This is a genomic window from Arthrobacter alpinus (assembly GCF_900105965.1).
GTDB lineage: Bacteria > Actinomycetota > Actinomycetes > Actinomycetales > Micrococcaceae > Specibacter > Specibacter alpinus.
On the sequence record NZ_FNTV01000001.1, the window covers coordinates 2,068,310 to 2,298,995 of the forward strand.

Here is a 230,686-nt window from a genome sequence, read left to right on the forward strand (position 1 = left end):
TTAACCTCCGACGGCGGCTGGTGCCTGGACTTGTCGGAGGCGGTTTTGGCCCGGGCCCTGTGCCATGTCGACAACAACTATTTGATCCCGCACGTACGCCTCGAGGGCCAGGTGGCCAAGTCCAACAAGACCTCCCAAACGGCGTTCCGCGGTTTTGGCGGACCCCAGGGAATGTTGTTGATTGAGGATATTCTGGGCCGTTGCGCCCCGCTCCTTGGCCTGGTGCCGGAGGACTTGCGGCGGAAGAATTTCTACCGCGACGGCGACACCACCCCCTATGGGATGCCCGTTCGTCATGCCGAGCGGGTCACTACGCTGTGGGAACAGTGCCGCGCAAGCAGTAATTTTGACGAGCGGCGCATCAGCATTGACGCGTTCAACGCTTCAAATCCACACCGGAAGCGTGGCCTGGCCATCACACCGGTGAAGTTCGGCATCTCCTTCAACCTCGTGGCGCTGAATCAGGCCGGCGCACTGGTGCACGTCTACAAGGACGGCTCGGTGCTGATCAGCCACGGCGGCACCGAGATGGGCCAGGGGCTCCATACGAAAATGTTGCAGGTTGCCGCGACGGCGCTGGGTGTCCCGCTGACGGCCGTCCGGCTGGCGCCCACGCGTACTGACAAGGTGCCCAACACCTCGGCAACCGCGGCCAGCTCAGGGTCCGATCTCAACGGAGGAGCCGTCAAGAACGCCTGCGAACAAATCATCGGCCGGCTGGCGACCGTGGCCGGAGGAATGCTCGGAGTTTCCGGCAGCGATGTTCGTTTCTCCCATGGCGTGGTGACCGCCTTGGGCATGAAGGGCCCCAGCGTCAGCTTTGCCGACGTTGTCATGAAGGCCTATCTGCAGCGTGTTCAGTTGTGGGCAGCCGGCTACTACCGGACCGAGGGTCTCCACTGGAATCCTGACATCATGCAAGGCGAGCCCTTCAAATATTTTGCCGGCGGCGTGTCTGTCACCGAGGTTGAGGTTGACGGCTTCACCGGCGCGTACACATTCCGCCGGGTGGACATTGTGCATGACGCCGGAGACTCGCTCTCCCCCGTTGTCGACGTCGGACAGATCGAAGGCGGCTACGTTCAGGGCGTGGGCTGGCTGACGTTGGAGGATGTGCGGTGGGATGAGAGCGACGGCCCGGCGCGAGGCCGGTTGCTGACGCAATCGGCCAGCACCTACAAGATTCCCAGTTTTTCCGAGATGCCCCAGGAATTCAATGTTCGCCTGATGGATCACGCCGCCGAAGAGGGTGCCGTCTACGGCTCAAAGGCCGTGGGTGAACCACCACTCATGCTGGCTTTCAGCGCCCGGGAGGCGCTGCGCGATGCCGTGCGGGCTTTTGGGCCTGCGGACCACAGCGTGGTTCTTGAATCCCCTGCCACACCCGAGGCCGTTTTTTGGGCCATCCATGCTGCGCAGTCGGCCGCAAAGACGTAGGGGCCATCGTGGACTGGTTGGCAGCGCTTACGCAGTTGCGCGAGAGGAATGAGACGGCGGTTATCGCCACCCTGGCTCACGCACGCGGCCACTCGCCCAGGGACGCCGGAGCAAAAATGGTCATCTCCGCTCATGAACTCTGGGGCTCCATTGGTGGCGGGAACTTCGAGGCCAGCATCGTCGACAGGGCCAGGAAACTCATCGCCGCTGGCGGCAGTGCCCCCGAGCTCATGACGTTTGCGCTCAACGACAAAGTTGCCGGAACCCACGGCGTCCAGTGTTGTGGCGGTGAGGTCACCGTATTCCTCGAGGTCATCAACTCCAGGCGGACGGTAGTGATCTTTGGAATGGGGCATGTTGGCTACGAGATCTCCCATATTCTTGCCCGGCAACCGCTAAATCTGATCCTAGTAGACACCCGTCAGGAGGCCCTGACCACCGAACGCATGGAACCGCTGCGAGGCGGTCCGGCCCGTCTCTCGATCCGCCATGAAATTGCCCCCGAGGTTGTCCTTCCCACGCTTCCGGAGGGCGCCACGGTCCTTGTCCTAACGCATGACCACACCGAGGACTTCGTGCTGTGTGAGGCAGCCCTGCGGACCACACTGTTTCACATCGGCTTGATTGGATCGCGCAGCAAGTTTGCCCGCTTCCGCAAAAACCTTGCAGCCGAAGGCCATGCTGAGGCAGAAATTGACAGGATCACCTGCCCCATCGGCATCCCGACGATTGCCGGCAAGGATCCGGCCAGCATCGCCGTCGGCGTTGTCGCGGATCTGCTGGCACGTTGGGAGAATGCCGGGGGCGAACCCCAAGGAGAGTATTTGCACTAAGTGCAAACTTGCACTTAGTGTAGTCATGTGAGTATTTCTGCGACAACAATCCCCTCGCCGTCTGGGCAGCCATCTCGGCGCGAGCTCAACAAGACAGCCACCCGCGAAGCCATCGCCGCGGCCGCCTTGAATTTCCTGAGAGAGAAGGACCTCAACTCCTTCACGGTCGACGACGTAGCTGCCGTCGCCGGAGTTTCCCGGCGCACCTTCTTCAACTACTTCTCCTCCGTGGAAGCGGCCGTCACCAGCTACACGCAGCGTTACCTTGACTCGGTCATCACGGCATTTGAGGCCCGTCCTACCTCCGAATCCATTCTGGAATCTGCTCAGGCAGCGCTTTCCACCGTGGGCAATACCAACGATCTGGCCATTCTGGCTGAAACTTTTTCGCTGACCCAGGACCCGCAGCTTGATCGCCTCCAGCTGCAGGCGTGGGACGAATGCACCATAAAAATCGTGGATGTGGCCCGCCGCCGCCTGCCGGCCGAAACTCCCGAACTCTACACCTTGTCCCTGGTGGGTGCCATTGTTGGCAGCTGTCGGGCAGCTTTCCAGGTTTGGTGCCAAGAATGTGGCGCCGATACCTCTGAGCCCTCCCTGGCGCAGCTGCGCCAAAACCTTGACACCACCATTTCGCTTCTTCGCAACGGCTTCTAACGTCTTTCACCCGGCTTCGCCCGCATTGTTATTTACAGAATGGATTCACCATGGCCCTTTGGCTCTATAAATTAGGGCGGTTCTCCGCCCGACGCGCATGGTTGGTGATCACCGCCTGGGCCGTGATCGTGGGCCTCGTGGGTGGTGCCGCGGCACTCTTCATGGGCCCCATGTCCAATAACTTCCAGATCCCCGGCACCGAAACCCAACAGATGGCGGACAAGCTCCAGGCCGATCTTCCGGAAGCATCCGGCGGCACGGGAGCTGTGGTGTTCACCAGCACTAACGGAGAACCATTTACGGCCGCCCAGGAAACGGCCATCACGGAAGCCATGAAAACTGTGACCGAGGTTCCCACGGTCAAGGGAGTCATCGATCCGTTCCTGACAACGGCCTCCCAGAAAGACGGCGCAGCCCAACTCGCCGGGGGCGCTGCGCAATTGGCGCAGGAGCAGGCCAAACTCGACGCCCAAAAGGCCCAGACGGCAGCACTACCGGCAGACTCTCCCGAGGCCCAGGCCATTGCTGCCCAGCTAGAGGCCGGACAGGCCACCCTGACAGCCAAGAAGGCAGAGCTTGATTCCGGCCAGCGCACCAGCGATGCGGCCGCAGCCGTCCGTTTTGTCTCCGAAAACAACAAGGCCGCGATCGGCCAGATCCAGTTCACCGAGTCCATGAACGGGGTAACCCCGGCCAACCGCCAGCTGGTCCAGGACAAGCTGAACACCCTCGAATCCAGTGGCGTCACGGTCTCCTACAGCAAGGAAATTGTTGAGGACGTGTCCTCACTCTTCGGCATCTCCGAAATTGTTGGTATTGCCGTTGCGGCCGCCGTGCTGCTGATCATGCTGGGCACCCTGGTTGCGGCCGGCTTGCCGTTGCTCATGGCCGTAGTGGGCGTGGGTATTGGTGTGGGCGGCACCATGGCGTTGACCTCGGTCATCGAGATGTCCTCGATCTCCCCCATGCTGGCGCTCATGTTGGGCCTGGCAGTGGGAATCGACTACTCCCTGTTCATCGTCAACCGCCACCGGCAGCAGCTGATGGCCGGCATGGCCATGCGCGAATCCATCGCCAAGGCCACCGGAACCTCGGGCAACGCCGTGACCTTTGCCGGACTGACAGTCGTCATCGCCTTGGCCGCCCTGGCCGTTACCGGACTGCCGTTCCTTGCCGTCCTCGGTTTGGCCGCGGCAGCAACCGTTGCCGTGTCCGTGATCATCGCCTTGACCCTGACCCCCGCCTTGCTTTCGCTCATCGGCACCAAGATCATCTCCCGGAAGGCCTGGGCCAAGAACGCGGCCGCCACACAGATCCACAATGCCGCGTTGGAGGGTTTGAGCGACGCCGAAAAGTCCGCGGCCGATGACGCTGCCGACATTGCCCGCAGCGCCAAGGGCTGGGGCGGGCTCGTCACAAAGCACCCGGTCATTTCCCTGGTCACCGCTGTCATTGCCCTGGTTGTCATTGCCATCCCGGCAACCGGCCTGCGGTTGGCCTTGCCCGACGGCGGTTCGGAACCTGTTGATTCCAGCGCCTTCCAGGCCTACTCCATCACAGGCGAAAACTTTGGCACCGGAATGAACGGTCCCATCATTGTGGTTGGTTCGCTGCCTGCCGGGCTGGACCAGGCTGCCGCCACGGAGCTGAACCTGGATGTGGCGGACAAGCTCCGCGAGGTCCACAACGTGACGGCCGCCGTTCCCGTGATGGTCAGCAAGGACCTGCGCACCGCCGTCTACCAGGTCATCCCCACGGAGGGCCCGGCAAGCGAGAGCACCGTTCAGGTCATCCATGATCTGCGAAGCGAAGGCGCAAGCATCGCCTCGGAGCTCGACGTCACGATCGGGCTGACAGGCCAAACAGCCGCCAACGTCGATGTCTCGGAGAAGCTGGGAGCGGCGTTGCCGCCCTACCTGGCCATCGTCGTCGGGCTTTCCCTAATCCTGCTGATCCTGGTATTCCGCTCCATTCTGGTTCCGCTGCTGGCTACCGCCGGTTTCCTGCTCTCGCTGGTTGCGGCCTTTGGTGGCGTGGTGGCTGTGTACCAGTGGGGCTGGCTCGGAGGGATCTTCGACGTCGCGAACCCGGCGGCAGTGTTGAGCTTCCTGCCCATCATTTTGATCGGCGTGCTGTTTGGCTTGGCCATGGATTACCAGGTGTTTATTGCTTCGGGAATGCGTGAAGCTTACGCCCATGGGCAGTCGGCCAAGCAGGCGGTGCGGACCGGATTCAAGCATGCTGCGCCGGTTGTCACGGCGGCCGCGATCATCATGATCAGCGTGTTCTCCGGCTTCATCTTCAGCCACCTGACCATGGTGCGTCCGCTGGGCTTTGCCTTGGCATTCGGCGTGCTGGTTGACGCGTTCGTGGTGCGCATGACGATTGTTCCGGCCGCCATGCACCTGCTGGGCAAGTCGGCCTGGTGGATCCCGAAGTGGCTGGATAAGATCCTGCCGGATGTGGACGTGGAGGGCGCCAAGCTGGCCAGCCTGGAGATCCCGGACGACGCCGGTGAGCTCGAGCAGGAGCCTGCCACGGCACGGTAACGGTTCATCTCGATACGGAAAGGCGGGCGGGGCTTGTGCCCCGCCCGCCTTTTTGCTGGTGCACTACACTTGTGAGCCACGGCACAAAGGAGCCTGCGTGCCGTACACCGTCCATTCGAGACTTGGGTTTTGGAGAGTTGATGTCACCCACGTACCCCCTGCTCGATCCCCTGGAGGCGCTGCGGCCACTGGTGCGCGATTCGTGGAAACGGTCTTTCGATGCCTTGGCCACCACGGGCGGTTTGGAACCTCCGCTCATATGGGAGAGCCGCGAATTGATCGAGTTCCGCCGGGACCATCCGCTGTCGGCCATCATGCCTGTTATCAACAAATTACTCATTGAGCCCAGCCATGACACGGGTTTGTTGGTGGCCGTGGGCGATGAACATGGCCGGTTGCTATGGGTTGAGGGTGATTCCTCCGCACGCCGTCACGGCGAGAACATCAATTTCGCCAGGGGTGCCGATTGGTCCGAAACGGCGGTGGGCACTAGCGCCCCGGGCACGGCTCTGGTGTTGGGCAAGAGCGTGCAGATTGTGGGCCGGGAGCACTTCAATCCGGCCGTCCATTCGTGGAGCTGCACGGCCGTGCCCGTGCATGACCCCGATTCCGGCTCCGTCCTTGGCATTGTTGACATCACCGGAGGTGCCGAGGCTGTGGGTGCCAACACCCTCTCCCTGGTGCAGGCAACGGTGGCCGCGGCGGAAGCCCAGCTTCGCATCCACCGGCTGGAACGGCAGATGGATGCGGGCAAACGTCAGGGCAAGAGAAGCCACGGAACCTCCGGCGCATCCAAGCCCCTGTACCGCGACAGTTTGCAGATTCTGGGCCGGGACCAGGGCCTGCTCCATGTTGCCGGCCAAGCCGTGATCCTGAGCGAACGGCACACCGAAATTCTGGCCGTCCTTGCACTTCATCCGGACGGGCTGAGCGCGGATGAACTGACGGCCAAGGTTTACCCGGACGGCACCTCTTTGACCAGCATCAGGGCTGAAATGGTGCGGTTGCGCAAACTGCTGCTCTCCGCGGCGCCGTCGCTCGTGCCAGAATCCCGGCCCTACCGACTCCCCCGGCCGCTCGTGTTGGACGCCGAGCAGGTTCGCAACTATCTTGACCGCGGCGCACACCGCTTGGCACTGAATATGTACCGCGGGGAGGCCATGCCCCGGTCCTTGGCACCGGCAGTTGAGGGGATCCGCAACCGGGTTGCCGTGCAATTGCGCGAGGCAATTCTCAATGACGCCAGCCCCGAGGTCCTGCTGACGTATCTGCAACTTTCCGAGGCCACGGACGACGTCGAAGCTTGGCGCACGGCGCTGCGTCTCCTGCCGCCGCGCTCACCCAAGCGGGCCGCCGTCGTGGCTCACCTTGAAGATCTGGAAACTTAACGAGCCGAACGGATAGTATTCCATCGCTTGAGGTGTTGCGTCATTGATAACCGGGCGGCGACACACCAGACTATTGCCATGGGACAAACCGTAGACGTCATTGCCATTGCCGCCGATGTCGCGGGCACCGCACATGCCGGACAGGTGGACAAGGTGGGCGCCAACTACATCGAGCACCCTGCCCGGGTAGCAGAGCATGTGCGGCAGCTCTTCCCCGATGCCCCGGATGCGGCGATTGCAGTGGCGTGGCTCCACGACGTTGTGGAGGATACCGAGGTCACTTTCAGGGACTTGATCGTCTGGGGCTTCTCTCTTGACATTGTCACTGCCGTGGATGCCATGACCAAGCGCAATGGCGAACCTGTTGAGGAGTACTTTTCACGCGTCCGGGCAAACCGGTTGGCACGCATGGTCAAGGCCGCGGACTTGAAGGACAACACCGATCCCGTGCGCGTCGCCAAGTTGGATCCGGCCACCGCGGACCGCCTCCGGGCCAAGTACGCCAAGGCCGCGGAACTCCTCGCACTCGACTAGGCGGAAAGCAACAGTCCGCCCACGGCGTGCCAAGCTGTCGAGGGCGTACGAAATTCCATGTGCCCTCGACAGTTTGGCACGCCGTCAACGATTTTCTGATCCCCAGAGCCTGACCCACTCCATGCAACGTGGTTGCAACGTGGCCCGGCGTACGCTTCCAGACAAGGACGCTGATGTCCCCCACTGCGAAGGAGTTTAAACAATGGCTGTTTATGCGCAACCCGGAACCGACGGATCCAAGGTCACTTTCAAGAATCGTTATGAAAACTGGATTGGCGGCGAGTGGGTCGCCCCGGTCAAGGGTGAGTATTTTGAGAACGTCACTCCCGTCACCGGCAAGGTCTTCTGTGAGGTGGCCCGCGGCACCGCCGAAGACATTGAACTGGCATTGGACGCCGCGCACAAGGTGGCCCCGAGCTGGGGCAAGACCTCCGCAACGGAACGCGCAGCAATCCTGAACAAGATCGCGGACCGCATCGATGAGAACGTAGAACTCCTCGCCGTCGCCGAGACGTGGGACAACGGCAAGGCCGTCCGCGAAACCCTCAACGCCGACATCCCGCTCGCGGCAGACCACTTCCGCTACTTCGCCTCCGTGGTCCGCGCCCAGGAAGGCAGCCTCACCCAGATCGACGACGACACCACTGCCTACCACTATCACGAGCCCCTCGGCGTAGTGGGCCAGATCATTCCATGGAACTTCCCCATCCTGATGGCCGTGTGGAAGTTGGCGCCGGCACTTGCTGCGGGCAACGCCGTCGTCCTTAAACCAGCGGAACAGACGCCCGCCTCCATCCTGGTTCTCATGGAACTCATCTCCGACATCCTGCCGGCCGGCGTCATCAACGTGGTCAACGGCTTCGGCGTGGAAGCCGGCAAGCCGCTGGCCTCCAGCAAGCGCATCCGCAAGATCGCATTCACGGGTGAGACCACCACGGGCCGCCTCATCAGCCAGTACGCGAGCCAGAACCTGATTCCGGTGACGTTGGAGCTCGGGGGCAAGAGCCCCAACATCTTCTTCGAAGACGTCATGGACAAGAACGATGCCTTCTACGACAAAGCACTGGAGGGCTTCACGCTCTACGCCTTCAACCAGGGCGAGGTCTGTACCTGCCCCTCACGTGCACTCGTCCAGGAATCCATGTACGAGAAGTTCATGGCCGACGCCGTGGCCCGCACCGAAGCCATCATCCAGGGCAACCCGCTGGACACGGACACCCAAATTGGGGCGCAGGCTTCAAATGACCAGATGGAAAAGATCCTGTCCTACATGGACATCGGCAAGCAGGAGGGAGCCAAGCTGCTCACCGGCGGCGAGCGCAACTTCCTCCCCGGGGATCTGGCCGGCGGCTACTACGTCAAGCCCACCATCTTCGAGGGCACCAATGACATGCGCATCTTCCAGGAGGAGATCTTTGGCCCCGTGCTCGCGGTGACCAAGTTCAGCGACTACGCCGACGCCCTGCACATCGCCAACGACACCCTCTACGGCCTCGGCGCCGGTGTGTGGTCCCGCAATGGCAACGTCGCTTATCGGGCGGGCCGCGAGATCCAGGCCGGGCGCGTGTGGGTCAACAACTACCACGCCTATCCCGCGGGTGCTGCGTTTGGCGGCTACAAGTCCTCGGGCATTGGCCGCGAAAACCACGCCATGATGCTCGACCACTACCAGCAGACCAAGAACCTGCTGGTCAGCTACAGCGAGGACAAGCTCGGCTTCTTCTAAGACGCTCGCTCACTTACGGGGCATCTTTCCCTGACGCTCGCTCACTAAAGGGGCGCTTTTCGGGAACGCTCCCTCACATTTGCCACGCACGACGCCGGGCACCTGACCCTTGGGTGCCCGGCGCACGCCCGTCACCACACCGTTCAAAGGAGAACCACATGACCACGATGCATGCAGCAGTTGTCAAGGAATTCGGCGCACCCCTCAGTGTTGGGGAATACCCGCTCCCCTCTCCCGGGCCGGGACAAGCCCTGGTCAAATTGATCGCCAGCGGTGTTTGCCACACGGACCTGCACGCCGCCGAGGGCGACTGGCCAGTCAAGCCCAGCCCGCCGTTCGTGCCCGGCCACGAAGGTGTGGGTGAAGTCGTGGCCCTTGGAGACGGCGTCACCTCCCTGTCCGTCGGCGACCGCGTGGGCAACGCGTGGCTGTGGAGCGCCTGCGGGGACTGTGAATTCTGCCGCACCGGCTGGGAAACCCTGTGCGAGTCGCAGCAAAACGGCGGCTACAGCGTGGACGGCTCCTTTGGCGAGTACATGCTGGTGGATGCCGAGTTTGCCCCGCGCATCCCCGAGGGTGCCGACCCCGTGGAGATCGCGCCAGTGTTGTGCGCCGGCGTCACCGTCTATAAGGGCCTGAAAATGACTGAGGCCCGCCCGGGCCAGTGGGTTGTCATCTCCGGCATTGGCGGGCTGGGGCACATTGCTGTCCAGTACGCCGTGGCCATGGGTCTGCGCGTTGCCGCCGTGGATATCGCCGAGGACAAGCTGGCCCTGGCCCGTAAGCACGGCGCCGAAATCACCGTCAACGCCCGGGATGAGGACCCGGTGGAGGCCATCCAGCGAGAGACCGGCGGCGTCCACGGGGTATTGGTTACGGCCGTTCACCCGGCAGCCTTTGGCCAGGCGATCGGCATGACCCGTCGCGGCGGCACCATCGTGTTCAACGGCCTGCCCCCGGGCGATTTCCCGGCACCCATCTTCGAGGTGGTACTTAAGGGCCTGACTATCCGCGGCTCCATCGTGGGTACCCGCCAGGACATGACCGAGGCCATCGACTTCTACGCCCGCGGCCTCATCCACCCCACCGTCTCAACCCGCAGCTTGGGTGAAATCAACGAGGTGCTCGAGGAGATGAAGGCCGGGGCAATCGACGGCCGCGTGGTCATCGCCTACTAGCAAAACCATGGCCGGGTCCGCCAGGGCCCGGCCTCCCCCATTGTGAAGGAGCACTTCCATGGACTCCACGTCTGAAACGTTGGATGCAGCCATCACCATCGACGGCGAAACACAGTCCCGCGTGGCGCTGTCTGCCACGGCCGTCGAATTGCTGCGGAAATTGTGGGGCATTCACGGGCCGTTGATGTTCCACCAGTCCGGGGGTTGCTGTGACGGCTCCTCCCCCATGTGTTATCCGGCGGGCGAGTTCATTACGGCCGAGGCCGACATCCTGCTGGGACTATTTGAGCTCCCAGGCTGCGGTCCGGTGGAATTTTGGATGTCGAAGGAGCAGTTCAACTACTGGTCGCACACCCACCTCACAGTTGATGTGGTGCAGGGGCGTGGCAGCGGTTTCTCGGTTGAGGCGCCCGAAGGCAAACGGTTCCTGATCCGTTCTCGCTTGGTGGAGGGATTCGTTCCGGCGTCCCGCTGATACGCGTTGTTAAACCCTTCGAACGCCAGAAGGGTAGACCTACTTCCGGCGGTTTCTTGCTTGGCGGCTCTTTTGAACGATGACGGCCGCAACGGCCACCACGATGGCCCCGGCCATGACGATTTCCATGGTGCTCCTTTCCTGAATTCCCTACGCGCTGCCGGCCCCCAGCCTGGGTGGGCGGGTCCGGCGTCGTACATGGTCAACTATGCCAGCGGTTTGCGCGCCTCGATGAGGAAACGGGTGGTTGTGGCGGTGAACTTACCGTCGCGCTCGATGATGGCATGCAATTCCCGCAGTTTTTCCACGTACGACTCCACGGTGAAGCCCGGCACCATCCAAATGACCTTGCGCAGGAAATAGATGACGGCGCCGATGTCGAGGAACTCGGTCTTCAGATACGCGGTTTGCAGCTCAACCACCTCCAGGCCTGCAGTGGTGGCTTCGGCGACGGCGTCGTCCCAGTGCCGGCCCCGGCGCACCTCCACTGGCTGCGGTCCCAGGAAAAACTCCACCAGTTCAAAGACACTTGCCGGACCCACTTGTTGGGAAAGGTACGTGCCGCCGGGTGCCAGGACGCGGTAGACCTCCTCCCACCACGCCTTGAGCGGGTGGCGGCTGGTGACCAGATCAAAGGCATCGCCGGCAAAGGGCAGCGGCGGCTCGTCATTGTCTGAGACCACCACAATGCCGCGCGGATGCAGCCGGGCCGCGGCTACGGGCAGGTTGGGTGGCCACGATTCCGTCGCCACGGCCAACGGCGGGATGATCTCGGCACCGGCCAGGACCTCCCCACCCCCGGTCTGCAGGTCGAGTGAGGCCGTGGCACCGGCCATCCTGTCCGCCATGACGCGCTGGTATCCCCACGGCGGGCGCTCCTCCGTGGCACGGCCCTCCAACCAAGAAAAATCCCAGCCGTCGACAGACACCGAATTCGCCTCGGCCACCAGATCATCGAACGTTTTACGCATCTCTCCACCCTATGCGGCGATTACCCTTGAACCATGACTTTGCCCCTAATCCTCGCCTCGGCCTCCCCTGCTCGCACCAAATTGCTCACCGACGCCGGCATTGCGCACCGCGTCCTGGTTTCCGATGTGGACGAAGACGCCGCAACAGCTGCCGCCGGACCACTGACACCCGCCGAAACCGCACTGCTGCTGGCCCGAACCAAGGCCGAATCCGTTGCCGCCGGTATGCCTGACGGCCTCGTGGTGGGCTGCGACTCGGTTTTCGAGTTTGACGGCGCACCCTATGGCAAGCCGTGGGAGCCGGACGTCGCCCGCGAACGCTGGCAGACGATGCGCGGCAAGTCTGGCGTCCTGCATACCGGCCATTGGCTCATCTCCACGCACGACGGCGGCGCTCCCGTTGGGCACGGAGAGGTCACCAGTGCGCGCGTCACCTTTGAGGACGTGTCGGACGCCGAGATTGACGCGTACGTCGCCACCGGTGAGCCGCTGCAGGTTGCCGGTGGATTCACGATCGACGGTCTGGCCGGGGCGTTCATTTCAGGGATCGACGGCGACCCGCACACTGTTGTGGGGCTCTCCATTTCCACGCTGCGCAGGCTGCTGGCCATCCATGGGGTGTCCATCACCGATCTGTGGGCCTAGCACCAAGAAGTTGTGCACATATGCGGGAAACCCGCCCCGGGTTCTGCGCATGAGCATTTATGCGCAGAACCCGCGGCCAGTCCCACGCATAACTTCAGGAAACGTGCAGAAAGTACTTGACGCTACGGAAAGTAGTTTCATATAGTTGAGTCGGCAGGAAGCACCGCTCAACCGAAAGGACCGTCATGAGCCAGCCCGGCATCTCCCCCTCGGCCGCCGAAGCCCGCGAACTCCTGGCACGGGCCGAAGGCATTGGCACCTCGGCCACCAGCGCCGCCAGCTGGCCCGCCGCCATGGTGTTCAATTCCCTGGCAATGCTTGGATCAATGCTCATGATTGGACTGCACATCGTGGCCCACACCGGCTACGGCGCACCCCTACTAGCGGCAACGGTGGGCATTTGGGCCGCCATCAATGCCACGATCTGGCCCCTGATGCAGCGCACCACCAAGACAGGATTCACAAGGCGCTTCCTCACTTCACTTCTGGGATACATGGGCCTCTACGTGATTGCCCTTCTTGTTGGCGCCTTCGCCTTCCCCCACGGCAGCTTGGCCTATTACATTCCCGCCGCCGCCGTGCTCGCTGTCATTGGCCTGGCAGCCGCATTCCGCGAGTTGCGCGCATGAGCCAACAGCCAGCCCAGCACCCACGGCATGAACTCAGTGAAGTTCTGCACCAGCCAGTCCGGTTCTCCATTGCCGCAGCCCTGGCCAAGACCGAGACCATGGATTTCAAGGACCTGCGCAACACCATCCAGGTCAGCGATTCAGTGCTCAGCAAGCAACTCACGATCCTCGACAAGGCTGGCTTCGTGGAAATCAAGAAAGCCTTTGTGGGCAAATTCCCCCGCACCTCGCTCAAGCTAACGCCGGCCGGTCACGAAGCGTGGGAGCACCACATGGCCACCCTTCGCCTCATTGCCGGCGCCTAGCTGGGGATCAGGCCGTGACCCACGCGCCACGCTCGGGACTGTTTTTGTAGGAACCCAACAAAGGATCGCCGTCACACACGCATAAACGCCATGATGTGTGAGGAAAATCCACATATTCACGCTAGGCTCTCCAAAGAATAGAAGGAGTCTCGTGTGGGAATTTCACGCTCTGCAGCCGCAAATACAGCTGGCGCAACATCGCTGACCAAAGTCCTGATCGCCAATCGCGGTGAAATCGCAGTCCGCATCATCCGGGCGGCTCGCGACGAAGGTATCGCTTCCGTAGCCGTCTACGCGGAACCGGACAGGGACGCGCTCCATGTCCGCATGGCAGATGAAGCCTTCGCCCTCGGTGGCGCGACTGCCGCCGACTCCTACCTCGTCATGGAGAAGATCCTCGACGCCGCCAAGGCATCAGGCGCCGACTCCGTTCACCCCGGTTACGGATTCCTGGCCGAGAACGCCGAGTTTGCCCAGAAGGTTATTGACGCAGGCCTAATCTGGATCGGCCCCTCCCCCGCGGCCATCGCCGCACTGGGCGACAAGGTCCAGGCCCGCCACATTGCCGAAAAGGTTGGCGCGCCCCTGGTTCCCGGTACCAAGAACCCGGTTGAGTCGACGCAGGAAGTCCTGGACTTCGCCGACGAATTCGGCCTTCCACTGGCCATCAAGGCCGCCTACGGTGGCGGTGGCCGCGGCATCAAGGTTGTTCGCAGCCGCGAGGAAATCCCAGAACTGTACGAATCCGCAGTTCGTGAAGCCGTTGCAGCCTTTGGCCGCGGCGAGTGCTTCGTTGAACGCTTCCTGGACGCTCCTCGCCACGTGGAAACCCAGTGCTTGGCAGATGCCGCGGGCAACGTCGTCGTCGTGTCAACAAGGGACTGCTCACTGCAGCGTCGCAACCAGAAGCTGGTTGAGGAAGCCCCCGCACCGTTCCTGTCCGAGGACCAGAACAAGCGCCTTTATGAAGCTTCGAAGGCCATCATGAAGGAAGCCAAATATGTTGGCGCAGGCACCTGCGAATTCCTCGTGGGCACCGACGGCACCATCTCCTTCCTCGAGGTCAACACGCGCCTGCAGGTTGAGCACACCATCTCCGAAGAGGTCACGGGCATCGACTTGGTCCGCGAGCAATTCCGCATCGCACGCGGCGAAGAGCTCGGCTACGGCGACCCCGAAATCCGCGGCCACTCCTTCGAGTTCCGCATCAACGGCGAAGATCCGGGCCGCGGCTTCATGCCGGCACCGGGCACCGTCACCACGCTGACCCTGCCCACCGGCCCCGGCGTCCGCGTCGATTCCGGCATCACGGCCGGCGAGGTCATCGGCGGCAACTTCGACTCCATGCTTGCCAAGCTGATCGTCACCGGCGCCACCCGCGAGCAGGCACTCCAGCGCTCCAGCCGCGCACTGGAAGAAATGCAGATCGGCGGCCTGCCCACCGTGCTGCCATTCCACCGCGCAGTGGTTGTTGACCCCGCCTTCGCCCCGGCCAACGGAGAAGCGTTCACCACGCACACCCGCTGGATCGAGACCGAGTTCAACAACACCATCCCCGCCTTCGACCTCGCCGGCGCTGCCGCCGCAACGGACGACGCCGGTACTCGCCAGAGCGTGACCGTCGAGGTGGGTGGCAAACGCCTTGAGGTGACGCTCCCGTCGTCGTTCGCCGTCAGCACCGGTTCCACCAATGGGGCCAAGAAGGCCAAGAAGGCCGGACGCACCCGCAATGCCGGCCCGGTAGCCGCCAACGGCAACGCACTGACCTCCCCCATGCAGGGCACCATTGTGAAGGTTGCCGTGGCTGACGGTGATGTAGTCGCAGAGGGTGATCTGATTGTGGTTCTTGAGGCCATGAAGATGGAGCAGCCACTCACGGCACACCGCGCCGGCACCGTCACGGGCCTGAGCGCAGCAGCCGGGGACACCGTCTCCGCCGGAGCCGTATTGGCCACCATCGAAGACTAACCCTCGCTCACATACGGGGCATAAATGCGAAACGCTCGCTCACCAATGGAAATTGGTGAGCGAGCGTTTCGTATTTATGCCCCTTTGCTGAAGGAGCGTCCTCCAAACCACCCCCATTACTGCAGGAGCGTTGGGAATGGGAAGAGGAGCTAGCTGACGTTGGAGGTGTAGTCCAGGTCGCGGGTTTCCTTCATGACGAACAGTGCAACAAGCGTCAACACGGCCATCGAGGTGAGGTAGATACCCACCAGGACGGGGCTGCCGCCGGCGGACTGCCACAGCGCCACCGCGATGAACGGGGCCACGGCAGCGCCGAGGATGCTGGACATGTTGTAGCTGATGGCCGAACCTGTGTAGCGGACGTTCGTGGGGAACAGTTCCGGCAACAGGGCGCCCATGGGGCCAAAGGTGAGGCCCATGAGTGTGAAGCCCAGGATCAGAAGAGCCATAACACCGGCCGTGCCTGCGCCGAACAAGGGCACAAAGAACAGGCCGAAGACGGCAATTCCACCGGTGATCCACAACAGGGACTTGCGGCGGCCGTACTTCTCGGCCAGCGGTCCGGAGACCAGGGTGAAGATGCCGAAGAAGACCACACCGATGATGAGCATGATGAGGAATTCGTTGCGGGTGTAGCCCAGGCCCGGGACCCAGCTGGCAATGGCGTCGGCAGTCATGGGCTTGCCCTTGGCTTCCGCAGCGGCCTTGGCGGCCTCAATCGTGGCTGGCGTGGTGCCGTAGGACAAGGTGAACGTGGTCATGAGGTAGAACAGCACGTACGTGGCCAGCATGACAAAGGTACCCAGGATCAGGGGGCGCCAGCTCGTCTTGAAAACGCGACCCACCGGCAGCTTGGAAACCTCTCCCTGGTCAATAACCTTCTGGAAGGCGGGAGTTTCCACCAGCTTCAGGCGGACATACAGGCCAACAATAACCATGACGGCGCTGAGCAGGAACGGGATGCGCCAGCCCCAAGCCTGGAACTCCGCCGTCGTCAGGCCGAAGCTGAGGGCCAGGAAGATGCCATTGGCCAAGATGAAGCCGATGGGGGCACCCAGCTGCGGGAACGTGCCCCAGATGGCGCGCTTTCCCTCCGGTGCATTCTCCGTCGCCAGCAGAGCAGCACCGCTCCACTCACCGCCAAGGGCCAGACCCTGCATGAAGCGCATGACAACGAGCAGCGCCGGTGCCCAGAACGTCCAGCCCGGAACCAGGGCGGTGGGCAAGCAGCCGATCAGGAACGTGGAGACGCCCATGGTCAGCAGGGATGCCACGAGGGTTCCCTTGCGACCTACCTTGTCGCCAAAGTGGCCAAACACAATGGAGCCCAAGGGGCGGGCAACGAATGCTACACCGAAGATTGCAAAGGAGCTCAACAGGGCCGTGGCGGCGTCGGCCGTGGGGAAGAAGAGCGCCGGGAAGACCAGCACGGCCGCGGTGGCGTAGACATAGAAGTCATAAAACTCGATGGTGGTGCCGATGAGGCTCGCGACGATAACGCGGCCTCGGCTGTTGACGGGCGGGGTCTCCGCTGTCTCCGCCTTGGGGGTGGAACTCATGGGATGGCTCTTTCTCGTGGCCCCACCTCGTAGTGATCGAGGCTCAACTTCGCCCGGGAGGTCTATCTCACGCGCAAAGCCAACACCAAACACATATAAGCGCAGGGCAAGTTCAATTCATTCTGCGGTTACCAAGAATACTCCCGGCGTCCACCTGTTGGACAATCATGCCACTATACGGACGAATCCGGGGCACCTCGCCCGTGGCCTAACAACGCCGGGACACGACGGTTAAGGAAAAGTCACAACAATTTCACACCGTTTGACCTGTCCCGAAACGCCGCTTCCATAACGTTGAACTTACAAGATTCAGGCACGATGCCCCAGGGCACCGTAAAGCGACGGGGAGGTTTGTCATGACGGCAGAGCGCAACGGCAGCACCACAATTGAGACCACACCGGGCACCACCGGCACACCGGCAGGCACAGCAGCCGGTGCAGAAATAACCAGCACCCGCGGCAGGTGGTTGCACCACTGGGACGCGGAAGACACCGGTCAGTGGGAATCTGTGGGCAGGGCAATCGCCAAGCGGAACCTGGCCTGGTCCATCGCCTGCGAATTCCTCGGCTTTGTGGTCTGGCAGCTCTGGTCGATCGTAGTGGTCTTCCTCCCGGGCGCGGGCTTTACCTTCAGCTCGGGTGAACTGTTCTGGCTCATCTCCATCCCCTCCCTTGTGGGAGCCACGCTGCGAATCCCCTACACCTTCATGGTGGCCAGGTTCGGCGGACGCAACTGGACCATTGTTTCCGCGCTCCTGCTACTCATCCCCACCGTGGGCCTGGCCCTGTGCGTAGGCAACCCGGAGACCCCCTTCGGCGCCATGCTCGCCGTGGCAGCCTTGGCCGGTCTGGGCGGCGGAAACTTCGCCTCCTCCATGGCCAACATCACCTACTTCTTCCCGGCCCGCGAAAAGGGCTGGGCGCTGGGACTGAACGCCGCCGGCGGAAACCTGGGTGCCGCCGTCGCACAGTTCATGGTGCCTTTGGCCGTAACGCTACTGGCAGCCGGAACCTTGGGCCTGCCGCTGGCCGGGCTCATGTGGGTTCCGTTCATCTTGATCGCTGCCTGGGGCGCGTGGAAGTACATGGACAACCTGACCAGCGCCAAGTCGGACATTGCCGGCTCCCTGGCATCCCTGCGCGAACCCCACCTGTGGATTCTGGCGCTGCTTTACATCGGCACCTTCGGCTCGTTCATCGGATTCTCCGCAGTGTTCCCGAAACTGATCATGGATTCCTTTGGCGCCGGTGTTGGCATCCCGATTGGCCCGGCCATCATCTCCCTGGCATTCCTGGGCGCCTTGATCGGCTCACTGGCCCGGCCCTACGGTGGCAAGCTGGCCGACCGCTGGGGCGGCGCCCGCGTCACGGTTGCCTGCTTCGGCGTCCTCTCCTTGACAGCACTGGCACAGCTTCTGACGTTGCCGCTGGGCAGCTTCCCGCTCTTCCTGAGCCTCTTCCTGGTTCTCTTCGCAGCAGCTGGGGCCGGCAACGGTTCCACCTACCGCATGATCCCCATGGTGTTCGCCTTGCGGGCCAGCTCCACCGATTCGCCCGACGGCGGCAAGATGAGTGCAGCCCGCAAGGGTTCGGCCGCCTTGGGCATCATCTCCGCGATTGGCGCTTACGGTGGATTCGTTGTCCCGCAGGTCCTGAACGCCTCCCGCCAGGCAACCGGCGGCTACCAGGGAGCCTTCATCGGCTTCGTCGCCGCGTACCTGATCCTGATGGCCCTGACCTGGGCCGTGTACCTCCGCCCGTCCTCGGCAGCTTCTCTGAGCCGCGTCTAATGATGAGCCCTTCACGCACCCCGGCCACTTGCAGCACCACCGACACCCACTGCCCGTACTGCGCCCTGCAGTGCGCCATGACGGTGACGCCGGCAGCTGCAACGGTCCCGGCAACAGAAGAGGCAGCCGCGGTTCCCACCATTGCCGGACGCGACTTCCCCACCAACCGTGGCGGATTGTGCAGGAAGGGCTGGACCTCGGCGTCCCTGCTGGGACACCCCGGGCGCGTGACCACTCCCCTGCTCCGCGGCCAGGACGGTATTCACCGTCCCGTGGAGTGGGCGCAGGCGCTGGATCTGATCGCCGATCAGGTCCGGCGCACGCGCAACGAATTTGGTCCCGACGCCGTGGGGGTCTTTGGCGGCGGCGGCCTGACAAATGAGAAGGCGTACCAGCTGGGCAAGTTCACCCGCCTGGCCCTGGGCACCTCACGCATCGATTACAACGGCCGGTTTTGCATGTCCTCGGCCGCGGCCGCCGGGAATCGCGCGTTTGGACTGGACCGGGGCCTGCCTTTCCCGGTCTCGGATCTGGATTCGGCCCACACCATCCTCATGCTTGGTTCCAACGTGGCAGAGACCATGCCCCCGTTTGTCCAGCACCTCCAAGGCGCTCGCGCCGCGGGCGGGCTGATTGTGGTGGACCCCCGGCGCACGGCCACGGCGGATTTCACGGCCGACGGCGCGGGCCTGCACCTGCAGCCCGTCCCGGCTACGGACCTGGTCCTGCTTTTGGGCCTGAGCCACATCGTCATCCATGACGGCTTGGTGAACCAGGACTTCATTGCCAACCGCACCCATGGGTACCAGGCCGTGGCGCGCAGCGTCTCGTCGTGGTGGCCCGAACGCGTGCAGGCCGTTACGGGTGTCCCCGTCCATCTGCTGCGTGAGACGGCCCGCCGGCTCGCGGAGGGTGCCCTTCTCGGCGGCAGCTACATTCTGACTGGCCGCGGTGTGGAGCAGCACGTGGACGGCACTGATACCGCCACGGCCGCCATCAACTTGGCGCTCCTGCTGGGCCTGCCGGGTTCGGCCACCAGCGGCTATGGCACGCTAACGGGTCAGGGCAATGGCCAGGGCGGGCGGGAACATGGCCAGAAGGCCGATCAGCTGCCCGGCTACCGCAAGATCACCGATCCCGCGGCCCGTGCACACGTCGCCAAGGTGTGGGGTGTGGACCCGGAAATCATCCCCGGCCCGGGCCTTCCCGCCGTCGAACTTTTGGCCTCCCTTGGCCAGCCCGACGGCGTCCGAACGTTTTTCATCCACGGCGCCAACGTGGCGGTCTCCGCCCCCAACGCCAGCGAGGTGGTCAAGGGTTTGCGCCGTCTGGACTTCCTGGTGGTGTGCGATTTCGTGATGTCGGAGACCGCGCGGGAGGCCGATCTTGTGTTGCCGGTTCTGCAGTGGGCCGAGGAGGAAGGCACCATCACAAACCTTGAGGGGCGCGTGCTGCGACGCCGGGCGGCCGTAACGCCGCCAGCCGGTGCCAGGAGCGAGCTCTGGATCTTCTCCGAGCTGGCCCGCCGCTTGGACGCACCGTCCACCTTCAGTCCCGATCCGGAGACCGTGTTTACCGAGCTGCGGGCAGCGTCGGAGGGCGGTTTGGCGGATTATTCGGGTATTGACTACGCGCTGCTGGATTCCGGCGCCGAGGCGTACTGGCCCTTTCCCGCCGGCAGCAAAGGCACGCCGCGGTTGTTCTTGGATTCCTTCGCCCACGCTGACGGCCGGGCCGTGCTGACACCGGTCTCCCCGGCAACTTCCCGGGGCCAAGACACACTCTTTGCCGGCTCCACTCTTGCCCTTGTCACCGGCCGGTTGCTGGAGCATTACCAATCCGGCGCCCAGACCCGGCGCGTTCCGGAGCTGGCGGCTGCCGTTCCGCACGCCGAGCTGCTCATCCACCCGCTGGCTGCCGCTTCCCGTGGAATTGCCGACGGCGCCCGCGTCACCATCTCCAATGCGCGTGGCTCGGTCCACTGCACGGCAAAGGTCAGCACAGCCATCCGCAGCGACACCGTTTTCCTGCCGTTCCATTTCCCGCAGGAGGAGAACGCCAATCTCCTCACCAGCGCGGCCGTGGACCCCGTCTCCGGCATGCCCGAGTTCAAAGCCAGCTCCGTCACCGTCCTGGCGGATCCCACTGTGCAGGGGACCGCCGCCGCTGAACCAGCCGACCTACAGGAGGCGTCATGACAATCTCACCGAACCACGTGGTCATTGTCGGCTATGGTCCCGTTGCCGCCCGGCTGGCCGATGAGTTGCTGCCCTCTGTGCGCCGCGGTGAGCTGTCCTTGACCATCATTGGTGAGGAAAGTTCGGCAGCCTACAACCGTGTCCTGGTGGCCGATCTTGGAGTAGGCCGAACCACGGCTGAGGCAATCTCCGTCTCCGACCCGGCCGAGTTGGCGGCCGCCGGCGTCGCCGTTCACCTGGACGCATGCGTGCGGCGCGTGGACCGTGCCCGCCAAGGCGTGCTGCTCGCCGACGGCACCTGGATCAACTACGGCAAGCTGGTGTTCGCCACGGGCGCCCGCCCGGTAGTTCCCACATTGCACGGCCTCAACCCGGATCCCGCCGCCCGCGTGCCGTTGCCCCGTGGCGTCATTGCGCTGCGGAATTTGGCCGATGCCGCCGTGCTGCACAACGCCGTGGAACGTCGCCAGCGAGTTGTGGTGCTGGGCGGTGGCATCCTGGGGCTGGAGGCCGCACTTGCCGCCCGCGATGAAGGCGCCGAGGTCACGGTGGTTCACCACGGCGCGCACACCTTGGGGCGCAGCATCGACGCCGGAGCCGGACACACCGTAGCCGCGGCATTGCGGGCCCGCGGCATCACTGTGGTTTCCCAAGCCCGCGCTGTTGGCGTGAACATGACCGACGGCACGGACGGCAACCCCACATTTTCCGGTTTGCTGCAGGAGAATGGCTCGGTGGTGGCTGGCGATCTGTTGGTGTTGTCCTGCGGAGTTCGTCCCCGGGTGGAGGTTGCCGAGGGTGCCGGCCTGGCCACAGATCGCGGCATTCTGGTGAACCACTCCATGGCGGCTCACCACGATCCCAACGTGTTCGCCATGGGTGACTGTGCCGAAATTCGGTGCCTGGACGCTGACTGCCCCGAATGCGCCGCCGGCACCGGCCCGCTGGGTTTGATCGGCCCGGGATGGCGTCAGGCGGAATGGCTGGCAGCATTCCTCATGGACAACCCAGCAGCGTCCACTCCCCTGCCGGCTGAGCGCGCACCCGTCATGATGCTCAAGGCGCGAGGTGTTGATGTGGCAGTGGCCGGTGACGTTGCGGCCGGCCCGTTCGACGACATCCCCGGGTTGTCGGTGAGCCTCTGGGCGGATCCCGAACACGGAAAATACGTCAAGATGAGCACCCGCGGCGGTGTTTTGTGCGGCTTTATCAGCGTGGGCATGCCCCGAACCGGCGCGGAACTGACCCTACTCTTTGAACGTGGCGCCGAGCTTCCGGCAGACAGATCAGCACTCCTGCGCCTGGATGGGCCCGACCGTGAGATGGCCACGGTGGCAGATCCGGCCCGGACCGTATGCCGTTGTGCAGGTGTCGCGGAGGAAACCATCACGGCCGCCGTGGTTGGCGGATGCTCCAGCGTGCAGGAAATCTCGGCCGCCACCCGGGCCGGAACTGGTTGCGGCGGCTGCCACTCGGACCTGAAAAACCTCATCGAGGCGCATTTCGCCCCGGCCTAAAACCAAATGGAGTGCAGAAACAGAGCGTGGAACCACCACCGCCTTGGCATATGCGCAGCACTGGACACCAGTGTGGCGCATAGGGTCAATTCAGGGCGCGGGCACTTTTGCTATGCGCTGCACTCGCATCCAGTGCAGCGCAGCTGTGCCACTGGCGCCAAACCTGACCCCAGTGGTGCGCATAGCGAAAGTGCCACCACGTTACATGTGGACGTGGAGGCGGCGCGCGGCTTCGGAGATGGAACCGGACATGGACGGGTACACAGTGAACGTGTTGGCCACATCATCCACGTGCAGCTTCTGCGTCACGGCCAGGGCGATCGGGAAGATCAGTTCACAGGCACCGGCACCCACAACAACGCCACCAATGACGGTGCCGGAGCCCTTGCGCGCAATGATCTTCACGAATCCGTCGCTGACACCACGCATCTTGGCCCGGGCGTTGGTGTTCAGGGACAGCTTGATGACGTCGCCCTGGTACTTGCCGGAGGCCAGATCCGCTTCGGAAACACCAACGGAAGCAATTTCCGGGGAGGTGAAGATGTTGGAGGAAACCTGGTTGAGCTTGAGCGGGCGTACACCGTCGCCGCCCATGTGGGCCACGGCAATTCGTCCCTGCATGGCAGCTACTGATGCCAAGGCAAACACACCTGTGCAGTCACCGGCGGCGTAAACGTTGGGCGCGCTGGTGCGGGAGACGCCATCGACCTTGATGTGGCCGGTGGAGGTGACCTCAACACCGGCAGCTTCCAGGCCGATCCCCGTGGTGTTGGGGATGGAACCCACACAAACGAGGCAGTGTGACCCGGTGACCTTGGAACCATCGCCCAGGGTGACAACAACGCCGTCGGCCGTGCGCTCCACAGCTTCGGCGCGAGACTGCGACAACACGCGCAGGCCGCGGCGGGCAAAGACGTCCTCGAGTACGGCTGCGGCGTCGGAATCCTCGCCCGGCAGCACCTGGTCGCGACTGGAAATCAACGTGACCTTGGAACCGAGGCCGTTAAAGGCGGAAGCAAATTCGGCACCGGTAACACCGGAACCAACCACGATCAGCTCTTCGGGGAGTTCATCCAAATCATAGATCTGGGTCCAGTTGAAGATGCGTTCGCCGTCGGGCTGGGCAGTGGCGAGCTCGCGCGGGTGGGCGCCAACGGAGACCAGGATGGAATCGGCCTTGATGATTTCGCGCGATTCACCGCGATCCACCTCGATGGTGCGGTTGTCCAGCAGCCGGCCGGTACCGATGATGATCTTCACGCCCACGGCTTCGAGTCCGCGGCGGATATCGGCCGATTGCTCCTTGGCCAGGCGCATCACGCGCTCGTTGATCAGCTTCAGGTCCGCCTTCATGACGGTCTTGGGGTTGCCTTCGGCCGTTTCGAAGCTCACACCCAGCTGTGTGGAGTCCACGCTGCGGTTCATGGCCTCGGCCACGGCGATCAACGATTTGGAGGGGACAACGTCAGTTAGAACAGCAGAACCACCCAATCCGGACCGTTCAACGATGGTCACCTTGGCACCCATCGACGCGGCGACCATGGCCGCTTCATAACCACCGGGACCACCACCAAGAATGGCAAGGCTGGGAAGGGCAAAGGGCTGGATTTGATCCTGTTGGCTGCTCACGAACCTATTCTTCCCTAGGCGGCCCCATGCACCAACTTCTCAGCTTTCTGTGCATGTGGGGCTCGGGCCGGTATGTTGGTTTCGTGACTATTGAACAGACGCCAGCCCAGACCAATCCCGACGTGCTGGCCACCGAGGCCGCCGCTTACATTGCCGAACACACCGGTGTTCCCACGCACGACATTGCCGTCGTCCTGGGCTCCGGATGGGGTGAAGCTGCCGGCCTGATCGGCGAGGTGACAGCCGTGGTTGACGCCGCAAACGTCCCCGGATTCTCCGCTCCGGCCGTGGTTGGCCATGTGGCCACACTCACCTCCATTCGCACGCCCTCGGGAAAAAACGTCCTCGTTTTGGGTGCCCGCACCCACTTCTACGAGGGCAAGGGCGTGCGCGCCGTGGTCCACGGTGTCCGCACAGCCGCCGCAACGGGTGCCAAGATCATGGTGCTGACCAACGGTTGCGGCGGGCTCAACACCGCCTGGTCGCCGGGAACTCCCGTGCTGATCAGCGACCACATCAACCTGACGGCCACCTCCCCCCTTGAAGGTGCAACATTCGTGGACCTGACGGACCTGTACTCCTCACGCCTGCGCGCCCTGGCCCGTGAAGTGGACACAAGCCTGGATGAGGGCGTGTACGCCCAATTCACCGGACCGCACTACGAAACCCCGGCCGAGGTACAGTACGCCAAACGCATTGGCGCCGACCTGGTGGGCATGTCCACCGCGTTGGAAGCCATCGCCGCCCGTGCTGCCGGCATGGAAGTTTTTGGCATCTCCCTGGTCACGAACCTTGCCGCCGGCATCAGCCCCACGCCGCTCAGCCATGGGGAAGTTCTCGAGGCCGGTGCCGCCGCCGGCCCGCGGATTTCGGCCTTGTTGGCGGGTATCATCGCCAAGTTGTAGGAGTATGTGCGGCGGTGCGGTTACATTTATCTGGTGAGACATGTAAACCAGAGCCGATCCGAGTCCACCGCCGCACTCGAAATCGCCGCCTTGCAGGATGCCGCGGGCCAGTGGGCAACGCACGATCCGGACCCGGCGACGGCTTCCCAGCTGCAGGCCATGATCGCCGAGGCTCTCACGGATCCGGTGGAGTTGGCCGACAGTTTTTCCGGTGACCTGCAGTTTGGCACGGCGGGTTTGCGCGCCGCGATGGGTCCGGGCCCGAACCGGATGAACAAGGTGGTGGTGCGCCGCGCCGCCGCCGGTGTGGCCGCGCACCTGCTGGCCTTGGCCGCCGCACCCCTGCCCGGCACCGAAGACACGGACGACGCCGAACCCTCCTCCGCTGGCACGCCGGCCTACCAGCCTAGGGCCGTTGTGGGATTTGATGCCCGCTACAACTCCCAAGCCTTCGCCCTGGAGACGGCGGCCATCTTCACCGCTGCAGGCGTTGAGACTTTCCTGATGCCTTCTCCTCTGCCCACTCCCGTCTTGGCATTTGCCGTACGGGCGTTGAACTGTGAGGCCGGCATCATGGTGACGGCGAGCCACAATCCACGCCAGGACAACGGATACAAGGTGTATTTGGGTGGCCGTGCCGTGGCTCCGGAGGCTCGTGGCGTACAGATTGTTGCCCCTCATGATTCGTTGATTGCCGGGCACATCGCCACGGTTGCACGCACCCCCGAGTTGGGCGATACCTCCGCCATTGCCATGGCCGCCGATGGCTGGAGCGTCCTTGGACCGGACTTGCTTGAGGACTACAAGAAGTCCATCTCGGAACTCGCCGACCCTGTCGCTTTCCCGGCCAGGGAGTTGCGTATTGTGCACACCTCCCTTCACGGCGTGGGTCATGAAACCGCGTTGGCCGTCTTGAACGCGGCAGGATTCACGGACATCCACTCCGTGCCTGAACAGTCCTCACCGGACCCTGACTTTCCCACGGTCTCCTTCCCAAACCCGGAGGAGCCCGGCGCCATGGACTTGGCGTTTGATCTGGCCCGGAAGGTAGAGGCAGATTTGGTGCTGGCCAACGATCCCGACGCCGACAGGGCTGCCGTGGGCGTGCTGGATCCGGCCACCGGAACGTGGCACCAATTGCACGGTGATCAGGTGGGTGCGCTTCTGGGCTCGCACTTGGTTGCCCGCGGCGGTCGTTCGGGGACAGCTGCCAATACAGCTGGCGCAAAAAACGCGACCGGACCTGTGTTCGCCAACTCGATTGTTTCCTCGCGTTTGTTGGCAAAGATTGCGGCCAAGGCTGGCTACCAGCACGTCCAGACGTTGACAGGTTTCAAGTGGATTTCCCGTGTGCCGTCGCTGACCTTCGGCTATGAGGAAGCCCTGGGTTACTGCGTTGCACCGGAGGTGGTCCGCGACAAGGACGGTATCTCCGCGGGCTTGCTGCTGGCAGAAATGGCGGCAGGGCTCAAGGCTGTGGGGCGCACACTCTTCGATGTGTTGGATGATCTGGCATTGGAGCATGGCTTGCACGCCAGCAACCAAATCAGCATCCGGGTGGAAGAGCTCGTTGACATCACCGAGATGATGGCCCGGCTGCGGGCTCAACCGCCCGTCAGTTTCGATGGTTCCGCCGTGGCCCAGCTGACGGATCTTTCGGTGGGGACCAAGGACCTGCCAGCCACCGACGGCATGTCGTACCTGACTGACAACGGCACGCGCGTCATCATCCGGCCCAGCGGCACCGAGCCGAAGCTCAAGTGCTACCTCGAGGTCATCGTTCCCGTTGCCGGTCCGGACCACCTGCCCGCGGCCAGGGATGAAGCGCAACGCGCGTTGGCCGCCGTCGTGCTTGACGTCAAGGACGCACTGGGGCTGGAAAGCTACTAAACGAGAATTCAAAGCACAGATCACGCGAGGATTCTCGCGTGATCTGTGCTTTGCTGCGTTTGGGGTTAGAGTTCAACCTCGATGGAGCCGTCAACAACGCGCACGGGGTAGGTGCCCAGGTGCAGATCGGGACGGCCAAAGCACTCCCCCGTGGCCAGAGAATAGACCTCTTTGTGCAGAGGTGAGGCGATCGTGTGAGTGTTGCCACGGGACCCCACCATGCCCCTGGCCATGACGTGTGAGCGGGTGGCGGGGTCGGCCTGGGCCACGGCGAAAACGTCGTGCTCGCCAACCCGGAACAGGGCTACCTGCTGGCCGTTGATGAGTGCCGCCTCGCCCCAGGAATCTTCCAGGTCGCGAAGTGCGCACACCCGGAACCACTGCGGCGAAACAGCACGTGCCTGGTGAGCGGTGCCGGGCTTTTCCATGAGCTGTTCCATGAGCGTTCCTTACGTTTGCGGCGGGATGTGCGAACGCTGATCTGAGGACCCTGTGGCTTATCAATCGATCAACTGGCTTACACACTAGGGCGCCCATGTTTCTCCCGGCGGCTGCGCGTGTGACAGCAAAGTTAACCTTCTCTCACCACCACCTCGGCGGCCCCCGTGAGGACGATGTTAACTGCTCGTTACATTTGGGAAATGGCTGGGTAATGGCGCTTTCATAGCATTGGACTACACGTTGGTGCCGGTTCAACCCGGACCAGCAGGGCCCACACAGCCCACACCATGAGGCAGCGAGCACCGGGCCCCGAAGTGAAAGGCCATAGACATGACACAGCAAAACGAGCAGGATATCAGCGCCGCGGATTCAGTTTCCTCATTCCGCCGGGTTGTAGTGGTTGGTGGAGGACCCGCCGCCCATCGTTTTGTCGAGGCTATGCATTCACGTGGTTTGGACAACTGGCACATCACGGTATTGACCGAGGAAATCCACAATCCCTATGACCGCGTTGCGTTGAGCCAGGCGTTGACGGATGTTGATACGGACCTGACACTCGGCGACCTTTCCATGTGGGAGCACCCTTCGGTCACCCTTGTTCGCGGCGCCGAGGTGGCCGGAATCGACCCCGCCAATGGCACCGTCCAGACAATGAACAGCGGCGAGGTGACCCATTACTCGTACGACGAATTGGTTCTGGCCACTGGCTCCGACGCCACCCGCCTGAGCATTCCCGGAGCCGAGCACACCCACGTTTACCGCACCTTGGAAGATGTGTGGACGCTCAACCAGCAGGTTGCGGCGCTGACCGAGAAACTCGGACGCACGGTACAGACGGCCGTAATTGGCGGCGGTCTGCTCGGCTTGGAGGCCGCGGCCGGTCTCATCAAGCTCGGCGCCGATTCCATTGTCATCAATGGCGGGCGCTGGCTCATGAACGCCCAGCTCGATGAGGGCGCCGGCCAGGCCCTGGGCCGCCTCGTGGCTGCCAAGGGCATGGCCGCCTCGATCGGCACGTACCCCGCCGAGGTCCAAACGGACCGCGACGGCCAGGTCACCGGGGTGCTGATGGCAAACGACACAGTGGTTCCCGCTGATCTGGTGGTTGTCTCGGTGGGTGTGCGCCCCCGCGATGAACTGGCCAGGGACGGTGACGGCTTGGCCCACCACGGTTTTGAGCTGGGAACCCGCGGCGGCATTGTCATCACCGACGGCTGCGCCACAGGTGTTCCCGGTGTTTGGGCCATTGGTGAAGTGGCCAACTTTGAGGGCATGTGCCTGGGGCTTGTGGCCCCGGCCAACACCATGGCGGAGATCGTGGCGGACCGGCTCCACGGCGGCAACGCCACCTTCCCGGGTTTCGACACCGCTACCAAGCTCAAGCTGTCCGGCGTGGACGTTGCCAGCTTCGGCGACGCCTTCGCCACCACGGAAGACAGCCTCGAGGTTGTCTACGCCGATCCGGCCCGCGGCGTCTACCAAAAGATCGTCACGAGCCCGGACGCCAAGACCCTCCTGGGCGGCATCTTTGTAGGCGACGCCTCCCCCTACACGAGCCTGCGCCCGCTGCTGGGCCGCGAATTGCCCGCCGAACCGGGCGCGTTCCTTTCGGCAGCAGGCGGCGGCGACGCACCCGCCGTCGAACTTCCCGACGACGCCATCCTGTGCTCCTGCAACAATGTCTCCGCTGGCAGCGTCCGCGACGCCGTCAACGGCTGCGGCAGCTGCGATGGCGCCGCACCCGTTCAGGACCTGCCCGGACTGAAGGCGTGCACCCGCGCCGGAACCCAGTGTGGATCCTGTGTACCGCTGCTGAAGAAGCTCATGGAAGGCGAGCTGGCGAAGTCCGGTATTGCCGTCTCCAAGGCCTTGTGCGAACACTTTGAGATGTCCCGGCCGGAGCTCTTCGAGGCCGTGCGCGCCCTGGAATTGACCAGTTTCCCTGACATTCTGGCCCGTTTCGGCGTGGATGAGACGGCAAAGGCCGGCCGTGGCTGCGATATTTGCAAGCCCACGGTGGCCAACATTTTGGCCAGCCAAAACAGCGCTTACGTCCTGGATGAGGGCCGCGGAACCTTGCAGGACACCAACGACCGAGCACTGGCCAATATGCAAAAGGACGGCACGTACTCGGTGGTGCCACGCATCCCTGGCGGTGAAATCACCCCTGACAAGCTGGCCGTGATCGCCAAGGTGGCGCAGGATTACGGCCTGTACACCAAGATTACCGGCGGGCAGCGGATCGACCTCTTCGGCGCACGGCTGGAACAGCTGCCGGAGATTTGGAAGATTCTGGTGGACGCCGGCATGGAATCCGGACAGGCCTATGGCAAATCGCTGCGCACGGTGAAGTCCTGCGTTGGCTCTTCCTGGTGCCGCTACGGCGTTCAGGATTCGGTGGCCATGGCCATCCAACTTGAGTTGCGGTACCGCGGGCTGCGCAGTCCGCACAAGTTCAAGCTGGGCGTTTCCGGCTGTGCACGCGAGTGTGCCGAGGCTCGCGGCAAGGATGTGGGCGTCATCGCCACGGCCGACGGGTGGAACGTCTACGTGGGCGGCAACGGCGGTGCCACCCCGGCGCACGCCCAGCTGCTGGCCAAGGATCTGGACGATGCCACGCTCATCAGTTACATCGACCGCTACCTGATGTACTACATCCGCACCGCAGATCGCCTACAGCGAACGGCCCGCTGGCAGGAAGAGCTCGACGGCGGCCTGGCTCACGTGATCGATGTTGTGGTCAACGATTCGCTGGGCATTGCGGCGGATCTGGAAGCCGCCATGAACACCCACGTTGGCAACTACGAGGACGAATGGGCTGCAACCCTGGCCGATCCCGAGCGCCTGCGCCGATTCCGTTCCTTCGTCAATGCCCCTGAAGAGGCCGACGACTCGATCATGTTCGTCCCCGAGCGCGGCCAGGTCCGCCCGGCCACGGACGAAGAGCGGGCCGCAGGTCCCGTACTGATCGCCACCCACATCCCCGTCCGCAGCGCAGACACGCACAAGAACTAGTTAGGTGAATCTCATGCCCCGCTCACGACGCACCGGACACATCACCCTGGTAGGCGGCGGGCCCGGCCCCGCCGATCTCCTCACCCTGCGGGCGGCCAAGGCCCTCGCCGCAGCGGACGTGGTGTACTTTGACCGCCTCGGCCCCACTTCAGATCTGGCCGAGCTTGCTCCCCGCGCCACCTTTGTTGACGTCGGCAAGACGCCGGGACACCACAAGGTGCCGCAGGAGGAAATTACCGCCCGCATGATCGACGGCGCCAAGGCCGGCTTGCACGTGGTGCGGCTCAAGGGCGGGGACCCCTTTGTCTTTGGTCGCGGCGGCGAGGAAATGGCCGGTGCCGTGGCGGCCGGAATCGGTGTCACTGTGGTTCCCGGAATCTCCAGCGCCATCTCCGTACCGGGAGCAGCCGGCATTCCCGTGACCCACCGCAACGTCAGCCACCTTTTCACGGTGGTCTCCGGTCATGCACCCCTGCAGACCAGTGAATACACGCATTTGGCGGGTCTGGGCGGCACCATTGTGGTGCTCATGGGGATCGGCACCCTGCCCTCGCTCGTGGCCGGACTGCGCCTGGCCGGGTTGGCAACTGGTACGCCGGTTGCCATCGTGGAGAACGGTTTCAGCCATGCGCAGCGCACCACCATCGCAACGCTCGGCACCATCGTGGAGGCCTCGTCCTCTTGCCGCAATCCCGCCGTCATCGTCATCGGGGAAGTAGTGAAGTTGGCCGGCCAGCACGGCATGGCCATCCCGAACTTCCTCGCGGATGCCAATTTGCAATCAGCCTGACAGGACGCGGTCCTAGCCCAGCTGCACGCGCTCAAATCTATGCTTGAGAGTCAATGCGGGCATCTCAACCCAACGGTATGACGCCTCAGCAATTGCAAGGGTGACCGCGAGCGCGCAGCAGATCAGCAGGGCGGGGTTCTCGATAAAGTGCTCCAGCGTTTCGAGTGCTATCAGGTTCCACAGGTAAAGCCCGTAGGAACGCCTCCCCAGGTAGACCAGCAGTGACGAGCCCAGCACGCGTGCGGACACTGCGCGCTGGCTTTGGGCGGATCCGCTTTGGGTGCTTCGGGCGATGATGGCGCAGGCGGCCATACTCAGCAGCGGGACTGTCACTGCATGGGTCACCACGCTGTCCAGTGTGGGCGGATAGAGCGCCACGAGAAGGAGCAGGCACCATGCGATGGGTGAGAAACGTCCAAGTTCGGCACCAAAGCGGCCCTGTGTGCGGCGTTGGGCAATGGCCAATGAGACGCCAAGGAGAAGCGGAGCTATCCACGTCCATGTCCGGTAGTAGGACATCAGGCCGAACGAAAGATACGCCAGGATTCCCAGCCCGGTAAAGATCACCACGGCACCCAGCACAATTCCTTGCAGATGCCGCTTTAGCACCGGGATCCCGAGCATGAGGGTCAACGCCAGCGGCCAAACCAGGTAAAACTGTTCTTCCACGGACAAGGTCCAGAGCGGGGTCATCGAATGCGGAATGTGAAGTCCGGCGAAATCCACCCAATTGAAAACATAGAAGAACGCCAGCACGCTCCCCACCACGGCACCGCCAGAATCCATGCGCAGGTACGTGCCGAACGCAAATGTCAGAATAAGGGCCACGAGCAGGAAAAGGTACAGGGCTGGCAGGAGCCGCAAAGCGCGCCGGACATAGAAAGCCTTGATGTCGATCCGCCCCGAGGCATCGTATTCCTTCAGGAGCAAGGTGGTGATGAGGTATCCACTGAGGACAAAGAAGATGAGCACGCCGTACGCACCACCCTTGAACCCGCCCGGGATAAACGCCGGGACAAAATGGGATGCAATCACCGCGCTGATGGCCAGGCCCCGGATCCCGTCCAGGGCTGCGTTGCGTGGTTTGGTCCGGAGCCGCGGCCCCACGGCAGGCTGAACGCTCAAACTAACTCCCCCGCTTGCGGCCAGACGCAGATCGCCCGGCCGTTGGCAATGCTTTCACTGTATCCCGGTCTGGACGGCCGCCTCCAAACATGTCATAGTTTCCGGCACATGCCGCGCAATAAATGGGAGCTTCGGTACCATTGCCAAGACTTCCTCTTCAATCCCGGTTTGCCGGCAGCTTTAAGGAACACATGAGCGAAACACCAGAATCCGGCCAAGCCAAAGCCGGTCCCGCCCAGCCCGCATCGACAGGGCAGGTGGCCCAGCCACTGCGCGGGTTCCGGATAGGTGTCACCGCCCATCGCCGCGCCGGCGATTTGATCGAGGCGCTGGAACGCAAGGGCGCTACAGTCATGCACGCGCCGGCCCTGAAAATTGCGCCGGTTGAGGACGACGAGGCGCTGCGTGCCGAAACGGCCGCCGTCATCGCCGCCGCGCCCGACGTCGTCATGGTCACCACGGCGTACGGCATGCGCCGCTGGATCGAGGCCGCCGACGCCGCCGGGCAGGGCGAAGAACTGCTGGCCACCCTTGCCACCTCCGCCATCTACGTGCGCGGCCCCAAGGCTCGCGGCGCTGTCAGGGCCGCAGGGCTCGACGACGACGGCATTAGCGCCGATGAAACCACCGCCACGCTCACCGATCTGGTCATTGACGCCGGAGTGGAGGGCAAGACAGTGGCCGTCCAGGTTCACGGCTACACGGACGTTGCGGCGCTGGAGCGTCTGCGCCAAGCCGGCGCCACGGTTTTGACCGTGACACCGTACCGCTGGGTCAACGCCGAGGACGGCGACAAACTGCCGCAGCTGATCGAGGCTGTCATCAACCGGGAGATCGATGTCCTCACGTTCACCAGCGCACCTGCCGTGGACGCCGTACTCAGCACGGCCGATGCTCTGGGGCGTGGCGCCGAATTCCGTCACGCCCTGCGCCGGGACGAGCGCAGCCCCAGCGGTGAGGGCCTGGGCGCGGTGGTGAGCGCCGCCGTCGGACCTGTCACGGCAGCCCCGCTGGTTCATGCCGGAATCACCCCCTTGATCCCGGAGCGCTTCCGCATGGGAGCCCTGATCCGGCTCGTCAGTGAGTATCTGGAGAGCACCGGTGCCCTGCAGATCAAGAGCGCCGGATCTGTCTTGGAAATCCGCGGACAGTCGTTGAGCGTTGACGGAGTTCCCGTGCCTCTGGCGCCGGCGCCGCTGCAGCTTCTCAAGGCACTCATGGAAGCTGGCGGGACCATTCGCTCCCATGCGGAGCTGTTGACAGCCATGGGCGTGGGCGATGCCGATCATGCCCTGCACATGACCATCAGCCGGCTGCGCGCCGCACTTCCTGACCCCACCATTGTGGAAACCGTCCTCAAGCGCGGCTACCGGCTCCGGCCGCCCACGAATATGGCACGATAGGTGTAACTAGTCGTACGCAGGAAGGTACCCTCATGACCACCACCAGCCCCGCCTCAGAGCCCAACGGCACTGAAGATTTGGCCCGCTACATTGACCACACGCTGTTGGCGCCTGCGGCCAGCCGCGAAGACATCCTGAAGTTGTGCAAGGAAGCCGCCGAACACCACTTCAAGTCCGTGTGCGTCAACCCCATCTGGGTTGAGACGGCTAAGAAGGCGCTTCTGGGATCCGGGGTGTTGACCTGCACCGTTGTGGGCTTCCCGCTGGGCACCCACAACACCGACGTCAAGGTGTTCGAAGCCCGCGGGGCCACCATGGACGGCGCCGATGAGGTTGACATGGTCATCAACATCGCCTCCGCCCGCGCGCTGGACAGGGACTCGCTTGTCTCGGACATTTCGGCAGTGGCCGAGGTTGTTCACGGCGAGGACTCCCTGCTGAAGGTCATCATTGAGACCTCGCTGCTCAGCGATGCCGAGAAGGTGTTGGCGTGTGAGGCCGCAGTTGAGGCTGGCGCCGATTTCGTGAAGACCTCCACGGGCTTCAACGGCGGCGGCGCAACCGCGTCCGACGTCGCACTCATGCGCCAGACGGTGGGCCCGGACATTGGGGTCAAGGCCTCAGGCGGGGTGCGCTCACGTGAGCAGGCCCTGGAAATGATTGCGGCCGGCGCCACACGCATCGGCACCAGCGGCGGCATCGCGATCGTCACCGGCGGCACAGGAACCAGCGCCTACTAATCCGTACTAAGATCGATTACAGATCATCGCGCCGTTTTCGGTGCACCAGCTTAGCTCCCCCACCTTGGGGACAGGAGGAACCATGTCCAGCAGCAGTTACCGTGGCGAGAACAGCCGTGCGCAGTCCATCGTTTTGTTCGTCATCTTCTTCGCCCTGTTCCTTGGCGGCATCTTCGCGCTGTCATTCCTGAGCTTGGAGAGCTTTGCGCACGCCTTTGTTCCGGCCGGTGCCGCACTGTTGCTGTGCTTCCTGGCGTACTGGGTTCCCATGACCATCATGGGCCGGTCGAACTCCGCAGGCGAGTAACCTGCTTTCAGCGCCCGCCGCGGCCTGAGCTTGCCGCGGTCTACGCGAAAATGCGCCCGCCTCCCATAAATGCGCCCCGTATACCGGTGTCATTTATGGGAGGCGGGCGCATTTTTGATTGGCTGCGCAGCCAGCGAGTGACTTGCCTGTTAAGTGGGGGTGGCTTCAATGCCCACAATGGTTGCCACCAGGTCATCAATGGTTCTTTGCATCCATTGGCCGGCTTCAGCGGTGTCGATCCGCGAAGATTCATCGGGCGAGAGCCCGGCTCTGATGGCCAGGTAGCCTTCAAGCGTGTCCCTGAGCATTTCAACGAGGCCAATGACTTCCCTCGCCGCTTGAGCCTGGCAGTCCGCTTCAGTAAATGACGCCTCGTGTGCCGACCCATCTGCCAGTGGCGGCAGATACGTTGCCAGTTCTTTCTTCAACATGGCGCCACTCCCCCCTGCAAAAAATCGACGATTAAGGTCACGCCGGGGTCTGGGGCGAATACTTCAGTCTAGACGCACCCAGACCGACTGGATAGGGGCACCCTGCCAGTTATGACGCGGTGTTGTGGAACAGGCATAAGCTGTAGTGGTACCAGCAGATTCGTTGCACGATTCAAGCACTCTGACAAAGCCCAAGGAGGCGCCGCCCCGTGTCTCTCAATGCTTCATTGCCGGCCTTGTCCAGTGCAATCATGAACGCTGCCCAATGGCACGTGGCGCCACTTTGGCCGCAGGCGCCACATGGCTGATCAATTAGCCGGGGAACTTGACGGCTTCGGCGCGGAGCTGTGCGCTGTTTTTCTGGCCACGCTGCCCATATCAGGCATGGCCATCTCGGCATTTCCCGGTCATGCCCCGGAAACCTCGATTTTCGCCAGTGACGCCACATCCGCCCGGATTGACGAGCTGCAATTCGATTTGGGTGAGGGTCCGCGGTGGGAGGCCCTGCGAACCCGCCAGCCGGTGCTGCTGCCGAACGTGCAAGCGGATGGCCACGCCGCCTGGCCGGTCTTTGCCAAGGCCGTGCTTGATTACGACGTCGCAGCCTTGTTCGTGTTCCCATTGCTGTTGGGAGCCATGGATGTGGGGGTCATTGAACTATATAGCTCCTCCCCAGGCTCCCTCAGTCGCGCTGACCATGCTGCGGCGCTTCAACTCTGCGACGCTGCTGCGTGGAAGCTGCTGCGACACATCTTGACTGCCGGCCCGGGTGACGGAACTGGCGACAAGGACCCGGCCCTGGAGAAATCCTTGCTGTCCCGACGGGAAGTCCATCAAGCAACCGGAATGGTTCTGGCCCAGACCGGCCTGTCAGCGACAAATGCGCTTTTGTTGTTGCGTGCCCATGCCTTTTCCCAAGGTCTCACCGTAAGAGAGGTTGCCCGTGACGTGGTCAACAAGGATCTCGACTTCACCCCACCCAATGAGGATGATGTCAGTGTTTCAGTGGAGTAGAATCCGACTATGGCGATCTTAAGCCGCGCCCGGCGCGTGAGTGCCGCTTTCGTCAAGATAGCGGATACCTTGGTGGCCGACTACGATGTTGTCGACCTGTTGCACACCCTTGTCGATGAATCAGTCGCGCTCCTCGATGCTGCCGCTGCGGGGCTGTTGTTGGTGGACCCGGCCGGCGATCTGCAGGTCATGGCCTCCACCAGCGAGAAAAGCCAACTCGTTGAGGTGCTTCAACTGGAGGCCGGGGTGGGGCCGTGCGTTGACTGTTTCCGCACGGGCACGGTCGTCGCAATCCATGACATTGCCGCCGATGGAGGGGCCTGGCCGCTCTTCCAATCCGCTGCGCTTTCTCAAGGCTTCGTTTCAGTTCATGCAGTTCCGATGAGGTTGCGCGGTCAAACCATTGGCGCCCTGAACCTTTTTAGGCACGAACCCGGTCCGCTCAGTGATGAGGATGCCGCCATCGCCCAGGCGTTCGCAGATGTGGCCACCATCAGTCTCTTGCAAGAGCGTGCTTTGCGGGAAAGCGCCGTGGTTAATGAGCAGCTTCAGCGGGCCCTGAACAGCAGAATCGTGATTGAGCAGGCCAAGGGCGTTATTGCGCATACGGCCAATGTGAGCATCGATGAGGCATTTTTCCTTCTCCGCGCCCATGCACGCTCGCACAATCTGCCACTCTCGGAGGCCTCCCAAAGCGTGGTGGAACGCAGCATCACCATCACCTCCTGAGTCGTCGCGCCTCTGGTGCTGTCCACGCGAATATTGCGCCGCCTGCCACTTCCGGCATGCGCCGAACTCACGCTGAGTTTGGCGCCAGCGGACAACATGCGCCAAATTCACATCGAGTTCAACGCATACCGACGCAACTAAGCGGCCGGCACCGTCTCAAACCCGCTGCATAAGGCACGACGCCGGGCCGCCCGCCTGCCACTTCCGGCATGCGCCGAACTCACGCTGAGTTTGGCGCCAGCGGACAACATGCGCCAGATTCACCTCGAGTTCAACGCATACCGACCCAGTTACGTAGCTGGCACCGTCTCAAAGATCGCCTCAAGGACGCCCTGGGACCACTTGAGCACCTCTGCATCAGCCAGATCGCGGCCACCAATCCGGGCCGTCTTGGGCTTGGGGATCAGGATCGAGTTCAGTCCAGGCTTCACGATTGACCCGGGGTACATGCGGTTCAGGCGCATGACCTTGGATTCGGGCAGGTCGGCCGGGGCGAACTTGATGAAGTTGCCCTGCAGCGCCACATCGGACAACCCGGCAGTACGGGCCAGGACCTTGAAGTGCGCCACGGCAATGAGGTTGATCGCGGCAGGCGGCAATGCTCCGTACCTATCCACCAATTCGGCCTCGACCTCAGCAATTTCTTCAATGGTCACCGCTGCAGCCAGCTTGCGGTAAGCTTCCAACCGCAGCCGCTCCCCCGGCACATACTCGTGCGGCAGGTGCGCATTGACGGGTAACTCGATCTTCATTTCCGCAACGCGCTCTTCACTGTCACCCCTGAACGAAGCCACAGCCTCGCCAACCAGGCGGATGTACAGGTCGAAGCCCACACCCTGGATGTGCCCGGACTGTTCCCCGCCCAGCAGGTTTCCAGCACCACGGATTTCAAGGTCCTTCATGGCCAGCGCCATACCGGCACCCAATTCGTTGTGGGCGGCAACGGCCTTGAGCCGTTCCAGCGCCACCTCACCCAGCGGTTTGTCGGCCGGGTACAAGAAGTAGGCATAGGCCCGTTCGCGGCCACGACCCACACGGCCACGCAGCTGGTGCAGCTGGGACAACCCATAGTTATTGGCCTGCTCCACGATCAGCGTATTGGCGTTGGAGATGTCCAGGCCGGTTTCAATGATGGTTGTGCACACCAGCACGTCAAAGCGCTTCTCCCAGAAGTCAACAATGATTTGTTCCAGCCGGGACTCAGACATCTGACCATGTGCCACGGCCACGCGGGCGTCCGGGACTAGCTGCTGGATGTGGGCCGCTGTGCGATCGATTGATTTAACCCGGTTGTGCACATAAAACACCTGGCCTTCACGCATCAGCTCTCGGCGGATGGCCGCACCCACCTGCTTGTCGCTATGTGCACCAACGTACGTCAGCACGGGGTGTCGCTCCTCAGGCGGAGTTGCCAGCGTGGACGTTTCGCGGATGCCTGTCATGGACATCTCCAAGGTACGCGGGATGGGCGTGGCACTCATGGCCAACACATCCACGTTGGTGCGCATCTTCTTCAGCGCTTCCTTATGCTCAACACCAAAACGCTGCTCCTCATCAACAATCACCAGCCCCAGATCCTTGAACGCAAAGTCCTTGGACAAAAGCCGGTGCGTGCCGATGACAACATCCACCGTCCCATTGCGAACACCCTCGACGATCTCCTTGGATTCCTTGGTGGTCTGGAAGCGGGACAGCGGCCGGACGCGCACGGGGAAACCGGAGAAGCGCTCGTTGAACGTCTCAAAGTGCTGCTGTGCCAGCAGGGTGGTGGGCACCAAGACGGCTACCTGCTTGCCGTCCTGCACAGCCTTGAACGCTGCGCGCACGGCAATTTCGGTCTTGCCGTAGCCCACGTCGCCGGAGATGAGCCGGTCCATGGGGACTTCCTTCTCCATGTCGGCCTTGACCTCGTTGATGGCCACCAGCTGGTCAGGCGTCTCAACATATGGGAACGCCTCCTCCAGCTCGGCCTGCCAGGGCGTATCAGGCCCAAAGGCGTGCCCCTTGGACGCCATACGGGCAGAGTAGAGCCGGATCAGCTCGCCGGCGATCTCCTTGACGGCCTTGCGGGCCTTGGACTTGGTGGCTGCCCAGTCCGAGCCGCCCATCTTGGACAGGGCCGGCGCGTCACCGCCCACGTAGGCCGTGACCTGATCCAGCTGGTCCGTGGGAACGAAGAGCTTGTCACCGGGTGCGCCGCGCTTGGACGGCGCGTACTCGAGCACCAGGTATTCGCGCAGTCCCGCAGCCCCGCCCACACCGGCCCCGGCAACCTTTCGCTGGATCAGTTCCACAAACTTGCCCACGCCGTGCTGTTCGTGGACCACGTGGTCGCCGGCCTGCAGCTGGAGAGGGTCGACGGCGTTGCGCCGCTTGGAGGGCATCTTGCGCATGTCTCGGGTGGAGACGGCGGAGGCCCGCCCCAGGAGGTCCGCCTCGGTCAGCAGCCCCAGCTTGAGGGAGTCCAGGACAAAGCCGCGTCCGGTGTCCGCCGTGGTGACTTCGATGATGCCCGGCTGCGGTTCGGCATCCAGCGATTCAACGCGCGACGCCGGGATGTTGGCTTCGTGGAATAGCTCGGCAAGGCGCTGGGCCGGGCCGGGGCCCTGAGTGGCAACCACAACGCGCCACTGGTCCTTGACCCGGGCGCCTATGAACTCCATCATTTCTGCCACGTCACCGCGGTAGCCCCGAGGTTCGCGGGCGGCCAGGTTCAGCACGTCGCTGGAGGTGTCCAGTTCCTCGTCTTGGACCAGGGAACTCATGGTCCACCAGCTCACGCCGTGGCCCTGTGCGGATTCGCGAGTTTGTGACAGGGACCGGAAGCTGGCGGCGGCGAGGTCAACACCGCTGCCCGAAACGGTGGTCAAGTCCAAAGGCGCGCTGCCGCCGTCGGACGCGGTGGACCAGGCAGCCTCGAGGAATTCCTCGTTGGTGGATTCAAGATCGTGCGCCCTGGCACTGACCTTTTCGGGATCGAGGACCACGGTGATGGAGGTGGCGGGCAGCAGGGAGGTCAGCGGCACCATGCCGTCCACCAAGGCCGGAGCCAATGACTCCATGCCTTCCACTGCAATGCCGCCGGCAATCTTTTCCAGCATGGCCGCGGCGGCGGGCATGCTGTCCTTGAGCTTGGCGGCACGGCCCATCACGGTGGGGGTGATGAGGATTTCCCGGCAAGGGGGTGCATAGAGCTCGGTGGGGTGCACAACACCGCCGGTGACAGAGGTCAGCGTCCGCTGATCGGCCACGCTGAACCAGCGCAGCGACTCCACCTCGTCGCCAAAAAACTCAATGCGGACAGGGTGGTTATCCGTGGGCGAGAAGACGTCAAGGATGCCGCCGCGCACGGCGAACTCGCCACGGTGGGTCACCATGTCCACGCGGGAATAGGCGGCGTCGGCCAGTTTCTTGATGAGGTCAGCGAACGGAATCTCCTCGCCTGCTTTTACCCGCACCGGCACCAGCTCGCCCAAGCCGGCCACGAGCGGCTGAACCACGGCGCGGATGGGTGCCACGATCACGCGAAGGCGGGCTCCGGCGTCGAGCTCGGGATGGGCAAGGCGGCGCAGCACCGAGAGGCGGCGGCCCACGGTGTCCGATCGCGGGGACAAGCGTTCGTGCGGCAGTGTTTCCCAGCTCGGGAATTCAGCCACGGCACCGTCGGGAAGATAGGAACGCAGGGCGGCCACGGTGTCTTCGGCTTCGCGGCCGGTCGCGGTGACGGCAAGAACCACGCCGCCGGAGTCGGCAAGTGAAGCGAGTCCGTCGGCCACCTCGGCAAGGAGCACGGGGCGCATGCCTGCGGGGGCGCTGAACGCGATGTCGTCGCTCCGGGTGGCCGGGTCGGCACCGGCGTATGTGCGGACGCGGGCGAAGAGTGGATCGGCTGAGAGCGCGGTTCGCAACCCTGCAAGACTCATGGGTGGTTTCTCCTTGTTGCATGACAACTTTTTGCCCAACGCAGGCGCATCGTGGCCGCCGCTGAAGTACATTCTTTGCCGTGCCGGACAGCACGAAAGCCCAAAACTTCGCAAGAAGCCTCGGGACGTTATCCAGCTTACTCGTGGCGGGTGGCCAAGGTATCGTAGGAGCTGCCCCAAACACACCCCCGATCTTGGAGGATCCATGGCGCTTGCCGCCTCAACGACGCTTTCGGCCACGGCCCAGAGCGTTACAGATGTCTTTACCAATGCCGATTTCATCAAGCATGTCAGCGAAACTGTGGGCGGGGAGCTGAAGTCGTTCACGATCAGCGGGCCCACCACGGCCGCCTTCACCACCCAGACCGTGCGCACGCTGCCCACCACGCGTATGCCGGACATCGTCAAGAAATTTGTGGGCGCATCCCTCACTGTTACTCAGGATGAGTCCTGGAGCACTCCGGCGGCCGATGGTTCCCGCACCAACTCCATCAAGCTCACCGTGGCCAAGGCTCCTGTGGATGTGTCGGCTGAGCAGAAGCTGACGGCCGACGGCGTTTCCACTGTGGTTTCGCTGACGGGCGAGGTCTCCTCCGGCGTGCCGTTCCTTGGCGCGAAGATTGCCTCCGCCGCCGAGCCCGTGATTGGCCGGGCCCTGAACCTGCAGGCAACGCTTGCCCAGGAATGGCTCAACACGCACAGCTAGGCCTTCTCTGAGGTACGACGGCGCCCGGCCCGCCCGGGTGCCGCTGCCGCAGGAATGGCGCAATTGTTATGGTGCACAAACCCAGTTTGTGCACCATAACTGTTTAACGCCTTCGTGCGCTGCGGGGCTGTTAGTGTGAACCTGCTCCCTCGGCGGCCACCACGGACGTTTGCGACGCGGTCGGTCTTCTAGCTGCAACTCAAGTACTTGGTTCCCACAAGTGGGTATAAGAGGTCCTTTTTCGCATGAATTGTTGTTCTGGATGCGGGAGCAGAATCCCAGCCATGCGGATACTTCGCGATAACCTGCACAGTCAGAACTTTGTCATAAGAGTCCAAGATTCCCAGTAGGACTCCCAAAACCCCTTGAGCACTGTCCAGACTCAAGGTGTACGAAGTGCCCGTCTGTGACTGGCTCTCCGTTACCGCCCCGGGGTTGGCGTTGTCCCACAACCGAACAACATAGCCAGAGGGTGGCATGGCCGGAGGGATCCACACCAACTTCACCGAGAATGGGTCACCGGTAACCTGCGTGCAAGTCAGTCCTCCCGGGGCATCCAGCTTGACGGACCCAATGGTTGCATTTGCCACCGCACTTGCCGTCCACGCCGCCTGCGTGGCCTCAACCCGGTTTACAATTCCCAGCGGTATCACCACTGCGAGCGCAGCAATGATCGCCCCTGCCCCCCGCCATTTTCTACCTTGTGCCCTCTGCCGGCTTCCCCCTGCTGCCGGATCGCTGTCCGAAGATGATCCGTCCGGCTTTCCGGCGTTGGGTCTGAAGAATGCCAAATACAGCAAGTAAGCACACACCAACCCGCCCAAACCAAACACCAATGGTGAGCTGAGCCAGCCGGTCACATACCCAAGGAACGGAACTGAAAACACCACCCGGTCAACGGATACAACGGTGTACGGCTGCAGGTCTGACACGGGGTTGGCATCGCCCTTGAGTACCAGCCCGGTCACAGGATCTGCTGAGACTACGCGGTGGGTGATGCGGTTTCCGCTGAAAGAGACAACTGAAACAACCTGCCCCGGTGCAATATCTGCTGCCGGCGTAGCTACGGCAAGTGCCAGTGAACCAACAGGAATACTCGGGCTCATGGAGCCGGAGACAACAATCAACGGCTTCATCCCCAAAACCAGTGCCAACCCAGCCAACACCAGACACAGCAGGCCCAGCGCCGCGCCCGTATTCAGCAACCAGCGTTCCCAGCCGGCTAGGCGAACATTATTCTGCTTCATGTCAGGGCCTCGTGCTTGCTGTAAACGTTAACGTGATGCCCGTGGACTGATTCTGCAAAGTTGACGCCGCACCCAAGGGCAACTGCGCCTGAACGCAGAATGTGGCCCACGCTCCGGCATCAAGGTTGCCCAATGGGTGCGTGGAAGCCGCAGGAAAAATCGTCCCACCGGACTTTGAATAGACCGGCGGTGTCACCGAACAAGTCCCGCCCGTCGCAGATCCATTTTGCACGGTGCCGCCAATTGAGACTCCTACAGCCATCGCCGTACCTAAAGCACCGGTCGTTGCCCCCTGCACTGCATAGCTGACATTCGAGGTGCCGGTGTTTTTCACTGTCACCAAAGCGGCCTGGCTCATACCCGGATACCAGTTGGCAGTGGCCATCGGGATTGTGAAGCTGACATTGGTTGCGTTCTCGTCCGCCCCCACAGCAATGAAGACCGTGGCAGCTGAAATGTCGGACGTGGCGGTCGCAGTCCCAGTCCAGGCCGCCAGCGTGAACACAGCACCGAAGCCGGCAAGCAGTCCCAAGGAGAGCAACGCCTTGACCCGCACGGACCAGCCCGGCTGCTCAACGGTCTCCGGGTTCATGAACTGCCTCCCGTCGCTGAAGCGGTGGCCGCGGCATCAGCAGCGGACCCGGCCGGTCGTTTCCGAGCAGCAATCAGTGCACCCACTCCGCCCATCATCACAGCCAGCCCCACAGGCCAAATGTTTGAGGATCCTCCGGTGTCGCTCAAGTATCCAGTACCCGAGTCAGGTGTCCCACCGGCATCCGCCTCGCCAACGATCACTTGTAAGCGGACAGGCAACCGCTGAGCCTGCGCATCGTTGCCAGCCGATTCCGGCAGCCACACGTGCGCCTGCAGTTCACTGCTCGCGCCGGCCTCCAACGTCACCACAGGCTGCGGCAACAGCCCAGCCCTAAGGTCGCCCTGCTCAATTCCACCGGATGCAGGGACGGCCAGCGATACATTGACGGCCATGGCGTTGTCATTGCGGATCCACAGGCTTTCGGCAACACCCTCCCCCGGCACCAGCCGGGTCGCCGCGGTGAACAGGACCGGGAAGATCGCCGAATATTCAACCCCGTCGGCGCTATAGGCAAGGTTTGTCTGCTCCCGGTCCCGTACGACGGCGGCACGTGGTCCCAGCGCAAATGCTGGCGACGCTGTGGTGCCGATGCCCGCTGCCAGAGCAACAGCTGTTGCCAGCACTGTCCTGCGTCCGGGTCCGGTCCAAGCAAGGTGGCCGGGCGAAATAGGAGCGGAGGTCATAGTGTCTTACTCCTTCGGAAACGATCGCGCAATGCACTGACTGTCATAAAAGTGGAGTAGCCCAACAACCCGGCGACGGCGGCAATCGTAAGCCACTGGCGTTGGGAGCCGTTCAGCGCACTATTGACATGACCCAGCAGCGGCACTTTATACCAGAGACTGCCACGGACTTGCTCGGGCAGCACCTGCGAATCGTTGGTGGAGTTGGCGTCACCGCGGGTGGTGAACCGCAGTTCTCCGCCCAGTGTTGACCCCACGCCAACAATCCTGTGCGTGATGACTGATGCCTTACCCGATTCGGCTTGGAATGTAATCACGTCCCCGGTGCGCAGCGTGGCCGGATCCTGCGGCCGGATCACGGCCAAACTTCCCGGCGGCATCCCAGGTTCCATAGACGCCGTCAGGACCGTGTAGGCCGTGGCCCCGGCAAGCCGGGGAATCACAATCATGATGGCCGCTACACTCAGGATGCTCAGCAGGATCATCCACGATGCAATCTGCCCACACCACCACAGCATGCCTGTGAGTTCGGGCGTCTCGGCTCTCCGCCGCCCGCTCATGCTTGATCGCCTCGCCAGGAAAGCACGAGCCGCAGTTTCCCACCAGCCGCGCGCTGGTCAGCGTTTTGGGGCAGGCTGATACGGACACACAATACTTCCGCCGAGCCTATGCCTTGCGCGGTCAGGTGCCTGGGCGCGAATGTTGCTGTTGAGCTCGGCTTGCCTTGATACAAGACTGTTCCGGGGCTAAGCACGCCGGGTTGGCATGCAGCAGAGCCTCCTACCGCATAGACAGTGAGGTCCACGGTCGCGGCTAGATAGATGTCGGCTTGTGTTGGGGCAGAAGGTGCTGAACTTGCCCCGGTAAGGCTATAGGTCATGGCTACGTTGCCAGCGTTGCTGATGGTCAGCGGAGCCTGTCGGTATCCCCCAGGAACAAGCGCCCCGTTGTTCAAATCTGAGAATACATAGTCTGTGTCGCTACTAGACCCGTTGCCCGCCTTGATTGCCAGCTTTCCTGTAGTAATGGTTCCAGGTGTCAGCTCACTTTGGGCGCGCAAAAGCGCGGCCGTGCCTTGGGCGCTTGCTAGAAGCACCACCAGCACGGCCGCTGCCAAGGCCGTCAGCAATGTTTTACGCAAGTGGCAAAAACGCGTTACTCGAACCGGCTAGGAACGGGTCTGGTTCAGGGTCAGCGAAAGCGCCGGAAGGTCGATTGCCTTGCTCATGGTGGCAGCCGGCGTTATTGCATCTGTGAGATTGCCCTTGGCGAAAGCCACCGTGATGGTCACGGGAACAATGTAGGTACCCGGCTCGGAAAACGTAACGGTGGTTCCGGCTACAGAGGTGCCGGCCACCGCTGTGGGGGCAACCGCAACCGTCACTTGGCCAGCCAAGTCAGCCGGAATGACCACGGCTGTGTTGCCAACCACCAATTCACCGGCGAGGTTCTTGCCCTCTGCAGAGATGGTTACGTTCTGTGAGTAGCGAACTGTGTCACCGGGAACGATTGTCTCCGTGGTGGCATCGAAAACAACGGGAGCCAGGGGAACGCTGATGTCCTGCCAAGCACCCGTACCATTTACCATGGTCAGGTGTCCTGTGGTCACGGTGCCTGCATCGTCAAGGTCACCGGTTGCGTTCCACAGGGCAAAGGTGCCCGCTCCACCCAGCAGCAACGCGCCTGCCGCACCAGCAGCGATTGCTGCCTTCATAACTTTTTTCACGAGTATTTCCTTACCCTAAAATTATGCCCCCAGTAGGCAGTCTCCTCATCTAAACCCAGAAATGCACAGTCCCTCAGCTCCCAAACGGCTAGTCTTGGCCTCCAAATGGCTAGTCTTTCTAATCCTTTCGACTAGTCAGGTCTTTGAGACAGCATCAATCCGAAGTGAAATTCAGAAACCACCTCGACGTCGGGCCAATGAAGACTTGAAGGCAGGCGCATCAGGAGCCGCCGTATCTGGCAAGTGTGATCAGTATCAATGAGAGACTGGTTAGTGCCATTACTGAGGCATGAACCTAACTAACAATGGAAGCTCATTGACTGACCAGACACCTGACACCCTGCTGAAGCGCCATTTCTACACTCGATCCCTGCGGATGCGGGTCCTGCTCACTCAGGTGCCGCTGACCCTGACCGTCCTATTGACGGTAGGCTTGGCCGCGGCCTACTACCCGATGATTCTGGCGGATTCCCGCTTCGTGATCGGTTTGTGGATGCAGGCAGCCATTCTGGCGCTTTGTTTGAGCGTCCCCTGGGACAAGATGCCGCGGGGAGCATTCTTGCTCATTCCGTATCTGGATTTGATTGCCGTGGGGTTCATCCGTGACGGCAGTACGCAGTACATCACGTCGGTGGGCTTGTTGGCGTTGTTTCCAGTCTTCTGGCTCTCAGCTTCAGGATTCGCCCGTAAAACAGCCATTGTCACAAGCACCCTGTCGACCCTATTGATTGTCTGGGTTCCGCTGCTACTCGGCGAGGCAAAGGTCACCCCGGAACTGCTAGCCAAGCCGTTGGTGTTTCCGTTCATGATGATGGCCTTCTCCATCACGGTGGTCATCATGACGGCCAGCATGGATAGCCAGCGGGCGGCCATCCAGGCCAAGGATGCCGAGCTGAGAACCGCGCTGAAGCTCAGCAAGCAACGCGAACAGCTGCTGGCCACAGTCCTGGACACTGTGGCAGTAGGCATTGTGGTGGTGGATGAGGGCGGCCATGACCAGTTGATGAATGCAACGCAGGACACCATTCATGCCCTTGCCATGCCCGTGGACATTGTCGATCCCCAGGAAAAGGACCTACTGCTCTTTGGCCCAGGCAAGGTCCCTTTGCCTGCCGATTCACGTCCTGTTCGCCGGGCCGTTCTGGGTGAATCTTTCACCAATTATCAGGTATGGATTGGTGAGGAAGATCAGTGCCGCGCCATTTCCACCACGGCCCGTACCATGCTGAACGAGGACGGATCTTCCGCCGGCGCCGTGATCGCTTTCCACGACAACACGGAGATGATGGCAGCCCTGTCCGCGAAGGATGACTTCGTGGCCAACGTTTCCCACGAGTTCCGTACGCCCCTGACGTCCATTTTGGGTTACCTGGCCATGATTCTGGACGACGCCGAACGCCTGCCGGCTGACATCAACAAGTTCCTGGCCATCACTCAGCGCAACGCGCTCCGGTTGAACCGGTTGGTCTCCGATCTGCTGACCACTGATTCCATGGACGTCACCCCAGCCATGACGGACGTTTCGGCGCTGATCCGCCAAAGTGTGGGATCGGCGCGGCCCGCGGCAGAACGGAACCGGGTGGAGTTAGCGGTGAATGCCCCTGATCAGTTGTGGGCCATGGTCGACGCCGGACGGATCGGCCAGGCGCTGGACAACCTGATCTCCAATGCCATCAAGTACTCGCCCGACGGCGGCACGGTCACCGTGAGCGCCCTGATCAACGGCTCAGGTTTGGTGCTGGAAGTCCAAGACACTGGCATCGGTATGAACAACGCCGAGCAGGCACAGGCGTTCACCAAGTTCTTCCGTGCTGATCCAGCCCTGGAACGCTCCATCCCGGGGCTGGGTTTGGGTCTGCTGATCACCAAGACCATCGTGGCCAATCACGGCGGCACCATCTCCGTTTGCAGCCAGCGCAAAGTGGGAACCACCATGCGCATAGAGCTGCCGGAGTCTGTGCTGGTCCTGGACTAGGGATGCAACTTAGCTGGGCCTGCGGACGAATTCGCCAGAGACAACCCCAACAAGTTCGCTTGATTGATCAGGCCCACCCTTATTGCTGAAACCTTGTATTCTGCCGTTGTTCCCGGCCCGGATGGCAAGGCTGTCACATCTGCTGGCTTCGATGTTGAGCCACCCCATGGTTGATCCGGCTGGACGTTGATCCTGAGGGAAACCAGCGAACTGAGTGGCGACAGGATGGTTCCGAGCGCGGTAACTACCGGTGCGGTCAGTGCAGCCAGGCTTGATCCGAGGTTGCCTATCAGGGCTCCCGTGCCGAAGACGGTTGCGTTCAAGGCCGTGACCACCACGCCGTTAGCGCCATTCGTGAGTGGGGCCAATAGTCCGCCTAGGTCCAGCCCCAAACCGAGAATCTTCACCTTGGCTAGATGCGCAGGGTCGTTGGGTTGATCAAGTAGCTGGCCAATGCCAATTGGCCCAACTTGTACGTCAAGGGCGGGCACGTTCAGACCGAGCACTTTTAGACTGACTTCGGTGTTTGATGTGATGGTCACTGCTCTCAGGGCCGTCCGCATCGCACCCACCACTCTTTCCACCCATGTGTCCAGCATTTTAGTCAGTTTTTCGATCAGCGAATTGACGGTGGCGGTATCGAGGATGAGCTCATGGTTAGGGTCAAAGTTGTTAAGCCCAAAGTTCCCGCCATTGACATCAGGGACACCCATAAGCGTTGCAATGTTGACTCTTGCCGTCCCCGCTTCAAGATTAACGGTCAGAGCGCCATCGGTCATGGATTCGCTCATCATGGCGGTGATGGCTGAAAGGTCGAGGCCACTGACCTTGGTGGAGGTAATCACCGTACCGAGCTTAAGTCCATCCAGGACAGGGTTGAGCAGAGCAATTACACCATCGGTAATCGCGGTACTAAGCCCCCCAGCGCCGACCAAGCTGGTCAATGTCCCTTGAACTCCATTCACCAGGACCTTCCCATTCGAGGCCACACTAGCGATTGCGGGAACTTTAGCATTCAAATCCAGGCCGGCGATTCCGTAGTTTCGAGTCACGGTGGGCGTTGGATCGAATTGCGGCCAACCGCTGATCATCTCGCAACTGTTCACCTTGGCCTCGGAGGCTACGGCCCCAATATCCAGGGACACGCCAGCAAGGGCTGCGGGAAGTAAAGCATCAAGATTGATGCTGGCCGCCTTGGGTGCTGACGCTGAACCATTTGCAGTACCCGCAACGTCCACAGCTCCCGACTGATCCGAAACCAGTCCGGCAGCGCCATGCGCCAAACCGTTGCCCTTGGCCTGTCCCCATTGGGTGTAGGCGCCCAAACCGCCAACCGGAACACCGAGTCCCAGCGCTGCGGTGACGAGTGGATTCTGGGCTCCGAGTACGCCTACAGGGAGCTTGGCAATGTAGGTGGAGGTATCGCCCGGAGGCGTAACTTCCGATGCTGACGCGGGCACAGCCGAGCCCAGCGTGCCATTGTTGGCTACTGTTACACCGTCCACGCCAGCCAGGGTGTCCAGGTTGATTCCGGCCACCATGCCCGTCAGCTGGCGTCCCCAAGCCCGGTTCTGGAACAGGGTGTTGCTGGTGCAGTCGCCCACAACGGCAGTTCCAACGTTGCTGTGCGCCCATTCGTTGTCCGTCCAGGCCGCTTGGGTCAGGCTGGTTGAGGCCACAAAGGCAATGGCCGCCACGCTGGCCACCAAGACCACGCGACGGGGGCGGGACAGGTGGTTCCGCAGTCGGCTCAGCGCCCTGCGGGTATTCAGGGCCTTGCGTACCTTCAAAGGTGGGAACTTCATGAAGTGCGGCCCTTCCGTTTGTGCGCCACAACTACTCCGGCACCAGCCACCAACAGCACTCCGCCGGCCCAGAGGAACGGCTGAATCCTGGAGCCTGTTGTGGCAAGATGCTCTTCGTCCACGGCAGCGGGATCGTCACCGAACCCAAAAACCCCGATGCCAAGGTTCAAGGTGGAATCCAGCGGCAAGGCCGTGGCCGTCGCAGGACGTTGCAATTTGACGAGCAGATACTTCGAAGGCTTGGCTGTGAGATCACTCAGTGGCAGCTTGATCGCCTGATCAACTCCAGCGATGGGCTGTGCGGGAATCACGGTCGTGGCACCACTTGCACAGCCAAGGTCTTGGTTGATTCCGCTGGTGCCGTCCCACAGTGATGCGCATTCCTGAATTTGCATGGTGTAGCCGCCAGCCTGAGCAAGACTTCCGGTCGCGGCGATTTGCAAGGACGCCGTGCCCTTGTTCGCCCCACTGAGCCCTACCCCAATCTGAAAGCTAAAAACATCGCCAGGATCCAGCGCCGGAAAAGTTAATGGATACACGGAAGAAGACAAGGACAGCATGCCAGAGGCTCCCGTTTCGGGAACCGGAACAAGAATCTCAGCAGAGGCAGCGGTTGCCCCATAGACTCCTCCCGCCGTGGACGCGGCCACGGCCAGAAGGACTCCGCTGAGCACTCTCAGCCTTTTGCCGCCAGCATTTCCAGGTGTGCCTCTAGGCGCACCACTCCAACCTCTGCCCATGCCAGCCACTCCCCCAATATCTAGATGTGCATCGTTCAAGATTCAGCGTCGAGGCGCCGAATCGATTTTTCAGGTTCCGCGCGGTGTTTGCGGGCGCGTTTGGGCCAAAATGACCATGCCACGAGGGCTGAGACTATTAACGTTGCTGCACCCAGGAACCACGGGCCGCGCATAGCCATGACCCAAGCACCAAGGCGAGGAACTGTGAAGACAACTTTTTGGGCGGACGCCACTGTGTACAGAACAGGATCTTCGCTGCTGTTCGCGTCGCCCTTGAGCGTCAGAACTGCCTTTCCAGATTGCGGTCCGGCTGGGTCGTCATTCACGCTCACCACACGGTGCGTAATCAGGACGGTGGCACCATCCCTAAGCACGGACGCAACATCGCCTGGCTTTAGCTCCTTCGCGGGGATCTTAATAGTCAGCGAAATTGCCCCCACCGGATAGTGCGGCTCCATGGAACCTGTTTTAAATACCACAAAAGACGCGTTCAAGAAATAGCCCGCAGTAATTCCGATAATACAAATAACTCCTGCAACAGCAATGATTGTCAGGAAGCCTTCCCGGAATATGTTTAGGACACGTGCCGCTCTTTCCAGTGAGACTCTTCCGGCAGCATTTGAATTGCTGCCGGAAGAGTTTTCGTCCTGGACCAGCTGTTCTGGCATTGAGGGATACTAGGATCCTGTGATGCTGGTAAAGCGCCACACGGGAATGGTGTTCTTACCCTGGAGAGTCACGTCAGTGACTGTAGTGGGAAGGGTGATGGCAAAGCAGAGGTCCACGGCAGTCCCCGGGGCTCCGGGTGCACCGGCGTCTAGGGCAATAGTTACCGCGGAATTTGCGGTAAGCGCTGACCCGGCAGGGACCAAGGTGGTACCGCCGGTCATGGTTCCGACTTTGCAGTCCGCTTCGGTGACTCCGGTTTGCACTCCATACTGGAGCGCCGAATAGAGCGGTGTTGAGTTGGCGGTGGTGCTAACTGGAGCAGCCGACTGAACACCTTCCGCCAGGGTGGCCGTCAACGCCTCAGAACCGGCCACTGCACGAAGTTGCATGGGTGCATACACGGTCTTGCCCGGTGTGAGGTCTGTTGCGCCGACGCTGAAGGTCAATGCGCCACCGTTTTTGGCGGGCTGATCTGACCACGCCGCTACGCCGGTTGCTCCAGTCCAGGTGTTTTGCTGCATCTGGTAGGTCTTGGTGCCCGGGTTTGTGTTAGTGCCATCCGCCGTTGCGCCGAACACCCATTCATTGTCAGTCCATGCGGCGAGTGTGAACGCGGCGCCGACTCCCAAAACGAGGCCACCGGCAAGAAGTGCGCGGACCTTTGTGGAAGTTTTTTGAGACCTGACTTTATTACCTAAATTCGACAATTTGGTACCCCCTAATATAATGCCAGTCCCCCAATGGAATTGGCCACGCTTTGGATTTCAGAACCAGTAGCCCTAGAATTCCAAGATAAATTTGTCAGAAGATTCGCTCGATGTCAATAAGGCAAAAAGACACATTAGAGCGGTTCGTGTAATAGTGTTGCAATTTTGAATTAGCAGGTGGTAAAGAAATTCCCGGCTACGTTCGGGCATGCCCAGAAGGACAAGAGATGATGCCCGGCTCACCAGACCATGCCACACGTTCAGACATGCCGGAACACTCGCTTTAATACCTGTTTAACTCATTTTTGGACGCATCCTATTGACCCTTAGTTTCGTACCCGCCATCCTGAAATCAGCACGCGTTGGTCACCTTCATTACGTCTGCGCGAGTGGGTTCTGCAACCTCCTTGGACTCACTCGGAACGTCATGATCTAGGACCAAGCAATACGTCAACGGAGAGCCGCCAAACCTCGGCTCCAGATTCGTGCAGGCTGGTAAAGGAAGCGAGTTCCAGATGGTTCGCAAGGCGACGAATTCCCGTGACGGGCAGCAACCTCACGTGGCTCTGGACAGGGTGCAATGGCCGGCAAGGTTGGCAGCCTCAGTCATTGCCATATCGCTGGCTGCGTTCTTCGTGGGTGCCTTCGGTGCCCCGGCCCAGGCCGCAGCGCCAACAACTGTGACCCTCTCTTTCGACGATGGAAACGCGGATCAACTCACTGCCGCTACCATCATGCAAGCCAGCGGGCTACGTGGAACGTTTTACGTGCCCTCCGGATATGTGGACCAGCCCGGATACCTGACTGTGGCTAACCTGCAAACACTGGCTGCTGCCGGGCATGAAATCGGCGGACACACAGTAACCCACCCCGATCTGGCCACATTGCCTGTGGATGAAGCGAGCCGCCAGGTCTGCAATGACCGCGTCAACCTGAACAACTGGGGTCTCCGCGTCACCAGCTTCGCCTATCCATTTGCCTCGCTTACAGCGGCGACGAAGACTGTTGTCAAAAACTGCGGCTACAACAGTGCACGCGGGCTAGGCGACATCTCGACACGATTTGGCTGCAACGGCTGCGGCTTGGCGGAGACAATTCCCCCTGCCGATGCCTATGAGATCAAGGCCCCCGATGAGGTGGACAGCACCTGGACTCTGGCCGACCTGCAAAAGACCGTCACCCAAGCGGAGACCGCGGGCGGATGGGTTGAGCTCACCTTTCACCACATCGGCACAGGCGGAACCGACCCCCTGACTACCTCTCCGGCGCTCTTCCAACAATTTGCCCAGTGGCTGGCGACCCGGCCCGCGACCACAACGGTCAAGACCGTGGACCAGGTTATTGGCGGCACGCTCAAGCCACTAGTCTCCGGACCCACCGTTCCCAGCAAACCCGTCGGTAGCAATATGATCACCAACCCCGGTTTGGAAACCCTTACGAGTGGCGTTCCACAATGTTGGCAGAACGGCGGCTATGGCACTAACACGGCCGCGTTCAGCACGGTTTCACCCGGGCGGACAGGAACGCGCGCGGCGGTGCTTACTGTCACCGGCTATAGCAGTGGTGACGCCAAGTGGCTGCCCGCACTGGATCTGGGAGGATGCTCCCCCAACGCCACAGCAGGTCACGCCTACACGTTGTCCGGATGGTACAAGTCCAACGCGCCCACACAGATTGAGGTCTACTACCGGACTGGCCTGGGCTCGTGGTCTTACTGGACGGCCAGCCCATTCTTCGCAGCGGCAACCACCTACCAACAGGCCTCATGGACCACTCCGCCACTGCCTGCCGGTGCCAGCGCCATCAGTTTTGGCCTGAACCTGGTCAGCAACGGAAAAATCACCACCGATGACTACGCCATGTTTGATGCGGCGGCAGTTCCGCCGCCACCACCGCCAACACCAGGCACAAACTTGGTGCAAAACGCGAGCTTGGAAACCGCGGGAGCCAGTGGCTTTCCACAATGCTGGCAGGCTTCCAACTACGGAACTAATACGCCGGTATTCAGTACCATTGCCGCAGCGCATACTGGGACCAAGGCAGAAAAAGTAACGGTCACCGGGTACGCAAACGGCGATGCCAAGGTCCTTCCCACTTTGGATTCCGGAACGTGTGCGCCAGTAGGGATCGCCGGCCACACCTACTCGATGCGTGCCTGGTACAACTCGACGGTTCCCACGCAATTTGCCGCGTACTACAAGGCCGCCAACGGCACGTGGACCTACTGGACATCGAGCCCTTGGTTCGCTGCCAGCCCGAGCTACGTGCAGGCCGTGTGGACAACGCCCGCACTTCCCGCCGGAGCCACCGCCATCAGCTATGGACTCAACGTCTTCCAAAACGGATCGCTGACCACTGATGACTACGCTCTCTATGACACCGTTGGGGCACCTGCCCCGTAAGGCCAGAACGGACGACGGCGCCCCGGCAGTTGCCGGGGCGCCGTTCGTTTGCTGGGAATTAACTTCCGGGACAGAAAGCTACCTCAACTTTTCGTAGCCTGGCCTACTGGACCAGCGTTTCAGGAATGCAGCCATAGCGTCCCTGTGGACCGGTTCGTCAGGCCTGTAGCTTCCATCTTCCCAGCCGGTTGAGACGTCATTACAAGCCATCCACACAATCTCGTCATAGAACTGGGCCGTGGCCGGGTTGTCCTTGAACCACCTCATCTCGTGCGGGAAGCGGTTGCAAGAGGGACTGTCCGTCATGCGGTACAGGAATGCGGCCATGGCGTCCCTGTTGACGGACCCCAGCGGTCTGAAGGTGCCATCCGCGTAGCCGGTGGTGATCCCTTTGGAACTAAGCCAGGTAATTTCCTTGTAAAAAGGAGCCGTGGTGGAAACATCGCGGAAGGGCGACTTAGCAGGAGGTGTGAATGCCGGCATGCCCGCCGCCCGGTACAGGAACGCGGCCATGGCGTCCCTGTGGATCGGTTCGAGTGGGCGGAACGTCCCGTCCGGGTAGCCCGCAGTGACGCCTCGGGCCGCCAGCCAGGTGATGTCTTCCGTGAATTGAGAGACGGCGGGTACATCACTAAATAGAGGTGCCTGAACAAGGGTGAAATCGATTCCCGGGGTGGTTCCTTCGGGCGGGACAATGACAGTGACTGATGATGCGGGGCTGGTTGCCGCTCCGTACCATTGATCCACCAAATCACTCTGGCTGACTTCGGCGGTGACCTTGACCAGGTACTGTCCTGGTGACAGTCCAGTGATCCTGAATGAGCCGTCAGGGGAAATCCGGCTTCGACCCCTGGGGTAAAAGTAGGTTTCATCGCGGGCGGACACTGTGAGGCCTGCTGTCGTGGAGCCTTCAGGAAGGTTCAGCGTCCCGCTAATGGTTGAGGATCTCCGCATGCTGTAGTCGATCCCGGTAATAACTTCTGCTGGACCAACGGAAATCCTGACCCCGTTCTCCGAATTCCATGTACCACAAAGGCTTGTCAATGCACCGTCGTCGCCCGCTGAGAAACACACGGTGTACGTGCCTGGCGGCAACCCCGCGAGCGTGTAGCGGCCCGCAGAGTCGGAGAAACCATACATAATCGTGCCGGCGCCAAGGCGCGGATCGTCCGGCCAGGCATGGACCCCCACATTTGCATTCGAGACTCCCTCGGGCACGGTGACGGTCCCTGAAACAGTGGCCCCCAGCGACACATTCACATTAATGCCCGAAATCGCTTGCCCAGCTCCAACGGCTACCGGCTTGGCTGTGGCCTGCGTAACGCCGCCATACCAAGCGTCGTATCCACCGCTGATGTGGCCGTTGACCCTGACGTTGTAGTTGGCGGGCGTCAGGTTATCCAGCGTGTACTTGCCATCCGGACGAACGGCCACTGAGTGTGTTGCAAGCGCGCCGTCGTCGGGAAAAGCGACAATGTAAGCCTTCGAAACGTCGACGCCGGGTGCCGCTGATACTGTGCCGCTAATGCTTCCGGTGCCAGCCGCAGCGGTGGCTGGGCTGGCAGGAACGACCCCGGACAGAACCATCGCGGCCATTGCCAGGATTGCTGGAGCCCGCCAAAAACGGCGCAATGCAAAAGGTGGTGCCACGATTCCCCCAAGTACGTTCAATGAGCAGTGCAAATGCTGATCGAATTCTACGGGCACTGAAGGACCCGCTGCCTCAAAACTCCATAGATTGCGCGTCTGGAATGCACATGACGCAAAAAAGCGAGTGGTGGGACGCTGGCAATAGAGTGGTCTGCACTCTATCGGCTCCATACCGAGCCTTCATAGGCTCATTTGCAGGTACATACATTCGTACCCAGCCTGGGGCTGGATACAGGGGAAGGGTGTTGCGTCATGATGAGCCGGAACAGTAGATTGCGGGCAAGGCGGAGAAGGCGCAGCCAGGAACGGTCCCCGTTCTGGAAATATCTAATCTTGGGCGTGCTTTGTGTGTCTGCGGTCTCTGTGACACTGCTGGCTTTGCGCACCGCCTGACCGTGCGGCCCCCTACGAAACAGAGGGCACGACGGCGGCGTCTGGGCCATGCGGGTTAGTGCACCAAGCGGTAGCCCACGCCGCGTACGGTCTTGATCCAGCGCGGCTCTCTCGGGTTGTCGCCCAATTTGCGGCGCAGGTTCGCAACGTGAACCTCAATGGTCCGTTCGTCGGCGTCGCTGATGTAGGTGCCGACGTCGTACTCCTCACCGCGAATCCGACGCACCAAATCTGACTTGGTCCGCACCTGCCTGCCGCTGTCAACCAGGGCGTGGAGGATGTCGAACTCTGTCCGTGTCAGTTCCAGCTCCGCGCCGTCCACTTCGGCTGTGCGGTCCCCGCTATTGAGGAGGAGGCCGTTGAGCTCCTGCGTCCCGGGCAGCTGCGAGTCGTTGGAAGCTGCATCTAAAGACTGACTGCTGGGCTCAGATTCCGAAGCCTCTTCAGCCACGGGGGCACGCTCTGCTGCCACGGCGGGTGAGCCATCGCCGGCAAACCGCGGGCGGCGCATCATGGCACTGATCCTGGCCCGCAGCTCACGAGGGCGGAACGGCTTGGTCAGGTAATCATCGGCGCCGGTTTCCAGCCCCAGAAGGGTGTCCATTTCATCGGCGCGCCCGGTCAGCATGATGATGTAGGCATCGCTGAAGAGCCGGACTCGCCGTGCCACTTCGAAGCCGTCGATGTCCGGCAATCCAAGGTCCAGGGTCACAATGGCGGGGTTGTTATCCCGGACCATTTCAACGCCTTCTGCACCGGTGCCCGCAGCGTGAACCTCAAAGCCAGACTGGCTGAGAATTACGCTGATGAGCTCGCGAATATCCTGGTCGTCTTCAACGATGACCGCCACACGAGAATTGTCCATTCTTACCCCACCAAGCTAACGAGACCAATGAAAACGCCCGCCGATTCCAGCGGTTCCTGAGCCCCCAGACTCAGCAATAACTCCAGTATCGCATCCTCGGGGCCCCGGACCGGTCAGTATTGGTGTTGGAAGTTTTCAACCCTGAAGTCGTAGGCCTTGTAGAACACCTTTTTATAGACAGGGTCGCCAGCTTTTCCTTGGTTCATCGGAATGACGCGCAATAAGTACTCACCATTGAACGAGCCTCCATTGGTGGGGCTGCCCCACTGGTCCAGTTGATACGGCGGGAAAGTCAGCGTGGCACTGGACGTTGAAGTGGTGAACTCCGCCCCAAAACTGGATGGCGTGTCAACGGAGACCATGGACACCACGTATTGAGTGCCGGCGGCCAGGGCCGTCCAGCTGACGTTGAGCACGTTGTTGGTCGCCGCGGTACTTGCCGGGACAGCATTGACTGAAAATGGACCCAGCGGAGACCTGTCGTTCGGACTTGCATAGAGGCATTGCTGCGTCATTTTTTTGTGCTGAATAGTCCGGTAGACCGGATCGCCGGCTACAACGGTGTTCTTCATCGGTTGAATCCGCAAGATGTATAGGCCATATGCGGCGTCGGTGTTGTCAAGGTTGAAATTGGCTCTGTTGACGGTGACAGTTTGTGACTGCGGGGAGCCATAATTTTTGTCACTGACACCTATGGAAACAACATAGCTAATGCCGCCGGAAGCGTCCGAAGCCCAGTTCACGGTGTACTTGCCGGAATTTCCATTGGCGTCACAGGTAACCGTTTCAGGATTCATGAGAGCCGGCCGCGCTGCAATCACGGGATTCGCCACGATGTTCCCGGGCCCGGCAGGCGGCACAGTGGGTGTGGGTGTCGGCGTCGGGCTGGTTGTTGGCGCAGCCCCAGCCGTGATCGCGATGGCAACAGTGCCGCTTTGGTTCCATTTGGCAATCGCAGCTCCGCCAGCGCCCAGCAGAACAATGAGGAGAAAGACCACCGCAGCCGTAGTGAATCCAGGCAAGTTACGCAGCCCGCGGTCAGAACGCCGCGAACTCTTCCGCTCTGGTTGCTGTGGCCCTGCTGAGCTCATCTGATCTTGCTCCGTTTTCGAGATATGGCGAATATGTACAAGCAACCACTGACGAGCACAATCCACGTCCAGGGGTTGTAAGTACTGGGTTCCACATTACTTTGCAGCTCGCGGAACACGTGAGGGGGTTCCGGCAACGCTTCACTCTCCGCGTGGCCGGAGGCAACGGGTGAACCGTCGGCCCACTCCGCGCCGCCGGAGCCCGCGGAGCCAGTGCCCGCACCTCTGGCGCCCGCGCCGGCCGCTCCCCCACCAATGGCCACGGAGGCCAGGACGCCGTCGGCCGGTGCAGTGTTCAGGGTCCCGGAGCAGGGGTCAATAAGCTGTCCGGGACCCTGTTCCTGCAACACAAAGGTCAAGGTGAAGTCGGCCGCTTGCTTCCGGGTGGAGTTGGGAGAATCCAACGCCAAGCCCAGATCAATGGTCAGAGGGAGCACGGCTCCAGCGGCCAGCGGCCAACCATCGACGAGCGGAGCGCAGCCGCCGGCGGCGGGTAACGCAACGGCTGTAGCGCTGCGGCCTTGAGCTTGGGCTTGCAGGTGCAGTTGTCCTGGCAGGACAGATGTTCTTGCTGTGCCGGTGTTGCGCACAGCGAGCGAGAGATGTGCTGATTGTTTGCTGGCGTTGCGGACCCAAATGAGCCCTTGCCGTGATTCTCCTGGAACATAACCTTTTGTGCTCCTAAACATTGTTGGTATCGCGTCAGTGGCGAAGTTGACACCGTCGCTACTTAGTTCAAGCAGGTGGTTCTTGTTCTCGGCTCCTGTGGCAGGTCCTGCCAGCAGCACCCCCGTGGCAATGCTTGCCACCAAGGCCATAACGGCTATGCGTGCCGAGCCCGCACGGCCATGCTTCGAAACCTTGTGAGTCATTTGCTGGGGCGATCAGTCTTCTTGCTGCGGTTCTTCTCAATGGCACCCTTGGCCATGCTCAAAGCACCCAGGGCTATGAATCCCACGGCGACGACGGGAAGAATCTTGCCTCGTTGCTCACCCACCGCGTGGGCGGCGAAGCCTACATAGGGCACGGCGTAGAACAGCTTGCCTTTGATCTGTACCTCGTGGACAGCTTCCGCGTCTTCGAGGGAGTTGTTGTCACCCTTGGTGATGAATACCTGTTCTCCCGTTTGGGTGGCTTCCACAGCCGTGATGCGGTGTGAAATAACGGCGGGCTTGCCGGACTCGATTTGGTAGGTGATGACATCGCCTACTCGGAGCGAATCGACGGCAGTCGGCTTGACCACCATCAAGGTGCCCGGCGCATATTTGGGCGCCATGGAGCTGGTCAGCACGGTGTAGGTGTGTGAGCCGGTTGCCATGGGAATCACGATCACGATCAAGGCGCTGATGGCAGCCAGCAGGAGGGCCACGTAGGCGCTCCAGGTGCCAAGAGAGTGGAGGAATCCACGGGGGCGAATGGTGGATGCCGTGTCAGAGTCCGGCGATGAAACATCGCGGGAGACCGGGCTGAATATTGACATGGTGGACCCTCCTAGACTTGGTTGACGGTGATCGGAATGGCAACTGCGGCGCTCTGTCCGCTGAGGTTCGCTGGCATGGTGGCGGCCAGTGTGACCTGAAAACAAAACACGCCTTTGGCACTCTTGGCGAGTTCCATCGTTGCCGGCGCGGATGATGTTGCAGTGGCATAAAGTGCCGGGGTGCTGCACTGCTGCAGCGACGTTGCCGCAACCACCTTGATGCTCAGGTGTGGCGCCAACGCGGATCCGGCACTGTTGCTAATGACGGGGGTGCCGGTAATGGCCTGGACGGTAAAGTCTCCGCCGGCGTTGGTGTCATTGCCCAACTGGACACCGGCGTAAGTGCTTTGTCCCGGGATGACTACCCCAACGGGTGTGGTGCTCAGTGCTAGCGTTGCCGCCGTCCCGTTGGCCAGGGTCATGTTGGTTGAAGTGGTGGTGATGGTGTCGGTCAGGCTCACCTGAAAATCGGCTGCCGTGACAGTTCCTGCGTTGGCATTGGCTGCCGTGTTCCAGAGTGCGTAGCTTCCTTGGACGGTGAGCAGTGCCAGCACTACGGCAATCAGCACAAGGCCGGTTGCTTTCAGTGTGCGCGTGCTCTTCATGATGGCTTCCGTCGGTGAGGGGTGGTGGTGTGCCGGGCGGGCCCTGCACACCACCGGGGTCTACGAACTTAGGGGTTACGGAACCAGCGTGGCGTCCGGAACCTGCTGCTCCAGCTTGTAGCCAATGTCTGCGAAGTTGTACTCACCGTTGACCGAGCTGCGAGCAGCGGTGCCCACAGCGAAGGTGAACTTGGTTGTCGCAGTGAATGCGCCATCGTGGTCCTTGTTCAGGGGCGTGTTGGCGGAAACCGCAACGCCGGCAGCGTCAGTCAAGGTGGTGACGGCCGTGAAATCAGCGGGGACAAAGCCGTTGTTGGCCGAGGTGCCCTTGAGGGACAGCTTGGCCACCATCAGGTCACCTTCCAAGGTCACTGTCAACGGCTGGGTGTAGGTCAGGACGTCGCCCGGAACAACTTTGTAGCTGCTGATCGTGACGGTCTGGTTCTTGGCGTTCTTCCAAACTCCGGTACCGGCAACCATGTTCAGATCACCGGCGACTACCTTGCCCTGTGTACCTTCAGCGGTCTGGTTCCAGGTAGCCAGTGTTCCGCCGCCACCTGCCAGCAGGATGATGCCAACACCGGTTGCAATTGCGCCTTTAGCCATCTTGTTCATTTTGAGACCCCTTGTTCGTGTTCTTCTCAGCAGGTGTTCCTGCCGATGAGAACAACAATGCCGAGTCCAACTCAAGAAACAGCCCCGAAAACCCGGAAGATTCAGTCAAGTTAGGCGCAAGAATTCCCGGCTATCCCAAAGACTCAAGAACACCTCAAGGAGGCCGCAAGCTTTCAAGGCTGAAGGCACGACGCCGGGCTGGCGCCAGGTCTGCGCCGGCCCACCTCAAGCCCCGCGCCGGGGCGTCGCAGCCGTTTCCACCCGTCATACAGGCATCTCACTGCGAACCTTATGGGAAACGTCAGTTAAGATTTGGGCATGAACCCTTCATCACGTGTACGCAAAGCCGTCATCCCTGCAGCAGGTCTCGGGACGCGATTCCTTCCCGCCACCAAGGCAATGCCCAAGGAAATGCTGCCGGTGGTGGACAAGCCCGCCATCCAGTACGTGGTTCAGGAAGCCGTCAGCGCCGGTCTCATCGATGTCTTGATGATTACCGGACGTAACAAGCGTGCCTTGGAGGATCACTTTGACCGTGTTCCCGTAATCGAGCAGCTGCTCGAGGCCAAGGGTGATACTGAGCGCCTCGCCGCAGTGCAGCACGCCACCGATCTGGGCGAAATTCACTATGTCCGCCAGGGCGATCCCAAGGGCCTGGGCCACGCAGTGTTGCGTGCCAAGACCCACGTGGGCGATGAGCCCTTTGCCGTGCTCCTTGGTGATGACCTGATCGACGAGCGCGATGAGCTGCTGACCACCATGATCGAGGTGCAGCAGCGCACCGGCGGGTCCGTGGTGGCCTTGATCGAGGTTCCGCAAGAGAAGATCTCCTCCTACGGTTGCGCCGACATGACCGTCATTGACGGTGAGGACTACGTCCGCGTCAATCACCTCGTGGAGAAGCCCTCCATTGAAGAGGCTCCGTCCAATCTCGCCGTGATTGGCCGCTACGTGCTGCACCCGGCCGTGTTTGAGGTTCTTGAAAACACCCCTCCGGGACGTGGCAACGAGATCCAGCTGACCGATGCCCTGCAGACCCTGGCCACCATGGAAGGCGAAGGCGGCGGCGTGTACGGTGTCGTGTTCCATGGCCGCCGCTACGACACCGGTGACAAGCTCAGCTACCTCAAGGCAGTCGTCACCCTCGCCTGCGAAAACGAAGAACTCGGCGAAGACCTGCGCGAATGGCTGGGAGAATTCACAGCCGATCTAAAGGTCGATTCCACAAGCATGGCCGCAAGCCGCTAGACTTCTTATCAGGTGCGCCGGGAAGTCTGGTCGGCAATAATATTGTCGAACCCAATTGTTCCCAGGAGCAATGCTCACAGTTAGCAGGCACCGATCCATGCCACTCCCCTCACCCCGCCGAATCTTTAGCCGCGGCAGCTACGGCGAATCACAGCGCATCAGCCAGATTCTGCGCTCCGAAACCGTCGGCGGCGCCCTCCTTCTGGTGGCAACAGTTGTGGCCTTGGTCTGGGCCAACTCCCCCTTGGCCGATGGTTACTTCGCCTTGCGAGATTTCCGGATTGGTCCGGAAGCCTGGCATCTGAACCTCAGCCTGGGCGGCTGGGCCTCGGACGGGCTGCTGGCCATCTTCTTCTTTGTCGCGGGACTGGAACTCAAACGTGAGTTCGTCGCTGGCGATCTGCGCAATCCTGCACGCGCTGTGGTTCCCGTCGCCGCAGCCGTGGGCGGGGTGATTGTCCCGGCAGCGTTCTTTGCCCTCATTAACTTCTCGGCGGGCCCGGAGGTCTTGCGCGGCTGGGCCATCCCCACGGCCACGGACATTGCGTTTGCCTTGGCCGTACTCGCCGTCATCAGCACCCACCTGCCCAGTGCTCTGCGGACATTCCTGCTGACTCTGGCCGTGGTGGATGACTTGATTGCGATCGCCATCATTGCCGTCTTCTATCCGGGAGACCTTCATCTCGGGTTCCTCGCCTTCGCCGCCTTGCCGCTCCTGGCATTCACCTGGTTGGTGCAGAAGCGAATTAAGTCCTGGTACCTGCTGCTTCCGCTGGCTTTTGCAACGTGGGCCATGGTGCACGCATCAGGCATTCACGCCACCGTGGCTGGCGTCTTGCTGGGCTTCGCCGTACCTGTGCTCCGCTCGGCCAAACGCGGCGGGCCGGACGCCGGTCCGGGCTTGGCCGAACACCTGGAACACGTAGTCCGGCCAATCTCTGCCGGTGTGGCCGTACCCTTGTTCGCATTCTTCTCCGCCGGTGTGGCCTTGGGTGGCGTGGCTGGTCTGAAGTCGGCGTTCGCGGACTCCGTTGCCATAGGCATAGTTGTTGCACTGGTGGCCGGCAAGTTCATAGGTGTCTTTGGCGCCACCTGGCTGGTCACGAAAACCACCAAAGCAAAGCTCGACGACGGCCTGGCCTGGATCGATGTGGTGGGCCTTGCGCTGTTGGCCGGCGTGGGCTTCACCGTTTCCCTGCTGATCAGCGAGTTGAGCTTCGGCGATGACAGCCCGCACTACAGTCACGCCAAGGTGGCCATCTTGACGGGCTCCGTCATTGCAGCCCTTTTGGCCGCGGTTGTGTTGCGCGCAAGAAACCGCCATTACCGCACCATCGCCGAGCTGGAAGCCCGCGATGACGACGGCGATGGCATCCCGGACGTGTATCAGCGCTAGTGCGCGCGAAACACTGATCCGGAAATTCCCGCCAATGTGGCATTATCAATACCGATGGGGAGCCGCTACGGGTCGCTGCACCCTTGCCTAGCTGGCCACTTGAAGGATGGAACCTATCATGACGCACACCGAAGTCACGAAGCCGTCCGGCCGTCACTTTTTCAGGCTGCAGGGCGAGCGGAAACGGGTTTTCCTAACGCAGCTTCCGCTGTCTCTGATCATGGTGGTTGCAGTCCTGATTGCGGTCGCCATCTACCCCCAGTCCTTTAAGCAACCACTGTTTCTGGCCGCCTTGGTTATGCATGTTTTGTTGCTCGCCGCCTCTCTTGCCATTCCGTGGGAAAGGTTCTCACCTAGTGCGGTCCTCATCATCCCGTACTTGGACTTCGTGGCGATTGGTCTGTTCCGCGGAGGAAACCAACAGTTCCTGACAGCCGTGGGACTACTGATCTTCTTCCCCGTTTTTTGGCTTGCCTCGTCTGGCCTGGCCAAGCGAACAGCCGTTACGGTCAGTGTGGTGGCGGCCTTGCTCATCGTGTGGCTTCCTGTCATGACCGCCCCGGATGGTTTCACGCTGGAAGAATTGGCCAGACCGCTGCTCTTTCCCATAGTTGTCTTGGCGTACGCGACCACGGTGGTTGCAGTTACCAACACCATGAATGTTCAACGCAAGGCTCTTGAAGCCAAGGACGTTCAACTGCGGGCAGCTCTGGAGGCAAGCCAACAGCGCGAGAGGCTCTTGGAGACGGTAGTGGATACCGTTGCAGTGGGCCTGGTGGTGGTAGACGGAGGCGGCAATGACATGCTGATGAACGCTACGCAAAGGAAACTGCACGCCTACGCCCTCCCTGAAAACATTGACCATCCTAAGGAAAAGGATCTTCTGGTTTTTGCCACGGATGCGATCACGCCGGTGCCGGCTGATGAACGTCCGGTTCTTCGCGCCATTCGAGGCGAGGAATTCACCAATTACCAAGTGTGGCTCGGATCAGGTGAGAAGGCCCGGGCAGTGTCCACGGCAGCCCGGCCCATGCTGGATGAGCAGGGAACGTTCCATGGAGCGGTCATTGCTTTCCACGATGTCACTGACATGATGGCTGCGCTGGCTGCCAAGAATGACTTTGTCGCCAACGTTTCCCATGAATTCCGAACCCCGCTGACATCCATCCAGGGCTATCTGGAGATGGCTCTGGAGGATTCCGACGAGCTGCCCCCGGATGTCCTGACTTACCTCACCATCGCCTCCCGCAACGTGGATAGGTTGAGCTCGCTCGTTTCAGATTTGCTGACCACCGATTCCATGTCACTTGAATTGACCCGGACAAACGTTGCCCGGCTGGTCGCCGAAAGCTTGGCCTCTGCGGCCCCTTCGGCGGAACACAACAAAGTCACGCTGAACTCTCAAGTTCAAGAACCGCTCGAGGCCCTCATCGATACGCGACGGATTGGGCAGGTGCTGGACAACCTCATCTCCAATGCCGTCAAGTACTCCCCCGACGGCGGTACCGTGACGGTGCGTACCTGGGCTGAAGGCGCCGATCTGTGGTGCGAAGTCCAGGACACGGGAATCGGCATGAACAGCAGCGAGCAGGCCCAGGCCTTCACGAAATTCTTCCGGGCAAGAACTGCCGTCCAGAGGTCCATCCCAGGAATCGGGTTGGGCCTGATGATCACCAAAACCATTATTGCCAAGCACGGCGGCACCATCAGCCTGGAAAGTGAACGGAACGTTGGCACCACCATCCGTTTCGTCCTGCCTGGGTGCCTGGGCACTGGTGGCCGGACCGTCGGGCTTGGTCGTATCAGCCAACCCGAACTCGAAGACGCACCATAACAAGACACTCCATCGGGACTTTCAATCCTCAAGATAGGCTCAAGTTCTTACTCCAAAACACCCTTCGACTGTCCGAAAGGTTAGGGGCAAAAGGCCCCTAACCGGCCGGTTACTTAATCTTCGCGCAAGTTGCTCCCTGATGGTCCAAAAACTCGCCAAATCACGCCCTCGTGGCGATACTCTTGAACTCTTAGCAGGGCTTAGTGAGGCAAGGACTCACAGACAGGAGGCGCAGGAAGACCATGAGTGTTACCAAACTGCCCCTCGTGTGCACGGCAACATTGCATTCCCTTGAAGAGTCTCTCGACGGAGAACGGACCTTGTGCCGGAACTTTGTGTGCCGCTTTATCGAGATGTGGCCCGGGCGGTTTGAACGCATCCAAGAAGCCGTAACCGCCGGCCACGATGAGGACGCCATGGACTCCGCCCTGAGCCTGCGTAGTTCCAGCCTGATGGTCGGGGCAGCCCGGCTGGGACAAATCACCTCAGAGCTCATCCGCCTCTTGGAATGCGGATCTCACGCTGCCGCAGAAAAGAAACTCCTAGCCTTGCAAACATGCGGCAACCAGACGGCTGGGCACCTGACTACCACCTACGTCAACGCAGCCTAACCTTTCACTGGTCGAGCCCGTCGAGAACCGAATCCTCCAAACTCTCTCTCGCACCCAGAACTCCGTCCAAGTAGGACACCGTCACGAACCGAGTGCTGCAAAGTAAAAGACCAGTGGCGCCCACCCTAGTTACACCATCCGATTCAACTTAGTGTCGCAAGTAGGGACCGCAGGCAGCATGCGCGGGCCAACACTAGAGAGAAGGTTTTCAGATGAGTGGCAGGCACAAGAATCTCCCAGTTCCTGTCCATCCCGGGTATCGGAAATACCTGATGCTTGGTGTGGTGGCTGTCGTGGCAATAGTTTGGACACTTGTCGCAGTCCTTACCTGAGGCGCAACAAGGACCACCCTCGCAGTGCATTACAGCAGCATCCGGCACTACCGTAAACTGAGAGAGCAGCAGGCCCGTGATCACGATGGGGTCAGCGTCCCGAATGTTTACCAATCAGACTGAGCCGGATGAACAAGACCCACCACCGAATAGCCTTGGCGGCTGCCGTCGTGTACCTCGCGGGCGTGATGCTGATCGTGTTCTGGCCGGCGCCCGTAGATCGACCCGCGAGTGGGCAGCTCCACATGGTTCTGACTTGGCTGCATAACCACGGAATGCCTAGATTCATAGGCTACGGCCAAGTGGAATTCACGGCCAACGTAGGCATATTCATTCCAATGGGCTACATTGCCTCCGCATGGTTTCGGAAGTTCTGGCCAGGTATCTTCATTGGCTTCTTGGCGTCCTGCGTGATCGAACTTGGCCAGGCGATATTTCTGCCGGATCGATTCGCGACTGGGATGGATGTCTTGGCAAATACCATTGGTGCTGGCATCGGCGCGGCGCTTTATTACGGTGACCACCGTTCGAGAACTAATTCCGCAACGTCACGAATGTCGAACGAACCGAGCCAGCTGCAAGCCAATTTCGAGAAATCTGCCGAATGAACTGTAGCGTGATCTCATGAGCGCCACTCCTCCCTTCAGAATCCTAACTGTCTGCACCGGTAACATTTGCCGCTCCCCTATGGTCGAGCGACTCCTCCAGCAAGGCCTCGACCTGCTAACACCGGGCGCCTACCAAGTCGAAAGTGCAGGCACCGGCGCCTTGGTCGGTTCACCTATGGAACCGCATATCGCGGGATTTGTGCGTGTACTTGGGGGCACTGCAGATGGCTTTGCTGCCCGCCAGCTAACTTCTGAAATATTGAATGAGCAGGACCTGGTCCTAGCCCTAACAAAGTCCCACAGAAGCCGCATAGTTGAGCTTCGTCCTTCCCTGCTGCGGAAGACCTTTACCCTCCGCGAACTGGCCAGAATCCTGCCGGATGTGCAGACTCCACGAGGTGCAGATGTAGCGGAACGTTGGGCCGGCGTAATCCCCCTTGCACTCCGAGCACGCAGCAAGCGCGGTCACGATCCCAAAGACGACGACGTTGTGGACCCCTATCGCCGCTCTGATGACGTCTATGAACAAATGCGCCGTGAAATCACACCAGCCATCCAAGTCCTCATCGAGTGGGAACGAAAGCATACTCAGGGGCTTCGCCCCAGACAACACTAGGTTGGCGGTGTGGCCGCCAGTACTTTCTCCCCAAGTACTCGCAAGCGCAGCCCGGACCCCCACTGTGAAAGTGTTCGGCCAGATTTCGCGTTCTCGACCTTATTTCTTTTGCCAGCTATTCCTTGAATCTGGGTTCCCTTCGACCGCCTTCCGCCTTCCGCCTTCCGCCTTCCGCCCCAGTTGACACCAATTGATCCAAATCACTTCATTTGGTGTCGTCTGATCGCTACCACGTCGTATCGTGCCGCAATGTTACTGACTGGTATTCGCCAAAAAGGCAGCGTCTAGAAATCAGCAGTTATTCTTACAAGGGTTTATTTGTTTCAGTGCATTGCCGTGCCCGCATAAATGCAAAGCAAGGAGGTAAGCGTGAACACTCAAATTTTCGGCGGAACAGCTGTGCCCAGATTGGATCCTTTGAATAGGTTTTATGCTGTGATCCCGGCTGGTGGGGTTGGTACTCGGTTGTGGCCGTTGTCTCGTGCTGCTGCTCCGAAGTTTCTCCATGACCTCACCGGGCGCGGTAGTACCTTGATCCGGGCTACCTATGACCGTTTGGAGCCCCTTAGTGGTGAGCGGGTTCTGTTGGTGACCGGGGATGCGCATCGTGAGGCTGTGTGCCGGCAGTTGCCGGAGATCGCTGATGCGAATCTGGTGTTGGAAACTGAGCCGAAGGATTCCGGTGCGGCTATTGGTTTGGCTGCGGCGATCTTGTTTGTTCGTGATCCTTCCGCGATCATGGGCTCTTTCGCGGCTGATCAGGTCATCAGTCCCGTGGAGAAGTTCCAGGATGCTGTGCGTGAGGCCATCTACACCGCGGCCACGGGCAAGATCGTCACGATCGGTATCAAGCCAACCCATGCCTCGACCGGGTTCGGGTATGTCCGCATCGGTGCACCGCTTTCGGTGGCGGGTGCGCCGCGGGCTCATGCTGTGGCGAAGTTCGTCGAGAAGCCCAGTCAGGAAATCGCCGAGGAGTACCTGGCCAGTGGTGAATACAGTTGGAATGCTGGAATGTTCGTGGCGCCGGTGGATTTGATGCTTCATCACCTCAAGGCCAACGAGCCTGCCCTGTATGAAGGGTTGATGGAAATCGCCTTGGCCTGGGACACCCCGGAGCGGGTTGAGGTGAAGAATCGTGTCTGGCCCACCCTGCCCAAGATCGCCATTGATTATGCGGTGGCCGAGCCGGCCGCGGATGCGGGGGACGTTGCCGTGATTCCTGCGGACTTTAGCTGGGATGATGTGGGAGATTTCGCGGCGATCGCCCGGCTCAGCAGTGCCAAGGAAAGTAAGAACGTGAAGGTCATAGGGGACGGTGCCCGTGTCTTCACCGAGGACAGCACCGGGATCGTGGTCTCGGACACCAAACGCGTGATCGCCCTAGTTGGGATCCAAGACGTGGTGGTGGTTGATACCCCCGACGCCCTTCTTATCACGACCCTCGCACATTCACAGCTGGTCAAGAAAGCCGTCGACGGACTCAAAGCCCAAGGCAACACCGACGTCCTCTAGGCGCCGAAATTGCAACCGCGTGAACCTTGCAGGGCCTTGTTGGTTCGATGATATGAATTCCGAAGTGACTTTCAGAGTGCCGACTGAACTGTGTTGTCAAGAAAACGTGCCATTTGTAGCCGGCGGTGTCAGAAGGTACTAGCAACATTGTCGTTGAGTAGCCAAGAGAATGACTAACTTGGATAGGAAGCCAAGAGCCGCTCGGTGCCGACCATTGAGGTCGACAGCAGTGGCAGGCGCGAATAGAGTCAGTGACTGGCCAGGTAGGTTCCCCGTCAAGGGGCCACACAACAAAGCTGGAAAATCATTCATCCCCGGGATGATAGGACTAACAAACCATTGAGCCGTCCCACCTATACACCGTCGGGCCTGCCTCATTTTGGAAGCCTCGAAGGTTAGGTCGCAGTGAGCGCGGTCTGATCGATTCATTCATATTCAATGGACGTGGGTTTCCCTAGGCGCCATACCTTCGCCGGGGGTGGTTCGTCTTTCGGATCCGGGTGATGGTGGCCAGCCGATCCTTCTGCCTGCTGCCTATGCCTGACGGTTCAGGACGTTGGCCTGCAAGAGCGAGAAGCCCGACTCCATCATCGCTGTCCGCGCATACTCCCACCTGCCCACCGAACCAGTCAGTCCGTAACGGCGGAGGGACCCTATGCAGCGACGTGACCGAATTTCAGGTCCGATTCGGAATGAACCAACGTCACCGTTTAACGGCGTGCGTGAACTGCGTTTTCCAATGCATTCACCGCCAACTCTGATTTCAAACGTGAGCCCATTGAATAAATTTACGATTCTTCCAGAGTGCGCACCCGAGACAGTTCAGAGGTACAGGCTGCCATTCTTGTATTACAGTCAAGTCATGTGACAACCACAACTGCCCGATGATGTAAAGTACGAACGGTTTCTGTCGGATGTGAGGAAGCCACGAACAATTTTTAGCGCAAATATATCGCTTTAATTATTTCACGAGAACCCGGAGTGACTGCGCCGATAGACGTAAATATACAAAAACTATTGATCTCAGTGCGCCCGCCACCAGTAGTCAAAGATCCGGCGCGCTTTTGTATCGGCAACAAGGGCGGAGAACCAGATAACCCTCACTCCGACAGGTCTAGGCATTTTCTACTCCTATCAATCAAGCGCACTACGCCGAGAACTTTGAATTCCCAATTCTGAAGAGGTCAGTCCTGGACCCTCTAATTCCAAAGATACGCTCGGATCTACATAAATCTGCGGCGGCAATAATTCATTTTTACTCTCGGAGTATTCACTCCCTTTATCTTTTAGCAATCCTCTCCCAACGTCGCGATTCCGGATGCCAGCCGTCAATAGAATAAAAAGATAAAGTAGAGAATTCCAAGTAAGAGCCTCGTAGGTTACAAATGTTATGCAAAAATAGACCATAAGGCTTCGCTCGAACAGCGAGCCGCGCTTTAATGCGTAGAAGATCACGCATATCAGTAAAGAAGTCCCAAATATACCACCAACAGTTAATGTTCTCAGGTATTGATTGTCCAAATTCTGAATTCCCGCCACTCCAGATACCAGCCCATCACGAAATGCTCGTAGTGGCGCTGAATCTCCACCACCGAAGAACACTTCCCAGAGCGATCGATTCAAGAGACCGGAAATTGACCTTAAGACGCCCAGTCGATGAAGGTACGAGTTTGATTCCGTAATTCCTTCATTGATTCCTAGCGATTCGAAGCTATCTTTTCCATAGATCACGAAGAGAAAAATCCCCGATAACAGGACCAGGGGTGCCAATACAAGTCTTTTCCACCCCCCCCAATGTCATTATCCAAATAAGCGACACGGCGAGAGTAGCTAGGATTGCCGTCCTCGAGCCAGCCATAACCATCACTCCTCCCCCGCTAGCCACCGCAATTAGAGTTAGGAAAGTTCTCCCTCTGGACCATAGGAATAATGACGAGACCACGCAGAATCCGGCAAGCACACCGAGAGTGATGGAATAGCCAGTCGTAGCCATAGCGCGAACTCTGATATTGTCTATAAAATAATTAATGGCCTCAAGTCGCGTTGTTTCGCCATTATTTCTAGGCCAGATTGCATCGGCGCCAAAAAACACTTCACGGGCTGATAGCACGACGAGGAATATTAGCAGCGTTGGGGCGATATATTTTCCCCACTTCAGAAGTAGTCCATCTGACGATGCGACGGCAATAGCGAATACAAGTTGGGCAATCAAGATCATAATGCGCCCAAACATTACATCAAACTCCTCCGAATTAAGAACATTCACCATTCCAACGAATAGAATAAATGCCAATACGAACCACGAAGGAGTTCTGATTCTTGATTGTCTGAAAATTGATATTATTAGAAACAGGGTAGTAAAGATTGAAGCTACCACAGATAACTTTTGATCATATCCAACGTAGACAACTATCCAAAACATGGTGGTTGTCAGTACTGTATTCGAAACCGCGTTCTGCCGCTTACTACAAACGGCTGCAATCACACAGGATAGCAATGCTGCAGACAAAATTAGCCATTGAGTTAAGGTGAATAACAAATACGTAGTCCTTGCGGCAGCGTGGGATTTTCCAAATATTTAAATTCGAATTTCATGAATATGACAGAGGTTTGACATTTACAAACATGCCCTAGAAATTTTATTTAGAAAATTAATAGGGTCGCATTATTCGTCAAGCCTATCTAAAACGTCATTTGGTCGCTTTTGATCGTCCGAGACCATCGTTTCAGTTGCGAGCACCGTCATTCATTCTAGCCCCGATTTTCATAGTTGGCATTTCGAGTCGAAGATTTAGCTTGCGAGGCAGCGACGAAGTCACTCTGCTGTAGCGGAATACTCGCTTTGGCTACGCTGCGGAGGCAGTCGTTGCTCACGGTGGCTGTACTGTCTGTCCACTATTGCCCCGCTTGTGAGCTCCAGACGCTACCGGCACCATTTCCGACGTAGCTGTAGATGTAGCTGTAGCCATGGTTCTCTGTCCTGAACGTAGCGATTTTTCTCTGTTGAGTTATTGCGAATTGGACGACAGCTCAAGGCCGCGACTTCGCATATCCATAGCTCAGTACGGCCAGGGAAGCCCTTCTAGAAAGTCGTGTCCACCCTTTGCGAGAGAAAATCATAGGCTTCGCTGGAATCAAAACGATGGCTTGGTGCGGCGCATTTCAATTGCTTCGTCAACAGCTGCATACAGCCGAAGCGTGACTTGCGATCCGATCAAAGCCGTGGTCCAGGCCGTCACATTTTCCTGTCGCCGGTAGGTGGAACGTCGAAGCGCCGAATATCAACTAGGTCACAGCCGGGAACTCCCAACCTTGGGTCTCCGCGAATCCGACTTACGCCCTACGACTAGTCTCGTGTGCGGGATGTACTCGTACATCGATGCGCAATGAGAACCATCTAGTGGATCGAGTCTCCCGAAGGACTCTGTCCTTCTCCGGCTGGTGCCGCTGCCAATGACATACTAGTACCAGAAACAGTGAGGGAGAATCCTGATGCCCCTCGCCCTCGACGACAACACGGCTGCCTCAGGACTCGGAAAACCCGACTGAAATAACTTCGCTGAACTACTTCGTGATTTACTAGTTGTCAGCTAGACGCGGCGGCTGCAACGCCCCCCGAGAATTCTAGAATTGCGCAGATGCATTCAAAATCACCTAGGGGACTCCTATGCCATCTGGCGTAACGATGCAAGCGGGCGCAAATTTTGCGTCAACGTCAAAGACGACGTTCCGTGCGGACATTCAAGGGCTACGTGCAATTGCTGTGCTTTTGGTCGTTGCCTATCATTCTGGGTTGAGTTGGCTTGGTGGTGGGTATGTCGGGGTTGACGTTTTCTTTGTTATCTCTGGATTCTTGATCACGGGTCATCTTGTTGGGGCACTAGAACGTGAAGGCTCGATACGCTTCGGGGCTTTCTACGCGAAGCGCGCCAGAAGAATCCTCCCAGCGGCACTATCAGTGGCCGTGCTCACGACACTTGCCTCTTGGTTCTGGATGCCGCCCCTCTTAATGAAGGAAGTTTGGCAAGGTGCAGTTGCGACCGCCTTATACGTGCCAAACATATTCTTTGCCATCCAAGGAACTAACTACCTGGGCGAAAGCACCCCGTCGGTATTTCAACACTATTGGTCACTTGGCGTTGAAGAACAGTTCTATGTATTCTGGCCATTAATTTTGGGTTTTGCTTTTTTGGTTCTCAAAGGCAATCGACGAGCTCTTTTCTGTCTCATCATCGCTCTGACACTCGTATCATTTGCATTGTGTCTTTTCGGCATGGAATTCTCTCAGTCATGGACTTTTTTCTCATTGCCAACACGAGCCTGGGAACTTGGGGTTGGCGGCCTAGCTGCATTCTTAGTCCGCTCGGATGCCTCTTGGCTAAAACGTCCCACGACCGGAGTACTCACCTGGCTAGGTCTCATTTCGCTCCTAATTATCTCGCTTACATTTGACTCGTCAACACCATTCCCCGGGCCGTATGCGATTTTCCCCGTCCTAGCCACCGGACTGCTGATCATTGGAGGAGGCGCCGCAAGTAAGTTCTCAAGCGACCGCTTACTCGCACTAAAGCCGTTTCAGTTCTTAGGCAAAATTTCCTATTCGCTGTACCTCGTGCACTGGCCCCTGCAGGTAATACCTCAGACGGTGACTGGAGGGAACGACCCTCTACCGCTTGAACTGCGACTCACGCTCGGACTCGTATCCATTCCCCTTGCATGGCTCCTGTATCGCTGGATAGAAATACCAGCCATGAAAATTGGCATCCTTTCAGATTGCCGGAATCGCCGAACATTATTTTGCTCAATATTGGCTTCGGTATTGGTTATTGCAATTGCCTATGGCGCAGTTTCTAATTCGAATCGACTTCAACTTTCAGTCGACCAATCGGCTATCGAAACTCAAGTTGGTGCATTTCCAAAAGGTACTCCTTTCGTGCCCTCGAATCTCGAGCCTTCCCTTCGATTCGCATCCGAAGATAATCCAGAAGTGTACGGCGATGGCTGCCACCGAGGATTTGACAGCACCGATGCATCTGGGTGCCAGATGGGGCCCAACAAGTCCGCACCTCTGGTGTTTCTATTCGGGGATTCTCATGCAGCCAGCTGGTACCCTGCTCTTGAGCGGCTGGCCGGCGAGGGTGTGATCCGTTTGGACAGCAATACGAAGAGTTCCTGCCCCTCGGTTGACATACCCATATTGCGAGACGGATCTATGTATCGGGAGTGCCAAGAGTGGCGCGATTCTGTAGTACAGCGGATTGTTTCTCAGCATCCAGACCTCGTCGTGCTCGCTAATTACGGGGCGGCCACGCTGGTGGGTGGGAACACTAATTTCGCTCAACGCTGGCAAGATGGATTGGAGTCAATAGTCGCAACAATGAGCGGTATCGACGTGGCAATCCTATCCGATGTACCCACTCAACCTGGTTCGCCGTCGATCTGCCTATCGGCTAATTTGAATTCCACAGAGTCGTGTGACGGCGAGCGTAGCGCGGTCGTATCTGAAAATATCATTTTCGCAGAGCAAGCCGCCGCGCAGTCAACTGGTGCCTACTATGCAAATTTGTTGCCGTACCTTTGCAACAAAAAAACATGTCCAGTGATTATTGGAAACAATCTTGTTTACCGCGACGCTCATCACCTGACAGCGTCGTTTAGTCGGAAATTGGCTCCGCAAATTTGGAAAGAGCTTGAGAAAGCTACTCGCTAGCATCCGGTGCCAACTGAGATACTTCCATATGGAGACAGTGACGACTTAGCTGGACTCCGTAACATGCCCCAAGATTAGGATAGCGACTAAGTTCCACCCGAAGGTTGTCTCCGTAGTCAGCCTAGTATTCCTTAGAGGCGTAATATCTTGGCGGTTCGGGGCTTTTAGTTGTTCGTGTTCTTGAACAAAGGTGGCTCGCAGCCTGCGTTGTGATGGATGTTCTGGCGCATTCATCTTTGACAGGGCTACGACCTTTGAACGAGCTTCCTTTGGTGCACCCTGATGCTGCCACCTCGATCTTCAATGTGGACAATTGCCGCGTCGTGGACACCCAGACATCGAGTTTTGGGCAACGCAGAATCCAGATTGAAAGCACCGCTGTATCAGAATGCCCGGGGCGGGTTCATCGGCACCCCCTCGCCACTCTGGCCGGCAGAAGCGCGTCCGCGACATCCCCATCGCTGTTCCGGTGGAAGTTGTGTGTGCAAAGCGGCGGCTGTTCTGTGACGAGTCATTGTGCCCGCACAAGACCTTCTTTCAAGCCACGATCGAGGTACCGGCCAGAGCCAAGACAACGAGCAGGCTCCGCCACGCTCTAATGCGCACTGTCATTGACTCCGGCCGTTCCGCGACGGAAACCGACACCACCCACGGTGTCTCCTGGTGGTTGGTGCAAAAGGCGCTGAGCATAGCCGCAACGAAGCTCCCCAACGTTGATCTCCTGCGGCCGCGGATGCTCGGGATCGATGAACTCCGCTTGCGCTTCGTCCGCTTCTTCAAAGATCCAGAAACAAGAAAATTGAAACGGATTGAACCTTGGATGACAACCATTGTTGACCTCGATACCTGGCAGATCCTTGGTGTAGTTAACGCCAGTGACCACACCGGGGTCGGCGCCTGGTTGATCAAACGCCCCTTGGAGTAGCGGCTCGGAGTTCAGGTCGTCGCGATTTGTGCCTCGTGCTAACGCCAACCGAAAGTGGGGCCAGTAGGGCCATTTGAAAATGTACGGTAGGGACACATAGCTAACAGTTCGTTAGCGGGACATTCCTAACATTCTTATTCAGATCAGAGTGGTGAGTGTGAATGATCGTTGTGTTGAAATCTTGTTGACCCCGTCCCGGGAGGGCATCCCAGTATCGGAGGCGTGCCGCCGGCACGGGATCTCTCGACAGAGCTTTTAGGAATATTGTCGCCTGCTGTGGACTGCGGGAATCGCTGGGCTACAGCCCCGGTCTCGGTGTCCGGTTCATTCACCGCGGAAGACCACTTCGGAGGAGGAGTCGTTGAACGTGCGGTTGCGGGTCGATAATCCGCGTTGGGGAGCGAGAGTCCTACGGTCCAATTTCAAACAAGCGGGACTGGATCCTGCGCCGGCTGTATCGACGGTCCATCGCGTCATCGTCCGCCATGCTCTCGTGAGCACGCAGGAAACCCGGGCTCCCAAGACATGGACGCAATTTGAACGTCTGGCCCCGAATGATCTGTGGCCGATTGACGGTACACAGGCCGCTTTATAGGACGGTTCCAAGGCCTGAATCATCGATCTGATCGATGATCATACTCTCTGACCCATCGGCGCCTACGCGGTTCGCGGCGTTACAGCCCTAGTTGTCTGGGCGGCGGTGGAAAAGCCGTTGCCGAGCATGGAGCCCGAGACAGTTAATCAGCGACAAGGGCGGCACTTCCGCTCCCGCAAAGGTAACAAGGCGGTGTTCTTCCAGGAACGACTCACGGCACTAGGTGTAGAGCAACTCCATTCACGCCTTAGTCATCCGAAAAATTGCGGGAAACCGGTACGCGACCATCGCTCAATCAAGGATTACTATGCCGACCACTGGCCAGCCACGACGATCGATGAACTGCAGAAACTCTGCGACACCTTCCGATGCTCCTACAACCTGCAACGGCCCCATCTACCGCTGAACCAAGAAACACCGGGAGCCGCCTACGCCCTGTACAAGAAGGCAACACCGGACGATACCGCCGGATCCGTGAACTACCGCAAACGCAAAATCAACATCGGTCAAGCCCATACCTGACCCACGTTCGCATCATCGAAGGGCCCGACCACAGAACCGACCACTTCGTCGCCACTGGAGAAATCCTCCGCCAACTCACACTCGGACCAGTCGGCACCTATCACGACAGCGGAAGCAAGCGTGGTCGACCCCACAAACCAACCACAACAAACTCGACTGTCAGGCATCTCCCGACAACGCAGTGTCAGGGATGTCCCCGGACCGTACCCCCTCCTAGATGGTTGGGTGCACTGTTTTCAATCGGCAGTCATTGTCCAATTTTCGGTTGGTGTTAACACCCCGGCAACATTCCGAAAAGCCTTGAGGATATGACTGCCCCGAACAGCCGTCTCCTATGATCATTTCCATCCGATCCAGCTCTCGAACCAGACACTGACAGAGAGCCGCCGGCGACTATCTCATCAGGTACGGGTCGTCGTGGCCGGCCCGTAGATCCAGCATGGGCACACCGAATGCTGCTACTGCAGATCAGCGACGCATTCTCAGATCAAGCACGGGCGAAGCTAGAAATCGCCTTCCCACCGACGATCTAATCGGGAAGCTCAATGCAGCTTGGAATGTGCAAGAACAAGTGCGAACACTGCTGCGCGGCGGCTCACTGGAGGACGCCGAGATCGCCAAGGAACACCTTGAATATCTCTTTAAGGGCTCGAATCAGCTCGAGACAACCGGCCTGTGACGGACCGTCTGTCGCTGGTGGAAGGCGGTCGAAGTTCTTATCGTCACCGGTGCCACCACGGGAAAAGTAGAAGCCAACACCGGCATCAAGAGCACGTGACGCGGCTTCGCCAATAGCGCTAACTACACGAATCGTATTAGGCACAGGAGCGCCGTCCGAACAGCAGCGAATCATCCATGACAATAGGGGATTTCACCACGAACCGCGAAGAGCCGGTAACCGGCTCGGAGACCGGCAGCTGAACCAGGCCTCGGATACCATTACCCGAAACCGCGTGAGTTTCGACCCCGACACCCGGGACTATGTCTTACGGCGAGCCCAGCAAGAGAAGACCCGCTGCGAGATCCGCCGCTGTATCAAGTGCATCATTGCCCGGCACCTCTACGGAAAAAACGCCAGCAAGTTTAAACTCAACCCAAAGAAGGCTCGGTTGTCGTTACGGCGAGTCACACCGGGACTAGGTTAATTTTCGGATAGAAATGTCTTCTTGACTCCGCTTCCTAAACATTTCCTTAAATAAAGATAATTGAATTCGAGAAAACTTACGATGAGCAATCCACAAAATTCCAATATATATTATAGTGGCACTAACTAAACCGACACTCATTCGAAGAATCAATGGCATTGCACTCAAGTTCAATATCAAATATGCGCCTGCCGCCCAAAAACTGGCATGAAATGCCGGAAAAACCGCAAGAAACATGTCACGAATAGTCGTTCCCACAAGACGCTTCTGCAAGAAAATAATATATGGCGTAAGTAGTATGCCCGAAATCGTATACCCCCATGCCACGCCCACAATACCTCCTTGTAGGCCGATCAGTATTCCACCGACTTGCACAATCGCTGCAATAATATTAAATCGTAAGTGCGTATTTGCTTTTCCCAAACCAATCAATATTGGCGCATTAACAGCGGTCACTGCCTGCCGAGCCCCTGTAAGCGCTAGGATTTGGAGTACCGGAACTGCACCAGCCCATTGATTTCCTAGAACCAGGTTTACCGAATCCTCAGCAGAGATTGCGATCAGAGCCATCAACGGAAAAGAAACGATTGATATAGAAGATATACTACGGAGCGTAAGAAGAGAAACTCTTTCCAAATCATTTTGGCTGCGAGCCACTGCGGGCAAAAGAACGCGAGTTACGACCTGTCCGACCATTTGAACAGGGGTCAAAAGCACCCGATATGCTAAAGAGTAGAGCGCTAACGCACCACTTCCTAAGATTCTACCGACAACGAGGTTATCAGTGTTTCGGGATGCGACAGAGAACAGATTACCGACAAAAATCTTAATGCCAAACTTGATTGTCCCGTTAAGCTCCACGAATCTCAAGGAAGGTATCGGTGCTCGAGCTGCAATAAGTAGGACGACTGCGACGAACGCATCACTGACTACAAGCTGAATCACAAGAGACCAATAGCCCGCGCCCTGCATGGCGAAAATCAGCCCCAGGAACCCACCCAAAAAAGCGCCAAGAACATCAGCAATTGCAATTGCCCGGAACGCAAAAGTTCGTGTTAGCAGCATTCTAGGCACTATGGCCAGTGCCTTAAATACCAGGCCAGCGCCAAGAACCCAAAGGACTTCAATAAGCTGTGGAGATGAAAAAAACGATGCCACCATCGGAGCTGTGAGGTAAGTAACAAGCATCATGACGGCTGCCAATGTGAGATTAAGCCCCGCGGCTGCAGCAACGACACGCCGAGAGATCCTCGAACGGCTCACCAAGGATGCAGTTAACCCTTGGTCCAGTAGCAACGTAGCAACGACCATGTAAACGTTGGCCTGCGCAACCACCCCATAAGATTCCGGTCCAAGGATTCGCGCCAGAACGAGAGAAAAGACAATCAGTAGCCCTTGTCTACCGACAAGCGACAACGCGTTCCACGCTACCGATTTCTTGGCGGACTTACCTGCGACGTCGTCGTATGAATATTCCGCTATCTTGGTCTTACGACTAATAGCTCGACCAATCACGATTGACTTCTTACGAGCAAATTGGCAGGAAGGACGGAACGATTACGTAGACTCTCAAGTTGGTCAGCCGTTATCACAGGATAACTTTTTCCATCTCTGAATTCAGTGAGCTTCAATTCAATCCAGGCAGGAGTGAAATCCTCGATTAGCACAACGAAATCCCCCAATCCAAGTGAATTAAACAATTCCATTGTTTTGAATTCGTAGGCAACGGCTATCACGGGCGTTCCTGCAACCAAGGCCAATATGGCTAGGTGCATTCTCGTCGTGATAACGAGGTCTACTTCACGGACCATCTGCAATAGTTCAGCCGGTCGGTGAAATTCCTTATCAATACAAACATCTAATCCACGAAATATTTCAGCCGCCAACTTTGAATCATCATATGCGTATGACGGTACTCCCTGGCAAGTCGAAACGGCACGGACTTCCCAGCCGTCTTTTAATAGCATCCTAGCCGCAGACTTCATGGATGAAGAGTAAGTAGTACTATCAAAAGAGTCTTGGTCTACTCCTCTCGACCACTCTCGAACGGAAATAAATGCTTTTGATCGGTTCGATCCTCTAGTCGCCCGTTCGCCCCGACTGAACGAAAAGACGGCGTCAGCCACAACCTGGCCTCTCGGAGCTTCAGGATTTGCGCCAGTCCAAGCCAGCATAGACTTCTCGTCGCGAAAATATACCGCTTGAGTAACCGCAGCTATCTCGCGGATTTGGCTAAGCGCTCTTTGACTCTTGAACGGTCCCATTGACTGCGTCCAGAGGACAACTTGACAGTCTAGTGCCTCAGCCAACTTGAGTTCTTGGACTCTGGGATCAAAATTGTAATGATCAACCAAGTAAGTTCCACCACTGCTAATAAGATAATCAATTCCCTGCAGGGCGTGCCAACTTTTTACAAAACCGCTGTCGCGAAGTATGGGAAGTTTGAATATAGATACGACGATCTTGTTTGAATTAGCGAGTCGATTCACTGCTCTGCGACGCAAACTCTGGAGCACGTTTCGTACTCTGCCAGAAAATCGAGGTGGAGAAACAGTAAGCTGCTGATAAATCGTCCATTCCGGATACAGTTTCGAGGTAACTGAAGCATTCGAATCAAAGACTATAACATCCTTTCGATTCGCAATCCCTGATTCTTCGAGAGCAATAAGTATGCCCTCATAGATCGCCGCGTCGCCGGTATTGGAAAGGACAGCATTTGTTACGGCAATTCTCATTTGAATCCCTATTTTTTCGATTTTGACTGATTTCTTAGATGGTAAAGTCTTGGTAATACGAAATAGTTTTAGAAAAGCTCGTCGTAAATCCGCTCAAGCTCCTCCGTCTGTTTAACGAGATCAAAGTTCTTCCTAACAAATTCCGCCCCATTAGTTCCCAGCTGTTGGGCAAAACCAGCATCGTTTAAAACTGCATGCATGCGTTCTGAGAGGCCCAAAACATCATGTTCGTCGACTAACAATCCTTGTGAATCAGTTGGTATTGCCTCGGGGATTCCCGAATGAAACGTCGAAATAACAGGGGTTCCGGAACTCATTGCTTCGAGAATCGATATCGGTAGTCCCTCTCGGTCACCGTTTCCGGCGGTCACGCTCGGTAGGACAAATGCCGCGCTACGTTTCAACATGCCCCTGACTTCGACATTTGATAGAGGTCCGTGGAATATTGTTTGACGCGAAATGCCTAGGTTGCGAGCTTGTTCCTCGAGTGAAGCTCGGAGTGGCCCGTCACCAACAATATCCAAGACTGAGTCAGGATTCCGAGAAGAAATTTTCGCGAACGCGTGTAGCAGGTTCGACGTACCCTTCTTTTCAACAAGGCGTGCAACATGAATGAAACGCGCTTCACGCACAGAATTACTAAATGCAAATTTCTGAGTATCAATCCCGATGTAATGAGTAACAATGTTTTCTTCATCGAAACCCTGATCCAAGGCTTTCCTTTTTAGATCATTTGAAACGCACAATACTTTTGATGCCTGGCGCATAATCCGCTTCCGAGTAAGCGCATACCTTGCAGCTACAGGTTTACCGGTCTTCAACAGTTGGCTTGGTTTCACCGTGACATCTCGACCGTGTAGAGTCACGACGAGCGGAACGGAAATCGCCTTAGCGGCGGGTAGTGCAAGCATTCCATCCGGTCCAAAATGGGCATGAATAAGCCTCGCGCCAACATCACGAAGCAAACCCGTAAACGCGGTTGAATGCCCTGTGGACGAAAAGATCCTATCCTGAATTTTAGATTGATAACTCTGTAATGAAAATGACTTTACGTCCATAACCGGATCTTTAATCCTAAATCTGGAAACATAGATTGGATTGTGACGCGTCATTGCGCCTGCTTGAGACTGGATAAAAGTTTCCGAAAGTGCAAAGAAATTTTGTCGGAATAAAACTATGTTATCGTCCACCGCGGAATTCCGTATCTTTCGTCGAAAGTTAGGTCAGGTATCACATTTTCAGAATTTCCAGTTAACCTATTATATTTTCCAATTGCATGAAACAGCACCCCATGACGCTGAGTAACTTCGCTATCAGTGGGAACAAGTTGGAATTGCTGGGTCCCTCTGGCGAGACGTCTCCGAAGCCTCGTATCCGAAGACAACTGCCGCATCACGCTTGCGAGAGATTCACGATCCCTTGCGATAAAATGTAATCCATTTTTGTCATGATAAACCCATTCAGTTGGCCCCCCCTCATTAGCCACGATTGTCGGCTTACCGGCGGCAAGATATTGTAAAACGTTTTGACCCAGCGGTTCAGGTCGAATTGACGCCTGAACGCAAATGTCCGCGGCAGCGATGACCTCTTTGACATTGCTAACGTGCCCCAAGAAATCCACATTGCCTTCTATGCCCAATTTAGTGACAAGACATTTCAGTTCTTCGTAGAATTCACCATGGCCGAATGCAGGAGCTCCAGCAAGCCTAAGTCGTACCTTTGTCCCTTTAAACACGTCGGCAAACGCTTCAATTAACAAGCGCTGACCTTTCCACGGGTCGATCCGCGCCACCATGGCAATTGATTCGACGCGGTCATTTATCAGACTTTGGCTCATCCGGGCATCTATGCCAGCAGGGCTCGGAATTACCGTGACTACTGCACCCTTTCCACTCCATTTGACGGCAGACTCCATGGTGGACCTTGAGTTTCCGATAATTGCGTTGGCACGCGGCAATACGAGACGTCTAAATAACAACAGACCAATTCGGCCAAGGCTTGGTTCGTCCACCATGTCACGAAGATGCACCACAAGCGGCTTTCTCGTACCAACACATGCCAATGCGCCATAGAGCCCCGAGCGACTTGTGTTCGCATGGACTACTGCAGCGTCCCGAAATGATGCAGAAAAGCGAAGTGCAAATGCTTGTCCAACAACACCGGCTCCAAATCTAGCGAGGCCAACTATACTGGCGTTGCTGGCACCAAACATTTGCCTTGGTCCAATTTCCTCGATTTTTGCACCCCCGGATATACCTTCGTTGAAGGCATCATTCTCAATTCCGGCGGCACCTTTCGGCACTGCAATAATTGGGTTCCAGGTCTTAGCTCGGCTGGCTATGCGCCGAAGCGCAATCTCTGCACCGCCTGCGGCACGAGTATGATCCAAATGAAGAACGCTGAAGCGTTCCCGGTTGATCAGGTCGAAATCAACGGTTGTCGGCGCACTACTTTGCATCTATCGGTCGCTTTCTCGCAGCAACTGCGGCTAGCCGGGCACAAACTGCGTTTAGCGAACCCTCAATCGTGAGTTTCTTGGCGTTGGTCCACACATGAGAGGCCACCTTTTGCCTCAACTCCTGGTCATTGGCCAGATCTCCTGTCGCTTGGACCCATCCGGCAGAGTCCACGGGATCAAGTACAAAGCGGTCGCGTAGTTCTGGATCTGTAAAAAGCAGCGGTGCCGCACCGAATGCCTTCGAAAGAACCATCGGAATACCGTAAGTAGCCGCTTCTACTGCGCTGCGTCCAAATGCTTCACGGAACGAAGTACCCAGGTAGATTCCTGCCCCGTTCCACAGTGTAAGCGGATCGACCCATCCACCAAACGTTACGTTTTGGGGTGCCATGGTTTCTAGGTCTGCTCGCATCTCTCCGTCGCCATACATTCTGCCCGGCAATTCCAAGTCTCGCAAAACATTCAAGAATAACTGGGGGTTTTTGTCGACCGACATACGAGCAGCCCACACTATATTCGTATTCGAGGCAACGACGTTATGTTCGTTCTGAAGGCCAACGTCTGCTATGCCGGCAGGGACAATGACTGCTGAAGGCCATGCGATATCATCCCGGAGAACAGTTGTAGTGGACCAAACTTCGTCCATACGGCCTAGCGCACAGCGCTCAAGGAAACGCCATAGGAGGCGCTTTGCTTCATTAGCCTCCCCCTTCTGTGGCCAGGCAGCACCACGTACGAATGCAACGCGAATCTGCTTTCGCCAAGGTCTCATGAGCGCGAGCATCATGTCGGTTTGCGGAATCATGGAAATCAACGCATCGGCTGTCTGGACATCTGGATGGCTCACCAATTTTTTGTAAAGTTTCACGAGGCCGCGAAGGCCCCCTCGCCTAATGACTCGAACCTCAACTCCCTCTGGCAATTCTTCCGGTTCCAGGTCTCCGCGTGTGAGGATGAGGGCAGACCAGTCTAGACCCCTCATACGTGCCGATTCGACTAATTGACAAGTGGACCTGAATACACCTCCCTTTGTCACCAAGGGACCCGAAATTATCATCACTTTCATGTCTGGCGAGGCCGAATTACCGCTGGGCATGCTCATCATTTCCTTCTAGTGTTTGGATGGTTGCGCTTCGGCCCGTCCAGGACACGAGTTTTTTCCTGAAAACAGCAGCGTCGAATATTTTCGCATGTTCTCGGATTGCATTCCGGTCCAACGAAGCGGCCGTTTGCAGAGCATGTTGCAAAGACTGAGTATCCTTCGATTTCAGGTGGACGCCACTAATTCCGTCAGCTACAGTTTCCAGAACACCGCCCTCGTTTCCACAAATCACCGGCGTTCCAACTGCCATAGCTTCAACTGGCATGATTCCGAAATCTTCAACAGCCATAAAAACGTATGCCAACGCACGCTCGTAGAGCGCATACAAGAGTTGATCTGACGGTCTTTGGACAAAATAGACCGGAATCGATGATTTTTCTCCCCTTGCCCGTAGGGCTTCTTCTTGGGGGCCGCCACCCGCAATCACCGCTGGGATGTCCGAGGCCTCCGCGATGCTGATCGCCATCTCGAGGCGCTTGTAAGGAACGAACCGCGACGCTGAAAGTACAAATTCTTCCGGCAGTTTTCTGAGTACATCAGCGTCGCCCGGACCCAAGGCGTCGGACCAACGGCTCACACATTGGATGGCACTCACAGAAACCGGCGGGTAGATGATATCCGCGTCCTGATTCCATGTCCGTCGAATACGTTCCCTGACAAATGAACTGTTGGCGGCAAAGTGGGCGCCCTCAGACGCTCTTTTGCGATCGATAGGTTTGAGCACGTTGGCTAGGCCTCTAATTATTGCCGAGTTACCCCGTGCGTCTAGTTCGGGTTCCCAGATGTACCTAGCCGGTGTATGTACATAAACGAATTTCTCATAGTCTTTCCTAACGTCACGGAACGCAACATGATGTGCGAACAGATGAGAACTAACAAGTGACCAATCCGCCTCACCAATTAATTGCCGGCGCCAGGTTGGAAGCATCAATGGCATAGCTAAGGCCTTATTCGACCTAAGGGGCGTTCGACTCAGCCAAGTCTCTGAAACTCTGGACGGGTCAATCTCCGAATGCCCGTCACTCCAGAGCGTCAAAATCCTCGCATCTGAATACGTTGCAGCCATTTCGCGGACGACTTTTTCTGCACCGCCGGTAGGTTCTAGCCACTCGTGTACAATAAGACCGCTCAAGGCTCTCCAATCTTCAGCAATTAATTTTGAGACCAAATATATCCACTAATTCATGTCGAGATTTGAACTATCATTCAATTCAATTGTGATAAGCATCACAATGAGGGTAACTGGCGCGACGGGACATGAACCTAACACTGTAAGAGGCTAAGGCGCAGGGCACCGGGTGGCGATCACTTCTCGCTCGGTCGATGACTTTGTGCGAATTAACACTGTCTAGCATGAGTTGGATAACCCAAGAGTACCCGGACTTAACCAACGGAAGATTCGTCAAATTTAGCTAGGAGGGCCTTACTGGAAGTTCGGGGGAACTGGCTTTTTTGTCGAACCGTAATCTACGTCAATAAACTTCTAGAATATATCTTCCCGATTCGGAATAATTGCCAAGCTACAGAAGGGCCAAATGTCAGCCCTCAAGCCCGCCTTTTAGTGCCCAATGTCAAGTTAAACTAATTCTGCGCGCAATGTAAGTGATGCTGGTGCATCTCGGCATATAGTCAAGTGTAGGATTACGTTCGTGCAAGGACTCATCCATCGAGCCATGCTTCACTATACCGCTCTTACTTTTACATGGGGGAAGCTGGACTTGGAACTACGGGACTACCTGCTCATCTTACGGCGCAGCTGGATAACGATTGTTGCCCTTACGCTAGCCGGTTTGCTGATTGGGGGGCTGGCTTCAATACTCACTAAACCCGTCTATTCGGCGGGTACGCAGCTCTTTGTAGCAACACAGAACTCTGGATCTGTGCAAGACCTGCAAACAGGCAACAGTTTCATTCAGGCCAGAGTTTCCTCTTACGTGAAGACAGCTACGACTCCCACAGTGCTGCAGCCCGTGATCGACACATTGGGACTGACTGAGACACCGCAAAAACTGGCCTCAAGAGTGTCGGCGTCTTCGGATTTGAAAACAGTTCTCATTAATATTTCTGTTGAGGACAGCTCGCCTGTGCAGGCCGCAGCGATCGCTCAGGGCGTGGCAAATAGCCTCATTAAGGCGGTGGACAATCTGGAAACGCCAACGGCCGGAGGGGTCTCCCCGGTCCGTGTTTCCGTCGTGACCCCTGCAATTGCGCCAGTCTCACCCTCTGCACCCAATACCAAGATCAACTTGGCTTTGGGCTTGATTGTCGGTCTTGCCCTTGGAATAGCAGCAGCTCTACTTCGAGCCACTTTGGACACTCGGGTACGAACCGAGCGGGATTTGACGCAGATAACGCAAGCGCCTGTGCTCGGAGGAATTGTATTTGACCCTGATGCGGCGAAGGATCCGTTGGTAAGCGCCGCTTCGATACACAGTCAACGTTCAGAGTCGTTCCGACAACTGAGAACTAATCTCCAGTTCGCGCATGTCAGCCACAAAAGCAAGACGGTTCTGGTCACTTCGTCGCTACCCGGTGAAGGTAAGAGCACAACAGCGACCAACCTCGCCATCTCCATGGCCGAATCCGGTCAGTCAGTTGCTCTCGTTGACGCTGATCTCCGCCGTCCGATGGTTGCTACCTATTTGGGACTGGAAAGCCAAGCGGGCCTCACAACGGCACTCATTGGCCAAGCAGATGTCCAAGATCTCATGCAGCCCTGGGGGCAGAATGAACTTCATGTCCTGACAGCGGGCAGGATCCCTCCCAATCCCAGCGAGCTGCTTGGCTCCACTGAAATGAAGCAACTGATCCTTCGGCTTGAGAAGGCATTTGACTCAGTTGTCATCGATGCCCCTCCTCTGCTGCCGGTCACAGACGCGGCAGTTCTGGCGCAACAAGTTGGCGGCGTAGTTCTGGTAGTTGGTTGCCACACCGCAAAGAGGCCTCAAGTGGAGAAGGCAATTGCGACTCTCGAACTCGTGAATGCAGACGTGCTCGGCGTAGTTCTCAACCGGCTGCCGACCAAGGGGCCAGATGCATATTCGTACAGCTACTATGGCTACGCACCAAAAGACGTAGCTACTCAGCAGCCTCCAAGAAGATCACGTGCAGCCAGCCCGATCGCCGATCCGCCTGCCGAAGACGCTTTTGATGATATTTTGCGCGGCAGAACGTCGCGACGTGCCTAGCCAGGCAATAAAGCATTGCGTCGTCTCGACACCTCGTTCTTCATCATTGTTAGGATTCACCAGCTAATCATTTCAACCGGGGGAACACTTGAATCACAAGGACTGGCGCAACAATTACGTGCGCCGGATGATGGTTGTTGACGCGGTAGTTGTTATTTGGGCGGTTGTGGGCGCTCACCTTATCCGGTTCGGCCTAGAGGGGGACAACCACGTTGCCGGAACGTCGTATGTCATCATCACCTTTTTGCTGCCCTGTGCCTGGTGGCTGATGCTGGACGGCTGGGGTAGCCGGCAACCACGAATCATGGGCTCTGGCCCCGACGAGTACAAGCGGGTTTTTGCAGCCAGTTTGTGGCTTTTCGGCGGACTCGCCATTGTTTCTTATGCTTTTCAGATGGATTTGGCACGTGGATACGTGGGAATTGCATTCCCTGTCGGAGCATTCGGTCTCATAGCGGGACGGTGGGTTCTTCGCCAGCACTTGGGCATGGCAAGGGCTAAAGGAGGGAGTACATTCAGCATCCTAATCGTGGGCGGCCCGCAGGCGGTGGGACATTTAGTTTCGGCCCTTCGACGTTTTCCTCAGGCGGGCTACTCCCCCGTGGCCGCCTACCTTCAGGGAAAAGTCGCATCTGAATTGGAGGAAGTGCTCGGACTTCCCATACATGGAGGAGATCCTACTGCGGCCGACATTCTCGAGGCAGTTCGTGAATGCGGTGCGGATGCCGTTGCCCTGTCCGCCGGAGTGCACCTTTCACCTACGACCATTAGACAATTGGGCTGGGAGCTTGCCGCTGCAGACATTGGCCTAATTGTTGCCCCCGCACTGACGGATATTGCTGGACCACGGATTCATACACAGCAAGTAGCAGGCCTGCCTCTTATCCACGTTACGACGCCAAAACTTGAAGGCGGAAAGCGCGTCGCCAAACGCCTCTTCGACGTATTGTCGGCTGGCACCCTTCTCCTCCTTTTTTCCCCTCTTATGCTATTCATCGCACTACTAATCAAGATGGACAGTGAGGGACCTGTTCTTTTCAAGCAAGAACGGATAGGCATTCTGGGCGCCCCATTCATGATGCTGAAGTTCCGGTCCATGGGTGCAGACGCGGAACAACGATTGGCGGCGCTGCAGGAACGAAGCGAAGGGAATGGAGTGCTCTTCAAGTTGAAAGCAGACCCGCGAGTAACCCGAGTGGGTGCGGTTCTGCGTCGCTACAGCCTAGATGAGTTGCCGCAACTGATGAACGCTTTTGCCGGTTCGATGAGTCTGGTGGGTCCACGGCCTCCGCTTACAACCGAAGTGGACGCATACGAAGAGCATGTTCGCCGCCGGCTCCTGGTCAAGCCCGGGTTGACCGGCCTCTGGCAAGTTAGCGGCAGATCCAACCTGTCATGGCAGGATTCCGTCCGCCTAGACCTCTATTATGTGGAAAATTGGTCCATGACGGCAGACTTGGTCATTCTGTTCCGAACGCTCCGAGCAGTCCTCAAGCGCGATGGCGCCTACTAACAACTTTTCAACTAACTTGACTCCGAAGAAGGCAGTGACATGCAAATATCTGTAATTGGTTGTGGCTACCTCGGCGCCGTCCACGCGGCTTGTATGGCCAAACTTGGCCATGATGTGGTGGGAATCGATGTTGACGAAAAGAAAATCGCCGACTTGGCGGCTGGAAAGGCTCCCTTCTTTGAACCAGGACTGGAAGAACTATTACTTGAAGTTCAGGCAACAGGCAGGCTGACGTTCACTACCGATATGTCTGCTGCACAGGGCCGCGCTGTTCATTTTGTTTGTGTTGGTACTCCCCAGAAGAAGGGTGAGAATGCCGCTGACATGAGCTACGTTGATGCCGCAACCCATGCATTGGTGCCTTACCTATCTGCAGGGGATGTAGTGGTTGGCAAATCAACTGTTCCGGTTGGAACTGCCGCACGTCTGGCCGAATTGGTCCTGCAACAACAGCCGGAAGCCCACCTTGCATGGAATCCGGAGTTCCTGCGTGAAGGCCACGCTGTCAAGGACACACTCACACCGGACCGGTTTGTCTACGGTGTTCCTGAAGGTAATGAGGATCATGCCGCTGTAGCGGCCCTGGACGAGGTCTACTCGACACCGCTGGGAATGGGGACTCGCCGCTTGGTAGCGGACTACGCCACGGCCGAGCTTGTGAAAGCTGCTGCAAATTCTTTTCTGGCAACCAAGATCTCCTTCATCAATGCCATGGCGGAAGTTTGTGAGGCTGCAGGTGCAGACGTCACGGTTCTCGCCGACGCAATCGGACTCGACGATCGCATTGGACGGAAATTCCTGAATGCTGGGATTGGGTTTGGTGGGGGGTGCTTGCCTAAGGACATCCGCGCATTCATGGCCCGTGCCGGAGAGCTGGGGGCCGATCAGGCGCTCACCTTCTTGCGCGAGGTGGACGCCATAAATATGCGGCGCCGCACCCGCACCGTTGAACTCACACGTGAGTTGTGCGATGGCGCCCTCATGGGCCAGCGGATCACCGTGTTGGGCGCCGCCTTTAAGCCGGACAGTGACGACGTTCGAGACTCCCCCGCACTCAGCATTGCGGCCCAACTCCAACTCCAAGGAGCAGTGGTGACGGTGACCGACCCGGAATCCCTAGGCAACGCGGCCCGCCGCTTCCCAGAATTAAATTACGAAACTAACACCGAAGAAGCCCTTCGAAATGCAGATGCTGTGCTCCTCCTGACGGAATGGAAAGAATATCGCGATCTCGATCCGCACGAAATTCGGGACCTAGTGGGTAATGCCAGGATCCTGGATGGACGTAACGCTTTGGATCCCCAGAAATGGCGTGCAGCTGGTTGGACTTACCGCGGAGTAGGACGGCCCTGAGCAGCATGACTGGATCTCCTGACTCGGCGGACGCAAGTCGTCAACGCCGAACAAAACAAACGCCTCGACGTGGCAAGCTCAAGCGCCGCTTGCTTTGGAGCGGCCTCAGCGCCGCATTCCTGGTAGTTGTCATTGGCTGCGCAGCTGCATGGCTGGGGGTTCAGGCTGGCGTCATCAAGGATAACTTGCAGTCCACAACGGAACTGCTGCCTCAACTCAAAAAACAGCTCACAGCGAACGACCAAGCTGGGGCAGCGGCCACGGTGGAAACTCTGTCAAGTCGTACCTCTGCCGCAAAATCAGCCGGTACTGATCCACTATGGAAGGCTGCAGGCGCAATTCCCTGGATTGGGCCAAACTTTGCAGCAGCAACTACTGTCACCGTGACAGCTGATGATGTTGTGCAGCTTGCCGCCAAGCCACTTCTGGGAGCATTCGAGTCTCTCGATTGGAAGTCGCTGACTCCGAAGGACGGTGCCGTTGGGCTGGAGGCCATCACCTCCGCATCACCCAGCGTTGTCGCGGCAGCCAATACAGTTCAGCTCTCCTACGATCGACTGATTGGGATCGACAGGAGCAAATTGGTTCCGCAAATAGCAGAGCCGTTGGCCTCCGCTGAACAACAACTTGACGAATTGCGCGGCACCCTTAATGTTGCCTCAAGCACGGTCCAGCTGTTGCCGGCGATGTTGGGCGGCGGCGATGCCCGCAATTACCTGCTGCTGATCCAAAACAGCGCAGAGGTTCGTGCGACTGGCGGAATCCCCGGAGCGTTGGCAGTTCTCCACACCGAAAAGGGAAAAATTCAGCTCACCTCCCAGGACTCTGCATCGGCAATGGGCGCCTTTATCCCTGCGTTAGAGGTTGATGCTGCCCAAGAAGCTATCTACACCAACCGGCTTGGCAGCTATATGCAGAATGTCAACATGACGCCTGATTTCCCCACCGCCGCGAACACTGCTCGTGCCATGTGGCAGCAACGGCACCCGGGCGATGTCATCGATGGAGTTATCACTCTTGATCCATCAGCCTTGGCTATGGTTCTAGAAGCCACGGGGCCCATTGATGTTGGGTCCGCGATTCCCGAAGGTGTGGATATTGGAACCCTGCCTACAAAACTGACAAGTGGCAACCTTGTTCAGGCGTTACTTTCCGACGTTTACGCCAACATTGAGGCCCCCGCTCTGCAAGATGCTTACTTTGCCGAAGTGGCCAAGACCATTTTCGCGGAAGTTTCCTCCGGAAAAACTTCAGGCGAGAACCTCCTTACTGCATTGAGTAAGGGAGTAGAGGAAAACCGAATCAAGATTTGGTCGGCTCGCGCTGACGAGCAAAATCTCCTGGCTTCCCAGCGCATTGGTGGCGCAATTTCCGGGCCCAGCGTTGCGCCGGCCGCCTTTGGCGTCTACTTCAATGACGGCACGGGCGCCAAGATGGATTACTACGTCAAAAGAACAGTCCAGCTGGTTCAGCAGTGCTTCTCCGGCGGCTACGGTCAATACACGGCACGCATCACCTTGACCAATACAGCACCCACCGATGCCTCTACGTCTCTGCCAAAGTACGTAACCGGTAACGGCGTCTTCGGAGTGGAGCCCGGCCACGTGGCCACAAACGTCATTGCTTACGGCCCCGCTCAGGCTCGCACACAAGCAGCCCGTGTGGATGGAAAAGCTACACCGGCGGGCTCCTTTACTCATGCGAACCGGCCGGTCGGAGTAATCCGGGTGGAGTTGGCTCCAGGTCAAACAACCACCGTGGAGCTTGATTTTGCCAAGGTGGTGCAGTCGAGTCCGGCCCAACTCGATGTCACCCCAACGGTGCAGAACACCGCCGATGTAATTCTTCCGCAGGAGACGGCGAAGGACTGCACATCAGCCACCCCTTAGGCAAACTTTTGCCCTAAAAATGTCCATTATGTAAACAGTTCTTAACGCCTAGATTAAGAATAAGTATTAATCCAATCGAACTTGGTAACCCCATGAGAGTGCTGATAGTCTCAAAAGGTCTCATCATCACCATGGCTTCCACGCTCAACGGGGGCATCAAGCCAATTTCGCTAGAACTCTAAGTGGGGAACCTCTATGAAAAAAACACTCGCTACGCTGGCGCTTGCCGGCATCCTAACCTTTTCCGCGGGAACGGTTGCAGCTCAGGCTGCACCCGAGTACCCCGCTGCTCCTGGCGCAACGGTCTCTGACACCACAGTTGTACCGGGCCAGGCCGTGACATTCGCTGGTGTTGGTTTCACGCCCGGTGAAATCATTGACGTCACTGTTACTCAGACCAGCACCGTAGCCGGCGGAGCCATTGGCTCCATTGGTGGCGGCATTTCCATGTCCAAGCCCCTCATCATCAAGGCTGTAGCTCCCACGAGCTTCACCACCACGGCTGCGGCTGATGGTTCCTTCTCTGTGCCGGTTACCTTGAATGAGAAGGGTAGCTACACCCTGACGGCCACTGGCCGCACCTCAGGCGTTTCTGTCAGCCAGGTTGTTAAGGTTGTCACCAGCCTTGATGCAGGCGCGGGTGCCGGAACCGGCAACAACGTTGCAGGCGCAGGCGTAACCGATGGTGGCTTGGCCAGCACCGGTCTTGACGCCGGCGTGCTGATCTGGTCGATCGTAGGCGCTGGCGCACTTGCTGCCGGTGTCAGCACTGTAGTGGTTTCACGCCGCCGCAGCCGCAACGCATAATATAAATACTCAACTCCGGGTCCACCCGGTGTGTAGGAAAGCCCGGAGCCAAAGGCTCCGGGCTTTCCTTTTATGAAAATCCTTAGGCGGTCTGGTTCAGCGCATCTTCTGCAGCTACCCAAGCCAGCATGGCGCACTTGACGCGGGCCGGGAACTTCGAAACGCCAGAGAGCGCGGCGGCATCGCCAAGAATTTCTTCATCGGCTTGCAGTTTCCCGCGGGACCTCATCACCTCTCGGAAATTGCCAATGAGTGCTTCCACCTCGCCACGGTCCAATCCCACCAGCATGTCGCTGAGGATCGAGGCCGAGGCCATGGAAATGGCGCACCCATCCCCCGCCCAGTGAATGCCGGAAACCTTATCCTCGGCTGTTTCAATGCGCAGGGTGATCTCGTCACCGCACACAGGATTGAGCTGGTGGCACTGCCCCACGTTCTCGGGCAGATCCTTTCCCTCAAGCTGCTCTGCAGGCAAGTCAGATCCGCGGCGGGCCTTTGACTCTTCCAGAATGATTTGTTGGTACAGCGAATCGAGTGCGCTCATGCCTGTGTCCCCTCCACGCCAAAGTAGCCACGGATCTCAGCCACCACAGCCAGGAACGCGTCAACATCGGCAGTTGTGTTGTAAAGATAGGTGCTTGCCCGGGTGGAGGCGTTTAGCCCCAACCGGCGGTGCAGCGGCTGTGCGCAGTGGTGACCCACGCGAACGGCGATGCCTTCAGCGTCAAGGTACTGGCCGACGTCATGCGCGTGAACCCCGTCCACCTCAAAAGCCGCCAACCCGGCGCGCGGAACACCTGCAGCCGGACCCAGCACGCGGATGCCGTCAATGGCCTCCAGCCCGGCAACCAGGCGCTGGCCCAGGAACTCCTCCCACGCGTGGACCCGGTCCATGCCGGTCTCGCGCAGGTAGTTGGCGGCCGTGGCCAAGGCGACAGCCTGAGAGATGGGCTGCGTTCCGGCTTCGAATCGCTGCGGGGCTGGCAGGTACTCGGCTTCCTCCATGGTCACGGTGGTGATCATGGATCCGCCGGTCAAAAATGGCGGCATGGCATCGAGCAGTTCCGTGCGTCCGTAGAGTCCGCCAATGCCTGTGGGCGCCAGCATCTTGTGGCCGGAGAACACCGCGAAGTCAACATCCAGCGCCTTGACGTCCAAGGGCAGGTGCGGGGCCGACTGGCAGGCATCAAGAACCACCAGGGCACCAACGCTGTGCGCCATGGCCGTCAGCTCGGCTACGGGGTTGATGACGCCCGTGACGTTGGAAACGTGAGTGAAGGCCAGAACCTTGGTGTGCTCGTTGAGCAGGACTGCGGCTGCCTGCAGGTCCAGGGTGCCGTCGTCGTGAATGGGGATGAAGCGCAGCGTTGCCCCGGTCCGGCGGCAGAGTTCCTGCCACGGGATCAGGTTTGCGTGGTGCTCCATCTCGGTAACCAGAATCTCGTCACCCGGCACCAGGGCAAAGCGCTTGGCGGCCTCGGAGGTTTTCCCGGTGCTGGCGTTGCCAAAGGCGTAGGCGATCAGGTTCAGGCCCGCGGTGGCGTTTTGAATCCACACCAGCTCGTTGCTGTTGGCTCCGATGAATCCGGCGACGGTCTCGCGGGCATCCTCGAAAGCATCGGTAGCCTCCACAGCCAGTGTGTGGGCGCCGCGGTGCACGGCGGAGTTGCGCTGCTCGTAGTATTCCTGCTCGGCTTCCATGACGCTGAGCGGATTCTGTGAGGTGGCGCCGGAGTCCAGGTAGACCAGCGGCTTCCCGTTCACTTCCGTTTCCAGGATGGGGAAATCATTGCGAATGCGCAAAACTTCAGTATCCGTCAGGGGGACGTGGTGATCGTGCTGAGTGGATCCTGTCACCAAAATTGTGCTCCTCGGTTAGCGCAGCAGGGACGTTATCCGTCCCCCGGAGGTCATAACTGAATACGTCATACCCATCTCACCTAATTGTGTCACTGTTAGGCTCAGAGGGCATCTCAGGTTTGGCTAACTACGGGCATTCCCCTGCTGACTACTTGCCGGTTACACGGTCCTTGAAGCGGCGGTAGCGGCGTCGCAGCAGGCTCACCAGGCTGGCATCGCTAATGGCGGCCTCGAGCCGCTCAAGACGCTCATTCTGCCCGTGCACAACGTCCAGCAGTTCCTGCGTTTTCCGGTCCAGGTGATCATGACGCTGGTGGAATTCATGGGATTGGCGGTCCTGGATCTTGGTCAGGTAAAGCAGGGCCCCCACACCATACTTATCCGCGTATTCCTTCAGGTAGCGTTCCCTGACCTGGAGGTCGTAGATGTGGTGCTCGGCCTCGCGGGCGAGAAAGCTGTTGCCCATGTCCCCTGTGGCTCCCGGGCGTTGGTTCCAGAATGCCAGGGGCTCACCATCAATAAAATCAATGGAGAAATGCGTGGCGAAACGCAGGTGGAATTCCCAATCCCCCACCGCGGCCAACGATTCGTCATAGTACCCAATCTGGGCGTGAACACTGCGCCTGTACAGGAAGGAGATGGGGACTCCACGGTTGAATCGAAGCAGGTCAAAGAGCGTTATCCCTGCAACCTCCGGGGAAAAAGGTTCCCGGCCCTGCTCCTCAATACGCCCATCCACCACCTTCTCGTAGACAATCTCCGTCCGGACCATCACACCCTCGGCGCCGGATGCATTCAGAGCGGCCACAGTGGTGGTCAGGAAGTCGGCACTCCACTGGTCATCATCGTCATGGATGACAATGAACGTTGACTCCGTGGTACGAATCCCCGCGTTGGATGCGGCCTCCATTCCCAATGAGTCCGCATGGTGCCGAACGTGAATGCGACCGTTGCCCTGCACGGCGTACTTCTCCACCAGCGCATCAACGGGAGCCTGTGCGCCGCCGTCGTTGACGATCACCAAGACCCAATCGCCATACTCCTGTTTCAGGACGTCCTGAATGGCGCGCTCAAGGAGCAGCGTGCGATTCTTGGTCCGCATCACAATGGCAACCGTTGCCGCGGGAGCCTGCTCCGCCGTGGTTACTTGAGTGTTCTCTGGTGCACCTGTCACGAGGGCTCCCTCCGGGTCAATTTTCCTGTAATCTTCCACGCCTTAGAGGCCACGCGGAACGCCTTCGAACCCAGCAACCGCTGCAGTTCTTCCCGGGCAGCAGCCGCCTCGCGGCCAGCCACCCGGCGCAAATCTTGTTCTCGTTGCAATTCCAGTTCCGCAATGGCCGCCCGCTTCCCCATCGGACTGGCCACCCGCCGAACGGCATCCGCGTCAGCACTCCAGCTCGTGGCGCCTTCGTAGGATGGTGCCGGCGCAATACTGGCCGGAGCCTGCGAGCGCTCGCCCCCCAGTGCACGTACGACGCCGTCCCACCAGTCTTGTGCCTCGGCTCGCCTCTGCTCTCCCAGGCTTTGCAGATGCCCGGCTATCGCCGAGCGTTGCTCCCACGCGGCCAGGGCCGCGGTCCGGAAGTCACCGTTGAGCAGAGAGGTGACGGGCAGGTTGAACTGCTCAAGTCCCCAGTTGCGGAGGGCGCCGGAGAGCCGGACGTCAGAATAGTGGTTGGGGCTGAGCGAAACAACCGGGATGCCGGCACCAGTGGCAAAAACTGCCGGATGGTAGCGGGAAGTGACCACCAAGCTGGCGCCAACGGTGATGGCGGCTGCCTCGGCTGCATCTAGAAGCTCAAGCTGCTCTATGTTCTCGCTATTCATGGCCGCTGCAATCATGCGGTGCGCCCACAGGTCCTGATCCCGAGATTCCGTGTCCGCCATATGTGGAATGAACACCACGCCGAGTCCGGAGACAGCCACCAGTTCATCAAGAACCGCGGCGATCTTCGTAAAGTACTCCTCCGCAGGCAAGGACCCGGTGCCGGGCGAGAAGGTGACGGCCATGTACGGCGCACGTCCGCCGTCGGCCATGGGATTGGCGAAGAAGGCGGCATCATCCAGGCCAGCCACCAACTGCTTCTGCGGCAGCCCGCCGTCGCGCGCCAGCTGGTGCGATGCGCTTTCCCTGACACCCACCAATTGGGCCGATTCCAACAGGGATTGCAACACGAGCCCGTCACTGGCTGTCAGTGTTGGGCCCAGGGTCTGTCCGGAAATGACCAGCGGTTTCTTGAAGTGCGCAGCCACCACACCCACGGCGGCACGCTCGTAGAGCAGCCACCCGTAGCTTGAGTTCATATTGCCCCCGCCGCAGATCAACACGGCGTCGGAACCTTCAATCAGGCGGATCAGGTCCCACACCTGGTCTTCCGGCGGCAGCGCTCCCCGCTCCCCCTGCAGGACCCGGGAAATCTCATCCAAATACGTTTCACGTTCCAGCGGCGGCCACGGGAAGGTAATGGTGGGTGCGGACGCAGTTCCGTACAGTTCCCTGGACTGGGCCGGATTGCGGGAAAGCATGACAACGTCAATGCCCCGGCTACCCAGCTCTTGGGCCGCTGCATGGCCCATGGCCTCGTCACCAACATGGTAAACGTGCTGGCCAATGTCGGCCAAGACTACTACCTTCAAGCTTTTGCTCCCTATCCCTGCGCTTCAAATGGTGCATGCACCATTGACCTCACAACCACCAATTATCCCAAGCTTTGGTGGGCCGCATCACCACTACAGTAGCGGCCCGCCAGAATGACGCCGGAATGCGAGTAATTGTCCGCATAAAGAGGGTGTCACACCGGAGATGTCCAGTGCCAGCCACGCTAGGCCCGGACACTTGTGCGTCCTAGCATCATTGCATGGATACAAACCAGCTTAACTTTGAACGTGTATGGCACGGCAGTCACAGACGCCAGCGGACCCTCGTGTGGCCCACATATGTTGCGGAACTGATTTTTGCCGTCTTCATCGGAGTCTTATTGGTCCTGGGAGTGACCGGGATCTAGCACCGTAGCCTGAATTTGAGGCTGAATTTGCCGGCTTGGACTAGTGCCTTATCCGCACCAGAGCCAGCGGCCCCCCACCGCCGAGGGGGCCAATTGTGTAACGTTCGTGTAACGTGTAGTGGAGTGGTTTGGCGCTGTTCGCAACTTCTGGGGAGAAACCGAACAGCAATTTGGCCTTATAGGGCCCCAACCACATCGTGTCTCATATGCATTGGCACCACCTGGTGCCATTGCATTTTTTGTGGCCTCAGCCCGTTAATCCGGGCGCCACATAAGACAATGTCCCCTACAGAATTTTGTTCATATTTCTATGAAATATCTTACCCACCTAATAATTCTCGGCGTCGTTTTGGCCCTTGGCGGAGCCATAGCCATTTCGGTCACCGGCGCTTCATCAGTCAACGCAGCATCCAACACATATTCTTGCCAGCAGCGGCCCAATCACGACAAGTGCTCTCCCTCAAAGAAGACTTGGAAGCCGTCTCCTGCGGCTAAGGCCACGGCCACTGCTAAAGCGACGCCTACCAAAACGGCGACGCCTACAAAGGCACCGGCTCCAACTGCTGCTCCAGTAGCTCCCGCAGCTCCTGTTGTAGCCGCACCAGCACCTGCTCCTGCACCCGTGCAGGCAGCACCCGTGGTGAACGCCGGCGGTTCCGGTGCATCTTCATACCCGATGCACACCAACATTGTCAGCACCACGTTCTGGGTTGGCGAAATCTTCAATGCCTCCCTCGCTGATGGCTCTCAGGTTTGCTCCACCTATGACGGCCAGTGGGCTTTCTCCCACACGGGCGTCAACCTGGGCACCACTCCTGATTCCGCAGACGGTTGCCCCGGCAGCATCTACGGAGGCTGCGATGGAGTGAGCACCGGTACCGGCACCAACTTCGCGTGCAAGACCGAAAAGCGCGACGCTTCCAATGGTTTCTTCCCGAAGAGCCAGCCCACACCGCTTCAAAACCCGTTCTACCTGGACCTGCCGTACGACGACGTCAACGACAGCACCGCGTTCAAGGAACGTTGCCAGGTAATCCCGTGGGCTGCAGCGGACAACGCTGCCACGGGCGTAAACCACTGTGCCGACTCGAACTACAGCTACATGAAGAACAGCTGGGTTAAGATCACCGGCCCCAACGGCAACACCTGCTACGGCCAGATCGAAGACGCCGGACCGTCTTCCGGTTCCCTGTACCACGATTCCAACTTTGTCTTTGGAAGCAATGATGCCCGCCCGGCGAACACCCAGTTCTCCGGTGACTCGAGCCAGGGTGCAGGCATGGATGTTTCCCCTGCCCTCAACGGCTGCTTGGGCTTTGCCTCTCTTGATGGCGATTCCGATCATGTTTCATGGCAGTTTGTGGACAAGGCCAGCGTTCCGGCCGGTCCTTGGCTGAACGTTGTCACAACCTCCGGTGTGAACTGGTAGTCACGGCAACACTTCACTCGTAAAACCCCAATGGGCGCGTGGAAATTTTTCACGCACCCATTGGGGTTTTGCTTTTAAGACTGTCCGTGACTGTGATCCCCGGCGGTACGCTCTGTGCCCGCCGTTGGGGGCTAACCCAAACACCCGTTGATTTTGATGAGAAAGCTTTCGGCAGCGCCCGCAAACAGATGTAGGCGTCCACTATCCGCATGAAGGGGAAGAAGGGCGCCATGAGCAAGTACAGGGGTTTCCGAACAGAGATAGTTGCCAATAGGGTCAGGATGAAATCCGGTATGAATACCCCAATCAGCAGATCCTGGGGACGTAGCAGCCCTGACAGAAACACCACTTCCGGCGATAGATCGCCTTGGCTCACCATCAACGCACTGACCATGGACAACAAAAAGAGTGGAATCAAGAAAACAAAGAAGATGCTGCTGAACACCAGTTCCAGAATGTGCAGTCCCATCACCAGCCAAAAGCGGCTAAAGCGCACCTTGTGGCGGCGTACCGTCTGCCAGAAACCAAGGATCCACCTGTGAACCTGCTTGCTGTAGTCAGTGAAAGTGTCCGGGTCTTGGGTGTATGCAATAGCCGCCTGCGGATGAAAGGCAATCCTGCCCAGCTGTTTCGCATGGATTTCAAAGGTCATGTTGAAGTCCTCAATGACCAGGCCGGGGGCCAGGATGTTGATATGCCGCAACGCGCTGGTGCGGTACATGCTGGCAAATCCGGGAACTATGGACACCACGTTGGCCGCACGCGCCGCCTGCCCGTACTTGAGCATCAGCTGCACTGCCACATAGAGCCGTTCACGGTAATAGACCAAAAACCGTCCAAACCAGGTGGGCGCTGGCGGATCCATGATGGACTTTGCCCGCCCGGCCACTGCCGCCACCTCTGGATCGTCAAAGAGTGGCAGGCCGGTTTCCAAATAGTCGGCCGCGGGCTGTGTGTCGGCATCGAGCAGCATTACCGCGTCAAACCGGTCACAGAGCTTGAAGTGTTCTATCCCGGCGGCCAATGCGCCAGCCTTGCCCCTGTTGGGGTCAAGTTCAAGTACATTGACTCCCACTCCCCTGGCAATGGCTGCTGTGGCGTCGGTGGATTTGTCGGAGATGATGTGAATATTCTTGTGCGGGACAAGCATGGAAACTGTCCGGATGGTATCGCTGATGACCAGCGCCTCATTGTGGGCTGCAATGATGACAGCCACCCGTGAGGGTACTATTCGCGGCGTGGTGGCCCGGTGCATGGGCCCGGCGTTCTGAGCCCAACGTTCCAGTATTTTGTGCCGATCTTTCTCATGTTCTCCCCGGCGGAATGGCATTCGGGCCAGAACCATTCCCAGCCAATCGGCCACCCCTGTTGACCTTTCCAGACCGGCCCGCAACAACCCCACGCTGGACCAGAAAATTGTACTGACGCCAAGAACCAGGATTATGTAAAAAATGATCACTGGGCGATCTCCCCTGTCGTGTCATACATTGTGTAGTCATCGGTGACGATCACTCCATTGGAAAAGAGATTGAAGCCAAAGCTCAGCGCCACGGCCCCTTCCGGGACTGGCGGGGTCACCCATGAGTAGCGAATCGGGTCCACGCCGGCCGGATAGTAGGGGCTGGCCGTCCAGTACGTCCACTTGCCCACCTTGTCCCGAACGTAGAGTTCAATCTGCGTCCGCTCAGTGGAAGTCAACGATGCGCCGAGGGTGTAAGTGTGCCCAACAATGACGCTGGGTGCACATTCACCCAAGTCCAGTGTCGGCAAAACCTTTGCATCACCTGACTCATAATCTGTCACCTGCAAATTTGCTCCAGTACTCCCGGTGGGGGCAGGTGCGAGCTTACTAAACCACGGCGTGTTCTTTCCGTAGGAGGAAGACTGCCAGCACTGGGGCAGATTCCAGGCTCCTGGCGTTTCCAGATCAGGATTTTGCAGCGCATTCACCCCCGGAGGTGCCGGAGCCTTCACGGGGCCGGCAACTACGGCACCCGCCTTTTTCCCGATCATTTCGTGCACCGTGCGAACTGATGTGCCATGGGCCGTACGGTCGCCCAACCAGGCGCAAAACGCCTCAAACACCTCTGCGTTGATGGGCTGTTTGTCGGGGCTGTCCTCCGTGACACCAAATACCAGCTGAAGCCAACTTCCCGTTGCCTCGCTGTCAGTGACGGCGGCCTGTAGATCGGCCAGTGACCACCGCCCGTCAATGTTCGCCGTGGCCCGGGTTGCAAACACATCCTGTGGAATGACGGTCTCGGCGGCGGCACAACCATCACAGCCAAATTTTCCCAACACTGTTCCGGTACTGCGGGCACTGTTGTAGCCGCACTCCATCACAATCTTTTGGGCTTCCGGGGTGACTTTCCCAAACGGGTAAGAGAATGAGCTGACCTTGAATCCCCACTCATTCAAGTTGACCCGGTCATCGCACACTTGGCGTTTGGCTTCATCCGCACCCACCACGGACAAATCGGCCAAGGTGACTGTGTGCCCGCCTATTTCCTGGCCAGCGTTGGCGAGTTCCTGAAGGTCGTTCCGGCTCATGTAGCCGTCTGCACCAACAAACCCGCTGTTGATAAAGAACGTCCCGTGCAGCCCATATTTGATGACTGTTCGCGCTTGTGTCATTTGCGCAGCCGTTCCGGAATCAAAGGTCAGACTGACGTTTGACAGAGTTGGCGGCCTCGTCACGATGGGGGCCGGGGCCTGCGGCTGTGCGTTGGAGGGTTCGGGATCGTCGGAGGCCGTCAGCGCTACGGCACCTGCAAAGCAGAGCATGATCGCAATGAGTGCGGCTATGGGCAAGGGACTCTTGCGCTTGGATGGCTTGGCTCGCCCAGCGCCATGTTTCGTGCTGCCACTTTCAACTCTTGGATCCACCTTAGCCCCCGGTTATCTTTCCCTGATTTTCTTCGCCGACTGCCTCCTGACGAACCGTTGGCCCGTGTATGCAATCTACGCATTGACTTGTGAGACCTGCCTCGGTGCATCCAATGGATTCACCGAATAATTCAGTCTATGAAGCCGTTATGCGCCGAACACGAGTAAGTACTACCTGTTTTTTCCCGCAAATGAACCCTCCGATGTCCGTAACACGTTCGATTACCCGCATAACTACTTGTCCAGGCGCATTTCCACACTCAGTAATTACATATTGTGAAACAGGCAGGGAACGCACCCCGCAGACCGCTACAATTGCGTAGGCCTCGGACGGTTTTACGATTTGAGACTGGGAATCAGGCGCAAACACGCAGGCCACAGCTGAGACCTTAGGAGACGCATTGACAAGCGGAAAGCATCTCCGGGGTCCATCATTGGCTCCGAACGTGCGGCGTATTGTGGCTGTGATCAGCTTTCTGCTTATCGCAGTGCTGGTGGTTGCCGGAATTTTTGTTTGGCGAAACCGGGCCATAGAAACAAAACCTTGGTTTGGCGGTTACGTTGATGTCACCTTGGCGCCGGCTCTCGCCTTCGAGACGCCAACATCCAAACACACCAAGAACGTATTGCTTTCTTTCATCGTGGCGGATCCTGCCAATCCGTGCGTACCCCATTGGGGTACGCACTACAGCCTTGACCAGGCAGGCACATCTCTCGATCTGGATGCCAAGATCGAAAAACTACGCGAGAACGGCGGCCACGCAGCCATATCCTTTGGTGGAGCTGCCAGCACGGAACTTGCCACATCCTGCACTGACCTCCCAACCCTGCAAAACGCCTACCAAAGCGTAATCGAGCGTTACGAGGTCTCCACTGTGGACTTTGATATTGAGGGCGAAAATCTTCTGGATTCGGTTGCCGGCGAACGGCGGGCCCAGGCAGTGGCCCAGGTGCAAAAAGACCGCGCCGATCGGGGCAAGCCGTTGGATGTCTGGCTCACCCTGCCGGTCTCTCCTCGTGGCCTCACCGATGATGGCGTGGCCGAGATTGAACAAATGCTCAGCAAGGGAGTGGATCTGGCAGGGGTGAACATCATGACCATGAACTACGGGGCCAGCCGGGTTCAGGGTCAGAGCATGCTTGAGGCGTCCGAGGCTGCTGCCGTTGCGGCGCACTCACAAGTGGGCATCATCTACCAGCGTGCCGGATTTGCGCTGGACGATGCGGCGGCGTGGGCCAAAATCGGTTTGACGCCCATGATTGGAATCAACGAAATTACCACTGACGTTTTCGATGTGCAGGATGCCATCCAATTCGCGGAATTTGCCCGATCCAAAAACGTTGGGCGAATGTCCCAGTGGTCCAACAACCGGGACACCCAGTGCACCACGGAAAGCCTGAACCCCGCCATCGCCCCACACACCTGCAGTGGAGTCAGTCAGGACAACGGGGATTTCAGCAACATCCTTGGTGAACCATTCACGGGCCGGTTCAGGTAAGGCGTTTAGTTGTTTACCTGACTGGTGGTTACAGTGGTCCGCCAAGGCCCTGCAGGCACATCAGCTTCATCCACAAACTGCCAGCTGAGCCTGTCATCTTCGCCGTCCAGCTCACTGAAGCCAAGGCACCCGTTGATGGCCGGTGAAACATCCATTCCTGCACCGTTGAAGTTCTTGTTGACCGGCCGGGCATCATTGGAGCCAAAAACATACTCGGCGTCATGATATTGTCCCGGGCCGGCGTCTTCTATCTGGCCGTAGCAAACTCGATCGTTCATCACGAGCTTGACCCAACGGTTCTTCATATAACTGAAATTCCTGTTCGTTGCCTGGCCGGCATATTCTGGCTCGTTTGCCCACGGGATCACCGTGGAACGCTCGGCAAACGCCTTCGGATCGTTGACGTCGTCGTACGGTAAATCCAGATAAAAAGGATTCTCTTTGGGAGTCATCGAGGTGGGCATATAGCCATTGGCGGCCGTCCTGGGCTCGGTGCTGCACTCGGGGGTCAAAACTCCGTCGCAGCCGCCGTAGCTGGCTTCCCAATCATTGTCATAGGTCGAATACACTTGGCTTCCATCCGCCGCCGTGGCATCGAAAATTTCTCCGACCCAGAACGTGGTGGCCACAATGTCTCTGTGCCACGGATAGTTGCCGCCCTGTGCAAGGCTTTCCTGGTGCGAGCAACCTGACGCCATCAGGAGCACCAGACCACAGGCAAGGAGCCCTGCAAACCCCGTACTACGCCGACTCCGCCGGGGTTGTTCGGGTGTGGAAGCTGGCCCGGAAATCGTGGCATTCACTTGTTTCCTGTCCTAAGCGTTGTCAAACGAACTGTGTTATCAAACGAACTGCGGGTTTGGTGTGAGGGAAGACTACTACCTCGACGCCAAACCCGCAGCTGTTATGTTGGTGAATTTCCGCTAGCCCTTCGGGAAATTCTGGTTGTAGCGGTAAACGAACGCCGCCATGGCATCACGGGCGATGGGCTGTACTGGCTTGAACAGATTCCCGTCATATCCTGTGGTGATTCCGGTAGCCGCCAGCCACCTGATCTCGTTGTAGAACTGGTTACTGGGTGCAACGTCCACAAACGTTGGAGCGTTGGCAGGAACGGCTGGTTTGCCGTTCATCCGGTAGAGGAAGGCTGCCACTGCATCACGGTTGACGGGGCCAAACGGGCGGAAGGTTCCATCCCCGTAACCCGTGGTGATTCCGGCGTCGAACAGCCAGTTCACTTCCTTGTAGAACGGTCCAGTGGATGGAACGTCCGTGAAGTGTGAGACTGCCGGAGGCGTATAAGCGGGGCTGCCGGCCAGACGGTACATAAAGGCGGCCATGGCGTTGCGGTCGATGTTCTGCAGCGGCCGGAAGGTGCCATCCGAGTAGCCCGTGGTGATCTGGTTGTCGGATGCCCAGCTGACTTCCCTGTAGAACTGCGACGTTGAGGGGACGTCCGTGAAGGCTCTCACAGTTGTTGTGTCATACAGTTCATAGTCATCGGTGATGAGCGTTCCATTGGCAAAGATGTTCAGGCCGATCGAGATGGCTGTGGCTCCTGCCGGAACGGCCGGGGTGGTCCAGCTGGCCTGTGCCCATTCAGTGGGCGAAGCCACGAACCACGGACTGGCGGTCCAGTAAACCCAACTGCCCAGACCGGTGCGGTAGTAGGCCTCAAACTGGGTCACGCCGGTGGCCTTGTACCAGGCCTTGGCCAAGTACGTATTTCCGGGTGTGGCGCTGGGTGCACACTGCCCCAGATCCATCTGCTGCAGGAACTTCGCGTCACCGCCGACGTAGTTGGAAAGCCCAATCTGCCGTGCAGCCGTTGCCGTTCCGCCGTGCCCTGGTGAAACCGCCGTGTAGACCGGTGTGTTCACGCCGTAGGATCCGGGAGCCCAGCAGTTTGGATACGGTGAATCGTTAGGGCCAGGTGTTTCCATGCTGGGGTTCTGAATCAAGTTTCCAAGGGTGCGGGGAGCCGGTGCGGCCGGTCCTGCCACCGTCGGCTTGGTAGTGCCGCCGATGACTTCCTTGACCGTCTTGACAACAACCGTTCCGGCCGTGACCTGGCCGGCGAGCCAAGTGGAGAATTCCTGAAAGAGTTCGGTGGAAACAGTCAGTGGATCAGCAACACCTGAGGACGGATCAACGCCGGTGCCAATGTGGTGGAACGTGTACTGGATCCAGCCGCCACCATTGGTGTTGGCGTCGGTGACCAGGTTTTGCAGGTCAAGGAGGGTCCAGGTGTTGTCCACCTGATCCGGAGCCCCCGTCACATAGGGGTTCGCTGGCGGAATGTTTTCAAAGAAGGGGAAGGTTGCCGACTCCGGAACCTTGCTCCTGATATCGCCCAAGCCTCGGGCTGAGTTGTAGCCACACTGCTGCACGATTGACTCGACGGCGGCGTTCTCTGACGCGAACGGGTAGGCGAAGTTCTGGATGTCCAGGCCCATGGCCGTCAGGTTGACCCTGTCGTTGCAGACCTGTCGAGTGACTTCATCGACATTCATGGTTGTCAGATCCGGGTGCGTAACCGAATGGCCGCCAATCTCGTTGCCAGCGGTTTGGAGGCCCAGGACATCGGTCACATTCATGTACCCCGGTACGCCAATGTAACCCGACGGGGTGAAGAACGTGCCCTTCATGCCCAAGCCATTGATGAATGATGCTGCCGGCACCTGGTCGGCATTGGCGTCATCGAAGGTGAGGGTGACGGTGGTGGGGATTGCGGCCTGTGCGGCGGGTGCCACGAAGCCGATCACGGAAGCGGTGAGCGCCAACGTCAACCCAATGACGAGTGCGCGACTTTTGTGGAAGGTGGAGGGAGTGGTTTCTCGGATGGGACGTGCATTGGAGACCATGGCCTTGCCCTTTCTTTCTGGCTCTATGTTCACGGTTTTTGTCGATTCCTTGAATTGGTGGAAATCCTAGTGCGACAGTCCCCCGCCGCTGTCTTTCCAGGGACGAAAATTAATTCGAGGCCACCTCCACTTTCCTGCTAGCTGGTTCCGGGGCCGTTGAGCGACGCTGCTCATCGGCAACGCTGAGGATGATCTCATCCAGGGTGGTTTTGGGATCAAAGCCAACCAGTGCCCGTGACTTGGAGTTGTTCGGGACCCGGCGGCGCATGTCCTCAAAGCCTGCGGCATAGGCCTGTTCGTAGGGGACAAAGATGATCTCGCTGGAGCTGTCCAACAGTTCAACGATGCGCTGGGCCAGGGACAGGATGGAGATTTCGTAGGACCCGCCGAGGTTGAAGGCGTTGCCATAGGCGCTTGGTTCCGCCGAGATCCGGGTTATGGCCGGCACGATGTCTCCAACGAAGGAGAAGCACCGGGTCTGCAAGCCGTCCCCGTACACGGTCAGTGGTTCGCTGGCCAGGGCCTGCTTGATCAACCGCGGCACAACCATGCCGTATCGGCCGGTTTGGCGCGGTCCCACCGTGTTGAACAGGCGGACAATGGCAACCCGCAAACCAAATTCGTGCCAGTAGGAGTATGCAAAAGCCTCGTCGATTCCCTTTGCCGCCGCGTAGGTCCACCGGGACTTAAGCGCTGATCCGAGAATTCGATCTGACTCTTCATCGAGACTGTCGGAAACGTTCTTTCCGTAGATTTCGCTCGTGGACGCCAGCAGAAGGCTTGCCCCCGAGTTGAGTGCCGCGTCCAGAACCACTTCGGTGCCATGGATGTTGGTGCGCAGGCTCTCCAGCGGGTGATCCACAATCAGTGTCACACCAACTGCGGCTGCCAAGTGAAAGACCCTGTCGGCGCCCTGAACCAAATTCTCCACGGCCACCTTGTCCAGGATATTTCCCTCGGTCAGATGGAACCTCGGGTGATCCAACACGCCCTGAAGGTTTTCGATCCGCCCTGTGGAAAAGTTGTCCAGTACGGATACCTCGTCGCCTTGGGCCAACAGGTGCTCAACCAAATGGCCACCTATGAACCCTGCCCCGCCGGTAATTGCTGTTTTCATCTCAAGTCCTTCCGTGCAGTGATGGATAGTCCAGAAATCTCTAAAGCCTGACGATGTTCTTTGCCGGCGCCAGCTGATAGGTGGTGTCCAGGACAACTGGAACGTCCTCAAGCCAGCTCAGGTCCACGCCGGTGTGCCGGGTGTGCACGATCACCACATCGGGATGCCATTCCGCCGGGTTCTCGATCGAGACCAACACTCCGCCCTTGCCGTCGGGAGCCGTTGGGCACCAGTGGTCCACATAGGCCACATCGGCGTCCTCAGCAGCGAGGGCCGCGATGATTTCCAAGGCAGGAGACTCACGGAGATCCTCGACGTCGGGCTTGTAAGCCACACCCACGATCAAGATCTTGGCAAAGCTGACCCGGTGGTCGCGGTCCGAAAGAATCCGGCGGGTCCGTTCCACAACGTGGTGGGGCCTGCTGGCGATGCCGGCCATGGCGCTCTCGATCACGGGGCTTCCCATCCTTGACTTACGCAGCTGCCACAAGAGGTAGTGCGGGTCGCAAGGAATGCAATGCCCGCCAACGCCGGGTCCGGGCGTGAAACGCATGAACCCGTACGGCTTGGTCGAGGCGGCGTTGATGACGTCGATGACCTCAATGTTCAATTCCTGGCAGATATCAGCGAACTCGTTGGCCAACGCAATGTTGACCGCGCGGAAGGTGTTTTCCACCAGCTTCGTCATTTCCGCGGCATCCGCCGACGGGACAACATAGACGGACTTGGTCACCGTCTTGAGCAGGTCTTCAGCCACCTTGCCGCAGGTTTCCGTAACTCCGCCAACAACCCGGGGCACATCTTCATGAGAGAAGGAGTCCACGCCTGGGTTGATTCGCTCCGGAGAAAAGGCCACGAAGATGTTGCTTCCTGCGATCAGACCGCGCTCGGCCAGTGGCTGCGCCAACATGTCCCGAGTGGAACCAACATAGGTGGTGGAGGTCAGCATGAGCAGCTGGCCGGCCACGGCGTGTTCCACCACTGCAGCACAGGCCGAACGGAGGATGCTCAGGTCAGGGATCAGGTAAGGGTCCACAGGCGTCGGAACGCAGACAATCACTGCGGCGGCCTGGGAAACCAGTGACAGGTCAGAGCTGATGACGAAATTCGGATCATTCAGGGCTTCGCTCAGGCGGACCTTGTCCGAATCCAACAGGTCAGCCTGCTGGTTGCGGATAGTCGACAACCTCCGCTCTGAAACATCCAGACCTACCACGCGCCGGCCCGAGGTGCTGATTGCCAGTGCTGTAGGCAGCCCAACGTATCCAAGGCCCACGATCGCAACATCGAACCTGAATTCTCCGCTGTCTTCCGGCATTGCCGCGGGTTGGGCATCGCTATCGCGAAGCCATTCCGTTTCAACAACACCGGTTTGATCAGCGGTATCCTGACCTTGCGTCTGGGCAGCGAAAACCATCTCAAGCGTTTTGTCCTTAATAATGTGCACCATTATTCTCTTGCTCCCCTATTGTTTGTAATACGTCAAATGATGGAATCCGGTTACCTAACAAGTAACCGTGGACGACGGCCTCGAGAGTGACTTGCGCTTGGCGCATCTGCTCTGATCAAAATTATTTGACATACCGGGCGGCTGGGTAATTCTGCGTCCAATGTCAAAGCCGTTCGAATTATTTGTTGTTCATAATCAAGTCGATTGGCTTGACCAATAAAAACAGCCTATGAAGCTATGCCACTCTGGACACGAGTGCAACCTACCCGTCTTTACCGTTAGCATTTCGTTCGCCGGCGGAGCATACTCGACGTCGACACTGACAACACTCGTTTTACTACCTAGCCACGCCCGCGAATCCGGCCAGTTGCGGGACACGCAAAAATGGGGAAGTAAATTACTTCCCCATCATCAGTGATATGTAATGTGCGTCTTTAATTTGCCCTGACGTGCAATCCGCTTGATTTTCTCAGTGTTAGGCAAACGAGTTATCTGGAATCCTCGGAAGATGACGTGAAACGTGTCCATGAGAGAAAGCTCAAGCCGCTGGTTGTGGTTACTGACGCACTAATTCATTCCCGACCCCGTTAGACATTCCAGGAATCAGAGGTAGTGTTCGCAATTTCGGATCTATCCGATATTCCAAGCTTGGCAAAAATACGGTAAAGGTGCCCCTCCACCGTGCGCAGCGACAGCCCAAACTCGGCAGCGATGTCTCGGTTGCTGGCTCCACCATGGACCAGGGCAGCGACTTTTCGTTCACGGCGGGTCAATTGCGGTGCCGTACTCAGCCGTGCCGACAAGGGGTCATGACCGTGGACCAGCGTTGCCAGACGGCGTTTTGCCACGCGCTGTGCACTGTGCAAACGGTTCCGATCGCCACGCCGGCTCAAGATGGCGACGGCGTTTCCCGCGCTCCGGGCGGCATCCAATTCACGTCCTTCGCTCTCGGCGGCGTCACTGAACGCCAGTAAAGCCATGGGATCCTTTTCCGAGAGGGCCTTGGCATACTCGGCAGTAATCTGTGCGTGCCGCCCTTCGCAGCGCGAGGCAACGGCCTTCAATCTCAGCGCCAGTCCAAGGTCGCCAGCGTGGATGCCCAACATCAGCACATCCATCTCCACGTGGACCATGCCCAAAGCGGCGGCTTCATCCGCAACCAGGCGAAGCTTGGGTCGTGGGTTTCCTTCAAACATGCCGTTGGCCGCCAGGAGAAACGCCTGGGACCGCAGGGATGAGGCGGCGTCTCGCCCCGGGCCAGTTGCCTCATACAGTTTTGCGTAATACTCCTTGACCGACTCCCGCCCAAGGACTGCGGCCGCATAGGCCGCCGCCGCAAGGCTCTGGGGCAGATCATTTCCCGGATCACGGTATTGGAGAGCTTCAACTGCCTGAACCAGTGTCTGCAGGGCAACATTCATCCCGCCCTGGGCCAAATCACAGAGCCCCTTGGCAAGCTGGTAGCTTCCTCCATAACGTGGCAGCGAAGCTACATTGTGTTCGGCATCGTGGTCCACAACCTCGCGCAACAGGCTGAACTCGCCGGCATGCCACAGCGCCAGAAGATGGCGCCGCAAAACAAATTCCCTGTAGTAAGCCATCTCTTCAAGGTCTGACTCCAGCAGGTCGGCGGCACGTGAAGAGAGTTCTCGCGCTTTGACCGCCCTGCCGGTGGCCGAGAATACTTCAGACAACAGCGTGCAGGAGACCAAGAGGTTTGGGGCGCAGTTTTCCGAGGTCGCAAAAATCCGAGCCAGCTCGTCCTCGGTCCCGTGATAATTTCCATCACCGTGCATACCCTGAATTTCCATCAACCGCATGCTGGTTGCGTGTTCAGCCACCAGTTGCTGCCCCTTCAAGGAACCCTCCCGTGCCAAGCGGTCCACGGCTTCCCGCCAGTCACTGGCGATGGTCTCCAGAAATGTTCCGTCCAGGCCTGGACGGAGTCCGCCATGTCCACAAAGACTCGCAACCAGACGAACCATTTCTGGATCACTGGAGGTCGCCATCATTTCGCTGGCCAACTCCTGCAGCTCGGGATACTCCCCTCTCACAGTCATCGTTCGGGCTTGTTCAAGTCGCGCAAATTCACTCAGTCCCGATGAGGTCACGGCCGCCGCGGCTTGTTCGGCCAGGTCCGGCAGGTCCAGCCGGTTGGCGAGTTGTGCCGCTCTCAGGATATTAATGTCTGGGACTTGAAAACCGTCCTCCAACGCCCACCCAATACAGCGGATCAGAGTTTCGGGCCGTGCCGCAGACAAATCCAGCAATGGGAGCAGGGTCCTGCGCATGGCCATGGTTTTTGCAGCCGGCAAGAGTTCACACATGACCTCTCCCATAGGGGGGACGGCCAGGCTCACCACGCGAACGGGATCGTTGGAAACCACTATCAGCTTGGACTCTTCCAAATCATCTACCGTGCTGCTGCTCGCGACTTGGCGGAGGGTGTCCAGATCAAGACTGCCCGCAAGGGCAACGTAGTCAAGTGCTTGCCGCTGCGCTTCACTGAGTTGCAGGAGGTGATACCTGACCACTTCCCGCACGTGTTTGGTGGATCCCGTCAGCTCACCGATCAGCTGCCAGACTCCGTTGTGCTCCACCAATGTCCCCGTACGGCGTGCATGCTTAATCTGCTCCACCAGAAACATCGGGTTGCCGGATGCGCGCCGGCACAGTGTGACGCTCGCACTTGGGAACACCTGGTGTCCAAGGATGTGCCGGCACAATTCCTGCATGGTTGTTTGAGGCAACGGTGCCAATTCAAAACTCTTCAATAGCCCGTCCGAACACATGGACCAGAGCTCGGCTGGAACCGAAGGAAAAGGCGCGCAAAGGAGAATGAACCTGGCTTGGTTGGCGGCAGCCAATTGCGCTAACAGGACGGCGCTGCTGTCATCGAGAAACTGTGCATCTTCAATGACCAGTACCGCACGCTCATCGGTGCCTGTTCGCAATGCCGAAGACAGCGCTCTCAGGACATCTGATGAGGAAAAAGCCCGGCCGTCATGGAGCCCTGTCAGGAAGGGCGCCAGGACACCATACGGTTCACTGGCCAGTGCAGATGATCCGAAGGCGTGAAACGGCCGGATCCTGCTTCCACCCAGTTCAAGCACAGCCGCGGCAACGGATGTTTTGCCCAAGCCCACATCGCCTACCAACAATGAGCCGTGGCCATCGTCGGAGAGGACAGTTGCCAGAATGTCAGCCACCAATTCCTCGCGCCCAAAGAGCGCTTCCTGCGTTGTCAGAGACCTCACGGACGCTCTCCTTCAGCTTGCGCCAGTGCATAGCTCAAGTCGGAGCGTTCGGAAATACGAAGCTTGCCGAAGATTTGATAGAGGTGTCCCTCGACGGTCCGGATGGACACATGGAGTCGGGTCGCAATGTCCTTGTTGCTCGCACCGGCCGCTGCCTCCCTGGCAATTTCCAGCTGCCGGGAGGTCAGGGGCTGTCCATCGCCGGCACGCTTGGTGTTGGCGTCCATGTTGCGGCGGCACAATTCCATGAGTCCGCTCAGGTGGCGGTGCTGGTGTTGGTCAATTGTCCCCAATGCCAACGCCACTTCGGCTGCGTCAACCACCGCGTTGTCACTGCCAAGCTGCGCTGCGTGTTCGGCAGCCCGAACCAGAAGCCCTGCGTCACTGGTCACCGATCCCTCTGCGAAGTCCCTGTAGAAGGGGTTGTAGCCAACGTCCAAGGTGCTGGCGGCGTCGAACAACCGCGGAGCCACTTCCATGGCGCCCAGGCGAAGCGCCAGACCCAACGACTCAACTTCCCAGATTTCACGTCCTGAGTCCTGGTCAGAATCCGCTAGGTGGATCAGTTCCCGGATGCTCTGTTGGCGGTCACCCATCTTGGCCCGGGCGGCCAGTTCAAAGTACTTCCCGACCCTCTCCATCAACCAAGGCGCATCCGAGCTGCAACCTTCCAATTCCGCAAGGTACAAGGCTGCAGAATCGTTGTCGCCCGAAAGCACGCACGCATACGCGCCAGCGGAAAGCGCCAATCCCAAGGCTCCATACTCGTCCCGCAGGCGGAGCTGAGAGATCTCCTGCTCCAGCAGAGACAAACTCTCTCCGCCATGGCCACGAACCACCAACAAGATGGGCAAGGCCAGATCGGCGAAGGCGCCGACATGAATGTCACTGTCGCCGGCCACCTGCCCGCACAAGGCCCGGGCCGCTTCCTCCGCTATGTCCAGCCTTCCAATAATGAGGTTTGCGAAGAACAAGTTCTCACGCGCCTTGGCGGCACAGCCCTGGGCAACACCCATCGTGGTGACGGACTGCAGCAGTTTGTCCGAAAGCTCCGCAGCCGCAGTTGCTTTCCCGCTTGCAGCATTCATGAGGCAGAGCTGGCTGCCAAGTAGCAGGGACTGGTTGGCGGAAACCTCCTTAGCCGCCGTGTACGCAAGGTCAAGGCCATCAATTGAATCCGGAAAATTGCCTGTCCACCAGGCTGCCTCGGCTGTGTGGACAATCAAGGTCTCGCGAAGGACACCAATGTTTGGCTTGTCCGATCCAATCTCGCCCTCCAAGGAATCCGGATACAGTTCTCCCCGCACTTTTTCCAGATTTGTCAGGGCTTCCGCCCACGTGACCTTGGAGGTAAGGAGCACTGAAGTCTCGGCCAACAAAGAAACAACCCACTCGGTCAGGGTGGGTTCTTCGTGATACGAGGAATAGAGGCTTGCAAGCAAGTTCCTGGCCGAGGTCTGATCCCCCATGGCCACGTGCGCCCGAACCGCCTCGGCGGTGGCTGTTGCGCCAGAGGTCTGGGGATCCAGTGTGGCCAGGAAACGAAGCGCCATGGCTGGCTTCATCTCGTCATTGGCAATTTTTGCAGCATCAAGGGCCAGGTTGCGCTCCAGCTTCCTGCCGGCTTCCAGCGTCCAAAGAACCATGCCCACATCCGCTGATGCAAAATTGTGCACCATGGGGGAATGCATGTTGACTGACTCCCACTGTTCCTTGCTGCGCCCGGCCGGCACCTTGTTCCGGACAACTTTGGCCAACAGCGGGTGGATGGCCCTGACAAAGTGGTCCGCGCCTATGCGAACCATGCCCATCTCCTCCAAAGCGTCAACATCGCGATCATCCACAACATCCAAGAGCGTGTTGATTGATACGGCTCGCGACAAGGCCACAATTTCAAGTGTGCGGAGCTGCTGCGCGTTGAGCCTGCGCAACTGGTTCGAAAACAGCTCCGAAGAGATTCGTTCGTGTCCGGCAATGGAACCGTCAAGGCACCAGGATCCGTCACGGAGCAAGAGCGCCCCCGAGGAGACCATGTCCTGGGTCAGCGCGGTGAGGAACTGGGGATGTCCTCCGCTGGCCGCCCACAGCTGACGGCCAGCACGTTGGGAAATTCGCCCACCCAGCCGCATCTCGACTGCCTTGACCAGCTCGCGGAAGGAGAATGGTTCAACGCCCATGCGCCGAACGAAGCCGTCTTTGACCAGGTTGGAAAGTTCGTGGGGAAGCAGGTCAGTGGATCCACAGGTCAAGAGCAGGCGAATGGACCTGGTTTTTGCAAGTTGTGCCAAAATGACAGCCGACTGTTCGTCCAGTTCATGCGCATTGTCAATAAGAATGCACATGTCCCGTCCATTTGCCATCGATTCCAGGCGCCGCAGGGTCGCCGCCAGGACTTGTACATGATGGGTGAGGCTTTCCGGCTCCAACTCACTAAGCAGCGCCGCCAGCGCGCCATAGGGTTCGGTTGACATGTGGGAACTGGCATAAAGGTGAACAACAAGAACGTCAGCTTGCAAGGCCTTCACCGCCTGTGCCGCCAGATGACTCTTGCCGATGCCGGGAGGACCCGCCAACAAGACTCCCAAGATTTCCGGATAGCTACTGGTGCCGGCGGCCGGCGATTTCAGCTCACCAACAATCGCATCAACAATCGCTTCGCGCCCTGTGACCTGCCACTTCGTTGACGTTGCCTGCACCCTGCTCATCCCCCCTGGAATCTGATCCGCGAAGCCTGCGCACGAGGAATCCTTGGGCTCCAGAAACTTCACTGGTGCCAAGTGGCACCGGCCACTGGTTGAAAGCACTTTTCAACAAAGTTGAGACCACTTTCAAACCATTCACCGACGCCTGCCAAGATCCGACTCGCACATAAGCTTTTGCCGTTGCTTCACGGTATCCACCCGCTTCTCGGCATGCACGAGTACCGTGTACTCGTTTCTGCTCGTGAGTGCTACTTGTTTGTGCAAAGTCCTACTCATTGTTATCGATCACATGGATGGTTCGGAATATTTTGTGGCGCTGGCGCTCGAGCAATTTGTCCTTGACTCTTCTGTTCCCGTGACCTTAACCGAAAGAGCCATCTGACTCGAATTCGGGCCATGTTGCCGGCGTGCAGGTGGTTGGGCCTGAAATCAAATTCCACCGAGTACCAATGCGAGTAACAATTCATCTACTTGTAGGGCCCGCGCCGAATGTGAGGGGAACTACTCGGGTAGTTACCACCCGTGTTTGTGGGGTTCAAACGGGTTGTAATTGAAGCACACACACCGGTGTTCGGCTAACTGGAGGGTTTCAAATGCCTTGTACCAGAGCATCGGTAATGTGTCCCACATGGGGGCAGTTGTCAAAGAGGATCGCACTGACGCACAGCGTCGCCTGGCGGTTCAACATTGACGAACCCGCCATTTTGCACGGTGCAAGCCACCGGGCTCCCAGTTCGGAGCCGACGGCGGAAAGGCCTTCTGAGACCAAGGCCTTCCCCCAGCCGTCGTCGGCTCCCCTCCAGGATTTTTGCGTAAGAACAGCGGCACTCACTGCCTCCCGGCAATACCCAACTCCCGGCGTCGTACGCCGTTGATGTCCGGGAAAATCACGAACCTTCAGTGGGGCTGGAGGGCACCAGAAGCGGCGCAAGTTCGTCCCTGCTGGTGATCCCGAGTTTCGAATAAGCGCGGTACAAATGACCTTCAACGGTGCGCAAGGAAAGCTGCAACTGCTCGGCTATGGACCGATCGGAAAGGCCATTCGCGGCCAGGAGGGAAATTTGCGATTCCCGTTTAGTCAATTTTGCCGACTGGCCCTGGTCCCCGTTGCTATGCAGCCTCAATGACTGCCCGTTGCCCTCTGCAGCAACATGAATGGGCTCCATGACGGGCACATCGAAAACGGTACCTGAGTACCACGGCGCATCCACCAGCGCTGGCGACGCTGCAATCTTCGGGCCAGCTTCCGATCCAAGTATCTTGGCAACATGATTCTTGCGTGTGCCACCTACAAACTGGACCACGGCCGCGGACCAGGGACCATCCACTCGAGCGGCAACATCCAGAAGTCGATCCACGTGGTCGAGTTCGCCCAGCTCGAGAGCCAGAACCAACGCGTTCAGTTCCAGCAGGGTGGAGCCCTCCTCCAACGACTCATCGGCCAGCGCCATAAGCGCGGCCAAGCCAACGCCGTCGCGCTTCAAGTGCTCCCTGGCAGCTGCGGCAAAGGCGCGTTCATGGGACGTGACCAGGAACATTCCAGGCTTCTCCTGGTAGTCGGCCAACAAGCCGGTGGCAAGCTCCACCCGTTCCAATTGCGCCGCCGAATAGGCGGCAAGAGCCGTACAGAAACCCAAAAGCTGCTGCGGATCAGTTGCGCGCAAAGATTCAATGCACGGCAGCAAGACGTCTATCGCCTCATCAAAGCGCCCCTGCCGCACATATCCCATCCCCCGGCCAACGTTGGCACTGCCACCAAAGGAGAGGATGACGGGACCGGCATCGATGAAAAACCTGTCCAGAAGGATCTGCGCCTGATCCAGATCCCCCGCGAGAAGTGCCGTTGCGAGCTGCCGGAAAACAATCATTTCCGGGATGAAAAAAATGTCATAGTCATCGCTGTGCTCAATGGCAAAGGCCTCACTGGAACACTTCTGGCTCTCTGCCACCCGGCCCTGGGCGCAGAGTTGTTCAGCCTCCATGGTCAAGGCAAAGGTCTGGACCAGCTTCCGCTCTGCCTCCGACACCGCCGAACCTGTCTTCAGGGCAGCAATGAGAGGCAACATGTCCCGATACTGGCCGGATTGGGACAACGCCATCAACTTCAACAACTTGACCCGGTTATCGACCATTGCGTGAATAGTGTCAGCCTCAGAGGGAGCCTGGCCGGCAAGCCTGAGTCCTCCGGCAGTTAGCTGCTCAATCTCATCTTCAATGCTCGACGCCGGCATGCCCAACGCCATCCGGGTGGCTGCCTTCAGCAGGGATGCAAAGATCAAGTCATCAACGCTCTCCGCCTCCTCCAGAAAGTCGTCGAGCAGCTTCGCGGAACCCTCATAGTCACCGCGGAGGTAATGCGCCCTGGCCTTGATCGCTGCCACCCTGAGCGCATTGTCCTGGCCAGCAATATGCCCGGTCAGCTCCAAGGAGACCAGGGGCTGGGACAACTTGCACGCTATCAAGGCGGCCTGCAGCAATAGATCGTCTCCAACAGCCAGGCCGCAATCAATGGCCCAAGAGACCCAGCGCAGCATGGCTTCTCCCGTTGGCGGTTCTGAGTTCATCCGCTGGCTCAAAGCATCGAACAGAATTCGGCGGTGGGCGGGTGAGACCATATGGCGAATTACATCGCCATAAATGGGGCTGGCCAGCCGCAGCGTGCCGTTGTCCAGATCGCTCAAATGAACTAGTTTCCGTTTAACAACTTGGTTCACAGCCGCTGCCCCGCTGATGTCCTGGACCAATGCCAAGGGGACAGGCTCCGCCAATGCCACCAGGTCCAGCGCTTCTTCCGCATGGATGCTCAGTCCGCGAATCTGTTGGGTAACGGCGTCGCGCAAGCTCCGTCCAACAGTGCGCGGGCCCTCTTGATAGACCCAAATCCCGCGACTCTGGGCCAGCAGGCCGTCATCAACCGCTTCCGAGACCAACAGCTTAATCAACAGCGGGTTTCCCTTGGCTGAAGACCAGAAGAACCAGCTGGTCTGGAGGGCAACGGGACCCTGCAATAAGGCCTGACAGTAAGAATGTGTTTGATCACGGGTCAGCGGGGTCATGTCAATGTTCTCGGCCAACCCTGCCGACCACAACCGTGGCAAGGGCTCGGGCATGCCACCGGATCGCAGGTGCGAGGCCACGAGGCTGACACTGCCCGCCAGCACAAGATTAACCAGAAGCTCAGCCGTGGAAGAGTCCACTGCATGTGCGTCATCCAAGACAATGAGTGCGAGCTCGTCAAGATCCCCATCCTGGGACCCCCGCAGGTCATCGATGGCCGTCAGAACAGCTCGAAACACCTGGGTACGAAGACCCAAATTATCTCCGCGCACTCCCCGCAGGAATGGTGCCAAGGCGCCAAACGGAACAGCGCTAAGGGACGGAGTGCCCTGTAACGTCAAGACGGGCCGGGTCTGTCCAGCTTCAAGAGCCAGTTCTCGCAGGATGGTCGAGGCACCCAGGCCAGTGTCATAACTAAGGAATACGGCACGGCAGTTCTCGCCGTTGATGGCCATGTGGATATCGGCAAGCTCAGCTTGCCGAATGAAGGGTGATTTGAGACCCGCTCCTGCCATGGACACGATCCCCTTCTCCCGAAGCAGCCACCCCCCGTAGTTCCCCCTTGGAACTAGACGAGGTCATGCCGGGAGTTTATACCCAGTTTGGCAAAAACTTGGTAAAGATGCCCTTCAATAGTCCTGATTGAAACTCGCATGACATCCGCAATGGCCCGGTTGCCCATGCCCTTGGCCGCCAGCCTTGCCACTTGCAGTTCGCGCTGAGTTAGCTTGAACCCCTCGGTTTCCTTGAAGGCGAGTTGAACGGGTCCCGCCGGCTGGAGCCCGTTCAGCCATACCTGGGCTTCCTCGACACGTTGGTGGTCTCCTGCCTTGGTCGCCAATTCAAGGGCTAGCTCGGCGCATCTTGATTTGATCGCAGCAAGCTCCAGGTCTTCAGCTGCCGCCGCCGCCTGCAGCGCCTTGTCAACGTCCTTCTCCAAAGACGCCTGGGCCAGCAGATTGGACACTTCAGCCAGAGGTCCTTGCCCCATTGCCGAGGTCGTTTCAAGAAGGCGCAAGTCACTTTCACATCCATTGGCGGTGGAAGCCAGCAGACTTACGGAGGCCAAGGTGTAACGACCAGCGGCTATATTCTCCTTCGCAGACTCCACCAAGTCATCGGCTGCGTTCGGGTCACCCATCCGGTATTCCGCAATGAGGGTGAAGTACTCTGCCATGGCCAGATTGACCCACGTTGTGTTGGGGTGGGCTCCGTGAACCAGGGCGAGGTACTTTGCTGCCTCGGCATCATTGCCAACGTCCGCAAAGGCCCAAGCCAACGCCGAGTACGCAATGTGGGTGCAGTTGTAGACATCCCGGATCTCCAGTTGAGCCGCAGCCACCAGGAGAATCTCTGAAGCCTCGGCTGCCTTGCCCGCGAACGCATAACTGATTCCAAGACCCAACTCGATGAGGCCGCCATGATGCTCGGAGTAACGGCCCATGGTGGCGAGCATCTGAGTCAAGACCTCAACACCGTGTTTCCATTGCCCCGACCAGGTGTGGGCAATGAGCAATCCTTGAATTTGGAGGTCCAGCAGGCCAGGATCTTGATACTTGCCATCGGGATGCTGGCCAATTTCTCGCGCCAAATTTATCGCATCAAGTTCCCGGCCGGTAAATGCCCAGACCAGAACCAGCAGACTCCCGCAGGCCAGGCTGTAACGGGAATCCTCAATTTGCCAGTAGCCTGCCTCGAGGCCGGGTGCAGCTTCGGAAAAAAGCCCGCAGTTCACCTGGTGGGCAAGCAAGGCAAAGTTCAGGGCCTTGTTTGCCCTATCTTGCTGATCCAGGTCTTGGCCAATCTCATCAATGTGCGCCATGGCAGCCTCGAGAAGCTCGGGCACCTTTTCCAGTCCACCCTCAACCCACACCAAGGCACCGGCCAGGGCAGCCACCCAATAGGCAAAGTGATCTATGTCCGCGAGTGATTCCGCCAGTTCTTTTACTTCTTGCAGCTCTTCAACAGCCCTGGGGTAGTCCGCCAACATGGAATAGGCCGAGCTTCGCAACACTGCCCCGAAGACTGTCAATGACGTATTTTCCGGCAGCGCGGAAACAAACGTCAAAGCCAACCGCGGATCCAGGTACATCAGGGCAGCCTTGGCAGCAGAAAGCGATGTCTCCGGTTTCACCGGCATGCCGGCGTCAACTGCCCATGCCGCGAAAGCCAAAAGTTCTTGGCGGGAGAGCTTCTCTGGATCGATGGGGACGGCTTCGATCATCTCCCTGTACAGCTGGGCTTTTTCTTCCATGCCCATCATGGCCCGCACCGTTTCGCCAATGAACGGTTCAGCAAGCGAGGTGTAACGCCTTGCATGACGGCTCAGGGTTAGATAGTTGTGCTCTTCCATCTGGGCAACAGTGTCGGTTCCCAAAACGTCTATCACCATTGACAGTGGGGCGCGCTGAATGAGGGACATCATTGCAACGCCGCGACGAACCTCTGCAGTCTCCCTGGAAAGCCGTGCCTCAACCAATTCCGCTAGCAGGATCGATGGACTGGTTAACCTTTCCCGGCTCAATACCCATGTTCCGTTGTGCTGGACCAGGTGCCCATTACCCATCTCTTCATGGATCAAGGTATGCAAAACGAGCGGGTTGCCGCCGCTGCTTTCATGCAGGGCTGCCACCGCCGCCGCCGCAATGGATCCACCGAGCGCTTTGGTAACCAGCGTCCGCACTTCGCCCTTGCTAAAGTTTTCCAACAACATTTCAGACAGCATGCCGTCTTTGCGAAGCCACATCAGGTCTTCAGGTAAATCATTGGTGGATCGAGCCAGAACCAGCACCTTCACGATGCCACTAAAGATCAAGTGCATAAGTACGCCCATACTTAAGGTGTCAACACCCGGCAAGTCATCGATCACCAGGACCACGTCGAGGCCGTCGGCGTCAGCCTGAATTAAGTCAGCAATCCCCTGAATGATGGAATTCGGGGTGTTCTCATTCTGGCTGTGCAACCGTGCCAGCTGCACACCCCACAAGCCGTAGGGCACGGCCGTTTCAGTGGCGGAACCGAAAAGCTTGACGACGTGGACGTGGCCGGAAATTTCGTTTTCCACGGACCTGGCAAGCGTTGTTTTCCCTACGCCACCGGAACCGAGTAGAACCAGCCCGTAGTTTTCCCCATCAATCAGCTTTGCAGTCGCAGCCTGCACCAGATCTTGGCGGATAAAGGAGGACCATCGCCGCCGGTCGCCAGCACCCATGGCTCGACGGCTTGAATTACGCTCAGTCTGATCGCCTTGAGCAGGTAAAAAATTACCCCAGACGTTTGCCATAAGCCAATTTCCCTAGAGTGCGGTCCACCCGACCATTATCCGAAAGGACATGCAAAGTCGCAATAAGGCTGATTATAACAGCGTAATGTGCGCAGGCGAGGGTTGTTGCGGCTCTACGCAGACAGCAATGTGAGGCTTAGTGGAACTTGTCCTGCGCAGCAATCAGCCCGTCCGTGACAAGAAGTTCCACGGCGTCGGCCGCGTTGTCGATCAAGAAGGGTAAGTTTTTGTTTTCCGCTGTGGAGAAGTCACGCAGAACGTGACTGGCGGCATCGGCCCGGCCCGGTGGGCGTCCAACTCCGGCGCGAACGCGGTAATAGTCCTTGGTGCCCAGCGTTTTTGAGATGTCCCGCAACCCGTTGTGGCCGCCTTCGCCGCCACCGTGTTTTAACTTGACTGTGTCAAATGGGATATCGATCTCGTCATGGACGGCGATCACATTCTCTGGCTGGAGGTTGTAGAACTTGGCGAGTGCCGCCGTCGGCCCTCCGCTGAGGTTCATGAAAACAGAAGGCTTGGCCAGAATAAGCTTGTGCCCACCAACTGGCAGCCGAAGCGTCGCTATCAGGGCCTTGGCTTTATGGGTCTTGAAAGTGGCCCCATGGCGGGAGGCTAATTCCTCAACCACCATGTAACCAATATTGTGCCTGTTACGGCTGTAGCCGGGCCCGGTGTTCCCGAGCCCGACTACAAGCCATGTATCACTCATAAGAGGTGAAGACTACTCTGCAGCTGCTACTTCAGCTTCAACAGCCTGCTCAGCCAAGTGAGCGATCAGCATGATGTCTTCGTTGCCCAGCTCAGCGTCGGCCGGCAGAACCAGGTCCGAAGCGTAGATGTGCTGACCGGCGGTGCGGCCGGTGATGTCAACATCGATGCGAACCGGAACGTTGGTTGCATCTGCGGACAGGCTAACGGTCATTTCTTCCTGGTTGACAACAACCGAGGGAGCAGGATCGCCAACGAGGTGAACGGGAACGTCAACGAGGACCTTCTCGCCCTTCTGAACGGTCAACAGGTCGATGTGCTCAACGATCTGAAGTACGGGGTCCTTCTGGACGTCCTTGACGAGGGCAAGGTGAGCAACGCCGTCGACCGTTACGGTCAACAGAGCGTTGGAGGCGCGGATGGCGCGAACCGTCTCGCGCTCCGGGAGAACAATGTGCAAGGGGGCAACACCGTGGCCGTAGATAACGGCGGGGATCTGAGCTGCGCGGCGGATGCGGCGTGCAGCTCCCTTGCCGAACTCGTTGCGGACTTCGCCGGTGAGGTTCAAATCAGACATGAAAAAAGCTCCTTCATTTCTTTGGGTGGGCGTGGACTAAACAGGTCAACACAATCCATCAAAGATTCAGGAGCTGTGGGACCCAGTCGATCACGGACACGTTTTACGGTGTCCCTCGCCAAGGTTTACTGATCCAGCTTACCAGAGCTGCAGGGTCCACTTCGCCGCGATTGCTGCCGACTTTTGCTATGCGCCGAACCCATGCCCTGTTGTGCGCAGGCTGCACCATGCGCTGAACTCACTTGCAGTGTGGAGCATGCCGGAAGTTTAGTGAGCTTATGCGCCGGACTCGGTACTCAGTGTGGCGCAGAACTGATCATCGCTAGCGCCTCGCGAACCCACTTAAGCATGATGTCCGGACTCCCCAGCACCACCTTCGCAGGAATGCGCAAGCACCACAAACCTTTGATCACCAACAGGTTGTCGCGCCGCAGATCCTCAGCCCATCCGCTCTCTGTGTTGTGGTACGTCTCGCCGTCTGTTTCCACACCCAGAACGCCTTCAACCAAGAGGTCTAAATGGCCAACGTCCTTGACGTAAAACTGGCCCTGAACGTTGAGCCCGGCCGTGCGCAGGTGATATCTGGCCACGGTTTCTGCGATGGACATGGCTTGCGGGTCAATCATGTCAATGATCGCTCTAGCACCCGTGTCTTCGCGCTTGGCGAATTCTGCACGAAGGTCAGGGATAGTGCACTTCTTGAGTACCACTGCAGATTCCAGGGCAGCCAGACCATCCACCTCGGAACCACATTTGACGCATTGGCGCAGAATGTCCATCAAGGTCTGAGGTCCGCTCACTTTGTGAACCACACAACCAGAAATCGGCCTGCCGTGTGCTGCGGCAACGTGCGGAAGAAGTGGGGGTTTAATGATCCACAGCCCCAGCTGCTCGGCCTTCGTGAAACATGTCCGCCGTGCCTGATACAGGGCTAAATGTATATCCAACGGATCAGCATCCGGCAGCGCATAGTAGCCACGGCAAATCTGGCTGATAGTTCCGGCTCCCACGGCCTGCTTCAGGCTCCAGGCAGTGCATCCCCGCAACAGCAGGTCTTTCCTTCTCGCGACCTTGCCGTACCAGGCAACTTCATCCGCTACAGAGCGGTTCTTTACTGCCTCTGAAAGTGTCATGCACCCTAGCGTGTCCACGGAACGGCGGCCGCGACAGCCCCGCCGTCGTGATTGTGGATAGGCCGGATTGGGTGGCCGCTGTGGAGGAACAACGGCTTACTTTATGCGTCTGACTGTGAACGGAATCCGCCGCATGCCGTAGGTAAGGTTCTCTTATGCGCCGAGTCCGTGCCCAGTTCGGCGCCCGGTAGACCATGCGCCGAACTCAGCAGGAGTCGGGCGCATAAGGGACGGGCAGCGGCGGTCAGGGTGGACAAACGGCCGCCTCCCCAAAAGGAAGCGGCCGTCGGTGTTGCTGCAGAATTGGTTATGCGTCGCCGTCGAACAGGCTCGTTACGGAGCCGTCCTCGAAGACTTCCTTGATGGCGCGTGCCAGCAGAGGCGCAATCGAAAGCACTGTCAGCGTGGGGAAGCGCTTCTCTTCCGGAATGGGCAGCGTGTTGGTCACAACAACCTCGCGTGCGCCACAGTTGGCCAGACGCTCAGCAGCAGGATCGGAGAACACGGCGTGCGTGGCGGCGATGATGACGTCCTTGGCGCCAGCGTCCTTCAAAACGCGAACAGCTCCGGCGATGGTTCCACCGGTGTCGATCATGTCATCGATAAGTACGCAGGTGCGTCCCTCGACCTGTCCCACCACGGTCTTGGAAACGGCCTGGTTCGGCACCGTCAGGTCACGCGACTTGTGCACGAATGCCAACGGAGCGCCACCCAAACGCTCGGCCCACTGCTCAGCCACACGCACGCGGCCGGTGTCGGGCGAAACCACGGTTACGGCGTCGTCACCCACAATGGTGCGGATGTGGTCTGCCAAAAGCGGGATGGCGAACAGGTGGTCAACGGGGCCATCGAAGAAGCCCTGAATCTGAGCGGTGTGCAGATCCACGCTCATGATGCGGTCCGCGCCGGCCGTCTTGTACAGGTCAGCAACCAAGCGGGCCGAGATCGGCTCGCGGCCGCGGCCCTTCTTGTCCTGACGTGAGTACGGGTAGAACGGTGCAACCACCGTGATGGCGCTGGCGGAGGCGCGCTTCATGGAGTCCACCATGATGAGCTGTTCCATGAGCCAGTTGTTCAACGGTGCCGGGTGCGCCTGGATGATGAACACTTCCTTGCCACGTACGCTCTCCCCCGAGCGGACGTAGATCTCACCGTTGGCGAAATCGTAGGCCGACATCGGCAGCAGTTCCGTGTTCAAGCAGCGCGCCACTTCCTCGGCCAGCTCTGGGTGTGCTCGGCCCGAAGCCAACACCAGTTTCCTGTCGACGTTATGACTTAGTTCGCTCATGATTTTCTTTCTCGCGGTGGTGGGGTAGGTGAGAAGTTTTAGTTGCTGGCGTTGCCGGCAGCGGATTCCGCCGCTTGCGCGGGGATGCTGCCAGGCCGGTTCGCCACAGTCCAGCCTTCAGCGTTGCGCTGCGGGGCAACCGTCAGCGTCAATGCACCGGCGGGCACGTCCTTGCGAACAATTGCGCCTGCACCGGTGAAGGCACCGTCGCCAACTGTCACGGGGGCGACGAACACGGTGTTGGATCCCGTGCGCACGCCTGAGCCGATCACGGTGCGGTGCTTGTTCACGCCGTCGAAGTTGGCCGTGATGTTGCCGCAGCCGATGTTGGTGTCCTCACCAATTTCTGCGTCGCCGGCGTAACCGAGGTGGGAGAGCTTGGAGTTGCGCCCGATCGTGACGTTCTTGGTTTCGTAGAACGCACCGATCTTGCCGTCCGCGCCCAAAACCGTGCCGGGGCGCAGGTAGGTGAAGGGGCCAACGTGGGCTCCCTCGCCGATGATGGCGCCGGAGCCGTGGGTGCGCGTGACTTCAGCGCCCTCGGCGATCTGCACGTCCGTCAGCGTCGAATCGGGACCAACGACGGCGTCGCGCGCCACAGTGGTTTTTCCGTGCAGCTGGGTGCCGGGCAGGATGGTGACGTCCTCGGCGAGCCGCACCGTGGAATCGATCCAGGTGGTGGCGGGGTCAACAATGCTGACTCCTGCGCGCATCCAGCCTTCAACGATGCGGCGGTTGTGCTCGGTGCCCAAGGCTGCGAGCTGCACGCGATCGTTGGCGCCTTCAACCTGCCAGCGGTCGGTCGTGGAGACTGCGGCGACGCGGCCGCCGTCGGCTCTGGCCAAGGCCAGAACATCGGTCAGGTACATCTCGCCCTGGTTGTTGTCCGTGGTGACGCTGAGCAGTGCTGTGCGGAGAACCGCGGCGTCGAAGGCATAGATGCCGGAGTTGATCTCACGGATTTTTCGCTCGGCGTCCGTGGCGTCCTTGTGTTCCTTGATGCCCAGCACGGTGCCATCTTCATGGCGCATGATGCGTCCGTAGCCGGTGGCGTCGTCAAGCACGGCGGTCAGGACCGTCACGGCATTTTCGTCAGTGTTGTGGGTTCCCACAAGCTCGGACAGGAGTTCGGTGGTGAGCAGCGGGACATCGCCATAGGTAACAACAACGGTACCGGTGACGGATTCCTGTGCGTCCAGGGCGTCCAATGCCTGCTGGACTGCGCGTCCGGTGCCGGGAATTTCGTCCTGGTCCACAATGTGTGCACTGTCATCGAGGCCGCTGATGTGCGCTGCAACCAGATCGCGCTCGTGGCGGACAACCACTGCAAGCTTGGCCGGCTTCAAACCCTTGGCCGCCGCAAGAGCGTGGCCCACCATGGAGATACCACCAATGGTGTGCAGGATTTTCGGTGTGCGTGACTTCATCCGAGTGCCTGCGCCGGCAGCCAAAACGATGATTGCAGCGGGGTTGTCGGTGGTGATTTCTTGGGGGCTCACTAAGTGGCGCTCCTGCCCGGACCAAAGTCCGTTTTCAAACGTACGCAACGGGAAACATCTCCATGGTACCCGGTCGGGCGGCTTGACATATTTGTCGAAGGTGGTTCCGCCCATAGGATTCGAACCTATACTCCACAGCTCCAAAGGCTGGGGTGCTGCCATTACACCAGGGCGGACCATGCACTTCCCGCTCTTGCCGGAAGCTCACGAGAATATAGTGTGCCACGGCGAGGGCATATTTCGCGACTTGAGACTCACAGGTGGCGCCGAATACTTCCGCCCCGGTGGCGAAGCTCACACTATTTCATCTTCGAATCGATCATGGTTAGAGCTTGCTCCACCCAACGCAACATGATGCCCGGCTGGTATAGCACCACGGCAGCGGGAAGCCGCAATCTCCAGACACCATTGATGACGTACATTGTGTCCCGCCGCAGATCTTCCGCCCAGCTTTGTGGATCGTTGTGATATTTCTTGCCGTCGATCTCCAGGCCCAACACTCCATCGACCAGCAGGTCCAGGTGTCCGGCATCCTTGATGTAGGCCTGCCCCTGCACGTTGTAGCCAGCTTGGCGGAGGTGATAACGCCCGCAAGTTTCGGCGATGGACATGGATTGCGGATCAATCATTTCCACTACGGCCCTGCCCTCGGTGTCTTGGCGCCGGGTGAACTCACGGCGCAACCTTGAGATGGTGCATTTGTTCTTGACGACGGCCGATTCCAGAACAACGAGTGCTTCCAATTGCGTTCCGCACCGCACACACTGGCGCAAGATGGCAACGAGGGTTTGACCGCCGCTAACCCGGTGCACCACACATCCAGGAATCTTGTTCCCGTGTGCTGCAGCAGCATGAATTTGCTGCGGTTCCTCCAGCAGCCATAATCCGAGATCGGCCACCTTGCTCAGGCACGTGCGTCTGGCCTGGTGGAGGGCAAGATTGATGTCAACAGGATTGGCGTCCGGCAATGCGAAGCATCCCCCTGGCAGGCGCCTGATCAATTCCTGAGACTGGGCTTGGTGAAGGTCCCAACTGGTGACTCCAGCAGCCACAAGGTCCTTACGCTTTGCAACACCACCGCCGGCCATCATGACCCTCAGCAGAACCTGGTTCTTCTGATCCCTTTTCTCGTTCATGAGTCAACCGTGAGCCAAAAGAATCGGTGGCGACAGCCCCGGCGTCGTACTTGGGGATAAGGCAGATGTCAGGGCCGCCTGTGGGGGAATCCACGGCACGGCGCCCGCACACATACGCACCACTTGTTCCCAGTGGTGCGTCTACGCGAGGGCGCGTTAACGCATACGCACCACTCGTCTCCACTTCAGCGTCCAGGTAACTAGACGCCGAAGTGGCCGCGAGTGGTGCGTATGAGTTTAGAGATCAGCGGCGGGCCGGAAGCCTACTCGAGGACTACGGAGGCCTCGAGCCATTCGAGCTCCATGCCCTGGCGTTCGGCGGCGAGCTTGGCCAGCTTGGCCTGCAGTTCACCCAGGACGTCGTAGTTGCCCACGTTCTCGGCCATTTGCGCGTGTACCTTGGCGTCGGCCGCAGAGTTCTTGGACAGCTGGCGCTCCAAGCGGTTCAGGACCTTGCGGGCGTCGCGCTTCTCGGCCTCGGTGGGCCCGGACTGGACGGCAACGGGTGCAGCAGCAGAGCTGTTGGGTGCCAGTCCGGCGTTCTCGCGCAGTTCCAGGTACTGATCAACGCCGCCGGGCAGTCCGCGCAGCTGGCCATCGCCCAGCAACGCCATCTGGTGATCGGTGACGCGCTCCAGCAGGTACCTATCGTGCGAGACCACAACCAGGGTGCCGGGCCAGCCATCGAGCACGTCCTCCACGGCGGCCAGGGTGTCGGTGTCGAGGTCATTGGTGGGCTCATCGAGCATGAGCACGTTGGGCTCGCCCACCAGCAGGCGCAACAGCTGCAGACGGCGGCGCTCACCACCGGAGAGGTCCTTGACCATGGTCCACTGCTTGTCCTTGGTGAAACCGAGCTGCTCCACGAGCTGCCCGGCCGTCATGTCCTTGCCGCCCACCTCGAAGGAGCGCTTCTCCCGCTCAATGACCTCGATGACGCGCATGTTCAGCACATCATCGAGCTCCTTGACTTCCTGGGTCAGCACGGCGGTCTTCACGGTTGAGCCGGTCTTGACCTTGCCGGACGACGGCGCGACCTCACCGTTGAGCAGGCGCAGCAAGGTGGTCTTGCCCGCACCATTGACGCCGACCAGGCCCAGGCGCTCCCCCGGAGCCAGGCGCAACGTGATCTTGTCGAAGATTTCCTTCTCCCCGTAAGTGAGGGAGACGTCCTCAAGATCAATGACGTCCTTGCCCAGACGGGCCGTGGCCATCTTGGACAGCGCAACGGTGTCGCGAAGTTCAGGAACATCGGCGATCAAGTCGTTGGCGGCCTCGATGCGGAACTTCGGCTTGGCCGTACGTGCGGGGGCGCCGCGGCGCAACCAGGCCAGTTCCTTCTTGACCAGCTGGACCCGCTTGGACTCCATCACTGACGCAGACCGGTCACGCTCGGCGCGGGCCAGCACATAGGCGGCGTAACCGCCGTCGAACGGGTCAATGATGCCGTCGTGGACTTCCCACGTGCGGGTGCACACTTCATCCAGGAACCAGCGATCGTGGGTGACCACAACGAAGGCGCCTTCATTGGCACGCCAGCGCTGCTTGAGGTGCTTGGCCAGCCAGGCCACGCCCTCAACGTCTAGGTGGTTGGTGGGCTCATCGAGCATGATGACATCGTCATCGCCAATGAGCAGCTTGGCCAGGGCCACGCGGCGCTTCTGGCCACCCGAGAGCGAGTGGATGTTGGCGTGCCAATCGACCTCGCCCACCAGTGCGCCCATGATTTCGCGAATCTTGGGGTTGGACGCCCATTCGTGATCGGCCGCCTCACCTACGATCGCGAAGCCAACGGTGTCGTCGCCATCGAGCACGTCGGTCTGGTCCAGGTAACTGACCTGGACGCCGCCACGCACGGTGACGCGGCCGGAATCGGCAGTCTGCCGACCGGCGAGCAGGCGCATCAGCGTGGACTTGCCATCGCCGTTGCGCCCTACAATGCCGATGCGGTCGCCTTCTTCGAGGCCGACGCTGATGCCGTCAAGGACGGTTCGGGTGGCGAAGGCAACGCTAAGATTTTCGCCGCCAAGCAAATGAGCCACGTGGTACCACTTTCCTTACAAGAATTAACAAGAGAATGAAAAAATTAGGGGATGATTGCGGCGCCGTGGACGGGGCCTTCAACAGCCCAGGCCTCGTGCCCGTGAGCAATCAGGGCCGCCGCCAAATCCTCGGCATGGTCAGCATCCGTAGCCAAAAACGCCACGGTGGGACCGGACCCGGACACCAGCGAGGCCAGCGCGCCAGCGCCCTCCCCCTGGGTCAAAACGTCAGCCAGCGACGGCGCGAGTGACACCGCGGCCGCCTGCAAATCGTTGTGCAGCCACGGCGCCAACGCCTGCGCGTCCCCGGCCCGCAACGCTACCAGGACGCCAGCCTCAACCTGTCCGGGCTCTGCAACCTCTGCACCGGCACTCGCCCGAAGCTTATCCAGCGTGCCGTAGACAACCGGCGTCGAGAGTCCAAAGTCTGCCGGGACCAGGACCCAGTGCAGCGGCGTGGGTGCCAGGGCTGCCGTGAGTTGGTCACCTACGCCAAGTCCGACGGCGGCACCCCCCAAGAGCGCGAACGGCACGTCGGCGCCCAGCTCGGAACCCAGTTGGGACAGCTCCTCACGGGACAAGCCCGTGTGCCACAGCGCGTCGCAGGCCACCAGCGCGGCGGCGGCATCTGCGGATCCACCGCCCATGCCACCGGCGATCGGCACGTGTTTGGTGATCTCAATATGCACGCCGCAGGGGTTCTCGGAAATATCTGCCACCAAGAGCGCAGCCTTCACGGCAAGGTTGCTGGAATCGAGCGGAATGCCAGCCAGCAGCTCGGCGTCGAGTGAGCTCTCGGGGCTGACGCTCACAGTGATATCAGTTGCCGGAGTGCCGGGCTTGGAGGTGACGGCCACCTCTTCGTACAGCGAGACGGCCAGGTAGGTGCTGGCCACACCGTGGTAGCCGTCCTCCCGCAACGGGCCGACCCTGAAGAAGGCGTTGATCTTGCCCGGCGCACGGACCTTGACGCGGCGCGGTTCCGGCGCCCAGGCCGGGTCCCCTGGAAAAGGGTCCACCGATCCTGTGGCGCCTCGCCGTGTCCCGGCCTTCTTCGATGAGTCCATGGGCTACGCCGTGAAGGGGAGCTTGGCTTCGGCGATGCGGGCGTAGGCTGCCACGTCAATGACCTCACCGCGCGCACTGGGGTCAACACCGGCTATGCGCAGGTACTTTTCAGCTTCGGCAGCGCCACCGGCCCAGCCGGCCAGGGCCGCCCGGAGGGTTTTGCGGCGTTGCGCGAACGCGGCGTCGATGACGGCAAACACTTCCTCGCGTGATGCCCTGGTCACGGGCGGCTCGTGCCGTGTAAAGCCAACCAGTCCCGAGGAAATCTTTGGAGCCGGCCAGAAAACGTTCATGCCGATAACCCCGGCCTTGCGCATCTTGGAGTACCAGGCGCCCTTGACCGATGGCACGCCATACGTCTTGGATCCGGGCCCGGCCACCATGCGGTCGGCCACCTCGTCTTGAACCATCACGAGGCCGTGCTTGAGCGAAGGGAAATGTTCTAGCAGGTGCAGCACCACGGGCACGGCCACGTTGTACGGCAGGTTGGCCACCAGCGCTGTGGGCTCGGCAGGCAGTTCGGTGACCCTCATCGCGTCGGAAAGAACGACGTCGAGGTTGCCAGCCAAGGCGGGGCGGAACGCGGCAATCGTGGAGGGCAGCTTCGCGGCCAGCACGGGATCGATCTCCACGGCAACCACGCGGGCGGCGGCGTCGAGCAGACCCAGGGTCAACGAGCCAAGGCCCGGGCCAACCTCCAGCACCGTTTCACCGGGGTCAACGTTGGCCGCGGCCACGATGCGCCGGATCGTGTTGCCGTCAATAACAAAGTTTTGTCCCAGTGTTTTTGTGGGGCGCACACCGATTTCTTCCGCGAGTCGGCGGATTTCGGTGGCACCTAGCAGTGGCTGGGTTGTGGGGCTGGGATCGGGGGAGGTCACGGATCAATGGTATCTGCTATTAACGCAAGCACCCCCCTGACTGTGCCGAAGCTATCAAGGGAGTGCGTGCTGTGCTCTTGCAATTCGAGGTGCTGGATTAGCCGACTACGTGGCCGCAACCCCAAGGTGACAACCCGCGAGTTGCGTAGACCTTGTTGGCAATATCGATCTGCTGGGCCTTCGTGGCAAGGCTGGCATTGGGTGCATACGCACCACCGCCGGCGCCCATCCAGGTGCCAATGTCGAACTGGAGGCCGCCGTAGTAGCCGTTGCCCGAGTTGATGGCCCAGTTGCCCGTGGACTCACACTGAGCGATGGCATCCCACATGGCCTCATTGGACATGGCGGGAGCGGCGGCACCGGTGTTGGCGCCAGCGGCCTCGGCCTTCTTTTCTTCAGGCTTGGGGCGTTCCTTGCTGCCAACACTGATCTTGGCGGCGACAGGCTTCACAACAACCTTGGAACCGGTTTCGGTGCGGCTGACAACCACGCCGTCAACCGTAACAGTGCTGAAGGTCTTCTCTTCGGAGCCGGCAACACCGGCCGTCACGGTCTTCTTCTCATCCTTGAACAGCGCTGCGTCAACGCTCTCCACGGTCTCGAACGGAACGTCCGCCGTTTCGGTGGCAGTGCCTGAGGTGTCCACACGGGTCACCTTGATGACCATGTTCTCCACAACGTTGGCTACACCGGGAGCGGAAACGCGGTCGGTCTTAGCCAGCGTGACACCGGTTTCGGCGAGAACGTCGGAGACATCCTGGGCCGTGGTGGTGGTGACGGTCTTCTTGCCGTCGGCAACGATGGTGACCTTCTTGGGAGTGATGATGCTGATGTCACTGGAGCTTGCCAGAAGGGTATCTGCAGGTTCGGAGATCTTAGCGTTGGCGGCGATGCCCAATTGGCTGATCAAGCCGCTGATCTTCGTGGAGGTGGTGGTGACTTTTTGCTCGGCACCATCGAGTCTTACCGTAATGTCCTTGGCCGTGTTGACGGTGATCGTTGCACCGTCATCCACCTGAGTATCCAGGGCCGGGGTGATGTGGTCTGCTCCGCTGACGGATACGTCAGCTACCTTGAGCACATCGGCCACGGATCCGCCGTGGGCTTGAACTGAGCTTGCTTGGCCATCCAACACCAGCGTGTAGGTTTTGTTGGCCGTAACGAACGCCATGACTCCAACAACGAGGGCCAGAAGGATGGCGGCTTGGCAGGCAAGCTTCAAATAGCTCAGTTTGCCATTTGCGGTAAAGATCGAAGACACGAGTTCTCATAACTACTAGAGCACCCGGGCACGGAGAAGTAGGGAGCATTTCAGGCATGAAATGAGCCGCAAATAATTGGGCACAGTTCTAGCTAGAAAAGTTCCTGCGAACGGTTGTGGTGAATCCTATTTGAACGGTGGATTGACCAGCATTTAATCCGTTGGTCTTCCCCGACCACGGCTAATAGTTCCCCAGCGTAACCTAATCGTGACCTAATGGACAAGGTTTGATCACGAAAAAGTGATCATTCCTACACCGCTAGCTGGCCCAGGATCCGTAAACGGCCTCGGTGTTGGTGCGCAAAAGTTGGCAGAATTCTTCGAGGTCGCGATTCAAGAATTGCCCCATGCTTTGCACCGTATACGGCAGCATGTAGCTGGCGTTGGGGCGGCCGCGGAACGGATGCGGCGTCAGGTAGGGCGCGTCCGTCTCGGCCAGGATGAGCGCCGGATCGGCAACGCTGAGTGCCTCACGCAAGTCGTGCGCGTTTTTAAACGTCACAGTGCCGGAGAAGGACATGTACCAGCCGTTCTCGTTACAAATCTGGGCCAGTTCGGCGTCCCCAGAGAAGCAGTGGAATACCAGCCGCGACGGTGCGCCAACCTCGGCCAAAATCTTCAGCACATCAATGTGGGCATCACGGCAGTGAATCTGCAGCGCAAGGTTCCGGCGTTTGGCAATATCCAGGTGTTCCCGGAACGAGTGGTGCTGGGCGGCGACCCCGCCCTCTCCGGTCCTGAAGTAGTCCAGTCCGGTCTCACCGATGGCCCGGATCCGAGGATGCGCCGCCATGGCATCAATTTCTGCGAGCGCTGCGTCGAGCTCGCCGGCATCGGCCAATTCTGGAGCGTCATTGGGGTGGATCGCAACGGCTCCCAGCAGGCGGGGATCGGCATCCACCGCTGCCACGGTGAATCGTGACGAAGGCAGGTCGCAACCCACCTGGACGGCCCCCGCAATCCCCACGGATTCTGCTGCGTCGAGGGCGGCGTGCAGGTCAATGGGGTCGTCCCCAAAGTCAAAGTGTGTGTGATTGTCATACACCGGGAGAGGAAGTGCCACCGGGGCCGGGGCGAAGTCGCCGCGACGAGTTTCGCCGTCGTTCTTAAGCATTTCGGGGCGGTACGGGCGGGGAACTTCTTCGGTGCTCATGAATATTTACTTTACCGGCCAAGACCGGGCCGCTGCCACGTGGTCCGAGTTCGCCAGATGGCAGGTCCCGGTGCTGAGAAAATAGTGGGAAGCTAGTAGCGTAGGTCACAATATCTGGTGGTCCGTGCGCCGGACACTTATTGGGAAGGTGGGGCATGCGCCCTCAGGAGACTTTGCTGGCAGCCAACGCTGCGGCACACCAAACGCCACAGCGGCGTCCACGCTCAGCCCAGGCCGAACCCTCTGACCAAACGAACACTGCCACGCCGGTAGCCACAAAGGGGATCTTGCCCATGGACACAGAGGCTTTTTCCCAACTCAGTGGCCAGATCATGAGCGTCATGAACACCGTCATTGACGGCAAGGAAGACTCTGTCCGGCTGGCTCTGACCGTCCTGTTGGCCGGCGGGCATCTGCTGCTGGAGGACGTTCCCGGCGTTGGAAAGACGCTGCTGGCGAAGACACTGGCCAAGACCGTTGATTGCACTGTCAATCGAATCCAGTTCACCCCCGACCTCCTTCCCAGCGATATCACCGGCGTCTCCATCTACAACCAGTCCTCACAATCCTTTGAGTTCCGCCCCGGCGCCATCTTCGCCAACATTGTCATTGGCGATGAGATCAACAGGGCCTCCGCCAAGACCCAATCGGCGCTCTTGGAGTCCATGGCCGAGCACCAGGTCAGCGTTGACGGCACCACGTACAACCTCAGCGAACCGTTCATGGTGATTGCCACCCAGAACCCCATTGAGATGGAAGGCACCTACCCACTTCCGGAGGCTCAGCGGGACCGTTTCATGGCGCGAATCTCCATGGGTTATCCGGACACATCGGCCGAGCTCGCCATGCTGGAAACCCACCAATCGGTGAGCCCCTTGGACTCTGTTCGGCCCGTAGCCACTGACGATCAGGTGGCGGCCATGATTGAAACCGTCGCCGGTGTTCATGTCTCCCCCGCGGTGCGGTCCTACACCGTGGCGCTGGGTCAGGCCACCCGGAACAATCCGCACCTGCGGTTGGGGGCCAGCCCGCGTGCCCTGCTCCAACTGTTGCGGGCCAGCAAGGCTGCGGCGGCGCTTGCAGGGCGTGGCTTTGTCCTCCCGGACGATATTCGCAATCTGGCCCACCCGGTGCTGGCACACCGCTTGCTGGTTGAGCGCAGCGCGGCCAGCCAAGGCATTACGGCGGATTCCGTGATCGAAGATATGTTGGCCACCGTCCCGGTGCCGGGCGCGGTTGCTCCCATCACCTCGGTGCCCCAATCCGTGAAGGACTCCAGGTAGGGGCCGGGCATGGTGTTCCTACGACTTTTCCGCCCGCGAGGCTGGATTCTACTGGCCGTGGGAGCGCTGGCCCTTCTGCTGGCCCTTGTTCTGGGCCGCCGTGACCTGCTAACGATTGCCGTATTTTGCTGCGCCCTTCCGGCGGTCGCCTCCGCGGCCGTCTACCTGATCAAGCCAGGTTTCACGGTCAAGCGCACAGTGACACCGGTACTGGGTCGCGTGGGGTCGCCGGTTTCGGTCACCCTGGATGTGCATGGCCGAACTCCCGGCGGCGGGCGCATCAAGTTGGTGGAGGAGTTGCCGGTCAGCTTCCGCGACGTCCCCACGTTCACCCACCCCCACCCCGTGGTGCCGCGCGGCCTGCTCAGCCGCTACCACTATTCCTTGCACCCCGGCCATCGCGGAGTCTTCACCATTGGTCCGCTTCGAGGCCAGTTCTCCGACCCCTTCGATATCACTGCCGTGCAACGCGGACTGGACGACGGCGGCCGCCTCGCCATTGCGCCTGCCGCCGTGGAGCTGCCGTCAATTTCGCTCACCGATGGCAGGGGTCAGGACGGTTCGCACAGCACACCGGAGCTTGCGCATGCCAGCCACGACGACGCCATGACCCGCGAGTACCGTTACGGTGACCCGCTGCGCCGTGTCCACTGGCCCGTCACGGCGAGACAGGGCAAGCTCATGGTCCGGGCCGAGGAATCTGTCACCACGCCCGAAGCCGCTCTGGTGATAGACCGCCGGGCGACGGCCTTTGGTGAGAGCAGCAAGGCGATGGAGCGTTTCCAGATTGCCGGTCACAGCATGGTGGGACTCCCAGAACTGCGGACCACTGTCGCTTTTGAAACAGCCATCGTTGCCGCCGCCTCCATTGCCACGCACTTGTTGGAGCGTGGCTATTTGCTCCGCGTCCTGGACCACAGCGGCCTGCCGGGGTTCGCCTCCTCCGAGTCCGCACAAGATCCGGGCGCCGAGGAGTACAGCGGCAGCCAAGGCGTTTTTGACGTTGCCGCAGCACTTGCCGCCCTGGAACTCAACGAATCGACGCCCACGCCGCAGACGCCCTTTGCCAACGGTCTGGCACACAAACTTCACGAGGGCAGGCGCCGGGGCCCACTCGTAGCCGTCACCGGACTTCTCAGCGAGGCCGAGGCGCTTCTGCTGGCGGACATGGCCGAATCCACCCAGAGCGCGTTTGCCCTGATCCTGTGCCAGGATCCCATCCAGTCAGAACCGGCCCTGGAGGTCCTCCGCCGCGCCGGATGGCGGGCCACAGCGCTCACACCTGCCATGCATCTGGAGCAGGCTTGGCTGAACCTGGACCAGCCGGCCGCACTCACCAGGTGGCAGGGATGACCACCACCCTTCCCACGCACGGTGGGCACCCTAGTGAGCACGACGCCGATCCAAGCGGTGGGCATGGACCGGCCAGGGGGATTTTCGCGAACCCACGGACCGGACCCGCCCCGTGGGTTCTGGCCGTGGCCGTGTTTGGTGCCGTCATGGGGGCCTCACTTGGCCTCGGTGGCGTGTTTTCAGATTTCGGGTGGTGGCCACGCGGTGCCGTGGTGGTAGCCGGGACACTTTTGTTGCCTGCCGTGATGCGGCGATACCCGGCCCTGGATCCTTACGCCCCGCTGGGTGCCCTGGCCGGCTGGTTCATGAGCCTGACGTTGGTCTTCTTTCCCACCACTTCGCTTTTGGGCTTCATTCCCACAGCTGGGACGGTGCGGGCTGCGCTGGAGATGGCCTCGGAGGCCTCCACATTAATCATGACCAGCAATACCCCTGTCCCGTCGGCCGTGCCCATGTTCTTCTTGTTCTGCGCCGGGCTGGGATTCGTAGCCCTCTTGATTGACACGGTGGCCATCACAGTGGCCATGCCGGCAGCCAGCTCGTTGGGGATTCTGCTGGTCATGTTGCCGCCCGCACTGACGACAACAACCGGCATCGGCACCGTGGGATTCATCGGCGCAGGTGCGGGATTCCTGCTGGTTCTGGGCTGTTGCCGTTGGTATGCACCCGATGGAAAACCCCGGTCCACGGGTGTTCGTTTCTCGAGCGGAACCCTCTCCCGCGCAGCAGCCTTGGGTGCCGCCGTCGTACTTTTAATGGCTCTCATCCCGGCGGTGATCCCTGGGTTTACGGAAGGGTCGTTCCCGCAGGGATCGCGGCTGGACAAGTCGGGCACGGGCGCGGGGCTGGACCCCATGATCTCGCTCGGTGATGACTTGCGTTCGCAGTCGAGCCAGGTCAATCTGACATATCTGAGCAATACCGAGGGCCCGCAATATCTGCGCCTGACCACGCTGGAAAATTTCACGGGGAAGTCGTGGCAGCCCTCGAGCCAGCCGGCCTCGTTGCAGCCTGGCACGTCCGATCTTGCCCCGGCGGCGGGTCCTGCGCCCACCGTGCCCACCACACAAACGCTGACCGAAGTCACGATTGAGGCGCTGAGCAGCGAATGGCTCCCGGCTCCGCTCTCGGCCACGAACGTTGAAAATCTCACGGGTCAGTGGCGCTGGAATCCGTCAACGCAAACCATCAGGGGCCAGTACACCTCCACGCAGGACCAGTCTTATCTTGTTCGCAGCCAAATGCCGGTGCTCTCTCAGGCAACCCTGACTGCGGCTTCCGGCGATGCCGCGGGCGTGGACCCCGTCTTTAGTGCCCTGCCCGCGGATGTTCCGGCGCTCGTGAAGGATACGGCGTTGGAAGTTGTCGGCGGCGAAACGAATGCGTTTGCCAAGGCGCTGGCCATTCAGGACTACCTGCGATCTTCGGCTTTTAGTTACAACTTGAATACGCCTGCCGCAGAGGGCTACGACGGGTCGGGGATGGCCGTGTTGGAGGCGTTCCTGACGGAAAAGAGCGGCTATTGCGTGCACTTCTCGGCTGCCATGGCGGTCATGGCGCGGGAGGTGGGCCTGGCCTCGCGCATTGCCGTGGGGTATGCCCCAGGAACGCGAACCACCCAAGTTGGTGAGCTGGACGGCCAACCATTGCGCGGCTACGAGGCCACGGGCCGGGACGCCCATGCCTGGCCCGAGATTTACTTCGAGGGTCTGGGCTGGGTGCCGTTCGAGCCCACCCCGTCCCGCGGATTCATTCCCGAGTATGCGCAGGAAGAGACCTCGGCCGATCCCACGGCGGGAGCCACCGACGCCCCCGTAGACGTGCCTACCGCATCGGGTGCCGTCTCGGCCACGGCAAGCGCCACGGCCGGCGTCGATGGTGCGAATGATGCCGGCCCCGGCTCGGGCCCCTGGCTCAAAACCACCGGAGCCATTGTGTTGGTCCTGCTGGTGCTGGCCATCCCGGCACTTGCCCGCGTGTATGTCCGACGCCGGCGCCTGGCGCAGGTGCGCAGCGGCAGCGGAACACCGGAGGTTCTCGCGTGGCGGGAGCTGCTCGCCGCTGCGGCCGACCACGGCTGCCCCATTGACCCAGCGCTGACGCCTGCCCTGCAAGCTGAGCGTATTGCCGAGTTCCTGGGCTCGTCGCCACGGCCTGGACTGGAATTGGTGCTCCACGCTTACGAGGCGTTGGCCTTTGGACCGGCGGCTGCGCCTTCAGCCGGCCGTGACGATCTCGCCGATGCGGTAGAGGACCTGTCCGCCCGTCTGCATTCCCGCGCCACACCCGGGGGCCGAATTCGGGCAACGCTAGCTCCGGCGTCGCTCCTCCACCGCCCCTAACCCTCACCCCCCCCTGGGACGCGGCATCACTTAACGTCGTTTAACCCCCGACGCCGCATCACTTAACGTCGTTAAAACCATTACGCTCCCTCACTGTGCTGGGCATAGTGGGGGAGCGTAATGGGATAAAGCCCCGGACGTGATGCGGCGTTGCCGAAAAACCGACGTTAAGTGATGCCGCGTCTAGAGGGGGTTAGGCGTTGTTGGGGTTCGCCATGCCGATGTACTGGGTGTACTGGTATTCCGCGATGCCTTCGATGCTGCCTTCGCGGCCGAGGCCGGACTGCTTGACACCGCCGAACGGAGCCGCCGCGTTGGAGATGACTCCCGCGTTCAAGCCCATCATGCCGGTTTCGATGCGGTTGGCCATGCGCATGCCGCGGTTGTGGTCCTTGGTGAACACGTAGGCCACCAGACCATATTCGGTGTCGTTGGCCAGAGCTACGGCCTCGTCCTCGTTCTTGAACGTGACGATGGGAGCTACGGGGCCGAAGATTTCCTCGGTCAGGATCCGGGCACCGGGCTCAACACCTGTCAGCACGGTGGGCTGGTAGAAGTAGCCGGGTCCGTCAACAGGTGCGCCACCAGCAATCGCGGTTGCGCCATCAGCCAGAGCGTCGGTGACCAGGGAGTGGACCTTGTCGCGGCTCTTGGCATCGATCAAGGGACCAACAGTGGTTTCCGGATCGGTGCCGCGGCCTGTGGTCATGCCACCCATCCTGGCGGCGAACTTGGTGGCGAATTCCTCAGCCACGGATTCGTGCACCAGGAAACGGTTGGCTGCCGTGCAGGCCTCGCCCATGTTGCGCAGCTTGGCGGCCATGGCGCCCTCGACTGCGGCATCCAGATCAGCGTCCTCGAAAACCAGGAACGGCGCGTTGCCGCCCAGCTCCATGGACGTCCGAAGAACGTTCGCGGAAGCATCTGCCAGCAGGCGCTTGCCCACGGGGGTGGAACCGGTGAAGGAGAGCTTGCGCAGGCGGCTGTCCTGGATCAGCGGTCCGGTCACTCCCCCGGCGTTGGTGGTGGAGACAACGTTCAGCACGCCAGCAGGCAGACCCGCTTCGATCAGGATCTGGGCGAAGAGGTGGCTGGTGAGCGGCGTCAGGTTTGCCGGCTTCAGGACCATGGTGCAGCCGGCCGCAATCGCGGGGGCGATCTTACGGGTGGCCATGGCGAGCGGGAAGTTCCACGGCGTGATCAGCAGGCACGGGCCAACCGGCTTCTTCTGAACCAGGATCTGCTGGGTACCCTCGGGGTTGGAAGAGTAACGGCCAAAGGAGCGTGACGTTTCCTCGGAAAACCAGCGCAGGAACTCAGCACCATACTTGACCTCGCCCATGGCCTCCGCGAGCGGTTTGCCCATTTCCAGGGTCATGAGGAGTGCGAAGTCGTCAGCGCGGGCCATGACCAGATCAAAGGCACGGCGCAGAATCTCGGCACGTACGCGCGGAGCTGTTGCGGCCCATTCATCCTGGGCGGCCACGGCGGCATCGAGGGCCGCGGCACCATCTTGCGCACCGGCGTCGGCAATTTCCAGAAGCACTTCTCCGGTGGAAGGATCCTCAACCTTGAAGGTCTTGCCGGAGGCGGCGCTGCGCCACTCACCATTGATGAGCAACCCGGTGGGAACACTGGCCAGCAATGCGCTTTCGCGCCCGGAAAGCTCGGTGGCAACTGTCGCGGTCATGGTGACTCCTTCGTCTTGTGCCGCAGCCCGGGCTCAGCGATGTTCCTGAGCAGGGAGATGCGGCGGCGTGTTGTGCATTACGTTCACGGTAGTTCTCAGCGAACAACAGTGTCTACGCATGCACGCACTGCCAGCGACGATTTCGCTGTGCATTTGTACAACACGGGGAAGGTCGACGGCGGACGGAGCGCGGCGAGGCCGCCTTAGAGCCCAAGGCCGGACGGTGACCGGGCGGATAACGTCGCTTAGAACGGTCTAAGCGACATTATCTGACGGGTCAACGCAAGAAGCGCTAAGCCCGGGCGGCCAACACCGCGCTGTAGAGTTCACGCTTGCTGACGTGGACATCGTGCGCCACCACGGCCACGGCTTCCTTCATCCGCATGCCCTGCTCCATGAGCTCCTTGACGGCGGCCACGTGGTCCTCGATTGTGCCCTGATCGGAGTCCGGTGCGCCGCCAACAACAATGGCAATCTCGCCACGGATCTGGGTGGTCTCGGCCCACTCCAGCAGACCGGACAACGGCTTGCGAACCACCTCTTCATACGTCTTGGTGAGTTCGCGGCAGACGGCGGCGGGACGGGCCGGGCCGAATGCGGTGTGCAGGGCGCGCAACATGGCCTCGAGCCGGTGCGGGGCCTCGAAGAACACCATGGTGCGCTTTTCAACCGACAGTTCGTGCAACCGCGAGGCGCGCTCCCCCGATTTGCGGGGCAGGAATCCTTCAAAGCAGAACCGGTCAGTTGGCAGGCCGGACAAGGCCAGCGCGGTCAGCACGGCCGACGGCCCGGGCGCCGCGGTCACCTTCACACCGGCTTCAACGGCTGCGGCCACCAGGCGGAAGCCGGGGTCGGATACCGAGGGCATGCCAGCGTCGGTCACCATCAGCAGGGTCTTGCCGGTCTGTACCTGTGTGAGTAGCTCCGCGGTCTTCACGGCCTCGTTGTGCTCGTGGTAGCTGATGATCTGGCCGCCAACCTTCACGCCGAGGTTGGTGACGAGGCGGTGCAAACGGCGGGTGTCCTCCGCGGCCACAATGTCCGCTGCGCCAAGCCAGGCAATGAGGCGCGATGAGGCATCGCCCGTGTTGCCGATGGGTGTTGCCGCCAAAATAATGTAGCCCTCACCCGGTTTGCTGGTGGGAGCCAGGCTTGAATCCATGGGTCCTTCGGCCACTTCTAGACCGTCAACCGATCCGTCTGTTGTGCTGTTGTTTTCTTGGCCAAAGTCATCTTCCATGACTCCAGCGTAGTTGGCCGCGGCAACAGAGTCCCATTTGGGTAGCATGGACACCGTGCAACCCCACGTTATGGATACCGCTGCAGCGGCCACGGACCGAGACGATCTCGACGAGCCCGCTCACGGCACTCACTTGTCCCGGGCCAGCACCGAACCAGCCCAGCGTTGGGTCAAAGACCCTGCCAAGGCGTTCACGAAGAATGCCCTCCGGGACAGATTGTTGGGCACACAATTCACGCCGCCTGGTCTGCGCCTCTGGTTTTGGCTTGCCCCGACGCTGACGGCGCTCATTGGCGGCCTGCTCAGATTTGTCAGGTTGGGCCAGCCCAACTCCCTGGTTTTTGACGAGACCTATTACGTCAAGGACGCGTACAGCTACCTGCAGAGCGGCTACGAACGCAATTGGGCTGAGAAGGCCAACGACCTCTTCAACCAGGGCATTTTCACGAGCCTCGAAAGCACCGCCGAATACGTTGTCCATCCGCCCGTGGGTAAGTGGATGATTGCGTTTGGCATGTGGATCTTCGGCTCCGACAGCACCTTCGGCTGGCGCTTCACGGCCGCACTTGTGGGCACACTCTCCATTTTCATCCTGGCCCTCATTGCCCAAAAGATGTTCCGCTCGACCCTTCTGGGAGCCGTGGCTGGCCTGCTTTTCGCCGTCGACGGTCACGCAATCGTCCAGTCACGGACCTCGCTGCTGGACATTTTTGTGATGTTCTTCGCCCTGCTGAGCTTTGGCGCCATCATCATGGACCGTGATGACGGACGACGCCGGCTCGCGGCAAAGCTGTCTTCCCTCGCCGGGGCGGATGGTCGGGTCCCGGCGAAAGCGTTGTTGTACGGGCCGTGGCTGGGGATCCGCTGGTGGCGCCTTGCCGCGGGCGTGACGCTGGGGTTGTGCATCGGCACCAAATGGTCGGGCCTGTTCTTCCTGGCCGTTTTTGGTCTGATGAGCGTCATCTGGGACCTGAACGCCCGCCGTATTGCAGGCATCAGGTTCTGGGTGCTGGGCGCCGTCTGGAAGGACGGAATCCTGGCGTTCTTCAGCATGGTCCCGGTTGCCGCCGTCACCTACTTGTCCACGTGGACGGGCTGGTTCCTCTCCAAGGACGCGTACGACCGAAATTGGGCCGCCACCAACCCCGCGGGCCCGTGGGGCTGGGTCCCGGATTCGCTGCGTTCGCTCTGGCATTACCACTCCACGGCGTACAACTTCCACACCGGCCTCGGCTCCGATCACCCCTACAAGGCCAACGCGTGGTCGTGGTTTGTCATGGGCCGCCCCACCTCATTTTTTGTCAAAAACTTCGAGAACGGCGACGGCGGCTGCACCGTGGACAAGTGCACCGCGGCCGTCACGAGCCTTGGCAATCCCCTGATCTGGTGGGGCGGCTCGCTAGCCATCTTGTTCCTGATTGGTGTGTGGATTGCCAAGCGCGACTGGCGTGCCGGCGCAATCCTGGCAGCCTTCGCGGCGGGCTTCCTGCCGTGGCTGTTTTACCCGACGCGCACCATCTTCTTCTTCTACGCCATCGCTTACGAACCGTTCATGATTCTGGCCCTGGTGATGGTGCTGGGCATGGTCATGGGCAAGATCGGCGATCCACCGTGGCGCCGCCAACAAGGAGCCGCCGTGGTGGGAATCTTCCTGGTCCTGGTCGTGGCCCTGAGCGCATTCTTCTACCCCATCTGGGCCGCGGAGATGATCACGCAAGATTACTGGCGCCAACATATGTGGCTCCCCAGCTGGATCTAGTCCCCACCGCCGCCCTCACCTCGTGCCTCGGCCAGGGAACCCTAGCGGTGTGGGCCCGACCAGTTTTAAAGAAGTACGACGGCGGCCAACCCGGCCGCCGTCGTACTACTTTAAGAGCTTCTAAGCCGCTCTGCGGCCCGGCCGCTGCGCAGCCAAGGTGGCCTTGCGGCGGTCCTTGGTGGGCCAGGTGAACGCGAGGGTCAGGGAAGCAACCACCAGTACGAAGGCGCCGATGAAGATGCCGGAATCGGTCCAGAACTGGCTGGGGAAGAGCCGGATGAGGGTGTCGTCCGTGTAGAACGTCCAGGTGCCGTCGGTGAAGAAGATCTCGTGGAAGTCGGTGAAGAAGCGTTCCCAGCCGGTAGCTGCGAAGACGCCGATGGCGATGATGAGTGCCAGTGTGGCGATGGATCCGGCGAACAAGGCCCGGCGAATCCCGCCGAAACTGCGGCGAGCCAGGTACATCATGCCGATGATCATGACGACAGCCAGTGCAAGACCTGCCATGAACGCCATGACAATCACGGTTTTAACGTCGGCCATGTGGCTTACTTCGCCAGCCAGGAAGAGGGGGTCGCCGAACTTATCCACCAGGTCCCCCAAATAGCGGGATTGAGCCAGGTTCAAAAGGTAGTCCACCGTGTAGGAGCCGTAAGTCATGCGGTCATCGGTGGTGAACCCGAAGGAATCGGCGGGGAATCCGGGGCGGTGGTACTCAACCCAGAGGAAAAAGGATGAGGTGACCAGGCGGATGGCCAGCACCAGCAGCACGATCGGGTAGAACACCGCAATGAGCACCTGGAAAACACGCGTCAGCACGGGCTTGGTGTTGGCGGCTTTTTCCATGGCCGCCTGACGCCTGGCGACCTCCTCGGCCGGAGGACGCATGGTGATCATGCTGGTGTGCGTGTCTTCGCTTGGACCTGTTTTTGCGTCCTCGACGCTCTTGGACAACGCGGCCGCAATCTCATCGTCGCTGGGAACGGCAGGCATCCGGGCAGCAGGGCGCATAGGCTCGGGGTCGAGGTGATCCTCAAGCTTGATTTTCGCGGCGTGATCAGATGAGGGAGCGCCTGACAAACGGCGGGCTGCCTTCTGCGCCTGTGTGATGGGTGCAGCCACGGGGATGTCCCGGGTAGGGGCATCCTGCGCAGCGTCCTTGGCTGAGTCCTGGGGCTTTGAATTCTCACTCACAAGTCGAACGATACCGGCACCCCACTGCAGCACGGGTCTGCCACCCCGCGCCGCTACCAAACTGACACCAGATCCACAGTTAAGTCCCAAATTGGGAACGATTCGAAGGTTCCGGTGTCACAGGTGCAATTTCGATCGGCGCGGCCACGGGGCGTTTGGCGCTGTGCCCTCCGTTGGTCGGTTCGTGTTTGATGCCCCTGACAACCCATGGCACGAAGTATTCCCGTGCCCACGTAATGTCCTCGGCCCGGGCCTGCCTCCACCTTTTCTCGGGCAGCGGCTTCGGCGAGCGCGGCTCCAGATTGTGCGGCACGTTCAGCGTCTTCAGCACCATGGAGGCGACGGCGTGGTGGCCCAACGATGAAGGGTGGAGCCGGTCCGCACTCCACATCTGGGAATCGTGCAGTTCTGTCATGGACCACAGGTCTGCGATCAGGGCGCCGTGGTGGTCTGCAATGCCCCGTAGGTTTTCGTTGTAGATGGCGATCTTGGAGCGGAATTGTCCCAGTACTGTGGCTCTGCCTGAATCCGGGCCGACGAAGATCAATACGTTCACGCCCCGTGAACGGAGAATTTCGACGGCGTTTTCCACCTCCGCCGCCAGCCTGTCCGGATCGGCTCCGGGATGAAAGAGATCGTTGCCACCGGCCTGCATCGATAAGAGGTCGGGTTTCAGGGCCAGTGCATGGCCCAGCTGGGTTTCAAAGACTTCGTGCAGGAGCTGTCCGCGGACGGCCAGGTTGGCGTAAGCAAAATCGGGGACGCCGCGGCTGAGTTCCTCGGCCACCCTGTCCGCCCATCCCCTGTGTCCGCCTGGGCTGAGCGGCTCGGGATCGTCCAGGCCTTCGGTGAAGGAATCGCCCATAGCTACAAAGCGCCGCCAGGGATGCGGCGGCAGCATGCGTGGCTGCCCGCTCCCTCCACCACCTTCAGTTTCGAATCCCATGTCCCCATAGTGCACCCATTCTGGCGCCAAAGGTGAGCACGGATTTCGTCTCAGGCAGAGCGGACGGAGGCTCCGGCGTCGTCCGCGGAGAGATCGCCTGTCTCCCCTGCACGCACGGCGCGGCCGCCGAGGATCAAGGTGTAGGCCCAGTAGGCGGCCAGGACAAGGGCTCCGATGGTGATCTTGGCCCATACCGGTAAGGGGCTGGGCGTGACGAAACCTTCCACAAGACCTGACACGAAGAGGACAATGACCAGGCCGGCCGCCACGGTAATGAGCGATCTTCCTTCGCGAGCCAGCGAGTCGAGACGGGTTTGCGGACCGGGGCTCACCCATGACCAGAAGATGCGCAGTCCCGCGGCGGCGGCGATGAAGATGGCCGTCAACTCCATGAGACCGTGCGGGAGGATGTAGCTGAAGAAGACGTCGCCGCGCTCAAAGGCAAACATGACACCGGCCGTCATGCCCACGTTCTGTGCGTTCATGAAGATTGAGTACGGGATGAAGACACCCGTGACACCGAACGCCACGCACTGGGCAGCGATCCAGGCATTGTTGGTCCAGACGGCGCCGGCAAAGGACGCGGCGGGGTTTTCCGAGTAGTAGTTTACGAAGTCGTGGTCTACCAGTTGCTGCAGCTCAGCGTTACTGCCCATGGCGGCCATGACGGCGGGGTTCCCTGCGGTCCACACGGCAAACAGGGAACCGACCAGGACAAAGACGGCGCCGATGATGACCGTCAGCCATCGCAGGCGGTAGAACGCTGCAGGGAGTGAGATGGCAAAGAACCGTGCCGTATCAACGAAGAAGTTGGATTTCGCACCGGTGAATCGGGTCCGGGCATTGGCCAAGGTTGCCGAGAGCGAAGTGGAAATGGAGCTTTCCGCCGCAACCGAGCGGATCAATGAAAGCTGCGCCGAGACGCTTTGGTACAGCTCCAGGAGTTCATCGGCCTCGTCCCCCGTGAGCCGGCGCTTGCGGGCAAGGGCATCGAGCCGCGCCCATTGAGGGCTGTGCACTGTTGTAAAAGCATCCATGTCCATCTGCCCCAGCATATCGGGGACAGAGGCGTGGATAGACTGATGACATGTCCGCAATCATTACCGGTGAAGCAGTTGTCCTTGAGCTTCGCCCCGCATCCTTTGCCGCGCGCTCTTTGGCCACCGCGATCGATGTGGCGGCCACCGTGATCGTGGGGATTGGCTTGCTACTGCTGTTTTCCGCACTGCCACTAGTGCTGGACGGCGCGGCCACGCGGGCCATCACGTTGGTGGTGGTGGTGACATTGCTGGTGATTGTGCCCATCACGGTGGAGACACTCACCCGCGGAAAATCGTTGGGCAAGCTGGCCATGGGCCTGCGGATTGTGAGGGACGACGGCGGCGCCATCCGTTTCCGTCATGCCATGATCCGTGCGCTGTTGGCGGTTTTGGAGATTTACATGACGCTGGGTTCCGTTGCGTGCCTGGTGTCCCTGTTCAATGAAAAATCCAAGAGGCTGGGCGACATGCTGGCCGGCACCTATGCCATTCGCGACCGCGTGGCCAAGGTGGTTCCGCTGCAGGTCTCGGTCCATCCCCAGTTGGTGCAGTGGGCCGCTCTTGTAGACATTGGCCGTCTGCCTGACACGCTGGCTCGGCGCATCTCCATGTACTTGCGGCAAGGAAATTCCATGGCGCCGGCATCGCGCCATGCCCTGGGTATTGAGCTGGCCAACGAGGCCAGCGCCTTTGTAGCCCCACTACCTGCTCCAGGTACTCCCCCGGATATTTTCCTGGCCGCACTGATCTCCGAGCGCCGCGAACGTGAGTACTCACGTATGACGGCAACGGCCCAGCGTGCTGCAGAAATCCGCGGTCAACTGCAGCGGCATGGCGTAAAGGGCAGCTGATTTCCCGCTGTTCGGGACTGCAGTATCGTCACCCGTACTAATGAAATAGTACCCAAAGTTGAGTACTTGGATAGTGAACCAAGTAGTGCTTTCCAAGTTTTTGAAAAACTCTTATTCTCACTTTTTCTGATTTGGATTCACTACCCTATTTGCGATCCAGGAAAGCGCTTACTCCCCGTGTTCTGGCGGAACGTTGTTTTGACAAAATGGTGCGGATTAATGCGGCAGGAAATTCGAGTGTGTCCACTCTAGACCCCATTGCCCCAACCGGGTTTAGTTGTTCTCAGCCGGGGAAAAGATTTCACCGGGTTTCAACCGAAGTACAAAAGCTGGTCTCGCAAGGTCTCTCGCACGGTCTCAATGGTCTCCCATTCAGCACCCTCTCTAGGTCCCTCTGGCCCGCCTAAAGTTCTTCGGCAAATTGAATTCCTTTATGAAAGCAGGAACTTGAAATGTTGAAGCTCTACGTAACCATGCAGTCCATGTTCATCGCTGGCACTGACCGTCTCCGCGGCGACAATGAAAAAGGCGCAACCGCTGTTGAGTACGGCATCATGGTCGCCCTTATTGCCGTTGTCATCATCGTTGCCGTCACAACCATCGGCACCACACTGTTGGGCAAGTTCAATGCAGTCATCACTGGCCTTGGTGGAACTGTCGGCTAGCGGACAAGTTCCACCCCTCGGGTGGCGGCTCCACACATTGCGGAGCCACCACCTGAGGAAAGCCGGCAGAGGCAAAATCCGGCGATAGCCGTGAACACCCAGACGCCATCTAGGGCGTCCATCAATTCTTGAGATGTACCCAGAGGTGGGGGAATCAGACATGAAATCTCGTTTACTCGGAGGCATAACCGCACTCGTTTTGGCGATCGTCGGAACGATTATGCTGGTCAATTACGTTTCACACGCGGACCGCAGGGCGCAGGCGTCGCTGGATCCGGTAGACGTGGTAATTATCGAGTCCGCCGTCCCCGCCGGGACCACTGCGGAGGAGCTGAAGTCCCACGTCCAGGTCCGCTCTATTCCTGGAGCGGCAAAGGCAGCCGACGCACTGTCTTCCCTTACAGGCCTCGAAGGACAAGTCACATCAGTAACTCTGGAACCGGGGGAGCAACTGCTGGCAAGCCGGCTGGTTGACCCCTCGCAACAAATCCTGCCCGGGACCGTTGAGGTCCCCGCTGACATGCAGGAGGTCACTGTCCTACTGCCGCCGGAGGGAGTTGTAGGAGGCACGGTCCGGGCAGGAGATGTGGTTGGTGTCTTCGTGACTTACACCGATCCCGCCAAGTCCGATGTTTCCGCCACGCGGCTGCTCTTTGACAAGGTCCTTGTCACGGCCGTTCAGCAGGCGCCGCCCAGCACGGAGCAGACCCCCGATGGCACGTCGGCCATTCCGAGTGGCTCATCGTTTGTCACTTTTGCCCGCAATGCCACTGATTCTGCCAAAATCATCCTCAGCACCCGCAGCGGCAACATCTGGTTGACGAAGCAAACGGCCAAGACACCCACCAGCGACGGAACGCCCGTCACCACAGCCGGGATTTTCCAATGAGCCGTTTTCTAGCCCTCACCGCATCAGCGGAGTTTGAACTTCATCTCTCAACCTCGATGGGATCAAGTCACGCATTGCAGGTGGTTACAGCCACCGCCGCCATGGAAACACCATTTGAGCTGTTGGCCCGGAATCTGGGCGGCATCGTCGATGTGGTGATCCTTGGCCCCGATCTCACCGAACAGCAGGCCTTTTCACTGGCTGCGGGATTCGACCGGCAGTACCCCGAAATTTCCGTGGTGCTGGCAGCGCACCCGTCAGCCGAGATGATGCTGGCAGCCATGCGCTCCGGGATACGCGACGTCATTGCCCCTGACACCGAAGCCGAACAGCTACGGGCTTCAGTAGAGCGTGCGGCACTCACAGCCGCTTCCCGTAGGTTAGTCGCCGAAGGAAAAGCTGATCCGCAAAGTTCACGGGGACGCGTGATCTCCGTAATGTCGCCCAAAGGCGGGGTGGGAAAGACAACTGTGGCGACCAACGTAGCCGTGGGACTGGCCAAAATAGCGCCCATGGGAGTGGTGATTGTTGACCTGGACCTACAGTTCGGCGACGTCGCTTCCGGCCTCGGCCTCGAGCCAAGTTACACAATCACCGACGTTGTCAGTGGCGACGCGGCAAATGACGCCATGGTGTTGAAAGCCTACCTGAGTCCACATCCCACGGGGCTCTATGCCATGTGCGCTCCGCTGCTTCCTGCAGACGCGGATCAGATCAAGCCGGCGCAATTGTCCACTCTGATAAGCCAGCTCTCCTTGGAGTTTCCCTTTGTTGTCCTTGACACCTCACCAGGGCTTGGCGAAGAAGTTCTTGCCGCATTGGAACTCGCCACGGACGGCATTTGGGTGTGCGGTATGGACATACCCAGCATCCGCGGTCTCAGCCATGGTCTGGAAGTTCTGCGCCAATTGGACCTGATGCCGCCGCAGAACATCATTGTTCTCAACTTCGCCAACAAGCACAACGGGCTGTCAATCAAGGACGTTGAGGCCACGGTTGGGCTGCCGGTGGACATCGTGCTGCCGCAATCCCGGACGTTGCCGTTCTCCACGAACGCGGGCGTACCCCTTCTTCAGGACAACCGGAAGGACCCCACCACCAAGGGACTGAACAATCTGGTTGCCAAACTAACAAGCGGTTCGGCAACCGCACGCAAGAACAACCACAGAAGGGCTGAAATCTCATGAGTTTGAGTAACCGCCTGGAATCGGCCCGACTCGCAAATGAAAGCCACACACCACTGGCTCTAACGCCCCCACCTACGGCGACAGCAGCGATTCCCGCCGCACCAAAACCCGAAAGTGTCCGACCGCTCGGCCATCCGGGCAAGACGCCCCAAGTTACCTCGCCGGATGCACTTGCGGGCATCAAGCAGCGAGCCGCTGAACAACTCACCGCCCGCCTTGGCTCCCGCATCACCGACAGCAGCCTGGACGAAGGGGATGTCCGGCGCATGGTCCGGGAAGCCTTGGGTGACTTCATCGATGACGCACATGTTCCACTGACACCGGAAGAACGACGCCGGCTCATCCGGGAGATCGTGGACGAGGTACTTGGCCTCGGCCCTCTCCAGCGACTCCTTGACGACCCCCTGGTCACAGAAATCATGGTAAACGGGGCCAATAAGATCTATGTAGAGCGTGGCGGCCGCCTGTACCTGACAGGTACCACTTTTACCTCAGATTCCCACCTGCGCCGGGTGATCGAGCGCATAGTTTCACGCATCGGACGCCGGATCGATGAGTCGTCACCTCTGGTTGATGCCCGCCTGCAGGATGGTTCGCGCGTGAATGCCGTCATACCGCCCCTGGCAGTGGATGGACCAACCTTGACGATCCGCAAATTCGCCGCTGTACCCTTGACGGTAGAAGACCTGATCGGATTTGACTCCCTCTCGCCAGCTATGGCCAAGGTTCTCGACGCGTGTGTCAAGGCCCGTCTCAATATCATCGTCTCGGGCGGTACAGGGACCGGTAAGACAACCTTGCTAAATGTCCTCTCTTCCTTCATTCCTGACGATGAAAGAATTGTGACCATTGAAGACGCGGTGGAGTTGCAACTGCAACAAGACCACGTTGTCAGGCTGGAAAGCCGGCCGGCGAATATTGAGGGCAGAGGTGCCGTTGATATCCGGGATCTGGTCAGGAATTCCCTGCGAATGCGTCCCGACCGGATAGTTGTCGGCGAAGTCCGGGGCGGCGAGGCCCTGGACATGTTGCAGGCCATGAATACCGGCCACGACGGCTCCATCTCCACGGTGCACGCAAACTCACCTCGAGATGCCGTGGCCCGCCTTGAAACGCTTGTTCTTATGGCCGGGATGGACTTGCCCCTGCGGGCCATCCGCGAGCAAATCGCCAGCGCCGTCCACCTGGTGGTGCAATTGAGCAGGCTCAAGGACGGTAGTCGCAGAGTGACCCACATCACTGAAGTGCTTGGCATGGAAGGAGACGTGGTGACACTCCAAGATGCCTTTGTCTTTGACTATGCTGCCGGTGTTGACTCCCACGGCCGAATTTTGGGCAAGACGGTAACCACCGGTGTCCGTCCACGCTTCGTTGACAGATTGGCTGATCTCGGCATCGCCCTGCCACCTGAGATCTTTACTCCCCAGCCTCTGCCGTTGGGAAGGAGGGCGTGATGCCCCCGGATTCAGTTTTACCGGTCGGTGTAGCTTTCATCCTGATCGCAATCATGCTGGCATTGTTCACTACTTTCAGGCCGCACTACAAAGACATTAAAATTAGCCGGCGCAGGCCTTCCTCCGCCCAGGACGAGACGTCTGTGATTTCCAGGTTGAGCGAGGTGACGGTCGCGGCGGTCGAGCACCGATTCGGCCCAGGGATCAGCGGCCCTTTCGGCCGCGACGCATTGGGCGGCGCGGGCCTGAAGTCTACCGCGTCCGAATTCATCGTTCTTATTCTGTCCGCCAGCCTTGTACTTGGCGCCATCGGACTACTGATTCAAGGGCTGCTGCTGGCATTCCTGTTCGCTGCAATGGGACCTGTGGGAGCCTGGCTCTTCATCAAGGCCAAAACCGGCCGCCGGCAAGCGGCATTTGAAGGCCAGCTCAGTGACATGCTGATGTCCCTCTCAGGAAGCCTGCGTGCAGGACACGGCGTGGCACAGAGCATGCAGAGCGCAAGCGCTGAAATGCCAGCACCCATGGGCGAGGAACTCGCCCGGATTGTCAACGAGACAAGGGTGGGCAGGCCGGCCACCGAGTCCATGGCTGAGGTGGGTCGGAGAATGCAATGCGAAGATTTCGAATGGCTCAGCCAGGCCATCGAGATCAACCGGGAAGTAGGCGGAGATCTGGCCGGAGTTCTTGACCATGTCGCAGAGACTGTTCGGGAGCGGGCGCAAATCAAGGGCCAGGTCCGTGCGTTGGCGGCGGAAGGAAAGTTTTCGGCCTACATCCTGGTGGCACTTCCATTCTGTGTTGCAGCATTCATCAACCTGACCAATCCGGGGTATATGAGTGTACTCGTGCAGAACACGCTCGGGTGGGTACTAATTGCCACGGGCGTGATCATGATGGCGATCGGTTCCATTTGGATCAGCCGCATGGTCAAGATCAAATTTTAGGAGCTGGCCCCATGTCCACAACCGCATGGCTGTTGATCGCCATAATTATCCTTCCGTTGTCATACCTGGCTTGGTCCTTGATTGCCGTGGACCGGCTGTCCGCCCGCTTGATCCAGTTGAGGCTGCGTTCCGTGGCCAGGAAGCCCCAGGCCGACACAGCAGAGGTCATGCAGGGAGGATTGGTCAAGTTGGCTCGCAAGCTGACGCCAGGCAGTTATGTGGCCCATTTGAACCGAATGTTGGGGAACGCCGGGAGACCCGCCTCCATGCCTTTGGACAGGCTCCTGGCAATCAAGCCCCTCGCCGCGCTTGGCGGGGCGATGGTCGGCCTGCTCGTTGCCTCCTCAGGTTCATCGAGGGCGGTCTTGCTTGCCATCGGCATCACGGCAGGCTGCTATTTCCTCCCCGACGCGCTGGTATACAACACGGGCACCAAGCGCCGGGCCGCCATAACTCTAGACCTTCCCAACGTCATGGACCAGCTCTTGATCTCCGTCGAAGCGGGGCTGGGCTTCGAAGCCGCCATGTCTAGGGTGGGGGCAAGCGGCAAAGGACCCATGGCCGAAGAGATGTCACGAACGCTGCAAGACATCCAAGCCGGGCGGACCCGCCGCGAAGCGTACAAGGACATGGCCGAGCGGTCTTCGGTTCCGGACCTGAAGAGTTTTGTTGGTGCGGTGATACAAGCCGATGTGCAGGGCCTCTCCGTGGCTCGCGTGTTGAAACCGCAGGCAGACCAGATGCGAATCAAGCGCCGCCTCCGTGCGGAGGAAAAAGCGATGAAGCTTCCGGTTGCCGTAGTTTTCCCACTTCTTCTCTTTATTTTCCCGCCGCTATTCATAGTCATTTTGGGCCCAGCAGTCATCAATGCCATTGCCACATTCTCGGGGCGATGACAATGACGTTCCCGAATACCGGAAAGCGGGCAGGTGGAGCCGCAGAAGGACCGGCAAGCAACGACCGTGCATTTCGGAAGGAGCAGCAGATGTTCAAGACAGCAAAAGTAATTCCCCGGAATCCATCGAAGAAGCAACGCGGTGCGGCAGCCGTCGAATTCGCGCTGATCCTTCCCTTACTCCTGGCCATGCTCTTCGGCGTGATCGACTACGGGATCCTCTTCGGACAAAACATGAGCCTGCAAAACGCTGCGCGTGAAGGTGCACGACAGGGCATCCTGCAGGGCGAAGTTCTCACCTCCACGACCCAAGCCAGGGGCCTGCTGGATCCTGCCAAGCTTCAGATAAAGTTCACCGTCGACACCACGGCAGGCGCCCCCGGCTCAATGGTTGTCTGCGTACGCTACCCACAGTCTTCGCTGACAGGCTTCTTCGCCTGGGCGCTGAAGGGCACGTCGCAGGCCAAGACCGTCATGCGGATGGAAGGCACCGCGGGTGTCACCTCCGGAGCAAAGAATTGGAACGGAGGATCATGCACCCTCTAAGGTCACGGCTGTCCGGCATGACGGGACAGCCAAAACGATCGGACAGGCGCAATCAGTCTTTGCTTGAAGTTGGGGCCAGCTCAGTGATCTTGGTGCTCCTTATTCCAGTCCTGTTTGGCGCACTGGCACTGGCGCTCGATTTCGGCAAGCTGGTTTACGAACGCCAGCATTTGAACAATGCCCTCGACGCTGCCGCACTTGCCGGCTCATACGCACTTCCCAATGACCCGACTGCGGCCAAAAACACGGCGATCCAATACGCCAAGAAAAACGATCCCCAGGCAAACCCCACCGTGACCTTCTGGTGCGTGGTGGCTTCCTCCGGCACCGCCAAGACTCCGGCCAGCGGCCAAGTCCCGGGCGTCTGCAACCCCGGTGGGACGGCAGGAGCAAAATGTAACGAAACGATCTGTGCCATCCCTTGCACGGCAGTGGCTGGCCACCTATGCAACACCATCACGGTATCGGATAAAAGGGATGTGCCCTTCTCCTTTGCTCCCGTGATCGGTGTAAAAACCGGAAGCACCGGCGCCCTGGCCTCCACGGCCTGTCGGGGAGGATGTGGCGCCCAATCCCCGAATCCCATGGACGTGGCCCTGGTCGCGGACAGGACCAGCAGCATGAGCTCAACGGACCGCAACCTTATGGTCTCCGGAATCAAGAACACTTTGCAGACCATGACCCAGCAACAACAGTTTGTGGCGCTGGGAACTATCCATCGCAGCGTGGCCTCGCCCAAGGCCGGCACCTGCATCACCGCTGCCTCAAGTTCCGCCACCACCGGCCCGTGGATCCCGGTTCCATTCTCCAATAATTACACCCTTCCCCCCGCCGTTCCTGGTTCAAAGCCGGCCCTAAACACAGGCAGTACGCTCGTTCAGGGGCTGAATTGCCTCCCTGAGTCAAGTGGTAACGGCACCTACCTCGCCTCGCCCATGAAGGCCGCCGCGCGATACGTGCTCGGCAAGGACCCGAACAACTTGGGAAGCCTGTTGCCTGCGCGCTCCACCACAATTCCGGCAAAAAAGGCCATCATCTTCGAGACCGATGGCCAGCCCAATGAAACCACCCCGAAGTCAAACAACGGAACCACCTCCTTGGACGATGCACGAGACATCGGCAACAGTGACAGTGGCACGGCATGCAATAACCTGGCGGCCGTCGCAACTAACGCCAAGCAACAAGGGGTCTTGATCGTGACGGTCGCCTTTGGTGACGCCACAACTGCCTCCTGCGGCACGAAGAAAGTACGTGACGTCCTAGCTGCAGCAGCATCGCCGGATGCAAAAGGCAACGCCAGCACCGCAAACAATTGTTCTTCCGCGACGGAAATTACGGCTGAGAATAGCGATGGGGATTTTTTCTTCTGCGCCGCCAAAGGAGACGAGCTTGGCCCGATCTTCGTCTCGGCGATCAATGCCATCAGCCCAAACACCCATCTGATGCGGATTCCGGACTGAAGGGGCTAACCAATCACCAATACAACCAGCGCACCGGCAAGCATGAATGGTCCAAACGGGATCTGTGTCTTGCCGGTGCCTCGCCGCGAGACAATCAAAACCAGCCCCCACACGGCTCCGAGGAAGAACGCCAGCACGGTCCCCCACATCACGGCCTGCCAGCTAACGAAGCCGAGATACAGTCCGAGGACGAACGCCAGCTTCACATCGCCATAGCCCATGCTGGACGGGGAGATCAGCCTGAGCACCGCGTAAGCTACCCACAACACCACGGCTCCGAGGATTGTTCGCAAGGCGGTGGCGCCGTCGAGCATAACCAGGCTGGCCGAGAGCAACAACACCCCGGCAATAGCCGCAGAAGGGAACACAATCCTGTTCGGCAAAAGCTGGTGCTTGATGTCGATCACCGTCAACCAAGTCGCCATCACCAAGTAGTAAAGTCCGGCAATCAGGACCAGCCAGAAGGCCACCGGGGTCTCGTTCCACAGGTCCCTCAGCGCATTGATCATGGGCTGATGCTACGGCAGAGGGCGCCACAAAAGTGACTGTTACAGCGCTGCGTTTAGCGTGAGGCGTACTGCTCGTACGGGATGTTCCAATCGCCGAATCCGTCGGTGGGTGCGATGGTCTCATTCGGCGTGTTGACGGTGTGGACAATATCGCCCGCGCCCATGTTGTTGAACACCCAGCTGGCGCCTTCGGCCGAGAGGCCAATGCAGCCGTGCGACAGGTTCGCTACCCCCAGATACGGCATGGCCGACGTCGTTGCTTGGTGAATGAAGATGCCGCTGTAGGAAAGACGCGTGGCGTACTCAACGTCCACGGAGCCGTAATCCCCCGGATCGCCCGGCTTCAGGCCGATCGTGGACGCCTTGAATGTGGCGTACCGCTGCTGGTCATTAGTCAGCACAATGTAGCCCGATGCTGAGGGGAAAGCTTCATCGCCCAGGGTGGCCGGGTAGCTCTTGGTGAGCACATCATTGACGAAGATATTCACCAGGTGAGCACCGGCGTCGGCCTCCATGACCACCTTGTTGCCGATGTTCACGTTGTAGTTCTTGTTGAAGTTGGCGATCATGCCGTTACCCAGGTCCATACCCAGCAACTGCATGTCCACGTTGATCTTGGAGTTAGCAGGCCAGTAGTCGGCCGCACGGTAGCGGACCAAAGTGTCCGAGTACCAGCGGAAAGAGCCCTGCTGGCCCGTGCTGGTGGTGATCTTGATGGCCTTTTCGACGGCTTCCTTGTTCACGACAGGCTCGCTGAATACAAACTGCAACGGCTGCGCCACGCCGACAGTATCGCCGTCGTTCGGGAACATTACAGCATCAGCCTCATGCGTTGCCGGAACCGTAGTGAAGGTGCTGACCTTGGTGGACTTGAAGCCTTCCGAGTCAACAGCTGTCACATCAAAGGTGTAGGCGGTATCAAACTTCAGCGGCGCCTTGGCCGTCCACTTGTTATCGCTGACGGTGAGCTCGCCGTCCAGGACAGCACCCGTGGCCGTTTCCTTGAGGACTGCGTGGAAAATAGTCCCGTTGGTGACATCCGCGGTGATCTCACTGACAGGATTCACAGACTCGGTACCCGTGGCAGGCTTCAGCTCAATGACGGCGGGGACGGCTGCGGCCGTGGGTTCGGGAGTCGGTTCAACCGTCTTGGTGGGTGTTGGAGAAGCGGAGGGGCCAGTCAAGAGGCCGTCCGGAAGCCACGAATTGGCCGTTGCCGCACCTATTCCGCCACCAGCAATCACCAAAGCGACCAAGGAGATCAACGCGATCTTCCACCCCTTGCGAGGCTTCTTGGTCTCTTCAAACTCCGCCATGCAAACTCCCCATTCGGTGGACTTATTCCACTGTACTCACTAGCCACGCAGATTGCGCTAAGTACCCATTTTACGCTATGGGTGGTACGCAACACGCCAGGGCCGGGTCACACCGGCGTCACGTTTGAGTTAACTCTGAGTAGTCATCGTTGGGCGTATTGGGCGAAGGGGATGTTCCAGTCCCCGAAGCCATCGGTGGGTGCGATGGTCTCGTTGGGGCTACCCACCACGTGGACCAGATCGCCCGTGCCCATGTTGTTGAACACCCAGCTGGCGCCTTCGGCGGACATGCCGATGCAGCCATGGGAGAGGTTGACCTGACCCAGGTACGGCATGGCACTATCCGTGGCTTGGTGGATGAATTCGCCACTGGGAGTCAGCCGGGATGCGTACTCAACGTCAACCTCGCCGTAGTTGGCTGGGTCACCGGGCTTCAGACCGATCGAGGACGCCACAAAGTGAGCGTTGCGCTGTTTGTCTGAAAGAAGCACCAGGTATCCAGAAGCCGAGGGAAAACGCTCATCCCCCATGGTCACCGGGTATTCCTTGACGAGTGCTCCGTTGATGTAAATGCTGGCCTTGAGGTTGGCGGCGTCGGCCACCATTTCCACCTTGTTGCCGATCTGGACAACGTCAGTCTTATTGAAGTTGCCGATCTGCCCGTCGCCAAAGTCCACACCAAAGAGTTTCATCTCAACGGTGATCTTAGTATTGGCTGCCCAGAAGTCCTCGGCACGGTATCGCAGCAACGTGTCCGAGTACCAGCGGAAAGCTCCCTTTTGCCCCGAGGAGGCAGTGATGGAGATGGCCTTCTCCACGGCTTCCTTGTTCTTGACCGGCTCACTAAAGGTGAACTGAAGCGGCTGTGCCACTCCCACGGTGGATCCAGTGGCGGGGTACATGGCCAGATCAGCCTCGTTCGACGCCGGCACAGTGGTGAACGTGCTGACAGTGGTGCTGCGATTGCCGGCTTCGTCCTCGGTGGTGACATCAAAGGTGTAGTCCGTGGCAAACTGCAACGGACCACTGCTGACCCACTTTCGGCCGCTGATGAACAGCCCACCATCGATGGTTTCGCCAGTGGCTGTTTCCTTCAAGACCGCGCTATAAACCGTGCCGTTTTCTGCCAGGGCCGTGACCTCATCAGCAGGGTTGATGGAGGTGGCGCCTGTTTTGGGTGAAAGAGCAAGCGTCACCGGTGTTGCTGCCGGCGTGGTTGGCACGGCCGACGGCGTGGCCGTCTCGGTCTGTGTGGCGCTGGGGTGCTCCCCCGGAAGCCATGAGTTTGCCGCGGCAACACCAATGCCGCCTCCGCCAATGGCCAGGACAACAACTGCGGCCAAGGCGATCTTCAAACCCAGACGGGATTTCTTGGACTGATCCGGTTGAGACATTCAAACTCCAGACGGGCGGACGCATCCACAAGTACGGGGCGTGCGGCATGCACGACTTTCATGATTTTACGCCTTCCCGGATTGCATGGGCGCTCAAGCGTCGAGGAGCCTGAAATATTCAGTCACGTTGAAGACCCCTGGGCGCCCAGGGGTCTTCAACGTGTCACTCTGCGATCCAGGATTCGGTGGAAGTGTACTTTTCGGCGTCAGGGAATGTGTTACATGCCCATGTCGACGAGTTCAAAGATTTCCAGAGTGAAACGGCCTTTGCCCTCAGAGAGGAACGGGTGACCTTTGGCCAGAGTCTTCGCGGCATCGAGACTCTCGGCCTCGAGGATGCTGTAACCCTGCAGATCGCTGGTGGTAACGCTGGTTCCGCCGTCTGAAACTGCAGCGCGGGCGCCGAAGGGGGCACCGGCGTCGAGCAGGGCCGTGCCAACCCCACCCATCCAGGCTCCCCAGGCCGCCAATTCCTTCGCTGACTGCTCCTCGGTGAACTGATCAATGGGTGTGGCCGGGCCGTTATAGATATAGATGAACTTGCTCATGACGATTCCTTTCATCGGTTTCCTCGTGTCCGCTGTGGCCGCGAGTGAATTGTGCTGCATTGAATGCATTGCGTGGGATGCCTACCCGGGTAGGGGCCGATTCGGACTGGACATTAACCACTGCAGTTTCCTTTCCGGACAGTCTTACAAGATAGCCGTTTGACGGCCTGTGAACGCCACGAGACGGTCCAAGCTGGCTGCGGATTCTTCAACGAGTGTTTCCTCGGCAAAGCTCGCCCCGCGCATGCTCGGCGCAATGGTGTTCCTCGCCAGAGCCAGCACGTACTCAGAGAGCACCGGGGCAACCTCCAGCGTCCGCGAGGTTGCGGTTGCGAAGTCCCAAGCGTGGACCAGAAATTCCAAGTTGAGGATGTTGGCCACGGTGGTGGCGGGCAATTCCGCGAAGCCCATGTCGATGGTGCCCTCCAATCCACGTGCCTGGAAAGCTTCAAGCGTTGGCTGGGCAACATCCGCCAAACGCTTCTCGGGGGCTGCAGCCGGATCGTCACCAATGGCCACGCCAAGAGCCTTGCCAATACTGGAGATGGAACCAATCAGGTGTTCCAAGAGCCCTGAAACGGTGAAGTCTTCGCACGGGGTTTGCCGACCCATGTCTGCCGTTGTCAGGCTAGCGAGGGTGCGTTGGGCGATGGCCAGGGTTGCCTCGGCACTGATGAGTTCGTTGATGGGGTCCGGAGCCGCAGACCAGTCATCCGCACCGGCGTCGCCCGTGGTTGTCAGTGTTACCAGGCGGCCCAAGAAGTGGTTCCATCCCTCGGTGTGGCCTGTTTCCTCGACAGCCGCCAGACCCTCGTGGACCAGGCGAACCATGGTGCCGCCGTCGGCCGGTTCCAGTGTGATGGTGATAGTAGAGGCATCAGCCACGGGAGCTCCCTGACCTTCCCACCTCCAGGTGAACACAACCCTTTTGCCGGGCTCGATCTCCTTGAAGGTACCGGCCACAGAGTGGCCAGGAGTGATGGTCCATCGGTAGCCGCCGCCAACCCTGAGGTCCACGCGAGCGGCAACAGCCTTCCAGCGGCGAAGCCGTTCGGGCTCGGTGATGAGTGCAAACGCCTCGTCGGGATTGACTGGGATGAAAACTGACTTGTCAATGGTCATCGGTATCTCCTTGATGTGGTTGTGAATGCAAAGCCCTGGCATCAGCAGCCAACAGGTCGAGCTCTGCTGTCCAGAAGGACTCCAAGGCCTCCCGCAGTTTTGCCATGCCCCTGGCGTCCAAACGGTAATACCGATTCCGGCCGTCCTTTCGAGCAAGGACCAAGCCAGCACCAGCCAGATGAAGCAAATGTTGGGAAATTGCGGAACGGGTGACAGTAAAATTGCCCGCCAGCTCGTTGACACTTTGTTCTCCGGTAGCCAGAAGTTGAAGCAGCGCACGCCGGGTTGGCTCCGCGGCAGTCTCCAAAACATCAGGCATAATAATAGGTTAGCCCTGGCTAACGCATTGCGCAATGGTTCGTTCTCACTCCGATGTTGCCCAGGGACGAGGGGCAGTCAGAAATGACTTTTCGGTTCCTTGCGGCCTGCCGTGACTGAGCCTTGGACAGCGCAGCAGGAGGTCTCGGTCTCGACCCGCAACGGTTTCTCAGCCGCGCAAATACTCCAACTGCGCCTCCACAGATAACGCAGCGGCACCAAGCACGTTTGTGGGTACATCCCCGTAGACCAGAGCCACAACATCGGCCGCAGCCGGTTCCATCCCGGTCTGCGCGCGGAGATGCTCGACGGCGGTGCGCACCTGCCCCAGCCGATCGCTCCGGTGTGCCTGATAAGCCACAACGGTTGCCGCGACATCAGCTAAAACAGGTCCGTGCCCAGGCAATCCCAACACGGGGCCGCCGGTAGTTCCTCGCAGCCTCAGCTTCTCGAGGGATTCAAGATAATCGGCCAGTTTTCCGTCAGGATAGTCCAGCACGGTGGTCCCCTGGCCCAACACGGTGTCGCCGGTCAGGATCAGGCCGGTGTTGCCGCTGTCCGCCACGAAGAAGCATAAGGAATCACTGGTATGTCCGGGAGTGGCCAGCACCTCGATGGTGAGGCCGCCAGCCTCGATGAGTTCGCCGTCGTACAGGGGTTCTCCTGAGTGACAAAACTCCGGCAGGAAGGCGCGGACGGGCGCGCCCGTGAGCCGGTGCAGCTCGGCACTGCCGTCAGTGTGATCGCTGTGGCGGTGCGTGATGAGGATCAACTCCACCGTCCCTGCGGCGGCCAACTCGGTCAGATGCAGGGTAAGGTCCGGGCCTGGATCGACAACCACTACCCCGGCACCCGGGGCGCCGAGGACATAGGAGTTGGTGCCATCCAACGTCATGGGTCCCGGATTTTCCGCCCGACGACGCCGGACAACCGCGCCCATGGATTCCCAGCGATCAGTCATGACGTCCCTTCCCAGCGGTGTGGCGGCTACGAGGTGATTTGTTCGGGGCGGAGCAGGAGGGCAATACCCTCGTCGATCTTGTAACGCAGGGGCGTGCCGGCCGGGCCATTGGCCGTGCTGACCAGCTCATCGCCCTCCTGAACCAAAGGTGATCCGGTGACGGGGCAACGCAACACTGCCATCAAGACTTCGCTAATTCTGGCCATGGTCTTCCAATTCCCTCAAAAGTTCAGCTGGTGGTCTCATCGCGCAGGATACGCAAGTGACCACGCCTACCGCTGCTGGGAGCAAACGTAGGTGGTTCAAGCGTTCCGCGACGAGCGCGCATGGGCGAGGTCCCGGCGTCGTCCGCATCCTCATCGCGTTCACTGGCGGCCTCGCGGACAGCATCGGCCAGGGCCAAAAGATCGTCCGGACCAGGCACGGGCGGCTTATCCGAGCGCGCCAGATGAATCACTTCCCACCCCAAGGGGGCCGAGAGTCGGGCCGAATGTTTGGCGCACAAATCGTAGCAATGCGGCTCTGCAAAGGTTGCCAAGGGCCCCAAAACAGCAGTCGAATCTGCATAGACGTACGTCAAAGTAGCCACGGCCGGTTCACGACAGGCGGATCTGGTGCATTGACGAAGGGTTCCCACGGTTCATAAGACTACCCTCCCCGCCGCCATATTTCCCCTTCACGCCCCTGCCGCCTAGAGTGAAAAGATGAAGTTCAATGCTAGCCACGGTGAAGAACACCTCACCATCTCACTGGAGGCGCAGGATTTCGACGGCGTACCCACCGCCGATTCACCGGCCACGCCCCGCTCATTTGCGCGCCGCCGCCGGGATCGTCATGGTCGCGGGTTACGCGGGCCGCTGCTGCCACCGGCACTGCCGGGCGCACGGACTCGCAGCGAAAAGTTTGAGGACCTGGTGGTTGATTCCGCCGACCGCATGCGCACACTGTGGCCGCAGGCCATGGCTGATGTGGAGTACCTCGTAGAGGAAGTGCCTGACAAGTTGGAGGCCCTCATTGCCTCCGGGGTCCAGGCGCCGCTTGGCAAGTACGAACACGCGGTGGGCGCCACGGCCGAAACCCCCGCCCAGCCGCCGTCGATCTCCATCTACCGCCACCCCATCGAAGCCCTGTGCGACACCCCCGCGCAGGTACGCGAATTGGTCCACGAAGTCATGGTGGATCAGGTGGCCGGGCTGCTCAACATAGACCCCGACACAGTTGACCCCCTGTTTCGCCGCTTCGGAGGGCACTGACGCGCTGCACACTTACCTTATGCGCAGCACCCAGGTTCAATTTGGCGCGGAATACACTATGCGCCACACAGAAAGGGAATTGGGCGCATACGCAAAGTGACTTTGTGTATGCACCCAATTCCCTTGCGCATTTAGCGCATAAGTTATCGCCGCGGTTAGTAGCCCGTGGTGATGTTGATGGCCTGAGTCCCCGTGGACGTCCCGGAAATGGGCAGCACCGCAATGCCGGCCGATCCGGACTTGGTCAGCAATTGACTGCCGTAGGTTGGCGCTCCGGAAACCGAAACCAATGCCGATACTGCTCCGGAGCCAAGAAGATCGGCCGCGTTCACCGTGGTGGTGACCCCGACTTCGACCTCAATGGTCTTAGCGGCACCCAGAATGCCATCTGCGGAGATCGGCACAACGCTGACGGTAGATGTTCCCTCGGGAGCAACAAAGACGAGGCTTGAAGTGACATCGGCCGGCAACGTCAGAAGATGCGTATCGCCCAAACGACCCGTGGAGGGCGCGTACGCCAGATCAGTGGCCTCGCCAGCCTTGGTGGAGTTCACAATCCTGGCAGTTGCAGTAACGGCAGTGTCCGCGGCAACACTCAAGGAGTAAGTACCCTCAGGCAGGCCGGCCAGCGAGAGCTCGTTGACCTGTCCGGCGGTAGCGGTGAAGACTCCCCCATTGGGAAGCGCCACCTGGCCCTTGGCCCCATAAGCCTTGACCTCAACCACTGAATCACCCACACCGGGAACCGTAACGGCAAGCACCGTGGTGGCGTCTTGGTAGCCGGACTGGCCGGAAATCTTGGCTGCCGCATCAGGGGCTTGAACACGGACACCCGGAATGGTCAAGGTAGAGCTCGGAGCCTGAACGGGGGCCAGGTAATCAACGCCGCCCGGGGTCAAACCACGCAGCACCGACTCCTGAATGACCGCGCTGACAGCCCCGCCGGAACTCTTCAAATGAACGCTGAGCAGGTCTTGATCCGGGGCAAGCCCCGACAACACCACTGAACGCTCGGCGCCTGCAGCAACCACCAGACCCTTGCCGGCCGCCGTCTGCACCAGGCCATTGCTGCCATAGAGGTCCAAGGACACCGTGGCAGCACTTTTGGAAGAATTGGAGATCGCCAAAATTGCCGTGCGCCCCACCGACGTGCTGGCACCGGACAACCACAGCTCGTTCGACGGCGTCTGGCACGTTGCCGCCGAAAGACCGGCCAGATCGCCATCATCCGAGTTTACGACAACAGAGCCGGCACCCCGAGGAATTTCCTCACCCAGGGGCTGAATGCGCAGCACCGACGAGGCCCCGGTGGACTTGTCACGCGCAACAACGGCCCGCATCTTCGGCTTGCCATTGAGCTCAGTGGAGGTTGGCGCAGGTTCGCTGGGCGGCTGAGACACCGTGAACAATGGCGAGGACTTTCCATCCAACGCCTCAACAGCCGCTCCCGGAAGACTGCCCGCGGTGCCGCTGAGAACAACCGCGTTCACAGTGCTCTTGGTTGAGGACGAGTTCGCCGAGAATTCCGGGTCCGTCCCGGCCGAAGAACCTGCCAGCAGCTGCGTGGGACCCTGGCAATTGGCCATGGCCTCGCCCACGGGCAGCATGTGCGGGATTGGCGAGGTGACACTCGTGGCGTCGGCTCCGGGGAACACGGTGCCCGCCCCCACAGCAACGGCGGCGAGGGCCAACGTTGCGGTTCCAGCCAAAACCACGGGCCAACGACGCCGGACCGTACGTTTCGCACGGCGCTGACCTTTCGCGGTGTCACGGCCTGGCGACGAAGCACCCTTCTCGGCCTTCGTCGCTGCTGCTGCTTCAGCCTTGGTGACCTTGGCGGCCTTCTTTTCGGCCTTGGTCGCGGCTGCTGTTTCGGCCTTGGTGACCTTCGCCGGTTCGGCCTTCTTAGCCGCAATCGGTTCCGGCGCACCCTCGGGGAGGGTGCTGGCGGCAGGTGACGTCACGGCGTCGGGCACTGCCTTGGCATCAGCACTATCCGAATCCTCAGGAACAGACATCCCTGCCTTGCTGTCCTCCGGGTCGATACCCGAGTTGCTGTCCTTGATCTCAGGCACTTCTACCAACCTTTTGCAATGATGATTCGTCCCGGTACGCCCCGGTACGGCCACGCCGTGCACGCACGGGAAGGGCCAGCAACACGGTCAATCCGAAGAGGACCAGCTGCACCAAAGTCATGACCGCATGGAGCGGATGAACGTAACGGATTTCAAGTGTTCCGGCGTCTTGAGGCAGCTCGAAGGCTTGCGCCCATTCGGAGTTGGTGGCATTCAAAGGCGCGCCATTCAACGTTGCCTGCCAGCCGGAGTCGGCCCGCTCGGCAAGCACCACGAGCCGGCCTGAGCCACCCGCGGGGATCTCGGCGGAGACGTTCTGGTCCTGCGAATCCACAGGTGCCACAGCCTTGCCGGTGGAGTCTACGATCCTGACCCGGTTGACCACATCTGTGAGCCCTGCGGCAACATAGGTGGGCTTTACGCGCCACAACCAGCCGGAATCCGTGGGGCCAACCGTGTCCAGACCCGGGACGGCCTCCAGCTCTCCGGCAAGCAATTCGGCAGCCGTATCGCCGTTGCGCAGAACCACAAAGCCAACACCCAATTCAACGAGCCCAGCCCGCGGATCAATGCCGGACTTGGACAGCATGGCCGCCACGGTGTCCTCCAAGGCCGCCGTTGCCGGGTCGCTGTCAAGGACTGTTTCTGATCCGGGGCTTCCTGCAATGCGAGAAGCCGTGGCGATCGTGGACATGGCGTCAAGCGTTGTTCCGGCGCCCTGCATAAGAGATGCCTGCACTCCGCCGTCGGTCATAACCGTCAGGACAATTGTGCGGCTCGCCTCGGGGCCCGTGCCGCGATCGGCAGCAGTAGCCGGAATGGTGCCGGCCGTGACGCCATGAGGCAGGAAGGAACCTGTCAACGCGGGTACACCCGGCTGCTCGGACAGCTGTTGAGTGGCCCACAGCCCCAGACTTGCCACGGGTGCAGCCACCAAAATGACGGACAGGAGCGTTGCCATGGTCTTGGCGGTGCGGTGGTGCTGAACTGTATCCGGGTTGCCAGCAGTGCCGGCATACGACGGATGCCAGGCCCGGGTGTGAACAGCGTCCAGGCCAAGAATCGCGGCACCCAGTAGCGCGAAAAACGCAACCGAAATGGCAGGGCCGCTAAATGGCGTGACCAGAGTGACGCCGTCGAACGCGACGGCGATGAACTTGGTGGCGTAGGCGGCCGCCAGGGCCAGCAGCGCCACGAGCCAGAAGGCCCGGACGGTGTTGGACCGGCGAAGCGGCAATACGAGAGCAACGGCGGCTCCCACGATCACCGGTGCACCGATGACAGCCACAGCAACCCATGTCCACCACGGTGCGGCAACGAGGGCGCCAAGGCCCAACAGCCCCTCAGTGGCGTTGACTTGCTCCGGGAAACCCAGTACTTGCTGCCAGATCGGCGCGACGGCGGAGGCCAGAGGCACTCCTGGATCGCCAAAAATAGCGCGCGGATTGCCCCAAGCGGACCAGACCAGCGGGAGGAAAAGTGCGGCGGGGGGCACCAAGGCCCACCAGATGGTCTTGCCGCGACCGCGCATGAAGACGGCAGTCAGCAGGATTCCCACCACAGCAATCGGCAACAGGCTCGGCGCCGCGGCGGTTACAACAGCCAAGGCCAAGCCCGCGGCGGCTGCAGCCGTCCAGGACGGATTACGGTCCACGCCCGGGCGGCCCAGCTTTGAGATGGTGGCTGATTTAGTTCCGGGTAAAGCACCCGGAACTGTGACTATTTTGGGGGCTGCGCTGACTGCGCCGCCCACGGCGCGCACCAGACCCAGCATGACCACGGGAATCAGGATGTGGGCAATCAAGGCGCCAACCCTTCCCTGGCCCATGCCCACCAGCAAGACCGGGGCACCGGCCCAAGCCAAGGCAGCCACGACGCGGGGCCAGCGGCGCAGCGACAATGCCCCCGTGGCCAGCCACGCGGTGAAGCCGGAAAGGGGCAGCGCCAACAGCACCATCCACAGCACGGCCAGCGAACCATTGCCGCCCAGCGAACTCAGAATACCCAAGACAAAGTTAAAGGGATTGCCTCGTCCAGCCAGACCAGAGCCGAGCGAGACCCACCAATCTGTAGCGTGTTGCCACACAAGGGCCATCTGCTCCGACACCGGAAGCAGCGCGCCTCCGGTCAGAGCGGGTGCGCCCAGGAATCGGGACAGGGCAATTAGGGAAAGAATCGTCAGGAGTGCAACAACGCCCAGAGCACTGACAAGGGGCGCCGTCTTAATGACTGTCAGAGGTGTGACGGATTCATGATGAGCCTCGCCAGTAGGCTCCAGGATTGACGGTCCGTCATGAATTTCCTGCGGGTGTTCCTCATCGGGGCCTACGGCTTCACGCAGGGCCTTCAAATGAGTGCGAGCGGATTTGTTGTCCACCAAGACACCCTTGTGTACCGAACGGCGCCGACTTCTGTGCTCCGCGAGTGCCTTGCGGCTGTGCGTTAGCGCTGCCGGTCGGAGCAGCCCGGCACAAGTAGCGGCAAAAATCCTGATCGCGTGCCCGGGAGCCTTGAGGACAAAGCCAGCCACCAACCAGTACAGGGCGGCAAAGAACGTTCCGACGGCCAGGAAAGGAACAGCCCAAAGGGGCGCATGCTTCAGGCGCAGAAAAATTCCTGCTTTGCGGGCCGCTACCGAGGTTCCCAGACCGTTGGGTCGCTGAACGGCGTGGAACATGTGAGCGGCAGGAACAACCAAAACCCTGTCGCCGGCAAGGCGAACGCGGGCACAGAAGTCCAGATCATCGCCGGGGCCGGGCAGGGCCGGGTCAAAGCCGCCCAGACGCTCAAAAACATCACGACGCACCAGCATGCCGGCCGTGTTGACGGCAAACATGTCGGAATTGTCGTCATATTGGCCCTGATCCAGTTCATCCAGGCCAACGAGCGTGAAGCGGTCAAACCATGTGTTGGCCCAGAGTCCTACATCCACCAAACGGCGGTGGTTTTCCCAGTCAAGTTGTTTACAACCAACCACGGTTGCAGTGGTGGCCCGCTCGGTGGCTTCAAGAAGTCGCTCCAAGGCGTCCGGTGCCGGGGCGGCATCGTCCTGCAGCAGCCAGATCCACTCGTTGCACACGGCCACCTCGTCATTGAGGACTGCCGAATGTGAAGAGCCACCGGTGGCTCCGACTCGCGCCGGGATCTTCGTCTGCGGTGAGGCGCCCTTGAGCTGACGTGTCTGGTATTCCAGCACGGCATCGACGGCGGCCCCGTATCCCTTGTGGGAATCGCTCCTGCGGCGGTTTTTGCGCCCGTCAAGAGAGATGACGTTGCGCTCGCCCAACTCGTTTCGCAGCAACTCCCCGAATTGTCTGTGGATCCTGTGTCTGCGGCCAACACTTGGTCGGGCATACGTGTTTGTGCGGCCAAAGCGGCCAAGACTGTAGGGAGGTAGGCACCACCATTGTGAGCAACCACAATGGCCGTGACGTTTACTGCTTCAAGAATTAGACCGCTCGCTTCCGCAGCCGCCGGCGTTCACGCTCGGACAGGCCGCCCCAGATTCCAAACCGCTCATCGTTGGCAAGAGCGTATTCAAGGCACTGTGCCTTGACATTGCATGCACCACAGACCTTCTTGGCGTCCCGGGTGGAGCCACCCTTTTCAGGGAAGAACGCTTCCGGGTCGGTCTGCGCGCACAAAGCATCAGTCTGCCAGCCTAGTTCACCTTCGTCGCTGAAATCGTCAAGGCGCGGACGTAATCCAATCCAGACAGGATCGTTATTGATCCCGAGATCGTTTTCCGGAAGTACCTGAGGAAGACTTTCGGCGGAGTCCTCGTCCTCATGAGAGGTCAGGAATGCTGTGGCAGCATCTTCCAAAGTCTGGCGGTTTTTGCGCTCATGGAATGCGGCCGCGTCAGGATCGGCAGGATCTACGTACCAGTCCGATGGCACTCCACGCGAATGGTATTCAGCGGCAGCCTTGGCCGCTACGGAATCGTCTTGAAAATTTGTCACACTCAGCTGCGATTGCCCCACGGTCGTCCTCCTGAATGTTGCCGCCAACACTGCGTCCCTATTCCCGGGTTCCCGCGATGCGCGGATTGCAGTGCCAATAACAGCGGTTCGTGCGTCTAATTACATCCATGTAAGTCGCCTACGTCAAGCGGCCCGAGATGATAACCAGTACGAAGCACGTTCAACCTCTACGCCACGCCGCACAATTTGATACCGATACATCCGCGCAATGACGCACCAGGGGCCCGTTTTTGAGTGAGTTCCGCGGGAGCTAGGTGAATTTTTGAAGAATTCCTCACACACCCATCTTCGTCATGTAACGCAGGTCACGTAATAAAAGTCAATTCTTCCAATCGATGGAGATCGAACCTTCCGGTCCAGCCCCCGCGTAGGCATGGAAAGATGGCAGCATGGAACTGATCCCTAACACTCCCGCCGAACTTCTCAACGCGTTCCGCACCCAGAACCCCACCTCCCCCAGGCTCTCCTGGTACGGGCCCGATTCCGAACGCGTGGAGCTCTCGGGCCGCGTCTTGGAAAACTGGATCGCCAAGACCGCCAACTACCTTGTCGACGAGCTCGACGCCGAACCCGGCACGCTCATCACCCTGGATCTGCCGTTGCACTGGCGTTCCCTGGTGTGGCTCATGGCCGCCTGGGCCGTCGGAGCCACTGTCATCACCACCTCGTCGCCGGAAAGCACGACGCCGGACCCTTTCAGCCAGGCTGACATCGTCGCCACCACCAACCCTGCCCTTACCAACGAGAGAATTGCGGGCGCCAAACCCGCTCCACTGGTTGTTGCGGTAGCACTGCCGGCCCTGCAAATGCGCTGGATGGGTGAGCTCCCACCGCGGACGCTGGACTACTCAGGAGATGTGCGGGCACACGGGGACGTATTCTTTGCCGACGAGACCCCAGAAGAATCAGACATTGCGTGGCAGCATGACTCAACCACCACCAGCTATGCAGCACTGATTGCGGGGGCCACCCAAGCACCCCAGCGGGTGCTGCTGGAGGTACGGAACGGGTGGTCCGGCGTCGTACAGAGCGCCCTGAAAACGTGGGCAACCGGGGGCTCGGTGGTGTTGCTTGACCCAGCAGTCGAGGCCACTGAGCACCTGCGCAGCAGCGAAAACGTCACTGCCTGAGCTGGATTACTTGCGGTCGGCCTCGATGAGCTCGTGATCGCGGTCGAACCCGGGCTCGGCGTCGAGCTCTTCGGTGAAGACCCAGAAACGGTACGCGAAGAAGCGGAAGATCGTGCCAAGAATCAGGCCGATGACCGAGCCCGCGATGAAGTCGGCAGTTGCGGTCTCATAGCCCAAAACCCAGTGTGAAACATAAACGCAGGCTCCGGCGATGCCCATGCCCACACCGTTCATGATGATGAACAGCACCACCTCGCGCACCATGTTGGCCCGACGGCGATGGCGGAACGTCCAGTAGCGGTTGGCCAACCAGGAGAAGACCGTGGCCACGGCGGCCGAAATCAGCTTCGCCTTGGTGGGGTGACCGCCCATGGTGCCGCTCAAAAGCCACAGGTAAATGCCGGTGTCGATCACAAAAGCAACGCCGCCGACCACGCCGAACTTGGCCACTTCACGCCAGAAAAGGCCCATCAGGCCCTTGATGCGGTGGGTGAGTGTCTGGTTCATGGTCCTCCGATAAGAAATGCGGTGCTGCTCATGCATGGCTACTTCATTAATACGAATTCGGGCGCGCGATTGACAGCCAAAATGGCCGAATCGCGTGAGTGCCTCCTACAAATTCTAATCCCGGCGTCAATTGAGAATTGGCAAAAAAGCCGTGAACGCCCTGACAGTTCACCCATACTTGCCGGTTAATAGCGGGACAAGTAGGCGTAAAAGCATGGAACCTCACAGACTTTCGGTACTCTGGGGACGTGACTTTTCCTGTAATCGGTGTGGTGGGCGGCGGACAGCTGGCCCGCATGATGGCCCCTGCCGCCGTGGCCCTTGGTTTTGATTTGCGTATCTTGGCGGAAGCCCCCGATGTGTGTGCCGTGCCCGTGGTGGCTCAGGCGCCCGTTGGTGACTATAAGGATTTGGAGACTTTGCGCGCGTTTGCCCGTGGCGTAGACGTGCTCACCTTCGATCACGAACACGTCCCGAGCGAGCACCTGCAGGCGCTCATCGCCGAGGGCGTGAACGTGCAGCCGCGTCCCGATGCGCTGATCAACGCCCAAGACAAGCTCGTGATGCGTGCGGCCATTGAGCGCCTTGGCCTGCCCAATCCTGCGTGGGCTGCCGTCACCTCGGTGACTGACATTGTGGCCTTTGGCGACACGCACGGCTGGCCCGTCGTGTTGAAAATGCCACGAGGCGGGTACGACGGCAAGGGCGTGAAGGTTTTGCGCTCAGCGTCCGACGCCGAGGCCGCTGCCGACTGGTTCGAGGCCATGAACCCGCTGCTCGTAGAAGAAATGGTGGCGTTCACCCGCGAGCTTTCAGCGCTGGTTGCCCGCACCCCCTCCGGTGAATCCCGGGCCTGGCCCGTGGCCGAATCCATCCAGGTTGACGGCGTGTGCGACGAGGTCATTGCCCCGGCACCCGACATCCCTGACGAGGTTGAGGCTGCCGCCGAGGCCGCGGCACTGAAAATCGCCAACGAACTCGGCGTCACCGGCGTCATGGCGGCCGAACTCTTCGAGACGCCCGGCCGGGCCCCCGGATTCCTCATCAACGAACTTGCCATGCGCCCGCACAACACGGGCCACTGGACCATGGACGGCTCCGTGACGGGCCAGTTCGAACAGCACCTGCGAGCAGTATTGGATCTGCCCTTGGGCGCTACCGATGCTCTGGGCGACATCGTGGTCATGAAAAACTTCCTTGGCGGAGCCAACCAGGACCTCTTCAGTGCCTATGGCGCCGCCCTGGCTGCCGAACCCACTGTCAAAGTTCACAGCTACGGCAAATCTGTCCGTCCGGGCCGCAAGATTGGACACGTCAACGTCATCGCCTCCAAGGACGACGACGTCACCGCCGCCCGTGCCCGCGCCACCACCGTGGCAAACATTATTCGCGACGGAAAGTAAGGACTTCTCTTGAGCAACAACAACGCCACGCCCCTCGTGGGACTTGTCATGGGTTCCGACTCCGATTGGCCCGTCATGGAAGCAGCCGCGGCCTCACTGTCCGAATTCGGCATTCCGTTTGAAACCGATGTGGTCTCCGCCCACCGCATGCCCACCGAGATGATCGCCTACGGCCAGAACGCTGCCGCCCGCGGAATCCGCGTCATCATCGCCGGTGCAGGCGGTGCCGCACACCTTCCAGGCATGCTCGCCTCCGTCACCACGCTGCCGGTTATTGGTGTGCCTGTCCCGCTGAAAACGCTGGACGGCATGGACTCCCTACTTTCGATCGTGCAGATGCCAGGCGGCGTTCCAGTGGCCACCGTCTCGATTGGTGGTGCCCGCAACGCAGGCCTGCTGGCCGTGCGCATGCTGGCCTCCGGCACAGATGAACTCGCAGCCGCCCTCACCTTGCAGCTGGCAACCTTTGCCCAGTCCCTCAATGACGAAGCATCCGCCAAGGGTGTGGCCCTGCGCGAAAAGGCCGGAGCCACCTACCCGCAAGCCGTTCTGCCCGACTCTTCCGGGGGCGTGAACACAAACGTATGAGTTTCAGCAGCCCCAAGGTAACCAAAGCCTCTAACCGCCCACCCGTGTTGACCAATCCCGTCCGGTACCCGGAATCGGCGTCGGCACCCGTGCGCTCAAAACGAGCCTGGTTCCTGGTGCTGCTGACGCTATTCGTCCCCGGCTCGGCTCAGATCGTCGCCGGGAACAAGCGGCTTGGCCGCCTTGCCCTGCGCGTAACCTTCACCATCTGGGCATTGGTGATCGCCGCCGTCGTACTTGCCTTGGTGCACCGCGAAACACTGCTGAACCTCTTCACAAATCCGTGGACGTCGCTGCTGGTGATCGTGGCCATGGTTGCCGTGGCGGTGGGGTGGGCCATCCTCTTCCTGAACACGCTGCGGATCATCAAACCCGGCATGCTGGCGCCCGGAATGCGTGCCCTGGTTGGCGGTTCCGTGGCGGTGCTCATGGTGCTCACGTGCGGCTCGCTGGGTTATGGCGCCATGCTGATCAATTCCGGACGAAACGCGATTTCCAACATTTTTCAGGCCGGTCCGGACATGCAACCGGTGGACGGGCGCTACAACTTCCTGCTCATGGGTGGCGATGCCGGCGAGGATCGCAGCGGCAGGCGCCCGGATTCGATCATGGTTGTCAGTGTTGATGCGAAGACTGGCGAGGCCGCCACGATCTCCATTCCACGTAACCTTCAGAACGCCCAATTCTCACCCGACTCACCACTCTGGAAGGCGTATCCGGACGGGTACAGCTGCGGCGACGAGTGCATCATCAACTTCCTCTACACCGATGTCACGAACAACCACGCAGATCTCTACCCAGATGCCCAAGACCCCGGCGCGGCGGCCATGATGGATGCTGCCGGCGGTATTTTGGGGCTCTCGATTCAGGGCTATGTGCTGGTTGATATGGCAGGCTTCACGCAACTCATCGATGCCATGGGCGGTGTCACGATCAACGCCGGTGGTTGGGTGCCCATCAGTGGCGACGACGTCAACGGCACAGGCGAACACTTGCCGCCGACGGGCTGGATTCCCCCGGGAGTTCAAAAGCTCGATGGTTATCATGCGCTCTGGTATGCCCGTTCGCGCCAGTGGGTGCTCGACTATAGCCGCAGCCAACGTCAGCAGTGTATCCAGGCGGCCATGTTGGCGCAGATGGATCCTGCCACGGTCTTCACTAAGTTCAATGCGATTGCTGACGCGGGCTCCAAGGTCATGGAATCGGACCTTCCGGCAGGTCAGCTGGGCAGCTTTGTTTCACTGGCTCTGAAGTCAAAGAACTACGGCCTGTCACGATTGACGATCGGGCCGCCAGACTTTGAAGAGTCCTTCTCTACCTACCCGGACTTCGATCTGATTCACAAGCGTGTTCAGGCGTTGTTGAAGCCGGAACCGGCTGCTTCGGCACCTGCCCCGGCGCCTACTTCAGATGCTCCGGCCGCTGAAGCGCCCGCTGAACCCGCTCCAGAAGCACCTGCCGCACCGGCCCCCGAGGCCCCCGTGGCGCAGACGCCCGCCGCACCCGATCCGGAAATCACGGCCGATTACCTCCAGCAATTGGCCATCAACGGTGACGATGTGATGTTGACATCGCTCTTGGCCAACAACGGAACCTGCGCACCGGGATAGACCGACCGCCCGCATTACTTCCCTCTGTAGCAAGCTCTGAACCAGGAGAAACAGCGAATGTTTGCACTCACCAACGTCACCCGCGATTACCCGTGGGGTTCGACCACTGCCATTGCTGAGCTCCTTGGAACGGAGCCAAGCGGCGGCCCGGAAGCGGAATTGTGGATCGGGGCGCATCCCGATTCACCGTCTATCGCGGCTACCCCCGAAGGCCCAGTTCCACTGGATCGCTTGATTGCCGAGCACGCCGAGTCCGCCTTGGGCGAGAGCGTACATGCGGCGTTTGGTGCCAAGCTGCCGTTCCTGACCAAGCTCCTGGCCGCAAACCAGGCGTTGTCCTTGCAGGTACACCCCACCTTGGAGCGTGCCAGGGAGCGATTCGCCGATGAGGAAGCCTCCGGTGTTCCTCGCGATGCTGCCCACCGCAATTACAAGGATGATAACCACAAGCCGGAAATGATCCTGGCTCTCACGCCCTTTGAGGCCCTGTGTGGATTCCGTCCCTGCGCTGAGGCTGCCGAACTGTTCCGTGCCGTGGGTGCCGCCATTGCTGCAACCGGGGCAGAAGTACCGGAGCTCCTGGGCCGCGTGGAGATGACCCTGAACTCCCGTATGGCAGGACCTGCGGTTGTGCGGAAGGCTTTCGAATTGCTGGTCCAGGGTGGCTCGGCCACCACGGAACTGGTGGAGTTGGCCGCTGCGGCGCTGACAGGTGCCGCGGCCGCTGCTTTGTCACCGAGCCTGCTGACCGTCGTCGAACTTGCCAAGCAGTACCCCGGCGATTCGGGTGTGCTGGTCTCGATCCTGCTGAACCGTGTCTCTCTGGAGCCGGGTCAGGCCATCTACCTGCCCGCAGGCAACATCCACGCGTACCTGAACGGCCTGGGCCTTGAAGTCATGGCGTCCTCGGACAATGTGCTGCGCGGGGGCCTCACGGGCAAACACGTCGACGTCCCTGAACTACTGGAAACCGTGGACTTCGCACCGAGTGCTGTCCCCGTGGTTCCGACTCGAATTACGGATCTGGGCCAGAAAGTCTGGGAGCCGCCGTTTGCGGAGTTTGCGTTGCAGCGCGTGGAGATGTCGGCGGGATCGAATCCCGTGCCACTGGTCCAGAACGGGCCAATGATTGTTTTGGCTGTCTCCGGTTCAGTGCTGCTGGACTCTCCTCGGGGCGACATGGTTCTGAACCGAGGCGGATCCGTGTTTGTCCCCGCCGCGGAGAACCCGGTCATGGTCCACCCAGTAGTCGACGGCGGCGCAGATGCCGTGATTTTTGCAGTTACGGTCGCCGCCTGAGCACTTCCCGCCGCCGACCCGTCACATAATGCTGCTTTGACGTCCCAAAGCGGCATTATGTGACGGGTCGGCGTCCTCTCACCTGTGGAAACCGCTCCGCGTTGTCCACAGATTTGCCGGAATCGCCAAATCCCGGCCACGGGGCCCTGGAATTTTGGCCTAATGGAAACATGAGAAGTCCCGGTCCCCTTCCGATGTCCATCGCGCAGGTCCCGTTCACACTGGATTCGGCCCTTCGAAGGGGTGTCTCCAGAGGACGGACACGCGCGGGGGACCTCTCGACGCCCAGCCGCGGCATCAGGATTCCTACCAAAGCGGAGATTGCCTTCCTCGACAGTTGCCGGACGCTGACCGAGGTGACCCCGAATGGCGTCATCAGCCATTTGACCGCAGCAAGAATTCATGGGCTGTACCTCCCCCATCGCTTCCGGGAGCAGCAGCTATTCGATCTGGCCAAGCCCGCGGGCGACGCCAGGCCGCGCAGGAAACAAGTTCATGGTCGTGAGCTTGCACTCGCCCGGGATGACATTGTTGTTTATGCCGGGATCCCCGTCACCACCATGCGGAGAACCCTGCTGGACCTCGCCCCGCTGCTCACAATTGACGAGTTGGTGGACGTGGCGGACCAACTGGTCTGCGAACACCACCGCTCATTTGGTCCACCGGTCTACCCTCTTGTGCCTCTGGACGCGCTCAATGCCTACATCGCCGGGCACCCAGGGCACCGTGGCATGAGGAAGCTGCTCAAGGCCATGGAGTTGGTAAGGGTGGGCTCGGATTCTCCCCCGGAGACGAAGCTGCGGCTGATGATCGGCCGGTGGCCCCTGCCCGTATTCGAACACAATGTGGAGATCCGAAATGCGGCAGGCATAGGAAAGGTGGGGCCGGATCTGGCCTGCGAAGAGTACAAGACCTGTGCCGAGTACGACGGCTTGCACCACTTCTCCCCGGCACAACAGGCCAAGGACCATGACAGGGACTACATCACCAAGGCTCTGGGGGTGGCACCAGGTGCTCATAAACAAGGCAGATATCGCGGCAGGTGAACAGGTGGTCGTCACCAAGATTGCGCGGGCACTGAAACTGGGCGGCTGGCCGGACCCTGCGAATCTTGCCAACCGCTCGCTTCAGGGATTGCTGAACACCCGCAAGGACTTCGGCTGAGGCACATCCACCTTGACCCGTCACATAAGGCCGCTTTGAACTTTCAAAGCGGCCTTATGTGACGGGTCAAGGGACAGTTAGCGCCTGAGCAGCCCGCGAGCCCTCTTCATGGAGCGGCGCGCCACCGGGAGGACCCTGGCGAACACGGGGTACAACGGGGACAGCGCCAAATCCCACGTTCCGGCCAGCATGTTCTCATGATCGGCGAAGCCAAACTTGAACTTTGACACCCCGTCGTTGAGCAGGCCGTTGAAGTCGTAGCGGGTGATGCCGCGGGCCTTCATTTCCTGGATCGCCAGCCACTTCAGGGAGAAGTTCGCGCGGAGCTGGCTGCCTTCTTCTGTCATGCCGCCGTACAGCTCAAAAGCCGTAGAGCCACTGGCGGCGAGCCACAGGAACGCCACCAGCTTCTCGCCGTCGAACGCGCCGTAGATGGGCGAGGCAGTCCCCAGATTCTTCAGAATGTCGCTGTAGTAAGAGTCCTGGTGGATGCCGAATTCGGCGCGCTCAGCCGTCTCCTTGTACACGGCCATGCACAGCGGCAGCTCGGCCTCGGTGACGGCACGGTACTCCAGAGCCTCGCGGCTGGACTTGCGAATGTACTGGCGCGTCTTCTTGGACATGGCCGCGAGCAGCTCATCCTCGGTGCGCGTCAGGTCCAGGATCAGGGTGCGCGGAATCAAGATGGTGCTGCTGCTGGGCGCCCATCCTGTTGCCGGCAATGACGCCACAGCCACGGAATCGGCATCCCAATCCGGTTCAACGCTCAACGCCACGGACTTGTGGGTGGTCTTCACATAAAGTCCGACGGCGTTGAGCACCTCATTCTCCAGGCCCTCCTCGGCCTGTGGTCCCCTTGCGAGGTAGGCCAGCGAGCGGAATGGCGCCGGGAGGGTGCGCAGCAGGATCTGGGCCGATCCTACGAGCTTTTCACCGTCGCGCACCAGCACCCGGTCTACGCGCCAGTTGTGCGCAGCCTTTGTTTCACCCCAGCCCCACAATTGCATGGGATGCCCCTGCTGCGAATCAACAGCAGCATCCCATTCGACGCGGTCAAGGCAAGAAACAACACTCAAAGTCATGCTTCCAGCCTACCGGCTGGCGGCGAGGCCGCAGGCCTTGCGACTAGCTGCGGCGGGCGTAGGACTCCCACTTGTGTGCCTGGTGCTCGCCATCGACGAAACGGATGGTGCCGGACTTGGAGCGCATCACGATGGACTGTGTGAGTACACGGCCCTTGTCGTAGCGCACACCGCGGAGCAGATCGCCATCGGTGATGCCGGTGGCGGCGAAGTAGCAGTTGTCGCTTGTGACCAGATCGTTGGTGGACAGCACGCGGTCCAGATCGTGTCCGGCGTCGATCGCCTTCTGCTTCTCTTCATCGGAGGTGGGCCAGAGACGGCCCTGGATGACGCCACCCAGGGTCTTGATGGCACATGCCGCAACGATGCCTTCGGGTGTGCCGCCGATGCCCATGAGCGCGTCAACGCCGGTGCCGGAACGTGCGGCTGCGATAGCGCCGGCAACGTCGCCGTCGAGGATGATCTTGGTACGGGCTCCAGCTTCGCGGATTTCAGCAATAAGCGGCTGGTGGCGATCGCGATCGAGGACCATGACCGTGAGCTGGTTGATTTTCACGCCCTTGGCCTTGGCGATCAGGTGGAGGTTCTGCTTGACGGGCAGGCGCAGGTCAACCATGTCGGCGGCTTCGGGGCCGGTGACCAGCTTTTCCATGTAGAACACGGCGGATGGGTCAAACATGGTGCCGCGTTCAGCCACAGCCAGCACGGACAGGGCGTTGTTGATGCCCATGGCCGTCAGACGGGTTCCATCGATGGGATCCACGGCTACGTCACACTCAGGTCCGGAGCCGTCGCCCACCACCTCGCCATTGAACAGCATGGGGGCTTCATCTTTTTCGCCCTCACCAATGACCACAACACCGTTGAAGTGCACTGTGGACAGGAGAGAACGCATAGCGTCAACGGCTGCGCCGTCGGCTAGGTTCTTCTCACCAAAACCAACCCAGTGGCCGCCGGCAATAGCGGCAGCTTCGGTCACGCGGACAAGTTCAAGGGCTAGATTCCGGTCCGGTTCGTCATCGCCAACAGCGAGAGACCGGGACAACTGTGAATAATCCAACTGCGATGCTTTTTGAGCCACGTAAAAACCTCATTGTTCAGGTAGGCGCAGAATTTCCGGTGTGCTTCAGTGCACACCCCTGACGTATTTTTGCCTACCCGCCCATCATAGGCGACGCCGGCTTTGTGAAGCTTGTGACTTAGCCCACGCGAAAACGCCTGTGCTATTTAGTCCGGCAACTTCTGGGAAGATGGTCAGGTGAGTGATTCCAGCCCTACCCCTCCTTTTAAGCCCGTTATTGCAGCCGGCGCGGCCAAGCGTGCCAACGCATCAGTGATCGGCATGCTGCTAGCCATGTTCTCGACAGTGGCCATTGTGCTGGTTATTGTGTGGCTCAATCCACAACAAAAAGCCGAAACATACCGCTCCGCCATCGACGTTGGGGCCGTTGCTGCCAACGCAGCGGACACGGCAGGTTTTAGCCCCGTGGCGCCGGCACTGCCCGCCGGCTGGTCCGCCAACTATGCGCGCTGGAATCCGCCGGGCGCAGATGGCGTGGCCTTCTGGGACGTAGGTTACGTAACGGGAAGCAATACTTTCATTGCCTTGCGCCAGTCGATTACGGCGAACCCCACGTGGACTGCGGCGCAGACGGGCAATGCGCCTGTGACCGGAAACCGCACCATTGACGGCCAGGACTGGGAGCTCCGTGATAAACCTAAGGGCGACCGGAGTTTGGTCCTGACCAGCGGTGAAACCACAATCGTTTTGACGGGCGCAGCCGATTTCGAGGACTTCGATATTCTGGCCACTGGCTCCACGAAGCAGCTTGCGGCCGATTCGAGCCAAGCGAGCGGCGACGCAAGCACCATTCCCACAGCGAAGGACGGCAAATAATGACCGGCGGAGAAGTTTCGACCCACCCCCATACGCCCGCTGAGGCGTGGGCGACCCTCATGGCCGGCAATGCCCGGTTTGTTGACAGCAATTCCTCCCACCCGAACCAGGACGCGGCCCGCCGCACCTCACTCGTTGCCACCCAGCACCCCTTCGCCGTCATCTTCGGCTGCTCGGATTCGCGCCTGGCTGCCGAGATCATCTTTGACCTGGGCCTGGGGGACGCGTTCGTGGTCCGCACGGCTGGGCATGTGATTGACAACACCGTCCTAGGTTCACTTGAGTACAGCGTTGACTACCTGAATGTGCCCCTGATTGTGGTGCTGGGCCATGACAACTGCGGCGCCGTGACGGCCACACAGCAGGCCGTTGCCACCGGTGCCATGCCCGGCGGATTCATCCGTGACCTTGTGGAACGCATCACCCCGTCCGTGCTGACGTCATTGCGCAAGGACAAGGACGCCGATGTCAGCGCCATGATCACCGAGCACGTCAAGCAGACGGCGGCGCGCCTGGTGGAGAACTCCCCCATCATCGCCAGCGCCGTGGCCCGCCAGCGCACATCCGTGGTTGGCCTGACCTACCGCCTCAGCGATGGCCGCGCAGATCTGGTCTACAGCAACGGCTCCCTCGGGGTCTAGCACCCGCTTTGGAAGGCCCGACGGCGGAACTTGCGTTCCGGCGTCGGGCCTTCTTTGTTGGGGGCTGGGGCCGCGGATCGGTGACATTCGGTTTTTAGCTCTGGGCGCCGCGGCGATATGGTGTAGGCATGACTGATACTGCCGCGGCAACCGCACAAGAATTCCGTATTGAACATGACACCATGGGCGAGGTCCGAGTTCCGGTCAACGCCCTCTACAGCGCCCAGACCCAGCGCGCCGTTGAAAACTTCCCGATTTCGGGCATGACACTGGAGTCAGCCCACATCGCAGCACTGGCACGCATCAAGAAGGCGGCCGCCACCACCAACGCCGAGTTGGGTGTTCTGGACGCCGAGCTGGCACGCGCCATCGAGGCTGCAGCCGATCTCGTAGCGGCCGGGGACTTCGACGGCGATTTCCCGATCGATGTGTTCCAGACAGGTTCCGGAACCTCCTCCAACATGAACATGAACGAGGTCCTGGCGACCCTGGCCAACCGCGCCCTCGTTGCCGCCGGCTCCGAGAAGGTTGTTCACCCGAACGACCACGTCAACGCCTCACAGTCCTCTAACGACGTGTTCCCCACCTCCGTCCACGTTGCCGCCACCTCAGCCCTGATCAATGACCTGATCCCGGCACTGGCGCACCTGGCCGAGTCCCTGGAGCGCAAGGAAGCCGAGTTCGCAGAAGTTGTGAAGTCCGGCCGCACCCACTTGATGGATGCAACCCCTGTGACGCTCGGCCAGGAATTCGGTGGCTACGCTGCCCAGATCCGCTACGGCATCGAGCGCGTCGAGTCCGCACTCCCCCGTGTTGCCGAGGTTCCCCTCGGTGGCACCGCCGTCGGCACCGGCATCAACACCCCGGCCGGCTTCCCGCAGCGCGTGATCGCCCTGCTCGCCCAGGACACCGGCCTGCCGCTGACCGAGGCCCGCAACCACTTCGAGGCCCAGGCCAACCGCGACGGCCTCATCGAGGCATCCGGCCAGCTGCGCAACATCGCTTACTCGATCATGAAGATCAACAACGACCTTCGCTGGTTGGGCTCCGGCCCCAACACCGGCCTGGGCGAAATCAACATCCCCGATCTGCAGCCTGGCTCCTCGATCATGCCCGGCAAGGTCAACCCGGTCATCGCCGAGGCTTCCATCATGGTTGCAGCCCAGGTCATCGGTAACGACACCACGATCGCTTTGTCCTCCACGAACGGTGCATTTGAGCTGAACGTTGGCATCCCGGTCATGGCCTCGAACCTGTTGCAGTCCATCCGCTTGCTCACCAACACGAGCCGCGTCATGGCCGACAAGATGATTGACGGCCTGACCGCCAACGTTGAGCGCGCCCGCTTCCTTGCCGAGGCTTCGCCGTCCATCGTGACCCCGCTGAACAAGCACATCGGCTACGAGAACGCCGCAAAGATCGCCAAGCACGCCATCAAGGAAGGTCTCACCATCCGTGAAGCCGTTCTGGCTCTTGGCTTCGTTGACCGTGGCGAACTGACCCTGGAGCAGCTCGACAAGGGTCTCGACGTCATGGCGATGACCCGCGCCCCGAAGTAGCACCTGACCTTCCCCCTGCCGACGGCGTGCTAAACGTTCGACGGCGTGTGAAACTTCGCACGCCGTCGAACGTTTAGTACGCCGTCGTGCTTTCAGGGGTGTGATTAACTCCACTCCAAAAATTGTTTGCACTTTGAGATAAATAGTGCAAACTTTTACTTTGTGAATGAAAGTGCAAATTCTTGCCAGCCCCAAGGGCTGCGGGCCCGCAAGCGCGAGGCCACCCGATCCGCCATTACGGCGCGAGCCCGGGTACTCACTGCTGAGCAGGGCCTGAACGGGTTCACGATTGAGCAGTTGTGCGAGGACGTGGGCGTCTCACGCCGCACGTTCTTCAACTACTTTCCGTCCAAGGAAGATGCCATCATGGGCCACCTGCTGGACGAATTCCCAGCGGACGCGATTGCCAAATTCCTGGCCGGCGCCGACGGTGTGGAACGCGGCCCGAGCGGGGTGAGCAACACCCTTCTGACGGACCTGCACGGACTCACCTGCGCCATGGTCGAGGAACTGAACTTCACCCGCGAACAGATCCATCTGCTGATCGCGGCCATGAAAAAGGAACCGCAGCTCATGATGAAGATGATGGGCGGCGCACACCTGCGCGAGCAGGAGTTTGCCGGGCTCATCGCTCAGCGTGAAGGCCTGGAGCCAGAGGACCCCACAGCCGTCATGGTCTCCGCCCTCTTTGGCACATGTTCACAGCGCGCAAGCAAGGTGTTTTTTTCCGAAGCAAACACCGTCGGCTACCCCGAACTTCTGGCCCAAAATCTTCGCACGGCCCACCAACTTTTCTCGTTTTCGCAATTAACCTTTGAAGGGACATCATGAGTACCGCACTCAAGGCAGGCGAACCGCTCCTGCTGACCCAAAAGAGGATCTGGATCATCTTCTCCGCGCTGATCGCCGGAATGCTGCTCTCGAGCCTCGACCAAACCATCGTCTCCACCGCCATGCCCACCATCGTGGGCAAGCTCGGCGGCGTGGAGCACCAGACGTGGATCACCACGGCCTACCTTTTGGCCACCACCATCGTCATGCCCGTGTATGGCAAGTTCGGTGACATCCTGGGCCGCCGCAACCTGTTCCTCGCTGCCATTGCCATCTTCACACTGGCCTCCGTTGGCTGTGCCTTCGCCACCGACTTCTGGGGCTTCGTGATCTTCCGTGCCATCCAGGGCCTCGGCGGCGGTGGCTTGATGATCCTCTCTCAGGCCATCATCGCCGACATTGTCCCCGCCAAGGACCGCGGCAAGTACATGGGCCCCCTGGGCGCCATCTTCGGCCTGGCAGCAGTTGCCGGCCCCCTGCTCGGCGGTTACTTTGTTGACCACCTGACGTGGGAATGGGCTTTCTACATCAACATCCCGATCGGCATCGCCGCATTCATCATCGCCTTCTTCACCTTGACGCTACCTTCCAAGAAGGCCGACAAGAAGATTGACTTCATGGGCGTGCTGTTCCTGTCCATCGCCACAACCTGCTTGATCTTCTTCACCGACTTCGGCGGCAAGACCGACGGTTGGACCTCCATGGTGACCTGGACATGGGGCGCCGGCCTGATCGCCGCCGTCGCACTGTTCATCTTCACCGAGAGCCGCGCTGCGGACCCCATCATCCCGTTGTCGCTGTTCAAGAACCCGATCTTCCTGAACTCCACGGCCATCGGATTTGTCCTGGGCATGGGCATGTTCGCCGCCCTGGCCTTCGTGCCGACGTTCCTGCAGATGTCCTCGGGCACCTCCGCTGCCGAGTCCGGCCTGCTCATGCTGCCCATGATGGTGGGCTTGATGGGTACCTCCATCTGGTCAGGTATCCGCATGACCAAGACCGGCAAGTACAAGGCATTCCCGATCGCCGGTTCCATCCTGACCATCATCGCGATGTTGTGGATGACCACCTTGTCCGCCGAAACCCCCATCTGGGTCATCTGCGCCCAGTTGTTTGTCTTCGGCGCCGGCTTGGGTCTGATCATGCAGATCGTTGTGATTGTTGTGCAGAACTCGGTTCCGGCCGCTCAGTTGGGAACCGCCACGAGCACCAACAACTACTTCCGCGAAGTGGGTTCCGCCCTGGGTGTGGCCGTCTTCGGCGCCATGTTCACCACGCGCCTTGCCGATTCCCTCAAGGGGGTCTTCACGGCTGGCGGCGCCACCCCGGAGCAGGCTGGCAGCGCCATGTCGTCCCTGGATCCGCAGGCACTGCACCAGCTCCCGCAGGCCATCCAGGACGGCATCATCAACGCCTACGCCGATTCCCTGGCACCGGTGTTCTGGTACCTGATCCCGTTCATGGTTATTGCCCTGGTCCTGGCCATCTTCATGAAGGTCATCCCGCTCTCGGATACCTCCGGCATGGTGGCCCGCGGCGAGGCCGTGGGTGGCGAGGAAGCCGAGCGCCTTGAGGCCGAGCGCGCAGCCGGCAAGTCCGCCGCAACGAACGCCGGTGACACGCTCCTGCTGACCAAGGAAGACCCGGACGCTTCCGGGGACAAGCCGTAACGCAGCGCTGAAAAGGCGCGTGCCGGCGTCGTACGTTTCAAAGTACGACGCCGGCACGCGCCTTTTGCGTACCCCGCGGACCGGGCGCCACCCTCGACCCGGCAGATAACGCTGTAACCAGAGCCCCAAAACCGCATTATCTGACGGGTGGAACCAGAAGGGTGGAGGTTACCGCTGGAAGTGGGGTTCGCCGTCGTACGCCAAGGCACGCTCGATGCACCCGATGTGGCCAGGGCGCAGCGGCGGCAGGTCCTCGATGGCGAACCAAGCGACGGCGAGAGATTCGTCGTCATTGACGCGCGCGGTGCCGCTGACGTAGCGGCAGATGAACTCTACATTCAAGAAATCGCAGACATCGCCATTCGGGAACGTCACAGGTCCCACGGCTGCCACGCCCATGAGGTGCTCAATTCTGGCCACCACGGCCGTTTCTTCAAAGATTTCGCGCAACATGCCAGGGCCCGGTTCCTCCCCCGGGTCTAGAATTCCCGTGATGAGCGCCCATCCGCCCGTGTCCGATCGCTGGCCAAGGAGGACGCGGCCGACGTCGTCGAACACCACACCACGCACACCCGGGAGCCACAACGGGTCGTGGCCGATCTTCTTGCGGAGGTTGACGATAAATTCCGGTGAGCCCATGGTTTCAGCCTAGCGTCCAAAAAAGCAGGTCCGGCCGCCAACTGGCAACCGAACCTGCTTTTGGGTTGAAACCTTAGCCGAACGGGATGACGCCGATTCCGATCGCAACAACCAGCATCACCAGCGATACCACCAGTGCCCGCCACAGGACCTTCTTGTGGTGGTCACCCAGATCAACGCGGGACAGCGAGACGAGGAGCAGGATGGCCGGAACCAGGGGGCTCTGCATGTGGACAGGCTGGCCAGTGATGGAGGCGCGGGCCATGGCCGCCGGGTCGATGCCAAAGTGCGCCGCGGTCTCACTCAGCACGGGCAGGACGCCGAAGTAGAAGGCGTCGTTGCTCATGAAGAACGTCATGGGAATGCTCAACAGGCCGGTAATGACGGCCATGTACGGCCCCATGGAGGTGGGGATGACGCTGACCAGCCATGCTGCCATGGCATCGACCATGCCGGTGCCGCTGAGGACACCTGTAAGGACAGCTGCGGCCATGACCATGGAAACCACGGCCACGATGCTGCCGGCATGTGAAACAAGTGCTTTTGCCTGATCCTTGACGCGAGGGAAGTTGACCACCAGGGCGATCGCGGATCCCACCATGAAGACGTAAGCCAAGGGCAGGACATCCATGACCAGAACCACCATGAGCGTCACGGTCAACACCAGGTTGAACCAGAACAGCTTGGGTCGCAGGGTGTCGCGGTTCGGATCAAGCTGGGAATCAGCCAGGGCCGTGTTGACCGTGGCGGACTCCTTCTGAGCTGCAGCCAAGACCTGGGCATCGAAGCGTGACTGAGCTGCCGAACGAGGCTTTTCAATGGTCAGCACACCAGCCGCTGCCCCCTTGCCACCTGAAACTCCAGAGCCCGAGGCCGAGCCGGCAGAACCGCCCGAGGGGGTTCCGGAATCGTCCGCGGAAGTGCCAGCAGCACCGGCCCAAATGCTGCCAGCTGCGGCAAGGCGACGGCGTTCGCGCACTCCGAGGTGCCAGGCGAACAGGAAGATGACGATCATACCGGCGATCAGCGACGGGATCATGGGAACAAACACCTCGCTGGGCGAAACTTTCAAGGCTGCGGCGGCGCGGGCAGTGGGCCCACCCCAGGGCAGGATGTTCATGGTTCCGTTGGCCAGACCCGCAACACAGGTCAGGACAACCGGGCTCATGCCAAGGCGAAGGTAGATGGGCAGCATGGCCGCCGTGGTCAGGATGAACGTGGTGGAACCGTCGCCGTCGAGGGAAACCACTGCAGCCAGAACAGCCGTGCCGAGCACAACCTTCGCGGGGTCATTGCCCAGCGTGCGAAGGATCAGTTTCACGAGCGGATCGAACAGTCCAACATCGATCATCATTCCGAAGAAAACAATCGCGAACATCAACAACGCCGCCGTAGACGTTAGGCTCTTCATTGAATCCATGACCATATCGCCAATGCCCAGACCGGCACCTGCGAAAAGACCAAAGATGGTGGGGACCACGATCAAGGCCACCACAGGCGTCAACTTCTTCGTCATGATCAGGGTCATGAAGACCGCGATCATGGCAAACCCAAGGATTACCAGCATTTGAACTCCTTTGTACAAAGGCCGCATTTGTGAGCCTCATTAGTGAGATTAGAGTGGCCTGGATCACTTCCCGGGGTTTAGTGCACTTGCCCCAAGTAGTGCCCATTGAGTACGTTTATCCCGTTAAACCCATGTAGTTGTGCCGAGCGCGAAGGATGCTTTCAATGACGCAAGCCCGAGCCGCTGTGCGGCTGCGCTTTTCCACACGCGTGCTGCTGCTTCAGTTGGCAGTGGTGTGCACAGTGGTCCTGATGACGGCGGGGACCTTTGCGGCCCTGACGTACCAGTGGCTGGGAGATCAGGCCGAGGAGCGTGCCCTCGCCGTGGCCCGGACAGTGGCTTCATCGGAGGATGTGCGCCGCGAGACCGCAGTACTCGCCGCCACCCCCAGCGCCTTGTTGACCCCGGAAACGTTGGCGGGCGGGCCCCTGGAGGACTACGCCACCTCCGCCCAGGACCGCACCGATGCGTTGTTTGTTGTGGTGACGGACGACGCCGGATTGCGGCTTGCGCATCCCAACCCGGCCTTGCTGGGGCAAAAGGTTTCCACAGACCCGTCGGTGGCGTTGGCCGGCGGCGAGGAGACTTCACAGGAAAACGGCACCCTGGGGCGATCAGCCCGGGCCAAGGTGCCAGTTTTTGCCCCCGGATCCACCACTGACGTAGTGGGCGAGGTCAGCGTGGGCTTTGACAGCGACGACATAGTTGCAGGGATGCTGCGCAACATTGTGCCGGTGGCGCTAGTTACCGCGGCGTCGCTGGCCTTGGCCGCCGTGGCATCGACCATGATGGGCGCCCGCTTGAGGCGACTCACCCTCGGCCTGGAACCGGAGGAGATTTCCGGCCTGGCCCAGGACCAGGAGGCGGTCTTGCGCGGGGTTGATGAAGGGGTCATTGGAATCTCCGAAAGGGGCACCATCACGGTTTTCAACGAGGGCGCACGGCGGCTGCTGACCCCCGGCTCCGAGCGCGAATACAGCGGCCTCACCTTGGCGGAAAGCGGCTTGCCGGATTTTCTTGGCACAGCCACGGGAAACTACGGACCGCAAGAACACGTAGTGGATGAGCGTGTTGTGATTGTGACGGCCAGGCCGGTTCGGCTCAAGGATCGCAGCACCACCCCGGACCTCCGGCTGGGGCGCGTCATTATGGTCCGCGACCGGACCGAGGTCCAGGCTCTGACCCGCCAGCTCGACGCCGTCAACGCCCTCGGCACCGCCCTGCGAGCGCAGCGGCACGAATTCGCCAATCGCCTCCACACTATCTCCGGTTTGCTGGCTCTGGACCGAACGGCCGAGGCGCGCGACTACCTGGGCGAGATCTTGGACAGCGGCCCATTGAACTACCCTGCCGAAGACCTGGGCCTGCTCAACGACCCGTATCTGGAGGCGTTCATTGGGGCAAAAAGCATCGAGGCCCACGAACGTGGCGTTGAATTGCGCATTGGCCCGGGCACGTCCATTCGCGGCCACATCACGGATCCTCAGGACGTGACAGCCGTATTGGGCAATCTGCTGGACAACGCCATTACCGCCGCCGTAGCCGGCGCCTCTCCGAACAAGTGGGTTGAGGTGGAGGTCTTGGACGAGTATACGGAGTCCGGCGGCACGCTTCACGTGGTGGTGGCCGATTCCGGCGACGGATTGCGCGGCGAAGATGCCCGCATCTTTGCTCCAGGCTTTTCAACCGCCAGCCCGTCAACGCTTGATCCCATGTCCGGCCACGGCGTTGGGCTGGCTCTGGTCCGGCACCTTGCCCGCCGCCGAGGCGGAGACGTGTGGGTTGCCGAGAGCGGCTCACCGCAATCCCATGGCGCCGTCTTCTGCGCCCGACTACCCGGGGTCATCGCCCTGGAATCCCGCTTCAAGGAGCAACCATGACCGAAGATTTTAGCGTCCTCATCGTCGAGGATGATTTCCACGTAGGGAGGCTGCATGCCGGATTCGTGGACGCCGTGGCGGGCTTTCGCGCCCTGCCGCCGGCCCCCACGGCAGCCATCGGGCTCCAGGTCATCACGGCCGAGCGCCCCGATTTGGTGCTCCTTGATGTGTATCTTCCGGATGCGTCAGGGCTGGACTTGTTGCGCACCATCGATTCCGACGCCATGATGCTCAGTGCCGCCTCCGATCCCGAATCCATCCGCAAGGCGATGCGTCGCGGGGCCCTGGCCTATCTCATAAAGCCTTTCTCGGCTGAGCTCCTCGAGGCTCGGTTGCGCGGCTACGCCAGGTATCGCCGGCTACTGGCAGAGACCGGCAGCCTGAGCCAGGACCGCCTCGAAAACGCGTGGCAGGCCCTTCATCCGAGCGCCCCGTCCGCAGGGCCCAAGACGAGCTCTGCCACCGAGGCCGCAGTCCTGGCCGCCCTGGCCACGCGCGGAGATCAGTCCACGGCGGATGTGGCGTCCGCTGTCGGAATTTCCCGGACGACCGCCCAGCGTTATCTCTCCGCGCTGGCCGACGACGGCGCTATCGCCATCGCCCTGCGCTACGGCACCACGGGTAGGCCCGAGCACCGCTACAGCGTGGCTGAGCGCTAGTTCACGAACCGCACTTGGCCAAGGTCACACCCAATTTGTTTTGAGTAATTCAAAACAACCCGTAGACTTGAGGCATGGCAACGGATGCGCACACAGACACTTTGGAGGGTCGGCTTCGGTCTGCTCAACTGAAAGTGACTGCTCCGCGCCTCGCAGTTCTTGAGGCCGTATCCAGCCCCGGCCATCATGATGCCGAGACGGTGTATTCGATGGTTTCAACACAGCTGCCAAAGACCTCCCTGCAGGCTGTCTACGGCGTCCTTGCCGCTTTGGTGGCCGCCGGTCTGGTGCGAAAGTTCGAACCAGCAGGCTCCGCGGCCCTCTATGAGAGTCGCGTGGGAGACAATCACCATCATGTGGCGTGTCTTGAATGCGGGCGCGTTGAGGATGTGGACTGCGCCATCGGTGCCAGCCCTTGCCTGACGCCGTCGAACACCAACGGTTTCTCCATCCAGATCGCGGAAGTCACCTTCTGGGGTGTGTGCGCCTCGTGCCAGGCTGCCGCCGCCTCCACTGCCTTGGCAGTGCCAAGTAAATAGCGCCGAACAGGCAACCAGGGGAATTACCTCCCACCGAACTCTCTAGGACACCCTTTTTGTCCACCGACAACGGGGCGCGATTTGTTGCGCCCTCCATCTTGCAATCCCTAAGGAACACTTCATGACCACCTTAACTCAGACCGTTCACCACGACACCGCACCCCACGTTCACGGCGGCGCCTATGTCACCACCTCAATCCGCCCATCAGGCCCCGCCGGCGGCTACGTGACGACTAACGCCCCTCACCACAGCACCGCCGGTTCCTATGTCACCACCCCTCAGGCCTACACGGGTCCCATCGGCAGCTACATCAGCAACTCCTAGGCACAACAGACTCAAAGTGGCTCAGGCCGGAACCAGGAGCAGGACGGCCAGTGTTCCCGCCAGCATGGACGGCCCAAAAGGAATGGGCGATTTGATGGTTCCGCGACCACTGGCTACGTGCGCCAACGCCCAGAGACCGCCAAGAACAAATCCTGCAGCCGCACCCAGGGCCACGTGCTGCCAGCTCAGGAATCCCAGATACAGGCCAAGCACTCCGGCCAGCTTCACGTCCCCAAATCCCAATCCGGACGGATGAAGGGCCCACAATATCCAGTACAACACCACCATGAGCGCGGCCCCTCCCACGGCCCGAGCCAAGGAGGCGGGTGAACCGGAGGTGAGCGCGGCGGCCACCAGCAGCGCACCGGCTATTGGATAGGCCGGCAGTACATAGCGGTTGGGCAGCGTGTGAGTGTGGATGTCGATGGCGCTCAGGATCACGGAGAGCCACAACAGATACACGCAGGCGGCCACGGCACACAGGAATGCGGGAATGCTGCTCTCCCACAAATCCACCAAGAGTGTGACCATAGCGCGATGCTACGCCAAACCCTCGCGCTTCGGGGTGAATTCCCGACCTCCGGGGCTAAGCTGTGGATATGAGCTCCTCCCCGGATTCGGCCGAGGCTTTTCGGCATATTTGCAGGTCATCACCGTGGCGTTGGCGGACGGTTCGCTTTGAGCTGCACCGCAAGTTTCCCACCGCGGACGACGGCGGCGCTGGCTCCGCTTGGGTGCCGGGCGGCGGAAGCGGACATCCTGCCCCCGCCCTGGCTTTGAACTGCTGGGTCCGCCGCCCCGGCGCACTTCGGGTTGAATCGCTCGAGGGCGAGCTGCTCGCCAGCACCACCAAGATCAACGAGTCCAAGGATTCGCTTTTTATCAGCGGCAATCGGAAACCCTGGCTGTTGCCACCGAGCTTGGTGAATCCCGTCAAGGATTCCGCTGGCTACGTAGTGCGCCGCCCCGAGGCCCTTTATGGGGAACCAGCCTACGGATCAGGCAGATCCGCCGCGGCGCTGGATCCGGTTGAACTAGCCGGGGAACATCCTGTCCCCTTGGAGGCGCCTTTTGCCAATGTGGCTGAAATTGAACACATTGCATCAGCTTCCCACCATGGCAGGGCCGCTATTGAGGCCATCCTGACACCCAATGCCAGCTACCGGCCGGTTTTCGCCGACGCCCCACTACTTTTCCCAGGGCGCACAGCCATCCGCATAGATCTGGAAACGGGTATCTGTGTGGCGTCCCAATCGCTGGACGGTCCCACCGCCGGTGCCGGACATTGGATGGTCCTGCTGGGTATTGACGAGTACATGCTCGATGACCTCTTTGAGGAAGTCAGCATGGGACTGACAGACGTCAGGGCCCACATCCCCTGGGATCTGGGCCCTGACGCGTAGCGAATTGCGCTAGATTTCGGCGCGCTCCAACATTTCCGTCACCAGTGCGGCGATGGGTGAGCGTTCGGAGCGGGTGAGTGTGACGTGCCCAAAGAGCGGGTGTCCCTTGAGTGTCTCGACCACTGCCACGATGCCGTCGTGCCGGCCCACGCGAAGGTTGTCTCGCTGGGCAACATCGTGGGTCAGGACAATCTTGGAGCGCTGGCCAATGCGGCTCATGACAGTCAACAGCACGTTCTTCTCGAGTGATTGTGCTTCGTCCACAATCACAAAAGAGTCATGAAGGGAACGTCCACGAATATGGGTCAGCGGCAGCACCTCCAGCAGTCCGCGTTCCATGATCTCGTCCATGAGGGTGTCTGAGACGACCGAGCCCAGGGTATCGAACACAGCCTGGGCCCAGGGGTTCATCTTCTCGCTCTCGGAACCGGGCAGGTAGCCAAGTTCCTGGCCACCCACGGCGTAGAGCGGCCGGAACACAACCACCTTGCGGTGCTCATTTCGTTCCAGGACCGCTTCCAAACCTGCGCACAGGGCCAAGGCACTCTTGCCAGTTCCGGCGCGACCACCGAGGGACACAATCCCCACCTCCGGATCAGAGAGCAGATCCAGGGCTAGGCGCTGTTCGGCCGAGCGTCCATGCAAGCCAAAGACTTCCCTGTCTCCGCGGACCAACCGGACCTGCTGGTCCGCGCCAACCCGGCCCAGCGCCGATCCCCTGTTGCTCGTGATGACAAGTGAGGTGTTCACTGGCATGACGGACGCGTCCGGAATGGGCACGGGTTCGTGGTTGTACAGAGCCGTCATCTCGGCCTCGGTGGCATCGACCTCGCCAACGCCTGTCCAACCGGAATCCGGCACCAGTTCATTGCGATATTCCTCCGCGGTCAAACCCAGAGCGGAGGCCTTGACGCGCATGGGCACATCCTTGGAGACCACCGTGACAGTGTGCCCTTCGTTAGCCAGGTTCTTGGCTACTGCAAGGATGCGTGAATCGTTGTCCATGCCCCGCATGCCGGCCGGAAGCACCTCAAGCGAAACGTGATTGAGCTCCACACGGAACGTCCCGCCGTCGTCCCCCAAGGGAACCGGCGAAGCGAGACTGCCGTGCTGGGCCCGCAGGTCATCCAGCAGACGCAGAGCTGTGCGGGCAAAGTAGCCCAGCTCGGGGTCATGGCGCTTTCCTTCCAATTCCGAAACCACCACGATCGGGAGCACCACATGGTGTTCGGCGAAGCGGGTGATGGCTCTCGGATCGGACAGCAAGACAGAGGTGTCGATGACGTACGTCCGCAATTTTGACCCAGTTTGCGGGTTCTCTGAATGCTGCTCAAGGTTCATGGTTTCGACCACGTTACGCTCCAGCCCTCCGGACCTTCAAACGCGTCCGGAATCCAATCGGTACGTCGGGCGGAGTTGCCCTCCGTTATGCCCAAAACTACGCCGCTTTGATGCTCTGCCATGGATATTTTAGGGGCGTGTCTGATGACGTTGCTGTGAACATTTGGTGACGGTGATGTTCCGTGCCTGCACCGTGTGGGCTTAAGCGCCGAAGCGGCGGCTGCGTCCTGCATAGTCGCGCAAGGCACGCAGAAAATCGATCTTGCGGAAGGCCGGCCAGAGGGCCTCGCAAAAGTAAAACTCGCTGTAGGCGCTCTGCCACATCAGGAACCCGGAGAGGCGTTGTTCCCCGGAGGTGCGGATCACCAAGTCCGGATCCGGCTGACCGCGGGTGTAGAGGAACTTTGAGATGTCATCCACTGTCAGGGAGTCGGCAACATCGGTCATGGTGCGCCCGGCATTGTTCGCATCGTGCAGGAGTTCACGAACGGAGTCAACAATCTCGCGGCGTCCGCCGTAGCCGATAGCCATGTTGACGTGAATGCGTTCCTTGGCCGGAACCCTTGCCGTCAACGAGGAGAGCCTGGCCGCGAGGTAATCGGGCAGCAGCTCAGGTGCGCCCATGGCGTGGACACTGATGTCGGCGTCGGCGTCGAGCAGGTCAAGGGTGTTGGCGATGATGCCCATGAGTTCATCGAGCTCCTCGGCGGAGCGGCTCATATTGTCAGTGGAGAGCATGTAGAGCGTGACGACCTTGATGCCCAGGTCTTGGCACCAGCCCAGGAATTCCAGGATTTTGTCGGCACCGGCCTGGTGGCCCTCGCTAGTGGGGGCGTTGAACTGCTTGGCCCAGCGGCGGTTGCCGTCCACCATGACGCCGATGTGGCGGGGGACGCTGCTGGTGTCGAGAGCGCGGGCCAGGCGGCGCTCGTAATAGCTGTACAGCACCTTTGGCATCCGCATGGAAGCAGTGAACAACCGCATGAGAGTACACCGGACCTTTGCGAATAATGGCCCTGCGGCCGTACGAATCTTGCTAGCTCTAGATTACCTGTTGGTGACAAACGAAACTCACCAAGGCACACATTACCCGTCAGTAACATAACCTCCGGCTGCGTTATGCTTTTCCCATGACCAGCCTCTTTGAAACAGAGCATAAACCATCCTGGCGGGGCTGGCTGCACGCAGGAAGCACACCCGTGGTGCTCATTGCCGGCATCATCCTGGTACTGCTGGCATCCAGCCCGGCCGCCAAGATTACGAGTGCAATTTACATTGCCACCGGCGTTTTGCTTTTTGGCACGAGCGCGCTATATCACCGGGGCAACTGGTCACCCACCGCCAAGGCCCTGCTAAAGCGGATCGACCATAGCAACATCATGCTCGTGATTGCCGGCTCCTACACTCCGCTGTCGTACTTGATGCTGCCCCGGCCCACGGCCACCTTGCTGCTGTGGATGATCTGGATCGGCGCGGTGGCCGGGGTCGTGTTTCGTGTGGCCTGGGTGGGTGCGCCGCGCTGGCTGTACGTCCCCCTCTACGTGCTACTTGGCACCACGGCGCTGCTCTTCCTCCCCCAATTCTGGGCAGCCGGCAGTGTACCGACGCTGCTTATTTGCGCAGGCGGCGCAATGTACATTGCCGGCGCCGTAATTTACGGAATCAAAAAACCCAACTTCAGCCACCGCCATTTTGGCTTCCATGAACTTTTCCATGCACTCACCGTGGCAGGGTTCACCTGCCACTTCATCGCGGTATGCCTCGTGGCCATCGGCTGATTCACCGCATCAGCTGCAGTTTGGAATGAACAAGCACAGAACACCTAGAAGCGGATTGCGTCGATGACCTTGACGCGGATGGCCACCAGGGCGGGGATTGCTCCTGCCAGTGCACCCACCAGCACCGCCGCTCCCAGCCCCAGGAGCGCAGCCTCCACGGGGAAAGCGGGGTAAACATCCAACCCCGGAGCCACCTTGGATTCCACGAAGGGGTTCTTCACAATTGCAACTGCAAGCATCACGCCCACGGCGCCCGCCACGGTGGTGCCCACAACGGATTCCATCATGACGCCGGTGAAAATTCTCCCTGAGGTGGCACCAAAACTACGCCGGATGCCAATCTCGCGAACCCGGTAGCGGACGGTCACCATGGAGATGTTCAGCAGCCCCACCGCACCCAGCAACAGGATCAGGGCAGCAATGCCGGACACCATGATCTGCACCATGGCAAAAGGATCCCCATACGCCGCATAGTCGCTGCGGTACACGCCAACGTAGGCGCCCGGGAGTTGCTGTGTCAGGTCAGCTGTCAGGACATCCACCAGCTGTTGAGCCATCTCGGTGGGCACCCAAACACGCAATTCCTGGCCCATGCCCGTGACGTCTCCGCCAACGCCAACAGCTGCCGCCGCCTCGGTCAGCATGAATGCCTGTGGCATGGCCTGCGGATAGGCGTTCGGCATAACACCGATGATGACGGCCGTTGCCGGGCTGCTGCCCAAGACACTCACCTGCGGTTCGGTGACGAGGTTGGGCCGTCCGGCGGCGGAGTAAAACGCTTCGTTAACGACGACGGCGGGAGCCAGCCTGGCGGCGTCGTCCGCTGCGAACCACGCACCTTCGCTGACGTCCACGCGGTGGATGGTTCCGTAGGGCGGGTCAACCACCTGCAGCTCAACGTTTTGTACCCCGTTGGGGAACTGGAAGCGAGCCTGGGTCCGCAGCAGCTGGCTGGCGTGACTGAACCCGTACCGTTCAATGGTGGCGTCGAGAATTTGCTTCGTCCGCTCCGAGTCAGGGCTCTCGGCGTTCGCTTGGCCGGTCTGTACGCTGACAGTGAGGGTCGCCTCGCGGCCGCCGTTGCGCTCGGAATCCACCCGAATGCCTTCGCGCGCCAAATTGCCCACCCCTACCACTGTGGTCAGGACAGCGACCGAAAGGGCCACGCCAATCAGTGCCAACAAGACGCGGGTCTTGTGAATTCGCAGCTCGCTCCAGGCCTCAACCATGGCTGAAATCATGGCTGTCATGCGCCCACCGCCGCAAGAGCCTGGGCCGTGGGAATACCGTCAGTTTCAGACAGGACACCTGCATCCAAACGGTATCTGGTCCTCGCCCTGGCGGCCACGTTGAGATCGTGGGTAATGGTGACCAATGCCGCCCCGGATTCGGTGGCAATCGTGTCCAGCAGGTCCATGACGGCCTGACCGGTTTCCACATCCAAGGCGCCCGTTGGCTCATCGGCGAGGATAAGTTTGGGGCGGCGAACCAAGGCTCTGGCGATTGCCACGCGCTGCTGTTCTCCACCAGAAAGCATGTGAGGTTGTGTGCTGGCCCGAGCCGCCAGACCCACGCGGTCGAGCATTTCCATGCCGATGGAGTTGCGGCGCCAGAATTCCTTGCGCCCGGCATACATCAACGGTGTCACCACATTTTCCAAAGCTGTCCGCCCCGGCAGCAGATTGAACTGTTGGAAGATGAAGCCGATGCTGGCTCCGCGTACCTTGGCTCGGGTGTTGTTGCCCAGTTTTTCCACGGGCGTTCCGTTAAAGATCATCTGGCCGCTGCTCGGGACATCGAGGAGGCCCAGAATATTCAGCAGGGTGGACTTGCCGCAACCGGATCTGCCCACTATTGCCGTGTGATCACCAATGCGTACCTGCAGGTCAACGCCGCGAAGAATATGAAGTTCTTGATCGTCGGGCAGCAGCACGGTGCGGGTGACATTGCGCAGGTCCACAAATGGAGCGTCGCCGTCTTGCGGTGAACCCACTGTGCCGCCGTGGCGTTCGGCCAGCTGGCCGGCGTCGTCGGAGCTAGATGGTGCGCTCTCAGCGGCGCCCTCATTCCTGTCCTCAAAAATACTTGTCACGCCTAGCCGCCCATCATGCCGAAGCCGGGCATTTGGCCATCGGGCATGACGGCGTCGGTGCCCGGAACAAATTCCAGAACCTGCTCGCCCTCCTTCAGGCCTGAGGCAATCTCTACCTGATTGCCGTCATTGAGACCCAGGACCACGTCCCGTTCCTCGGGAGCTCCGCCGTCCGCCGTTTGGATCCAGACAACACCATTTTGCACGCTGCCCTTGACGGCTGTCAGCGGCAGCGCCACAACGTCCTTCGCTTCGCCGGCCGTGAGCGCAATGCTGGCGCCAAGGCCCGGAAAGACGCTCACATCGGCCGGAATGGAACATGTGACCTTACCGCTTCCTGTCTCGGCCGGGGCGGCACCCATCATACTGGGGTCCACTGGGCCCGGCGCTGCCGCACCGGTTCCGGTTTCAGCAGGGGCATTGCTCAATTGCACGTTCTGGCAGGTGAACGGCGCCGGGCCATTGGTGACGGTTCCGGTGGCTGTAGTGGGCCGGCCCATCAGGCGGAATTGCTGCGCCGTGGTCAAGGATCCGGTGATGGAGAACGTGCCCGGCGCCAAAGATCCGGTGGTCTCCCCCACGCTGGTCTCTTGATTGAGCAAGACCGTCAAGGTGTCCAGGGTTCCGGCGGCGGGGGCCACCACATCCGTGTAGGCATAGACCGGACCAGCGGCAGGAGCGGCGGTTTTGCCGGACTCTTCGGACTTTTCGGAAGGCTCAACCTCGGCCACGGGATCGGGCACAACCTCGCTGCGGACCTGGTAGATCTTGTCCCCTGCGGCGAGCTGCGCGCCCTTCTCCACGAAGAAATGGACAACCTTTCCCGCCGAAGTAGAGCGAACGGGAACGGCGGCGTCGCTTTGAACCGTACCCGTCAGTTCAACCGTGTTGGTGACGGTGGCGAGCGCTGCCGCGATAACGGGCGCCTGAATCCGAGCCTGAGGAACCAGCTGCTCGCCCTGATCCTTGAGCCCGTCGATGAAGGCAATTTTAACCAAAGCCACCGCAATGACGCTGAAAATCAGCAGCCACACGATGGGAAAAACGACACGACGAAGTACACGCATTCTTGTTTCCTTCCGGAATCTCCCCACAGATCCCCGGATGGAGAAGTGCTCCGAACAATCTATCCGGCCCACACGGAATTGACGGCGTGGCCGTGTGCGTTTCCTCAAAGATTGCCACAAAGACTGTCACAAAGGACAGTCTTGCCGGGAACTAAAGCAGCTGTTTGCGGAGCTCCTGCGGTGTAGCCACGGGCAGGGCACACACCATATTGCGGCAAACGTAGGCAAGTGGTTGTGCAGTCTTCGCGTCGTCATCGGCAGCGGTGCTCGCGGAACCGCGGCCCTCCAACAACGGCACGGGCGCGTCACCGAATCCGTCCCACACAGCGAGGACGAGTCCGGGCGATGGACTGAGCCATGCCTCCCGCACCAGGGCCTCACGAGCCGGGCCAGCAGGACCGACCACGGCCAGCTCAAGAGGTCCGGCCAGCAGCGCTTGAGTCACCGAGAGCAACCCGCCTGCCGATCTGGGTGCACGCCGAGCCAGCTCCGGCACACCCGCCACGAGACTCTCAACAATCACCCGGTGACGGTGCGAGCCCGTGTAGGCAGCCCACGAAGCAAAAGAGCTGGCGAGCAACGCAACGCCGCTGGCAGTTGCGTTGTCAAAGGGGTCCGCAAAGCGCGATCCCTGCAGCGGCCCCTCCGCGTCCCCGTGCGCGCTGTGGTTGAACACGGCGCCGTCGGCGATAAAATCTTCTTCCAGCGCCTTGATGAGTTGCCCGGCAAACTCGATCCAGCGAGAATCTCCTGTGGCCGCGTAGAGCACCTGGAAAGCGTTGGCGCAGGCCGCATAATCTTCCAGCAAGCCCTTGATGCCGCGCGCCTCACCGTCATGGGAGACCCGGGACAACGCTCCATCCCAGTGCACCGACTGCAGGTATTCGCCAAGTTCGACGGCGGTCACCAGCCACGCTGGTTCGCCCAGCACCATGGCCCCTTCCGCAAGCGCACCCAAGAGCATGGCGTTCCAGGCCGCCACCACCTTGTCATCGCGTGCCGGCATGACCCTCTGAGCCCTTGCGGCCAGCATTGCCGGTTCGATCAGCTCCCACGCCCGATGTTCGGCGGCGGTGAGTGCCCGCCCCGGGTTGAGCGGTGATGCCTCGTCACCGATTCGCATGGTGCCTGCCACCAGATCGGCCAGCTCCAGCGCCGCCGGCTCGGTGTCGGTGCACTTGCGCGCCGCACCTTGCACATCAGCCAGGTTCCATTGGTAGCTGGCGCCCTCGTGGTGCACACCGTCAATGATGGTGTCTGCATCGAGTGACGAGGCAAATGCGCCGCCCGGCAGGCGCATTTCCCGCACGAGCCACGAGAAGGTTGCGGCCGCAGCGTCCCGCGCGTCGGCCGAACTCAGCGGCGCCACGGCACCTGCTGGCGGTCCGGCGTCGGGCATCACTGCATCCTGCGCCTGCTCGGCGAGCCGCACATACTGCACCAGCACGCGCAACAGTCCGGCGTTGTCGTAGAGCATTTTCTCGTAATGCGGCTCGGACCAATCGGCGCTCACGCTGTAGCGGGCAAAACCGCCGCCCAGCTGGTCGAAGAGTGCCGAGTGGACCATGGCCGCCAAGGTCCGGCCGGCCAAGCCCAGGGCAGCAGTAGCCGTAACCGCCCCGGACCCCGCGTGCCGCAAGAGGAATTCCAGGGCGGGTGTTGGCGGAAATTTAGGCGCCTGTCCCAGGCCACCGTGGATCAGGTCCTCCGCTGTGGCTAGGGCGGTCACGGATGCCCCGGCGGCTGCAGCCCAATCCGGGTGGCCGGCTGTGTCGGTCTCAAGGCCGGCTGACGGTATGGCGCTGACCGTCCACAACGGTTGAGACAGGGCCTGTGCCAGCTCGCCGGCAGTACGTTCCACCTGATCGCGGCGTTCTTGCCACGCCTCGTGGACGGCGGTGAGTACCTGCATGAATGATGGCCGGCCAGAAACGGGCGACGGCGGAAAGTACGTTCCGGCGTGAAACGCCCGGCCCTCGGGGGTCAGAAAGACGCTCATGGGCCATCCACCCTCACCGCTGAGCGCCTGGGTGGCGGCCATGTAGGCATCGTCCACGTCGGGGCGTTCCTCGCGGTCCACTTTGATGGACACAAAGTGCGTATTCAGGTAAGCACCCACGGCGGGATCCTCAAAAGACTCCCCCGCCATCACGTGGCACCAGTGGCAGGCCGCGTACCCTACGGAAAGAAAAATGGGAACATCTCGTGCTACAGCTTCCGCAAAGGCGGCCTCGTCAAACGGCTGCCATGGCACTGGATTGTGCGCATGCTGGCGGAGATACGCGCTTGGTTCACCCGCCAGCCTGTTCATCGCGAAGAGCTACTTTTCCTCAGGCGCGGGGGCGCCAACTTCAGGAGCGCCAACTTCAGGCTCGCCCGCCGAAGCCGGGGTGTTCGCCGGAACGGTCGATTCGGCGTCGTCCGTCCTGATCGGGATGCCCATGTGATCGGCCGCCGGGCCATGCGAACCACCCGCGCGGCCCTCTTCTACTTGGGCCCGGTAACGGACGCGGCGTACACGCTTGACCATGTCGCGGATGAGGAAAAACATGATTGCCACAATGCTGAATGTGACGATGAATCCCAGAAGTCCTGGGGTCACCTGGTCTTCCGTCAGGCCGGGGCGCAGCCCGGGCTGCGTGGGGATCGCTGGGTCAGTGGTGGCAAGCAAAATCAAAGTGAGCACAATTCGTCTTTCGTTTCATCCCCGGGGAGGCTGGTGCCATCGGGAAAACGTCCACTGTCTATCGTAGGCCAGCAAACAGGTCGTTCTCGGGCGTAGTGGTGGGAACGCGGGATTGGATCAATGAATAGTCCTCCCACGGCCACACCTTGCGCTGCATCGACGGGCTCACGGCGAAGAAGAAACCCTCCGGGTCAACCTGGGTGGCGTGAGCTCGCAGCGCGTCGTCGCGGGCCTCAAAGTAGTCACCGCAGTCGATCTGTGTGGTGGTCGGGTGCTTGCTGACGGGCATGGTGTGCCCCTCGGTGTCGGCCTCCAACCAGGCGGCAAGGCGCTCGGCGTAGGGCGAGGTCAGGCCGGCTTCTTCCAAGGCAAAGTGGAGTGCGCGGAAACGCTGCGGGTTGAACGCCAGATCGTAGTACAGCTTGGACGGCTCCCAAGCTTCGCCGGTTCCCGGATATTTCTCCGGATCACCGGCGGCGTTGAAGGCCTCGACGGCGACCTTGTGAGCCATGATGTGGTCAGGGTGCGGGTAGCCACCATTTTCATCGTAAGAAACAATTACGTGCGGCTTGAAGCGGCGGACCAGGCGAATCAACGGGGCCGCTGCGATTTCCAAGGGCTTCAGGGCAAAGCAGTTGGCCGGCAGTTCCGGCAGCGGGTCACCTTCCGGCAGACCCGAGTCGGTGAAGCCCAGCCACTGGTGCGAGATACCGAGGATCTTTGCAGCCTTGGCCATTTCAAGGCGTCGGGCGCCACCCATGTCACGGGCAGGGTGCGGTGCGCCAACGAGGGCCGGGTTTTGAATGTCTCCGCGCTCCCCACCTGTGCAGGTTGCCACCATGACCTCAACACCGGCGTCCACGTAGGAGGCCATCATGGCCGCGCCCTTGCTGGCTTCGTCATCAGGGTGGGCATGGACGGCCAAAAGGCGCAGCGGGGCAGCTGCCGTGGGCTCGGTGATGTTCCGCTCATTGCTGTTCACGTGGGGCTTCTTTCAATTCTGATGGAACTCTAAGGTACGGCGATCCTGCGGACAGTTACAAGATGGCGTCAGGAGGGGACCTGCGCCAGGGTTGCTTGGGCCCAAGGGGAATAGCGGGTGCCAAATAAACGCTAAACTTGCCTTAGTCCAACGCCTTCGTCAATGGGGCGGCCAGACCGCGGCAACCCCGCGGAACAGACACAAGTGGATGCAGTGACAAACTCTGATTCTTCAGCACCTACCAGCCTATCCAATCGATACGGCACTCCCAAGCGGACCGTGTCCAAAAAGACCCAAAAAATCCTCTTAATCGTGGCGGCCGCGCTGTCGCTCACCTGGGTTTTGTGGGTCGTTATTGGTGGCAACAGCGGTATTAGCCAGAAAATCGTCAGCTACAACGTGGTGGACGGCACGCTCACCACCGTGGATCTGACTGTGACCAAGGACCCGGGCGCCACGGCCGCCTGTGAGATCAAGGCCATGGACACCTCCTACGCGGTGGTTGGTTGGAAGGTCATCACGGTTGGCCCGAACAGCGAGGATGCTGGGTCAGAAAACGGCCGCACCACCGTTGTCCGCGGAGAATTGCGAACAGACTCACCGGCCGTCACTGGAGTGGTGGAAACCTGCTGGATTGTTGACCCGGCGTAACACCGAACACACCGATTCTTGGGTTTATCTGCCTTATTGACTAAACTGGAACCTATTACCATCTGCCCCGCTAGGTAAGACACTGAGTTTCAGCGCGCGGTTTATGCACCTTTTGAGGTGTGTGCGCCCGAGACGTCAGTGAATACCTGCAGCGGGGCCTTTGCTTTTGTACATTCAAGGAGAACTTCGTGGCTACTACCAACAGTGCACCCCCCTCTGCATGGCTGACTCAGGAAGCCTTCAACCGCTTGCAGGCTGAGCTCACCGAGCTGTCCGGTCCCGGTCGCGCCGAGATCGTCAGCAAGATTGAGCAGGCTCGCCAGGAAGGCGACCTGAAGGAGAACGGTGGCTACCATGCCGCCAAGGATGAGCAGGGCAAGATCGAAGCCCGCATCCGCCAGCTGAGCGAAATGCTGCGCTATGCCCGTGTTGGCGAAGCACCTGCCGATGACGGCATCGTGGAGCAGGGCATGGTTGTTGTTGCCACCATTGCCGGGGACGAGACCACCTTCCTGCTCGGCAGCCGCGAGGTTGGCGCTGGCGATCTGGAAGTTTACAGCGAGCGTTCCGCGCTGGGTGAAGCCATCATGGGCTCGAAGGTTGGCGACAAGCTGAATTACGTTGCTCCCAACGGCCGCACCATCGACGTTGTTATCATCTCCGCCAAGCCGTACCAGGACTAATCCTGACATCTCTCTTTCGGGGATGAGAAAGGCCGGGTTTCCAAGGGAAACCCGGCCTTTGCTTTGCCCCCTGGGCGTGTGCGGCGGCGGCTTAGCTCCGCGTACGACGCCGGAACATGGGTACCAGCGCAGCGGAACCCAGCAGCAACAAGCCTCCACCAACGGCTAGAGGCAGGAGCAAGCCGCTTGCCCCGGTAGCGGCGAGCTGATGGGTAGCGCCAATGTCGCTGATGGCGTTCGCTTCTTTGACCACGCTCACCGCTGCAGTGGTCACTGCCGGGGTTGTCGGACCGGTCTCTTCCACGGCAGTGCCGGGAACCGTGACATGGATCGCGGCACCGCGGACAACGTCACCTACGAAGCCGGTCTGGACGGGAAGCAGCGAATGCGAGCCCGAGGTGAGCGCCTCCGTTGGGACGCAGCTGAAGGCCCCGTTTTCGTCCGCTTTGACAGTGCACAACGTCTTTCCATTGCCGTCAAGGACCGCAACGCTTGAGTATGCACCGGCGGTCCCTTCGATCGTGGGAATTGCCGGCACGATGCTTCCGTTGGCGGGGCGAACGATCATGGGGGTGACCTCAACAGCGAAGGTAGCCATCGCGCCCATGACCCATCTTCCACCGTCGGTGACGGTTGCCGGGAACACCTCAAGGCCGCCCACCGGCAGACGCCGTGTTACTGGGCAGTTGAAATTGCCGCTTGTCCCGACCTTGGCCGAACATAGCACGGCTCCACTTCGCCCATGCACGATCGCTATGTCTGATTCTGGGTGCGCCGTGCCAGTAAAGACGGGCAGGTCACCCACAACCCCGCCGTTCGCGGGGCTCGTAATCATGGGGTCGGCAATGACCGTCCAGGCCACGGGATCCCCGACAACCACGGAACCCTCAACTACTGTCATGGACGGTGCCAGTGTGAGTGGGCCGACCGAAAACGGGACGGTGGGAATGCACTGATAATTGCCCCACTCATCGGAGACCGTGGTGCACATCGGGATTCCTGCGACGGTCACCATTTGCACCTGGACGCCGGGCAGTGCCGTCCCTGAGAAAGCTTGCGTCGACGAGATCAGTGAGCCAGCCACCGGATTGCCCAGGGCAATCGAGTACTTGGCCTGCACCTGGACCGTGGTGCCCACCGTTGGCGTTCCGTCCAAAGTCGTGGTTGTGACGGTCAGGTTGCTGGTGCCGGCCGGTAACAACTGGGTGCCGGTGCAGGAAAAATAACCGTATTCACCAACGGGTACGGAACAAATCGAGCTACCGTTGCCATCGGTAATCGAAGCCGTGCTGCCCGGCTCGCCGGTACCGCCGATGGTCGGAACGCCATGGAACACCTCGCCGCCCAACGGGTAGGTGATAGTAGGTGTCGCGCCGGGTGCGGCCGCCGCTGGCAGTGCCACGGCCCCGGCCATCGAAGTGACGAGAGCCGCTAGTGTCAGCCCGGCCCAAACCTTCCGTGAACGCCTTAAAACAGACAGCATCAAATTACAGTCCCCCATGCAGTAGTGTCCGGCCCGAATTGGCCTCATTGAAGTATCTACTGCCGGGTACCAAAAAGAAAGTGCCCAAATTGGGACATCCAGAACTGCGGACTAGTGCACCACGATCGGCTGGAAGCCCTCGGAGCGCAGAGCGGTCAGAACGAGTTCGCAGTGCTCGTGGCCCTTGGTTTCCAGGTTCACGGTGATGGAGACGTCGCCCATGGAAATGGAACCGCCCACACGTGTGTGGTCCACGCCGGTGACGTTGGCGTCGTTTTCGGCGATGATGCGCGAGATTGTCGCCAACGAACCGGGACGGTCGTTAAGCATCATTCGGACTGTCATGAACCGGCCCGCGGCGGCCAGACCGCGCTGGATCACTTTGAGCATCAGCATCGGATCGATGTTGCCGCCGGAAAGGACCACCACCGTGGTTCCCGGGTTTTCAATCTTGCCTTCCATGAGCGCGGCCACGCCCACGGCACCGGCCGGCTCAACCACCATCTTGGCGCGTTCCAGCAGGAAGATCAGGGCGCGGGCAAGTGAGTCTTCACTGACGGTGATCACATCATCAACCAGCTCGCGGATGATGGAGAACGGCAGCTGTCCGGGCCGGCCAACGGCAATGCCGTCGGCCATGGTTGAGACCTTCTTCAGCGGTACCAACGCGTCGGCGGCGAGGGAGGGAGGATAGGCAGCGGCGTTTTCCGCCTGGACGCCGATGACCCGGATCTCCCGGCCCAGCTCCTTGGCACGAGCCTTGACGGCAACGGAAACGCCGGCCAGCAGCCCACCACCACCAACACCCATGATGATGGTGTCAACGTTGGGAACCTGGTCCAGAATTTCAAGCCCAATGGTCCCCTGCCCGGACACCACGTCGACGTTGTCGAAGGGGTGCACAAACACGGCGCCGGATTCATTGGCGAAGCGCTCGGCTTCCGCCAGCGATTCATCCACGTTGAAGCCGTGCAGAATTACCTCGGCACCATGCCCGCGTGTCGCCGCCAGTTTGGGCAGGGCCACACCAACCGGCATGTAGATCCGCGCCTTAATGCCCAACGCCTTGGCCGCAACTGCAACGCCCTGAGCGTGGTTTCCGGCTGATGCTGCCACCACGCCGCGGGCACGCTCTTCCGGGGTCAGCTTCGCCATGCGCACATACGCGCCGCGAACCTTGAACGAGCCTGCGCGTTGCAGGTTCTCACACTTGAAAAAAACCTCGGATCCGGTCATCCGCCCCAGTGCCCGAGAACTCTCAATGGGCGTCAGCGCAATAATCTCAGTCAAAAGGTCCCGTGCCTGTTCTACATCTGCAAGGGTGACGGGGAGATCGCTGATTGCGTTCACGGTTCTTTTCTCTTTCTCTACTGAACTTAGTTGGTGGAAAAAATCTTGGCAGGGCAGGGTTATCCCGCTACCCGTAGGTGGGTGGCTTATTCGGCCGGAGGCTTAGCTACGACGTCGGAAGCTGGCGCTTCTTCAGCGCCGGCTTGGGCAGGCACGGGCTGAGCAACGCCGCCATCGGGAATCACCTGCGGCAACCCATAAATATCAGGCAGGGCCGGATCGTGTTCCCAACCTCGGTCGGAGACGTAGCGGACGAACGAATTTGCCACCGCCAGCAGTGGGACGGCGAACAGTGCGCCAAGAATGCCAGCGACGCCGGAGCCCGCGGCAACGGCAAGAATCACGGCCACAGGGTGCAGGGACACAGCCCGGCCCATGATGAACGGCTGCAGGAGGTGGCTTTCAAGCTGCTGCACCAAGAGGACAATGCCGAGCATGATCAGAGCATTGACCCAGCCATTGGCCACGAGGGCAAGCAGCACGGCAACGGCGCCGGTGACCAGAGCGCCCACTACGGGAATGAATGAACCAACAAAGACCAGAACACTCAATGGCAGCGCCAGCGGGACCTGGATGATGGCGGCACCGGCGCCAATACCTATGGCGTCAACGGCGGCAACGAGTACCTGCACACGGGCGTAGTTGCCCAGCGACGTCCAGCCGCGGCGTCCGGCGCCATCCACGGCGGGGCGGGCACGGCGCGGGAAGAATTTGACGATGAACGACCAAATATCCTGGCCCTCCAGGAGGAAGAACAGCAGGATGAACAAGGTCAGCAGGACCCCCACGGCGAAGTGGGTGACGCTGGTACCAACACCCAGCGCACTGGAAAGGATGACGTTGGTGTTGTTTTGCAGCGTAGCGAGGGCCTCGTCCAGGTACTTGGTGATCTCATCGTTGCTCAGACCAAGGGGGCCACTTGTCAGCCAATCCTGAATCTGAATCAGTCCAGTGATGGCCTGCTTGCTTAGATCGGAGAAACCAACAACCATCTGCCGTCCCACCAGGAACAGGGCACCGATCACCACAACAACGAGTCCGACTTCGGCGATAGCCACGCTGAGTCCCTGTGGCATGCCAATTTTCTTCATGCCTTTAACCAGTGGGCGCAGCAATGAAGCAAGGATTGCAGCCACCATGATGGGGATGAGCAAGATGGTGACCTTACTCAGCAGCCAGATCAACATGGCCGTTACGATCAGAACTATGGCCAGTCGCCAGGCCCACGCTCCGGCGACACGCATCCCAAACGGGACTCCGGCTGATTCATTCTGCGAATAGCTCTGTTGTTCTTGCTGTGCGGGCGTCATGAACCAATAATTCCCTATTGGCCGCAGATACGTTAAACCGTGTCCATCTTCCGCGTGGCGGCGGGGGTTTCACGCCCTCTTGTTACAGGAGAGATTCAATGCCCCAGGTCATGGTGAAATGCTCCCCCGCACCAAGCCAGCGCAGTCCGTCACCACTGTTGAACGCATTGGCAGGTCCCGTCATCGGTTCCATGGCCACCGCCAGCGACCGTCCCGGGAACTCCTTGGTGATGTAGACGTGCACGTACTGGACGCTGGAATCGTGCCACAAACTCACGCTCCGCCCGTCCTGGGCCGAGAGCGTGTGCCGGGCAACGCCGTCGTCCGTCAAAAGGTCAGTGAACGCGTGGTCCATGAGTGACTCCGGCACGGCTTGGCCCTCGCGCAGGTCGAAGACGCCGGAAACCTCGACGGCGACTGTCGGGATCATGCGCTCATTGACTGTGAGGCAGGTCGCCGCGTTGACCTGGATGCGCAGGTCCTCGGGTGCGGTGTCTCCGAGGGTGAAGTAGGGGTGCGCACCGAGTACGAAGGGTGCTGCGCTGTTGGAATCGTTGATGAGAGTCTGTGCCACGCGGAGATCGCCGCTAGCCAACAGTTCGTAGCGAACCTGGTGCCGGGCCAGGAACGGGTAACCGTGCTGCGGGTGAATGACAGCCTCAAGCAGGACGTGTGCCTGACTGTGCTCAAGGCAGTGATACCCGGTATTGCGCAGGAGTCCGTGAATGGCGTTGTTGCGCGGAACCTCTGTGATGTCCAGCTGCTGGCGGGTGCCGTTAAGTTGCCACAGGCCACCATCGATGCGGTTGGCAAACGGCGCTAGGGTAATGCCGGCCGCACCCGGAGCAATCGCGTCCAGCGGGTAACTCTCCACCAGCTCCACTCCACCCTTGTCATAATGGCGCAGCCCGGCAGCCAGTGAGGCAATAATGGCGGTGGCTCCACCATGGCGCAAGGTGAACTGTGTTCCGGTGGCCGCGCGGATCCCGGCGGTTTCAGGGGAAGTTGTCATGGGGAAAGAGTACCTCCCCGTATGAGCGTACTTGCTTGTTTTGTGTCATTTTGCTGACATATAACGAACCGTATTGTAAGATTTTGTTTGAAACTGTTTAGTTTCTCTGCGGCATCAGTTCTTCGTTTACAAGCACTCCATTCAACGGCAGTTCGTTCAAAGGCAAGGGGTCTCACCATGTTGGCACCGGAGCGTCAGGCGCGCATTCTTAAGGAATTGCAGCTGCACGAAGCCGTGCGCGTCACCGATATCGCCGCGGCACTCAATGTCAGCGAAATGACGATTCGGCGCGACATCGAAGCATTGGACCAAAACGGGCTGGCCCGGAAAATCCACGGAGGCGCCATGCGCCTGGCCCGGTTGAGCTCGTTGGAGCCCGGCTTCCTGCTCAACGTTGACAAACAACTTGACGGCAAGCTTGCCATCGCCGAACAGGCCCTGCAGCTGATCCAGCCCGGGATGACGCTGGCCCTGACCGGCGGCACCACCACGTACCAGCTCGCCGTCGCCCTTGCAGGAGAACTGGACAGACTGGCCAACCTTTGCGTCGTCACCAACTCGCTCAAGGTGGCCGAACTGCTGTACCGCCAACAAGGCAGCTCCGATCTGAAGGTCATTGTCACCGGCGGTGAGCGGACGCCGTCGGAAGCTTTGGTAGGGCCGGTGGCACGCTTGGCCCTGAGCAAACTCAACACCGATCTTTGCTTCATGGGCGTCCACGGGATTGACTCCAGCAGGGGGTTAACGAGCCCTAATTGGCTAGAAGCCGAGACGAATGCCGCGTTCATCGACGCCACAACCCGTTTGGTGATCCTGGCTGACAGCACCAAGTTCCAGGTTCGCTCCCTCGCCTCGATTGCCCCTTTGTCCGCGGTGGAAACCATCATCACCGACGACTCGGTGGCACCGACCACTGCCGCATTGTTCTCCCCCAAGGTCGCCAACTTCATCACGGCCCCGGCCATCACCTCAATCAGGAAGACCTCATGACTGACGCCACCACCACCCTATTGGCCGATGGGCGCGAGCTCATCTACTTCGACGACGGCGCCACAGCAAAGGCTCATACCGCGGTTGACACCCGGCCGTTGGATCCCCGCTCCGAGGAAAACACGGGAGAACTGCGATTTGATGCCCTGACCGGGGACTGGGTGGCAATCGCCGCACACCGCCAGACACGCACCTACCTTCCCCCGGCAGATCAGTGCCCGTTGTGCCCCACTACCGGCGTGAACCTGTCAGAAATCCCGGATTCGAACTACGACGTGGCCGTCTTTGAAAATCGTTTCCCGTCCTTGGGCCCGGCCGTGGGATCCGTTCCGGAAAACCCGCTCTGGGGCACCACGGGCCGCGCCTTTGGCCGCTGCGAGGTAGTGGCCTTTACCCCGGAGCACACAGGCTCCTTCGGTGGGCTGTCCACCGAGCGGGCACGCACCGTGATCGACGCTTGGGCACACCGCACCGAGGCACTCAGCGCGCTGCCCGGCGTCAAGCAGGTTTTCCCGTTTGAAAACCGCGGGCAGGACATTGGCGTGACCCTGCACCACCCGCATGGGCAGATCTATGCTTACTCCTACGTGCCCCCGCGCAGCCAGGTCATGGCCAATGCTGCCCGAAAATTCTATGACGATCACAACAGCACAGCCACCTTGCTCGGTGACATTGTTGCCAAGGAGTCAGCATCCGGCGAACGCATGATCGCCCAGGGCGAGCACTTCAGCGCCTACGTGCCGTTTGCCGCCCACATGCCGCTGGAAATCCACCTGGCACCGCACCGTCATGTGCCTGACTTTGCCGCACTGACAGACGCTGAGCGCGACGAGCTGGCCGTCATGTACCTGGACATCCTGCGGACGCTGGACAACATTTACGAGACACCCACGCCTTACATCGCCGCGTGGCACCAGGCCCCGTTGGATGCGTTGCTGCGCCCTGCGGGCCGCTTCCACCTCCAGCTCACGTCACCGCGCCGGGCGGCCGACAAGCTGAAATTCCTGGCCGGCTCCGAGGCTGCCATGGGCGCCTTCATCAACGACACCACCCCCGAGCAGACGGCAGCCATGCTGCGCAGCGTCTCCGCGAAATTGAAAGCAGGACAAGCATGAGTGCTTCCATCGATGCGGCGTTCGTTGCCGCCTCCTTTGAAGAGACCTTTGGGTCAAAGCCCGACGGCGTATGGTCGGCTCCCGGCCGAGTGAACCTGATCGGTGAGCACACGGATTACAACGAAGGCTTTGTACTCCCCTTCGCCATCGACCGGGCAGCTGCCGTTGCCATTCGACTGCGCGAGGACAACACGGCCCGCCTGGTCTCCAGCTATGGCGATCAGGAAATTGTCAGCGTCGATCTCACCTCCCTGTCCCACGAGAGCATGTCCGGCTGGACCGCGTACCCGTTGGGCGTCGTCTGGGTCATGGGCCAGATGGGCATCACCGTTGGCGGCTTTGATCTGTACCTGCACTCAACCGTGCCTTCAGGTGCCGGGCTCTCCTCCTCCGCCGCCATCGAGTGCGCTGTCGCCACGGCGTTCAACGAACTCGAATCCGCCGGACTCAGCCTGAACGAGCTGGTGCTTGTGGGTCAGCGTGCCGAGAACGAGGTTGTTGGTGCACCTACGGGCATTCTGGACCAGTCGGCATCCTTGCTCTCCACCGATGGCAACGCCGTGTTCCTCGACTGCCGCACGCAGGAATCTAAGCTGGTTCCGCTGGATCTGGACGCCGCAGAGCTGTTGATTCTGGTGGTGGATACCAAGGTCACCCACGCCCACGCGACCGGTGGCTACGCGGCCCGCCGCGCTTCCTGCGAACTTGGCGCACAGGTCCTTGGCGTGCAGGCGCTGCGTGATGTGACAGCGGCGGATCTTCCGGAGGCGTCCGGCCTGCTCGATGAAGAGACCTACCGCCGTGTGCGTCACATTGTGACCGAGAATCAGCGGGTGCTGGACACCGTGGAAGTGCTGGACGACGCCGGACCGGCCGCCATTGGCGCCCTTCTCACGGCAAGCCATGCATCCATGCGGGACGACTTTGAGATCTCGTGCCCCGAATTGGATCTTGCCGTTGACACCGCCCTGGCACAGGGCGCGGTTGGGGCCCGCATGACCGGTGGTGGGTTTGGCGGATCCGCCATTGCACTGATTCAGTCCGCGGACGAGGCCGCCGTCAGCGAGGCCATCGTTGAGGCGTTTGCTGCTGCGGGCTTCACGGCTCCGGACATTTTTGCCGTTTCGCCGGCACCAGGCGCCCGCCGGATCGGCTAGCGTCAGGCTCCACCAGCAACGCAAAAGGGTCTCGTCTGCTTCAACCACCGTAGTGGTTGAAGCAGACGAGACCCTTCTTTGTGCAGAAGTGGCTAGGGCTTAGCTGCCCATGACTTCCTTGTGCTGCTGGTGTGCCTTGGCAACCTGCTCCAGGATCTCCTCGGAGTCCTTGTGCTTGTCGCGGTACTTGGGTTCCATGGTTTGAATGGCTTTCTCTTCAACCATGAGCAGGGAGTAAACGCGCTCGCGCTCGCCCTGATCTGCCGTGTAGTCCAGCTCCAGGTAGCTTTCGGAGTGGCGGCGGGCGTTGTTCAACACCGTCTGCGCCTTGCCGGACTTGCTGACCAGGGAGGCAACAATAGTCAGTGCCAAGACACCGATGATCACTGTCAGCGAAAGGCTCGTGCTGATCTCGAAGACGGGAACATGCTCGCCGCCATTGATGAACGGCAGGTTGTTCTCGTGCAGTGCGTGAAGAACCAGCTTCACACCAATGAACGCCAGAATCGCGGCCAGGCCGAAGGAGAGGTAGATCAAGCGATCCAGCAAACCGTCAAGCAGGAAGTACAGCTGGCGCAGACCCATGAGGGAGAACGCGGTAGCCGTGAACACGATGTAGACGTTCTGGGTCAAACCAAAGATGGCCGGAATGGAGTCCAGCGCGAACAGCAGGTCGGTGCCACCAATGGCAACCATGACCAGCAGCATCGGGGTGAGAACCCTCTGGCCGTCGATCTTGGTGGTGAGCTTGTCGCCGTCGTACTTATCTGAGGTCTTGAACAAGCGCTTTGCGAGCTTGATGATGAAGTTGTCAGCGTCGTCGCCTTCGCTGTCTTCTTCCTTGAGCAGGTTGCCGGCGGTGATGAGCAAGATGATGCCGAAGATGTAGAACATCCAGGACCAGGTGTTGATCAGCGCAGCACCGGCAAAAATAAAGCCTGTACGGGCAATGAGGGCAAAGACGATGCCGAAGAGCAGCACCTTCTGCTGGTCCTCGCGGGGAACCTTAAAGCTGGCCATGATAACGAGGAAGACGAAGAGGTTATCAACGCTCAGGGCCTTCTCGGTGATGTACCCGGCAAAGTACTCCCCACCCATGGTGGGACCGCCGAAGAACAGCACTGCCACACCGAAGACGACGGCCAGACCTACGTAGATTGAGGACCAGATCGCTGCTTCACGCAAGGTGGGAATGTGCGCCTTGCGAATGTGGAAAAAGTAATCAAAGGCCAGAAGGCCCAAAATTACAACGATGGTAATGCCCCAGATCAGAGGGGATACGTTCATGAGCTGCTTTCGCTAGTTACTTACATGGATCATTAGTGAATTTGCGTTATGTGAACAACGCCCGGTCCAATGGGCCGGGCGTTGTTGTCGTGTAGAGCTAGGAAGAAGTCTTAGTCGTTGCCGCGCAGGATTGCGAGCAGACGCAAGATTTCCACATAGAGCCACACCAGGGTGACGGTCAGGCCAAAGGCAGCCGTCCAGGAATACTTGGCAGGCACACCGTTCTGGATGCCCTTCTCGATCGAGGTGAAGTCAACGATCAAGGAGAAGGCGGCCAGGCCGATGGCCAACAGGCCAAGGACGACGCCGAAGGGAATGTTGGTGCCCGGGATGTCCATCCCGCGCATGCCCCACGGGTTGTCGAGGACTCCGAACATCATGAGCCCAAAGTTAAGAAGGGAGAACAGCGCGTAACCGGCCAGAGCGATAATGAAAAAGCGCGTCATCTTGGGGGTGGCGCGGACCTTGCCATTACGGAAAAGCAACAGGGTCACCACGAACACACTCAGCGTGCCAAGGATTGCCTGAATCGCGATTCCCGGGAACATATTCTCCAGGAGACCCGAGAGACCACCTAGGAACAAGCCCTCAAATCCGGCGTACAGCAGGATGAGTACGGGCGAGGGCTCCTTCTTGAAGGAGTTCACCAGCCCAAGAACCAAGCCAACAATCACGCCGGGCCACATGAGGGCCGGGATCATCCAGCCAAGGGCTGCACCCACCAGCACAAGTGCCAACGTCATGACGGTCTTCATGATGACGTCGTCATAGGTCATGCGGCCGGTCTGGGCCGGTCCCGCGGCAGGCTTGTTGTACAAGTCCTGCATCTGCTGCGCGGAGAACTGCGCCTGGGCAGCCATGGTGTCTGCTCCGCCATTGGCGTAGCCGTACTGTCCGCCCGGCTTGTCCTTAAAGTTTTTGTCTTTCGCAAAAACCGGATTACCACCAAGTGCCATGATGCTGATGCCTCCAAGATAGGGGGAAATACTATTCCAACTCTATCAAGTAGGACACTAGGGAAACCTAATTTGTTCCCGCTGTCTAGTATTGCCAGCGAATTACCACCCAGAGTTCACCCAATGTTCACCTGGTGACGCCGGCGTGGGCGCGGCGTGGGGATGCCGATTATGATTCGCATTAATTGGTACCCCAGGTCGGACTCGAACCGACACTGAACAGATTTTAAGTCTGGTGCCTCTGCCATTGGGCTACTGGGGCGCGGCTGGTTGGTGCCAGCGGCTGACCTCAACATTACTGGATCGGCGCGCGCGGGAGAAACGCGCCGGAGAAACCAAGTCCTAAAGGTGGTTGAAAGGATCGGCGTACTTGAAGTGGCCATGCTGGTCAGCGGCAAAGTCACTCAAAGGCAACGCCATAAAGTGCGATCCCCATGAAGGATCCGGGGAGGCAATACCCAACGAATCTGCGGGAACAAACCCAAAGCGGGGATAGTATTCCGTGCTGCCAAGGAGAACAATCGTTGACTCCCCCATCGCGGTGGCCTCGGCAATGGTCGCCTTCATCAAGGCCAATCCGATCCCCTGCCTTTGATATCCGGGATCCACGGCGATGGGCCCTAGCCCAAGTGACTTGCCCGCGCCAATCCATGCACGGGTGGTGATGACATAGCCCAATATTTCGCCGCGATCGGACTCCGCGACGAGAGACAGTTTTGGGAGGTATTCCCGCGACGCATAGAGTTCCCTGACCAGTTTGGCCTCAACCGGCTGCGGGAAGGCCGCCTCAAGCAGGGCATTGATTTCCGGCCGGTCCCCGGGATGCTCAGCTCTGATGATCATGGGCACAGTCTAACGCCAGCCAATGAATACTTACCCATTCCGGGTGGCAACAAAAAACGGCCCGCCCTCCGTCTGGAATCAGTCAGAGTGCGGGCCGTCATAAAGCTTGGAAAAGCTGCGCTAGCTACTTGCTGGCGGTTGCTTCTTCCTTGGATTCAGCCTTCGGTGCTTCAACCGGAGCGGCTGCAGCAGGCTTGGGCTTCGGGGTCGCTGCGGAGACGAACGTGGCGCGGGGCGCCTGCAGGTTCTCCAGCTGGGCCAGATCGCGGCCGGCGATCATGGTGACGAACCAGTCGCTGAGAACGCGGATCTTGCGCTCAACGGTCGGCATGGCCAGGCCGTGGTAGCCACGGTGTGCAACCCAGGCCGGAGCGCCCTTGAGCTGGATGCCCATGATCTTGGCAACACCCTTCCACTGGCCGAAGCCTGCAACAGCGCCGAGGTTCTTGTGCTTGTAGCCCTTCAGCGGCTTGTTGAAGCGGCTTGCCCACAGGTTCTTGGACAGGCGCTTGGCCTGACGCAGGGCGTGCTGGGCGTTGGGGACGCAGGTGCCGTCCGGCAGGCCGCCGGTGACATCCGGGACAGCCGCAACGTCGCCGGCAGCCCAGGCGTTTTCGATGACACCGAATTCGCCGGAAACCTGCAGGTTCACGTTGACAGAAACGCGGCCGCGGGGCTCGATCGGGAAATCGGTAGAGCGAACCATGGGGTTGGCCATGACGCCTGCGGTCCAGATCAAGGTGTCGGCGTCGAACTGCTGAGCCAAGGACTTGTCCGGCAAGTTGATGAGCTTGAGGTTGCTTTCCTCGGCGTTGTCCAGCGAGGTGTTCAGCAGAACCTCAACGCCGCGGCTGCGGAGGTGCTCCACAACCCACAGGGCCTGAGCTTCGGTGACCTCGGGCATGATGCGACCCATGGCCTCAACCAGGACGAAGCGCAGCTCGGACTGGTCAACGCGAGCGTTGAGCTTGACGGCCGCACGGGCCATGTCCTCAAGTTCGGCGATGGTCTCGATGCCGGCGAAACCGCCACCGACAACAACGAACGTCAGGGCGCGCTTACGCTTGGCCGGATCGGTCTCCGTGGAGGCCTTCTCGATGAGTGAGAGAACCTGGTTGCGCAGGGCAATGGCTTCTTCAATGGTCTTCAGGCCGATGCCTGATTCAGCCAAGCCCTTGATGGGGAAGGTGCGGGTGATGGCGCCGGCAGCCACAACAACGTCATGGTAGGGCAGCTCAAAGGTTTCTCCGCCGTCGGCCGGGGCTACAACGGCCGTACGGTTCTCGTGGTCGATGCTCGTCACGGAGCCCTGAATGACCTCGGTCTGCTTCAGGTGCTTGCGGTAGGAAACTACGGCGTGGCGTGCTTCGATGTTACCGCCGGCTACCTCAGGCAGGAACGGCTGGTACGTCATGTAGGGCAGGGGATCGATCAAGGTGACGATGCCACCTGATTTTGCGATCTTCTTCTGCAGGTTGAAGGCCGTGTACAGGCCGACGTAACCGCCGCCAACTACAAGGACGCGCGGACGTGCTGAAAAGGTGGGAGTGATTGCCATATTCCAATGGTACAGCTCTTTGTGAAAATATTCACTAGCCATGTTACAGGAAAGCGTAATGCATCCCGCCTATGGACCAGCCGGTTGATATAGCGGCAGATAGTTAGTGCTTGTGTCCGGACTTTCCCGGTGGTGACTGTGCATTGCCGGTATTCGCATCGCTGGCCTTGCCCCCGCAGAAGCGCCGGTCTCGGCGCCCCCAGCCTTGGCCAGACGACGGCGGACCAACAGCAGGTGCGTTGACCCACCGGCAAGGACCAGCAGCAAGAGCCCGCCAAATCCCAGGACCAAGACCTGCGGCAGCGGGCTGGTACTTTGTCCTGCCGCAACAGCCACAGGCGCCACCGCGTCACTCAAGGTGGGCTTGGGTTGGGGGACGCTTGTTGCCGGAGTGCCGTCCTCGGTTGGAGGAGTCACCTCGCCGCGGCGGTGCACCCGGATCCAATCGGAAATGCTGCCCAAAGGGTTCTTATCCACAACGGCTACGTCGGCGCTCAGTGCGGCCTCGGCGTCAAGAATGCCGTATCCATAGATGGCGTTCGGGACGCCCTCACCCTTGGGCTTGGCCGTGGTGATGATTCTGTTGATGACCTGGGCGGCCGTCATTTCCGGATATTTTGACCGCAACAGCGCAGCAACGCCGGAGACGATCGGAGCCGCGCCACTGGTGCCGCTCCACCTGGCATATCCGCCGCCGGGCAGTCCGCCGGCCAGATCTTCGGCAGGGGCGCTGACGCCAATACTGATGCCTTGCGAGGATGAATCGACGCTGGCGGTTCCGTCTTTATCCAAGCCGCCAACGGCCAGGATGCCGGGGATGGTGGCCGGCGCCCCAACCTGTTCACTGCCGGACTTGCGGTTGCCGGCCGCGGCAACAATCACCACGTCTTTGGCCTCCGCATAAGCAAAGGCGTCATCCCAGCTCTGCGGCCACGCCGTGGAGGTGCTTCCAAGGGACATGTTAATAACCTTGGCCCCATGGTCAACGGCCCACTTCACGGCCGCCGGAATCTGATCATCAATGTTTTTGCCGGAGGGGTTGTCGCTGCCAAGCCAAACAGAAATACTCAGGAGCTCTGCCTTGGGTGCTACGCCAATGACTCCGTCGTTGCCAGCGCCAACAGTGGGAGTCGGGTCCGCCGTCGCGCTTTTTGACGAAGGCGAAGCTGTGCTGTCAGTGTGACCGCGGCCCGCCAGCATCGTTGCGACGAGGGTGCCGTGCTCGGGTTCGGCACCTATGCCCTTGGATCCCGTGGCGTTGCCGGCACCGGACATGTCCACGCCACCCACCACGGCCCCCTTGAGGTCTTTGTGTGAGGTATCGATGCCGCTGTCGATGATGGCGACCTTAACGCCCTCGCCCTGCGAGACGTCCCAGGCCTTCTTCACGCCGGATTGCTCCAGCCAGTATTCGCGGTTGCGGATGTCATCGGCCGAGGCCGCCGGGGCAAGTGCCACCGACAACGATCCGGCCAGGACAAGGGTCATTAGCGCGGCGGCGATGGAACGCAACCGTGGGGCTAACTCCATTAAGGCTCGTTTCGTGAGAGGGGCAGGTCAGCTACGTGCTGCACCCAGGGCAATTCCGTCAAGAATATCGTGTTCGCTGGTCATTGCCGATTCCAGCGCGCCGTCCCCGAGGTTCACCAGGGTCCGCAAGATGGTGCGCCAGATCAGTGCGCCGGCTCCGATCACGTCCACGCGGCCCGGGTGCATGAAGCCAAGCTCGGCCCGTTCGGCCCGTGTCATGGCCAGCAGAGATGACGCCGCGGCGTCCATGTTTTCAAGAGGTACGACGGCGGCATGAATCATTTCGCTGTCATAGCGCGCCAGCCCGAGGGCGTGCGCGGTAATGGTGGTGATGGATCCTGCCACGCCAACAATCCGCTGTACCTCGCCAAGCGGCACGACAGCCATAACACTGTGAAGTTTTTCAGCGATGGCGGCTTCGGCGGCCGTGATCTCCTCAGCCGTGGGCGGGTCACTTTGCAGGTAGCGTTCCGTGAAGCGGACACAACCCATATCCGTGCTCAGGGCCGCGGTTACGCCCGCCGCGTTCCCCATCACAAACTCGGTGCTGCCGCCGCCTAAGTCCACCACCAGAACATTGTGGTTTTCGCTCATGGGCAAAACACTGGCGGCGCCAGCAAAGGACAGTGCCGCTTCTTCGTCGCCGCTGACAACTTCGGGGACTATGCCCATCCGGGCCTGGATACCTGCAACAAATTCATCGCGATTTCCGGCATCCCGTGTTGCGCTGGTGGCTACAAACCGCACCCGCTCCACGGCCGCCGAACGGATCAGTTCCGCGTAGTCGTCCACTGCAGCGAAGGTCCGATCCAGCGCCTCCTGTGCCAACATGCCCGTGACGTCGACGCCTTGACCCAGCCGGACCACACGCATTTCACGGTGCACATCGGTGAGCATCTGCCCGTCACCGGCCTGGCTCTCACTGCTCTCGCGATCGCCGCCCGGCTCTGCAATATCGGCAATCAGCAGGCGGATGGAGTTGGTTCCGCAGTCAATGGCGGCAACGCGCATGGGCTTTAGCCTTCCTGCTTGTTCAGGTGCTTGACGTGGCGGCTCAGGTCCTTGTTGGGTACCGGAGCGCCGTCATCCCAGGCACCTTCGCAGTAGCACTTATCCGCAGTCCACCACTGGGCAACACCAGCCAAGGCTTCGTCGCCAAGGGGGTTCACACCGGGTCCGGCTGCCAGCGAGTGGCCAATGAGCACATGCAGGCACTTGACGCGGGTGGGCATTCCACCGGCAGAGATGCCGGCAATCTCGGGAACGGGGCCGGTCCCCGCGCGCTCGCCAATGGCCTCACGGGCCGCAATGTAGCTCTCATGCGCCGTTTGGTACTTGGCGGCGAGCTCGGTGTCTTCGCCTAGGCGGTCGGTCATCTCGTTCATGAGGCCCGCGGCCTCGAGACGGGAGGCTGCCGCAGTAAGGATGGGGTGCGTGAGGTAGTACGTGGTGGGGAACGGGATTCCGTTGCTCAGGCGCGGAGCCGTTGCCGCGACGAGCGGATTGCCGCAGATGCAGCGGGCCGGGATCTCCACAACATCTCGCACGGGGCGGTGAAGCTGACGGCTCAGGGTGTCCAGGTCATGCTGTGTGGGGACGCGCCCGCCGGTGGCGGAGCTTTCGGTTGCGGGCACGGTGGGCCTTCCATAAAACTTTTTCGGGGGTGTTCAACCTGTAATTTTAGCGTGTCCCTGCGGCCAGCCAGTCCGGAACGCCTTGGCGTCGCTTTTCGAAGCGCATGAGCGCCCGCGTTTTCGCCGCAGTTGCGCCGAGATTAAGGTGCTGGCGCGGGGTCAGCCTTGGGGGCCGGTGTCGCTGGCGGCTTGGCCTCAACCTTGGCGGAGTCCTGCACGGCTTCCCAGAGGCCATCAACCCATGGCTCAACCGTAATCTCGGTGGAGGTCTTGGCAGTTGATGACTTGGCATCCCCCGCCGTGGGGGCACCGGCAACGGCCTCAACACCGTTGGCTCCGTAGACCCAGTACCCGGTCTCGCCCGGCATCAGCATGCTGACCCGGTCCCGGGCCTGCTGCTTGATGTACGCGGGATCATCCCACCGGGCCAGCTCGGCCTCGAAGGTATCTTGTTGCGCTTCCTTAGTGGCAATGTCCGCACGCAGGGCTGAAATTTCCGCACGCTGCTGCAAAAATGTGTGGACATTCGGCGCCAAAAGGACTGTCACTACGCCCATGGCCAGGCCCAGAACCAGCAGCCGTCCGGAGAAGGAACGTGCGGGCACGGGGCTGTTGTCCGCGGAGTGAACCACACCCTCCCCAAGCTTGCGGCTCGAAGGGCTGGACGTAGGCTTGCGCTCCTTGCCACCCGTTTTTCCGGCGGCCTTACCGCTACCCTTGCCGCTGCCTGCCTTCCCCTTTGCAGAGGTGGGCGAACCACCATGGCCGGGAGCCGGCTTGATGCCTTCTGCTTCCGCATTATCCGCTGCGGGACCTGTAGGAGCTTTTGCAGGATGGCCTGAGGTAGCCGGGGCACTGCCAATGCCGGCCGTGAACGTGGCTTTGGGCACCGAGGGCCGTCGCGTGGCCATGCTTCTCCTAGCTAATTCTTTGGATCAAGACGTGCTACACCGGATGAGGGATTAAACGGCAAAGCCGCGGCAGCCAACAAAAGGCGTGTAATCCACCTTAGCCAGCTGCCGCGGCCCTAGACGCTATTTAGCCCTTGAAACGCGGGAACGCGCTGCGGCCTGCGTAGCGTGCGGCGTCATCGAGCTCTTCTTCGATGCGCAGCAGCTGGTTGTACTTGGCAACGCGCTCGGAGCGGGCCGGAGCACCAGTCTTGATCTGACCGGCGTTGGTAGCAACGCAGATGTCAGCAATCGTGGTGTCTTCGGTTTCGCCGGAGCGGTGCGAGGTGATGGTGGTGTAACCGGCGCGCTGGGCCATGGAAACGGCGTCCAGGGTCTCGGTCAATGAACCGATCTGGTTGACCTTCACGAGCAGCGAGTTGGCGGTTGCCGTCTCGATGCCGCGGGCAAGACGCTCGGGGTTGGTGACGAAGAGGTCATCGCCAACAATCTGAACCTTGTCACCGATGGAATCAGTAAGGGTCTTCCAGCCTTCCCAGTCATCTTCATCCAGGGGATCCTCGATGGAGACGAGCGGGTAATCGGCAACGAGCTCAGCGTAGTAAGCGCTCATCTCGGCAGCAGTTAGGGCCTTGCCTTCGAACTGGTAGGCACCTTCCTTGTAGAACTCGGAGGAGGCAACATCCAGGGCCAAACCAATGTCGGTGCCGGGCTTGTAGCCGGCGCGCGTGATGGCTTCCAGGATCAGGTCAAGAGCTGCACGGTTGGACGGCAGGTTCGGCGCGAAGCCACCCTCGTCGCCCAGGCCGGTGGAGAGGCCCTTTTCCTGCAGAACGCTCTTGAGGTTGTGGTAAACCTCAACGCCCCAGCGCAGACCCTCAGAGAACGTGGAAGCGCCCAAGGGCACAATCATGAATTCCTGGATATCGACGTCGGAGTCGGCGTGCGAGCCACCGTTGAGGATGTTCATCAGCGGCACAGGCAGAACGTGTGCGTTGGGGCCACCCAAGTAGCGGTACAGCGGCAGGCCGGCGGACTCGGCTGCGGCGCTGGCCACGGCCAGGGAAACACCCAAGATGGCGTTGGCGCCGAGCTTGCCCTTGTTGGGGGTGCCGTCCAGTTCCAACATCATGGAATCGATCAGGCGCTGGTCAGTGGCGTCGATGCCCTCGAGCTCGGGTGCAATAACTTCCAGAACAGCTTCCACTGCCTGCAAAACGCCCTTGCCCTGGTAACGGCCCTTGTCGCCGTCGCGGAGTTCCACTGCCTCAAAGGCGCCGGTGGATGCACCGGAAGGAACGCCTGCGCGACCCATTGCACCATCGGTCAGCAGAACTTCGACCTCAACGGTCGGGTTTCCACGGGAATCCAAAATTTCGCGTGCATGAATGGCTTCAATAAGTGCCACGTATTGCTCCTAGATAGTCAGCTTTATAGTGTAAATGTCGACCACGCTGTCGTCTCAATGGTAGCCGACGGGGTGACGGGGCACTCATTGCTACGATGACAGCGCTTTTTTGGGGACTTTGAGCACACAAGCCCCCACGCGAAGGTACCTGAGATGCCCATCCCGTTCAACCGCGTTGCCACCCGCGGTGCGTTCCATGTGGCTGATTGAAACAATTTCAGAAAGCCCTTGCCTTAACGAATATAGCGATATATCGTTAAGTATCGCGACATACCAACGCGACGAACACTCGTTCAGCGGACCGTCTCTAGTGCGGCCGCCACTGGGCGGCAGGCGCCAACCGTTCTCGATTCCCGCCACTGCCCCTCCCGCACAACCTTCAGAGCACTCGCAACATTTAGATCATTCAGAACAGGCAAAGACAATGAAATCCTTCAATTTCCCTCATGAACACCCAGACAGCCAAGGCAACAACAACCAGCGTGATTTCCGGCGCGGCCCCCGAGCCCGGCGGAACAACGACGCCACTCCCCCGACCGGCGAGGGCGAGTTCACTGATCCCCGCGGCGGATTCCCCGGATTCCCAGGGCGTGAAGGTCGCGGCGGCCATCACGGGCCGCGAGGAGGCCGTGGCTTCGGGCCACTTGGCGGAGGTGGACCGGGCTTCGGGCCACGCGGCGGAGGTGGACCGGGCTTCGGGCCACGCGGCGGAGGTGGACCGGGCTTCGGGCCACGCGGCGGAGGCCGAGTCCGCAAAGGCAACGTCCGCAGCGCGATCCTCTCGCTCTTGAGCCAGCACAGCTACAACGGCTACGGCATGATTGGAGCCATCGCGGCACATACGGACGGGGCGTGGCGACCCAGCCCCGGCTCCATCTACCCGGCCCTCGCGGCTCTGCAGTCCGAAGGCCTGATCGAATCCACCGGCACCAGCAAGCGCACGGAGTTCGAGCTAACCGAGGCCGGAAAGGCCTACGTAGCCGAGAACGCCCAGGAAATGGCCCAGGTGTGGGCCGATGTAAATGAGGAAGCCGGTGCCGCAACCGATCTCCGGTTGGGGATGGGCAAACTTGTTGGCGCCGTCCAGCAGATCGGCATGGCCGGAACCGAGGACCAAATCAAGGCCGCAACCGAGGCCCTCGATACGGCTCGCCGCACCATTTACAAACTGTTGGCCGACTGACCCAGGGCTGAAACCACAGGCCCTGCGAACCGCCCAAAGGACGATTCGCAGGGCCTGTTCTGCGTCCTAAAACCCCACGAGGGGTTCACGGCGATCCGCGCGTTTTATCCTTGGACGCGAGCCAAGAACCTTTCAGTGCGCTCCCGTAGGCCATGGATCTGGCGTTCGACAACGACCTGCGGATCCGGCTCGATCTCGTTGACTGTCGGTTCTTTGCGAACGTTGGCCGAGCACAAAAACTCAGCACAGATTAGTGTGCCCACGGAATTTCCGTCGCGGCCGGATTGGCCGGCCCGCTTGCTGACCCACAGGTAGACATCCTCTTCTGAGTAGACATCCCGGCACAGTTCGCACAGCACCCTGCGCTTCTGCCCACCGCCACCTTCCGGCGCCCGGAGCAGGATCCCCACGAGCTTCCCTGCGGTGCGAATAACTAGGTAGCCGCGCATGGGCATTTTTTCATCGCGCCAACCCAAGAAATCCAGTGATTCCCAGTCCAGGCTCGCAAAATTTGCTGGCAAGTTCAGCTTGGCAGTTTCTGAACGGCTGGCATTGATAAAGCAGGAACGAATTTGTTTGTCAGAGATTTTTTCCACAGCAATGTGTCCTCAAGTATGTGGGTACGCCTTCTCACCCCTGCCATGCAACGACAGAGGTGACTTTTCGGGTGGGTGACTCACCCAATACGCCAGTTGCCTGTGGCAACGGCCCATCAGGGAGTGTTTCGCGCCGCGAAGCAGGCCATGAGGGCCACCCCGCTTTCCGCAGGGGCGTGGGTCCAATGTGCTGTGGTCATCAGTGTCGCCCCTCATTTCCTCGTGTAAACCTTCTCGGATTCTAACATTCTCAGCCACCGGGCCCGGCGAATGATTTCTCGAATGCCCCTAGCGGCCCTGAAAATTCCGTACGGCGGTTCGCAGGGCCCTTTCGGCGTCGAGGCCGCGCTCCTGCGCAACACGTACGACGTCGAACAGCATCTTTCCGAGCTCGTCCTCCGTTTGCACGGACTCGCCCAGGTTCCCGCGGTTCTCCCCGAGGATCATGCCGGCACGTTCAGCGCGTTCCACGGTTTTCTGTGCCATGGACAATGCTGGCAGCGTGGTGGGGATCCCGTCGAAGGGGCTGGCGGATGCTGTGGTGGTATCAGCACTGGGTGCGGTAACGGCTCGTTCTGTTGCTTTGACCCGTTCCCACGTTTCTTCGATCTCGGCGATCGTGGACGGGAAGGATTCTTGGAGTGTGCCGTCGGCGTGGAACACGTGGGGGCTTCGGCGAATCATTTTCTCCGACAATCCACGGGCCACGTCGGCCAGTTCAAAGCTGCCGTCTTCCTCGGCCAGCCGGGAGTGGAGAACAACTTGGAGCAGGATGTCACCTAGCTCATTCGCCATGTCACCCGTGTGGCCGGTCTCGACAGCCTCGATGAATTCGTATGACTCCTCCAACAAATATGTGGTGAGGGAATCATGCGTCAGGGCCGCAGTCCAGGGGCAGTGCTCGCGCAAGGACGCGATGACGCCAACAAGGCGGGCCATTTCCTCCTGTGAGGAAGCGGCCCGCCTTTGCTGGTCGTGTTGGGAATTAGCGGTCAAGCTCGGAAGCGTCCGCGTCGTCGATGTCGTCGATGTCGTCGTGGCCGAAGGCCTCGAATTCCTCTGAGTCTTCGAAATCGTCCATTTCTTCCATGGCGTCTTCGTAGTGCTCAATGATGAAATCGGCCAACTGCTCGCGTGATTCGATCGGCAGGAAGGATGCGTGGACGGCGTTGAGGGTCATTTCCAGAACCGTGTCCAGGCCGTAGCCGAACGTCTCCACCAAGAGGCCGAACTCGCTTGTCAACGTCACACCGCTCATGAGGCGGTTGTCGGTGTTGACAGTGACGTTGAAACCCAGCTGGTGCAACAGATCGATGGGGTGTTCGGCCAAGGTGGTTCCGTAGGCAGCAATGGCGCCGGTCTGCAGGTTGGAGGACGGGCAGAGTTCCAAGGGGATTTGGCGGTCGCGAACCCACTGTGCCAAATCACCCAAGGTGACCGTGCCGACGTCGCGCCCTTCAACTTCCTGGACATCCAGGTGGATGTCCTCGGCAATGCGCACACCGTGTCCCAAGCGCAGGGCCCGGCCGTGAACCAGCGCGTCCTGGATGCTGTCCAGGCCAGCTGCTTCACCGGCATGAACCGTAGTGGGGAAGTTGTTCTCGGCGAGGTAAGTGAAGGCCTCTGTGAAGCGGGAGGGCAGGAAACCGTCTTCGGCACCGGCGATGTCGAAACCAACTACGCCGTTGTCGCGGTGGCGAACGGCGAGCTGGGCGATCTCTGATCCGCGGTCAGCATGGCGCATGGCCGTCATGATCTGGCCAACTTCAATGTAGCCGCCGGACTCGTCCACGGCATCCATGCCGGCCTCGAGGCCTTCCTGAACAGCTTCGACAGCATCGTCCAAGGACAGGCCCTGGGTGAGGTGCTGTTCGGGTGCCCAACGAACCTCGCCGTAGACGACGCCGTCGTCGGCCAAGTCTTCAACGAATTCGCGGGCAACACGCACCAGGTCATCGTGGGTTTGCATGACCGCGATGGTGTGCTCAAACGTTTCGAGGTAACGCTCAAGGGAACCTGAATCGGCAGATTCACGGAACCAGTTGCGCAGCTCTTCGGGATCAGTGGCGGGCAGAACATGCCCTGACGCGGCAGCCAACTCGATGATGGTTTCCGGACGCAAACCGCCGTCCAAGTGGTCGTGCAGGGATACCTTTGGCAACGATTGCAGGTCCACAACGGGGATGGACGCGGCTTCGTACTCTTCAGTTGGGTTAGTCACATGCAACACTCTAGGGAGCTATACCCCGCCCGCGCCAGTCCTTTGCGTCTCGTGCGCTGTTGGCGTAGTCGCCATTTTCGCCGGCACAACCGCCGCAGCTGCTTGTGACGTTACGGTTGGCACGGTGGCTTCAGTGAAGTCATCGCCTGCCGGTCCTGCCAGCGGCCCCACCAGTGACCCTGCCGCAACCGCAGCGGCAAACTTGGCTTCTTCCTCGGCCAACGCTTGCGCACGCACTCGAGCGGCAGCGGTGGCTGCGGCCAGTCCTGGCTCAGGGCGTGGTGCCAGCTTTCCACGCTTTTCCAGAACATGGTGCAGATATTTCATGGCATGGTCCACCGCGAAGCCGATAACTATTGCGAAGGCCACCGCGATGCCCACGCCAAGCAGTGGGTTGTCGTGCACCCAGCGGCCGGCGAAGGTGCCAACCGCCACGGAGTAACCTGCCCAGGTCACCACGGCCACGGCGTCAAGCACCACAAAGCGGCGCCACGGGAAGTATGTTGCGCCGGCCGTAAAGTTCACGGCGATCCTGCCCACCGGAATGTAGCGGGCCGTGAAGATCAGCATGGCACCACGCTTTTCCAATTCCTTGCCGGCCCAAGCAAAGGCTTTGGCGCCGCGAGGACGGCGCATCCAGTTGAACCGCGTTGTTCCGAGTTTGCGCCCCAGAAAGTAGGCAATATTGTCGCCAATGATGGCGCCCGCCGACGCTCCCATAATGAGGAACCAAATATTGGGCTCACCGCTCTTGGCTGCGATGGAGGCCAACGCCACGATGGCAGTCTCGCTGGGAAGGAACAAGAAGAAACCGTCGATCAGGCAAAACAAGCTGACCAACGGAATCACCCACCATTGGGAGGCCGAGTGCTCGATCAATACATTGATTTGACCGATGAGATGCAAAAAATCCACAGCGTCAGGTTCCTCTCCTGTGGTGGATGTCTGCTTCCAAGTCTCCCACCTCGCCCAGCCGGCCGGAATCCACCCAGAGGATTAGATTTCCGCGCCGGTCTAGGGCGATGGGACTAGGCTGGCGCGTCCAAAGAGCGCCGGCCATCACCCCTGGCGAAAAGAGGTGGCTAGCTGATGCGATCGATGATCAACTTTATTGCCGGGCGGGAGCCCTCGGGGGCAATCGTGACGGCACCTTCGAGTGCTTCCTTGGCCCGGCCAAACTTCTCCGGTGTATCAGTCAACAACGTCATGAGCGGCTCACCCGCACGTACCAAGGCCCCCGGCTTGGCATGCATGCGCACACCGGCACCGGCCTGAACAATGTCCTCCTTGCGGGCTCGGCCAGCCCCCAGGCGCCATGCGGCAACACCAACGGCCATGGCATCCAAGCCCACCACCACGCCGTCGGCCGGCGCGTAAATGGTCTCGGACTCCCTGGCAACCGGCAACGCAGCGTCCGGATCGCCACCCTGTGCCGAGATCATCCGGCGCCACACATCCATGGCCCGGCCGTCCTTGAGCGCCGCGGCAGGATCGGCGTCGTGGATGCCTGCGGCCGCCAGCATTTCTTCGGCCAGCTTCACGGTAAGTTCGACGACGTCTTCCGGACCGCCGCCGGCGAGCACTTCCACGGACTCCTGAACTTCAATGGCGTTACCCGCCGTCAGGCCGAGAGGCGTGGACATATCGGTCAACAGCGCCACGGTGTTAACCCCGGCATCCTTGCCCAAGGCCACCATGGTTTGGGCCAGTTCCCTGGCCATTTCCACGCTCTTCATGAACGCGCCCGAGCCAACCTTGACGTCCAGCACCAACGCGCCGGTGCCTTCGGCAATTTTCTTGCTCATGATGGAGGAAGCAATCAGCGGAATGGCTTCAACCGTGCCGGTGACATCACGGAGCGCATAGAGTTTTTTATCGGCCGGGGCCAGCCCCGCACCGGCGGCACAGATGACTGCTCCCACCTCGGAGAGCTGGCGCATCATCTCTTCGTTGGTGAGATTGGCCCGCCAGCCGGGGATGGCTTCCAGCTTGTCCAGCGTTCCTCCGGTGTGGCCCAGACCGCGGCCGGAAAGCTGGGGAACGGCTACACCAAAAACCGCCACCAGGGGTGCCAGCGGCAAAGTGATCTTGTCCCCCACGCCGCCGGTTGAGTGCTTGTCGGTGGTGCGCATGCTTGTTCCCGCTGGCGTGCGGAGGCTCGCGAAGTTCATCCGCTCCCCCGAGTTGATCATGGCAGTGGTCCACTGCGAGATCTCGGCGCGGTCCATGCCGTTGAGCAAGATGGCCATGTTCAGGGCCGCCATCTGCTCATCCGCAATTGTTCCGCGGGTGTAGGCATCGATGGTCCAGGCGATCTGCTCGGCACTGAGCGTGCCTTTGTCCCGCTTGACGCGGATGATGTCTACGGCGTCAAAGGCAGGGCCTGCATAAGCTTCGCGGTTCATGGTGCTTCCGTCCGGTCGTCAGGGGTACTGGAAATGTTGGGTGGTGAGGCTAGGGCCCGGTGTCGGGGCCCTGGCCTTCGGCTGGAGCAACCGTGATGCGGTCCAAATCGCGCGGGCCAAAGGCGTCGGGCAGCACCTCATCCATGGTTTTGACTCCTGCTGAGGTCATCAAGCGGGTTTCGGCCGTGCTGAATTCAAAGAGCAGCTGCCGGCAACGACCGCAGGGCATCAGGATGGCCCCGTTTCCGTCCACACAGTAGAACTCCGTGATCAGCCCGCCGCCGCTCATCCGCAGGGCCCCAACCATGGTGCATTCGGCACATAAGGTGAGCCCGTAGCTGGCGTTCTCCACGTTGCAGCCGGCCACAATGCGCCCGTCCTGCAACCGAGCCGCGGCACCCACCGGGAACTTCGAATACGGTGCGTAAGCGTTGGCGAGTGCCGCGGTGGCGGCTAACCGCAGGGGTTCCCATACGGCGTCGGCCATGTCAGTGCTCATTGACTATTCCTTCACGTACGGTTCGCCGTCGGCGGCGGGTGCCATGGCCTTGCCCACAAAGCCGGAGACGGCCAGGATGGTCAACGCGTAGGGCAGCATGGCCAGGAACTGGCCGTCGATGGGGGTTCCGGCCAGCGAGAGGATGCTCTGCAGGTTTCCGGCCACACCAAACAACAGCGCGGCCAGGGCCGCCCCGATCGGGTTCCAGCGCCCAAAGATCAGTGCTGCCAAGGCGATGAATCCCAGACCACCTGTCATGTCCTTGCTGAAGCTGCTCACGGCAACCAGTGTGAAGTAGGCGCCACCAATACCTGCAACGGCGCCACCGGCCAGCACGTTCAACACGCGGGTCCGGTTGACGTTAATGCCCACAGTGTCGGCGGCCTTGGGGTGCTCGCCCACGGCGCGAACTCGCAGGCCCCAACGGGTGCGGAACAGGCCAAACCAGAGCGCCACGACCAGGATGATCATGAAGTAGCCAATCAGCGACTGCCTGAAGAAGGTTGGGCCAATGATGGGGATCTCTGACAGGAAAGGAATCGGCAGATCCGGCAAATGCGCCGGCTGGTTGTAGATGGTCTCGCCGTTGACCTTGGTCTTCATGATTTTCTCGAACAGGAAGCCTGTCAGGCCGGCGACAAGGACGTTCAGGACCACGCCAACAATGATCTGGTTGACCACGTACTTGATGCTGAACAATGCCAGAAGCACGGACACCAACACACCGGCAATGGCGGCAGCAAACAGTCCCGCAAAGGCGTTGTGGGTGATGGAGGAGACCAGCGCGGCAGTAAAAGCGCCGGCCAGCAGCTGGCCCTCAATGGCAATGTTGACCACGCCGGCACGCTCGGAGAGAACACCTGACATGGAACCAAACACCAACGGGGTGGTGATGAGCATGGCACCGGTGAACAAACCAACAAGGGTGATGTTCTGTGTAGTGGTGCCACCAATGATCCACACCATCATGCCAATGACGAACACCACCGTGAACGTCAAGACCACCCATTTGGCGATCTTGCCGGTGGTCTTGGTCTGGTTGTACGCCAGATACGCGAGGACCAGACAGATCACCGAAACGATGACACCGACGGCCTTCGCCGGGACCACCAGGTTGGGGACCTGCCAGGCATCGTTCTCCTGGGAGATGCGGAAGGTTGCCGTGCCGCTAGGGCCCAGCACAATGAAAACGACGACGGCGAAGAGCGCCAGCACGCCCAGCAGGATCGGGATCTTCCAGCTGCGGACGGCAACGGCGTCGGAGACCTTCAATGGTTCAGTCTTAGCTGCGATGCTCATGCGTCAGACTCCTTCACGGCGAAGTTCCTTGATTCGGAACATGGACCGAATCAAGGGAGGGGCGGCAATGAACAGCACAATCAAGGATTGCACCACGGCAACGATGTCGATGGACACGTCAGCATTGATGGCCATCGAGGTGCCACCGGCCTTGAATGCGCCGAACAGGATTGCCGCAAAGAAGGTACCCCAGGGCCGCGAACGTCCCAGCAGAGCCACAGTGATGGCGTCGAAGCCGATGCTGCCGGCAATATCTGAATCCAACAGTTTCTCGGTGCCAGCCAATTGGGTGACGCCGGCCAGACCAGCCAAGGCGCCGGAGAACAGCATGACGGTGATGTAGCCGCGGGACACCAGCATGCCGGCCGTGCGGGCAGCGCGGGGATTGGCACCGATGGCACGGTACTCGAAGCCGAGCGTTGAACGGTTCAGCAGCCATGCAACGGCAACAACTGCCAGAACAGCCACCACGAGACCCCAGTGCAGGCGGTAGTTGGGACCGAGCAGCAACGGGAACATGGCAGTCTCGTGCATGCGCGGGCTAATCGGGTTGCTGCTATTGGGATCCCGAAGCTGGTTCTTGAGCAGGTACAGCACCAGCGAAACGGCAATGTAGTTGAGCATGATGGTCACGATGACCTCATGCGCACCGGTCTTGGCCTTGAGGAAACCGGCGATGCCGCCCCACAGCGCGCCACCGATGGCACCTGCGAGGACCACGGCCACGAGGTGGATGCCCGGAGGCAGTTCAATCAAGAAACCAACGACGCCGGCAAAGGTGGCACCGAGGATGATCTGCCCCTTGGCACCAATGTTAAACAGGCCCACGCGGAAGGCGAGCGTCACGGCCAGGCCGGAGAGGATCAGCGGGGTGGCGAAGGTCAGGGTTTCAAAAATGCCCAAGCGTCCCTGCCAGGTGCGGGCACCCGGATCATAGGTGGCACCTCGCAAAAGCGCTCCATAGGCTTCCGAAATGGCAGCCCAGATGGCCTTGAACGTTGCACTGGGATCGCCGAAGAAGTATCCCAAGGCGCTTGTCACGCGAGGGTCGGTGAAGGCGATGAGAATGCCGCCAATGACAAGCGCTACCACCACTGCCAGTACCGAAATCATGGCGTTGCCGCTCATGAT

The 230,686-nt window shown here is 60.1% G+C and carries 192 protein-coding genes, 2 tRNA genes and 3 pseudogenes (2 of these 197 cut by a window edge); 85 read left to right on the forward strand and 112 right to left on the reverse strand.

Annotated features, from left to right (window positions below; all coding sequences use genetic code 11):
• The 9 genes from xdhB to BLV41_RS09605 form a co-directional block, all read left to right on the forward strand.
• Positions 1–1,437, forward strand: the 3' portion of a protein-coding gene (gene xdhB / locus BLV41_RS09565) for a xanthine dehydrogenase molybdopterin binding subunit (protein ID WP_074711474.1). It extends 903 nt beyond the left edge of the window; only the last 1,437 of its 2,340 coding nucleotides appear in the window; the start codon falls outside the window, past its left edge; the stop codon is at positions 1,435–1,437.
• Between the two features lie 8 nt (positions 1,438–1,445).
• The gene (gene xdhC / locus BLV41_RS09570) at positions 1,446–2,270 is read left to right on the forward strand and encodes a xanthine dehydrogenase accessory protein XdhC (protein ID WP_074711475.1); all 825 of its coding nucleotides are present in this window, start codon (positions 1,446–1,448) and stop codon (positions 2,268–2,270) included.
• A gap of 27 nt (positions 2,271–2,297) precedes the next feature.
• On the forward strand, positions 2,298–2,927 hold the full coding sequence (locus BLV41_RS09575) for a TetR/AcrR family transcriptional regulator (protein ID WP_074711476.1): 630 nt from the start codon (positions 2,298–2,300) through the stop codon (positions 2,925–2,927).
• A 50-nt stretch (positions 2,928–2,977) separates the two neighbouring features.
• The gene (locus BLV41_RS09580; RefSeq protein ID WP_074711477.1) at positions 2,978–5,476 is read left to right on the forward strand and encodes an MMPL family transporter; all 2,499 of its coding nucleotides are present in this window, start codon (positions 2,978–2,980) and stop codon (positions 5,474–5,476) included.
• A 140-nt stretch (positions 5,477–5,616) separates the two neighbouring features.
• A complete protein-coding gene (locus BLV41_RS09585) occupies positions 5,617–6,864 on the forward strand; it encodes a GAF domain-containing protein (protein WP_074711478.1) in 1,248 nt (415 codons plus the stop codon).
• 78 nt (positions 6,865–6,942) lie between these two features.
• Complete coding sequence (locus BLV41_RS09590; protein ID WP_044577692.1) at positions 6,943–7,398, forward strand: HD domain-containing protein; 456 nt, start codon at positions 6,943–6,945, stop codon at positions 7,396–7,398.
• Positions 7,399–7,600: 202 nt separating this feature from the next.
• Complete coding sequence (gene exaC / locus BLV41_RS09595) at positions 7,601–9,124, forward strand: acetaldehyde dehydrogenase ExaC (protein ID WP_074711479.1); 1,524 nt, start codon at positions 7,601–7,603, stop codon at positions 9,122–9,124.
• 167 nt (positions 9,125–9,291) lie between these two features.
• Complete coding sequence (gene adhP, locus BLV41_RS09600; RefSeq protein WP_074713234.1) at positions 9,292–10,302, forward strand: alcohol dehydrogenase AdhP; 1,011 nt, start codon at positions 9,292–9,294, stop codon at positions 10,300–10,302.
• 58 nt (positions 10,303–10,360) lie between these two features.
• The gene (locus tag BLV41_RS09605; RefSeq protein WP_074711480.1) at positions 10,361–10,777 is read left to right on the forward strand and encodes a DUF779 domain-containing protein; all 417 of its coding nucleotides are present in this window, start codon (positions 10,361–10,363) and stop codon (positions 10,775–10,777) included.
• A gap of 206 nt (positions 10,778–10,983) precedes the next feature.
• Here the strand turns inward: BLV41_RS09605 and BLV41_RS09610 are convergent, their stop codons facing one another.
• Positions 10,984–11,748, reverse strand: a complete 765-nt coding sequence (locus BLV41_RS09610) for a class I SAM-dependent methyltransferase (protein WP_074711481.1) — start codon at positions 11,746–11,748, stop codon at positions 10,984–10,986.
• 33 nt (positions 11,749–11,781) lie between these two features.
• Between BLV41_RS09610 and BLV41_RS09615 the strand changes: the two genes are divergently transcribed.
• From BLV41_RS09615 to BLV41_RS09630, 4 genes are all read left to right on the forward strand, one after another.
• Positions 11,782–12,393 carry a Maf family protein gene (locus tag BLV41_RS09615; RefSeq protein WP_074711482.1) on the forward strand — a complete coding sequence of 204 codons (612 nt, stop codon included), beginning with the start codon at positions 11,782–11,784 and terminating at the stop codon, positions 12,391–12,393.
• 185 nt (positions 12,394–12,578) lie between these two features.
• The gene (locus BLV41_RS09620; RefSeq protein ID WP_074711483.1) at positions 12,579–13,022 is read left to right on the forward strand and encodes a hypothetical protein; all 444 of its coding nucleotides are present in this window, start codon (positions 12,579–12,581) and stop codon (positions 13,020–13,022) included.
• On the forward strand, positions 13,019–13,327 hold the full coding sequence (locus tag BLV41_RS09625; RefSeq protein ID WP_074711484.1) for a winged helix-turn-helix domain-containing protein: 309 nt from the start codon (positions 13,019–13,021) through the stop codon (positions 13,325–13,327). Before BLV41_RS09620 ends, BLV41_RS09625 begins: the two co-directional genes overlap by 4 nt.
• Positions 13,328–13,480: 153 nt before the next feature.
• Positions 13,481–15,295, forward strand: coding sequence for an acetyl/propionyl/methylcrotonyl-CoA carboxylase subunit alpha (locus BLV41_RS09630; RefSeq protein WP_139244267.1), 1,815 nt, complete (start codon positions 13,481–13,483; stop codon positions 15,293–15,295).
• A gap of 149 nt (positions 15,296–15,444) precedes the next feature.
• Here the strand turns inward: BLV41_RS09630 and BLV41_RS09635 are convergent, their stop codons facing one another.
• Positions 15,445–16,854: an MFS transporter gene (locus BLV41_RS09635; RefSeq protein ID WP_074711485.1), complete on the reverse strand. Its 1,410-nt coding sequence runs from the start codon at positions 16,852–16,854 to the stop codon at positions 15,445–15,447.
• Between the two features lie 356 nt (positions 16,855–17,210).
• On the opposite strand from BLV41_RS09635, the gene BLV41_RS09640 reads away from it, so the two are divergent.
• Genes BLV41_RS09640 through BLV41_RS09650 form a run of 3 tightly spaced genes read left to right on the forward strand, consistent with a single transcriptional unit; the run spans position 17,211 to position 22,359 of the window.
• Complete coding sequence (locus BLV41_RS09640; protein ID WP_074711486.1) at positions 17,211–18,644, forward strand: MFS transporter; 1,434 nt, start codon at positions 17,211–17,213, stop codon at positions 18,642–18,644.
• Complete coding sequence (locus BLV41_RS09645; protein WP_244516824.1) at positions 18,644–20,842, forward strand: molybdopterin oxidoreductase family protein; 2,199 nt, start codon at positions 18,644–18,646, stop codon at positions 20,840–20,842. The genes BLV41_RS09640 and BLV41_RS09645 overlap by 1 nt, the downstream gene beginning before the upstream one ends.
• Complete coding sequence (locus BLV41_RS09650; protein ID WP_074711487.1) at positions 20,839–22,359, forward strand: FAD-dependent oxidoreductase; 1,521 nt, start codon at positions 20,839–20,841, stop codon at positions 22,357–22,359. Before BLV41_RS09645 ends, BLV41_RS09650 begins: the two co-directional genes overlap by 4 nt.
• 201 nt (positions 22,360–22,560) lie before the next feature.
• Here BLV41_RS09650 and BLV41_RS09655 read toward each other — a convergent pair whose 3' ends face one another.
• Positions 22,561–23,901, reverse strand: coding sequence for an NAD(P)H-quinone dehydrogenase (locus BLV41_RS09655; protein ID WP_244517012.1), 1,341 nt, complete (start codon positions 23,899–23,901; stop codon positions 22,561–22,563).
• A 140-nt stretch (positions 23,902–24,041) separates the two neighbouring features.
• Between BLV41_RS09655 and BLV41_RS09660 the strand changes: the two genes are divergently transcribed.
• Positions 24,042–24,893 carry a purine-nucleoside phosphorylase gene (locus BLV41_RS09660; protein ID WP_074713237.1) on the forward strand — a complete coding sequence of 284 codons (852 nt, stop codon included), beginning with the start codon at positions 24,042–24,044 and terminating at the stop codon, positions 24,891–24,893.
• A 33-nt stretch (positions 24,894–24,926) separates the two neighbouring features.
• Complete coding sequence (locus BLV41_RS09665; protein ID WP_074711489.1) at positions 24,927–26,783, forward strand: phospho-sugar mutase; 1,857 nt, start codon at positions 24,927–24,929, stop codon at positions 26,781–26,783.
• Positions 26,784–26,848: 65 nt separating this feature from the next.
• Here the strand turns inward: BLV41_RS09665 and nirD are convergent, their stop codons facing one another.
• Positions 26,849–27,223 carry a nitrite reductase small subunit NirD gene (nirD, locus tag BLV41_RS09670; RefSeq protein ID WP_074711490.1) on the reverse strand — a complete coding sequence of 125 codons (375 nt, stop codon included), beginning with the start codon at positions 27,221–27,223 and terminating at the stop codon, positions 26,849–26,851.
• Between the two features lie 331 nt (positions 27,224–27,554).
• On the opposite strand from nirD, the gene nirB reads away from it, so the two are divergent.
• Positions 27,555–30,239: a nitrite reductase large subunit NirB gene (gene nirB, locus BLV41_RS09675; protein WP_074711491.1), complete on the forward strand. Its 2,685-nt coding sequence runs from the start codon at positions 27,555–27,557 to the stop codon at positions 30,237–30,239.
• Positions 30,240–30,252: 13 nt separating this feature from the next.
• Positions 30,253–31,076, forward strand: a pseudogene (gene cobA, locus BLV41_RS09680) (uroporphyrinogen-III C-methyltransferase).
• Here the strand turns inward: cobA and BLV41_RS09685 are convergent.
• Entirely contained in the window at positions 31,042–32,154 is a 1,113-nt protein-coding gene (locus tag BLV41_RS09685) for an acyltransferase family protein (RefSeq protein WP_170835447.1), read from the reverse strand. The pseudogene cobA and the gene BLV41_RS09685 sit on opposite strands and share 35 nt — an antisense overlap.
• Positions 32,155–32,345: 191 nt before the next feature.
• On the opposite strand from BLV41_RS09685, the gene BLV41_RS09690 reads away from it, so the two are divergent.
• From BLV41_RS09690 to BLV41_RS09700, 3 genes are all read left to right on the forward strand, one after another.
• Positions 32,346–33,557: a uroporphyrinogen-III synthase gene (locus BLV41_RS09690; RefSeq protein ID WP_074711493.1), complete on the forward strand. Its 1,212-nt coding sequence runs from the start codon at positions 32,346–32,348 to the stop codon at positions 33,555–33,557.
• 32 nt (positions 33,558–33,589) lie between these two features.
• A complete protein-coding gene (gene deoC, locus BLV41_RS09695; RefSeq protein WP_074711494.1) occupies positions 33,590–34,297 on the forward strand; it encodes a deoxyribose-phosphate aldolase in 708 nt (235 codons plus the stop codon).
• 82 nt (positions 34,298–34,379) lie between these two features.
• Positions 34,380–34,604 carry a hypothetical protein gene (locus BLV41_RS09700; RefSeq protein ID WP_044577654.1) on the forward strand — a complete coding sequence of 75 codons (225 nt, stop codon included), beginning with the start codon at positions 34,380–34,382 and terminating at the stop codon, positions 34,602–34,604.
• Between the two features lie 149 nt (positions 34,605–34,753).
• Here the strand turns inward: BLV41_RS09700 and BLV41_RS09705 are convergent, their stop codons facing one another.
• Entirely contained in the window at positions 34,754–35,035 is a 282-nt protein-coding gene (locus BLV41_RS09705; protein ID WP_074711495.1) for a hypothetical protein, read from the reverse strand.
• Between the two features lie 300 nt (positions 35,036–35,335).
• Between BLV41_RS09705 and BLV41_RS09710 the strand changes: the two genes are divergently transcribed.
• On the forward strand, positions 35,336–36,049 hold the full coding sequence (locus BLV41_RS09710; RefSeq protein ID WP_074711496.1) for a GAF and ANTAR domain-containing protein: 714 nt from the start codon (positions 35,336–35,338) through the stop codon (positions 36,047–36,049).
• Positions 36,050–36,058: 9 nt separating this feature from the next.
• Entirely contained in the window at positions 36,059–36,778 is a 720-nt protein-coding gene (locus tag BLV41_RS09715) for a GAF and ANTAR domain-containing protein (RefSeq protein ID WP_044577648.1), read from the forward strand.
• A 290-nt stretch (positions 36,779–37,068) separates the two neighbouring features.
• Here the strand turns inward: BLV41_RS09715 and mfd are convergent, their stop codons facing one another.
• The gene (gene mfd / locus BLV41_RS09720) at positions 37,069–40,701 is read right to left on the reverse strand and encodes a transcription-repair coupling factor (RefSeq protein ID WP_074711497.1); all 3,633 of its coding nucleotides are present in this window, start codon (positions 40,699–40,701) and stop codon (positions 37,069–37,071) included.
• A gap of 205 nt (positions 40,702–40,906) precedes the next feature.
• Here mfd and BLV41_RS09725 point away from each other — a divergent pair, with 205 nt between their 5' ends.
• Positions 40,907–41,407, forward strand: a complete 501-nt coding sequence (locus BLV41_RS09725; RefSeq protein WP_074711498.1) for a DUF2505 domain-containing protein — start codon at positions 40,907–40,909, stop codon at positions 41,405–41,407.
• A gap of 188 nt (positions 41,408–41,595) precedes the next feature.
• On the opposite strand, the gene BLV41_RS09730 is transcribed toward BLV41_RS09725, so the two are convergent.
• The 6 genes from BLV41_RS09730 to BLV41_RS09755 are packed head-to-tail and all read right to left on the reverse strand — an operon-like array spanning position 41,596 to position 45,658.
• Positions 41,596–42,654, reverse strand: coding sequence for a signal peptidase I (locus tag BLV41_RS09730; protein WP_074711499.1), 1,059 nt, complete (start codon positions 42,652–42,654; stop codon positions 41,596–41,598).
• A 1-nt stretch (position 42,655) separates the two neighbouring features.
• Positions 42,656–43,246 carry a hypothetical protein gene (locus BLV41_RS09735; RefSeq protein ID WP_074711500.1) on the reverse strand — a complete coding sequence of 197 codons (591 nt, stop codon included), beginning with the start codon at positions 43,244–43,246 and terminating at the stop codon, positions 42,656–42,658.
• A complete protein-coding gene (locus tag BLV41_RS09740; protein ID WP_074711501.1) occupies positions 43,243–43,932 on the reverse strand; it encodes a hypothetical protein in 690 nt (229 codons plus the stop codon). Before BLV41_RS09740 ends, BLV41_RS09735 begins: the two co-directional genes overlap by 4 nt.
• A complete protein-coding gene (locus BLV41_RS09745; protein ID WP_074711502.1) occupies positions 43,929–44,492 on the reverse strand; it encodes a signal peptidase I in 564 nt (187 codons plus the stop codon). Before BLV41_RS09745 ends, BLV41_RS09740 begins: the two co-directional genes overlap by 4 nt.
• Positions 44,489–45,073, reverse strand: coding sequence for a hypothetical protein (locus BLV41_RS09750; protein WP_139244269.1), 585 nt, complete (start codon positions 45,071–45,073; stop codon positions 44,489–44,491). The genes BLV41_RS09745 and BLV41_RS09750 overlap by 4 nt, the downstream gene beginning before the upstream one ends.
• Positions 45,074–45,100: 27 nt before the next feature.
• Complete coding sequence (locus BLV41_RS09755; protein ID WP_139244271.1) at positions 45,101–45,658, reverse strand: alternate-type signal peptide domain-containing protein; 558 nt, start codon at positions 45,656–45,658, stop codon at positions 45,101–45,103.
• A 316-nt stretch (positions 45,659–45,974) separates the two neighbouring features.
• Here BLV41_RS09755 and BLV41_RS09760 point away from each other — a divergent pair, with 316 nt between their 5' ends.
• The gene (locus BLV41_RS09760; RefSeq protein WP_170835448.1) at positions 45,975–47,633 is read left to right on the forward strand and encodes a sensor histidine kinase; all 1,659 of its coding nucleotides are present in this window, start codon (positions 45,975–45,977) and stop codon (positions 47,631–47,633) included.
• Here the strand turns inward: BLV41_RS09760 and BLV41_RS09765 are convergent.
• The 4 genes from BLV41_RS09765 to BLV41_RS09780 all read right to left on the reverse strand — a co-directional run bounded on the left by BLV41_RS09765 (position 47,630) and on the right by BLV41_RS09780 (position 51,554).
• The gene (locus tag BLV41_RS09765) at positions 47,630–49,438 is read right to left on the reverse strand and encodes a choice-of-anchor G family protein (protein WP_074711506.1); all 1,809 of its coding nucleotides are present in this window, start codon (positions 49,436–49,438) and stop codon (positions 47,630–47,632) included. The genes BLV41_RS09760 and BLV41_RS09765 overlap by 4 nt on opposite strands.
• A complete protein-coding gene (locus BLV41_RS09770) occupies positions 49,435–50,112 on the reverse strand; it encodes a hypothetical protein (protein WP_083360701.1) in 678 nt (225 codons plus the stop codon). The genes BLV41_RS09765 and BLV41_RS09770 overlap by 4 nt, the downstream gene beginning before the upstream one ends.
• 101 nt (positions 50,113–50,213) lie before the next feature.
• Positions 50,214–50,846, reverse strand: coding sequence for a S24/S26 family peptidase (locus BLV41_RS09775; RefSeq protein ID WP_244516826.1), 633 nt, complete (start codon positions 50,844–50,846; stop codon positions 50,214–50,216).
• 9 nt (positions 50,847–50,855) lie between these two features.
• The gene (locus BLV41_RS09780) at positions 50,856–51,554 is read right to left on the reverse strand and encodes a SipW-dependent-type signal peptide-containing protein (protein ID WP_074711507.1); all 699 of its coding nucleotides are present in this window, start codon (positions 51,552–51,554) and stop codon (positions 50,856–50,858) included.
• Positions 51,555–52,069: 515 nt separating this feature from the next.
• On the opposite strand from BLV41_RS09780, the gene BLV41_RS09785 reads away from it, so the two are divergent.
• Positions 52,070–53,956, forward strand: a complete 1,887-nt coding sequence (locus tag BLV41_RS09785) for a polysaccharide deacetylase family protein (RefSeq protein WP_074711508.1) — start codon at positions 52,070–52,072, stop codon at positions 53,954–53,956.
• A gap of 78 nt (positions 53,957–54,034) precedes the next feature.
• On the opposite strand, the gene BLV41_RS09790 is transcribed toward BLV41_RS09785, so the two are convergent.
• The 7 genes from BLV41_RS09790 to BLV41_RS09820 form a co-directional block, all read right to left on the reverse strand.
• Positions 54,035–55,606: an S-layer homology domain-containing protein gene (locus BLV41_RS09790; protein ID WP_074711509.1), complete on the reverse strand. Its 1,572-nt coding sequence runs from the start codon at positions 55,604–55,606 to the stop codon at positions 54,035–54,037.
• Positions 55,607–56,054: 448 nt separating this feature from the next.
• Entirely contained in the window at positions 56,055–56,864 is an 810-nt protein-coding gene (locus BLV41_RS09795) for a response regulator transcription factor (RefSeq protein ID WP_083360703.1), read from the reverse strand.
• 113 nt (positions 56,865–56,977) lie between these two features.
• Positions 56,978–57,886, reverse strand: coding sequence for a hypothetical protein (locus BLV41_RS09800; protein ID WP_139244273.1), 909 nt, complete (start codon positions 57,884–57,886; stop codon positions 56,978–56,980).
• 65 nt (positions 57,887–57,951) lie between these two features.
• Entirely contained in the window at positions 57,952–58,827 is an 876-nt protein-coding gene (locus tag BLV41_RS09805) for a hypothetical protein (RefSeq protein WP_074711511.1), read from the reverse strand.
• Entirely contained in the window at positions 58,824–59,435 is a 612-nt protein-coding gene (locus tag BLV41_RS09810; protein WP_074711512.1) for a signal peptidase I, read from the reverse strand. Before BLV41_RS09810 ends, BLV41_RS09805 begins: the two co-directional genes overlap by 4 nt.
• Positions 59,436–59,446: 11 nt before the next feature.
• Positions 59,447–60,040 (reverse strand): hypothetical protein, encoded by a 594-nt coding sequence (locus BLV41_RS09815; RefSeq protein WP_074711513.1) that lies wholly within the window; start codon positions 60,038–60,040, stop codon positions 59,447–59,449.
• Between the two features lie 75 nt (positions 60,041–60,115).
• Positions 60,116–60,655 carry an alternate-type signal peptide domain-containing protein gene (locus tag BLV41_RS09820; RefSeq protein WP_074711514.1) on the reverse strand — a complete coding sequence of 180 codons (540 nt, stop codon included), beginning with the start codon at positions 60,653–60,655 and terminating at the stop codon, positions 60,116–60,118.
• 318 nt (positions 60,656–60,973) lie between these two features.
• On the opposite strand from BLV41_RS09820, the gene galU reads away from it, so the two are divergent.
• The 7 genes from galU to BLV41_RS09855 all read left to right on the forward strand — a co-directional run bounded on the left by galU (position 60,974) and on the right by BLV41_RS09855 (position 68,815).
• On the forward strand, positions 60,974–61,903 hold the full coding sequence (gene galU, locus BLV41_RS09825) for a UTP--glucose-1-phosphate uridylyltransferase GalU (RefSeq protein ID WP_074711515.1): 930 nt from the start codon (positions 60,974–60,976) through the stop codon (positions 61,901–61,903).
• Between the two features lie 97 nt (positions 61,904–62,000).
• A complete protein-coding gene (nhaA, locus tag BLV41_RS09830; protein ID WP_083360704.1) occupies positions 62,001–63,299 on the forward strand; it encodes a Na+/H+ antiporter NhaA in 1,299 nt (432 codons plus the stop codon).
• 118 nt (positions 63,300–63,417) lie between these two features.
• Positions 63,418–65,133: a sensor histidine kinase gene (locus tag BLV41_RS09835; protein WP_074711517.1), complete on the forward strand. Its 1,716-nt coding sequence runs from the start codon at positions 63,418–63,420 to the stop codon at positions 65,131–65,133.
• A 242-nt stretch (positions 65,134–65,375) separates the two neighbouring features.
• Complete coding sequence (locus BLV41_RS09840) at positions 65,376–65,744, forward strand: Hpt domain-containing protein (protein ID WP_074711518.1); 369 nt, start codon at positions 65,376–65,378, stop codon at positions 65,742–65,744.
• Positions 65,745–66,204: 460 nt separating this feature from the next.
• Positions 66,205–66,684, forward strand: a complete 480-nt coding sequence (locus tag BLV41_RS09845; protein ID WP_074711519.1) for a VanZ family protein — start codon at positions 66,205–66,207, stop codon at positions 66,682–66,684.
• 16 nt (positions 66,685–66,700) lie between these two features.
• Positions 66,701–67,300: an arsenate reductase/protein-tyrosine-phosphatase family protein gene (locus tag BLV41_RS09850; RefSeq protein WP_074711520.1), complete on the forward strand. Its 600-nt coding sequence runs from the start codon at positions 66,701–66,703 to the stop codon at positions 67,298–67,300.
• 369 nt (positions 67,301–67,669) lie between these two features.
• The gene (locus BLV41_RS09855; RefSeq protein WP_244516828.1) at positions 67,670–68,815 is read left to right on the forward strand and encodes a mannose-1-phosphate guanylyltransferase; all 1,146 of its coding nucleotides are present in this window, start codon (positions 67,670–67,672) and stop codon (positions 68,813–68,815) included.
• 425 nt (positions 68,816–69,240) lie between these two features.
• Here the strand turns inward: BLV41_RS09855 and BLV41_RS22490 are convergent.
• Together BLV41_RS22490 and BLV41_RS21655 are read right to left on the reverse strand one after the other, a co-directional pair.
• A pseudogene (locus BLV41_RS22490) lies at positions 69,241–69,634 on the reverse strand (IS3 family transposase); the annotation flags it as partial.
• 315 nt (positions 69,635–69,949) lie between these two features.
• Positions 69,950–70,585, reverse strand: a complete 636-nt coding sequence (locus BLV41_RS21655; RefSeq protein WP_170835449.1) for a hypothetical protein — start codon at positions 70,583–70,585, stop codon at positions 69,950–69,952.
• A 1,897-nt stretch (positions 70,586–72,482) separates the two neighbouring features.
• On the opposite strand from BLV41_RS21655, the gene BLV41_RS09865 reads away from it, so the two are divergent.
• The 4 genes from BLV41_RS09865 to BLV41_RS21665 all read left to right on the forward strand — a co-directional run bounded on the left by BLV41_RS09865 (position 72,483) and on the right by BLV41_RS21665 (position 77,246).
• Complete coding sequence (locus tag BLV41_RS09865) at positions 72,483–74,525, forward strand: acyltransferase family protein (RefSeq protein ID WP_244516830.1); 2,043 nt, start codon at positions 72,483–72,485, stop codon at positions 74,523–74,525.
• Between the two features lie 598 nt (positions 74,526–75,123).
• Positions 75,124–75,450 carry a hypothetical protein gene (locus BLV41_RS21660; protein WP_139244279.1) on the forward strand — a complete coding sequence of 109 codons (327 nt, stop codon included), beginning with the start codon at positions 75,124–75,126 and terminating at the stop codon, positions 75,448–75,450.
• A 700-nt stretch (positions 75,451–76,150) separates the two neighbouring features.
• Positions 76,151–76,567 (forward strand): integrase core domain-containing protein, encoded by a 417-nt coding sequence (locus BLV41_RS09875; RefSeq protein WP_170835450.1) that lies wholly within the window; start codon positions 76,151–76,153, stop codon positions 76,565–76,567.
• Positions 76,568–77,006: 439 nt separating this feature from the next.
• Positions 77,007–77,246, forward strand: a complete 240-nt coding sequence (locus BLV41_RS21665; protein ID WP_139244283.1) for a hypothetical protein — start codon at positions 77,007–77,009, stop codon at positions 77,244–77,246.
• A gap of 457 nt (positions 77,247–77,703) precedes the next feature.
• Here BLV41_RS21665 and BLV41_RS09880 read toward each other — a convergent pair whose 3' ends face one another.
• From BLV41_RS09880 to BLV41_RS22055, 6 genes are all read right to left on the reverse strand, one after another.
• Positions 77,704–79,227: a lipopolysaccharide biosynthesis protein gene (locus BLV41_RS09880; RefSeq protein WP_074711524.1), complete on the reverse strand. Its 1,524-nt coding sequence runs from the start codon at positions 79,225–79,227 to the stop codon at positions 77,704–77,706.
• Positions 79,224–80,447: a polysaccharide pyruvyl transferase family protein gene (locus tag BLV41_RS09885; RefSeq protein WP_074711525.1), complete on the reverse strand. Its 1,224-nt coding sequence runs from the start codon at positions 80,445–80,447 to the stop codon at positions 79,224–79,226. The genes BLV41_RS09880 and BLV41_RS09885 overlap by 4 nt, the downstream gene beginning before the upstream one ends.
• A gap of 68 nt (positions 80,448–80,515) precedes the next feature.
• The gene (locus BLV41_RS09890) at positions 80,516–81,637 is read right to left on the reverse strand and encodes a glycosyltransferase (RefSeq protein ID WP_083360707.1); all 1,122 of its coding nucleotides are present in this window, start codon (positions 81,635–81,637) and stop codon (positions 80,516–80,518) included.
• The gene (locus tag BLV41_RS09895) at positions 81,622–82,905 is read right to left on the reverse strand and encodes a glycosyltransferase (RefSeq protein ID WP_083360708.1); all 1,284 of its coding nucleotides are present in this window, start codon (positions 82,903–82,905) and stop codon (positions 81,622–81,624) included. Before BLV41_RS09895 ends, BLV41_RS09890 begins: the two co-directional genes overlap by 16 nt.
• A complete protein-coding gene (locus tag BLV41_RS09900; protein ID WP_170835451.1) occupies positions 82,895–83,773 on the reverse strand; it encodes a glycosyltransferase in 879 nt (292 codons plus the stop codon). Before BLV41_RS09900 ends, BLV41_RS09895 begins: the two co-directional genes overlap by 11 nt.
• A gap of 214 nt (positions 83,774–83,987) precedes the next feature.
• Positions 83,988–84,731, reverse strand: coding sequence for a glycosyltransferase (locus BLV41_RS22055; RefSeq protein ID WP_170835452.1), 744 nt, complete (start codon positions 84,729–84,731; stop codon positions 83,988–83,990).
• Between the two features lie 925 nt (positions 84,732–85,656).
• On the opposite strand from BLV41_RS22055, the gene BLV41_RS09910 reads away from it, so the two are divergent.
• The 5 genes from BLV41_RS09910 to BLV41_RS09930 all read left to right on the forward strand — a co-directional run bounded on the left by BLV41_RS09910 (position 85,657) and on the right by BLV41_RS09930 (position 92,757).
• Positions 85,657–87,195 (forward strand): tyrosine-protein kinase domain-containing protein, encoded by a 1,539-nt coding sequence (locus BLV41_RS09910; RefSeq protein ID WP_425284267.1) that lies wholly within the window; start codon positions 85,657–85,659, stop codon positions 87,193–87,195.
• Between the two features lie 130 nt (positions 87,196–87,325).
• The gene (locus BLV41_RS09915) at positions 87,326–88,708 is read left to right on the forward strand and encodes a sugar transferase (protein ID WP_483073314.1); all 1,383 of its coding nucleotides are present in this window, start codon (positions 87,326–87,328) and stop codon (positions 88,706–88,708) included.
• A gap of 39 nt (positions 88,709–88,747) precedes the next feature.
• Entirely contained in the window at positions 88,748–90,061 is a 1,314-nt protein-coding gene (locus BLV41_RS09920; RefSeq protein WP_074711531.1) for a UDP-glucose dehydrogenase family protein, read from the forward strand.
• Positions 90,062–90,066: 5 nt separating this feature from the next.
• The gene (locus BLV41_RS09925; RefSeq protein WP_083360710.1) at positions 90,067–91,950 is read left to right on the forward strand and encodes a DUF4012 domain-containing protein; all 1,884 of its coding nucleotides are present in this window, start codon (positions 90,067–90,069) and stop codon (positions 91,948–91,950) included.
• A 195-nt stretch (positions 91,951–92,145) separates the two neighbouring features.
• Positions 92,146–92,757 (forward strand): hypothetical protein, encoded by a 612-nt coding sequence (locus BLV41_RS09930; protein WP_074711532.1) that lies wholly within the window; start codon positions 92,146–92,148, stop codon positions 92,755–92,757.
• An 82-nt stretch (positions 92,758–92,839) separates the two neighbouring features.
• On the opposite strand, the gene sufU is transcribed toward BLV41_RS09930, so the two are convergent.
• The 4 genes from sufU to BLV41_RS09950 form a co-directional block, all read right to left on the reverse strand.
• Positions 92,840–93,301 (reverse strand): Fe-S cluster assembly sulfur transfer protein SufU, encoded by a 462-nt coding sequence (gene sufU / locus BLV41_RS09935; RefSeq protein WP_074711533.1) that lies wholly within the window; start codon positions 93,299–93,301, stop codon positions 92,840–92,842.
• On the reverse strand, positions 93,298–94,617 hold the full coding sequence (locus tag BLV41_RS09940) for a cysteine desulfurase (RefSeq protein WP_425284268.1): 1,320 nt from the start codon (positions 94,615–94,617) through the stop codon (positions 93,298–93,300). Before BLV41_RS09940 ends, sufU begins: the two co-directional genes overlap by 4 nt.
• Before the next feature lie 148 nt (positions 94,618–94,765).
• Positions 94,766–95,791 (reverse strand): glycosyltransferase family 2 protein, encoded by a 1,026-nt coding sequence (locus tag BLV41_RS09945; RefSeq protein ID WP_074711535.1) that lies wholly within the window; start codon positions 95,789–95,791, stop codon positions 94,766–94,768.
• Positions 95,788–97,257, reverse strand: a complete 1,470-nt coding sequence (locus BLV41_RS09950) for a polysaccharide pyruvyl transferase family protein (protein ID WP_139244285.1) — start codon at positions 97,255–97,257, stop codon at positions 95,788–95,790. The genes BLV41_RS09945 and BLV41_RS09950 overlap by 4 nt, the downstream gene beginning before the upstream one ends.
• Before the next feature lie 221 nt (positions 97,258–97,478).
• Here BLV41_RS09950 and BLV41_RS22060 point away from each other — a divergent pair, with 221 nt between their 5' ends.
• A complete protein-coding gene (locus BLV41_RS22060) occupies positions 97,479–97,625 on the forward strand; it encodes a hypothetical protein (RefSeq protein ID WP_157884019.1) in 147 nt (48 codons plus the stop codon).
• Positions 97,626–97,935: 310 nt separating this feature from the next.
• The gene (locus BLV41_RS09955) at positions 97,936–99,054 is read left to right on the forward strand and encodes a hypothetical protein (RefSeq protein ID WP_074711537.1); all 1,119 of its coding nucleotides are present in this window, start codon (positions 97,936–97,938) and stop codon (positions 99,052–99,054) included.
• A 49-nt stretch (positions 99,055–99,103) separates the two neighbouring features.
• On the opposite strand, the gene BLV41_RS09960 is transcribed toward BLV41_RS09955, so the two are convergent.
• Both BLV41_RS09960 and BLV41_RS09965 read right to left on the reverse strand, forming a co-directional pair.
• On the reverse strand, positions 99,104–100,513 hold the full coding sequence (locus tag BLV41_RS09960; protein WP_044574152.1) for a glycosyltransferase family 2 protein: 1,410 nt from the start codon (positions 100,511–100,513) through the stop codon (positions 99,104–99,106).
• Complete coding sequence (locus BLV41_RS09965) at positions 100,510–101,865, reverse strand: polysaccharide deacetylase family protein (protein ID WP_139244287.1); 1,356 nt, start codon at positions 101,863–101,865, stop codon at positions 100,510–100,512. The genes BLV41_RS09960 and BLV41_RS09965 overlap by 4 nt, the downstream gene beginning before the upstream one ends.
• 521 nt (positions 101,866–102,386) lie before the next feature.
• Between BLV41_RS09965 and BLV41_RS09975 the strand changes: the two genes are divergently transcribed.
• On the forward strand, positions 102,387–103,439 hold the full coding sequence (locus BLV41_RS09975; RefSeq protein ID WP_139244289.1) for a chitinase: 1,053 nt from the start codon (positions 102,387–102,389) through the stop codon (positions 103,437–103,439).
• A gap of 5 nt (positions 103,440–103,444) precedes the next feature.
• Here BLV41_RS09975 and BLV41_RS09980 read toward each other — a convergent pair whose 3' ends face one another.
• The 20 genes from BLV41_RS09980 to BLV41_RS10075 form a co-directional block, all read right to left on the reverse strand.
• Positions 103,445–104,242 (reverse strand): FecR family protein, encoded by a 798-nt coding sequence (locus BLV41_RS09980; RefSeq protein ID WP_244516833.1) that lies wholly within the window; start codon positions 104,240–104,242, stop codon positions 103,445–103,447.
• 120 nt (positions 104,243–104,362) lie between these two features.
• Positions 104,363–106,336: an S-layer homology domain-containing protein gene (locus tag BLV41_RS09985; RefSeq protein ID WP_074711540.1), complete on the reverse strand. Its 1,974-nt coding sequence runs from the start codon at positions 106,334–106,336 to the stop codon at positions 104,363–104,365.
• Positions 106,337–106,412: 76 nt separating this feature from the next.
• On the reverse strand, positions 106,413–107,420 hold the full coding sequence (locus BLV41_RS09990; RefSeq protein ID WP_074711541.1) for a GDP-mannose 4,6-dehydratase: 1,008 nt from the start codon (positions 107,418–107,420) through the stop codon (positions 106,413–106,415).
• Positions 107,421–107,460: 40 nt separating this feature from the next.
• The gene (locus BLV41_RS09995; protein WP_244516835.1) at positions 107,461–108,870 is read right to left on the reverse strand and encodes a nucleotide sugar dehydrogenase; all 1,410 of its coding nucleotides are present in this window, start codon (positions 108,868–108,870) and stop codon (positions 107,461–107,463) included.
• A 587-nt stretch (positions 108,871–109,457) separates the two neighbouring features.
• On the reverse strand, positions 109,458–112,127 hold the full coding sequence (locus BLV41_RS10000) for a LuxR C-terminal-related transcriptional regulator (RefSeq protein ID WP_074711542.1): 2,670 nt from the start codon (positions 112,125–112,127) through the stop codon (positions 109,458–109,460).
• Complete coding sequence (locus BLV41_RS10005; RefSeq protein ID WP_083360711.1) at positions 112,124–114,832, reverse strand: helix-turn-helix transcriptional regulator; 2,709 nt, start codon at positions 114,830–114,832, stop codon at positions 112,124–112,126. Before BLV41_RS10005 ends, BLV41_RS10000 begins: the two co-directional genes overlap by 4 nt.
• Before the next feature lie 884 nt (positions 114,833–115,716).
• Positions 115,717–118,401 (reverse strand): helix-turn-helix transcriptional regulator, encoded by a 2,685-nt coding sequence (locus BLV41_RS10010; RefSeq protein WP_074711544.1) that lies wholly within the window; start codon positions 118,399–118,401, stop codon positions 115,717–115,719.
• A 53-nt stretch (positions 118,402–118,454) separates the two neighbouring features.
• A complete protein-coding gene (locus BLV41_RS10015) occupies positions 118,455–121,097 on the reverse strand; it encodes a LuxR C-terminal-related transcriptional regulator (protein WP_074711545.1) in 2,643 nt (880 codons plus the stop codon).
• A gap of 208 nt (positions 121,098–121,305) precedes the next feature.
• A complete protein-coding gene (pth, locus tag BLV41_RS10020; RefSeq protein WP_044574172.1) occupies positions 121,306–121,878 on the reverse strand; it encodes an aminoacyl-tRNA hydrolase in 573 nt (190 codons plus the stop codon).
• A 12-nt stretch (positions 121,879–121,890) separates the two neighbouring features.
• Positions 121,891–122,454, reverse strand: a complete 564-nt coding sequence (locus BLV41_RS10025) for a 50S ribosomal protein L25/general stress protein Ctc (RefSeq protein ID WP_044574175.1) — start codon at positions 122,452–122,454, stop codon at positions 121,891–121,893.
• Between the two features lie 296 nt (positions 122,455–122,750).
• Positions 122,751–123,587 (reverse strand): type IV toxin-antitoxin system AbiEi family antitoxin domain-containing protein, encoded by an 837-nt coding sequence (locus BLV41_RS10030; RefSeq protein WP_074711546.1) that lies wholly within the window; start codon positions 123,585–123,587, stop codon positions 122,751–122,753.
• Between the two features lie 307 nt (positions 123,588–123,894).
• Positions 123,895–124,875 (reverse strand): ribose-phosphate diphosphokinase, encoded by a 981-nt coding sequence (locus BLV41_RS10035; RefSeq protein WP_044574181.1) that lies wholly within the window; start codon positions 124,873–124,875, stop codon positions 123,895–123,897.
• A 38-nt stretch (positions 124,876–124,913) separates the two neighbouring features.
• Positions 124,914–126,374 carry a bifunctional UDP-N-acetylglucosamine diphosphorylase/glucosamine-1-phosphate N-acetyltransferase GlmU gene (gene glmU, locus BLV41_RS10040; protein WP_425284269.1) on the reverse strand — a complete coding sequence of 487 codons (1,461 nt, stop codon included), beginning with the start codon at positions 126,372–126,374 and terminating at the stop codon, positions 124,914–124,916.
• A gap of 101 nt (positions 126,375–126,475) precedes the next feature.
• Positions 126,476–126,550 (reverse strand) — tRNA-Gln (locus tag BLV41_RS10045).
• Positions 126,551–126,673: 123 nt separating this feature from the next.
• A complete protein-coding gene (locus BLV41_RS10050; RefSeq protein ID WP_074711547.1) occupies positions 126,674–127,510 on the reverse strand; it encodes a hypothetical protein in 837 nt (278 codons plus the stop codon).
• 263 nt (positions 127,511–127,773) lie between these two features.
• Complete coding sequence (locus BLV41_RS10055; protein ID WP_044574187.1) at positions 127,774–129,552, reverse strand: ABC-F family ATP-binding cassette domain-containing protein; 1,779 nt, start codon at positions 129,550–129,552, stop codon at positions 127,774–127,776.
• 44 nt (positions 129,553–129,596) lie between these two features.
• Positions 129,597–130,619, reverse strand: coding sequence for a 4-(cytidine 5'-diphospho)-2-C-methyl-D-erythritol kinase (locus BLV41_RS10060; RefSeq protein WP_074711548.1), 1,023 nt, complete (start codon positions 130,617–130,619; stop codon positions 129,597–129,599).
• 3 nt (positions 130,620–130,622) lie between these two features.
• The gene (rsmA, locus tag BLV41_RS10065) at positions 130,623–131,501 is read right to left on the reverse strand and encodes a 16S rRNA (adenine(1518)-N(6)/adenine(1519)-N(6))-dimethyltransferase RsmA (protein ID WP_044574194.1); all 879 of its coding nucleotides are present in this window, start codon (positions 131,499–131,501) and stop codon (positions 130,623–130,625) included.
• A gap of 97 nt (positions 131,502–131,598) precedes the next feature.
• Positions 131,599–132,762 (reverse strand): resuscitation-promoting factor, encoded by a 1,164-nt coding sequence (locus BLV41_RS10070; RefSeq protein ID WP_074711549.1) that lies wholly within the window; start codon positions 132,760–132,762, stop codon positions 131,599–131,601.
• A gap of 259 nt (positions 132,763–133,021) precedes the next feature.
• Positions 133,022–133,915, reverse strand: a complete 894-nt coding sequence (locus BLV41_RS10075; RefSeq protein ID WP_074711550.1) for a TatD family hydrolase — start codon at positions 133,913–133,915, stop codon at positions 133,022–133,024.
• Positions 133,916–134,070: 155 nt separating this feature from the next.
• Between BLV41_RS10075 and BLV41_RS10080 the strand changes: the two genes are divergently transcribed.
• Genes BLV41_RS10080 through BLV41_RS10090 form a run of 3 tightly spaced genes read left to right on the forward strand, consistent with a single transcriptional unit; the run spans position 134,071 to position 138,893 of the window.
• On the forward strand, positions 134,071–135,198 hold the full coding sequence (locus BLV41_RS10080) for an AAA family ATPase (RefSeq protein WP_170835453.1): 1,128 nt from the start codon (positions 134,071–134,073) through the stop codon (positions 135,196–135,198).
• Positions 135,199–135,207: 9 nt separating this feature from the next.
• Positions 135,208–136,551 carry a DUF58 domain-containing protein gene (locus tag BLV41_RS10085; protein WP_074711551.1) on the forward strand — a complete coding sequence of 448 codons (1,344 nt, stop codon included), beginning with the start codon at positions 135,208–135,210 and terminating at the stop codon, positions 136,549–136,551.
• Positions 136,548–138,893, forward strand: a complete 2,346-nt coding sequence (locus BLV41_RS10090; protein ID WP_074711552.1) for a transglutaminase TgpA family protein — start codon at positions 136,548–136,550, stop codon at positions 138,891–138,893. The genes BLV41_RS10085 and BLV41_RS10090 overlap by 4 nt, the downstream gene beginning before the upstream one ends.
• Positions 138,894–139,086: 193 nt before the next feature.
• Here BLV41_RS10090 and BLV41_RS10095 read toward each other — a convergent pair whose 3' ends face one another.
• Together BLV41_RS10095 and rsmI are read right to left on the reverse strand one after the other, a co-directional pair.
• Positions 139,087–140,583: an NAD-dependent succinate-semialdehyde dehydrogenase gene (locus BLV41_RS10095; RefSeq protein ID WP_044574201.1), complete on the reverse strand. Its 1,497-nt coding sequence runs from the start codon at positions 140,581–140,583 to the stop codon at positions 139,087–139,089.
• A 292-nt stretch (positions 140,584–140,875) separates the two neighbouring features.
• Positions 140,876–141,745: a 16S rRNA (cytidine(1402)-2'-O)-methyltransferase gene (rsmI, locus tag BLV41_RS10100; RefSeq protein WP_044574398.1), complete on the reverse strand. Its 870-nt coding sequence runs from the start codon at positions 141,743–141,745 to the stop codon at positions 140,876–140,878.
• A 124-nt stretch (positions 141,746–141,869) separates the two neighbouring features.
• Between rsmI and BLV41_RS10105 the strand changes: the two genes are divergently transcribed.
• Complete coding sequence (locus tag BLV41_RS10105; RefSeq protein WP_425284270.1) at positions 141,870–143,582, forward strand: dolichyl-phosphate-mannose--protein mannosyltransferase; 1,713 nt, start codon at positions 141,870–141,872, stop codon at positions 143,580–143,582.
• A gap of 120 nt (positions 143,583–143,702) precedes the next feature.
• Here BLV41_RS10105 and BLV41_RS10110 read toward each other — a convergent pair whose 3' ends face one another.
• The 3 genes from BLV41_RS10110 to BLV41_RS10120 form a co-directional block, all read right to left on the reverse strand.
• Positions 143,703–144,776, reverse strand: coding sequence for a TIGR01906 family membrane protein (locus BLV41_RS10110; protein WP_244516839.1), 1,074 nt, complete (start codon positions 144,774–144,776; stop codon positions 143,703–143,705).
• Positions 144,777–144,855: 79 nt separating this feature from the next.
• Entirely contained in the window at positions 144,856–145,722 is an 867-nt protein-coding gene (locus tag BLV41_RS10115; protein WP_074711554.1) for an SGNH/GDSL hydrolase family protein, read from the reverse strand.
• 50 nt (positions 145,723–145,772) lie between these two features.
• The gene (locus BLV41_RS10120) at positions 145,773–146,765 is read right to left on the reverse strand and encodes a stage II sporulation protein M (protein WP_170835454.1); all 993 of its coding nucleotides are present in this window, start codon (positions 146,763–146,765) and stop codon (positions 145,773–145,775) included.
• Between the two features lie 44 nt (positions 146,766–146,809).
• On the opposite strand from BLV41_RS10120, the gene BLV41_RS10125 reads away from it, so the two are divergent.
• From BLV41_RS10125 to BLV41_RS10165, 9 genes are all read left to right on the forward strand, one after another.
• Complete coding sequence (locus BLV41_RS10125; protein ID WP_074711555.1) at positions 146,810–147,613, forward strand: RDD family protein; 804 nt, start codon at positions 146,810–146,812, stop codon at positions 147,611–147,613.
• Between the two features lie 452 nt (positions 147,614–148,065).
• The gene (locus tag BLV41_RS10130) at positions 148,066–148,278 is read left to right on the forward strand and encodes a Flp family type IVb pilin (protein ID WP_074711556.1); all 213 of its coding nucleotides are present in this window, start codon (positions 148,066–148,068) and stop codon (positions 148,276–148,278) included.
• Positions 148,279–148,438: 160 nt separating this feature from the next.
• Positions 148,439–149,167, forward strand: a complete 729-nt coding sequence (cpaB, locus tag BLV41_RS10135) for a Flp pilus assembly protein CpaB (RefSeq protein ID WP_074713252.1) — start codon at positions 148,439–148,441, stop codon at positions 149,165–149,167.
• On the forward strand, positions 149,164–150,354 hold the full coding sequence (locus BLV41_RS10140) for a CpaE/TadZ family protein (protein ID WP_074711557.1): 1,191 nt from the start codon (positions 149,164–149,166) through the stop codon (positions 150,352–150,354). The genes cpaB and BLV41_RS10140 overlap by 4 nt, the downstream gene beginning before the upstream one ends.
• Complete coding sequence (locus BLV41_RS10145) at positions 150,351–151,808, forward strand: TadA family conjugal transfer-associated ATPase (RefSeq protein ID WP_074711558.1); 1,458 nt, start codon at positions 150,351–150,353, stop codon at positions 151,806–151,808. The genes BLV41_RS10140 and BLV41_RS10145 overlap by 4 nt, the downstream gene beginning before the upstream one ends.
• Positions 151,808–152,755: a type II secretion system F family protein gene (locus BLV41_RS10150; RefSeq protein ID WP_083360715.1), complete on the forward strand. Its 948-nt coding sequence runs from the start codon at positions 151,808–151,810 to the stop codon at positions 152,753–152,755. Before BLV41_RS10145 ends, BLV41_RS10150 begins: the two co-directional genes overlap by 1 nt.
• Positions 152,756–152,766: 11 nt before the next feature.
• Positions 152,767–153,651 (forward strand): type II secretion system F family protein, encoded by an 885-nt coding sequence (locus tag BLV41_RS10155; protein ID WP_074711560.1) that lies wholly within the window; start codon positions 152,767–152,769, stop codon positions 153,649–153,651.
• 89 nt (positions 153,652–153,740) lie between these two features.
• On the forward strand, positions 153,741–154,196 hold the full coding sequence (locus BLV41_RS10160) for a TadE/TadG family type IV pilus assembly protein (protein ID WP_083360948.1): 456 nt from the start codon (positions 153,741–153,743) through the stop codon (positions 154,194–154,196).
• Positions 154,197–154,213: 17 nt separating this feature from the next.
• Positions 154,214–155,656 carry a pilus assembly protein TadG-related protein gene (locus BLV41_RS10165; RefSeq protein ID WP_074711562.1) on the forward strand — a complete coding sequence of 481 codons (1,443 nt, stop codon included), beginning with the start codon at positions 154,214–154,216 and terminating at the stop codon, positions 155,654–155,656.
• A gap of 5 nt (positions 155,657–155,661) precedes the next feature.
• Here the strand turns inward: BLV41_RS10165 and BLV41_RS10170 are convergent, their stop codons facing one another.
• From BLV41_RS10170 to BLV41_RS10210, 9 genes are all read right to left on the reverse strand, one after another.
• Positions 155,662–156,165 carry a prepilin peptidase gene (locus BLV41_RS10170; RefSeq protein WP_074711563.1) on the reverse strand — a complete coding sequence of 168 codons (504 nt, stop codon included), beginning with the start codon at positions 156,163–156,165 and terminating at the stop codon, positions 155,662–155,664.
• 53 nt (positions 156,166–156,218) lie between these two features.
• Positions 156,219–157,481, reverse strand: coding sequence for a L,D-transpeptidase (locus BLV41_RS10175; RefSeq protein WP_044574233.1), 1,263 nt, complete (start codon positions 157,479–157,481; stop codon positions 156,219–156,221).
• Between the two features lie 143 nt (positions 157,482–157,624).
• Positions 157,625–158,875 carry a L,D-transpeptidase gene (locus BLV41_RS10180; protein WP_074711564.1) on the reverse strand — a complete coding sequence of 417 codons (1,251 nt, stop codon included), beginning with the start codon at positions 158,873–158,875 and terminating at the stop codon, positions 157,625–157,627.
• Positions 158,876–159,093: 218 nt separating this feature from the next.
• Entirely contained in the window at positions 159,094–159,423 is a 330-nt protein-coding gene (locus BLV41_RS10185; RefSeq protein WP_044574238.1) for a YciI family protein, read from the reverse strand.
• A 144-nt stretch (positions 159,424–159,567) separates the two neighbouring features.
• Positions 159,568–160,545, reverse strand: a complete 978-nt coding sequence (locus BLV41_RS10190; RefSeq protein WP_074711565.1) for a TIGR03086 family metal-binding protein — start codon at positions 160,543–160,545, stop codon at positions 159,568–159,570.
• Complete coding sequence (locus BLV41_RS10195) at positions 160,535–160,864, reverse strand: ArsR/SmtB family transcription factor (protein ID WP_170835455.1); 330 nt, start codon at positions 160,862–160,864, stop codon at positions 160,535–160,537. Before BLV41_RS10195 ends, BLV41_RS10190 begins: the two co-directional genes overlap by 11 nt.
• Before the next feature lie 168 nt (positions 160,865–161,032).
• Complete coding sequence (locus BLV41_RS10200) at positions 161,033–161,824, reverse strand: MBL fold metallo-hydrolase (protein WP_074711567.1); 792 nt, start codon at positions 161,822–161,824, stop codon at positions 161,033–161,035.
• A gap of 26 nt (positions 161,825–161,850) precedes the next feature.
• Positions 161,851–162,030: a hypothetical protein gene (locus BLV41_RS10205; protein WP_338024435.1), complete on the reverse strand. Its 180-nt coding sequence runs from the start codon at positions 162,028–162,030 to the stop codon at positions 161,851–161,853.
• Between the two features lie 23 nt (positions 162,031–162,053).
• Complete coding sequence (locus tag BLV41_RS10210) at positions 162,054–162,461, reverse strand: DUF3499 domain-containing protein (protein ID WP_074711568.1); 408 nt, start codon at positions 162,459–162,461, stop codon at positions 162,054–162,056.
• Between the two features lie 67 nt (positions 162,462–162,528).
• Between BLV41_RS10210 and BLV41_RS10215 the strand changes: the two genes are divergently transcribed.
• The gene (locus BLV41_RS10215) at positions 162,529–163,077 is read left to right on the forward strand and encodes a metallopeptidase family protein (RefSeq protein ID WP_074711569.1); all 549 of its coding nucleotides are present in this window, start codon (positions 162,529–162,531) and stop codon (positions 163,075–163,077) included.
• A gap of 155 nt (positions 163,078–163,232) precedes the next feature.
• Here the strand turns inward: BLV41_RS10215 and BLV41_RS10220 are convergent, their stop codons facing one another.
• The 4 genes and pseudogenes from BLV41_RS10220 to BLV41_RS10230 form a co-directional block, all read right to left on the reverse strand.
• Positions 163,233–165,152 carry a DUF5719 family protein gene (locus BLV41_RS10220; RefSeq protein ID WP_083360718.1) on the reverse strand — a complete coding sequence of 640 codons (1,920 nt, stop codon included), beginning with the start codon at positions 165,150–165,152 and terminating at the stop codon, positions 163,233–163,235.
• A complete protein-coding gene (locus BLV41_RS10225) occupies positions 165,145–168,453 on the reverse strand; it encodes a glycosyltransferase family 2 protein (RefSeq protein WP_170835456.1) in 3,309 nt (1,102 codons plus the stop codon). Before BLV41_RS10225 ends, BLV41_RS10220 begins: the two co-directional genes overlap by 8 nt.
• A gap of 56 nt (positions 168,454–168,509) precedes the next feature.
• Positions 168,510–168,572: pseudogene (locus BLV41_RS23030) on the reverse strand (hypothetical protein); the annotation flags it as partial.
• A gap of 29 nt (positions 168,573–168,601) precedes the next feature.
• The gene (locus BLV41_RS10230; RefSeq protein WP_074711570.1) at positions 168,602–169,135 is read right to left on the reverse strand and encodes a WhiB family transcriptional regulator; all 534 of its coding nucleotides are present in this window, start codon (positions 169,133–169,135) and stop codon (positions 168,602–168,604) included.
• Positions 169,136–169,524: 389 nt separating this feature from the next.
• Here BLV41_RS10230 and BLV41_RS10235 point away from each other — a divergent pair, with 389 nt between their 5' ends.
• A complete protein-coding gene (locus BLV41_RS10235; RefSeq protein ID WP_074711571.1) occupies positions 169,525–170,265 on the forward strand; it encodes a TIGR03089 family protein in 741 nt (246 codons plus the stop codon).
• Between the two features lie 6 nt (positions 170,266–170,271).
• Here BLV41_RS10235 and BLV41_RS10240 read toward each other — a convergent pair whose 3' ends face one another.
• Positions 170,272–170,772, reverse strand: coding sequence for a GtrA family protein (locus BLV41_RS10240; protein WP_044574412.1), 501 nt, complete (start codon positions 170,770–170,772; stop codon positions 170,272–170,274).
• A 248-nt stretch (positions 170,773–171,020) separates the two neighbouring features.
• Here BLV41_RS10240 and BLV41_RS10245 point away from each other — a divergent pair, with 248 nt between their 5' ends.
• From BLV41_RS10245 to BLV41_RS10265, 5 genes are all read left to right on the forward strand, one after another.
• Positions 171,021–172,175, forward strand: a complete 1,155-nt coding sequence (locus BLV41_RS10245) for a 5-(carboxyamino)imidazole ribonucleotide synthase (RefSeq protein ID WP_074711572.1) — start codon at positions 171,021–171,023, stop codon at positions 172,173–172,175.
• A 48-nt stretch (positions 172,176–172,223) separates the two neighbouring features.
• Positions 172,224–172,763 carry a 5-(carboxyamino)imidazole ribonucleotide mutase gene (gene purE, locus BLV41_RS10250; RefSeq protein ID WP_083360949.1) on the forward strand — a complete coding sequence of 180 codons (540 nt, stop codon included), beginning with the start codon at positions 172,224–172,226 and terminating at the stop codon, positions 172,761–172,763.
• The gene (locus BLV41_RS10255; protein ID WP_074711573.1) at positions 172,760–174,373 is read left to right on the forward strand and encodes an LCP family protein; all 1,614 of its coding nucleotides are present in this window, start codon (positions 172,760–172,762) and stop codon (positions 174,371–174,373) included. The genes purE and BLV41_RS10255 overlap by 4 nt, the downstream gene beginning before the upstream one ends.
• A 57-nt stretch (positions 174,374–174,430) precedes the next feature.
• Positions 174,431–175,672, forward strand: a complete 1,242-nt coding sequence (manA, locus tag BLV41_RS10260) for a mannose-6-phosphate isomerase, class I (protein WP_074711574.1) — start codon at positions 174,431–174,433, stop codon at positions 175,670–175,672.
• Between the two features lie 170 nt (positions 175,673–175,842).
• The gene (locus BLV41_RS10265) at positions 175,843–176,718 is read left to right on the forward strand and encodes a hypothetical protein (protein WP_139244291.1); all 876 of its coding nucleotides are present in this window, start codon (positions 175,843–175,845) and stop codon (positions 176,716–176,718) included.
• Positions 176,719–176,913: 195 nt separating this feature from the next.
• On the opposite strand, the gene BLV41_RS10270 is transcribed toward BLV41_RS10265, so the two are convergent.
• Both BLV41_RS10270 and glpX read right to left on the reverse strand, forming a co-directional pair.
• Positions 176,914–177,918, reverse strand: coding sequence for a lipid II:glycine glycyltransferase FemX (locus BLV41_RS10270; RefSeq protein WP_074711576.1), 1,005 nt, complete (start codon positions 177,916–177,918; stop codon positions 176,914–176,916).
• Between the two features lie 43 nt (positions 177,919–177,961).
• The gene (gene glpX / locus BLV41_RS10275; RefSeq protein ID WP_044574273.1) at positions 177,962–178,999 is read right to left on the reverse strand and encodes a class II fructose-bisphosphatase; all 1,038 of its coding nucleotides are present in this window, start codon (positions 178,997–178,999) and stop codon (positions 177,962–177,964) included.
• Positions 179,000–179,176: 177 nt separating this feature from the next.
• Between glpX and BLV41_RS10280 the strand changes: the two genes are divergently transcribed.
• The 5 genes from BLV41_RS10280 (at position 179,177) to BLV41_RS10300 (ending at position 184,516) form a co-directional block, all read left to right on the forward strand.
• Complete coding sequence (locus tag BLV41_RS10280; protein ID WP_044574277.1) at positions 179,177–179,815, forward strand: DUF4245 domain-containing protein; 639 nt, start codon at positions 179,177–179,179, stop codon at positions 179,813–179,815.
• Complete coding sequence (locus BLV41_RS10285; protein ID WP_044574280.1) at positions 179,815–180,456, forward strand: carbonic anhydrase; 642 nt, start codon at positions 179,815–179,817, stop codon at positions 180,454–180,456. Before BLV41_RS10280 ends, BLV41_RS10285 begins: the two co-directional genes overlap by 1 nt.
• A gap of 128 nt (positions 180,457–180,584) precedes the next feature.
• A complete protein-coding gene (locus tag BLV41_RS10290; protein WP_074711577.1) occupies positions 180,585–182,015 on the forward strand; it encodes a class II fumarate hydratase in 1,431 nt (476 codons plus the stop codon).
• Positions 182,016–182,177: 162 nt separating this feature from the next.
• Positions 182,178–182,846, forward strand: coding sequence for a TetR/AcrR family transcriptional regulator (locus BLV41_RS10295; RefSeq protein ID WP_044574285.1), 669 nt, complete (start codon positions 182,178–182,180; stop codon positions 182,844–182,846).
• Positions 182,843–184,516 (forward strand): MDR family MFS transporter, encoded by a 1,674-nt coding sequence (locus BLV41_RS10300; RefSeq protein WP_074711578.1) that lies wholly within the window; start codon positions 182,843–182,845, stop codon positions 184,514–184,516. Before BLV41_RS10295 ends, BLV41_RS10300 begins: the two co-directional genes overlap by 4 nt.
• Before the next feature lie 168 nt (positions 184,517–184,684).
• Here BLV41_RS10300 and BLV41_RS10305 read toward each other — a convergent pair whose 3' ends face one another.
• Positions 184,685–185,155: an NUDIX hydrolase gene (locus tag BLV41_RS10305; RefSeq protein ID WP_074711579.1), complete on the reverse strand. Its 471-nt coding sequence runs from the start codon at positions 185,153–185,155 to the stop codon at positions 184,685–184,687.
• A gap of 73 nt (positions 185,156–185,228) precedes the next feature.
• Positions 185,229–186,722 (reverse strand): CitMHS family transporter, encoded by a 1,494-nt coding sequence (locus tag BLV41_RS10310; protein ID WP_044574296.1) that lies wholly within the window; start codon positions 186,720–186,722, stop codon positions 185,229–185,231.
• A 164-nt stretch (positions 186,723–186,886) separates the two neighbouring features.
• Between BLV41_RS10310 and BLV41_RS10315 the strand changes: the two genes are divergently transcribed.
• The 4 genes from BLV41_RS10315 to BLV41_RS10330 all read left to right on the forward strand — a co-directional run bounded on the left by BLV41_RS10315 (position 186,887) and on the right by BLV41_RS10330 (position 190,125).
• Positions 186,887–188,602: a sensor histidine kinase gene (locus BLV41_RS10315; RefSeq protein WP_074711580.1), complete on the forward strand. Its 1,716-nt coding sequence runs from the start codon at positions 186,887–186,889 to the stop codon at positions 188,600–188,602.
• The gene (locus BLV41_RS10320) at positions 188,599–189,261 is read left to right on the forward strand and encodes a response regulator (protein ID WP_044574299.1); all 663 of its coding nucleotides are present in this window, start codon (positions 188,599–188,601) and stop codon (positions 189,259–189,261) included. Before BLV41_RS10315 ends, BLV41_RS10320 begins: the two co-directional genes overlap by 4 nt.
• Before the next feature lie 74 nt (positions 189,262–189,335).
• Positions 189,336–189,800 (forward strand): Fur family transcriptional regulator, encoded by a 465-nt coding sequence (locus BLV41_RS10325; RefSeq protein WP_074711581.1) that lies wholly within the window; start codon positions 189,336–189,338, stop codon positions 189,798–189,800.
• Positions 189,801–189,921: 121 nt separating this feature from the next.
• Complete coding sequence (locus BLV41_RS10330) at positions 189,922–190,125, forward strand: hypothetical protein (RefSeq protein ID WP_074711582.1); 204 nt, start codon at positions 189,922–189,924, stop codon at positions 190,123–190,125.
• A 21-nt stretch (positions 190,126–190,146) separates the two neighbouring features.
• Here the strand turns inward: BLV41_RS10330 and BLV41_RS10335 are convergent, their stop codons facing one another.
• Positions 190,147–190,656: a prepilin peptidase gene (locus tag BLV41_RS10335; RefSeq protein WP_044574308.1), complete on the reverse strand. Its 510-nt coding sequence runs from the start codon at positions 190,654–190,656 to the stop codon at positions 190,147–190,149.
• Between the two features lie 68 nt (positions 190,657–190,724).
• On the opposite strand from BLV41_RS10335, the gene BLV41_RS10340 reads away from it, so the two are divergent.
• Positions 190,725–191,528 (forward strand): hypothetical protein, encoded by an 804-nt coding sequence (locus BLV41_RS10340; RefSeq protein ID WP_044574312.1) that lies wholly within the window; start codon positions 190,725–190,727, stop codon positions 191,526–191,528.
• Between the two features lie 9 nt (positions 191,529–191,537).
• Here the strand turns inward: BLV41_RS10340 and phoH2 are convergent, their stop codons facing one another.
• Together phoH2 and BLV41_RS10350 are read right to left on the reverse strand one after the other, a co-directional pair.
• Complete coding sequence (gene phoH2 / locus BLV41_RS10345; protein ID WP_044574422.1) at positions 191,538–192,869, reverse strand: RNA 5'-3' helicase PhoH2; 1,332 nt, start codon at positions 192,867–192,869, stop codon at positions 191,538–191,540.
• 201 nt (positions 192,870–193,070) lie between these two features.
• A complete protein-coding gene (locus tag BLV41_RS10350) occupies positions 193,071–193,832 on the reverse strand; it encodes an isoprenyl transferase (RefSeq protein ID WP_074713253.1) in 762 nt (253 codons plus the stop codon).
• A gap of 167 nt (positions 193,833–193,999) precedes the next feature.
• On the opposite strand from BLV41_RS10350, the gene trhA reads away from it, so the two are divergent.
• On the forward strand, positions 194,000–194,647 hold the full coding sequence (gene trhA, locus BLV41_RS10355; protein WP_074711583.1) for a PAQR family membrane homeostasis protein TrhA: 648 nt from the start codon (positions 194,000–194,002) through the stop codon (positions 194,645–194,647).
• Between the two features lie 44 nt (positions 194,648–194,691).
• Here trhA and BLV41_RS10360 read toward each other — a convergent pair whose 3' ends face one another.
• The 6 genes from BLV41_RS10360 to mca form a co-directional block, all read right to left on the reverse strand.
• Positions 194,692–195,897 carry an ABC transporter permease gene (locus BLV41_RS10360; protein ID WP_074711584.1) on the reverse strand — a complete coding sequence of 402 codons (1,206 nt, stop codon included), beginning with the start codon at positions 195,895–195,897 and terminating at the stop codon, positions 194,692–194,694.
• On the reverse strand, positions 195,894–196,640 hold the full coding sequence (locus BLV41_RS10365; protein WP_044574427.1) for an ABC transporter ATP-binding protein: 747 nt from the start codon (positions 196,638–196,640) through the stop codon (positions 195,894–195,896). The genes BLV41_RS10360 and BLV41_RS10365 overlap by 4 nt, the downstream gene beginning before the upstream one ends.
• A gap of 101 nt (positions 196,641–196,741) precedes the next feature.
• Positions 196,742–197,806 carry an efflux RND transporter periplasmic adaptor subunit gene (locus BLV41_RS22065; RefSeq protein WP_044574321.1) on the reverse strand — a complete coding sequence of 355 codons (1,065 nt, stop codon included), beginning with the start codon at positions 197,804–197,806 and terminating at the stop codon, positions 196,742–196,744.
• A gap of 151 nt (positions 197,807–197,957) precedes the next feature.
• Entirely contained in the window at positions 197,958–200,117 is a 2,160-nt protein-coding gene (locus tag BLV41_RS10375) for a thioredoxin domain-containing protein (protein WP_044574324.1), read from the reverse strand.
• 9 nt (positions 200,118–200,126) lie between these two features.
• Positions 200,127–200,492: a hypothetical protein gene (locus tag BLV41_RS22495; protein WP_044574327.1), complete on the reverse strand. Its 366-nt coding sequence runs from the start codon at positions 200,490–200,492 to the stop codon at positions 200,127–200,129.
• A gap of 58 nt (positions 200,493–200,550) precedes the next feature.
• Entirely contained in the window at positions 200,551–201,474 is a 924-nt protein-coding gene (gene mca / locus BLV41_RS10385) for a mycothiol conjugate amidase Mca (protein WP_425284271.1), read from the reverse strand.
• Positions 201,475–201,753: 279 nt separating this feature from the next.
• Between mca and BLV41_RS10390 the strand changes: the two genes are divergently transcribed.
• On the forward strand, positions 201,754–202,125 hold the full coding sequence (locus tag BLV41_RS10390) for a DUF4307 domain-containing protein (protein WP_239437283.1): 372 nt from the start codon (positions 201,754–201,756) through the stop codon (positions 202,123–202,125).
• 188 nt (positions 202,126–202,313) lie between these two features.
• Complete coding sequence (gene greA / locus BLV41_RS10395) at positions 202,314–202,808, forward strand: transcription elongation factor GreA (protein WP_044574330.1); 495 nt, start codon at positions 202,314–202,316, stop codon at positions 202,806–202,808.
• 91 nt (positions 202,809–202,899) lie between these two features.
• Here the strand turns inward: greA and BLV41_RS10400 are convergent, their stop codons facing one another.
• The 4 genes from BLV41_RS10400 to BLV41_RS10415 all read right to left on the reverse strand — a co-directional run bounded on the left by BLV41_RS10400 (position 202,900) and on the right by BLV41_RS10415 (position 207,963).
• The gene (locus tag BLV41_RS10400) at positions 202,900–204,210 is read right to left on the reverse strand and encodes an Ig-like domain-containing protein (protein WP_139244292.1); all 1,311 of its coding nucleotides are present in this window, start codon (positions 204,208–204,210) and stop codon (positions 202,900–202,902) included.
• A 192-nt stretch (positions 204,211–204,402) separates the two neighbouring features.
• On the reverse strand, positions 204,403–205,641 hold the full coding sequence (gene ilvA / locus BLV41_RS10405) for a threonine ammonia-lyase (RefSeq protein ID WP_074711585.1): 1,239 nt from the start codon (positions 205,639–205,641) through the stop codon (positions 204,403–204,405).
• Positions 205,642–205,727: 86 nt separating this feature from the next.
• The gene (locus BLV41_RS10410) at positions 205,728–206,951 is read right to left on the reverse strand and encodes an AI-2E family transporter (RefSeq protein ID WP_074711586.1); all 1,224 of its coding nucleotides are present in this window, start codon (positions 206,949–206,951) and stop codon (positions 205,728–205,730) included.
• Between the two features lie 82 nt (positions 206,952–207,033).
• Complete coding sequence (locus tag BLV41_RS10415; RefSeq protein WP_074711587.1) at positions 207,034–207,963, reverse strand: aldose 1-epimerase family protein; 930 nt, start codon at positions 207,961–207,963, stop codon at positions 207,034–207,036.
• Between the two features lie 177 nt (positions 207,964–208,140).
• Here BLV41_RS10415 and BLV41_RS10420 point away from each other — a divergent pair, with 177 nt between their 5' ends.
• The 3 genes from BLV41_RS10420 to galK are packed head-to-tail and all read left to right on the forward strand — an operon-like array spanning position 208,141 to position 211,225.
• Entirely contained in the window at positions 208,141–208,953 is an 813-nt protein-coding gene (locus BLV41_RS10420) for a DeoR/GlpR family DNA-binding transcription regulator (RefSeq protein ID WP_074711588.1), read from the forward strand.
• Positions 208,950–210,068, forward strand: a complete 1,119-nt coding sequence (gene galT / locus BLV41_RS10425) for a galactose-1-phosphate uridylyltransferase (protein ID WP_074711589.1) — start codon at positions 208,950–208,952, stop codon at positions 210,066–210,068. Before BLV41_RS10420 ends, galT begins: the two co-directional genes overlap by 4 nt.
• Positions 210,065–211,225 (forward strand): galactokinase, encoded by a 1,161-nt coding sequence (gene galK / locus BLV41_RS10430; protein WP_074711590.1) that lies wholly within the window; start codon positions 210,065–210,067, stop codon positions 211,223–211,225. The genes galT and galK overlap by 4 nt, the downstream gene beginning before the upstream one ends.
• Positions 211,226–211,324: 99 nt before the next feature.
• On the opposite strand, the gene BLV41_RS10435 is transcribed toward galK, so the two are convergent.
• The 10 genes from BLV41_RS10435 to eno form a co-directional block, all read right to left on the reverse strand.
• Positions 211,325–212,512, reverse strand: a complete 1,188-nt coding sequence (locus BLV41_RS10435; protein WP_044574354.1) for a TerC family protein — start codon at positions 212,510–212,512, stop codon at positions 211,325–211,327.
• Positions 212,513–212,622: 110 nt separating this feature from the next.
• Positions 212,623–213,468 (reverse strand): Bax inhibitor-1/YccA family protein, encoded by an 846-nt coding sequence (locus tag BLV41_RS10440; RefSeq protein ID WP_044574357.1) that lies wholly within the window; start codon positions 213,466–213,468, stop codon positions 212,623–212,625.
• A gap of 186 nt (positions 213,469–213,654) precedes the next feature.
• Positions 213,655–213,730: transfer RNA gene (locus BLV41_RS10445), tRNA-Leu, on the reverse strand.
• Positions 213,731–213,810: 80 nt separating this feature from the next.
• Positions 213,811–214,311: a GNAT family N-acetyltransferase gene (locus tag BLV41_RS10450; protein ID WP_044574360.1), complete on the reverse strand. Its 501-nt coding sequence runs from the start codon at positions 214,309–214,311 to the stop codon at positions 213,811–213,813.
• Between the two features lie 124 nt (positions 214,312–214,435).
• Positions 214,436–215,869: an NAD(P)/FAD-dependent oxidoreductase gene (locus tag BLV41_RS10455; RefSeq protein WP_044574362.1), complete on the reverse strand. Its 1,434-nt coding sequence runs from the start codon at positions 215,867–215,869 to the stop codon at positions 214,436–214,438.
• Positions 215,870–215,938: 69 nt separating this feature from the next.
• Complete coding sequence (locus BLV41_RS10460) at positions 215,939–217,399, reverse strand: S8 family peptidase (protein WP_083360720.1); 1,461 nt, start codon at positions 217,397–217,399, stop codon at positions 215,939–215,941.
• Between the two features lie 27 nt (positions 217,400–217,426).
• Positions 217,427–218,410: a Ppx/GppA phosphatase family protein gene (locus BLV41_RS10465; protein WP_044574365.1), complete on the reverse strand. Its 984-nt coding sequence runs from the start codon at positions 218,408–218,410 to the stop codon at positions 217,427–217,429.
• A gap of 5 nt (positions 218,411–218,415) precedes the next feature.
• Positions 218,416–219,033 (reverse strand): DUF501 domain-containing protein, encoded by a 618-nt coding sequence (locus tag BLV41_RS10470; RefSeq protein ID WP_044574369.1) that lies wholly within the window; start codon positions 219,031–219,033, stop codon positions 218,416–218,418.
• 140 nt (positions 219,034–219,173) lie between these two features.
• Complete coding sequence (locus BLV41_RS10475; RefSeq protein ID WP_074711592.1) at positions 219,174–219,944, reverse strand: FtsB family cell division protein; 771 nt, start codon at positions 219,942–219,944, stop codon at positions 219,174–219,176.
• Between the two features lie 127 nt (positions 219,945–220,071).
• Positions 220,072–221,352 carry a phosphopyruvate hydratase gene (gene eno, locus BLV41_RS10480; protein ID WP_044574372.1) on the reverse strand — a complete coding sequence of 427 codons (1,281 nt, stop codon included), beginning with the start codon at positions 221,350–221,352 and terminating at the stop codon, positions 220,072–220,074.
• Positions 221,353–221,798: 446 nt separating this feature from the next.
• Here eno and BLV41_RS22500 point away from each other — a divergent pair, with 446 nt between their 5' ends.
• Positions 221,799–222,143, forward strand: coding sequence for a hypothetical protein (locus BLV41_RS22500; RefSeq protein ID WP_244516841.1), 345 nt, complete (start codon positions 221,799–221,801; stop codon positions 222,141–222,143).
• Entirely contained in the window at positions 222,140–222,535 is a 396-nt protein-coding gene (locus BLV41_RS22505; RefSeq protein ID WP_244516843.1) for a PadR family transcriptional regulator, read from the forward strand. Before BLV41_RS22500 ends, BLV41_RS22505 begins: the two co-directional genes overlap by 4 nt.
• Positions 222,536–222,639: 104 nt before the next feature.
• Here BLV41_RS22505 and BLV41_RS10490 read toward each other — a convergent pair whose 3' ends face one another.
• The 8 genes from BLV41_RS10490 to BLV41_RS10525 all read right to left on the reverse strand — a co-directional run.
• Positions 222,640–223,131, reverse strand: a complete 492-nt coding sequence (locus BLV41_RS10490) for an FBP domain-containing protein (RefSeq protein WP_074711594.1) — start codon at positions 223,129–223,131, stop codon at positions 222,640–222,642.
• Positions 223,132–223,419: 288 nt separating this feature from the next.
• Positions 223,420–224,070 (reverse strand): nucleoside triphosphate pyrophosphohydrolase, encoded by a 651-nt coding sequence (locus BLV41_RS10495; protein WP_074711595.1) that lies wholly within the window; start codon positions 224,068–224,070, stop codon positions 223,420–223,422.
• Positions 224,071–224,116: 46 nt separating this feature from the next.
• Positions 224,117–225,352, reverse strand: coding sequence for an adenosine deaminase (locus tag BLV41_RS10500; protein ID WP_244516845.1), 1,236 nt, complete (start codon positions 225,350–225,352; stop codon positions 224,117–224,119).
• A gap of 18 nt (positions 225,353–225,370) precedes the next feature.
• Positions 225,371–226,267 (reverse strand): DedA family protein, encoded by an 897-nt coding sequence (locus tag BLV41_RS10505; protein ID WP_074711596.1) that lies wholly within the window; start codon positions 226,265–226,267, stop codon positions 225,371–225,373.
• Between the two features lie 167 nt (positions 226,268–226,434).
• On the reverse strand, positions 226,435–227,757 hold the full coding sequence (locus tag BLV41_RS10510) for a thymidine phosphorylase (RefSeq protein WP_074711597.1): 1,323 nt from the start codon (positions 227,755–227,757) through the stop codon (positions 226,435–226,437).
• Positions 227,758–227,806: 49 nt separating this feature from the next.
• Entirely contained in the window at positions 227,807–228,256 is a 450-nt protein-coding gene (locus BLV41_RS10515; protein ID WP_083360721.1) for a cytidine deaminase, read from the reverse strand.
• Positions 228,257–228,259: 3 nt separating this feature from the next.
• On the reverse strand, positions 228,260–229,555 hold the full coding sequence (locus BLV41_RS10520) for an ABC transporter permease (RefSeq protein ID WP_074711598.1): 1,296 nt from the start codon (positions 229,553–229,555) through the stop codon (positions 228,260–228,262).
• Between the two features lie 3 nt (positions 229,556–229,558).
• Positions 229,559–230,686, reverse strand: partial view of an ABC transporter permease gene (locus tag BLV41_RS10525; RefSeq protein ID WP_074711599.1) — the 3' portion only. It continues 123 nt past the right edge of the window; 1,128 of the gene's 1,251 nt are visible here — the last part of the coding sequence; its start codon lies beyond the right edge, outside the window; its stop codon occupies positions 229,559–229,561.

Excerpts from the sequence above, each read along its gene's own strand:
- BLV41_RS09580 (WP_074711477.1), top strand. The coding sequence starts at position 2,978 with ATGGCCCTTTGGCTCTATAAATTAGGGCGGTTCTCCGCCCGACGCGCA.
- BLV41_RS09585 (WP_074711478.1), top strand. The coding sequence starts at position 5,617 with ATGTCACCCACGTACCCCCTGCTCGATCCCCTGGAGGCGCTGCGGCCA.
- BLV41_RS09590 (WP_044577692.1), top strand. The coding sequence starts at position 6,943 with ATGGGACAAACCGTAGACGTCATTGCCATTGCCGCCGATGTCGCGGGC.
- exaC (WP_074711479.1), top strand. The coding sequence starts at position 7,601 with ATGGCTGTTTATGCGCAACCCGGAACCGACGGATCCAAGGTCACTTTC.
- adhP (WP_074713234.1), top strand. The coding sequence starts at position 9,292 with ATGCATGCAGCAGTTGTCAAGGAATTCGGCGCACCCCTCAGTGTTGGG.
- BLV41_RS09605 (WP_074711480.1), top strand. The coding sequence starts at position 10,361 with ATGGACTCCACGTCTGAAACGTTGGATGCAGCCATCACCATCGACGGC.
- BLV41_RS09610 (WP_074711481.1), bottom strand. The coding sequence starts at position 11,748 with ATGCGTAAAACGTTCGATGATCTGGTGGCCGAGGCGAATTCGGTGTCT.
- BLV41_RS09615 (WP_074711482.1), top strand. The coding sequence starts at position 11,782 with ATGACTTTGCCCCTAATCCTCGCCTCGGCCTCCCCTGCTCGCACCAAA.
- BLV41_RS09620 (WP_074711483.1), top strand. The coding sequence starts at position 12,579 with ATGAGCCAGCCCGGCATCTCCCCCTCGGCCGCCGAAGCCCGCGAACTC.
- BLV41_RS09625 (WP_074711484.1), top strand. The coding sequence starts at position 13,019 with ATGAGCCAACAGCCAGCCCAGCACCCACGGCATGAACTCAGTGAAGTT.
- BLV41_RS09635 (WP_074711485.1), bottom strand. The coding sequence starts at position 16,854 with ATGAGTTCCACCCCCAAGGCGGAGACAGCGGAGACCCCGCCCGTCAAC.
- BLV41_RS09640 (WP_074711486.1), top strand. The coding sequence starts at position 17,211 with ATGACGGCAGAGCGCAACGGCAGCACCACAATTGAGACCACACCGGGC.
- BLV41_RS09645 (WP_244516824.1), top strand. The coding sequence starts at position 18,644 with ATGATGAGCCCTTCACGCACCCCGGCCACTTGCAGCACCACCGACACC.
- BLV41_RS09650 (WP_074711487.1), top strand. The coding sequence starts at position 20,839 with ATGACAATCTCACCGAACCACGTGGTCATTGTCGGCTATGGTCCCGTT.
- BLV41_RS09655 (WP_244517012.1), bottom strand. The coding sequence starts at position 23,901 with ATGGTCGCCGCGTCGATGGGTGCCAAGGTGACCATCGTTGAACGGTCC.
- BLV41_RS09660 (WP_074713237.1), top strand. The coding sequence starts at position 24,042 with ATGTGGGGCTCGGGCCGGTATGTTGGTTTCGTGACTATTGAACAGACG.
- nirD (WP_074711490.1), bottom strand. The coding sequence starts at position 27,223 with ATGGAACAGCTCATGGAAAAGCCCGGCACCGCTCACCAGGCACGTGCT.
- nirB (WP_074711491.1), top strand. The coding sequence starts at position 27,555 with ATGACACAGCAAAACGAGCAGGATATCAGCGCCGCGGATTCAGTTTCC.
- BLV41_RS09690 (WP_074711493.1), top strand. The coding sequence starts at position 32,346 with ATGAGCGAAACACCAGAATCCGGCCAAGCCAAAGCCGGTCCCGCCCAG.
- deoC (WP_074711494.1), top strand. The coding sequence starts at position 33,590 with ATGACCACCACCAGCCCCGCCTCAGAGCCCAACGGCACTGAAGATTTG.
- BLV41_RS09700 (WP_044577654.1), top strand. The coding sequence starts at position 34,380 with ATGTCCAGCAGCAGTTACCGTGGCGAGAACAGCCGTGCGCAGTCCATC.
- BLV41_RS09705 (WP_074711495.1), bottom strand. The coding sequence starts at position 35,035 with ATGTTGAAGAAAGAACTGGCAACGTATCTGCCGCCACTGGCAGATGGG.
- BLV41_RS09710 (WP_074711496.1), top strand. The coding sequence starts at position 35,336 with ATGGCTGATCAATTAGCCGGGGAACTTGACGGCTTCGGCGCGGAGCTG.
- BLV41_RS09715 (WP_044577648.1), top strand. The coding sequence starts at position 36,059 with ATGGCGATCTTAAGCCGCGCCCGGCGCGTGAGTGCCGCTTTCGTCAAG.
- mfd (WP_074711497.1), bottom strand. The coding sequence starts at position 40,701 with ATGAGTCTTGCAGGGTTGCGAACCGCGCTCTCAGCCGATCCACTCTTC.
- BLV41_RS09725 (WP_074711498.1), top strand. The coding sequence starts at position 40,907 with ATGGCGCTTGCCGCCTCAACGACGCTTTCGGCCACGGCCCAGAGCGTT.
- BLV41_RS09730 (WP_074711499.1), bottom strand. The coding sequence starts at position 42,654 with ATGAAGCAGAATAATGTTCGCCTAGCCGGCTGGGAACGCTGGTTGCTG.
- BLV41_RS09735 (WP_074711500.1), bottom strand. The coding sequence starts at position 43,246 with ATGAACCCGGAGACCGTTGAGCAGCCGGGCTGGTCCGTGCGGGTCAAG.
- BLV41_RS09740 (WP_074711501.1), bottom strand. The coding sequence starts at position 43,932 with ATGACCTCCGCTCCTATTTCGCCCGGCCACCTTGCTTGGACCGGACCC.
- BLV41_RS09745 (WP_074711502.1), bottom strand. The coding sequence starts at position 44,492 with ATGAGCGGGCGGCGGAGAGCCGAGACGCCCGAACTCACAGGCATGCTG.
- BLV41_RS09765 (WP_074711506.1), bottom strand. The coding sequence starts at position 49,438 with ATGAAGTTCCCACCTTTGAAGGTACGCAAGGCCCTGAATACCCGCAGG.
- BLV41_RS09775 (WP_244516826.1), bottom strand. The coding sequence starts at position 50,846 with ATGCCAGAACAGCTGGTCCAGGACGAAAACTCTTCCGGCAGCAATTCA.
- BLV41_RS09785 (WP_074711508.1), top strand. The coding sequence starts at position 52,070 with ATGGTTCGCAAGGCGACGAATTCCCGTGACGGGCAGCAACCTCACGTG.
- BLV41_RS09795 (WP_083360703.1), bottom strand. The coding sequence starts at position 56,864 with ATGGACAATTCTCGTGTGGCGGTCATCGTTGAAGACGACCAGGATATT.
- BLV41_RS09805 (WP_074711511.1), bottom strand. The coding sequence starts at position 58,827 with ATGACTCACAAGGTTTCGAAGCATGGCCGTGCGGGCTCGGCACGCATA.
- BLV41_RS09810 (WP_074711512.1), bottom strand. The coding sequence starts at position 59,435 with ATGTCAATATTCAGCCCGGTCTCCCGCGATGTTTCATCGCCGGACTCT.
- BLV41_RS09815 (WP_074711513.1), bottom strand. The coding sequence starts at position 60,040 with ATGAAGAGCACGCGCACACTGAAAGCAACCGGCCTTGTGCTGATTGCC.
- BLV41_RS09820 (WP_074711514.1), bottom strand. The coding sequence starts at position 60,655 with ATGAACAAGATGGCTAAAGGCGCAATTGCAACCGGTGTTGGCATCATC.
- galU (WP_074711515.1), top strand. The coding sequence starts at position 60,974 with ATGAACCCTTCATCACGTGTACGCAAAGCCGTCATCCCTGCAGCAGGT.
- nhaA (WP_083360704.1), top strand. The coding sequence starts at position 62,001 with ATGCCACTCCCCTCACCCCGCCGAATCTTTAGCCGCGGCAGCTACGGC.
- BLV41_RS09835 (WP_074711517.1), top strand. The coding sequence starts at position 63,418 with ATGACGCACACCGAAGTCACGAAGCCGTCCGGCCGTCACTTTTTCAGG.
- BLV41_RS09840 (WP_074711518.1), top strand. The coding sequence starts at position 65,376 with ATGAGTGTTACCAAACTGCCCCTCGTGTGCACGGCAACATTGCATTCC.
- BLV41_RS09845 (WP_074711519.1), top strand. The coding sequence starts at position 66,205 with ATGAACAAGACCCACCACCGAATAGCCTTGGCGGCTGCCGTCGTGTAC.
- BLV41_RS09850 (WP_074711520.1), top strand. The coding sequence starts at position 66,701 with ATGAGCGCCACTCCTCCCTTCAGAATCCTAACTGTCTGCACCGGTAAC.
- BLV41_RS09865 (WP_244516830.1), top strand. The coding sequence starts at position 72,483 with ATGCCATCTGGCGTAACGATGCAAGCGGGCGCAAATTTTGCGTCAACG.
- BLV41_RS21660 (WP_139244279.1), top strand. The coding sequence starts at position 75,124 with ATGCGCACTGTCATTGACTCCGGCCGTTCCGCGACGGAAACCGACACC.
- BLV41_RS21665 (WP_139244283.1), top strand. The coding sequence starts at position 77,007 with ATGGGCACACCGAATGCTGCTACTGCAGATCAGCGACGCATTCTCAGA.
- BLV41_RS09885 (WP_074711525.1), bottom strand. The coding sequence starts at position 80,447 with ATGAGAATTGCCGTAACAAATGCTGTCCTTTCCAATACCGGCGACGCG.
- BLV41_RS09895 (WP_083360708.1), bottom strand. The coding sequence starts at position 82,905 with ATGCAAAGTAGTGCGCCGACAACCGTTGATTTCGACCTGATCAACCGG.
- BLV41_RS09915 (WP_483073314.1), top strand. The coding sequence starts at position 87,326 with ATGGTTGTTGACGCGGTAGTTGTTATTTGGGCGGTTGTGGGCGCTCAC.
- BLV41_RS09920 (WP_074711531.1), top strand. The coding sequence starts at position 88,748 with ATGCAAATATCTGTAATTGGTTGTGGCTACCTCGGCGCCGTCCACGCG.
- BLV41_RS09925 (WP_083360710.1), top strand. The coding sequence starts at position 90,067 with ATGACTGGATCTCCTGACTCGGCGGACGCAAGTCGTCAACGCCGAACA.
- BLV41_RS09930 (WP_074711532.1), top strand. The coding sequence starts at position 92,146 with ATGAAAAAAACACTCGCTACGCTGGCGCTTGCCGGCATCCTAACCTTT.
- sufU (WP_074711533.1), bottom strand. The coding sequence starts at position 93,301 with ATGAGCGCACTCGATTCGCTGTACCAACAAATCATTCTGGAAGAGTCA.
- BLV41_RS22060 (WP_157884019.1), top strand. The coding sequence starts at position 97,479 with ATGGATACAAACCAGCTTAACTTTGAACGTGTATGGCACGGCAGTCAC.
- BLV41_RS09955 (WP_074711537.1), top strand. The coding sequence starts at position 97,936 with ATGAAATATCTTACCCACCTAATAATTCTCGGCGTCGTTTTGGCCCTT.
- BLV41_RS09990 (WP_074711541.1), bottom strand. The coding sequence starts at position 107,420 with ATGAAAACAGCAATTACCGGCGGGGCAGGGTTCATAGGTGGCCATTTG.
- BLV41_RS09995 (WP_244516835.1), bottom strand. The coding sequence starts at position 108,870 with ATGGTGCACATTATTAAGGACAAAACGCTTGAGATGGTTTTCGCTGCC.
- BLV41_RS10005 (WP_083360711.1), bottom strand. The coding sequence starts at position 114,832 with ATGAGCAGGGTGCAGGCAACGTCAACGAAGTGGCAGGTCACAGGGCGC.
- BLV41_RS10010 (WP_074711544.1), bottom strand. The coding sequence starts at position 118,401 with ATGGCAGGAGCGGGTCTCAAATCACCCTTCATTCGGCAAGCTGAGCTT.
- BLV41_RS10015 (WP_074711545.1), bottom strand. The coding sequence starts at position 121,097 with ATGGGTGCTGGCGACCGGCGGCGATGGTCCTCCTTTATCCGCCAAGAT.
- pth (WP_044574172.1), bottom strand. The coding sequence starts at position 121,878 with ATGAGTGATACATGGCTTGTAGTCGGGCTCGGGAACACCGGGCCCGGC.
- BLV41_RS10025 (WP_044574175.1), bottom strand. The coding sequence starts at position 122,454 with ATGTCTGATTTGAACCTCACCGGCGAAGTCCGCAACGAGTTCGGCAAG.
- BLV41_RS10030 (WP_074711546.1), bottom strand. The coding sequence starts at position 123,587 with ATGACACTTTCAGAGGCAGTAAAGAACCGCTCTGTAGCGGATGAAGTT.
- BLV41_RS10035 (WP_044574181.1), bottom strand. The coding sequence starts at position 124,875 with ATGAGCGAACTAAGTCATAACGTCGACAGGAAACTGGTGTTGGCTTCG.
- BLV41_RS10050 (WP_074711547.1), bottom strand. The coding sequence starts at position 127,510 with ATGAACGAGAAAAGGGATCAGAAGAACCAGGTTCTGCTGAGGGTCATG.
- BLV41_RS10060 (WP_074711548.1), bottom strand. The coding sequence starts at position 130,619 with ATGGACTCATCGAAGAAGGCCGGGACACGGCGAGGCGCCACAGGATCG.
- BLV41_RS10075 (WP_074711550.1), bottom strand. The coding sequence starts at position 133,915 with ATGAGCACCGAAGAAGTTCCCCGCCCGTACCGCCCCGAAATGCTTAAG.
- BLV41_RS10080 (WP_170835453.1), top strand. The coding sequence starts at position 134,071 with ATGCGCCCTCAGGAGACTTTGCTGGCAGCCAACGCTGCGGCACACCAA.
- BLV41_RS10085 (WP_074711551.1), top strand. The coding sequence starts at position 135,208 with ATGGTGTTCCTACGACTTTTCCGCCCGCGAGGCTGGATTCTACTGGCC.
- BLV41_RS10090 (WP_074711552.1), top strand. The coding sequence starts at position 136,548 with ATGACCACCACCCTTCCCACGCACGGTGGGCACCCTAGTGAGCACGAC.
- BLV41_RS10095 (WP_044574201.1), bottom strand. The coding sequence starts at position 140,583 with ATGACCGCGACAGTTGCCACCGAGCTTTCCGGGCGCGAAAGCGCATTG.
- rsmI (WP_044574398.1), bottom strand. The coding sequence starts at position 141,745 with ATGGATTCAAGCCTGGCTCCCACCAGCAAACCGGGTGAGGGCTACATT.
- BLV41_RS10105 (WP_425284270.1), top strand. The coding sequence starts at position 141,870 with ATGGACACCGTGCAACCCCACGTTATGGATACCGCTGCAGCGGCCACG.
- BLV41_RS10115 (WP_074711554.1), bottom strand. The coding sequence starts at position 145,722 with ATGGGATTCGAAACTGAAGGTGGTGGAGGGAGCGGGCAGCCACGCATG.
- BLV41_RS10120 (WP_170835454.1), bottom strand. The coding sequence starts at position 146,765 with ATGGACATGGATGCTTTTACAACAGTGCACAGCCCTCAATGGGCGCGG.
- BLV41_RS10125 (WP_074711555.1), top strand. The coding sequence starts at position 146,810 with ATGTCCGCAATCATTACCGGTGAAGCAGTTGTCCTTGAGCTTCGCCCC.
- BLV41_RS10130 (WP_074711556.1), top strand. The coding sequence starts at position 148,066 with ATGTTGAAGCTCTACGTAACCATGCAGTCCATGTTCATCGCTGGCACT.
- cpaB (WP_074713252.1), top strand. The coding sequence starts at position 148,439 with ATGAAATCTCGTTTACTCGGAGGCATAACCGCACTCGTTTTGGCGATC.
- BLV41_RS10140 (WP_074711557.1), top strand. The coding sequence starts at position 149,164 with ATGAGCCGTTTTCTAGCCCTCACCGCATCAGCGGAGTTTGAACTTCAT.
- BLV41_RS10145 (WP_074711558.1), top strand. The coding sequence starts at position 150,351 with ATGAGTTTGAGTAACCGCCTGGAATCGGCCCGACTCGCAAATGAAAGC.
- BLV41_RS10150 (WP_083360715.1), top strand. The coding sequence starts at position 151,808 with ATGCCCCCGGATTCAGTTTTACCGGTCGGTGTAGCTTTCATCCTGATC.
- BLV41_RS10155 (WP_074711560.1), top strand. The coding sequence starts at position 152,767 with ATGTCCACAACCGCATGGCTGTTGATCGCCATAATTATCCTTCCGTTG.
- BLV41_RS10160 (WP_083360948.1), top strand. The coding sequence starts at position 153,741 with ATGTTCAAGACAGCAAAAGTAATTCCCCGGAATCCATCGAAGAAGCAA.
- BLV41_RS10165 (WP_074711562.1), top strand. The coding sequence starts at position 154,214 with ATGACGGGACAGCCAAAACGATCGGACAGGCGCAATCAGTCTTTGCTT.
- BLV41_RS10170 (WP_074711563.1), bottom strand. The coding sequence starts at position 156,165 with ATGATCAATGCGCTGAGGGACCTGTGGAACGAGACCCCGGTGGCCTTC.
- BLV41_RS10175 (WP_044574233.1), bottom strand. The coding sequence starts at position 157,481 with ATGGCGGAGTTTGAAGAGACCAAGAAGCCTCGCAAGGGGTGGAAGATC.
- BLV41_RS10180 (WP_074711564.1), bottom strand. The coding sequence starts at position 158,875 with ATGTCTCAACCGGATCAGTCCAAGAAATCCCGTCTGGGTTTGAAGATC.
- BLV41_RS10185 (WP_044574238.1), bottom strand. The coding sequence starts at position 159,423 with ATGAGCAAGTTCATCTATATCTATAACGGCCCGGCCACACCCATTGAT.
- BLV41_RS10190 (WP_074711565.1), bottom strand. The coding sequence starts at position 160,545 with ATGACCATTGACAAGTCAGTTTTCATCCCAGTCAATCCCGACGAGGCG.
- BLV41_RS10195 (WP_170835455.1), bottom strand. The coding sequence starts at position 160,864 with ATGCCTGATGTTTTGGAGACTGCCGCGGAGCCAACCCGGCGTGCGCTG.
- BLV41_RS10200 (WP_074711567.1), bottom strand. The coding sequence starts at position 161,824 with ATGACTGATCGCTGGGAATCCATGGGCGCGGTTGTCCGGCGTCGTCGG.
- BLV41_RS10205 (WP_338024435.1), bottom strand. The coding sequence starts at position 162,030 with ATGGCCAGAATTAGCGAAGTCTTGATGGCAGTGTTGCGTTGCCCCGTC.
- BLV41_RS10215 (WP_074711569.1), top strand. The coding sequence starts at position 162,529 with ATGAAGTTCAATGCTAGCCACGGTGAAGAACACCTCACCATCTCACTG.
- BLV41_RS10235 (WP_074711571.1), top strand. The coding sequence starts at position 169,525 with ATGGAACTGATCCCTAACACTCCCGCCGAACTTCTCAACGCGTTCCGC.
- BLV41_RS10240 (WP_044574412.1), bottom strand. The coding sequence starts at position 170,772 with ATGAACCAGACACTCACCCACCGCATCAAGGGCCTGATGGGCCTTTTC.
- purE (WP_083360949.1), top strand. The coding sequence starts at position 172,224 with ATGGGTTCCGACTCCGATTGGCCCGTCATGGAAGCAGCCGCGGCCTCA.
- BLV41_RS10255 (WP_074711573.1), top strand. The coding sequence starts at position 172,760 with ATGAGTTTCAGCAGCCCCAAGGTAACCAAAGCCTCTAACCGCCCACCC.
- manA (WP_074711574.1), top strand. The coding sequence starts at position 174,431 with ATGTTTGCACTCACCAACGTCACCCGCGATTACCCGTGGGGTTCGACC.
- BLV41_RS10265 (WP_139244291.1), top strand. The coding sequence starts at position 175,843 with ATGAGAAGTCCCGGTCCCCTTCCGATGTCCATCGCGCAGGTCCCGTTC.
- BLV41_RS10270 (WP_074711576.1), bottom strand. The coding sequence starts at position 177,918 with ATGACTTTGAGTGTTGTTTCTTGCCTTGACCGCGTCGAATGGGATGCT.
- BLV41_RS10285 (WP_044574280.1), top strand. The coding sequence starts at position 179,815 with ATGACCGGCGGAGAAGTTTCGACCCACCCCCATACGCCCGCTGAGGCG.
- BLV41_RS10290 (WP_074711577.1), top strand. The coding sequence starts at position 180,585 with ATGACTGATACTGCCGCGGCAACCGCACAAGAATTCCGTATTGAACAT.
- BLV41_RS10300 (WP_074711578.1), top strand. The coding sequence starts at position 182,843 with ATGAGTACCGCACTCAAGGCAGGCGAACCGCTCCTGCTGACCCAAAAG.
- BLV41_RS10305 (WP_074711579.1), bottom strand. The coding sequence starts at position 185,155 with ATGGGCTCACCGGAATTTATCGTCAACCTCCGCAAGAAGATCGGCCAC.
- BLV41_RS10310 (WP_044574296.1), bottom strand. The coding sequence starts at position 186,722 with ATGCTGGTAATCCTTGGGTTTGCCATGATCGCGGTCTTCATGACCCTG.
- BLV41_RS10315 (WP_074711580.1), top strand. The coding sequence starts at position 186,887 with ATGACGCAAGCCCGAGCCGCTGTGCGGCTGCGCTTTTCCACACGCGTG.
- BLV41_RS10320 (WP_044574299.1), top strand. The coding sequence starts at position 188,599 with ATGACCGAAGATTTTAGCGTCCTCATCGTCGAGGATGATTTCCACGTA.
- BLV41_RS10325 (WP_074711581.1), top strand. The coding sequence starts at position 189,336 with ATGGCAACGGATGCGCACACAGACACTTTGGAGGGTCGGCTTCGGTCT.
- BLV41_RS10330 (WP_074711582.1), top strand. The coding sequence starts at position 189,922 with ATGACCACCTTAACTCAGACCGTTCACCACGACACCGCACCCCACGTT.
- BLV41_RS10335 (WP_044574308.1), bottom strand. The coding sequence starts at position 190,656 with ATGGTCACACTCTTGGTGGATTTGTGGGAGAGCAGCATTCCCGCATTC.
- BLV41_RS10340 (WP_044574312.1), top strand. The coding sequence starts at position 190,725 with ATGAGCTCCTCCCCGGATTCGGCCGAGGCTTTTCGGCATATTTGCAGG.
- phoH2 (WP_044574422.1), bottom strand. The coding sequence starts at position 192,869 with ATGAACCTTGAGCAGCATTCAGAGAACCCGCAAACTGGGTCAAAATTG.
- BLV41_RS10350 (WP_074713253.1), bottom strand. The coding sequence starts at position 193,832 with ATGCGGATGCCAAAGGTGCTGTACAGCTATTACGAGCGCCGCCTGGCC.
- trhA (WP_074711583.1), top strand. The coding sequence starts at position 194,000 with ATGACCAGCCTCTTTGAAACAGAGCATAAACCATCCTGGCGGGGCTGG.
- BLV41_RS10360 (WP_074711584.1), bottom strand. The coding sequence starts at position 195,897 with ATGACAGCCATGATTTCAGCCATGGTTGAGGCCTGGAGCGAGCTGCGA.
- BLV41_RS22065 (WP_044574321.1), bottom strand. The coding sequence starts at position 197,806 with ATGCGTGTACTTCGTCGTGTCGTTTTTCCCATCGTGTGGCTGCTGATT.
- BLV41_RS10375 (WP_044574324.1), bottom strand. The coding sequence starts at position 200,117 with ATGAACAGGCTGGCGGGTGAACCAAGCGCGTATCTCCGCCAGCATGCG.
- BLV41_RS10410 (WP_074711586.1), bottom strand. The coding sequence starts at position 206,951 with ATGACGCCCGCACAGCAAGAACAACAGAGCTATTCGCAGAATGAATCA.
- BLV41_RS10415 (WP_074711587.1), bottom strand. The coding sequence starts at position 207,963 with ATGACAACTTCCCCTGAAACCGCCGGGATCCGCGCGGCCACCGGAACA.
- BLV41_RS10420 (WP_074711588.1), top strand. The coding sequence starts at position 208,141 with ATGTTGGCACCGGAGCGTCAGGCGCGCATTCTTAAGGAATTGCAGCTG.
- galT (WP_074711589.1), top strand. The coding sequence starts at position 208,950 with ATGACTGACGCCACCACCACCCTATTGGCCGATGGGCGCGAGCTCATC.
- galK (WP_074711590.1), top strand. The coding sequence starts at position 210,065 with ATGAGTGCTTCCATCGATGCGGCGTTCGTTGCCGCCTCCTTTGAAGAG.
- BLV41_RS10435 (WP_044574354.1), bottom strand. The coding sequence starts at position 212,512 with ATGAACGTATCCCCTCTGATCTGGGGCATTACCATCGTTGTAATTTTG.
- BLV41_RS10440 (WP_044574357.1), bottom strand. The coding sequence starts at position 213,468 with ATGGCACTTGGTGGTAATCCGGTTTTTGCGAAAGACAAAAACTTTAAG.
- BLV41_RS10450 (WP_044574360.1), bottom strand. The coding sequence starts at position 214,311 with ATGATCATCAGAGCTGAGCATCCCGGGGACCGGCCGGAAATCAATGCC.
- BLV41_RS10455 (WP_044574362.1), bottom strand. The coding sequence starts at position 215,869 with ATGGCAATCACTCCCACCTTTTCAGCACGTCCGCGCGTCCTTGTAGTT.
- BLV41_RS10460 (WP_083360720.1), bottom strand. The coding sequence starts at position 217,399 with ATGGAGTTAGCCCCACGGTTGCGTTCCATCGCCGCCGCGCTAATGACC.
- BLV41_RS10465 (WP_044574365.1), bottom strand. The coding sequence starts at position 218,410 with ATGCGCGTTGCCGCCATTGACTGCGGAACCAACTCCATCCGCCTGCTG.
- BLV41_RS10475 (WP_074711592.1), bottom strand. The coding sequence starts at position 219,944 with ATGGCCACGCGACGGCCCTCGGTGCCCAAAGCCACGTTCACGGCCGGC.
- BLV41_RS22500 (WP_244516841.1), top strand. The coding sequence starts at position 221,799 with ATGAACACCCAGACAGCCAAGGCAACAACAACCAGCGTGATTTCCGGC.
- BLV41_RS10495 (WP_074711595.1), bottom strand. The coding sequence starts at position 224,070 with ATGGCCCGCCTTGTTGGCGTCATCGCGTCCTTGCGCGAGCACTGCCCC.
- BLV41_RS10510 (WP_074711597.1), bottom strand. The coding sequence starts at position 227,757 with ATGAACCGCGAAGCTTATGCAGGCCCTGCCTTTGACGCCGTAGACATC.
- BLV41_RS10515 (WP_083360721.1), bottom strand. The coding sequence starts at position 228,256 with ATGAGCACTGACATGGCCGACGCCGTATGGGAACCCCTGCGGTTAGCC.
- BLV41_RS10520 (WP_074711598.1), bottom strand. The coding sequence starts at position 229,555 with ATGAGCATCGCAGCTAAGACTGAACCATTGAAGGTCTCCGACGCCGTT.